205 protein-coding genes, 4 tRNA genes and 3 pseudogenes (2 of these 212 running past the window's edge) are annotated in these 230,686 nt (G+C 59.9%); 90 read left to right on the top strand and 122 right to left on the bottom strand.

Annotation, left to right across the window (positions count from 1 at the left end; translation table 11 throughout):
* Nucleotides 1-603: the 5' portion of a PHP domain-containing protein gene (locus ACXX81_RS03675; RefSeq protein WP_209984196.1), read on the bottom strand. The gene continues 261 nt to the left of window position 1, outside the view; only the first 603 of its 864 coding nucleotides appear in the window; it begins with the start codon at nucleotides 601-603; its stop codon lies off the left edge, out of view.
* 87 nt (nucleotides 604-690) lie between these two features.
* Between ACXX81_RS03675 and ACXX81_RS03670 the strand changes: the two genes are divergently transcribed.
* From ACXX81_RS03670 to ACXX81_RS03605, 14 genes are all read left to right on the top strand, one after another.
* Nucleotides 691-1,287, top strand: a complete 597-nt coding sequence (locus ACXX81_RS03670) for a septation protein A (protein ID WP_057007151.1) — start codon at nucleotides 691-693, stop codon at nucleotides 1,285-1,287.
* Nucleotide 1,288: 1 nt separating this feature from the next.
* Nucleotides 1,289-1,588 carry a YciI family protein gene (locus ACXX81_RS03665; protein WP_209984198.1) on the top strand — a complete coding sequence of 100 codons (300 nt, stop codon included), beginning with the start codon at nucleotides 1,289-1,291 and terminating at the stop codon, nucleotides 1,586-1,588.
* A 106-nt stretch (nucleotides 1,589-1,694) separates the two neighbouring features.
* Complete coding sequence (locus ACXX81_RS03660; RefSeq protein ID WP_209984201.1) at nucleotides 1,695-2,102, top strand: SH3 domain-containing protein; 408 nt, start codon at nucleotides 1,695-1,697, stop codon at nucleotides 2,100-2,102.
* A 7-nt stretch (nucleotides 2,103-2,109) separates the two neighbouring features.
* Nucleotides 2,110-2,787 (top strand): response regulator transcription factor, encoded by a 678-nt coding sequence (locus ACXX81_RS03655; RefSeq protein WP_322214369.1) that lies wholly within the window; start codon nucleotides 2,110-2,112, stop codon nucleotides 2,785-2,787.
* 280 nt (nucleotides 2,788-3,067) lie between these two features.
* The gene (locus tag ACXX81_RS03650; RefSeq protein WP_209984207.1) at nucleotides 3,068-3,544 is read left to right on the top strand and encodes a Spy/CpxP family protein refolding chaperone; all 477 of its coding nucleotides are present in this window, start codon (nucleotides 3,068-3,070) and stop codon (nucleotides 3,542-3,544) included.
* Nucleotides 3,545-3,612: 68 nt separating this feature from the next.
* Nucleotides 3,613-4,956, top strand: coding sequence for a sensor histidine kinase (locus ACXX81_RS03645; protein WP_209984209.1), 1,344 nt, complete (start codon nucleotides 3,613-3,615; stop codon nucleotides 4,954-4,956).
* A gap of 40 nt (nucleotides 4,957-4,996) precedes the next feature.
* Entirely contained in the window at nucleotides 4,997-6,346 is a 1,350-nt protein-coding gene (locus tag ACXX81_RS03640) for a CoA transferase (RefSeq protein WP_458571222.1), read from the top strand.
* A gap of 385 nt (nucleotides 6,347-6,731) precedes the next feature.
* Nucleotides 6,732-7,094, top strand: a complete 363-nt coding sequence (locus ACXX81_RS03635; protein WP_209984215.1) for a DUF5064 family protein — start codon at nucleotides 6,732-6,734, stop codon at nucleotides 7,092-7,094.
* Between the two features lie 110 nt (nucleotides 7,095-7,204).
* A complete protein-coding gene (gcsR, locus tag ACXX81_RS03630; protein WP_209984218.1) occupies nucleotides 7,205-8,713 on the top strand; it encodes a transcriptional regulator GcsR in 1,509 nt (502 codons plus the stop codon).
* A gap of 307 nt (nucleotides 8,714-9,020) precedes the next feature.
* Nucleotides 9,021-9,404, top strand: coding sequence for a glycine cleavage system protein GcvH (gene gcvH / locus ACXX81_RS03625; RefSeq protein ID WP_322214377.1), 384 nt, complete (start codon nucleotides 9,021-9,023; stop codon nucleotides 9,402-9,404).
* 10 nt (nucleotides 9,405-9,414) lie between these two features.
* Complete coding sequence (gene gcvP / locus ACXX81_RS03620; protein ID WP_458571221.1) at nucleotides 9,415-12,255, top strand: aminomethyl-transferring glycine dehydrogenase; 2,841 nt, start codon at nucleotides 9,415-9,417, stop codon at nucleotides 12,253-12,255.
* Between the two features lie 53 nt (nucleotides 12,256-12,308).
* Nucleotides 12,309-13,433 carry a glycine cleavage system aminomethyltransferase GcvT gene (gcvT, locus tag ACXX81_RS03615; protein WP_458571220.1) on the top strand — a complete coding sequence of 375 codons (1,125 nt, stop codon included), beginning with the start codon at nucleotides 12,309-12,311 and terminating at the stop codon, nucleotides 13,431-13,433.
* Between the two features lie 392 nt (nucleotides 13,434-13,825).
* Complete coding sequence (locus tag ACXX81_RS03610; protein ID WP_003237709.1) at nucleotides 13,826-14,038, top strand: cold-shock protein; 213 nt, start codon at nucleotides 13,826-13,828, stop codon at nucleotides 14,036-14,038.
* A gap of 94 nt (nucleotides 14,039-14,132) precedes the next feature.
* Nucleotides 14,133-14,621, top strand: a complete 489-nt coding sequence (locus tag ACXX81_RS03605; RefSeq protein ID WP_231423802.1) for an RDD family protein — start codon at nucleotides 14,133-14,135, stop codon at nucleotides 14,619-14,621.
* A 69-nt stretch (nucleotides 14,622-14,690) separates the two neighbouring features.
* Here ACXX81_RS03605 and nadA read toward each other — a convergent pair whose 3' ends face one another.
* The 19 genes from nadA to ACXX81_RS03510 form a co-directional block, all read right to left on the bottom strand.
* On the bottom strand, nucleotides 14,691-15,749 hold the full coding sequence (nadA, locus tag ACXX81_RS03600) for a quinolinate synthase NadA (RefSeq protein ID WP_458571219.1): 1,059 nt from the start codon (nucleotides 15,747-15,749) through the stop codon (nucleotides 14,691-14,693).
* A 221-nt stretch (nucleotides 15,750-15,970) separates the two neighbouring features.
* Nucleotides 15,971-17,533 carry a lactate dehydrogenase gene (locus tag ACXX81_RS03595; protein WP_458571218.1) on the bottom strand — a complete coding sequence of 521 codons (1,563 nt, stop codon included), beginning with the start codon at nucleotides 17,531-17,533 and terminating at the stop codon, nucleotides 15,971-15,973.
* A gap of 150 nt (nucleotides 17,534-17,683) precedes the next feature.
* Nucleotides 17,684-17,759 (bottom strand) — tRNA-Lys (locus ACXX81_RS03590).
* A 111-nt stretch (nucleotides 17,760-17,870) separates the two neighbouring features.
* Complete coding sequence (gene queE, locus ACXX81_RS03585) at nucleotides 17,871-18,518, bottom strand: 7-carboxy-7-deazaguanine synthase QueE (protein ID WP_209984235.1); 648 nt, start codon at nucleotides 18,516-18,518, stop codon at nucleotides 17,871-17,873.
* A gap of 164 nt (nucleotides 18,519-18,682) precedes the next feature.
* Nucleotides 18,683-19,516: a tol-pal system protein YbgF gene (gene ybgF, locus ACXX81_RS03580; protein ID WP_458571217.1), complete on the bottom strand. Its 834-nt coding sequence runs from the start codon at nucleotides 19,514-19,516 to the stop codon at nucleotides 18,683-18,685.
* A 6-nt stretch (nucleotides 19,517-19,522) separates the two neighbouring features.
* Nucleotides 19,523-20,023 (bottom strand): peptidoglycan-associated lipoprotein Pal, encoded by a 501-nt coding sequence (pal, locus tag ACXX81_RS03575; protein ID WP_003209827.1) that lies wholly within the window; start codon nucleotides 20,021-20,023, stop codon nucleotides 19,523-19,525.
* Between the two features lie 59 nt (nucleotides 20,024-20,082).
* Entirely contained in the window at nucleotides 20,083-21,363 is a 1,281-nt protein-coding gene (tolB, locus tag ACXX81_RS03570; protein ID WP_032871425.1) for a Tol-Pal system beta propeller repeat protein TolB, read from the bottom strand.
* 17 nt (nucleotides 21,364-21,380) lie between these two features.
* Nucleotides 21,381-22,454, bottom strand: coding sequence for a cell envelope integrity protein TolA (gene tolA, locus ACXX81_RS03565; protein WP_003237694.1), 1,074 nt, complete (start codon nucleotides 22,452-22,454; stop codon nucleotides 21,381-21,383).
* On the bottom strand, nucleotides 22,454-22,906 hold the full coding sequence (tolR, locus tag ACXX81_RS03560; RefSeq protein WP_162276088.1) for a protein TolR: 453 nt from the start codon (nucleotides 22,904-22,906) through the stop codon (nucleotides 22,454-22,456). The genes tolA and tolR overlap by 1 nt, the downstream gene beginning before the upstream one ends.
* A 23-nt stretch (nucleotides 22,907-22,929) precedes the next feature.
* Nucleotides 22,930-23,625, bottom strand: a complete 696-nt coding sequence (gene tolQ / locus ACXX81_RS03555; RefSeq protein ID WP_003237690.1) for a protein TolQ — start codon at nucleotides 23,623-23,625, stop codon at nucleotides 22,930-22,932.
* Nucleotide 23,626: 1 nt separating this feature from the next.
* Nucleotides 23,627-24,082 carry a tol-pal system-associated acyl-CoA thioesterase gene (gene ybgC, locus ACXX81_RS03550; protein WP_209984239.1) on the bottom strand — a complete coding sequence of 152 codons (456 nt, stop codon included), beginning with the start codon at nucleotides 24,080-24,082 and terminating at the stop codon, nucleotides 23,627-23,629.
* Nucleotides 24,083-24,232: 150 nt separating this feature from the next.
* Nucleotides 24,233-25,291 carry a Holliday junction branch migration DNA helicase RuvB gene (gene ruvB, locus ACXX81_RS03545; protein WP_057007167.1) on the bottom strand — a complete coding sequence of 353 codons (1,059 nt, stop codon included), beginning with the start codon at nucleotides 25,289-25,291 and terminating at the stop codon, nucleotides 24,233-24,235.
* The gene (gene ruvA / locus ACXX81_RS03540) at nucleotides 25,292-25,903 is read right to left on the bottom strand and encodes a Holliday junction branch migration protein RuvA (protein WP_046069316.1); all 612 of its coding nucleotides are present in this window, start codon (nucleotides 25,901-25,903) and stop codon (nucleotides 25,292-25,294) included. It lies immediately after the preceding gene.
* 63 nt (nucleotides 25,904-25,966) lie between these two features.
* A complete protein-coding gene (gene ruvC, locus ACXX81_RS03535) occupies nucleotides 25,967-26,491 on the bottom strand; it encodes a crossover junction endodeoxyribonuclease RuvC (protein WP_322214385.1) in 525 nt (174 codons plus the stop codon).
* A 155-nt stretch (nucleotides 26,492-26,646) separates the two neighbouring features.
* Nucleotides 26,647-27,393 (bottom strand): YebC/PmpR family DNA-binding transcriptional regulator, encoded by a 747-nt coding sequence (locus ACXX81_RS03530; RefSeq protein ID WP_231423798.1) that lies wholly within the window; start codon nucleotides 27,391-27,393, stop codon nucleotides 26,647-26,649.
* A 136-nt stretch (nucleotides 27,394-27,529) separates the two neighbouring features.
* Entirely contained in the window at nucleotides 27,530-29,305 is a 1,776-nt protein-coding gene (aspS, locus tag ACXX81_RS03525) for an aspartate--tRNA ligase (protein ID WP_209984245.1), read from the bottom strand.
* 107 nt (nucleotides 29,306-29,412) lie between these two features.
* Complete coding sequence (locus ACXX81_RS03520) at nucleotides 29,413-29,634, bottom strand: FmdB family zinc ribbon protein (RefSeq protein WP_458571216.1); 222 nt, start codon at nucleotides 29,632-29,634, stop codon at nucleotides 29,413-29,415.
* 171 nt (nucleotides 29,635-29,805) lie between these two features.
* The gene (locus tag ACXX81_RS03515) at nucleotides 29,806-30,147 is read right to left on the bottom strand and encodes a ribbon-helix-helix domain-containing protein (protein ID WP_209984248.1); all 342 of its coding nucleotides are present in this window, start codon (nucleotides 30,145-30,147) and stop codon (nucleotides 29,806-29,808) included.
* A gap of 180 nt (nucleotides 30,148-30,327) precedes the next feature.
* A complete protein-coding gene (locus ACXX81_RS03510) occupies nucleotides 30,328-30,801 on the bottom strand; it encodes a Dps family protein (protein ID WP_003193874.1) in 474 nt (157 codons plus the stop codon).
* A 326-nt stretch (nucleotides 30,802-31,127) separates the two neighbouring features.
* On the opposite strand from ACXX81_RS03510, the gene ACXX81_RS03505 reads away from it, so the two are divergent.
* Nucleotides 31,128-31,730: a cold-shock protein gene (locus ACXX81_RS03505; RefSeq protein ID WP_057007172.1), complete on the top strand. Its 603-nt coding sequence runs from the start codon at nucleotides 31,128-31,130 to the stop codon at nucleotides 31,728-31,730.
* A gap of 72 nt (nucleotides 31,731-31,802) precedes the next feature.
* Here ACXX81_RS03505 and ACXX81_RS03500 read toward each other — a convergent pair whose 3' ends face one another.
* Nucleotides 31,803-32,009 carry a SlyX family protein gene (locus ACXX81_RS03500; RefSeq protein WP_458571215.1) on the bottom strand — a complete coding sequence of 69 codons (207 nt, stop codon included), beginning with the start codon at nucleotides 32,007-32,009 and terminating at the stop codon, nucleotides 31,803-31,805.
* Between the two features lie 3 nt (nucleotides 32,010-32,012).
* Entirely contained in the window at nucleotides 32,013-32,438 is a 426-nt protein-coding gene (locus ACXX81_RS03495) for an HIT domain-containing protein (protein WP_209984253.1), read from the bottom strand.
* A gap of 745 nt (nucleotides 32,439-33,183) precedes the next feature.
* Here ACXX81_RS03495 and ACXX81_RS03490 point away from each other — a divergent pair.
* Nucleotides 33,184-34,479 carry an OprD family porin gene (locus ACXX81_RS03490; protein WP_209984255.1) on the top strand — a complete coding sequence of 432 codons (1,296 nt, stop codon included), beginning with the start codon at nucleotides 33,184-33,186 and terminating at the stop codon, nucleotides 34,477-34,479.
* 200 nt (nucleotides 34,480-34,679) lie between these two features.
* Here the strand turns inward: ACXX81_RS03490 and ACXX81_RS03485 are convergent, their stop codons facing one another.
* Entirely contained in the window at nucleotides 34,680-35,522 is an 843-nt protein-coding gene (locus ACXX81_RS03485) for a mechanosensitive ion channel family protein (protein ID WP_209984257.1), read from the bottom strand.
* Nucleotides 35,523-35,541: 19 nt separating this feature from the next.
* Nucleotides 35,542-36,027 carry a YajQ family cyclic di-GMP-binding protein gene (locus ACXX81_RS03480; RefSeq protein ID WP_076949757.1) on the bottom strand — a complete coding sequence of 162 codons (486 nt, stop codon included), beginning with the start codon at nucleotides 36,025-36,027 and terminating at the stop codon, nucleotides 35,542-35,544.
* Between the two features lie 123 nt (nucleotides 36,028-36,150).
* On the opposite strand from ACXX81_RS03480, the gene ACXX81_RS03475 reads away from it, so the two are divergent.
* Genes ACXX81_RS03475 through ACXX81_RS03465 form a run of 3 tightly spaced genes read left to right on the top strand, consistent with a single transcriptional unit; the run spans nucleotide 36,151 to nucleotide 39,732 of the window.
* Nucleotides 36,151-37,068, top strand: a complete 918-nt coding sequence (locus tag ACXX81_RS03475) for a putative 2-dehydropantoate 2-reductase (protein ID WP_458571214.1) — start codon at nucleotides 36,151-36,153, stop codon at nucleotides 37,066-37,068.
* A gap of 46 nt (nucleotides 37,069-37,114) precedes the next feature.
* Nucleotides 37,115-39,151 carry a sensor histidine kinase gene (locus ACXX81_RS03470; RefSeq protein WP_209984266.1) on the top strand — a complete coding sequence of 679 codons (2,037 nt, stop codon included), beginning with the start codon at nucleotides 37,115-37,117 and terminating at the stop codon, nucleotides 39,149-39,151.
* Between the two features lie 2 nt (nucleotides 39,152-39,153).
* Nucleotides 39,154-39,732, top strand: a complete 579-nt coding sequence (locus tag ACXX81_RS03465) for a cob(I)yrinic acid a,c-diamide adenosyltransferase (protein ID WP_209984269.1) — start codon at nucleotides 39,154-39,156, stop codon at nucleotides 39,730-39,732.
* Nucleotides 39,733-39,857: 125 nt separating this feature from the next.
* Here the strand turns inward: ACXX81_RS03465 and ACXX81_RS03460 are convergent, their stop codons facing one another.
* The 3 genes from ACXX81_RS03460 to secA all read right to left on the bottom strand — a co-directional run bounded on the left by ACXX81_RS03460 (nucleotide 39,858) and on the right by secA (nucleotide 44,941).
* On the bottom strand, nucleotides 39,858-40,802 hold the full coding sequence (locus tag ACXX81_RS03460) for a Nudix family hydrolase (protein WP_458571213.1): 945 nt from the start codon (nucleotides 40,800-40,802) through the stop codon (nucleotides 39,858-39,860).
* A gap of 62 nt (nucleotides 40,803-40,864) precedes the next feature.
* On the bottom strand, nucleotides 40,865-42,082 hold the full coding sequence (gene argJ / locus ACXX81_RS03455) for a bifunctional glutamate N-acetyltransferase/amino-acid acetyltransferase ArgJ (RefSeq protein ID WP_057007180.1): 1,218 nt from the start codon (nucleotides 42,080-42,082) through the stop codon (nucleotides 40,865-40,867).
* 123 nt (nucleotides 42,083-42,205) lie between these two features.
* Entirely contained in the window at nucleotides 42,206-44,941 is a 2,736-nt protein-coding gene (secA, locus tag ACXX81_RS03450; protein WP_209984287.1) for a preprotein translocase subunit SecA, read from the bottom strand.
* A gap of 305 nt (nucleotides 44,942-45,246) precedes the next feature.
* Between secA and ACXX81_RS03445 the strand changes: the two genes are divergently transcribed.
* Entirely contained in the window at nucleotides 45,247-45,702 is a 456-nt protein-coding gene (locus ACXX81_RS03445) for a DUF721 domain-containing protein (protein WP_209984289.1), read from the top strand.
* A gap of 4 nt (nucleotides 45,703-45,706) precedes the next feature.
* On the opposite strand, the gene ACXX81_RS03440 is transcribed toward ACXX81_RS03445, so the two are convergent.
* The 3 genes from ACXX81_RS03440 to purU all read right to left on the bottom strand — a co-directional run bounded on the left by ACXX81_RS03440 (nucleotide 45,707) and on the right by purU (nucleotide 48,409).
* Nucleotides 45,707-47,185 (bottom strand): helicase HerA-like domain-containing protein, encoded by a 1,479-nt coding sequence (locus ACXX81_RS03440; protein ID WP_322214401.1) that lies wholly within the window; start codon nucleotides 47,183-47,185, stop codon nucleotides 45,707-45,709.
* Between the two features lie 122 nt (nucleotides 47,186-47,307).
* Nucleotides 47,308-47,478 carry a hypothetical protein gene (locus ACXX81_RS03435; protein ID WP_209984293.1) on the bottom strand — a complete coding sequence of 57 codons (171 nt, stop codon included), beginning with the start codon at nucleotides 47,476-47,478 and terminating at the stop codon, nucleotides 47,308-47,310.
* An 82-nt stretch (nucleotides 47,479-47,560) separates the two neighbouring features.
* A complete protein-coding gene (gene purU, locus ACXX81_RS03430; RefSeq protein WP_003237644.1) occupies nucleotides 47,561-48,409 on the bottom strand; it encodes a formyltetrahydrofolate deformylase in 849 nt (282 codons plus the stop codon).
* Between the two features lie 348 nt (nucleotides 48,410-48,757).
* Here purU and mvaT point away from each other — a divergent pair, with 348 nt between their 5' ends.
* Nucleotides 48,758-49,132 (top strand): histone-like nucleoid-structuring protein MvaT, encoded by a 375-nt coding sequence (mvaT, locus tag ACXX81_RS03425; RefSeq protein ID WP_003175830.1) that lies wholly within the window; start codon nucleotides 48,758-48,760, stop codon nucleotides 49,130-49,132.
* Between the two features lie 90 nt (nucleotides 49,133-49,222).
* On the opposite strand, the gene sbcB is transcribed toward mvaT, so the two are convergent.
* Complete coding sequence (sbcB, locus tag ACXX81_RS03420) at nucleotides 49,223-50,650, bottom strand: exodeoxyribonuclease I (protein WP_231423789.1); 1,428 nt, start codon at nucleotides 50,648-50,650, stop codon at nucleotides 49,223-49,225.
* 167 nt (nucleotides 50,651-50,817) lie between these two features.
* Here sbcB and ACXX81_RS03415 point away from each other — a divergent pair, with 167 nt between their 5' ends.
* Genes ACXX81_RS03415 through ACXX81_RS03390 form a run of 6 tightly spaced genes read left to right on the top strand, consistent with a single transcriptional unit; the run spans nucleotide 50,818 to nucleotide 57,491 of the window.
* Nucleotides 50,818-51,510: an RDD family protein gene (locus ACXX81_RS03415; protein ID WP_458571212.1), complete on the top strand. Its 693-nt coding sequence runs from the start codon at nucleotides 50,818-50,820 to the stop codon at nucleotides 51,508-51,510.
* On the top strand, nucleotides 51,507-52,487 hold the full coding sequence (locus ACXX81_RS03410) for a stage II sporulation protein M (RefSeq protein WP_458571211.1): 981 nt from the start codon (nucleotides 51,507-51,509) through the stop codon (nucleotides 52,485-52,487). Before ACXX81_RS03415 ends, ACXX81_RS03410 begins: the two co-directional genes overlap by 4 nt.
* Nucleotides 52,474-54,006 carry a DUF4129 domain-containing protein gene (locus tag ACXX81_RS03405; protein ID WP_458571210.1) on the top strand — a complete coding sequence of 511 codons (1,533 nt, stop codon included), beginning with the start codon at nucleotides 52,474-52,476 and terminating at the stop codon, nucleotides 54,004-54,006. The genes ACXX81_RS03410 and ACXX81_RS03405 overlap by 14 nt, the downstream gene beginning before the upstream one ends.
* Nucleotides 54,003-55,160 carry a DUF4350 domain-containing protein gene (locus ACXX81_RS03400; protein ID WP_458571209.1) on the top strand — a complete coding sequence of 386 codons (1,158 nt, stop codon included), beginning with the start codon at nucleotides 54,003-54,005 and terminating at the stop codon, nucleotides 55,158-55,160. Before ACXX81_RS03405 ends, ACXX81_RS03400 begins: the two co-directional genes overlap by 4 nt.
* Nucleotides 55,157-56,152 carry an AAA family ATPase gene (locus tag ACXX81_RS03395; protein ID WP_209984308.1) on the top strand — a complete coding sequence of 332 codons (996 nt, stop codon included), beginning with the start codon at nucleotides 55,157-55,159 and terminating at the stop codon, nucleotides 56,150-56,152. Before ACXX81_RS03400 ends, ACXX81_RS03395 begins: the two co-directional genes overlap by 4 nt.
* A 7-nt stretch (nucleotides 56,153-56,159) precedes the next feature.
* A complete protein-coding gene (locus ACXX81_RS03390) occupies nucleotides 56,160-57,491 on the top strand; it encodes a DUF58 domain-containing protein (RefSeq protein ID WP_231423785.1) in 1,332 nt (443 codons plus the stop codon).
* A gap of 60 nt (nucleotides 57,492-57,551) precedes the next feature.
* Here ACXX81_RS03390 and ACXX81_RS03385 read toward each other — a convergent pair whose 3' ends face one another.
* Complete coding sequence (locus tag ACXX81_RS03385; protein ID WP_209984313.1) at nucleotides 57,552-57,911, bottom strand: PilZ domain-containing protein; 360 nt, start codon at nucleotides 57,909-57,911, stop codon at nucleotides 57,552-57,554.
* Between the two features lie 222 nt (nucleotides 57,912-58,133).
* Nucleotides 58,134-58,508, bottom strand: a complete 375-nt coding sequence (locus ACXX81_RS03380) for a tol-pal system YbgF family protein (RefSeq protein WP_209984316.1) — start codon at nucleotides 58,506-58,508, stop codon at nucleotides 58,134-58,136.
* A gap of 175 nt (nucleotides 58,509-58,683) precedes the next feature.
* Between ACXX81_RS03380 and pyk the strand changes: the two genes are divergently transcribed.
* Nucleotides 58,684-60,135: a pyruvate kinase gene (pyk, locus tag ACXX81_RS03375; protein WP_209984319.1), complete on the top strand. Its 1,452-nt coding sequence runs from the start codon at nucleotides 58,684-58,686 to the stop codon at nucleotides 60,133-60,135.
* A 78-nt stretch (nucleotides 60,136-60,213) separates the two neighbouring features.
* On the opposite strand, the gene ACXX81_RS03370 is transcribed toward pyk, so the two are convergent.
* On the bottom strand, nucleotides 60,214-61,146 hold the full coding sequence (locus tag ACXX81_RS03370; protein WP_231423193.1) for an iron-sulfur-binding ferredoxin reductase: 933 nt from the start codon (nucleotides 61,144-61,146) through the stop codon (nucleotides 60,214-60,216).
* Between the two features lie 219 nt (nucleotides 61,147-61,365).
* Between ACXX81_RS03370 and ACXX81_RS03365 the strand changes: the two genes are divergently transcribed.
* From ACXX81_RS03365 to ACXX81_RS03340, 6 genes are all read left to right on the top strand, one after another.
* The gene (locus ACXX81_RS03365) at nucleotides 61,366-62,889 is read left to right on the top strand and encodes a fumarate hydratase (RefSeq protein WP_209984327.1); all 1,524 of its coding nucleotides are present in this window, start codon (nucleotides 61,366-61,368) and stop codon (nucleotides 62,887-62,889) included.
* 197 nt (nucleotides 62,890-63,086) lie between these two features.
* Entirely contained in the window at nucleotides 63,087-64,853 is a 1,767-nt protein-coding gene (locus ACXX81_RS03360; RefSeq protein ID WP_322214409.1) for a sensor histidine kinase, read from the top strand.
* The gene (mifR, locus tag ACXX81_RS03355) at nucleotides 64,847-66,172 is read left to right on the top strand and encodes a two-component system response regulator MifR (protein WP_458571208.1); all 1,326 of its coding nucleotides are present in this window, start codon (nucleotides 64,847-64,849) and stop codon (nucleotides 66,170-66,172) included. Before ACXX81_RS03360 ends, mifR begins: the two co-directional genes overlap by 7 nt.
* 278 nt (nucleotides 66,173-66,450) lie before the next feature.
* On the top strand, nucleotides 66,451-67,764 hold the full coding sequence (locus tag ACXX81_RS03350) for an MFS transporter (RefSeq protein ID WP_458571207.1): 1,314 nt from the start codon (nucleotides 66,451-66,453) through the stop codon (nucleotides 67,762-67,764).
* A gap of 168 nt (nucleotides 67,765-67,932) precedes the next feature.
* Nucleotides 67,933-69,387 carry a PAAR domain-containing protein gene (locus ACXX81_RS03345; RefSeq protein WP_458571206.1) on the top strand — a complete coding sequence of 485 codons (1,455 nt, stop codon included), beginning with the start codon at nucleotides 67,933-67,935 and terminating at the stop codon, nucleotides 69,385-69,387.
* On the top strand, nucleotides 69,384-69,998 hold the full coding sequence (locus tag ACXX81_RS03340; RefSeq protein ID WP_458571205.1) for a hypothetical protein: 615 nt from the start codon (nucleotides 69,384-69,386) through the stop codon (nucleotides 69,996-69,998). The genes ACXX81_RS03345 and ACXX81_RS03340 overlap by 4 nt, the downstream gene beginning before the upstream one ends.
* Nucleotides 69,999-70,049: 51 nt before the next feature.
* Here the strand turns inward: ACXX81_RS03340 and ACXX81_RS03335 are convergent.
* Nucleotides 70,050-70,518, bottom strand: a pseudogene (locus ACXX81_RS03335) (COG4705 family protein).
* A 191-nt stretch (nucleotides 70,519-70,709) separates the two neighbouring features.
* Between ACXX81_RS03335 and ACXX81_RS03330 the strand changes: the two are divergent.
* A complete protein-coding gene (locus tag ACXX81_RS03330) occupies nucleotides 70,710-71,342 on the top strand; it encodes a flavin reductase family protein (RefSeq protein WP_458571204.1) in 633 nt (210 codons plus the stop codon).
* A 48-nt stretch (nucleotides 71,343-71,390) separates the two neighbouring features.
* On the opposite strand, the gene ACXX81_RS03325 is transcribed toward ACXX81_RS03330, so the two are convergent.
* Entirely contained in the window at nucleotides 71,391-71,669 is a 279-nt protein-coding gene (locus tag ACXX81_RS03325) for a hypothetical protein (RefSeq protein WP_209984343.1), read from the bottom strand.
* A gap of 8 nt (nucleotides 71,670-71,677) precedes the next feature.
* On the bottom strand, nucleotides 71,678-72,019 hold the full coding sequence (locus ACXX81_RS03320) for an antibiotic biosynthesis monooxygenase family protein (protein ID WP_458571203.1): 342 nt from the start codon (nucleotides 72,017-72,019) through the stop codon (nucleotides 71,678-71,680).
* 327 nt (nucleotides 72,020-72,346) lie between these two features.
* On the opposite strand from ACXX81_RS03320, the gene ACXX81_RS03315 reads away from it, so the two are divergent.
* Nucleotides 72,347-73,276 carry an AraC family transcriptional regulator gene (locus tag ACXX81_RS03315; protein ID WP_231423198.1) on the top strand — a complete coding sequence of 310 codons (930 nt, stop codon included), beginning with the start codon at nucleotides 72,347-72,349 and terminating at the stop codon, nucleotides 73,274-73,276.
* Nucleotides 73,277-73,396: 120 nt separating this feature from the next.
* Here ACXX81_RS03315 and ACXX81_RS03310 read toward each other — a convergent pair whose 3' ends face one another.
* The 4 genes from ACXX81_RS03310 to edd form a co-directional block, all read right to left on the bottom strand.
* On the bottom strand, nucleotides 73,397-74,866 hold the full coding sequence (locus ACXX81_RS03310) for an ATP-binding protein (RefSeq protein WP_458571202.1): 1,470 nt from the start codon (nucleotides 74,864-74,866) through the stop codon (nucleotides 73,397-73,399).
* Complete coding sequence (locus ACXX81_RS03305) at nucleotides 74,856-75,590, bottom strand: response regulator (RefSeq protein ID WP_003237599.1); 735 nt, start codon at nucleotides 75,588-75,590, stop codon at nucleotides 74,856-74,858. Before ACXX81_RS03305 ends, ACXX81_RS03310 begins: the two co-directional genes overlap by 11 nt.
* A 92-nt stretch (nucleotides 75,591-75,682) precedes the next feature.
* Nucleotides 75,683-76,639, bottom strand: a complete 957-nt coding sequence (locus tag ACXX81_RS03300; protein WP_209984354.1) for a glucokinase — start codon at nucleotides 76,637-76,639, stop codon at nucleotides 75,683-75,685.
* Nucleotides 76,636-78,462, bottom strand: coding sequence for a phosphogluconate dehydratase (edd, locus tag ACXX81_RS03295; protein ID WP_057007204.1), 1,827 nt, complete (start codon nucleotides 78,460-78,462; stop codon nucleotides 76,636-76,638). Before edd ends, ACXX81_RS03300 begins: the two co-directional genes overlap by 4 nt.
* 220 nt (nucleotides 78,463-78,682) lie before the next feature.
* Between edd and gap the strand changes: the two genes are divergently transcribed.
* The 8 genes and pseudogenes from gap to ACXX81_RS03255 all read left to right on the top strand — a co-directional run bounded on the left by gap (nucleotide 78,683) and on the right by ACXX81_RS03255 (nucleotide 87,942).
* Complete coding sequence (gene gap / locus ACXX81_RS03290) at nucleotides 78,683-79,684, top strand: type I glyceraldehyde-3-phosphate dehydrogenase (protein WP_458571201.1); 1,002 nt, start codon at nucleotides 78,683-78,685, stop codon at nucleotides 79,682-79,684.
* Nucleotides 79,685-80,106: 422 nt separating this feature from the next.
* Complete coding sequence (locus tag ACXX81_RS03285; RefSeq protein ID WP_209984357.1) at nucleotides 80,107-80,625, top strand: RNA polymerase sigma factor; 519 nt, start codon at nucleotides 80,107-80,109, stop codon at nucleotides 80,623-80,625.
* A gap of 74 nt (nucleotides 80,626-80,699) precedes the next feature.
* Nucleotides 80,700-81,668, top strand: coding sequence for a FecR family protein (locus ACXX81_RS03280; protein ID WP_231423200.1), 969 nt, complete (start codon nucleotides 80,700-80,702; stop codon nucleotides 81,666-81,668).
* A gap of 116 nt (nucleotides 81,669-81,784) precedes the next feature.
* Entirely contained in the window at nucleotides 81,785-84,349 is a 2,565-nt protein-coding gene (locus tag ACXX81_RS03275) for a TonB-dependent receptor (protein ID WP_458571200.1), read from the top strand.
* Nucleotides 84,350-84,486: 137 nt separating this feature from the next.
* Complete coding sequence (locus ACXX81_RS03270) at nucleotides 84,487-85,095, top strand: biliverdin-producing heme oxygenase (RefSeq protein WP_458571199.1); 609 nt, start codon at nucleotides 84,487-84,489, stop codon at nucleotides 85,093-85,095.
* Between the two features lie 167 nt (nucleotides 85,096-85,262).
* Nucleotides 85,263-85,676: a YbaN family protein gene (locus ACXX81_RS03265; protein WP_209984370.1), complete on the top strand. Its 414-nt coding sequence runs from the start codon at nucleotides 85,263-85,265 to the stop codon at nucleotides 85,674-85,676.
* Between the two features lie 127 nt (nucleotides 85,677-85,803).
* A pseudogene (locus ACXX81_RS03260) lies at nucleotides 85,804-87,084 on the top strand (methyl-accepting chemotaxis protein); the annotation flags it as partial.
* 102 nt (nucleotides 87,085-87,186) lie between these two features.
* Complete coding sequence (locus ACXX81_RS03255) at nucleotides 87,187-87,942, top strand: methyl-accepting chemotaxis protein (RefSeq protein ID WP_416350659.1); 756 nt, start codon at nucleotides 87,187-87,189, stop codon at nucleotides 87,940-87,942.
* A gap of 167 nt (nucleotides 87,943-88,109) precedes the next feature.
* Here the strand turns inward: ACXX81_RS03255 and ACXX81_RS03250 are convergent, their stop codons facing one another.
* Nucleotides 88,110-88,673, bottom strand: a complete 564-nt coding sequence (locus ACXX81_RS03250) for an NAD(P)H nitroreductase (RefSeq protein ID WP_209984376.1) — start codon at nucleotides 88,671-88,673, stop codon at nucleotides 88,110-88,112.
* Between the two features lie 140 nt (nucleotides 88,674-88,813).
* Between ACXX81_RS03250 and ACXX81_RS03245 the strand changes: the two genes are divergently transcribed.
* From ACXX81_RS03245 to ACXX81_RS03235, 3 genes are read left to right on the top strand one after another with little or no spacing between them, the layout of a single operon-like run.
* Complete coding sequence (locus tag ACXX81_RS03245) at nucleotides 88,814-90,241, top strand: di-heme oxidoreductase family protein (RefSeq protein ID WP_458571198.1); 1,428 nt, start codon at nucleotides 88,814-88,816, stop codon at nucleotides 90,239-90,241.
* A gap of 31 nt (nucleotides 90,242-90,272) precedes the next feature.
* Complete coding sequence (locus ACXX81_RS03240) at nucleotides 90,273-91,337, top strand: imelysin family protein (RefSeq protein ID WP_231423207.1); 1,065 nt, start codon at nucleotides 90,273-90,275, stop codon at nucleotides 91,335-91,337.
* 2 nt (nucleotides 91,338-91,339) lie between these two features.
* A complete protein-coding gene (locus ACXX81_RS03235; protein WP_458572564.1) occupies nucleotides 91,340-92,437 on the top strand; it encodes a DUF1513 domain-containing protein in 1,098 nt (365 codons plus the stop codon).
* Between the two features lie 466 nt (nucleotides 92,438-92,903).
* Here the strand turns inward: ACXX81_RS03235 and ACXX81_RS03230 are convergent, their stop codons facing one another.
* From ACXX81_RS03230 to colR, 5 genes are all read right to left on the bottom strand, one after another.
* Nucleotides 92,904-93,131 (bottom strand): hypothetical protein, encoded by a 228-nt coding sequence (locus ACXX81_RS03230; protein WP_057007215.1) that lies wholly within the window; start codon nucleotides 93,129-93,131, stop codon nucleotides 92,904-92,906.
* The gene (locus tag ACXX81_RS03225; protein WP_209984385.1) at nucleotides 93,128-93,847 is read right to left on the bottom strand and encodes a lipopolysaccharide kinase InaA family protein; all 720 of its coding nucleotides are present in this window, start codon (nucleotides 93,845-93,847) and stop codon (nucleotides 93,128-93,130) included. Before ACXX81_RS03225 ends, ACXX81_RS03230 begins: the two co-directional genes overlap by 4 nt.
* Before the next feature lie 4 nt (nucleotides 93,848-93,851).
* Nucleotides 93,852-94,532: a class I SAM-dependent methyltransferase gene (locus ACXX81_RS03220; RefSeq protein ID WP_458571197.1), complete on the bottom strand. Its 681-nt coding sequence runs from the start codon at nucleotides 94,530-94,532 to the stop codon at nucleotides 93,852-93,854.
* A gap of 155 nt (nucleotides 94,533-94,687) precedes the next feature.
* A complete protein-coding gene (locus ACXX81_RS03215) occupies nucleotides 94,688-95,974 on the bottom strand; it encodes a sensor histidine kinase (protein ID WP_209984387.1) in 1,287 nt (428 codons plus the stop codon).
* Complete coding sequence (gene colR, locus ACXX81_RS03210) at nucleotides 95,964-96,647, bottom strand: two-component system response regulator ColR (RefSeq protein ID WP_003175870.1); 684 nt, start codon at nucleotides 96,645-96,647, stop codon at nucleotides 95,964-95,966. The genes ACXX81_RS03215 and colR overlap by 11 nt, the downstream gene beginning before the upstream one ends.
* Nucleotides 96,648-96,848: 201 nt before the next feature.
* Here colR and ACXX81_RS03205 point away from each other — a divergent pair, with 201 nt between their 5' ends.
* Nucleotides 96,849-98,798 carry an LTA synthase family protein gene (locus ACXX81_RS03205; protein WP_458571196.1) on the top strand — a complete coding sequence of 650 codons (1,950 nt, stop codon included), beginning with the start codon at nucleotides 96,849-96,851 and terminating at the stop codon, nucleotides 98,796-98,798.
* A 75-nt stretch (nucleotides 98,799-98,873) separates the two neighbouring features.
* Here the strand turns inward: ACXX81_RS03205 and groL are convergent, their stop codons facing one another.
* From groL to ACXX81_RS03180, 5 genes are all read right to left on the bottom strand, one after another.
* Nucleotides 98,874-100,520: a chaperonin GroEL gene (gene groL, locus ACXX81_RS03200; RefSeq protein ID WP_057007219.1), complete on the bottom strand. Its 1,647-nt coding sequence runs from the start codon at nucleotides 100,518-100,520 to the stop codon at nucleotides 98,874-98,876.
* Between the two features lie 50 nt (nucleotides 100,521-100,570).
* Nucleotides 100,571-100,867, bottom strand: a complete 297-nt coding sequence (locus ACXX81_RS03195; RefSeq protein WP_003175874.1) for a co-chaperone GroES — start codon at nucleotides 100,865-100,867, stop codon at nucleotides 100,571-100,573.
* A gap of 242 nt (nucleotides 100,868-101,109) precedes the next feature.
* A complete protein-coding gene (locus tag ACXX81_RS03190; RefSeq protein WP_209984393.1) occupies nucleotides 101,110-101,586 on the bottom strand; it encodes an FxsA family protein in 477 nt (158 codons plus the stop codon).
* Between the two features lie 66 nt (nucleotides 101,587-101,652).
* A complete protein-coding gene (locus tag ACXX81_RS03185; RefSeq protein ID WP_322214430.1) occupies nucleotides 101,653-102,384 on the bottom strand; it encodes a HugZ family pyridoxamine 5'-phosphate oxidase in 732 nt (243 codons plus the stop codon).
* Nucleotides 102,385-102,498: 114 nt separating this feature from the next.
* Nucleotides 102,499-103,506, bottom strand: a complete 1,008-nt coding sequence (locus ACXX81_RS03180; RefSeq protein WP_231423210.1) for a DUF481 domain-containing protein — start codon at nucleotides 103,504-103,506, stop codon at nucleotides 102,499-102,501.
* Nucleotides 103,507-103,700: 194 nt separating this feature from the next.
* Here ACXX81_RS03180 and ACXX81_RS03175 point away from each other — a divergent pair, with 194 nt between their 5' ends.
* From ACXX81_RS03175 to ACXX81_RS03160, 4 genes are all read left to right on the top strand, one after another.
* Nucleotides 103,701-104,015 carry an MGMT family protein gene (locus ACXX81_RS03175; RefSeq protein WP_245229295.1) on the top strand — a complete coding sequence of 105 codons (315 nt, stop codon included), beginning with the start codon at nucleotides 103,701-103,703 and terminating at the stop codon, nucleotides 104,013-104,015.
* 44 nt (nucleotides 104,016-104,059) lie between these two features.
* Nucleotides 104,060-105,592, top strand: a complete 1,533-nt coding sequence (locus tag ACXX81_RS03170; RefSeq protein WP_322214432.1) for an AmpG family muropeptide MFS transporter — start codon at nucleotides 104,060-104,062, stop codon at nucleotides 105,590-105,592.
* A 194-nt stretch (nucleotides 105,593-105,786) separates the two neighbouring features.
* Complete coding sequence (locus ACXX81_RS03165) at nucleotides 105,787-107,502, top strand: proline--tRNA ligase (protein ID WP_209984409.1); 1,716 nt, start codon at nucleotides 105,787-105,789, stop codon at nucleotides 107,500-107,502.
* 20 nt (nucleotides 107,503-107,522) lie between these two features.
* Nucleotides 107,523-108,476: a hypothetical protein gene (locus ACXX81_RS03160; protein ID WP_458571195.1), complete on the top strand. Its 954-nt coding sequence runs from the start codon at nucleotides 107,523-107,525 to the stop codon at nucleotides 108,474-108,476.
* A 130-nt stretch (nucleotides 108,477-108,606) separates the two neighbouring features.
* Here ACXX81_RS03160 and dinB read toward each other — a convergent pair whose 3' ends face one another.
* On the bottom strand, nucleotides 108,607-109,665 hold the full coding sequence (gene dinB, locus ACXX81_RS03155; protein ID WP_209984412.1) for a DNA polymerase IV: 1,059 nt from the start codon (nucleotides 109,663-109,665) through the stop codon (nucleotides 108,607-108,609).
* Nucleotides 109,666-109,944: 279 nt separating this feature from the next.
* Between dinB and ACXX81_RS03150 the strand changes: the two genes are divergently transcribed.
* From ACXX81_RS03150 to ACXX81_RS03135, 4 genes are all read left to right on the top strand, one after another.
* Nucleotides 109,945-110,021: transfer RNA gene (locus ACXX81_RS03150), tRNA-Met, on the top strand.
* A gap of 260 nt (nucleotides 110,022-110,281) precedes the next feature.
* Nucleotides 110,282-110,358, top strand: a tRNA-Met gene (locus ACXX81_RS03145).
* Nucleotides 110,359-110,637: 279 nt separating this feature from the next.
* The gene (gene mprF / locus ACXX81_RS03140; protein ID WP_322214434.1) at nucleotides 110,638-113,280 is read left to right on the top strand and encodes a bifunctional lysylphosphatidylglycerol flippase/synthetase MprF; all 2,643 of its coding nucleotides are present in this window, start codon (nucleotides 110,638-110,640) and stop codon (nucleotides 113,278-113,280) included.
* Nucleotides 113,280-114,560, top strand: a complete 1,281-nt coding sequence (locus ACXX81_RS03135; protein WP_209984413.1) for a virulence factor family protein — start codon at nucleotides 113,280-113,282, stop codon at nucleotides 114,558-114,560. Before mprF ends, ACXX81_RS03135 begins: the two co-directional genes overlap by 1 nt.
* Before the next feature lie 82 nt (nucleotides 114,561-114,642).
* On the opposite strand, the gene recJ is transcribed toward ACXX81_RS03135, so the two are convergent.
* Both recJ and ACXX81_RS03125 read right to left on the bottom strand, forming a co-directional pair.
* Nucleotides 114,643-116,352 (bottom strand): single-stranded-DNA-specific exonuclease RecJ, encoded by a 1,710-nt coding sequence (gene recJ, locus ACXX81_RS03130; protein ID WP_458571194.1) that lies wholly within the window; start codon nucleotides 116,350-116,352, stop codon nucleotides 114,643-114,645.
* Between the two features lie 58 nt (nucleotides 116,353-116,410).
* Nucleotides 116,411-116,953, bottom strand: coding sequence for a YaeQ family protein (locus ACXX81_RS03125; protein ID WP_003238901.1), 543 nt, complete (start codon nucleotides 116,951-116,953; stop codon nucleotides 116,411-116,413).
* Nucleotides 116,954-117,105: 152 nt separating this feature from the next.
* On the opposite strand from ACXX81_RS03125, the gene ACXX81_RS03120 reads away from it, so the two are divergent.
* Nucleotides 117,106-118,305 carry a CaiB/BaiF CoA transferase family protein gene (locus tag ACXX81_RS03120; RefSeq protein WP_209984420.1) on the top strand — a complete coding sequence of 400 codons (1,200 nt, stop codon included), beginning with the start codon at nucleotides 117,106-117,108 and terminating at the stop codon, nucleotides 118,303-118,305.
* Nucleotides 118,306-118,484: 179 nt separating this feature from the next.
* On the opposite strand, the gene ACXX81_RS03115 is transcribed toward ACXX81_RS03120, so the two are convergent.
* Nucleotides 118,485-118,769, bottom strand: coding sequence for a DUF3509 domain-containing protein (locus ACXX81_RS03115; RefSeq protein WP_209984422.1), 285 nt, complete (start codon nucleotides 118,767-118,769; stop codon nucleotides 118,485-118,487).
* A gap of 299 nt (nucleotides 118,770-119,068) precedes the next feature.
* Here ACXX81_RS03115 and ACXX81_RS03110 point away from each other — a divergent pair, with 299 nt between their 5' ends.
* The gene (locus ACXX81_RS03110; RefSeq protein WP_322214435.1) at nucleotides 119,069-119,290 is read left to right on the top strand and encodes a hypothetical protein; all 222 of its coding nucleotides are present in this window, start codon (nucleotides 119,069-119,071) and stop codon (nucleotides 119,288-119,290) included.
* Nucleotides 119,291-119,354: 64 nt separating this feature from the next.
* Nucleotides 119,355-119,576 carry a hypothetical protein gene (locus ACXX81_RS03105; protein WP_015372877.1) on the top strand — a complete coding sequence of 74 codons (222 nt, stop codon included), beginning with the start codon at nucleotides 119,355-119,357 and terminating at the stop codon, nucleotides 119,574-119,576.
* Nucleotides 119,577-119,660: 84 nt separating this feature from the next.
* On the opposite strand, the gene thrC is transcribed toward ACXX81_RS03105, so the two are convergent.
* From thrC to ffh, 9 genes are all read right to left on the bottom strand, one after another.
* Nucleotides 119,661-121,070 (bottom strand): threonine synthase, encoded by a 1,410-nt coding sequence (gene thrC / locus ACXX81_RS03100; protein ID WP_458571193.1) that lies wholly within the window; start codon nucleotides 121,068-121,070, stop codon nucleotides 119,661-119,663.
* Between the two features lie 67 nt (nucleotides 121,071-121,137).
* Nucleotides 121,138-122,442: a homoserine dehydrogenase gene (locus ACXX81_RS03095; protein ID WP_458571192.1), complete on the bottom strand. Its 1,305-nt coding sequence runs from the start codon at nucleotides 122,440-122,442 to the stop codon at nucleotides 121,138-121,140.
* A 129-nt stretch (nucleotides 122,443-122,571) separates the two neighbouring features.
* The gene (locus ACXX81_RS03090) at nucleotides 122,572-123,303 is read right to left on the bottom strand and encodes a thioredoxin fold domain-containing protein (protein WP_458571191.1); all 732 of its coding nucleotides are present in this window, start codon (nucleotides 123,301-123,303) and stop codon (nucleotides 122,572-122,574) included.
* A 141-nt stretch (nucleotides 123,304-123,444) separates the two neighbouring features.
* Nucleotides 123,445-124,341 carry a site-specific tyrosine recombinase XerD gene (gene xerD, locus ACXX81_RS03085; protein ID WP_209984434.1) on the bottom strand — a complete coding sequence of 299 codons (897 nt, stop codon included), beginning with the start codon at nucleotides 124,339-124,341 and terminating at the stop codon, nucleotides 123,445-123,447.
* Between the two features lie 200 nt (nucleotides 124,342-124,541).
* Nucleotides 124,542-124,892 carry a 50S ribosomal protein L19 gene (rplS, locus tag ACXX81_RS03080; RefSeq protein ID WP_003175895.1) on the bottom strand — a complete coding sequence of 117 codons (351 nt, stop codon included), beginning with the start codon at nucleotides 124,890-124,892 and terminating at the stop codon, nucleotides 124,542-124,544.
* Nucleotides 124,893-124,935: 43 nt separating this feature from the next.
* Complete coding sequence (trmD, locus tag ACXX81_RS03075) at nucleotides 124,936-125,709, bottom strand: tRNA (guanosine(37)-N1)-methyltransferase TrmD (RefSeq protein ID WP_209984441.1); 774 nt, start codon at nucleotides 125,707-125,709, stop codon at nucleotides 124,936-124,938.
* Nucleotides 125,691-126,227 (bottom strand): ribosome maturation factor RimM, encoded by a 537-nt coding sequence (gene rimM, locus ACXX81_RS03070; protein ID WP_458571190.1) that lies wholly within the window; start codon nucleotides 126,225-126,227, stop codon nucleotides 125,691-125,693. Before rimM ends, trmD begins: the two co-directional genes overlap by 19 nt.
* 5 nt (nucleotides 126,228-126,232) lie before the next feature.
* Nucleotides 126,233-126,484: a 30S ribosomal protein S16 gene (gene rpsP, locus ACXX81_RS03065; RefSeq protein WP_003238923.1), complete on the bottom strand. Its 252-nt coding sequence runs from the start codon at nucleotides 126,482-126,484 to the stop codon at nucleotides 126,233-126,235.
* A 251-nt stretch (nucleotides 126,485-126,735) separates the two neighbouring features.
* Nucleotides 126,736-128,112, bottom strand: a complete 1,377-nt coding sequence (gene ffh / locus ACXX81_RS03060; protein WP_003193965.1) for a signal recognition particle protein — start codon at nucleotides 128,110-128,112, stop codon at nucleotides 126,736-126,738.
* Between the two features lie 234 nt (nucleotides 128,113-128,346).
* On the opposite strand from ffh, the gene ACXX81_RS03055 reads away from it, so the two are divergent.
* From ACXX81_RS03055 to ACXX81_RS03045, 3 genes are all read left to right on the top strand, one after another.
* Nucleotides 128,347-129,159 (top strand): cytochrome C assembly family protein, encoded by an 813-nt coding sequence (locus ACXX81_RS03055; protein ID WP_373460566.1) that lies wholly within the window; start codon nucleotides 128,347-128,349, stop codon nucleotides 129,157-129,159.
* 12 nt (nucleotides 129,160-129,171) lie between these two features.
* On the top strand, nucleotides 129,172-130,410 hold the full coding sequence (locus ACXX81_RS03050; RefSeq protein WP_209984447.1) for a transporter associated domain-containing protein: 1,239 nt from the start codon (nucleotides 129,172-129,174) through the stop codon (nucleotides 130,408-130,410).
* Nucleotides 130,411-130,562: 152 nt separating this feature from the next.
* Complete coding sequence (locus tag ACXX81_RS03045) at nucleotides 130,563-131,873, top strand: MFS transporter (protein WP_209984450.1); 1,311 nt, start codon at nucleotides 130,563-130,565, stop codon at nucleotides 131,871-131,873.
* 104 nt (nucleotides 131,874-131,977) lie between these two features.
* Here ACXX81_RS03045 and purT read toward each other — a convergent pair whose 3' ends face one another.
* The 5 genes from purT to ACXX81_RS03020 all read right to left on the bottom strand — a co-directional run bounded on the left by purT (nucleotide 131,978) and on the right by ACXX81_RS03020 (nucleotide 135,210).
* The gene (purT, locus tag ACXX81_RS03040) at nucleotides 131,978-133,159 is read right to left on the bottom strand and encodes a formate-dependent phosphoribosylglycinamide formyltransferase (protein ID WP_209984453.1); all 1,182 of its coding nucleotides are present in this window, start codon (nucleotides 133,157-133,159) and stop codon (nucleotides 131,978-131,980) included.
* 69 nt (nucleotides 133,160-133,228) lie between these two features.
* A complete protein-coding gene (locus ACXX81_RS03035; protein WP_209984456.1) occupies nucleotides 133,229-133,696 on the bottom strand; it encodes a preQ0 transporter in 468 nt (155 codons plus the stop codon).
* A gap of 139 nt (nucleotides 133,697-133,835) precedes the next feature.
* Nucleotides 133,836-134,051: a DUF1289 domain-containing protein gene (locus ACXX81_RS03030; RefSeq protein ID WP_209984459.1), complete on the bottom strand. Its 216-nt coding sequence runs from the start codon at nucleotides 134,049-134,051 to the stop codon at nucleotides 133,836-133,838.
* A complete protein-coding gene (locus tag ACXX81_RS03025; protein WP_231423218.1) occupies nucleotides 134,048-134,572 on the bottom strand; it encodes a gamma carbonic anhydrase family protein in 525 nt (174 codons plus the stop codon). The genes ACXX81_RS03030 and ACXX81_RS03025 overlap by 4 nt, the downstream gene beginning before the upstream one ends.
* 35 nt (nucleotides 134,573-134,607) lie before the next feature.
* Nucleotides 134,608-135,210, bottom strand: a complete 603-nt coding sequence (locus ACXX81_RS03020) for a CoA pyrophosphatase (protein ID WP_057007247.1) — start codon at nucleotides 135,208-135,210, stop codon at nucleotides 134,608-134,610.
* Nucleotides 135,211-135,357: 147 nt separating this feature from the next.
* Between ACXX81_RS03020 and ACXX81_RS03015 the strand changes: the two genes are divergently transcribed.
* The 7 genes from ACXX81_RS03015 (at nucleotide 135,358) to nagE (ending at nucleotide 143,847) form a co-directional block, all read left to right on the top strand.
* Entirely contained in the window at nucleotides 135,358-135,909 is a 552-nt protein-coding gene (locus ACXX81_RS03015; RefSeq protein ID WP_209984465.1) for an NUDIX hydrolase, read from the top strand.
* 24 nt (nucleotides 135,910-135,933) lie between these two features.
* Nucleotides 135,934-136,437 carry a L,D-transpeptidase family protein gene (locus ACXX81_RS03010; RefSeq protein ID WP_209984468.1) on the top strand — a complete coding sequence of 168 codons (504 nt, stop codon included), beginning with the start codon at nucleotides 135,934-135,936 and terminating at the stop codon, nucleotides 136,435-136,437.
* 262 nt (nucleotides 136,438-136,699) lie between these two features.
* Nucleotides 136,700-137,458, top strand: a complete 759-nt coding sequence (locus ACXX81_RS03005) for a GntR family transcriptional regulator (protein WP_209984470.1) — start codon at nucleotides 136,700-136,702, stop codon at nucleotides 137,456-137,458.
* 10 nt (nucleotides 137,459-137,468) lie between these two features.
* Nucleotides 137,469-138,575, top strand: coding sequence for an N-acetylglucosamine-6-phosphate deacetylase (gene nagA, locus ACXX81_RS03000; RefSeq protein ID WP_209984475.1), 1,107 nt, complete (start codon nucleotides 137,469-137,471; stop codon nucleotides 138,573-138,575).
* Complete coding sequence (locus tag ACXX81_RS02995; protein ID WP_458571189.1) at nucleotides 138,556-139,578, top strand: SIS domain-containing protein; 1,023 nt, start codon at nucleotides 138,556-138,558, stop codon at nucleotides 139,576-139,578. Before nagA ends, ACXX81_RS02995 begins: the two co-directional genes overlap by 20 nt.
* Before the next feature lie 29 nt (nucleotides 139,579-139,607).
* Complete coding sequence (ptsP, locus tag ACXX81_RS02990) at nucleotides 139,608-142,121, top strand: phosphoenolpyruvate--protein phosphotransferase (RefSeq protein ID WP_458572563.1); 2,514 nt, start codon at nucleotides 139,608-139,610, stop codon at nucleotides 142,119-142,121.
* 25 nt (nucleotides 142,122-142,146) lie between these two features.
* Nucleotides 142,147-143,847: an N-acetylglucosamine-specific PTS transporter subunit IIBC gene (gene nagE / locus ACXX81_RS02985; RefSeq protein WP_458571188.1), complete on the top strand. Its 1,701-nt coding sequence runs from the start codon at nucleotides 142,147-142,149 to the stop codon at nucleotides 143,845-143,847.
* Between the two features lie 139 nt (nucleotides 143,848-143,986).
* Here the strand turns inward: nagE and ACXX81_RS02980 are convergent, their stop codons facing one another.
* The 3 genes from ACXX81_RS02980 to purL form a co-directional block, all read right to left on the bottom strand.
* Nucleotides 143,987-144,925, bottom strand: coding sequence for a pectate lyase family protein (locus ACXX81_RS02980; protein WP_231423221.1), 939 nt, complete (start codon nucleotides 144,923-144,925; stop codon nucleotides 143,987-143,989).
* Between the two features lie 209 nt (nucleotides 144,926-145,134).
* On the bottom strand, nucleotides 145,135-145,446 hold the full coding sequence (locus ACXX81_RS02975) for a YqfO family protein (protein ID WP_209984485.1): 312 nt from the start codon (nucleotides 145,444-145,446) through the stop codon (nucleotides 145,135-145,137).
* 4 nt (nucleotides 145,447-145,450) lie between these two features.
* The gene (gene purL, locus ACXX81_RS02970) at nucleotides 145,451-149,347 is read right to left on the bottom strand and encodes a phosphoribosylformylglycinamidine synthase (protein ID WP_209990499.1); all 3,897 of its coding nucleotides are present in this window, start codon (nucleotides 149,345-149,347) and stop codon (nucleotides 145,451-145,453) included.
* A gap of 287 nt (nucleotides 149,348-149,634) precedes the next feature.
* Between purL and mltF the strand changes: the two genes are divergently transcribed.
* The gene (gene mltF, locus ACXX81_RS02965; protein WP_209984488.1) at nucleotides 149,635-151,095 is read left to right on the top strand and encodes a membrane-bound lytic murein transglycosylase MltF; all 1,461 of its coding nucleotides are present in this window, start codon (nucleotides 149,635-149,637) and stop codon (nucleotides 151,093-151,095) included.
* Nucleotides 151,096-151,177: 82 nt separating this feature from the next.
* On the opposite strand, the gene ACXX81_RS02960 is transcribed toward mltF, so the two are convergent.
* The 5 genes from ACXX81_RS02960 to treP all read right to left on the bottom strand — a co-directional run bounded on the left by ACXX81_RS02960 (nucleotide 151,178) and on the right by treP (nucleotide 158,523).
* Complete coding sequence (locus tag ACXX81_RS02960) at nucleotides 151,178-151,453, bottom strand: PTS sugar transporter subunit IIB (protein ID WP_458571187.1); 276 nt, start codon at nucleotides 151,451-151,453, stop codon at nucleotides 151,178-151,180.
* Between the two features lie 2 nt (nucleotides 151,454-151,455).
* A complete protein-coding gene (gene ptsP / locus ACXX81_RS02955; RefSeq protein ID WP_458571186.1) occupies nucleotides 151,456-153,987 on the bottom strand; it encodes a phosphoenolpyruvate--protein phosphotransferase in 2,532 nt (843 codons plus the stop codon).
* 34 nt (nucleotides 153,988-154,021) lie between these two features.
* Nucleotides 154,022-155,242 (bottom strand): maltoporin, encoded by a 1,221-nt coding sequence (locus tag ACXX81_RS02950; RefSeq protein WP_209984497.1) that lies wholly within the window; start codon nucleotides 155,240-155,242, stop codon nucleotides 154,022-154,024.
* Between the two features lie 60 nt (nucleotides 155,243-155,302).
* The gene (gene treC, locus ACXX81_RS02945; RefSeq protein ID WP_458571185.1) at nucleotides 155,303-156,961 is read right to left on the bottom strand and encodes an alpha,alpha-phosphotrehalase; all 1,659 of its coding nucleotides are present in this window, start codon (nucleotides 156,959-156,961) and stop codon (nucleotides 155,303-155,305) included.
* Between the two features lie 119 nt (nucleotides 156,962-157,080).
* The gene (gene treP / locus ACXX81_RS02940; protein ID WP_458571184.1) at nucleotides 157,081-158,523 is read right to left on the bottom strand and encodes a PTS system trehalose-specific EIIBC component; all 1,443 of its coding nucleotides are present in this window, start codon (nucleotides 158,521-158,523) and stop codon (nucleotides 157,081-157,083) included.
* Nucleotides 158,524-158,776: 253 nt separating this feature from the next.
* Here treP and treR point away from each other — a divergent pair, with 253 nt between their 5' ends.
* A complete protein-coding gene (gene treR / locus ACXX81_RS02935; protein ID WP_209984507.1) occupies nucleotides 158,777-159,481 on the top strand; it encodes a trehalose operon repressor in 705 nt (234 codons plus the stop codon).
* A 16-nt stretch (nucleotides 159,482-159,497) separates the two neighbouring features.
* Here treR and ACXX81_RS02930 read toward each other — a convergent pair whose 3' ends face one another.
* The 11 genes from ACXX81_RS02930 to ACXX81_RS02880 form a co-directional block, all read right to left on the bottom strand.
* The gene (locus tag ACXX81_RS02930) at nucleotides 159,498-160,733 is read right to left on the bottom strand and encodes a type II toxin-antitoxin system HipA family toxin (RefSeq protein ID WP_458571183.1); all 1,236 of its coding nucleotides are present in this window, start codon (nucleotides 160,731-160,733) and stop codon (nucleotides 159,498-159,500) included.
* Nucleotides 160,726-160,971, bottom strand: coding sequence for a helix-turn-helix domain-containing protein (locus tag ACXX81_RS02925; RefSeq protein ID WP_231423227.1), 246 nt, complete (start codon nucleotides 160,969-160,971; stop codon nucleotides 160,726-160,728). The genes ACXX81_RS02930 and ACXX81_RS02925 overlap by 8 nt, the downstream gene beginning before the upstream one ends.
* Nucleotides 160,972-162,413: 1,442 nt before the next feature.
* Complete coding sequence (locus tag ACXX81_RS02920; RefSeq protein WP_348055983.1) at nucleotides 162,414-162,602, bottom strand: hypothetical protein; 189 nt, start codon at nucleotides 162,600-162,602, stop codon at nucleotides 162,414-162,416.
* A gap of 291 nt (nucleotides 162,603-162,893) precedes the next feature.
* The gene (locus ACXX81_RS02915) at nucleotides 162,894-164,594 is read right to left on the bottom strand and encodes an ADP-ribosylglycohydrolase family protein (RefSeq protein WP_458571182.1); all 1,701 of its coding nucleotides are present in this window, start codon (nucleotides 164,592-164,594) and stop codon (nucleotides 162,894-162,896) included.
* Nucleotides 164,591-165,250 (bottom strand): DarT ssDNA thymidine ADP-ribosyltransferase family protein, encoded by a 660-nt coding sequence (locus ACXX81_RS02910; protein ID WP_205344668.1) that lies wholly within the window; start codon nucleotides 165,248-165,250, stop codon nucleotides 164,591-164,593. The genes ACXX81_RS02915 and ACXX81_RS02910 overlap by 4 nt, the downstream gene beginning before the upstream one ends.
* Nucleotides 165,250-166,653 (bottom strand): UvrD-helicase domain-containing protein, encoded by a 1,404-nt coding sequence (locus ACXX81_RS02905; RefSeq protein ID WP_458571181.1) that lies wholly within the window; start codon nucleotides 166,651-166,653, stop codon nucleotides 165,250-165,252. The genes ACXX81_RS02910 and ACXX81_RS02905 overlap by 1 nt, the downstream gene beginning before the upstream one ends.
* 627 nt (nucleotides 166,654-167,280) lie before the next feature.
* On the bottom strand, nucleotides 167,281-167,709 hold the full coding sequence (locus ACXX81_RS02900; protein ID WP_458572615.1) for a hypothetical protein: 429 nt from the start codon (nucleotides 167,707-167,709) through the stop codon (nucleotides 167,281-167,283).
* 38 nt (nucleotides 167,710-167,747) lie between these two features.
* Nucleotides 167,748-169,325, bottom strand: coding sequence for a glutamine-hydrolyzing GMP synthase (gene guaA / locus ACXX81_RS02895; protein ID WP_003238499.1), 1,578 nt, complete (start codon nucleotides 169,323-169,325; stop codon nucleotides 167,748-167,750).
* A gap of 126 nt (nucleotides 169,326-169,451) precedes the next feature.
* Complete coding sequence (gene guaB, locus ACXX81_RS02890) at nucleotides 169,452-170,921, bottom strand: IMP dehydrogenase (RefSeq protein ID WP_003238496.1); 1,470 nt, start codon at nucleotides 170,919-170,921, stop codon at nucleotides 169,452-169,454.
* A 105-nt stretch (nucleotides 170,922-171,026) separates the two neighbouring features.
* Entirely contained in the window at nucleotides 171,027-171,575 is a 549-nt protein-coding gene (locus ACXX81_RS02885; protein ID WP_209984525.1) for a sugar ABC transporter ATPase, read from the bottom strand.
* Nucleotides 171,576-171,716: 141 nt separating this feature from the next.
* Nucleotides 171,717-172,484: a sulfite exporter TauE/SafE family protein gene (locus ACXX81_RS02880; protein ID WP_458571180.1), complete on the bottom strand. Its 768-nt coding sequence runs from the start codon at nucleotides 172,482-172,484 to the stop codon at nucleotides 171,717-171,719.
* A 98-nt stretch (nucleotides 172,485-172,582) separates the two neighbouring features.
* Here ACXX81_RS02880 and xseA point away from each other — a divergent pair, with 98 nt between their 5' ends.
* The 4 genes from xseA (at nucleotide 172,583) to leuA (ending at nucleotide 181,144) form a co-directional block, all read left to right on the top strand.
* Nucleotides 172,583-173,962, top strand: coding sequence for an exodeoxyribonuclease VII large subunit (gene xseA, locus ACXX81_RS02875; RefSeq protein WP_458571179.1), 1,380 nt, complete (start codon nucleotides 172,583-172,585; stop codon nucleotides 173,960-173,962).
* 3 nt (nucleotides 173,963-173,965) lie between these two features.
* Entirely contained in the window at nucleotides 173,966-174,787 is an 822-nt protein-coding gene (locus tag ACXX81_RS02870; RefSeq protein ID WP_458571178.1) for a peptidoglycan DD-metalloendopeptidase family protein, read from the top strand.
* A 369-nt stretch (nucleotides 174,788-175,156) separates the two neighbouring features.
* Nucleotides 175,157-179,092 carry a dermonecrotic toxin domain-containing protein gene (locus tag ACXX81_RS02865; protein ID WP_458571177.1) on the top strand — a complete coding sequence of 1,312 codons (3,936 nt, stop codon included), beginning with the start codon at nucleotides 175,157-175,159 and terminating at the stop codon, nucleotides 179,090-179,092.
* 372 nt (nucleotides 179,093-179,464) lie between these two features.
* A complete protein-coding gene (leuA, locus tag ACXX81_RS02860; protein ID WP_209984536.1) occupies nucleotides 179,465-181,144 on the top strand; it encodes a 2-isopropylmalate synthase in 1,680 nt (559 codons plus the stop codon).
* A gap of 162 nt (nucleotides 181,145-181,306) precedes the next feature.
* Here leuA and ACXX81_RS02855 read toward each other — a convergent pair whose 3' ends face one another.
* The 21 genes and pseudogenes from ACXX81_RS02855 to trmJ form a co-directional block, all read right to left on the bottom strand.
* Nucleotides 181,307-182,098: an amidohydrolase gene (locus tag ACXX81_RS02855; protein ID WP_209984539.1), complete on the bottom strand. Its 792-nt coding sequence runs from the start codon at nucleotides 182,096-182,098 to the stop codon at nucleotides 181,307-181,309.
* Nucleotides 182,086-183,234, bottom strand: a complete 1,149-nt coding sequence (locus tag ACXX81_RS02850) for a pyridoxal phosphate-dependent aminotransferase (protein ID WP_209984542.1) — start codon at nucleotides 183,232-183,234, stop codon at nucleotides 182,086-182,088. Before ACXX81_RS02850 ends, ACXX81_RS02855 begins: the two co-directional genes overlap by 13 nt.
* Before the next feature lie 124 nt (nucleotides 183,235-183,358).
* Entirely contained in the window at nucleotides 183,359-184,828 is a 1,470-nt protein-coding gene (gene der / locus ACXX81_RS02845; protein ID WP_231423471.1) for a ribosome biogenesis GTPase Der, read from the bottom strand.
* Nucleotides 184,829-184,962: 134 nt separating this feature from the next.
* Nucleotides 184,963-186,114, bottom strand: coding sequence for an outer membrane protein assembly factor BamB (bamB, locus tag ACXX81_RS02840; protein ID WP_209984548.1), 1,152 nt, complete (start codon nucleotides 186,112-186,114; stop codon nucleotides 184,963-184,965).
* Nucleotides 186,107-186,724: a tetratricopeptide repeat protein gene (locus ACXX81_RS02835; protein ID WP_322214605.1), complete on the bottom strand. Its 618-nt coding sequence runs from the start codon at nucleotides 186,722-186,724 to the stop codon at nucleotides 186,107-186,109. Before ACXX81_RS02835 ends, bamB begins: the two co-directional genes overlap by 8 nt.
* Nucleotides 186,725-186,790: 66 nt before the next feature.
* Nucleotides 186,791-188,080 carry a histidine--tRNA ligase gene (hisS, locus tag ACXX81_RS02830; RefSeq protein WP_209984552.1) on the bottom strand — a complete coding sequence of 430 codons (1,290 nt, stop codon included), beginning with the start codon at nucleotides 188,078-188,080 and terminating at the stop codon, nucleotides 186,791-186,793.
* A gap of 23 nt (nucleotides 188,081-188,103) precedes the next feature.
* Nucleotides 188,104-189,213, bottom strand: coding sequence for a flavodoxin-dependent (E)-4-hydroxy-3-methylbut-2-enyl-diphosphate synthase (ispG, locus tag ACXX81_RS02825; RefSeq protein WP_209984557.1), 1,110 nt, complete (start codon nucleotides 189,211-189,213; stop codon nucleotides 188,104-188,106).
* A 2-nt stretch (nucleotides 189,214-189,215) separates the two neighbouring features.
* Nucleotides 189,216-190,202, bottom strand: a complete 987-nt coding sequence (locus ACXX81_RS02820; RefSeq protein WP_209984560.1) for a RodZ domain-containing protein — start codon at nucleotides 190,200-190,202, stop codon at nucleotides 189,216-189,218.
* Nucleotides 190,202-190,960, bottom strand: a complete 759-nt coding sequence (gene pilW / locus ACXX81_RS02815) for a type IV pilus biogenesis/stability protein PilW (RefSeq protein ID WP_209984563.1) — start codon at nucleotides 190,958-190,960, stop codon at nucleotides 190,202-190,204. The genes ACXX81_RS02820 and pilW overlap by 1 nt, the downstream gene beginning before the upstream one ends.
* Nucleotides 190,961-190,985: 25 nt before the next feature.
* Nucleotides 190,986-192,121 (bottom strand): annotated as a pseudogene (gene rlmN, locus ACXX81_RS02810) (dual-specificity RNA methyltransferase RlmN); the annotation flags it as partial.
* A gap of 29 nt (nucleotides 192,122-192,150) precedes the next feature.
* The gene (gene ndk, locus ACXX81_RS02805) at nucleotides 192,151-192,576 is read right to left on the bottom strand and encodes a nucleoside-diphosphate kinase (protein ID WP_003175956.1); all 426 of its coding nucleotides are present in this window, start codon (nucleotides 192,574-192,576) and stop codon (nucleotides 192,151-192,153) included.
* 91 nt (nucleotides 192,577-192,667) lie between these two features.
* On the bottom strand, nucleotides 192,668-192,868 hold the full coding sequence (gene iscX / locus ACXX81_RS02800) for a Fe-S cluster assembly protein IscX (RefSeq protein WP_003238461.1): 201 nt from the start codon (nucleotides 192,866-192,868) through the stop codon (nucleotides 192,668-192,670).
* Between the two features lie 14 nt (nucleotides 192,869-192,882).
* On the bottom strand, nucleotides 192,883-193,224 hold the full coding sequence (gene fdx, locus ACXX81_RS02795) for an ISC system 2Fe-2S type ferredoxin (protein WP_209984570.1): 342 nt from the start codon (nucleotides 193,222-193,224) through the stop codon (nucleotides 192,883-192,885).
* A 3-nt stretch (nucleotides 193,225-193,227) separates the two neighbouring features.
* Nucleotides 193,228-195,090 (bottom strand): Fe-S protein assembly chaperone HscA, encoded by a 1,863-nt coding sequence (gene hscA / locus ACXX81_RS02790; protein ID WP_209984574.1) that lies wholly within the window; start codon nucleotides 195,088-195,090, stop codon nucleotides 193,228-193,230.
* Between the two features lie 53 nt (nucleotides 195,091-195,143).
* Nucleotides 195,144-195,665, bottom strand: a complete 522-nt coding sequence (gene hscB / locus ACXX81_RS02785) for a co-chaperone HscB (protein ID WP_169896443.1) — start codon at nucleotides 195,663-195,665, stop codon at nucleotides 195,144-195,146.
* Nucleotides 195,666-195,673: 8 nt separating this feature from the next.
* Nucleotides 195,674-195,997: an iron-sulfur cluster assembly protein IscA gene (iscA, locus tag ACXX81_RS02780; protein ID WP_003175963.1), complete on the bottom strand. Its 324-nt coding sequence runs from the start codon at nucleotides 195,995-195,997 to the stop codon at nucleotides 195,674-195,676.
* 28 nt (nucleotides 195,998-196,025) lie between these two features.
* Nucleotides 196,026-196,412, bottom strand: coding sequence for a Fe-S cluster assembly scaffold IscU (gene iscU, locus ACXX81_RS02775; protein ID WP_003175965.1), 387 nt, complete (start codon nucleotides 196,410-196,412; stop codon nucleotides 196,026-196,028).
* Nucleotides 196,413-196,512: 100 nt separating this feature from the next.
* Nucleotides 196,513-197,727, bottom strand: coding sequence for an IscS subfamily cysteine desulfurase (locus tag ACXX81_RS02770; protein WP_209984576.1), 1,215 nt, complete (start codon nucleotides 197,725-197,727; stop codon nucleotides 196,513-196,515).
* Nucleotides 197,728-197,777: 50 nt separating this feature from the next.
* Nucleotides 197,778-198,269: a Fe-S cluster assembly transcriptional regulator IscR gene (gene iscR, locus ACXX81_RS02765; RefSeq protein WP_057007282.1), complete on the bottom strand. Its 492-nt coding sequence runs from the start codon at nucleotides 198,267-198,269 to the stop codon at nucleotides 197,778-197,780.
* A gap of 300 nt (nucleotides 198,270-198,569) precedes the next feature.
* Entirely contained in the window at nucleotides 198,570-199,355 is a 786-nt protein-coding gene (gene cysE / locus ACXX81_RS02760) for a serine O-acetyltransferase (protein ID WP_209984583.1), read from the bottom strand.
* Between the two features lie 2 nt (nucleotides 199,356-199,357).
* Nucleotides 199,358-200,128, bottom strand: coding sequence for a tRNA (cytosine(32)/uridine(32)-2'-O)-methyltransferase TrmJ (trmJ, locus tag ACXX81_RS02755; protein ID WP_209984585.1), 771 nt, complete (start codon nucleotides 200,126-200,128; stop codon nucleotides 199,358-199,360).
* Nucleotides 200,129-200,273: 145 nt separating this feature from the next.
* Between trmJ and suhB the strand changes: the two genes are divergently transcribed.
* Nucleotides 200,274-201,089 carry a type III secretion system regulator SuhB gene (suhB, locus tag ACXX81_RS02750; protein WP_003175971.1) on the top strand — a complete coding sequence of 272 codons (816 nt, stop codon included), beginning with the start codon at nucleotides 200,274-200,276 and terminating at the stop codon, nucleotides 201,087-201,089.
* A 216-nt stretch (nucleotides 201,090-201,305) separates the two neighbouring features.
* On the opposite strand, the gene ACXX81_RS02745 is transcribed toward suhB, so the two are convergent.
* From ACXX81_RS02745 to queA, 6 genes are all read right to left on the bottom strand, one after another.
* The gene (locus ACXX81_RS02745) at nucleotides 201,306-201,848 is read right to left on the bottom strand and encodes a glycine zipper 2TM domain-containing protein (RefSeq protein WP_003238445.1); all 543 of its coding nucleotides are present in this window, start codon (nucleotides 201,846-201,848) and stop codon (nucleotides 201,306-201,308) included.
* 124 nt (nucleotides 201,849-201,972) lie between these two features.
* The gene (gene secF / locus ACXX81_RS02740) at nucleotides 201,973-202,887 is read right to left on the bottom strand and encodes a protein translocase subunit SecF (RefSeq protein WP_057007285.1); all 915 of its coding nucleotides are present in this window, start codon (nucleotides 202,885-202,887) and stop codon (nucleotides 201,973-201,975) included.
* A 9-nt stretch (nucleotides 202,888-202,896) separates the two neighbouring features.
* Entirely contained in the window at nucleotides 202,897-204,768 is a 1,872-nt protein-coding gene (secD, locus tag ACXX81_RS02735; RefSeq protein ID WP_003238441.1) for a protein translocase subunit SecD, read from the bottom strand.
* A gap of 62 nt (nucleotides 204,769-204,830) precedes the next feature.
* On the bottom strand, nucleotides 204,831-205,169 hold the full coding sequence (gene yajC / locus ACXX81_RS02730) for a preprotein translocase subunit YajC (protein WP_003238439.1): 339 nt from the start codon (nucleotides 205,167-205,169) through the stop codon (nucleotides 204,831-204,833).
* Between the two features lie 44 nt (nucleotides 205,170-205,213).
* Nucleotides 205,214-206,329, bottom strand: coding sequence for a tRNA guanosine(34) transglycosylase Tgt (gene tgt, locus ACXX81_RS02725; RefSeq protein WP_209990501.1), 1,116 nt, complete (start codon nucleotides 206,327-206,329; stop codon nucleotides 205,214-205,216).
* A gap of 5 nt (nucleotides 206,330-206,334) precedes the next feature.
* Nucleotides 206,335-207,384, bottom strand: a complete 1,050-nt coding sequence (queA, locus tag ACXX81_RS02720; protein ID WP_458571176.1) for a tRNA preQ1(34) S-adenosylmethionine ribosyltransferase-isomerase QueA — start codon at nucleotides 207,382-207,384, stop codon at nucleotides 206,335-206,337.
* A 108-nt stretch (nucleotides 207,385-207,492) separates the two neighbouring features.
* Between queA and ACXX81_RS02715 the strand changes: the two genes are divergently transcribed.
* A tRNA-Leu gene (locus tag ACXX81_RS02715) sits at nucleotides 207,493-207,577 on the top strand.
* Nucleotides 207,578-207,738: 161 nt separating this feature from the next.
* Here ACXX81_RS02715 and ACXX81_RS02710 read toward each other — a convergent pair.
* Nucleotides 207,739-208,047 (bottom strand): DUF3077 domain-containing protein, encoded by a 309-nt coding sequence (locus tag ACXX81_RS02710; protein ID WP_458571175.1) that lies wholly within the window; start codon nucleotides 208,045-208,047, stop codon nucleotides 207,739-207,741.
* 722 nt (nucleotides 208,048-208,769) lie between these two features.
* Between ACXX81_RS02710 and tnpB the strand changes: the two genes are divergently transcribed.
* Both tnpB and tnpC read left to right on the top strand, forming a co-directional pair.
* The gene (gene tnpB / locus ACXX81_RS02705; protein WP_458571174.1) at nucleotides 208,770-209,129 is read left to right on the top strand and encodes an IS66 family insertion sequence element accessory protein TnpB; all 360 of its coding nucleotides are present in this window, start codon (nucleotides 208,770-208,772) and stop codon (nucleotides 209,127-209,129) included.
* A gap of 18 nt (nucleotides 209,130-209,147) precedes the next feature.
* Entirely contained in the window at nucleotides 209,148-210,680 is a 1,533-nt protein-coding gene (gene tnpC / locus ACXX81_RS02700) for an IS66 family transposase (protein ID WP_458571173.1), read from the top strand.
* A 327-nt stretch (nucleotides 210,681-211,007) separates the two neighbouring features.
* On the opposite strand, the gene ACXX81_RS02695 is transcribed toward tnpC, so the two are convergent.
* The gene (locus ACXX81_RS02695) at nucleotides 211,008-218,534 is read right to left on the bottom strand and encodes a CHC2 zinc finger domain-containing protein (RefSeq protein ID WP_458571172.1); all 7,527 of its coding nucleotides are present in this window, start codon (nucleotides 218,532-218,534) and stop codon (nucleotides 211,008-211,010) included.
* Nucleotides 218,535-219,563: 1,029 nt separating this feature from the next.
* Here ACXX81_RS02695 and ACXX81_RS02690 point away from each other — a divergent pair.
* Nucleotides 219,564-220,211 (top strand): hypothetical protein, encoded by a 648-nt coding sequence (locus ACXX81_RS02690; RefSeq protein ID WP_458571171.1) that lies wholly within the window; start codon nucleotides 219,564-219,566, stop codon nucleotides 220,209-220,211.
* Nucleotides 220,212-220,466: 255 nt separating this feature from the next.
* Here ACXX81_RS02690 and ACXX81_RS02685 read toward each other — a convergent pair whose 3' ends face one another.
* Nucleotides 220,467-220,703: a hypothetical protein gene (locus tag ACXX81_RS02685; protein ID WP_458571170.1), complete on the bottom strand. Its 237-nt coding sequence runs from the start codon at nucleotides 220,701-220,703 to the stop codon at nucleotides 220,467-220,469.
* A 159-nt stretch (nucleotides 220,704-220,862) separates the two neighbouring features.
* Nucleotides 220,863-221,759 carry a hypothetical protein gene (locus ACXX81_RS02680; RefSeq protein WP_458571169.1) on the bottom strand — a complete coding sequence of 299 codons (897 nt, stop codon included), beginning with the start codon at nucleotides 221,757-221,759 and terminating at the stop codon, nucleotides 220,863-220,865.
* 235 nt (nucleotides 221,760-221,994) lie between these two features.
* On the opposite strand from ACXX81_RS02680, the gene ACXX81_RS02675 reads away from it, so the two are divergent.
* Nucleotides 221,995-222,324, top strand: coding sequence for a hypothetical protein (locus ACXX81_RS02675; RefSeq protein ID WP_458571168.1), 330 nt, complete (start codon nucleotides 221,995-221,997; stop codon nucleotides 222,322-222,324).
* 9 nt (nucleotides 222,325-222,333) lie between these two features.
* On the opposite strand, the gene ACXX81_RS02670 is transcribed toward ACXX81_RS02675, so the two are convergent.
* Nucleotides 222,334-222,969: a LysE family translocator gene (locus tag ACXX81_RS02670; protein WP_458571167.1), complete on the bottom strand. Its 636-nt coding sequence runs from the start codon at nucleotides 222,967-222,969 to the stop codon at nucleotides 222,334-222,336.
* A 154-nt stretch (nucleotides 222,970-223,123) separates the two neighbouring features.
* On the opposite strand from ACXX81_RS02670, the gene ACXX81_RS02665 reads away from it, so the two are divergent.
* From ACXX81_RS02665 to ACXX81_RS02650, 4 genes are all read left to right on the top strand, one after another.
* On the top strand, nucleotides 223,124-223,495 hold the full coding sequence (locus ACXX81_RS02665) for a PH domain-containing protein (RefSeq protein WP_057007296.1): 372 nt from the start codon (nucleotides 223,124-223,126) through the stop codon (nucleotides 223,493-223,495).
* 326 nt (nucleotides 223,496-223,821) lie between these two features.
* Entirely contained in the window at nucleotides 223,822-224,985 is a 1,164-nt protein-coding gene (locus tag ACXX81_RS02660) for an S-type pyocin domain-containing protein (protein ID WP_458571166.1), read from the top strand.
* 14 nt (nucleotides 224,986-224,999) lie between these two features.
* Entirely contained in the window at nucleotides 225,000-225,287 is a 288-nt protein-coding gene (locus ACXX81_RS02655) for a colicin E3-like toxin immunity protein (protein WP_458571165.1), read from the top strand.
* A 4-nt stretch (nucleotides 225,288-225,291) separates the two neighbouring features.
* Nucleotides 225,292-225,774: a hypothetical protein gene (locus ACXX81_RS02650; RefSeq protein ID WP_245229022.1), complete on the top strand. Its 483-nt coding sequence runs from the start codon at nucleotides 225,292-225,294 to the stop codon at nucleotides 225,772-225,774.
* A 72-nt stretch (nucleotides 225,775-225,846) separates the two neighbouring features.
* On the opposite strand, the gene ACXX81_RS02645 is transcribed toward ACXX81_RS02650, so the two are convergent.
* On the bottom strand, nucleotides 225,847-226,221 hold the full coding sequence (locus ACXX81_RS02645; RefSeq protein WP_458571164.1) for a c-type cytochrome: 375 nt from the start codon (nucleotides 226,219-226,221) through the stop codon (nucleotides 225,847-225,849).
* Nucleotides 226,222-226,424: 203 nt separating this feature from the next.
* Here ACXX81_RS02645 and ACXX81_RS02640 point away from each other — a divergent pair, with 203 nt between their 5' ends.
* The 5 genes from ACXX81_RS02640 to ACXX81_RS02620 form a co-directional block, all read left to right on the top strand.
* Nucleotides 226,425-226,805 carry a response regulator gene (locus tag ACXX81_RS02640; protein ID WP_209984630.1) on the top strand — a complete coding sequence of 127 codons (381 nt, stop codon included), beginning with the start codon at nucleotides 226,425-226,427 and terminating at the stop codon, nucleotides 226,803-226,805.
* Nucleotides 226,806-227,000: 195 nt separating this feature from the next.
* Nucleotides 227,001-227,615 carry a biliverdin-producing heme oxygenase gene (locus ACXX81_RS02635; RefSeq protein ID WP_209984633.1) on the top strand — a complete coding sequence of 205 codons (615 nt, stop codon included), beginning with the start codon at nucleotides 227,001-227,003 and terminating at the stop codon, nucleotides 227,613-227,615.
* Entirely contained in the window at nucleotides 227,612-229,840 is a 2,229-nt protein-coding gene (locus ACXX81_RS02630; protein WP_458571163.1) for an ATP-binding protein, read from the top strand. The genes ACXX81_RS02635 and ACXX81_RS02630 overlap by 4 nt, the downstream gene beginning before the upstream one ends.
* A gap of 139 nt (nucleotides 229,841-229,979) precedes the next feature.
* Entirely contained in the window at nucleotides 229,980-230,159 is a 180-nt protein-coding gene (locus tag ACXX81_RS02625; RefSeq protein WP_458571162.1) for a hypothetical protein, read from the top strand.
* A 103-nt stretch (nucleotides 230,160-230,262) separates the two neighbouring features.
* Nucleotides 230,263-230,686, top strand: partial view of an alkaline phosphatase D family protein gene (locus ACXX81_RS02620; RefSeq protein WP_458571161.1) — the start only. Its footprint extends 1,478 nt past the window's final position; only the first 424 of its 1,902 coding nucleotides appear in the window; it begins with the start codon at nucleotides 230,263-230,265; its stop codon lies beyond the right edge, outside the window.

Below are 230,686 nucleotides of genomic sequence, written 5' to 3'. Positions count from 1 at the left end.
GGTGAAATCGTAATGCCAGGGATGCGCCAGGCTGACCCAAGCCCCGGCGGCACGCAGGGTCTGCACGGTGTCTTCCAGGGTCGGCCAATGTTGCTTCACATCGCCCAGTTTGCCGGCGCCCAGCCATTTGCGGAACGCTTCGGCGCGGTCCTTCACGAAACCCTCGCGCACCATCCAGTCGGCGAAGTGCGGCCGGGCCGGCGCATTGCCGCTGTCGCCCAGCTCCTGCTGGATGGCGCGCGCGCCATCGAGCGCACCGGGCATGCCTTTGAGGCTTAACTTGCGGCTTATTTCTTCGGACCGCAGCCAGCGACCATCGTGCAACTGGGCGATGGCGGCGACCAGCGCCGGCGCGTTCTGGTCAAAACCATAGCCCAGCACATGAATGGTGGCGCCGCCCCAGGTACACGACAACTCCACGCCATTGACCAGTTGCATGCCCAGGCTCTGGGCTGTCGCGCGGGCCTCGTCGAGGCCTTCGACGGTATCGTGGTCGGTCAACGCCAGGACTCGCACGCCTTTTTCAAACGCACGCGCAACCAGTACCGCAGGCGCCAGGGCGCCGTCGGAGGCCGTGCTGTGGCAGTGCAAATCAACATTCACGGGGGTCTGTAACCTCAAGTCAGCTGGCGCTATCGCAACCAAGGATGTTTGTTATTATGCCGCCACATCCAGCTTCTGGCTCTTACTGTGAAACAATTCATCGACTTCATCCCGCTGTTGCTGTTTTTCATCGTTTACAAACTCGACCCTCGGGTCATCGATCTGGCCGGCCACGAACTCACCTTCGGCGGCATCTACAGCGCCACCGCCGTGCTGATCATCAGCTCTGTCGTGGTCTACGGCGCCATCTTTATCTCCCAGCGCAAACTCGAAAAAAGCCAATGGCTGACCCTGATCGCCTGCCTCGTCTTCGGCAGCCTGACCCTGGCCTTCCACAGCGAAACCTTCCTTAAATGGAAAGCCCCGGTGGTGAACTGGCTGTTCGCGCTGGCGTTTATCGGCAGCCACTTCATCGGTGACCGCCTGCTGATCAAGCGGATCATGGGTCACGCGCTGACGCTGCCGGAGCCCGTGTGGACCCGCTTGAACATAGCCTGGATCGTGTTTTTCCTGTTCTGCGGCGCCGCCAACCTGTTCGTCGCCTTCACGTTCCAGGACTACTGGGTCGACTTCAAAGTCTTCGGCAGCCTGGGCATGACCGTGCTATTCCTGGTCGCCCAGGGTATCTACCTGTCGCGCCACCTGCATGACACCGACCCCACCACGCCGAAAACCGAGGACTGACATGCTCTACGCCATCATTGCCACCGACGTTGCCCACTCGCTGGAAAAACGCCTGTCCGTGCGCCCGGCCCATGTCGAGCGCCTGAAAGTGCTGCAAGCCGAAGGCCGGATCGTACTGGCCGGCCCACACCCGGCGGTGGACAGCAATGACCCGGGCGACGCCGGTTTCACCGGCAGCCTGATCGTCGCCGAATTCGCGTCCCTGGCCGATGCCAGGGCCTGGGCCGACGCCGATCCGTATGTCACGGCGGGCGTGTATGCGAACGTCACCGTCAAACCGTTCAAGCAAGTCCTGCCTTGATTCAGGCGGCGCCGAACCTTATCGGTTCGGCGCGCTCCTAATTGTTCATTATTCCCGGTAACCTGCCGACAACATTCTGAATATTCGTGTGGAATCAGGAGTTCCGATGCGCTTACCTCAGTTGTGTCTGTTGGCAGTCATCATGGCCGGGGCCACGGCCCACGCTGAAGAAACCTCGAACAACGGCAGCTCCACATCGTTGTCCCTGAGTGCGGGCAGCCAGATGAACGAGTTGCAGCAACGCTTGAAAGAAAGTGAACGGCTGCGTGAAGAACTGAGCAGGCAACTGCAAACCGCGGACACCAGCCGTGAAAGCGCTCAACTGAGCCGTTTGCGCCAGGAGAACCAACGCCTGGCCCAGCAGCTTAAAGAAACCCAGGGCAGGGCCTTGAGCCGCTGGCTGACCGAGCAGCAGCAGTGGTTTGTCACTGGCGCCGCCGTCGCCCTGATCGCCCTGCTGTGCGGGATCTTCGCCAGCGGTGGGCACCGTCGCCGTCGACAATGGCTAAATTGAGTGAGTCATGAGCGAGCTGTTACTGATAGACGATGACCAGGAGCTCTGCGAGCTGCTGACCAGTTGGTTGAGCCAGGAAGGTTTCCAGGTGCGCGCCTGCCACGATGGCTTGAGCGCCCGTAAAGCCCTGGCCGACAGCGCGCCCGCCGCCGTGGTGCTTGACGTGATGCTGCCCGACGGCAGTGGCCTGGAACTGCTCAAGCAACTGCGTAACGACCACCCGGATCTGCCGGTGCTGATGCTCTCGGCCCGCGGCGAACCGCTGGACCGCATTCTCGGCCTGGAACTGGGCGCCGACGATTACCTGGCCAAGCCCTGCGACCCCCGCGAACTTACCGCCCGCCTGCGCGCGGTGCTGCGCCGCAGTCACCCGGCCGCCGTGTCCACCCAGCTCGAACTCGGCGACCTGTGCTTCAGCCCGGTGCGTGGCGTGGTCAGCATCGACGAGCAGGAATTTGCCCTCACCGTCTCCGAAAGCCGCTTGCTCGAAGCCTTGCTGCGCCAGCCAGGCGAGCCGCTGGACAAACAGGAACTGGCGCAGATCGCCCTGGGCCGCAAGCTGACGCTGTACGATCGCAGCCTGGACATGCACGTCAGCAACCTGCGCAAAAAAATCGGCCCGCACCCGGATGGTCGGCCACGGATCGTGGCGCTGCGCAGCCGTGGCTACTACTACAGCCTCTAAATGCCGCGCCGGTCTCTGTGAGTCAGCGAATACCTCTGTGGCGAGCGAGTTTGCCTCGCGTTTTGGGGCTGCTGCGCAGCCCGACGCAGGACAAGCCTGCTCGCCACAGACAAGCCTGCTCGCCACAGAACTATCTGTAGCGCCATTCGCCGTGGCAACTTTGTCAGGCGCCCGCCAAATCGTCTTTACCGAAGCTTTACCCTGTGCTGACAGCGGTTGACCTTGATCGCCGTACTCTACTCACATCCGGACTCACCGGAATAGAGACAGGAGAATCACCATGCGCAAGACCCTTATCGCTCTGATGTTCGCCACTGCCCTGCCCGCTGTTGCCATGGCCGCCATGCCGGAAGGTCCAGGCCCAGGCGCTGGCCCGATGGGCGGCCCTGAAGGTCACATGATGGGTGGCCCAGGCCCTGGCGCTGATCATGGCCCACGTGGCCGGGGTGGTCCTTTGCGCGAGCTGGACCTGACCCCTGAACAGCATCAACAAATCGGCCGCCTGATGCGCGAACAGATGGAAGGCCGTCGCGAGCTGGTCAAAAAGTACCTCGACAAAATGCCGGCTGCCGACCAGAAAGCCATGCAGGATGAGAAGGACGCCAGCCGCAAGAAAACCCAAAGCAGCATTCGCGCTGTGCTGACGCCCGAGCAGCAGAAGCAGTTCGACGAGATCGTCAAGAAGCAGGACCAGCGTCGTGCCGAATGGCGAGAATTCAAAGCCTGGAAAGCGCAACAGCCGCAAAAAGCGCAATAATGCCCTAGTGTTACTCCCCCAGCCCAGCGGCCCTGAGTCGCTGGGCTTTTCCTGTTTGAGGGTTTCCTGTGCGTTCATTGTTCTGGCGCATCCTGGCCAGTTTCTGGCTGGCCATCGCGTTGGTTGCCGGGTTGTCGCTACTGCTTGGGCATATGCTCAATCAGGACGCCTGGATTCTCAGCCGTCATCCCGGCGTCAGCAACCTGGCCGAAGAGTGGACCCAGCTGTACGAGGCCCAGGGCGAGGATGCGGCGCAGGAACTGCTGCAACAGCGCAAGCGCCAATACCACATCGACGTGCAGGTGCTCAACGAAAGCGGCGAAGCGGTGGTGCGTGGCACCTTCCCAAAACGGGCCGCTGCGTTTGAAGCACGCCAGACCGACGGGCAGGACGGTCCTCTGCCCTGGCGGCGCCTGACTGCCGAGTACACCAGCGAAAAAACCGGCGACACCTACCTGTTCATCTACCGTATTCCGCACCCGGAACTCGACCAATGGCACCGCAGCAGCCTGGCGTGGCCATTGAGCGCCCTGGCGATTGCCCTGGTGGTGCTGACCCTGTTCAGCCTGTTCGTGACGCTGTCCATCACGCGCCCACTAAGCCGCCTGCGCGGCGCGGTGCATGACCTGGGCCAGGCCACCTATCAGCAAAACAGCCTGGCACGCCTGGCCAACCGGCGCGATGAATTCGGCGTACTCGCCACCGACTTCAACCGCATGGGCGCCCGCCTGCAAAGCCTGATCGGCAGTCAGCGCCAACTGCTGCGCGATGTGTCCCATGAACTGCGCTCGCCGCTGGCGCGCCTGCGTATCGCCCTGGCCCTGGCAGAACGCGCCGGCAGCGAAGAACGGGAAAAACTCTGGCCGCGCCTGACCCGCGAATGCGACCGCCTGGAAGCACTGATCAGCGAGATCCTGGTGCTGGCGCGGGTGGATGCCGACAACGCCAGCGTCGAGGACATCGACCTCAACCTGCTGCTCAAGACCCTGCAAAAAGACGCCCAGCTCAGCGCGCCGGAACAGACGGTGCAGCTCACCGCCGCCGCCGACCTGCACCTCAAGGGCTGGCCGACCATGATCGAGCGCGCGGTGGATAACCTGCTGCGCAACGCCCAGCGCTTCAACCCGCCCGGGCAACCCATCGAGTTGCAGGCGCAGCTTCAGGGCGAGCGCATCCTGATCAGCGTGCGCGACCACGGCCAGGGCGTCGAGGCCGCGCACCTGAGCCAGCTCGGTGAGCCGTTCTACCGCGCGCCCGGCCAGACCGCCCAGGGCCACGGCCTGGGCCTGGCGATTGCGCGCCGTGCCGCCGAGCGCCATGGCGGCAGCCTGATCCTGGCCAACCATACCGACGGCGGGTTTATAGCGAGCATCGACCTGCCGTTGGTGCCCGGGGTTGTCACAGCGGTGTGATGATCTTCTATAGTGGCCCTTCTCTTACGGAGGGCCCTAGATGACTGACCTGCTCAACACCATCCAAGCCGCACTCGCACTGCCCGCCACCGCGCCGACCTTCAACGGGGCTGGCGCCCTGCCCTCGGCCTTCGCCGTCACTGACCTCGCCAGCGCCAGCATCGCCGCCGCCGGCCAGGCCGTGGCCCGTTTGATCGAACAACAGACCGGGCGCCTGCCCGAAGTGAGTGTCGATCGACGTCTGGCGTCTTTCTGGTTCGCCTCCTCGGTCCGCCCGCAGGGCTGGCAGGTGCCACCGCTGTGGGACGCCGTCGCCGGCGACTACGCCAGCGCCGATGGCTGGATTCGCCTGCACACCAATGCGCCCCATCATCGCGCCGCGGCCGAACGGGTACTCGGCAAGGTGGCCGACCGTGCCGACATGGCCGGGAAAGTCGCCCGCTGGAATGCCGCCGAACTGGAAGAGGCGATTGTGCAGGCCAACGGTTGCGCCGCGCAGATGCGTTCCGCGCAGGACTGGCAACGTCACCCCCAGGGGCTGGCGGTGAACAGCGAACCACTGGTGCAGCGCGAGACCTTTGCCGCTGCCCGCGAAACGCCCTGGCTCGGATCCATTGCGCGGCCGCTGGCCGGTGTCAAGGTGCTGGACCTGACCCGCGTATTGGCCGGTCCCGTGGCCAGCCGCTTTCTCGCAGGATTGGGCGCGGACGTGTTGCGCATCGACTCACCGACGTGGAACGAGCCGGGAGTGGTGCCGGACATGACCCTGGGCAAACGCTGCGCCCGTCTGGACCTCAAGCGCAGCGACGATCGCCAGGTGTTCGAGGGCTTGCTCAAGGACGCCGACATGCTGATCCACGGCTACCGCGCCGATGCCCTGGAACACCTGGGCTACACGGCGGCTGAGTGGCAGGCGCTGGCCCCCGGACTGATCGACGTCGGCCTCAATGCCTACGGCTGGAGCGGCCCGTGGCGCAATCGTCGCGGGTTCGACAGCCTGGTGCAGATGAGCTGCGGAATTGCCCAGGCGGGCATGGCCTGGAAACAGGCCGACACACCGGTGCCGCTGCCGGTGCAGGCATTGGATCACGCGACCGGTTATCTGATGGCGGCCAGCGCCCTTCAGGCCTTGAGCGAGCGCCTGCGATCAGGGCGTGGCGGTTCGGCGCGCGTGTCCCTGGCGCGAACGGCGAAGTGTTTGCTGGAGGCGGGACACGTACCGGAGCAACCGGCATTGCGCGCCGAAGAGCCCGGCGATCAAGGCCTGGTGGTGGAGCAGACCGCCTGGGGCCCGGCGCATCGGCTGCTGGCACCGCTCAACATCAGCGGCACGCCGTTGCAATGGGATTTGCCGGCGCAGGCATTGGGCTCGCACCGGGCGCAGTGGTAAACCTGTATCTGCGCCTATCAAATACCGATTGCGCATGCGTTATTTCAGGCAACCCCCCTCTTTGTGGCGAACGGGCTTGCCCCGCGTTGGGCTGCGCAGCAGCCCCCAATCAAGCAAAACGCGGTGTACCTGATACGGCTCAGCGTCTGGTTTTGGGGCTGCTGCGCAGCCCAACGCAGGACAAGCCTGCTCGCCACAGGGAATCTGCGCTTAACTGAACAGCATTAGGGCAAGCCCGCTCGCCACAGAGTCTCCCGTTTGCCGCGCGACAGCGTTGAGTCCAAATTTAGCGGAGACTCCCACCGTCGGATCGCATTTCAACGGCTGTACGCGGTCAGAGCTGTGGGAGCGGTTCACCTATCTGTGACATAGAGGAGAGATGCCGATGGCCACCTTTGAACCTGGACACCTGCATGTCGAGCGCCATGCGCTCAACCAGGACGACTACAGCTACAACCTGCACATCGATTACGAAGTCAGCCAGGACCCCAAGGAAGGCGCGGGCATGCTGTTCAAGCTGCACGGCTCGGTACAGGGCAAGGACCTCAACGAGGCGTTCTTCCTGCCCAAGGACCAGGCCTTCGATTTTGCCCGGCACGCCATGCACATCGCCTACAGGTACGGCATGCCGAAAACCGCGGTCTTGAATGGCACGATGCACAAGCAATACGACCAGATGTTCGAGGATGTGCGCCATCAACTGGACGTGAAGTCCGGTGACCCGGTCAAACCCGAGCACCTGGAGTAGGAACACCGCCACTCCCCTGTGGGAGCGGGCTTGCTCGCTCCCACATTTTGATCCCCGTCATCTGCAAGGCATACTTGCCGCCTCCCGCTCCCCAGAATGACTAGCGCCCCATGCGTATCCACGTCAGCTTTATCGACCGCGTCGGCATCACCCAGGAAGTCCTGGCCCTGCTCGGTGGGCGCAATCTCAACCTGGATGCGGTGGAGATGGTGCCGCCCAACGTGTATATCGACGCGCCGACCCTCAGCGCTGCGGTGCTGGAAGAGCTGCGCGACGCGCTGTTCAGCGTGCAGGGCGTGCAGTCGGTGACGGTGGTCGACATCCTCCCCGGCCAGCGCCGGCACCTGCAACTCGATGCGCTGCTGGCCGCCATGACCGACCCGGTGCTGGCCCTGGACAGCGCGGGCAAGATCCTGCTGGCCAACCCAGCGTTGATCGCGCTGTACGGACGCGAACCTGCCGGCGAAAGCATCAGTGAGCTGTTCAGTGACCCGGCGCTGCTCGACGCCTTGCTCGAACACGGCTTTCGCCTGCCCTTGCGCGAGATCAGCGTCAACGGCCAGACCCTGTTGCTGGACGCCACGCCGATCACCGATGCCGGCGCACTGCTGACCCTTTACCAGCCCAACCGCATCGGCGAGCAATTGTCGGCGCTGCACCATGACCATGCCGAAGGGTTTGATGCGCTGCTGGGGGAATCCGCGGTGATCCGCACCTTGAAAGCGCGTGCGCAGCGGGTGGCGGCGCTGGATGCACCGCTGCTGATCCAGGGTGAAACCGGCACCGGCAAGGAGCTGGTGGCCCGTGCCTGCCATGCGATCAGCGCGCGGCACAGTGCGCCGTTCCTGGCGCTCAACTGCGCGGCGCTGCCGGAGAACCTCGCCGAAAGCGAGCTGTTCGGCTACGCCCCCGGCGCGTTCACCGGCGCCCAGCGCGGTGGCAAGCCGGGGCTTATGGAGCTGGCGAACCAGGGCACGGTGTTTCTCGATGAGATCGGCGAAATGTCGCCATACCTGCAGGCCAAGTTGCTGCGCTTTCTCAACGACGGCAGCTTTCGTCGAGTGGGCGGAGATCGCGAGGTGAAGGTCAATGTGCGCATCCTCAGCGCCACCCACCGCGATCTGGAAAAAATGGTCAGCGAGGGCACCTTTCGCGAAGACCTGTTCTACCGCCTCAATGTGCTCAATGTCGAAGTGCCGCCGCTGCGTGAGCGCGGCCAGGACATTCTGCTGCTGGCGCGCTATTTCATGCAGCAGGCCTGCGCGCAGATCCAGCGCCCGGTATGCCGCCTGGCACCCGGCACCTACCCGGCCCTGCTGGACAACCGCTGGCCGGGTAATGTGCGCCAGTTGCAGAACGTGATCTTTCGCGCCGCCGCCATTTGCGAAAGCAGCCTGGTGGACATTGGCGACCTGGATATCGCCGGCACGTCCGTGGCGCGCCAGAGCGACGGCGAGGTCGAGAGCCTGGAACAGGCAGTGGAAGACTTCGAGCGCGACCTGCTGGACAAACTCTACAGCCGCTACCCCTCGACCCGCCAACTGGCGAGCCGGTTGCAGACCTCCCACACGGCTATCGCCCATCGCCTGCGCAAGTACGGCATTCCCAACAAACCCTGAAGCTGTGCACCGATCAAAATGTGGGAGTGCACTTCGGCCTTGAGTTTTGGTCCAGGAACGACATCCAGTGTACTGAAAGCGCTACAGCGGAACGATATCGATACACCCGCTGTTTTGACGCGCCCTGCAAGGCTTTGATCCACATAGGCTTTTTTTCACAGCCCCACCCGTAACGATATCGCTACACACAACGCCTCCAACGTTATATTCATATTTATCAACTCATTGATTTATATGGAATTATTCATATTGGCCGCAATATTGCTAACCAACTCCCATCATTCCGATTCTGGCCCCAGGAGTTTCCATGAGCGAGTTGCGTTTCACTGAAGATCACGAATGGCTGCGCGCCGAAGCCGACGGCAGCGTCACCGTGGGTATCACCGCTTTCGCGCAGAACGCGCTGGGTGATGTGGTTTTCGTGCAACTGCCGGAGTTGCAGGCCTACACCAAAGGCGCTGAAGCCTCCACCGTAGAGTCGGTGAAAGCGGCCAGCGGCGTGTACATGCCGCTGGACGGCGAAGTGCTGGAAGTGAACGACAAGCTCGATGGCAGCCCGGAGCTGGTCAACGAAGACCCGATGGGCGAAGGTTGGTTCTTCCGCTTCAAACCGGTCGATGCTGAAGCGGTCGCCAAATTGCTCGATCAGGACGCGTACGATCGCCTGATCAAAGCCAACGCTGAAGCTTGAGGAGCCCACCATGACCATCACTCTCGGCACTGCCAACGAATTCATCGCCCGCCATATCGGCCCGCGCCCGCAGGACGAGCAGCACATGCTCGCCAGCCTGGGTTTTGACTCCCTCGAAGCCCTCAGCGCCAGCGTGATCCCGGAAAGCATCAAGGGCACCAGCGTGCTCGGCCTGGAAGACGGCCTGAGCGAAGCCGAGGCCCTGGCCAGGATCAAGGCCATCGCCGGCAAGAACCAACTGTTCAAGACTTACATCGGCCAGGGCTACTACAACTGCCATACGCCGTCGCCAATCCTGCGCAACCTGCTGGAAAACCCGGCCTGGTACACCGCCTACACCCCTTACCAGCCGGAAATTTCCCAAGGCCGTCTGGAAGCGCTGCTGAACTTCCAGACCCTGATCAGCGACCTCACCGGCCTGCCGATCGCCAACGCCTCCCTGCTCGACGAAGCCACCGCTGCCGCCGAGGCCATGACGTTCTGCAAACGCCTGAGCAAGAACAAGGGCAGCAATGCCTTCTTCGCGTCGATCCACAGCCACCCGCAAACCCTTGACGTACTGCGCACCCGAGCCGAGCCACTGGGCATCGACGTGGTGGTGGGCGATGAGCGCGAGCTGAACGACGTGAGTGCCTTTTTCGGCGCGCTGCTGCAATACCCGGCCAGCAACGGCGATGTGTTCGACTACCGTGAGCTGACCCAGCGCTTCCACGCCGCCAATGCGCTGGTGGCCGTAGCCGCCGATTTGCTGGCACTGACCCTGCTGACCCCGCCGGGCGAGTTCGGCGCCGACGTGGCCATCGGCAGCGCGCAACGCTTTGGCGTACCGCTGGGCTTCGGTGGCCCGCACGCGGCTTACTTCTCCACCAAGGATGCGTTCAAGCGCGACATGCCGGGCCGTCTGGTCGGCGTTTCCGTCGACCGTTTCGGCAAGCCGGCCCTGCGCCTGGCCATGCAGACCCGCGAGCAACATATTCGTCGCGAGAAAGCCACCAGCAACATCTGCACTGCCCAGGTGCTGCTGGCCAACATCGCCAGCATGTACGCCGTGTACCACGGGCCCAAGGGCCTGACCCAAATCGCCCAGCGCATTCATCACCTCACTGCGATCCTCGCCAAAGGCCTCACTGCTCTGGGCCTGAAGGTGGAGCAGCAACACTTCTTCGATACCCTCAGCCTCCACACCGGCGCCAACACCACCGCCCTGCACGACAAGGCGCGCGCCCAGCGCATCAACCTGCGCGTGGTGGATGCCGAGCGCGTGGGCCTGTCGGTCGACGAAACCACCACCCAGGCCGATATCGAAACCCTGTGGTCGATCTTCGCCGATGGCAAACCTGTGCCGGCCTTCGACAGCGAGATTACAGGCCGTCTGCCTGCCGCGCTGCTGCGCACCTCAGCGATCCTCAGCCACCCGGTGTTCAACCGTTACCATTCCGAAACCGAGCTGATGCGCTACCTGCGCAAGCTGGCCGACAAGGACCTGGCGCTGGACCGCACCATGATCCCGCTGGGCTCGTGCACCATGAAGCTCAACGCCGCCAGCGAAATGATCCCGGTGACCTGGGCCGAATTCGGTGCCCTGCACCCCTTCGCCCCGGCCGAGCAAAGCGCCGGCTATCTGGAGCTGACCGCCGACCTGGAAGCCATGCTCTGCGCGGCCACCGGCTACGATGCGATTTCGCTGCAACCGAACGCCGGTTCCCAGGGCGAATACGCAGGCCTGCTGGCCATTCGTGCCTATCACCAGAGCCGTGGCGATGAACGTCGCGACATCTGCCTGATCCCCTCGTCGGCCCACGGCACCAACCCTGCTACCGCCAACATGGCCGGCATGCGCGTGGTGGTTACCGCCTGCGACGCTCGCGGCAACGTCGATATCGAAGACCTGCGTGCCAAGGCCATCGAGCACCGCGACCACCTCGCCGCGCTGATGATCACCTACCCGTCCACCCACGGCGTGTTCGAAGAAGGTATCCGCGAAATCTGCGGGATCATTCACGACAACGGCGGCCAGGTGTACATCGACGGCGCCAACATGAACGCGATGGTCGGCCTGTGTGCACCGGGCAAGTTCGGCGGCGACGTGTCCCACCTGAACCTGCACAAGACCTTCTGCATCCCCCACGGCGGCGGCGGCCCGGGCGTTGGCCCGATTGGCGTCAAGTCGCACCTGGCGCCGTTTCTGCCGGGCCACGCGGCCATGGCACGCAAGGAAGGCGCGGTGTGCGCGGCGCCGTTCGGCAGTGCAAGCATTTTGCCGATCACCTGGATGTACATCAGCATGATGGGCGGCGCAGGCCTCAAGCGCGCTTCGCAGTTGGCGATCCTGAATGCCAACTACATTTCCCGTCGCCTCGAAGAACACTACCCGGTGCTCTATACCGGCAGCAACGGCCTGGTGGCCCACGAATGCATCCTCGACCTGCGTCCGCTCAAGGACAGCAGTGGCATCAGCGTGGATGACGTCGCCAAGCGCCTGATCGACTTCGGCTTCCATGCGCCGACCATGTCGTTCCCGGTAGCGGGCACGTTGATGATCGAGCCGACCGAAAGCGAATCACGGGAAGAACTGGACCGCTTTTGCGAGGCCATGATTGCCATCCGTGAAGAGATCCGCGCAGTGGAAAACGGCACGCTGGACAAGGATGACAACCCCCTGAAAAACGCCCCGCACACCGCGGCGGAGCTGGTTGGCGAGTGGAGCCACCCGTACAGCCGTGAACAGGCGGTATACCCGGTTGCGTCGCTGATCGACGGCAAGTACTGGCCGCCGGTTGGGCGCGTGGACAACGTGTTCGGTGATCGCAACCTCGTGTGCGCCTGCCCGTCCATCGAAAGCTACGCCTGAGCTGGGAGGGAGCTTGCTCCCTCTCACACTTCGCACTTTTCCAGGAGCTGAACATGTCCACCGACAATTTATTGAAAACGCCCTTGCACGCCCTGCACCTCGAACTCGGCGCACGCATGGTGCCCTTCGCCGGCTACGACATGCCGGTGCAATACCCGCTGGGCGTGATGAAGGAACACCTGCACACCCGTGAGCACGCCGGGTTGTTCGACGTGTCCCACATGGGCCAGATCCGCCTCAGCGGCGCCAATGCCGCCAAGGCCCTGGAAACCCTGGTGCCGGTCGACATTATCGACCTGCCGGTGGGCATGCAGCGCTACGCGATGTTCACCAACGAGCAGGGCGGCATTCTCGACGACCTCATGGTGGCCAACCTCGGTAACGACGAACTGTTCCTGGTGGTCAACGCCGCCTGCAAGGATCAGGACCTGGCGCACTTGCGCAAACACATCGGTGATCAATGCAGCATCGAACCGCTGTTCGAAGCGCGCGCGCTGCTGGCCCTGCAGGGCCCGGAGGCGGTAAAGGTACTGGCGCGCCTGGCGCCGGAAGTCACCCGCATGACGTTCATGCAGTTCGCCAGCGTTCGCCTGCTGGGGGTTGATTGCTACGTGAGCCGTTCGGGCTACACCGGTGAAGATGGATTTGAAATCTCCGTACCCGCCGCCAATGCCGAAAGCCTCGCGCGCAGCCTGCTGGCCGAAACCGAAGTGCAGCCCATCGGCCTCGGCGCCCGCGACTCCCTGCGCCTGGAAGCCGGCTTGTGCCTGTACGGCCATGACATGAACACCGACACCACGCCGATTGAAGCGAGCCTGCTGTGGGCGATCTCCAAGGCACGTCGTAGCGATGGCGCTCGCGCCGGCGGCTTCCCGGGCACCGAACACATCTTCAACCAGCAACAGGCCGGCGTAAACCGCAAGCGCGTAGGCCTGCTGCCCCAGGAACGGACACCCGTGCGTGAAGGCGCAGAGATCGTCGACGAACAGGGCACCGTTATCGGCAGCGTCTGCAGCGGCGGTTTTGGCCCGAGCCTGGGGGGTCCATTGGCAATGGGTTATCTGGACAGCGCCTTCACTGCGCTGGATACCGAGGTGTCAGCATTGGTGCGTGGGAAAAAGGTGCCATTACGTGTAAGTAAAGTGCCATTTGTGCCGCAACGTTACTACCGTGGCTGATTGACCGTTCCTATAAGTAACGCGGTTGCGTTAACGCGCACTAAACTGTCACGCAACCGCCATAAAACAGTGCATCGTCGATAGACTTTCTTATAGGCAATCCCCTATAACAAGTGAACTTCTCTATCGAATAAGGTCTCTCTGGTTTGTTGATCAAAGTGCCACGTGGCCTAGTAAATACTGGGGGTTTGGCAGGGCTTGTTTTTTCTGCGTTAGTTGGCGTAGAGTTTGTCCACTGTGTTTGCATGGGTCGCTTGGAACCTGGACCTGGGCAGTAGCTGCTGTAGTTTGCTACAACCCGTTCGACGTCTCTTACTTTCCTGCAACCCAGCCCAGTGCTCTTTCATGTGAAAGGGGCTGTCATTAATTTTTAGCGTCAAAGGAAAGAAGAAATGTCCACACGTCAGAGCGGTACCGTCAAGTGGTTCAATGACGAAAAAGGGTTTGGTTTTATCACGCCAGAAAGCGGTCCGGATCTGTTCGTGCATTTCCGCGCCATCCAGGGCAACGGCTTCAAGAGCCTGAAAGAAGGCCAGAAAGTAACTTTCGTTGCTGTGCAAGGCCAGAAAGGCATGCAGGCTGACGAAGTACAAGCAGAAGGCTGATCGCGCCTGCAACAAAAAGCCCCTGATATGACATCAGGGGCTTTTTTATGGACGCGAATCCGTAAACTGGGCGTTTTCCTGCGAGAGCCCTGCCATGCCCAAGCCCCTGCTGAGCCCCCAGGGCGCGTTCCCCGCCGCCGGCCTGGGTCGTCGCCTGGCAGCGATGCTCTATGACGCTCTGTTGTGCACTGCGCTGCTGATCGTCACCGCTTTTATCTACACGCTGGTGTGGATTGCGTTCGTGGGGGAAGCGAACATGCGCACGCTCAGCGAGTCCGGCGCGCTGGACGGTGACCCGATACTGTCGACCCTCCTGCTGTTTGTGCTGTTCGGCTTTTTTGCCAAGTTCTGGACTCACTCCGGGCAGACACTGGGCATGCAGGTCTGGGGCGTGCGCGTGCAGAACGCCGACGGCTCGCGTATCAGCCTGTGGCAGGCGCTGTTGCGCTTTATGGTATCGATTGCGTCGTGGCTGTGCGTGGGGCTTGGGTTCGTCTGGTCATTGTTCGATAAGCACAAACGCAGCTGGCATGACATCTACTCGGACACGCAACTGGTGCGAATCCCCAAGCAGAAAAAATAATCCCGAAATAATGAAAATCCAAATGTGGGAGCAAGCTTGCTCCCACATTTTAGCGATGTCCGGCTGGCGTCAGGCGTTGCCGGCCAGCTTGAGCCGCGCAGCCTGGGTGAAATCCAGCATGCGCTTGAGCGGGCGCACCGCATGGGGGATCACCGACGGCTCGACGAATATCTCGTTACTGCCCTCACGCAAGCACTGCAACGTGCGCTCCAGGGTATTCATCGCCATCCACGGGCAGTGCGCGCAACTGCGGCATGCGGCGCCGTTGCCCGCTGTGGGCGCTTCGACAAAAACCTTGTCCGGGCACAGCTGCTGCATCTTGTAGAAGATGCCGCGGTCCGTCGCCACGATGAAGGTCTTGTTCGGCAGGCGCTGCGCTGCAGCGATCAGTTGGCTGGTGGAACCCACCGCATCCGCCAGTTCGATCACGGCGGTCGGCGACTCGGGGTGCACCAGGATCGCAGCGTCCGGGTACAGCGCCTTCATGTCTTCGAGCTGCTTGGACTTGAACTCTTCGTGGACGATGCAGGCACCGTCCCACAGCAACATGTCGGCGCCGGTCTGACGCTGAATATAGGTGCCCAGGTGCTTGTCCGGCCCCCAGATGATGGTCTCGCCGTTGTCCATCAGGCTCTCGACGATTTCCAGCGCGCAGCTGGAGGTCACCACCCAGTCGGCACGGGCTTTGACCGCTGCCGAGGTGTTGGCATACACCACCACGGTGCGCTCGGGATGCTGGTCGCAAAACGCCGAAAACTCATCCACCGGGCAGCCAAGGTCCAGGGAGCAGGTGGCTTCCAGGGTCGGCATGAGGATGCGCTTTTCAGGGGTGAGGATCTTGGCGGTCTCGCCCATGAAACGCACGCCGGCCACCAGTACGGTTTTGGCCGGGTGAGCAGCGCCGAAGCGCGCCATTTCAAGGGAGTCGGAGACGCAGCCACCGGTTTCTTCGGCCAGGGCCTGAATCACCGGATCGCAGTAAAAGTGGGCAACCAGCACCGCGTCCTGAGCGTTGAGCTCGGCGGCGATAGCGACGCGCAGGGCGGCCTCTTCGTCGGCGCTGAGGGCCTTGGGCGCCTTGGCGTCGAGATGGGCTTGAACCAGTAGGCGTTCGGAAATGTACGTCATGTTCGCAAGACCTGCAGGCGCAGTTGCGCGAAAGTCGAGTGTACCACCGGCTCTGGAGCCCTTCGGGCGCCGCCGGACGAAGTGATTGTGTTCATCAAGCACGGGTGAAGCTGCGCAAGGCTACAGAATATCGAATCGATTCAAAAGCCTAATCTGGCGCTGACGTGCGCATCTGTCAGGCCTAAAAACAGGAAACCGGGTTTCCTGTTTTATGGACGTTGTCAGCGCGACAGGGCGGAGGGATCTTCCTGCAGCAGCACAGCGGCATGCATGTGCGCCAATGCCTCCTTGAGCGTGGGCTCTTCCAGCGCCTCCCTGGACTTATTGCTTTCCCGTGCCGCGTGTTCCAGCAATGTCACGTAGTCACGCCTGGCCGAAGCGTGCCGGGGCACAAACGTCTCGTCGACCTGCTTGCCCATCACGTATTTTTGCGTACGCGTATCCTGGCTTGCGGACTGCGAGACAGAGGCCCGGGTAAGCATTCCTTCCTTATACCCCAGATGGGTCGAGCTGCTGGCCGTGTCCTCGACCTGCACATAAAGGTAATTCTGCGATTCGGCCGTGGTGTCGAGCGCGGGGTTTAGGGTGCCGTTCAGATCCTTGTGGAAACTGGCGGACAGGCTCGATTGCTGATCCTGGGTCACGCTGCGGTCCAACGTGCTGCTGCCACCCACGCGGGTGTTCTGCGCCACGTCGTAGGCAAAGCTATCGACCTCGGACGGACGCATCGGGTTGGAAGCCTCGCTGGCCTGTTTGATCGATGCCTTGAAGTCAGCCAAGCCACTGAGCAAGCGCTGATCTGCCGGATTGCGGGTCAGGGCCTCGGGTGCAGCGGCACCTTGAGGATAATTGCTGTTCATGGCGCTGAACGCGTCCTTGAACATGCTCATCAATGGCGCCTTGGCATTGCCCCGCTCCTGCACTCGATCAAACTGAGCCAGGTAGCTTTTCAGCGCCTTGGCCTGTTGTTGAGCTTCGCCGAGGATCGCAGCGTTTTTCAGGTCCACCGCGAGGCTCAATTCGCCATCCGCACCGCTCATGCGGGTGGTACGGCTCTGGTTGTCGGCGTGAAACGCAAGGGTCTGCTGCTGCGTGTCCGCTATCTCCAACCTGGCGTTGAGGTCGACGGATGCCAATATTCCGGAATCGAACCGGGTCAGGCCGCCCAGATCGAGCTTCGGCGGCACGGCGGTCAGCCCGTCGACCGCTGCCTGGAACGCGCTGCTCAACTGACCGACGGCCTTGAGCTCATCGTCGCTCAAGGTGCCACCGTCCACAGTGGCCTGAACGCCCAGGCCATCGCTCTGGCTGGATAAACTGAAGGTGATGGTCTTGCCGCTGGCGGTCTTGATGTTAAGGCTGACCAGATTGTCGGCCTTACTGTGCAGCAGCGACTGACTGAGCTTGAGCTCGCCGGCACTTTCTGCGCCTTCATAGCGTACCGACTGGGAAATATCCGTACCGCCCACGGCAAACTGAGCCACCAGACTGTCGCCCAGGCCTTTGAAGCGGTTGGCAATGGATAATGCGTTGAAGTTGGTATTGATCGCCTTGCTCAGGGTGTCATGACTGTCACTCTCCCAAGCCAGCGCCGGGGCCTGGCCGGGCAGTTGCCCACGCACAGAGTAGGTGCTGGAGAGCGTGTCGGATACCACGTTGCCCAGACTGACGACGGATGAAGGTCGATCAGCAACAGGGGTATCGCGTGGCTGGGCGGCAAGTGGTTGACCCGCAAGACGCAGAATCGGGCTGAGGCTGGAGCTGATGGGTGAAAGCGTAGTCATGACGATCCCTGTCGTGAGTTGAGCAGTCTCCAATTTAACCAAGATGGGGTGCAATTGACAGCGGGTTGATTTTGACTTTTCAACCAGGCAAAAAAAAACCCGGAAATCCTCACTTTCGTGGGCCTTCCGGATTTTCTAAACCGCCAAATATGGTGGGTCGTGTGGGATTCGAACCTACGACCAATTGGTTAAAAGCCAACTGCTCTACCAACTGAGCTAACGACCCGCTGTGTGGTGGCGCGTATAATACTGATTTCTAAGGATTATTCAACACCTTATTTGAAATAAATCAGAAATACCGCGTTGCATCTGCAATTGTGGCCGTTTTCAGGCCCTCTCAGCGGCCAGGCTCGTCGTTCCACAGGTACTTGTGCAACTGCAATTGCAGACGCACCGGCAGGTTGTCCGCCACTACCCAGTCTGCCAGGTCGCGGGCGTTCAGGTCGTGATGGCTGGGAGAGAACAGCACTTCACCGGCGCGACGGTCCAGGCCATATTGGATCAGTTTGGAGTTGGCCCAGTCGTAGTCTTCACGGGAACAGATGACGAACTTGACCTGATCGTTGGCCGTCAGCAAATCCAGGTTCTCGTAGAGGTTACGGTGTGCTTCCCTGGAGCCCGGTGTTTTGAGGTCGACCACGCGGCTTACACGCGGGTCGACAGCGGAGATATCCAGCGCACCACTGGTTTCCAGAGACACCTCGTAGCCGGCGTCGCACAACTGCTTGAGCAAAGGGATGGCATTCGGTTGGGCCAGAGGCTCACCGCCCGTTACACAGACGTAGCGCGGCCGGTAGCCGGCAACCTGCTCGAGGATGTCGTCGAGGGTGCGCACGGTGCCGCCGCTGAAGGCGTAAGCGCTGTCGCAGTACTGGCAGCGCAACGGGCAACCGGTGAGGCGCACAAAAACCGTGGGCAGGCCGGCGGTTCGCGTTTCACCCTGCAACGAGTAAAAAACTTCGGTAATACGTAATGTGTCTTGCATAGTCGCCACGGGCGTAACAGCTAAACAGGCTGTCCGCCTCCGTCAGGCACTTCAAGGGGTTGCGCCAATGCGCCGACCCCAGGAAGCGGGTGTCATAAAAGGGCGTGGATTCTAACGAAAAAACCCGCGCCAGGCGCGGGTTTCTTCTGAACGGACTGCATGGCTTACAAGCGCTGCAGATCCCGCTGGGCCAACTGCGCAGCTGAGGTGCCCGGATATTGGGCCACTACCTGCTGCAGAATGCCTTTGACCTTGTCGGTATGACCCAGGCGGCGTTCTACGTCAGCGAGTTTGTACAGCGAATCCGGCACCTTGGCGTGCTTGGGGTACAGCTGGCTGACCTTGGCAAACGCCTGGCCGGCACCTTGCAGGTCACCCTTGGCCAGGTTGACCTCGCCCAACCAGTATTGGGCATTGCCCGCATACTGGCTGTTTGGGTATTTACGCAGGAAAGCGGCAAATGCCTGGCTCGCCTTGTCGAAATCCTTGGCTTTGATCAGGTCGAAGGCTGCATCGTAATACAGTTTTTCCTTCGCCGGATCGCCCGGTTCGCTGCTCGCGGCAGGGGCCTGGCTGGCAGCCGCCCCTGCTGCTGCACCACCGGCAGCGGCACTTGGCGCGCCACCGGCAGAAGAATTATCAGGAGTAACGGCAGGTGTTACGCCGGCTCCAATACGTCGATCAAGATCCTGGTAACGCTCCAGGCCTTCTTGCTTGAGCTGATTCACTTGATTCTGCAGAACTTCAATGGTGCCTTGTTGCTGCGCCAGTTGATCCTGCATGCGTTGCAGCTGATTGAACAGTTCGCCCTGTGCCGAAGGGGCGGACGTCGCCGCCCCCCCGGCATAGGCGCCGTTCGTGCCATAACCCGCTGGCGGATAGCTGCTCCCGCTATTGTTATAGCCTGAGTTGCTGTCCGTTACAGGAACCGCAGCCCACACCGCAAGCGGTGCGAGGCTGAGAGCCAATACAGTTAGAGCACGACGGCACGTTCGCATGACGAATTACTTACGCAGTTCGACGCGACGGTTTTGAGCCCAGGACTGCTCGTCGTGGCCAGTAGCAACTGGACGCTCTTTACCGTAGGAAACCAGTTCCAGTTGGCCTGGAGCAACACCTTGCAGTACCAGGTAGCGCTGAACGGCTTTCGCACGACGCTCGCCCAGTGCCATGTTGTACTCACGAGTACCACGTTCGTCGGTGTTACCTTCCAGAACAACGCGAGCGCCGTTAGCTTTCAGGTCCTTGGCGTGAACGTCCAGAGCGCGCATGGCTTCTGGTTTCAGGTCCGAACTGTCGTATTCGAAGTAGAAAGTGGTGATAGCGCGCAGAGCAGCTTCTTCGCTCAGGGAGCCGTCAACTGCACCCGTGTTAGCGCCGTAACCAGCGTTTGGATCAACAGCTGCGCCTTCACCGGCGTTGTCGCCGCCTTTGGACGAGCAACCAACGGCTACGGACAGAGCCAGAGCCAGAGCAGCAAACTTACCAAACTTCAGCATTTCCATCGTGAAACTCCTAATGAACCCCAGTGTGTTAAGCAAATCTCTTTTTTTGTAGCGCCGCGTCAGTTCAGGTAAGGGGACCAGGATGGTTCTCTGACTTCGCCTTGTGCGGTAGGAAGCGGGAGCCTTACGCGTCCATTAATGGACACGAGCATCAAGACTCCCCGGCCCTGCTGGCGGGTGGCGTAGATTACCATGGTGCCGTTGGGCGCAACAGTGGCTGACTCATCAAGGTTGGTATCTGTAAGGATTTTTACGGTTCCACGCTGCAAATCCTGGGCCGCAACCCGGAAATTAGTGAAACCATCCTGACGGTGAATCATCACCAACGTCTTTTCATCGGCCGAAAGCTTCGGATTAGCATTGTAGTTGCCAATGAAGGTTACGCGTTCTGCGCCACCACCACCCACGCTCGTTTTATAGATCTGTGGCTTGCCGCCCCGGTCCGAGGTGAAGTAGATGGTCGAACCATCCTTGCCCCAGAACGGTTCAGTGTTGATGCCAGGACCGCTGGTCACGCGGCTGATCTGGCGCGAAGCCATGTTCATCACGTAGATATCCGGGTTGCCGTCCTTGGACAGCACGAACGCCAGGCGCGAACCATCCGGCGACCAGGCCGGCGCACCGTTGAGGCCTTCGAAGTTGGTGATCTGCTCACGACGCCCTGTGTCGATGTGCTGGACGAAGATGCGCGGGCGCTTCTGCTCGAACGAGACATAGGCAATACGCTTGCCATCCGGTGCAAAACGCGGCGACAGGATCGGCTCACGCGATTGCAGCAGGGTTACGGCGCGTGCACCGTCGTAATCCGAGCGCTGCAGCGTGTAACGGGTGTTGTCCACCGAGAAACGCTCAGCCGTGACATACAGCAGGCGCGTGGAGAACGCCCCTTTGATGCCGGTGAGCTTTTCAAACGACTGGTCCGAAATGTAGTGGGCCATGTCGCGCAGTTGCTCGGCAGTGCCCGACACGCTGCCGGTCAAAACCTGCTGCTCGGTGGCCACGTTGAACAAGGTGTACTGGATCTGCAGACGACCGCCGGCCGGCGTGATGCTGCCGACCATCAGGTACTGCGCGCCCACTGCTTTCCAGTCACGGAAGCTGACTTCGCTGGCCTGGGTTGGCTGGCTGATCATGTTGCCTTTTGGAATCGGTGCGTAGTAGCCGGAGTTGCGCAGGTCGTCGCTGACGATCTGGGCCATGTCATCCGGCAGCACGCTGCCGCCCTGCCAGCCGAACGGCACCACCGCGATCGGGGTGGCCCGATCACTGCCGCTGGTTACCAGGATGTTCTTTTCATCCGCCGCCGCTATCCCTGCCATACAGCAAATAACGACAAGCATTCCTCGAAGAAGGTTTCTCACAAGGCTAGATCCTCAGGTGTGAATGTCATCTTGAATGAACGATAGGGAGCGAAGTCGCTTGGTTTCATTCCCTGCATCTCGGTCAACCGGCCAATGTTCTTGACCGCGGCAACCGCCGAACTGTCGAACGAACCGTCACCACTGGACTTGGCCACGCTGACCGAAGTCACCGTACCGTCCGGCAACATGCCGATCTGCAGCACTACTGTCATGCCTTTACGTGCCGAAGGTGGACGTGTCCAGCCTTCTGCTGCCCGTGCCCGAATCAGGTCGTCGAAACTGCCCGCTACTTCATCGCCACGCTCATCGGCCAAGGCTTGCTGACGCTGCGGCGTGTCGGAGAGCAAATCTGCCAGGGCCTGAGCCTTTTTCTCTTCGGCGGATTTACGCGCTGCTTCCTGGGCCTTCTTCTTGGTGGCGTCGGCGGCAGCTTTCTTCTTCGCGTCGTCGGCGACTTTCTTCTTCGCCTCGTCTGCTTCAGCTTTTTTCTTGGCGTCTTCGGCGGCTTTCTTCTTCGCGTCTTCGACAATCTTTTTCTTGGCTTCTTCAGCGGCCTTTTTCTTGGCCTCTTCTTCAGCAGCTTTTTTCGCTTCTTCTTCAGATTTCTTCTTGGCTATATCAGCCAATTGTTTCTCTTCAGCTTTTTTAGCTTCGGCAGCTTTGTCGGCTTTCTTGGCTTCATCAGCCTTTTTGGCCTCGTCGGCTTTCTTCGCTTCGTCAGCCTTTTTCGATTCCTCGGCCTTTTGAGCCGCCTCTTCTTTCTTTTGTTCCGCAGCCGCCTTCACCGCTTCCTGCTCGACCTTCTTCTGTTCCATCTGCTCGACTTCGGTCTGGCGCGCGGCCGACTTCTGGGCCTCACCCGCAATCTTCTGATTGGTCTGGGTGGTAGCCTGACTTTTCGATTTCAGTTGATACAGGGTCGCCTGCACGATCGGCTTGGCCGGCGGCAGGTCCGGGGTCATGGCAAAGCTGACGAACAGCATGCCGAACACCAGCACGTGCAGGGCTATCGCCCACACGCCAGGCCAGAAGAAGCTTTCCGAGGCGGACGGCTCTCGCTGTTGCTGCATCAGGGCGCCTCGGTGATCAGGCCAACGTTACCGACGCCGGCCTTCTGCAGCCCGCCCATGGCGCCCATGACGGAGCCGTAGTCAACCGATTTGTCGCCGCGGATGAAGACCTGGGTGCGCTTGCCGCCTTCGTTGCCGGAGCGAATGATCTTGGTCACCGCATCGGTCATCGCCGGCAGGGTCAGGGCCTTGTCCTGCTGTTTCTGGGTGTCGACTTCGCTGCCAAGGTTCCAGTAATAGGTCTTGTCGGACTTGATCGAAATGGTCAGCACCTGCGTGTTGTTGTCCTGCGGCAAGGCTTCACTGGAAACCTTGGGCAGATCAACCTTCACGCCCTGGTTGAGCATCGGCGCGGTCACCATGAAAATCACCAGCAGCACCAGCATCACGTCGATGTAGGGCACTACGTTCATCTCGGCGACCGGCTTGCGCTTTTTGCGCGCTCGAGCGATTAAAGCCATTGGGAATTACCTGCTTATTCTTCGCTGGTGTGCACTTTACGGTGCAGGATCGCCTGGAATTCATCGGCGAAGGTGTAGTAACGGCCGATCAGCGTTTCGCTGGTGGCAGCAAAACGGTTGTAGGCGATGACTGCCGGGATCGCCGCAAACAGGCCGATTGCGGTGGCGATCAGCGCTTCGGCGATACCCGGGGCCACGGTGGCCAGGGTCGCCTGCTGGGCCTGGGCCAGGCCGCGGAACGAGTTCATGATGCCCCACACGGTGCCGAACAGGCCGATGTACGGGCTGACGGAACCCACAGTGGCCAGGAACGGCAAGCTTTGCTCAAGCTTCTCTTCTTCACGGGAAATGGCGACGCGCATGGCACGGGCCACGCCTTCCATGACGGCTTCCGGATCGACGCCGGGCTGCTGACGCAGACGGGAAAACTCCTTGAAACCGGCACGGAAGATCTGCTCCACACCCGAATCCGGGTCCGGGTTGCTGCCAGCCTGACGGTACAGCTTGGACAGGTCGATACCCGACCAGAAGCGCTCCTCGAAGCTCTCCAGGGCACGTCGACCGGCACGCAGCATGTTGCTGCGCTGGAAAATCATGACCCAAGAGGTAACCGATGCGGCTACCAGGGTCAGCATGACCAGTTGAACCACAACACTGGCATTGCTGACCAGGCTCCACATGGAGGAATGGTCGACGACGGTAGGTTCCACGCTAAATCTCCTGCTCTGATTGTTTACCCGCGCCGCTCACGGCGGCAAAGGCCGCACGTAGAGTTTCGGGAATGGCCCGAGGTTTCAAACTATTGGTGCGCACACACGCCACCAGAAACTGCCCCTCACAGAGCAGCGTTGCATCCGTTGCCCGCCTGACCTGCTGTTTGAAACGCAGGCTGACACGGTTCAATTCGATTACTTCAGCGCTGACCAGCAACTCGTCGTCCAGGCGCGCAGGTGAGTGGTAGCGCGCCTCACTGGAATGCACGACGAATAACAGGTCCTCCCCTGCCAGCGTGGATTGGGCAAAGCCCAGCTCCCTTAGCCGCTCGGTTCGAGCCCGTTCCATGAACTTGAGGTAATTGACGTAATACACGATGCCGCCGGCATCGGTGTCCTCGTAATAAACGCGACAGCGATGTACGAACGACTGATCCACGTTTTGCGCGCGCATACTCTAGTGCTTACTCCTCAGGTTGCCAATCCGGCCCGCCACTGTTTTTTCATTCCCGTTCTTCATCCTGAAGAATATTTACAACGACTGAATGACGACGCCAGACACTGGGACAGCACAAACCTCAGATAAATCGCGCGGCGCAAGCTTTTAATCGTCCACTGCATCGAGGAATTCGTCTACCACGGGCATCTCTCCCAATCGTGACGGAATATTTAACCCGAAGTGCAAATAAGCATGACGCGTCACCACTCGCCCCCTCGGCGTGCGCATGATGTAGCCCTGCTGGATCAGGTACGGCTCCAGCACATCCTCGATGGTATGGCGCTCTTCGCTGATGGCGGCGGCAAGGCTGTCGACCCCTACCGGGCCACCGTCGAACTTCTCGATCATGGTCAGGAGCAGGCGTCGATCCTGGTGATCGAAGCCATGCTCGTCCACATCCAGCAGGTTCAGCGCCAGGTCCGCCACGGCTTTGGTGATATGCCCCTTGGCGCGCACCTCGGCAAAGTCGCGTACGCGGCGCAGCAGACGGTTGGCGATACGTGGCGTGCCGCGAGCCCGACGGGCGATTTCAAAGGCACCTTCAGGGTCCAGCGGCAGGCCGAGAATACCTGCCGACCGTATGACAATGGTCGCCAGGTCCGCCGTGCTGTAGAACTCCAGACGCTGAACGATACCGAAACGGTCGCGCAGCGGGTTGGTCAGCATGCCTGCACGGGTGGTCGCACCCACCAGGGTAAAGGGCGGCAGGTCGAGCTTGATCGAACGGGCAGCCGGCCCCTCGCCGATCATGATGTCGAGCTGGAAGTCTTCCATGGCCGGGTACAGCACTTCCTCGACAATCGGCGACAACCGATGAATCTCGTCGATAAACAGCACGTCATGCGGTTCAAGGTTGGTCAGCAGCGCCGCGAGGTCGCCGGGACGCTCAAGCACCGGGCCCGAGGTGGACTTGATCGACACGCCCATTTCATTGGCGATGATCATGGCCAGGGTGGTTTTACCCAGCCCCGGCGGACCGAAGATCAGGGTGTGGTCCAGGGACTCGCTGCGCCCGCGCGCGGCCTGGATGAACAGCTCCATCTGCTCGCGCACGGTAGGCTGGCCGATGTAGTCGGCCAGACTCAGCGGGCGGATGGCGCGGTCCTGGACTTCTTCACGGTCGCGCGGGCCGGTGGCCGCAATCAGACGATCAGCTTCAATCACTTAAATCATTCCCTTCAGGGCTCGGCGGATCATGTCTTCGCTGCTCAGGTTCTTGTCCTTGATGGCCGATACCGCCTTGCTGGCCTCCTGCGGCTTGTAGCCCAGGGAAATCAGCGCACTGACCGCATCACTTTCGGCGCTGGCGACCTGCCCCGCCGGCATGTCCGGCTGGTTCGGCACCAGCGCGAACATGTTCGGTACGACTTCCCAGGCCTTGAAGCGGTCCTTGAGTTCCACCAGCAGGCGCTCGGCGGTCTTCTTGCCCACCCCCGGCACCTTGGTCAGCGCCGAGGTGTCCTGGGCCGACACCGCCCGCACCAGCTCATCCACTTCCAGGCTCGACATCAACGCCAGCGCCAGTTTCGGCCCTACGCCATTCAAGCGAATCAGTTCGCGGAAAAAATCGCGGTCGCGCTTGCCGATGAAACCATAGAGCAATTGCGCGTCTTCGCGCACCACCAGATGAGTGTGCAGCGTAATCGGCTCACCGACCGACGGTAGGCGGTACAAGGTGGTCATGGGCACTTCAAGCTCATACCCAAGCCCGTTTACATCCAGAATCAGGTGCGGCGGCTGTTTCTCAGCCAGGGTGCCGCGCAGGCGTCCAATCACGGTTCGGATCCTTAAAAAGCATAGGGCCAGATCGACGCCTGACCGGAAATAACGCTGATGCTATCAGAGACGCAGGCGCCCGCCACGACTACGTGCCGTGCCAAGCCCGTGGGGCAGCAGACTGGATCGGGTGTGCGCATGGCAAATGGCAATGGCCAGCGCGTCGGAGGCGTCGATCTGCGGTTTGGCGGTGAGTTTGAGCATATGCATGACCATCATCTGCACCTGCTCTTTATTCGCCCCACCCGTGCCAACCACGGCCTGTTTGACCTGGGTCGCGGTGTATTCGGCGATCTCCATGCCCTCCTCGGCACCCGCCACAATGGCAGCCCCCCGGGCCTGGCCGAGCTTGAGCGCGGAGTCGGCGTTCTTGGCCATGAATACTTTTTCGATGCCCATGGTAACCGGGCCATAGGTCTGGATCACTTCACGCACGCCGCGATAGACAATGTGCAGACGCTCAGCCAGCTCGCCCGCCCCGGTGCGGATGCAGCCCGAGGCCACATAGACGCAGCCACGCGGGGTGTGTTGCACCACGCCAAAACCGGTGATGCGCGAACCGGGGTCGATACCAAGGATTAAAGTCATAGCGCCTGCGGGTTGGATAAACACATTTTTTGATACACCAGGTTCAACTGTGGGAGGGGGCTTGCTCCCGATGGCGGTGAGTCAGTTATCTATTACGCGACTGAACCACCGCTATCGGGAGCAAGCCCCCCCCACATTTGAACCTGCGTCGTCCTTCAGCCTAGTTGTTCGGCGACGGATTCAGGGATGTCAGCGTTGGAATACACGTTCTGCACATCATCCAGGTCTTCGAGCATATCCAGCATCTTCAGCACTTTTTGTGCACCGTCCAGGTCCAGCTCGGCGCTGGTGGTCGGCAGCATCACGATTTCCGCGTCGGTGCCTTTGAAGCCGGCAGCTTCCAGTGCAGTGCGCACGGCATAGAAGCTGGCGAACGAGGTGAACACGTCGATGGAACCGTCTTCGTTGGTCACCACGTCGTCGGCATCGGCCTCCATCGCCGCTTCGATCAGCGCATCTTCATCCACACCCGGCGCGAAGGATATCTGGCCCTTGCGCTCGAACAGGTAGGCCACCGAACCGTCGGTACCGAGGTTGCCCCCGCACTTGCTGAACGCATGGCGCACGGCAGCGGCGGTGCGGTTGCGGTTGTCGGTCATGCACTCGACCATCACCGCCACGCCGCCCGGGCCGTAGCCTTCGTAGGTCAGTTCGACCATGTCGTCGGTGTCGGCGGCGCCGGCACCACGGGCCACGGCGCGGTCGATGATGTCGCGGCTCATGTTGGCGCCCAGCGCCTTGTCCAGCGCCAGGCGCAGGCGCGGGTTGGAGCCCGGGTCGCCGCCACCCTGACGGGCGGCGACGGTCAGTTCACGGATCCACTTGGTGAAAATCTTGCCTTTCTTGGCATCCTGACGCTCTTTGCGGTGCTTGATGTTCGCCCACTTGGAATGGCCAGCCATAACACAACTCCAAAAATTCTCTAGAAACCTTATCAATCACGCTTGCGGCGCAATACAACCCTTGTAACGCAAAGGCGCATCCGAAGATGCGCCTTTTTTAACTGCGTAAACCTCAGTGCGCCAGCACGCAGCAGCCTTACTCAGCCTTTGGCGTCTCGCGCAGGCGAATGTGCAGTTCGCGCAGTGCCTTGGCATCCACCACACCTGGCGCCTGGGTCATGACGTCTGCAGCGCTCTGGGTTTTCGGGAAGGCGATCACTTCACGAATCGACTGAGCACCGGTCATCAGCATGACCAGACGGTCCAGACCGAAGGCCAGGCCACCGTGGGGCGGCGCGCCGTACTTGAGGGCGTCGAGCAGGAAGCCGAACTTCTCTTCCTGTTCCGCTTCGTTGATGCCCAGCAGGCGGAACACCGCTTGCTGCATCTCCTTGCGGTGGATACGGATCGAACCGCCACCCAACTCGGTGCCGTTCAATACCATGTCGTAGGCGCGGGACAAGGCGCCTGCCGGGTTGGCTTCCAGCTCGGCCGGGGAGCACTTGGGCGCGGTGAACGGGTGGTGCAAGGCGCTGAAGCTGCCGTCGTCGTTCTCTTCGAACATCGGGAAGTCAACGACCCACATCGGGGCCCATTCGCAGGTCAGCAGGTTGAGGTCGTGACCGAGCTTGATACGCAGTGCGCCCAAGGCTTCGCTGACGATCTTGGCCTTGTCGGCGCCGAAGAACACGATATCGCCGTCAACTGCACCGACGCGATCGAGGATCGCGTTCAGGTTGTCCAGCGGAATGTTCTTGACGATCGGCGATTGCAGGCCGTCAACGCCGTTGGCGCGCTCGTTGACCTTGATGTACGCCAGGCCCTTGGCACCGTAGATGCCAACGAACTTGGTGTAGTCGTCGATCTGCTTGCGCGGCATGCTCGCGCCGCCAGGCACACGCAGTGCGGCGATGCGGCATTTAGGGTCGTTGGCCGGGCCGCTGAACACCTTGAAGTCGACCTCTTTGAGCTGGTCGGCCACGTCCACCAGTTCCAGCGGGTTGCGCAGGTCCGGTTTGTCGGAACCGTAGCGGCGCATGGCTTCTTCGAAGGTCATGTGCGGGAAGTCGCCGAACTCCAGGTCCAGCACTTCCTTGAACAGGTTGCGGATCATCTGCTCGGTGAGACCCATGATCTCTTCTTCATTGAGGAAACTGGTCTCAATGTCGATCTGGGTGAATTCCGGCTGGCGGTCGGCGCGCAGGTCTTCGTCACGGAAGCACTTGGCGATCTGGTAGTAACGGTCGAAGCCGGCCACCATCAGCAATTGCTTGAACAGCTGCGGCGACTGCGGCAAGGCGAAGAACGAACCGGCGTGGGTACGGCTTGGCACCAGGTAGTCACGCGCGCCTTCCGGGGTGGCCCGGGTGAGGATCGGCGTTTCAACGTCGAGGAAGCCGTTTTCGTCGAGGAAGCGGCGGATGCTGGTGGTCATGCGCGAACGCAGACGCAGCTTCTCGGCCATCTCCGGACGACGCAGGTCGAGGAAGCGATAGCGCAGGCGGGTTTCTTCGCCCACGTCGGAGTATTCGTTCAGCGGGAACGGCGGGGTTTCCGACTCGTTCAGCACTTCGAGTTCATAGCCCAGCACTTCGATACCGCCGGACGCCATGTTCTTGTTCACGGCACCGGCCGGACGCAGGCGCACCTTGCCGGTGATCTTGACCACGTATTCGCTGCGCACGCGGTCGGCGGCAGCGAAGCTCTCGGCGCGGTCCGGGTCGAATACCACCTGGGCCAGACCATCACGATCACGGATATCGAGGAAGATCACCCCGCCGTGGTCGCGGCGACGGTGAACCCATCCGCAAAGGGTGATTTCCTGACCTTCCAGGGTCTCGTTCAGTTGGCCGCAATAGTGGCTGCGCATCATGGTCGTGGTTTCACTTCTCGTAATTCGAAATTCGGTGGAGGCCCGCCTCGTCACCGTACAGTTATGCAGGGGACGGATAATGCAGGAGCCTGCGCGTAGAGTTCAACTCAGTCTGCCTTGTCGCCGCCCGCCAGGTTCTTCTTGGCGCCGGTCTTGAAATCGGTCTCGTACCAACCATTGCCGCTGAGGCGGAAGCCTGGCATGGACATCATTTTTTTCAATTCAGGCGCCTGACAGGCTGGGCAATCGACCAACGGCGCGGCGCGGATCTTTTGAATGGCTTCCAATTGATGACCACAGGAAGCGCATTGATAGTCGTACATGGGCATTGAGATGTCTCGGCGATCAAAACCTGCTGCGCCACGCCCTGCCGTTGTGCATAAAGCCCCGGCATGCGCAGCAAAGCGCGGGATTATATCTGGTAAATCGAGGCAGCGCAGCCGGCTTTCTGCCCAGGGCCGACCAGCCTGGGTGGCAGGCCGGCCCGAAGCACCAACGAACTAACCTGGGCAGGAGGGGGTGACGCAGCCGTTCAATACATGCACTACGCACACCACCCTCACCAGCCCGCTGAAGTTCTTCACGCCGCCGTAGCGCAAATGCACTTCCCGATCGACATAGGACAACAGCGCACTGACCGAGCAGGTATTGATCCTGGCAATTTCCGTGAGGATATTCCAATAGATCTGTTCGAGCCGCAGGCAGGTGGAAAACCCATTGAGCCTGACTGACCGGGACAGTGGCTTGGCCAGCCCCATATCGAACCCTTTTGCAAACGGGTCGACCTTTATCTTATGAAAACCAGCGGTTTCCATTACTCCATTACCGACTCCACGTGACATACACCTGACACTCCATTGCCAAACAGCAGCCCATGGGACTTCCCATTGGGCAATGGCTCTATAAAACAGCAGGGCGCGGCAGGCAGCCAGAAGACGGGGAGTAGATGGACGTAGGACAACGCCAGGAAGTGCGCGGAAACACGCAGGCGGCGCCAGCACGGCGCCACCGGTGTACGACGTTTACTGATTTTCGAGCAGGGAGCGCAGCATCCACGCCGTTTTCTCGTGCACCTGCATGCGCTGGGTCAACAGGTCTGCCGTCGGCTCATCGCTGACTTTGTCGAGCAACGGGAAGATGCCACGAGCGGTACGCGTGACGGCTTCCTGGCCGGCCACCAGCTGTTTGATCATCTCTTCGGCGCTGGGCACACCCTCTTCTTCCTTGATCGAGGACAGGCGGGCATAAATCGAGTAGGCACCCGGTGCAGGGAACCCCAAGGCACGGATACGCTCGGCAATGGAGTCCACCGCCAGCGCCAGCTCGTTGTACTGCTCCTCAAACATCAAGTGCAGCGTGCGAAACATGGGGCCGGTGACGTTCCAATGGAAATTGTGGGTCTTCAGATACAGTACGTAGGTATCGGACAGCAACCGTGAAAGTCCGTCGACGATGGATTTACGATCTTCTTCACTGATACCAATATCGATTGCCATGTGTTTCCCCTTCAATTGATGAGTATTCATTGATCAAATGAACGGCCACTCTAGCAAGAAATGCCTGAACGCCGCTCGAAAAGCCTGCATCCGTCTAGGACAAGCGTTTGAAGCAGAAATGCCGCGCTCCGCACAAGTCCCCACCATGCTTGATTTGAGTAGGCACAGCCTTTGCTGTTAAATAGGTGCCGTGTGGCTGCCGTTTATCTGTGCGGCACGTCACATAGGCTGATCCCCGCGCACGTGCCCAACGCCTCCCATTGTTCAGAAGCGAACCGTGCCAGTCAGCTCTTCCTCGTGATCCGTCTTAAAGTGAGTTAATCAAAATGTTGAAAATCGTCCACCTGCTAACGGGCGTTGCGGCTTTGCTGCTGTCCTTTATCCCGAGCCTGCAGCCTGAAAGCCTGCCCTACCTGCAACAACATGATGCTCTGTACCTGGCCTTGTTCGGCCTGCTGAACCTGACGCTCGCACCGGTAATCCCTTACTGGAACAAAGGCACGCGTCATCAACTGCAAAACCTGGTCAGCGCGCTGCTGGTACTGGCCGTTGTCGTGCAAACTCTCACCCTCCTGGCACCCATGCCTGAAGTCGGCGGTCACCCGGCCATTCTGCTCAGCCTGGTTATTGCTGTGGTCGCCATCGTTCTTCACCTGGCCATCAGCTTCTACCGTTCGTCCCCAGCGGCCGCGTCGCAAAATTACGACATGACCAACCGGGATACCGGGACCGTCAAGTGGTTCAATACCTCCAAGGGCTTCGGCTTTATTTCCCGCGATTCGGGCGATGATATCTTCGTCCACTTCCGGGCCATCCGCGGCGAAGGCCATCGCGTTCTGGTCGAAGGCCAGCGTGTGGAGTTCTCGGTAATGAACCGCGACAAAGGCCTGCAAGCCGAAGATGTGATCGCCGCGCTGCCGCGTCGCTGATTCACACACCTTCGCAGCAAAAAAAACCGCGATCCGGCATTGGCCGGGTCGCGGTTTTTTATTGCACGCCCATTAATAGTGAGGCGGCGGCGCTTCTTCTTCGGATGACTCGAACTGGCCCCCCATTTCTTCCTGGCGCTTGAGCAGGGCAGCGATCTGCAGTTGCAAGCGATCGACGGCGCGCTGCTGGGTGACCAGGATATCGTTGAGGGTTTCGATGGTGTCGTCCTGGAAGGCCAGGCGGCTTTCCAGGTCGGTGACGCGGTCTTGCAGGTCCATGATTCAGTCCTGGGTGAAGATGAAGTCGGCAGGCAGCAGGCCACGCAATTGCGCACGAATGGCCGTCACTTGCTCAGGCGTGTAGGGACGGGCCGGATGTTTGCCCCAAACCGGCGCGGGCCAGGCGGCGTCATCACGCTTGCGCACGATGACGTGCACATGCAACTGGCTGACGACATTACCCAATGCGCCAATGTTCATCTTGTCGGCGCCAAGGCCCTCGTTCAGCAAGTGCGCCAGGGTTGTGGTTTCCTGCCACAGCACCTGCTGGTCCGCGACATTCAGCTGAAACACTTCACTGATACCGTCGATACGCGGTACCAGGATGAACCAGGGATAATTCGAGTCATTGGACAGCAGCAGCCGGCACAGCGGGAAATCCCCGAGGGTCAGCGTGTCTTGTTGCAGGCGTTGATCCAGTGCGAACACCGCGGGCACTCCATTGAACAGGTCAGGTTTTGCGCCCCAGCATACCTTCGATTGCGCAAGGCTTCACGGCGAATGCAGGAAGGCGGCGGCGCAGGACGATAAAAACCTGCACCCTTTCGAGGCAAGCACGTGTGGGGGCTACGCAGGAACGGGCCTGGACAGGACGCACCAAAATGATCCGCCCGTGCTTCAAAGCGATTCGCCGAGTACCCACTCGTTGGGGTGAACCGGTAACGTTTTGCCACGGCGCGGGTTTCGTGTAACGCAAGGCACGGGCAAGCGGTGTGCATTCAGCACAGGCCAAACCGCCCAGAAAGCCCGCCTTTATGCAGCATTTACAGGCTTTTCACGTTTTTCACGAAAAAATGACATTCGATTACCGGTTTGTGCACGCTTGTTGCAAGCTTCCTCCTATCGTCGGCAACGGCACCCGTGGATGCAGGTGTTTCGCGATAAGAACAGCAGCGATTCAATGCGCATCAGGGAAGCGTTCAAACTTTGAAACCGGTTTGAAGGAAGACAGTATTGGAGTTGTCAGCCCGGTTACAGTTGGGCTGTGAATTTGCGACAGGGAGCTAGCGATTTACGACAGCCTCGTAAAGAAGCTGAAAGGAAAGTTGGGTAAGTATCGTCAATAGGGTCTGCGTGATATAACTTTGCGCCGACACAAAAAAGAAAGAGCCGCCCAGATAAAAATACAGGTGGGACGGCAGTACTCTTCCTAAAACCAAAGGAGCAAATCACGATGCGCGTGATGAAGTGGAGCATGATCGCCCTCGCTGTTTCAGCAGGCACCTCGCAGTTCGCAATGGCGTCCGCCCAGGACGATTCCAAGGGCTTTATTGAAGACAGTACAGCCAGCATCCTGACTCGTACGCTGTACTTCAGCCGTGATTTCCGTAACAACGATACCGGCCAAAGCCGTCGTGAAGAAACCGGCCTGGGCTTCCACGGCCTGTTCAGCTCGGGTTACACCCAAGGCACCGTCGGTGTTGGTGTAGACGTGATTGGCTTGATGGGTCTGAAGCTCGATAGCGGCAAGGGCCGCGCCAACACCGGCATGTTCCCTAACGGCTCCGATGGCCGTGCGCAGGATGAGTTCTCCAAAGCCGGCGCTGCGGTTAAATTCCGCATTTCCAACACCGTGCTCAAAGTGGGCGATCAATACACCACCGCGCCTGTATTCGCCTCCGATGATAGTCGTCTGCTGCCGGAACTGCCGCAAGGCATCTCCATCACCAGCAACGAAATCAAGGACCTGAAGCTGGAAGCCGGTCACTTCACCTCGATCGTTGCCCAGGACCAGACCTACAAGGACAGTATCTCCAGCGCCGAGCCTGGCTCGAGCCGCGGCCTGCGCGACGCCAACTTCGTCGGCGGCGTGTACTCCTGGACGCCTGAAGTCACCACCAGCCTCTACTACTCTAAAGTGGAAGACTACTGGCGCAAGCTCTACGCCAACGTTAACTGGACCCATGCACTCAGCGATGACCAGTCCGTGGCCGTTGACTTCAACATCTACGACACCAAGAGCGAAGGCGCAGGCCTGGTACGTGCTGACAAAGACGGCACCACCAAGCTCGACAACCGCGCGTTCAGCTTGCAAGGCGCGTACACCATTGGCGCTCACACCTTCACCCTGGCAGCGCAGAAAGTCAGCGGCGACGGCCAATATGGCTACGGCGTAGACGGCGGCGGCACAATTTTCCTGGCCAACTCCATTGCCCGTTCCGACTTCAACGCTGAAGACGAACGTTCCTTCCAGGCCCGCTACGACCTCAACATGGCGACCTTTGGCATCCCAGGCCTGAGCTTCATGACACGCTACGTAACAGGTAGTGGTGCCAACACCAACCTCACCAACAACGGTAAGGAGTGGGAACGCGATATCGAAGCCAAATACGTAGTTCAGAACGGTCCAGCCAAAAACCTGAGCCTGCGTCTACGTCAAGCGACCTATCGCTCCTCTGATAACGTTTATGGTTCGCCATCGCTCGACGAACTGCGTCTGATCGCGCAATACCCGTTGAACATTCTGTAATTAGCCGCTTAATTACAGCGATGGTTTAAGGCTTGGGCCTTAAACAAAAAGCCGCTCCCCTGTTTCAGGAGAGCGGCTTTTTTATTGCAATACTATTTCAGCAAAACTAACTAGCAAGCTAAGTAACTATGTTCACGGGCTATATTCATTCTTCACATTTAACCTGACCTATCGGCCAAGTTAAACGCGACACTTCTCTGTTACTTCGTCGGTGCTTCCTGCATGACACGAATAACCCGCTGTGGAAACGGAATATCAATCCCCGCCGCTTTCAACCGGTCGCGCGCCAGTTCATTGAACATGAACACCACGTCCCAATAATCCGGCGTATTGGTCCAGCAGCGCAGTGAAACCGTGATGGAACTGTCACCCAGCGTCGAAACCACCGCCGCCGGTGCAGGGTCAGCTAAGACACGCGGATCCTTTGCCAGCTCCAACAGCACTTCACGGGCTTTCTGCAGGTCGGCCTCGTAGTCCACACCCACGTCAAACACCACCTTGCGGGTCGGCTGGCGGTTGGTGTTGGTAATGATGCCGTTGGACAGAATGCCATTGGGCACGATCACGGTCTTGTTGTCGCCGGTGCGCAGCACGGTGTGGAAGATCTGGATGCTGTCGACCGTGCCGGAGGTGCCCTGAGCTTCGATCCAGTCGCCGATGCGAAACGGACGGAACAGGAGAATCAGCACACCACCGGCAAAGTTGGCCAGGCTGCCCTGCAAGGCCAGGCCAATGGCCAGAGTTGCGGCACCGATCGCAGCGACGAACGAGGTGGTCGCGACGCCGATCATCGAAGCCACGCTAACCACCAGCATCACTTTCAATGCAATGTTCGCAAGGCTGGTGATGAAGTGCTGCAGCGCCAGGTCCGCTTTACGCAGGGCCAGCAAACGCCCGACGCGATTGGTAAAGACATTGATCAGCCACCAGCCGATGGCCAGCGTAATCACGGCCAGCAACACTCGGCTGCCGTATTCCATGATCATCGGGATCCAGGACTGCGAGGTCTTGATCAAGTGATCCATTTCAGCATTCAAATCCATCTATCTTCTCCTCTTGCAATCAGTCGCGGAAGTTATTGAACTGCAGCGGCATGTCGAACGTCTTGGCGCGCAGGGCCGCGATGGCCTCTTGCAGGTCGTCACGTTTCTTGCCGGTGATCCGCACCTGCTCACCCTGAATGGCGGCCTGCACCTTGAGCTTGGCATCCTTGATGTGGGCGACGATTTTCTTCGCCAGCTCCTTGTCGATGCCTTCCTTGAGTACGGCTTCCTGTTTCATCAGCTTGCCGGAGGCGTAGGCGTCCTTGATTTCAAGGCACTGTGCGTCGATCTTGCGTTTGACCAGCGACAGCTTGAGGATCTCGATCATCGCTTCCAGCTGGAAATCGGCTTCAGCGGTCAGGTTGACGGTCAATTCCTTTTCCTTGAACTCGAAGCTGCCCTTGCCTTTCAGGTCATAGCGGCGGTCCAGTTCCTTGACGGCGTTCTCGACGGCGTTGGTGACTTCGTGTTTGTCCAGTTCGGATACCACGTCGAACGAAGGCATGTCATTTCTCCAATATAAGGGGCAGGCTCAGTAAAGATGGAGCGCGCCCGAGCTAAAATGCCGGGGCATTATAGCGATTCTTTCGTCCTGTTCATCGCAGGCGACCCAACGGAGCACAAACCGATGTCGACCACCTGGCACATTCTCGGCGCCGGCAGCCTTGGCACGCTCTGGGCCACGCGCCTGGCGCGTGCCGGCGTACCAGTGCGGTTGATTCTGCGCAATACAGAGCGGCTGGCCAGTTATCAGGCAGGACCAGGGTTGACGCTGGTCGAGCACGGTGTTGCACAGACTTATCCGGTGAGCGCCGAAACGCCCGACAGCCCAGAGCCGATTCACCGCCTGCTGGTGGCGTGCAAAGCCTACGATGCACAAGGCGCTATCGCACAATTGCAGCAGCGCCTTGCGCCGCACGCCGAGCTGATCCTGCTGCAGAACGGTCTGGGCAGTCAGGACGCGGTCGCCGCCGAGCAGCCCCACGCGCACTGTGTATTTGCTTCCAGCACCGAGGGCGCGTTTCGCGACGGCGAGTGGCGCGTGGTGTTCGCCGGGCATGGCTACACCTGGCTGGGGGACGCGTCCCGCCCGACGGCGCCGCCATGGTTGGATGATCTGCACGCCGCTGGAATCCCCCATGAATGGAGCATCGATATGCTCACGCGCCTGTGGCGAAAGCTGGCGCTCAACTGCGCAATCAACCCACTGACCGTGCTTTATCAATGCCGCAACGGCGGACTGCAGGCGCACCCGTGTGAAGTCGCGACGCTGTGCGCCGAATTGACCGAACTGCTCCAATGCTGTGGCCAGCCAGCGGCTGCGCAGAATCTTCACGATGAAGTGCAACGGGTGATCCAGGCCACTGCCGCGAATTTTTCCTCCATGTATCAGGACGTGGCCAACCGGCGCCGTACGGAAATCAGCTACCTGCTGGGGTACGCCTGCCGGGCAGCCGCCCGACACCAGTTGCCCGTGCCCCATCTGCAGGCCGTGCAGGCACGTCTGGTCGAGCAGTTGGTTGCACGCGGATTGCCCAGCGACTGAGGCACGCGCTACCCTGCCTGCCTGTCTCTAAACAGCGAACACCCTGATGCCCCTGCGCCAGCGTCTTGAAAACCTTCCGGTCGGCCAGAAACTGCTGGCCGCGCTGCTGGTGCTGCTGACCACCGTACTGCTGGTGGCCAACCTCACCTTTATCAGCGCCGCCTACTGGATTTCCCAGGAAAGCATGGCACCGCAGGCGTTACAGGCCATTGGCCGGCTGGTGTCAAACCCGGCCCTTGCCGCCGAAGCCCTCGAATCGCCGGCCAAGGCCGATGCCCTGCTCAACGAATTGACCAGTTATTCGCCACTGCGCGCCGCTGCGCTGTACGACGGCGAAGGTAATCGCCTGGCGCAGATGCAGCACGGCGACCGCCTGCACCTGCCGGACACCTATCGGCATATCGAGGCGTGGCGCGTCACCGAGTTTCGCAGCAACCAGGTCATCACCCTGCCCCGTCCCGGCCAGGCATCCGGGCATTTGCTGCTGGTGGCCAGCAGCGAGCTGCCTGTGGCGTTTTACACCGGCACGCTCACCGCCAGCCTTGGCATCCTGATTTTCAGCGTGCTGTTGTGGTTGGTGATTGCCCGCCAGATCAAGCGGCTGATCACCCGGCCCATCTACGAATTGGAAGAGCTTTCGCGCCAGGTGACACGCGAAGAGAACTACGCCCTGCGCGCCGGGCGCGGCAACCACGACGAAATTGGCAGCCTGGCGGAAGCCTTCAACACCATGCTGTCGCGCATTGAAGCGCGCGAGCAGCAGCTCAAGCGCGCCCGGGACGACTCCCAGGCGGCCTATGACCAAGCTCAAGGCCTGGCCGAAGAAACGCGCCACACCAACCGCAAACTCGAACTGGAAGTGCAGGTTCGCAGCAAGATCGAGAAAAAACTCACCGGTTTCCAGAACTATCTCAACAGCATTATCGACTCGATGCCCTCGGCGCTGATTGCGCTGGATGAGCAGCTGTATGTCACCCAGTGGAACCAGGAGGCCAGCGCGCTTTCCGGTACACGCCTGGATGAAGCGCTGAACCAGCCGATCTTCCTCGCGTTCCAGCCGCTCAAGCCGTTTCTGCCGCAGATCAAGGCCACGATCGAGCAGCATGTGGTGGAACGCATCGAACGCGTCACCTGGATCAAGGATGACGAGCCCAGGCATTACGCCCTGACCTTCTACCCGCTGACGGGCGGCGCGGGGCGCGGCGTGGTGATCCGCATCGACGACATCACCCAGCGCCTGTCTCTGGAAGAAATGATGGTGCAGTCGGAAAAAATGCTGTCCGTCGGGGGGCTCGCGGCCGGCATGGCCCACGAGATCAACAACCCGCTGGGCGCGATCCTGCACAACGTGCAGAACATCCGCCGTCGGCTGTCGGCCGATTTGCCGAAAAACCTGGAATACGCCGAACAGGCCGGCATCGAGCTGGCAACGGTCAACCGCTACCTCGAAGGCCGCGAAGTGCCGCAACTGCTTGACGGCATCCAGCAAGCCGGGGCGCGGGCGGCGAAGATCGTTACCCATATGCTCAGCTTCAGCCGCCGCAGCAACCGGCAAATGGCACCCTGCGACTTGCCCGCGCTGATCGATCAAGCCGTGGAAATCGCCGGCAATGATTTTGACCTGACCATCGGCTTCGACTTCAAGGGGCAGGCGATCATTCGCCAATTCGACCCGCAGTTGGGCCCGGTGCCCGGCACCGCCAACGAACTGGAACAAGTGCTGCTCAACCTGTTGAAAAATGCCGCCCAGGCCATCCACCTGCGCGAGGACGACAGCGAGCCCGGACGGATCATCCTGCGCACCCGACTCAATCCGCCATGGGCCGAAATCCAGGTGGAAGATAACGGCATTGGCATGAGCGAAAGCGTGCGCAAGCGCACCTTCGAGCCGTTCTTCACCACCAAGGAAATCGGCCAGGGCACCGGGCTTGGGCTGTCGGTGTCGTATTTCATCATCACCAACAACCACAAGGGCCAGATGGAAGTGCATTCCACCCTGGGCCAGGGCACCTGCTTTACCTTGCGCCTGCCTTTGGCCGGCAGCCAATTGTCCCCCACTGCACTTACCCAACTGGAGCAATGACCATGGGCTTTCGCTTGTCGAAGATCTACACCCGTACTGGTGATCAGGGCGAAACCGGCCTCGGCGACGGCCGCCGTGTGCCCAAGGACCATCCGCGCGTGGAGGCCATTGGTGAAGTCGATACACTCAATAGCCAGTTGGGCCTGCTGCTGGCCAATCTTGAAGAGCAGAGCGGCAAGCACCCTGAACTCAGGGACGTGATTGAAGTGCTGACGCCTTGCCAGCATCGCTTGTTCGACCTCGGCGGTGAGCTGGCCATGCCGGTGTACAAAGCATTGAATGCGGCCGAGGTGGACCGGCTGGAAGCGGCGATTGATCGCTGGAACGAAGAAGTCGGGCCGCTGGAAAACTTCATCCTGCCCGGAGGCTCAGCCTTGATTGCCCAGGCACACGTATGCCGCAGCCTGGCACGCAGCGCGGAGCGTCGGTGTCAGCACCTGAACGCGGTGGAACCGCTGGAGGGGGTCGGGCTTGCGTATATCAATCGGTTGTCGGATCTGCTGTTTGTGGCGGCGCGGGTCATTGCCAGGCGCCAGGCAGTGGCGGAGGTGCTGTGGCAGGCGGCGGCCAAGCCGCACTGATTATGCAGTGCCTTGTCTGGCCTCATCGGGGACAAGCCCCCTCCCACAGGTGACCGCATTCCAGCATTGGAATCGGGTCAACTGTGGGAGGGGGCTTGCTCCCGATGAGGCCCTTCAGAGCCCCCTCAACCCTGCGGCCAGAACGCCCTGATACCCGCCACACCCTGAGCCCCTGCCTCCCAGGCCCGCTCCCGCTCGGCAGGTCCTACCCCGCCCAGCAGAAACACCGGTTTGCTGAAACCGGCAATCAACTGCGACGCCGGTTCCCAGCCCAACGGCTGCGCATCCGGATGGGTATGGGTCGGTTGCACAGGCGACAACGTGACAAAGTCCACGTCCATCAATTCGGCCAGCGCCAGTTCCTCGGCGTTATGGCAGGACGCAGCCAACCAGCGGTCCTTCGGCAACGGCCGGCCTTTGCTCGCGTATTTGCGCAGTTGCGCCGAGGTCACGTGCCAACCCGCCGCAGGAAAATCCCCCAGCCATTCGAACGGTCCCTTGAGCATCAATTGCGCTTTGCCGGCACACAATCCCACCGCGTCTACCGCCAGGTCGCGGTATTTCGGGTCGTAACCATTGGGCGCACGCAGTTGAATCAGCTTGATGCCAGCGGCGACAGCCTGTTGGATGCCACGCAACAGCGTCGGGGTTTCCAGCTCACCGGGGGTGATCAGGTAGTCGGCAGGCAGGCGCGCCGCCGCGACAATCGGCGTGTTGGCTGCGGGAAACGCATAGTTAAGCAGATCCCGAGGGGCCACCCACGCCAGAGGCTGCCCTTCGACGCCGTGAGGCTGGCCGGTAAACGACGAGACTTCCCAGACATCCAGCAACACCTGCTTGTCCGGGTAGTCGTGCTGCACCTTGATCAACGGACGCGCCGTCGTGACCTGAATGCCCAACTCTTCCTGCAGTTCGCGGGACAGCGCAGTGGAAACCGACTCGTCAGCCTCCACCTTGCCGCCGGGAAACTCCCACAAACCGCCCTGATGCTGGGTGTCGGCACGGCGCGCCAGCAGAATCCTGCCGTCGAGGCCGCGGATCACCGCCGCTGCTACATGTACTCGTTTCACGCCACTGCTTCCTCGTGTGGTAACCCCTGCAGGCGCGAACGCCTACAGGGGGAGGGTCATTGTCAGGTGCGATATTCCGCGTTGATCTTCACGTACTCGTGGGACAGATCAGTGGTCCAGATGGTTTCGCTGCAATCGCCGCGGCCCAGCTCGATGCGGATGGTGATTTCTTCCTGCTGCATCACTGCCGAACCTTGGGCTTCAGTGTAGGTTTCGGCCCGTGCGCCACGGCTGGCGATGCACACGTCACCGAGGAACACGTCGATCTTGCTCACGTCCAGCTCCGGCACGCCGGCGCGGCCGACGGCAGCGAGGATGCGTCCCCAGTTCGGGTCGGAGGCAAACAGTGCGGTCTTGATCAACGGCGAATGGGCCACGGTGTAGCCCACGTCCAGGCATTCCTGATGGTTGCCGCCGCCATTGACTTCAACGGTGACGAACTTGGTTGCGCCTTCGCCGTCACGCACGATGGCCTGGGCCACGTCCATGCACACTTCAAACACCGCCTGCTTCAACGCCGCGAACAGCGGGCCGCTGGCGTCGGTGATTTCCGGCAGGTTGGCCTGGCCGGTGGCAATCAGCATGCAGCAGTCGTTGGTCGAGGTATCGCCATCGATGGTGATGCGGTTGAACGACTTGTTGGCGCCATCCAGGATCAGGCTGTGCAGAACGTTGCGCGACACCTTGGCGTCGGTGGCAATGTAGCCGAGCATGGTGGCCATGTTCGGGCGGATCATCCCCGCGCCCTTGCTGATGCCGGTGACGGTCACCGTCACGCCGTCATGCACGAACTGACGGCTCGCGCCCTTGGGCAGGGTATCGGTGGTCATGATGCCAGTGGCCGCTGCCGCCCAGTTGTCCACAGACAAATCATCCAGCGCGGCTTGAAGAGCCCCTTCGATTTTCTCGACCGGCAGCGGCTCGCCGATCACACCGGTGGAGTACGGCAGCACCTGGCTGGCATCCACGCCGGTCAATTGCGCAAGCTTTGCACAGGTGCGCGCAGCAGCGACAAGGCCAGGCTCGCCAGTACCGGCGTTGGCATTGCCGGTGTTGGTCAGCAGGTAACGAATCGGGCCGGCCACGCGTTGCTTGGCCAAAATCACCGGCGCGGCACAAAACGCATTGAGGGTAAACACGCCAGCGACGGTCGAACCCTCGGCACAGCGCATCACTACCACATCCTTGCGACCCGGCCGCTTGATGCCGGCCGAAGCGATACCGAGCTCAAAGCCGGCAACCGGGTGCAATGTGGGCAAAGGACCAAGACCAACAGCCATGAATGCGCTCCTCAACAATAGATGATGTCTGTGCCGTCTTGATTGACGGTGAGATTAATTGCAAAACGCCGCGACGGCAGAGGCCGGTCGCGGCGCGGGGTGTTGCAGCGTCAGGCGAAAATACTAGTTGATTTCGCCGTGGCAGTGTTTGTACTTCTTGCCCGAACCGCACCAGCACAGCTCGTTGCGACCCAGCTTCTGATCGTTGCGCACCGGGGTTTGCGCCAGGGCTACATCGATCTCTTCGCCAAGCACTTCCGGCGCGTCCAGGCCCGGTGCCTCGTCATGCTGGAACTGCATGCGCGCAGCCAATGCCTCGGCTTCCTGGCGCAGACGCGCCTCTTCTTCGATCGGGTCTTCGCGACGCACCTGAACGTGGGAGAGCACGCGAATCGAATCGCGCTTGATCGAATCGAGCAATTCGGAGAACAGCGTGAACGACTCGCGCTTGTACTCCTGCTTCGGGTTCTTCTGGGCATAGCCACGCAGGTGGATGCCGTGACGCAGGTGGTCCATGGTCGACAGGTGGTCTTTCCACAGGTCGTCCAGCACGCGCAGTACGATCTGCTTCTCGAACGTGCGCAGGGCTTCGGCGCTCGCCTGCTCTTCTTTCTCGTTGTACGCGGCCAGCAGCTCGGCCATCAGCTTCTCGCGCAGCGTCTCTTCGTAGAGGTGGTCGTCTTCGTCCAGCCATTGCTGGACCGGCAGGTCGACACCAAAGTCGCTCTTGAGCGCCGCTTCCAGACCGGCAACATCCCACTGCTCAGGCAGGGACTGTGGCGGAATGTGTGCGGTGACGGTGGCGTTGAGTACGTCCTGACGGAAATCGGCAATGGTCTCGCCGATGTTGTCGGCAGCCAGCAACGTGTTGCGCATGTGATAGATCACTTTACGCTGTTCGTTGTTGACGTCATCGAACTCGAGCAGTTGCTTGCGAATGTCGAAGTTGCGCCCTTCAACCTTGCGCTGGGCCTTTTCGATGGCGTTGGTCACCATGCGGTGCTCGATCGCTTCACCGGACTGCATGCCCAGGGCCTTCATGAAGTTCTTCACGCGGTCCGAGGCGAAGATACGCATCAGGCTGTCTTCCAGGGACAGGTAGAAACGGCTGGAACCGGCGTCACCCTGGCGACCGGCACGGCCACGCAGCTGGTTATCGATACGACGTGATTCGTGACGTTCGGAAGCGATCACCTGCAGGCCACCGGATTCCAGCACGGCCTGATGACGCTTCTGCCAGTCGGCCTTGATCTGGGCGACCTGCTCGGGCGTTGGGTTATCCAGCGAGGCCACTTCCACTTCCCAGTTGCCGCCCAACAGAATGTCGGTACCACGACCGGCCATGTTGGTGGCGATGGTCAGCGCGCCTGGGCGACCGGCCTGGGCGATGATTTCGGCTTCCTTTTCGTGGAATTTGGCGTTGAGCACCTTGTGCTCGATGCCTTCCTTATTGAGCAGGTTGGACACGTGCTCGGACGTCTCGATGGTCGCGGTGCCCACCAGGATCGGGCGGCCCTGGGCCATGCCGTCCTTGATGTCGTTGATGATCGCCGCATACTTCTCTTCGGCGGTCAGGAACACCAAGTCGTTGAAGTCCTTGCGCGCCAGCGGCTTGTTCGGCGGGATAACCACGACCGACAGACCGTAGATCTGGTGAAATTCGAATGCTTCGGTGTCGGCCGTACCGGTCATGCCGGACAGCTTGTTGTACAGACGGAAGTAGTTCTGGAAGGTGGTGGACGCCAACGTCTGGCTTTCGGCCTGGATGTTGAGCACTTCCTTGGCCTCGATGGCCTGGTGCAGGCCTTCGGACAGACGACGCCCCGGCATCGTACGGCCGGTGTGTTCGTCAACCAGCACGACCTGGCCGTCCTGCACGATGTATTCGACGTTGCGATGAAACAGTTTGTGCGCGCGCAGACCGGCATACACGTGGGTCAACAGGCCCAGGTTGTGCGCCGAGTAGAGGCTTTCGCCTTCGGCCAGCAGGCCGATCTGGGTGAGCATGTCTTCGACGAACTGGTGACCGGCTTCGTTGAGTTCGACCTGGCGGGTCTTCTCATCGATGGTGAAGTGACCTTCTTTGGTCACTACGCCTTCCACTTCCTCGATGTGCTGCTCCAGACGCGGGATCAACTTGTTGATCTCGGTGTACAGGCGCGAACTGTCTTCGGCCTGGCCGGAGATGATCAGCGGGGTACGGGCTTCGTCGATCAGGATGGAGTCGACTTCGTCGATCACGGCAAAATTGAGTTCGCGCTGGAATTTTTCTTCCATGCTGAACGCCATGTTGTCGCGCAGGTAGTCGAAACCGAATTCGTTGTTGGTGCCGTAGGTGATGTCGGCGGCGTAGGCCGCGCGCTTCTCTTCCGGCGGCTGGAACGGCGTGACCACGCCGACGGTGAGGCCGAGGAATTCATACAGCGGGCGCATCCAATTGGCGTCCCGGCGGGCCAGGTAGTCGTTCACGGTGACAACGTGCACACCCTTGCCGGACAGTGCGTTGAGGTAAACGCCCAGTGTCGCCACCAGGGTCTTGCCTTCACCGGTACGCATTTCGGCAATCATGCCTTCATGCAGGGTCATGCCGCCGATCAACTGGACGTCGAAGTGGCGCATACCCATTACGCGCTTGCCGGCTTCACGGGCAACCGCGAAGGCTTCGGGCAGCAGTTTGTCGAGGGTTTCACCTTTGGCTATGCGGGCCTTGAACTCTTGGGTCTTGGCGCGCAATTGCTCGTCGGAAAGGGCAACCATCTGCTCTTCGAAAGCATTGACCAGCTGCACCGTCTTGAGCATGCGTTTGACTTCGCGCTCATTCTTGCTTCCAAAAAGTTTCTTTAACAAAGGCGCAAACATATCGGCAGGTTCTTCCACACATAGGGATGGAGGGCGCACCGTCAGTGGCCCGAGCAGCCCTCACGGCCGCATGCGAACGCGCATTCTACCCGGAAACGTGGGTGAGGAAAGTGGCGTTATTCCCAGATGCTGGCATGGGGCTGTGAGAGGGCCTGTTTAAAATAAGGGCTTTTGCGCGAACTTCAACCCATCGAATGCAGAAGTTACCTATTGATTTCGCGGGAAAAGCCGGGCATCGGCATTGCCCAGGGCCGCCTGCGCGCTTTCTGTTAAGATGGCCGCTCTGTTACTTAAGGTGTCCGCTTATGGCATTTCGCCCTCTTACAGCCCGCGCGCCCAGCGTGTTGCTTCGCGAAGCCAAGCCGTTGAAAGCCATCTTCGGCCACGCCCAACGCCTGGGACACCTGCAACGCCTACTCGAAAGCCAGCTGCAACCCGCCGCACGCGAACATTGTCACGTGGCGTCCTGGCGTGAAGGCAATTTGCTGCTGATCGTCACTGACGGCCATTGGGCGACGCGCCTGCGCTACCAGCAAAAACGCCTGCAGCGACAATTGATGGCATTTGATGAGTTCGTCAGCCTGACGCGCATCCAGTTCAAGGTACAGCCGCCCACCGTGCAGCAAGGTGCAGTGGGCCATACCATGGACCTGTCGGAAAACGCCGCCGAAACCATCCAGGCCACGGCCGACGGGATCAGCGATCCAGGTTTGCGCGCGGCACTGGAACGCCTGGCCGCCCACGCCAGGCCCAAGGCCTGAGCCGCTACTTGCGCTTGCTGCCGCCGAGCAACGAGCCCAGCAAACCGCGCACCAACTGCCGCCCCATTTGATTGGCTGCCTGCTGCATCGCGGACTTGAGCGCCTTGCCTGCCGCCGTCCCCAGAAACGCGCCGGCCCTGTCGGTGAAGCTCGGCTCCTGGGCGGCAGGCGTGGAGTCTGCGCCTGGCCCCAATTCCTTGCGCGCCATCAGCACTTCATAGGCGGATTCGCGATCGATCGGTTTGTCATAACGGCCTTGCAGGGGCGAGCTGGCGATCAGCGCCGCACGTTCGACCTCACTGAGCGGGCCGATCCGCGATTGTGGCGGTGCCACCAGCACCCGCTGGACGACCTCCGGCGTGCCCTTTTCCTGCAAGGTGCCGACCAACGCCTCACCCGTGCCCAGCTCCGTCAGCACCGTTAATGCATCGAACGCCGGATTCGCGCGGAAACCCTCGGCCACGGCGCGCAGGGATTTCTGTTCTTTAGTGGTGAAGGCGCGCAAGCCGTGCTGGATACGCAGGCCAAGTTGCGCCAGTACGGTGTCAGGCAGATCCCCCGGGGACTGCGTGACGAAATACACGCCAACGCCTTTGGAGCGAATCAACCTCACTACTTGCTCCAGGCGATCCTGCAACGCCTTGGGGGTATCGGCGAATAACAAATGGGCCTCATCGAAGAACAGCGCCAGCAGCGGCTTTTCGGCATCGCCGCGCTCCGGCAATTGCTCGAACAGCTCCGCCAGGAGCCACAACAGGAACGTGGCATACACCTTCGGCGCTTCGTGCACGAGGCGGCTGGCGTCCAGTAGATGAATACGGCCGCGGCCCTCTGCGGCGGGCTGCAAAATATCTTCAAGTTGCAACGCGGGCTCGCCAAACAAAGCGTCGGCGCCCTGCTGTTCCAGCACTGCCAGACGTCGCAGCAGCGCCTGGCTGGAGCCCGTGTTCATCAATGCCGCGTCATCGCCCAGCAGTTCTGGGTGATAGTGCAGGTGATTGAGCAGCGCCTTGAGGTCCTTGAGGTCCAACAGCAACAGGCCTTCGCGGTCGGCCACCTTGAAGGCCGCGTACAGTGCCGACTGTTGGCTGTCGGTGAGCTCCAGCAGGCTGCCGAGCAACAGCGGCCCCATTTCGCTGATGGTGGTGCGCAATGGATGACCGGACTGGCCGTGAATGTCCCACAGCGTGACGGGATACGCCCGGGCGGTGTAATTAATGAAAGGCATGCCGGCGATACGCTCGGCCACCTTGCCCTGGGGGTTGGCGGCGGCGCCGAGGCCACAGAGGTCTCCTTTGATATCGGCGGCAAATACCGCCACCCCCGCATCGCTGAAGGCTTCCGCCAGGCGCTGCAAGGTCACGGTCTTGCCCGTGCCCGTTGCCCCGGCGATCAATCCATGACGATTGGCCAGGCGCATGGGCTGGGCGATGGGCTGGCCGTCTGAGTCGGCACCGATCAGGAGTTGTGTGGAATCAGGCATTTCGTCACCCATGATTGATGTCCAGTGCCGCAGGTAGGCGCCTGGAATATTAAGACATTAGCCGCCTCTATCACGCGATGAATAAAATCTTCGCTTGAAAGATGGGTAACGTTCGAACTTGATCAGTCCTTATCAGGCTCGGACTTGCTGCGCTCGCGTTCCCATAACTGGGCGGCACCGGGAAAGTCCGTGCCGTCTTCACTGTTCAAGTCATCCGGGTCATAGCGGCTCAAACAGCCCTCACCCAGGGTCGCCGGCGCCTTTGCGGTCGCTTTGTCCAAAGGGTCATTCATGACTCAATCCTCGACATACAGGCAAAGAAAAAGGGCCTGGGACGATTTAACGCCCAGGCCCTTGATTCTTCAATCGCTGAGATCAGAACACAACTGTCTTGTTGCCATGCACCAGCACGCGATCTTCCAGGTGATAACGCAGGCCACGGGCCAGCACCATCTTCTCGACGTCACGGCCGAAACGCACCATGTCTTCGATGCTGTCGCTGTGGCTGACACGCACCACGTCCTGCTCGATGATCGGGCCGGCATCCAGCTCTTCAGTGACGTAGTGGCAGGTTGCACCAATCAACTTCACACCGCGCAGGGACGCCTGATGGTAAGGCTTGGCGCCGACAAACGAGGGCAGGAAGCTGTGGTGAATGTTGATCACCCTGCCAGCGTATTCGCGGCACAGTTCCGGCGGCAGGATCTGCATGTAGCGCGCCAGCACTACCACGTCGGCTTCATGCTGCCCGACCAGACGGGAAACCTCGGCAAACGCAGGCTCCTTGTCCTGCGGGTTGACCGGCACGTGGTAGTACGGGATGCCATGCCATTCGACCATGCTGCGCAGGTCGTCATGGTTGGAGATCACGCAGGCAATCTCGCAGTCCAGCTCATCGCTGTGCCAACGGTGCAGCAGGTCGGCCAAACAGTGGGACTCACGGCTGGCCATCAGCACCACTCGTTTTTTCTGCTCGGTGTCAGTGATGTGCCAGGTCATCGAAAACTCTTCGGCAATCGGCGCAAACGCCTCGCGGAAGGCCTGCAGACCAAAGGGAAGCGTGTCGGCACGTATTTCGTGACGCATGAAAAACCAACCGCTGAGATCGTCCGAGTGATGGCTCGCCTCGGTGATCCAACCGTTGTGGGAGGCCAGAAAGTTACTGACTTTGGCAACGATGCCAACCCGGTCCGGGCAAGCAATCACCAGCCGAAAAGTGCGCATTAGGGGGAAACTCCAGAACTTCGCAAAGGCCGCCATTCTAGCGATTGCGCAGAAAAACTGCAGTATTCCTTCGCGCTTATTCTGCCCTCCCGCTCTGCCGGTGCCCCTTAATTGTGTAAGGTTTTACCGCCCTTAGATAAATGTACAACCTTATGCGTGAGCAGTAAGCGAGAAATTAATCAGAATGTCGTTGCACATACCGCTACTTATTAAGTCGATTGCATCGCGGTGCCGCTTACATTCAACGTAATTCACCTGAATACACGCTTAAATGTTTACTTGAGCAAATTGCCTGACTATTATTAGCCCACTGTCCCTGTCATCCGCGTTCTACATAAGGTAGTCCACATGTCCCTGATCAACGAATACCGCGCCACCGAAGAAGCTATCAAAGAGCTGCAAGCCCGTTTGAAGAATCTGTCCCAAGACGACAAACTGAAAACCGAGCTGGAATTCGAAGGCAAGCTGCGCACCCTGATGGGTGAATACTCCAAGTCCCTGCGTGACATCATCGCGCTGCTGGATCCAGAGTCGAAAGTTAAAGCACCGCGTGGCGCTGTGAAAACTACCGGCACCAAACGTGCTCGCAAGGTCAAGCAATACAAAAACCCGCACAACGGCGAAGTGATTGAAACCAAAGGTGGCAACCACAAGACGCTGAAAGAGTGGAAAGCCAAGTGGGGCGGTGACGTGGTCGAAGGTTGGGCCACTCTGCTGGGCTAAGCCTTGCCAGGCCCCGCCTGATTTGCGCCCCCCCTGAAACGCCAGCTTGCTGGCGTTTTTTATTGCCGGAACACTTCTGCAGTTATCCTCCTACAGATTCATCCGCGCCGCCAAAGCATCGACATAATCCTGCCATTGATCCAGTACCTGACACTGAATCGATGTAGCACTAACCGCCAACTCCCGTCGCGCAAGATTAAATGCCTCCAGCGTATTGGGAGCCCCCCATTGTGCGTCCGACAAACGTTGCTGACAGAAAAGTTTCCAGCGTTGTTGCTCCTCACTGCTCAAGGTGTCAGCAAAGTTACGGGCGCGGTAGCGAAATAATAATTCCGGTAAACGGTGATCATCAAATGGCCACTGCTGACGGGCGAGTTGTGCGGGTTCTGCGGCTCGGACTTGTTCACATAATCGGCGGTCGCGGTCACCGATAAAACCAGCGTACAGCTGCTGCTCGGGATCTTCACTCGCGGCGAAATCTTCCTCGGCATAAATAGCCGTCAACTTGTCACGCCATACAGCCTGTGCGTCAGTTAGCCGCAGCGCACGTGCCTGATAACTGTCCATGTCCAATTGCAGCCGTTCACGGTCCTGCGCCCGCAGCACACTCAAGGGAGCAACCACCGGGCAACGGTTGATATGCACCAACTTGAGCGGCACAGGCATCTCGCCCTCGGCCAGTTCATCGCGGCGCTTATAGAGATGCTGACGTAAAGTTTCAGCGTCCAGCTCGATCAGCCCCTGCGGATCAAGCCCCAGGTCGCACACAATCAAGGCATTGCGGTTGCGCGGGTGCCAGGCCAGGGGGAGCACCACGCCCAAATAGTGACGCTCGGCGGAAAAGCGTCCGGATATATGCACCATCGGCTGCAGCAGGCGGATCTGATCCATGACGCGCTGTTTGCTGCGCAGTTGAAACAGCCAGTCGTACAGCTTGGGCTGTTTCTCGCGGACCAGGCGGGCCAGCGCAATCGTGGCGCGTACGTCGGACAACGCATCGTGCGCCTGGCCGTGATCAATCCCGTTGGCCTGGGTCAGGCGTTCAAGCTTGAGGGTGACGCGCCCGTCCTGTTCGGGCCAGGTGATCCCTTCGGGACGCAATGCGTAGGCCGTGCGCACCACATCGATCAAGTCCCAGCGACTGTTGCCGCCCTGCCATTCCCGCGCATAAGGGTCGAAGAAATTGCGGTACAGGCTGTACCGCGTCATTTCATCGTCAAACCGCAAGGTGTTGTAACCGGCGCCACAGGTGCCGGGGGCTGCCAGTTGCGCATGCACACGGGTCATGAAGTCCGCCTCGGCCAGGCCCTGTTGCGCCAGTATTGCAGGCGTGATGCCGGTAATTGCGCAAGCTGCCGGGTGCGGCAGGATATCGTCACTGGGCAGGCAATACAGATTGACCGGCGCGTCTATCTCGTTGAGGTCGTGATCGGTGCGAATACCGGCGACCTGAAGAGGACGATCGCTGCGTGGATTGATGCCGGTGGTTTCATAGTCGTACCAGAAAATCGAGGTCACGGGCCATTCCTGAGCTGAAGATTGATAAAGTCTAGGCGCTGCAAGGCGTCCAGGGCCAGCGCCAAATCAGCTGTACAAACATCCAGTAAAATCTTGGATGGTTGCTTCCGCCGTCGACACTGCTAGCATCCGTGTCTTCCAACCGCTCCGCACTGCCAGGGACCGCGATGCAATCAGCCCCATTGGACACCCGCTACCAGATCGAGACCCCGGAGGGCATCGACCTGCCCCTGCGTCCCGCCGGCCTGCTGCCACGGGCGCTGGCCTTTGCCTTCGACCTCGGCGTACGCGCGCTGGTCATGGGCATCCTGCTGGTGCCACTGGCGCTACTGGGCAATATCGGCATCGGCCTGGGTTCGCTGCTGCTGTTTCTGGTCAGTTGGTGGTACATGGTGCTGTTCGAAGTGCTCAACCAGGGCTGCTCACCCGGCAAGCAGGTCATGGGCCTGCGCGTGGTGCAGGATGACGGCACACCCGTCGGCTGGTCCGCTTCGCTTATCCGCAATCTGCTGCGCTTTGTCGACATGCTGCCCTTCGGCTACTTTTTCGGCGCCGTCAGTTGCCTGCAACATCCCCATTTCAAACGACTCGGCGATCTCGCCGCTGGCACGCTGGTGATTTATCGCGAACAGCCACTGGCCCGCCCCAAAGTGCCGCAGGCCGAACCTCTGCGCCTGCCGTTCGCCCTGCACCTCAGCGAACAACGCGCCATCCTCGGATTTGCCGAGCGCCAGAGCGAATTGTCCGCAGAGCGGGTGCACGAACTGGCTTCCATCCTCGCAACGCCCCTGCAGGTGCCGGCGGCTCATGCCGCAGAGCAACTCAATGGCGTCGCGCGTGGTTTGCTGGGGCCGACATGAAACAGAGCCTGTTCGAAAGCCGTCACCAACCGCAGTGGCAAGCCTTTGCCGCACAACTGAAACAGTTGGAGCAAGGCAAGCTCAAGACCGGCGATATGGCCGACTTTCCCCATCAGTATCGGCGTCTGTGCCAGCACCTCGCCCTGGCCCAGGAGCGCGGCTACAGCAGTTATCTGGTCGACCCGCTGCAACAACTGGCATTGCGCGGTCATCAGCAGCTGTACCGGCACCGCAGCCAATTGACCGCGAACGTATTGAGCTTCGTGCTGGCCGATTTTCCACGACTGGTGCGCGAGCAGTGGCGCTTCGTGTTGATCGCCGGGCTGCTGTTCTTCGGCAGCCTGATGGTGGTTGCGCTGCTGGTATACCTGTTTCCCGAATTGATCTACAGCATTGTCAGCCCGCAGCAGGTCGCCGAGATGCAAGGCATGTATGACCCCGATTCCAGTCGCCTGGGCCGCGTCGCCGAGCGAGCATCCAGTGAGGACTGGATGATGTTCGGCTACTACGTGATGCACAACATCGGGATTGCCTTCCAGACATTCGCCGCAGGCTTGCTGTTCGGGCTGGGCAGTGTGTTTTTCCTGATCTACAACGGCTTGATCATCGGCGCCATCTCCGGGCACCTCACTGAAATCGGCTACGGCCAGACCTTCTGGTCGTTCGTTATCGGCCATGGCGCTTTCGAACTCACTGCCATCGCCCTCGCCGGCGCGGCAGGCTTGCAGTTGGGCTGGGCATTGATCGCGCCCGGTCGCCTCACACGCGCCGAGTCACTGCGGCTGGCAGCGCGCAAAAGCATACAAATGCTCTGCGGCGTCATGATATTGCTGCTCATCGCAGCCTTTATCGAAGCCTACTGGTCGTCCTCCACCACCACTGCACCCTGGATCAAATACCTGGTGGGCGCCGTGCTATGGCTGCTGGTGATCGCTTATCTGACATTGACCGGACGCACCCGCCATGCGCCTGAGTGATTCAAGCGTAGTCATTCGGCCGCGCACGCCTTGGGAAGCCATGGACCTTGGCGTACTGATGGCCCGTAAACACCGTTGGCTGCTGATAGCCAGTTGGGCGATTGTGAGCTTGCCAGTATTTATTTTGCTCAGCGCTGCGTTTTGGAAGTATCCGTCCACCGCCATGCTTCTGTTCTGGTGGCTGAAACCGGCGTTCGACCGCTTGCCGCTGTACATCCTGTCCAGGGCCTTGTTCGGCGAGACTCCCAGCCTCAGGCAGGCTGTGCGCCAGTGGCCGCGCCTGCTTAAAGGCCAGTTGTTGAGCAGCTTGATCTGGAGACGGCTAAGCCTGAGTCGCAGCTTTGTGATGCCCGTCAGCCAGCTCGAAGGACTGGACGGTGACGCGCGTCAGAAACGCCTGGGCGTGCTGCTCCAACGTAACGGTGGAGCTTCGCGCTGGCTCACCCTACTTGGGATGTGCCTTGAAATAACGTTGTGGTTCGGCGCCATGGCATTGTTTTACCTGTTCATCCCCCAGCAGATCGAGCTGGACTGGAACTGGCAACGCCTGGCGCAGGCCACCGGTTCGCAAGCGCTGTGGCTGGAACACATGAGCAATGCGTTCTACGCATTGATTCTGGTGTTCTGGGAACCGATCTACGTCGCCTGCGGCTTTAGCCTGTACCTCAACCGCCGCACCGTACTCGAGGCCTGGGACCTGGAACTGGTATTTCGCCGCCTTCAAGAGCGCCTGGGCAGCGTCGCGCCGCTGTTGCTGTTGGTAGCAGGCCTGATGCTGATGCCCTTCTTCAGCCAGCCGTCCATGGCGGATGACGCCAGCCCGCCCAAACCGGTCAGCACCCAGGCCGCCAGCCAATCGATCAAGACCCTGCTGGACAAGCCACCCTTCAAGAACCCCGAGACCGTCACGCGCTATCGCTTCGGCGACGAAAAACCCGCCGTAAAAAACCAGCCGCGTGGTGATGGCAAACTTCCCGCATGGCTGCAGGCACTGCTGGACAACTTCAACAGCGCCAGCTTCAAACATCTGGCCCAGGTCGTCGAAGTCCTGTTGTGGGGTTTGCTGGCGAGCGGCGTGGCGTTGCTGGTCTGGCGTTATCGCGACTGGCTGCGCACCTTTGTCAGCCGACGAAGGCCACGCAAACCCGACACAGCCTTGCCTGCGCCCACCCAGTTATTCGGGCTGGCGGTGGGCATCGAGACCCTGCCCAACGATGTTGCCGGTGCGGCCGAACAACTGTGGCCCACTCAGCCACGCGAAGCCCTTGGACTGCTCTACCGTGGCCTGCTTAGCCGGTTGCTGCACGACTTCAACCTGCCACTGAAAAGCGCCGATACCGAGGGCCAGGTGCTGGAGCGCATTCAACAATTGCAACAACCACACCTGCTGGCCTTCAGCACAGACCTGACTCGCCATTGGCAAAACCTCGCCTACGGTCACCGGCCACCTCCCCCGTTGGCGCAACAACAACTGTGCAGCGATTGGCGCAGTCTGTTCAACGCAGGTACTGCCCAATGAACCGGACATTGCTGTGTGTAGGATTGCTGCTGGCAGGCCTGCTGGGGGCAGGCGGGTTGTTTCTGTGGAGCAAGGCCATTCCCTATGACGAAGTAGTGGACCGAGGCCCATCGCCGGAGGCGCTGGCCAATCCCTACCTTGCGGCAGAGCAGTTCCTGCGCGGGCAAGGCCTTGTGGTTGAGCATGCCCATGGCCTGGATCGGCTCGCCGACCTTCCCGCCAAAGGCAATAGCCTGTTGCTGCTGGGCGAGCGCGGCAACATGACCCCACGCCAGGCAGAGCAACTATTGGACTGGGCAAGGTCAGGCGGACATCTGTTGCTGGTCGCTGAAGCACTCTGGGATGAAGAGACCGATAAAAGCGGCGACTTGCTGCTTGATCGCCTGCACATCCATCAGTGGTTGAGTGACGATCCCGAGGAACCGGCTCCCGCGCGCAAAGGGAACAAGCCGGACCTGACCAAACTTTACGTCGACAATGAAACCGCCCCGGCCTATTTCAGTTTCAACACCGACTTCAACCTCACCGACCCCACGCATCTGGCCCAGTTTTCCGCCAACAGCGCCAGGGCCAGCCACCTGATGCAGCTCAACCTCGGGCAAGGCCGTGTGACAGTGGTCACCGACAGCGACCTGTGGAAAGCCCCCATCATCGGCCAGCACGATAACGCCTGGCTGCTGTGGTACCTGAACCGGGACACAGCCGTCACGTTGCTGTTCAACAGTGACGTCGACAACCTGCTCAGCCTGCTGACGCACTATTTCCCCCAGGCTCTGGTAACGCTTGCCGCGCTGATTGTCCTGGCACTCTGGCAGGCCGGCATGCGCCAGGGCCCGGTGCAGACTCCGGCCCCCAAAGCGCGTCGGCAATTGCAGGAACACTTGAAGGCCAGCGCTGACTTCCTGCTGCGCCGCAGCGGCCAGGGCACGCTGCTGCAGGCCTTGCAGCGCGATATCCTGCGCACCGCGCGGCGCCGCCACCCAGGCTTTGAACACCTCGATAACGCGGCACAGTGCCAGGTCCTTGAACACCTTACCCGCCAACCTTCTCACGTCATCAGCCAGGCCCTCGGGCCACTTGCGGCAAAACGGCTCTCCAGCGCCGATTTCAGCCATCAGGTGGCATGCCTGCAAACCCTCAGGAATGCCCTATGAGTGAATTTCCCAGCGCCACGCCCCTGACCAGCGCCACCTTGCTACAGGCCAGCGAACTGGCCAGCGCTTTGCGCGTTGAACTGCGCAAGGCGGTGATTGGCCAGGACGACGTGATTGATGACGTACTGACGGCATTGATTGCAGGCGGCCACGTATTGCTTGAGGGCGTGCCTGGGCTGGGCAAGACGTTGCTGGTACGCGCATTGGCGCGCTGCTTCGGCGGTGATTTCGCGCGTATCCAGTTCACTCCCGACCTGATGCCCAGCGATGTCACCGGCCACGCTGTCTATGACCTGCACACCGAACAGTTCAAGTTGCGCAAGGGTCCGTTGTTCACCCACCTGCTGCTGGCCGACGAAATCAACCGCGCACCCGCCAAAACCCAGGCGGCGCTGCTCGAGGCCATGCAGGAACGCCAGGTGACCCTGGAGGGCGAGGCGCTGCCCATCGGGCAGCCGTTCATGGTGCTGGCCACTCAGAACCCCATTGAGCAGGAAGGCACTTACCCACTGCCGGAGGCCGAACTGGACCGCTTCATGCTCAAAATTCGCATGGACTACCCGGATGCTCGGCAGGAACTGGACATGGTGCGCGAAGTCACGCGTTCTTCGCGTGCCGACATGCTGGATGTACAACCGCTGCGTACCGTGCTGCTCGCTGCGGATGTGCTGCACCTGCAGCGGGTCGCCACTGAGCTGCCGCTGGATGAGCAAGTGCTCGACTATGCCGTACGCCTGGCCCGGGCCACCCGCAGTTGGCCAGGACTGACCATCGGTGCCGGTCCGCGCGCCTCAATTGCCCTGGTCAGCGGCGCTCGTGCCCGCGCCCTGTTGCGCGGCGGCGAGTTTGTCACCCCGGACGACATCAAGAGCTGCGCCATGGCAGTGCTGCGCCACCGGGTACGAATTGCCCCCGAACTGGACATCGATGGCCTGGACGTGGATCAGGTGCTCAAACAACTGCTGGATCAGATTCCGGCGCCGAGGCAATGAGCCACCCATGAAGCCAACCCGTCTGCTGCTGATCTGGCTCGGTGTCCTGCTGGGTTTGAACACTCTGCTGGGTATCACCGCAGCGTTGCAGCTCAAGCTGCCCGACACCCTGCACCAGGTGGCGTGGGGCCTGTTGCTGGCGCTGTTGCTGCTGGCCCTGCTGGACGCCCTTCGCCTGCGCCGCCGCCCGGGCATCCGGGTGCAACGGCAGATGCCTGGCAGCCTGGCCCTGGGTCGCTGGGGCGACGTGCGCCTGACCCTGCACCACGATTATCCGCAGCCGCTGACCGTGCAGGTATTCGATCACGCACCCGATGGGCTGAGCGTGGAGAACATGCCCCAACTGATTGAACTGCGACCCGGCACGCGCAGCGAGTTGGGCTATCGCCTGCGCCCGTTGCGGCGCGGGCATTTCAGCTTCAGTCGGTGTGAAATTCACCTGCCCAGCCCACTGGGGCTGTGGTCGGCTCGACGCTTTGTGGAGGTATCCGACGCCACCCGCGTCTACCCGGACTTCGCGCGCCTGTATGGCGCACAACTGCTGGGCGTGGACAGCTGGCTGAGCCAATTGGGTGTTCGACAGCATCCGCGACGCGGCCCAGGGCTGGAGTTTCATCAGTTGCGCGAGTTTCGCGAGGGCGACAGCCTGCGGCAGATCGACTGGAAGGCCACCGCACGCCAACGCACACCCATCGCCCGGGAGTATCAGGACGAGCGCGACCAGCAAATCGTGTTCATGCTCGATTGCGGTCGGCGCATGCGCAGCCAGGACGCCGAGCTTTCCCACTTCGACCACGCCCTCAATGCCTGCCTGCTGCTCAGCTACGTCGCCTTGCGTCAAGGCGATGCGGTGGGGCTGTGCACCTTTGCCTGCGATCAGCCCCGTTATCTGGCGCCCGTCAAGGGCACCGGCCAGTTGAACCTGTTGCTCAACAACGTCTACGACCTGGATACCACGCAACGCACCGCCGATTACGAAGCCGCTGCCAGCCAACTGCTGGCCCGACAGAAACGCCGTGCGCTGGTCATTGTAGTGAGCAACCTGCGGGACGAGGACGATGAGGCATTACTGACTGCAGTCAAACGCATCGGCCGCCAACACCGGGTGCTGGTCGCCAGCCTGCGCGAGGAAGTGCTCGACCAACTGCGCCAGTCTTCCGTGCAAACCTTGCCCGAGGCATTGGCCTACAGCGGCGCCGTCGACTACCTCACCCGGCGCGACGAATTGCATGATCGTCTGAACGCCCACGGGTTGGCCGTACTGGATACCCTGCCCTCAGCGCTGGGACCGGCGTTGGTGACGCGTTACATGGACTGGAAAAAAGCCGGGGTGTTATAAAAAATGCGCACGACCACGGCGAAGGTAAACACACCTGCCCGGGTCGACAACGCGCGATGTCTAGGCAGAAGCCTGCAAGTGGTCAAAACTGAAGTAACGCAACAAGGCGGTGATCAGTTGTCTGTACTCCGCAGGCGCGGCGACCACACTGAAACCTGAGTCATAGTGCTGCGGATTGACGTCCTCACGACTCCACAAACATGTAGCAGTGAGGTCGATTGCCTGAACGTCCCCATTCGCCATGGGAACCTTCACGCACAGTTCAAACGTCGCGCTGATCATCATCGGTAATTGGCTGATCAACATCAGCCCGTCTTCAGACACATTGCCCAGGTAACCAATAGGCTTGTCCGTAAACCGATTGAACACTTGCAGGAAACGGGATAACTCATGCCGCTCAATACGTCGATTAGTAAACATGATGAGTGCCATCCATTGGATATTACTCTGGCCGAGCCAGTGATTCGGAACGGCGATACAGGCCCGCTCTCCCCGAGGTCGGCGCGACGACGGTGTTGTGCGTCATCGCTATGAATCTACCAACTCCAGACATTCAATCCATTTGAATATAAAAATATCGAACAGATATACAAATATTAGCCTAAGACGTGAGACGGGCCAGTTACAGCGTGACAAATTTTATCAAAGGGATGCGGGCCGGGGTTGCGCGACGCTGGCGCCTGGGTAATGACCCAGTTGCTGCAGCGTGTCCAGGCGGGCGCGGGCGCGGTACGCGTATTCGCTGGACGGGTACTGGCTGATGATGAACTGATAGGTTTGCACCGCATCCACAAACAGCTTCTGTCGCTCCAGGCATTGCCCGCGCAACATCGAAACTTCCGGCTGTACGTAGCGCCGGGTACGGCTTTCACGGTCGACCTGGGACAATTCCAGGGTCACGCGCTCACAGTCACCCACCTTGTACGCACGGTAGGCGTTGTTCAAATGATGGTCCATGGACCAGCGGGTGCAGCCGACAACACTGACGGCCAGGGCAGCAACGAGCAAAATTCGCATGGGGGTTCTCCTGTCTTGTGCAGTGTATCGACCCCTCGTCGAAAATCTTCAAGGATGTTCGTCTATTCAATTGACGCTCAAACCAGCCAATCGTCGATAAGTAGTGCAAACGAACAATGACTACAACCAAAGAGCATAGTAGCCTTCCCCAGCGCTTGAACTCAGGAGTCTGTGCATGTCCGTCCGTCGCACCAAAATCGTCGCCACCCTTGGCCCGGCCAGTAACTCGCCGGAAGTCCTCGAACAGCTGATTCTGGCTGGTTTGGACGTTGCCCGTCTGAACTTCTCCCACGGCACCCCGGACGAGCACAAGGCTCGCGCCAAGCTGGTGCGTGATCTGGCCGCCAAGCACGGCCGCTTCGTCGCGTTGCTGGGTGACCTGCAAGGCCCGAAAATTCGTATCGCCAAATTCACCAACAAGCGCATCGAGCTGAAGATTGGTGACAAGTTCACCTTCTCCACCAGCCATCCGCTGACCGACGGCAACCAGCAGGTCGTGGGTATCGATTACCCGGATCTGGTCAAGGACTGTGGCGTCGGCGACGAACTGCTGCTCGACGATGGCCGCGTGGTCATGCGCGTCGACACCGCCACCCCGACTGAACTGCACTGCACCGTGATCATCGGTGGCCCGCTGTCGGACCACAAAGGTATCAACCGTCGCGGCGGTGGCCTGACCGCCCCGGCCCTGACTGAAAAAGACAAGGCCGACATCAAGCTCGCCGCCGAGATGGAAGTGGACTACCTCGCCGTATCCTTCCCACGCGACGCTGCCGACATGGAATACGCCCGTAAACTGCGCGACGAAGCCGGCGGTACCGCCTGGCTGGTGGCGAAGATCGAACGCGCTGAAGCCGTGGCCGATGACGAAACCCTCGACGGCCTGATCAAGGCCTCCGACGCCGTGATGGTTGCCCGTGGCGACCTGGGTGTGGAAATCGGCGACGCCGAGCTGATCGGCATCCAGAAGAAAATCATCCTGCACGCACGCCGCCACAACAAAGCGGTCATCGTGGCGACCCAGATGATGGAGTCGATGATCCAGAACCCGATGCCGACCCGCGCCGAAGTGTCCGATGTGGCCAACGCCGTGCTCGACTACACCGACGCCGTGATGCTCTCGGCCGAAAGTGCCGCTGGCCCGTACCCACTGGAAGCCGTGCAGGCGATGGCGCGTATCTGCGTCGGTGCCGAAAAGCACCCGACCAGCAAGACCTCCAGCCACCGTATCGGCAAGGTCTTCGAAAGCTGCGACCAGAGCATCGCCCTGGCGGCGATGTACACCGCCAACCACTTCCCGGGCGTGAAAGCGATCATCGCCTTGACCGAAAGTGGCTACACGCCGTTGATCATGTCGCGTATCCGTTCCTCGGTGCCGATCTACGCGTTCACCCCGCACCGCGAAGCCCAGGCCCGCGCGGCGATGTTCCGTGGCGTCTACACCGTGCCGTTCGATCCTGCTTCGCTGCCGCCTCATGAAGTCAGCCAGGCCGCCATCGACGAGTTGATCAAACGCGGTGTTGTGGAGAAGGGCGACTGGGTCATCCTGACCAAGGGCGACAGCTACCACACCACCGGTGGCACCAATGGCATGAAGATTCTGCACGTAGGTGACCCGCAGTTCTGAGTGACTCGCTGAAAAACAAAAGCCCCGCCATGTGAATGGCGGGGCTTTTTGCCTTTCAAAGGGGCTGATGTGCTCCGCTTAACCGCGGGACAGGAACACATCGGCCAGCAGTTGATTGCGCGGCAGGCCCGCCAGGAACAGGCGCTTGGAAAACGCCTCGACGCTGGCGGGATGCCCGCAGAGCAACGCCAGGGTTTGCCGGGAAACCACCCGCAGTTGCGCCAATGCCTGGTCAAGCTCTGCCGCCGTCCACAGCTCCACCGTCAGGTTGGGATGGCTGGTGGCCAGGGCCGCCAAGGGGCCTGCCAGGTAATGGCCGTCGACATCATGCGCCAGGTGAATCACGCGGATCGCACCCTGGTGATCCTGACGTACCGCCTCGCGCAATACGCCCCACAGCGGGCCGAGGCCTGTGCCGGAGGCCAGCAGCCACAAGGGTCGCGCCTGCCAGTCCGAATCGTAGTGCAGCGCCCCGCCGCGCAGTTCGCCCAGGCGCAGGCGATCACCGACGGCCAACCCTCGTGCGGCATCGCTGAATTCGCCGGGCAAGCGGCAATCCAGATGAAACTCCAGAAACGGATCCTCCTGCGGCAAGCTTGCCAGCGAATACGGCCGCGCCACCTGCCCCGCCCACAACACCACATGCTGCCCCGCCCGGTAACGCAAACCACGCTCCGGCTGCACACGCAGGCGCAGTACCGAAGCGCTCAGCCAGTCGACCGCCATTACCTGTGCCGCCACACCGTCACGCAAGGGATCGAAGGCTTCGACCTGCACATCACCGATCACCTGGCACTGGCAGGCCAGGCGCCAGCCGTCCTGGCGTTGTGCCGGGCTCAGGGCATCGGGCTGTTTGTCTGCAACTTCGCCGCGACAGCGCACGAGGCAGGCATGGCAACTGCCCGCCCGGCAACTGTAAGGCACGGCCGCGCCCGCCTGATTCAAGGCATCCAGCAGGTTGCTGCCGGTGGGGACCGACCAGTGGCGTTCACCGACGTGCAGTTCAGGCATATAAAGGCTCAATCAGAAGGGACGCGCACAGGGAATCATGCCTGCGACAGTTTGACCATAGCCGGGTGTATCACCCACCGCACCGGGTTATACTGCCGCGCCTTTTTAGCGTCGCGCCTTGCACCACTGTGACGTGCCTTGGAAAGGTGGCTTCAGCCGACCGATGCACTTCACTGAAGCCACCTTTATTGAATGTTCCCTTATAGAGGAGCGCGACTCATGACCGTGATCAAGCAAGACGACCTGATTCAGAGCGTTGCCGACGCCCTGCAATTCATCTCCTATTACCACCCCGTGGATTTCATCCAGGCGATGCACGAAGCCTACCTGCGCGAAGAATCGCCAGCGGCCCGTGACTCCATGGCGCAGATCCTGATCAACTCGCGCATGTGCGCCACCGGCCATCGCCCGATCTGCCAGGACACCGGTATCGTCACCGTGTTCGTGCGCGTGGGTATGGACGTGCGTTGGGATGGCGCCACGATGGGCCTGGACGACATGATCAACGAAGGCGTGCGTCGCGCCTACAACCTGCCGGAAAACGTCCTGCGCGCCTCCATCCTTGCCGACCCGGCCGGCGCGCGTAAAAACACCAAGGACAACACCCCCGCCGTGATCCACTACTCCATCGTCCCGGGTAACACCGTGGAAGTGGACGTGGCCGCCAAAGGCGGTGGTTCCGAAAACAAGTCGAAAATGGCCATGCTCAACCCGTCCGACTCAATCGTCGACTGGGTGCTCAAGACTGTTCCGACCATGGGCGCCGGCTGGTGCCCACCGGGCATGCTCGGCATCGGCATCGGCGGCACCGCCGAGAAAGCTGCGGTAATGGCCAAGGAAGTGTTGATGGAATCCATCGACATCCACGAGCTGAAAAAGCGCGGCCCCTCCAACCGTATCGAAGAGATGCGCCTGGAGCTGTTCGAGAAGGTCAACCAACTGGGCATCGGCGCCCAGGGCCTCGGTGGCCTGACCACCGTGCTCGACGTGAAGATCATGGACTACCCGACCCACGCAGCCTCGCTGCCGGTGTGCATGATCCCCAACTGCGCCGCCACCCGTCACGCGCACTTTGTGCTGGACGGTTCCGGCCCGGCGTCGCTGGAAGCGCCACCGCTGGATGCCTACCCGGAGATCGTCTGGGAAGCCGGCCCGTCGGCCCGTCGCGTCAACCTCGACACCCTTACTGCTGAAGACGTGCAAAGCTGGAAGCCGGGCGAAACCGTGTTGCTCAACGGCAAGATGCTCACCGGCCGCGACGCCGCGCACAAGCGCATGGTCGAGATGCTCAACAAGGGCGAAAGCCTGCCGGTGGACCTCAAGGGCCGCTTCATCTACTACGTCGGCCCGGTTGATCCGGTGCGCGAAGAAGTGGTTGGCCCAGCGGGCCCGACCACCGCTACGCGGATGGACAAGTTCACCCGGCAGATCCTCGAGCAGACCGGCCTGTTGGGCATGATCGGCAAATCCGAGCGCGGTCCGACCGCCATCGAAGCGATCAAGGACCACAAGGCCGTGTACCTGATGGCCGTGGGCGGCGCCGCTTACCTGGTGGCGCAGGCCATCAAGAAGTCGCGTGTAGTGGCCTTCGCCGAACTGGGCATGGAAGCGATCTACGAGTTCGACGTCAAAGACATGCCGGTCACCGTTGCGGTGGACAGCAAGGGCGAATCCGTCCATATCACCGGTCCCGCCATCTGGCAGAAAAAGATCAGTGAAAGCCTGGCGGTGGAAGTGCAGTAAGCACAGTCCCGCAAGGAGAAAGGCGACTGCGGCCCAAAGCCCAGTCGCCTTTTTTATTGTGAAAATACAGTCAAATGTGGGAGCGGGCTCAACTGAACGACATTGGGCAAGCCCCCCTCCCACACAAGCCCATTCGCCACAGACTCAAGCAGCGCATGCTATGGTGCGCTCCCCCCACTGCGCCTGCTCATCACCGTATGATCGTGATCACCCGCCCCCTGCGCCTCACCTTCTACGCCCTGCTGATCATCGCCGGTGCGCTATTGGCCGCCGCCCTTGCCACACGTCAAGCCGAGCGCCAGGCGCTGGTGGAGGATGCCGCTCGCGCCAATCAGCAGCTCGCGTTGTACGCCAACTCGCTGCACACCCTGATCGAACGCTACCGCGCGCTGCCTGCCGTGCTGGCGCTGGACTCGGAAATGATCCGCGCCCTGAAGGGCCCGCTGGACGCCGCCACTCAGGATGTGCTCAATCGCAAGCTGCAACGCATCAACAGCGCCGCGCAGTCTTCCACCCTCGAATTGATGGACCGCACTGGCCTCGCGGTCGCAGCCAGTAACTGGAACCTGCCGAGCAGCTACGTGGGCCACAACTACGCATTTCGTCCCTATTTCAGCCAGACCCTGAGCCAGGGCACCGGGCGTTTTTATGCGGTGGGGGTAACCACCGGCATACCGGGTTACTTTCTCTCCAGCGCGGTGCTCGACGAGAACGAACAGTTCCTCGGCGCCATGGTGGTGAAACTGGAATTCCCCGAACTTGAACGCGAGTGGGCCCAGGGCAACGACCTGCTGCTGGTCAGCGATGCGCGGGGCATTGTGTTTATCGCCAATCAGCCGGGCTGGCGTTATCGCAATCTGCGGCCGTTGTCCGACAGCGACCAGGCCGAACTCAAAGCCACGCGCCAGTACGACAAGAAATACCTGCAAGCGCTGGACACCAGCACCCTGCAACGCTTCGGCGAAAACAGCCACCTGATGCGCGTCAACGGTCCTGACGGCAATGCCAATTACATCTGGGAATCCATGCCGCTCAAAGCCGAGGGCTGGACCCTGCACCTGCTGCGCAAGCCGCAGTCCGCCTTCGAAGACCAGCGCAACGCTGGCCTGGCCGCCGCCGGGTCCTGGCTGGCGCTGGTGTTCCTGGTGCTGTTCCTCAGCCAGCGCTGGCGCCTGGCCCGTCTGCGCCAGCGCAGTCGCGAAGAGCTTGAACAATTGGTCGATGAACGCACCCAGGCGCTGCGCACTGCCCAGGACGGCCTGGTGCAGTCGGCCAAGCTGGCGGCGCTGGGGCAGATGTCGGCCGCCCTTGCCCATGAAATCAATCAGCCTCTGACCGCCCAGCGCATGCAATTGGCGACGCTGCGCCTGCTGCTGGACCACGGCCGCGTGGATGACGCCTACCAGGCGCTCACCCCGCTGGACGAAATGCTCACGCGCATGGCCGCCCTCACCGGCCACCTCAAGACGTTCGCCCGCAAGAGCCCCAGTGGGCTGCGCGAACGGCTCGACCTGGCCACGGTGGTCGACCAGTCCCTGCACTTGCTCGACGCGCGCCTGCGTGATGAAGCCATCGGCGTGAGGCTGGACCTGACTCGCCCGGCCTGGGTGCGCGGCGACGCAATCCGCCTGGAACAGGTGCTGATCAACCTGCTGCGCAACGCCCTCGACGCCATGGCCGACACGCCGCGCAAACGTCTGGAAATACGCCTGCACGCCGATGAGCAATGCTGGCAACTGACTGTCAGCGACAGCGGAGGCGGGATTGCCGAAGAGCATCTGCCCTGCGTGTTCGACCCGTTCTTTACCACTAAGCCGGTGGGAGACGGACTCGGCTTGGGGCTGGCGGTATCCTACGCTATCGTGCACGAACTGGGCGGGCGCCTGAGCGCCGGTAACCGTGGCGATGGCGCGGTATTCACCCTAACCCTGCCCGTCGCGCTGGAGACGCCAGACCTATGTTGAACGCAGTAATGGTGGTCGATGACGAAGCCGGCATTCGCACGGCCGTCGAGCAATGGTTGAGCCTGTCCGGATTTGACGTGCAGTTGTTCAGCCGTGCCGACGAGTGCCTGGCGCAACTGCCCAGGGATTTCCCCGGAGTCATTCTGAGCGACGTGCGCATGCCGGGTTTGAGTGGCCTGGAGCTGCTGGCCGAAGTGCAACGCCGCGATGCCGACTTGCCAGTGATCCTGCTCACCGGCCATGGCGATGTGCCGATGGCGGTCGAAGCTATGCGCGACGGCGCCTACGACTTCCTGGAAAAACCATTCAGCCCGCAGGACCTGCTCAACAGTCTGCGCCGTGCGCTGGACAAACGCGGGCTGGTGCTGGAGAACCGTCGCCTGCATCAGCAGGCCGATCATCGCGCGCAGCTGGAAACCAGCCTGCTGGGCGTGTCCAAAGGCCTGCAAACATTGCGCCGCCAGGTGCTGGACCTGGCGAGCCTGCCGGTCAATGTGCTGATTCGCGGCGAGACCGGCAGCGGCAAGGAGTTGGTCGCGCGCTGCCTGCATGATTTCGGGCCACGGGCGAAGAAGCCGTTCGTGGCGCTCAATTGCGCGGCGATCCCCGAGCCGTTGTTTGAAGCCGAACTGTTCGGCCACGAAAGCGGCGCCTTCACGGGTGCTCAGGGCAAGCGCATCGGCAAGCTCGAGTACGCCCACGGCGGCACAGTGTTCCTGGATGAAATCGAAAGCATGCCCCTGGCCCAGCAAGTGAAATTGCTGCGGGTGCTGCAGGAGCAGACACTGGAGCGACTGGGTTCCAACCAAAGCATCCAGGTGGACCTGCGCATCATCGCCGCCACCAAGCCGGACCTGCTCGAAGAGGCCCGCGCTGGACGCTTTCGTGAAGACCTGGCGTATCGATTGAACGTCGTCCAACTGCGCCTGCCGCCGCTGCGCGAACGTCGCGAAGACATTCCACTGCTGTACGAGCACTTTGCACAAAGCGCCGCCGAACGCCTTGGCCGCAACGTCGAGCCGTTGAGCGGGCCGCAGTTGGGCCGCCTGCTCAGCCACGACTGGCCGGGCAATGTGCGGGAGCTGGCCAACGCCGCCGAGCGTCAGGTGCTGGGGCTGGGCGAGCCAGAACCGGAGGGGATTGAGGTCGGGCAATCGCTGGCGGCGCAGCAGGAGGCGTTTGAGGCCCATTGCCTGAAAGCTGCGTTGAGCCGACATAACGGCGATATCAGAGCGGTACTGGCGGAGCTGCAACTGCCGCGTCGGACCCTGAATGAAAAGATGCAGCGCCATGGGTTGGTGCGGGAGATATTTCTGTAGGTCGATATCGGCGTCGCCTGCCAAGCCGCCATCGCGGGCAAGCCCGTCTCCCACAGGGGAATGCATTGCAAAGGTGGGCGCTGGCTTGCCTGCGATGACGCCAGCAGCCATCAGCGGATTTTCGCTCATCACCGCAAAACCATCAGCGACTTTCCGCTCAAAAAAATCTTGTAGCCCTTCTATCGCGGGCCTTCATCTGTTTGGCACAGCTCCTGCTACAGCCGAACCACGCTGCGTTCGCGCCGCGCCATAAAAACAACTAGATGAAGGATCCTTAGATGGATAACTCCAACTCCCTGCCTCTGGGCTCGGCGGCTGCGCCGGCACGCACCACTTCCAGCCGTATCAAGTCGATCTTCAGCGGATCGGTCGGCAATATGGTCGAGTGGTACGACTGGTATGTCTATGCTGCTTTCTCGCTGTACTTCGCCAAGACCTTCTTCCCCAAAGGCGACACCAACGCCCAACTGCTCAACACGGCCGCGATCTTTGCCGTAGGCTTCCTGATGCGCCCGATCGGCGGTTGGCTGATGGGCCTTTATGCCGATAAGGTCGGGCGTAAAAAAGCCCTGATGGCCTCGGTCTACTTGATGTGCTTTGGCTCATTGCTGATTGCTCTCAGCCCGGGCTATGAAATCATTGGTATCGGTGCACCCATCCTGCTGGTATTTGCCCGTTTGCTGCAGGGCCTGTCAGTTGGCGGCGAATACGGCACGTCCGCCACCTACCTCAGCGAAATGGCGACCAAGGAACGTCGTGGTTTCTACTCCAGCTTCCAGTACGTGACCCTGATCTCCGGCCAGCTCATCGCGCTGGCGGTGCTGATCGTACTGCAACAACTGCTCACCACCGAGCAACTGTACGCCTGGGGCTGGCGTATCCCGTTCGCCATCGGCGCCCTGTGCGCAGTGGTCGCGCTGTACCTGCGGCGCGGCATGGAAGAAACCGAGTCGTTCATCAAGAAGGAAAAAGCCAGGGAAAGCGCCATGCGCACCTTGATGCGCCACCCCAGGGAACTGATGACCGTGGTCGGCCTGACCATGGGCGGTACACTGGCCTTCTACACCTACACCACCTACATGCAGAAATACCTGGTGAACACGGTGGGGATGAGCATTTCCGACTCCACCACCATTTCGGCGGCGACGCTGTTTCTGTTCATGTGCCTGCAACCCCTCGTCGGCGGCCTGTCGGACAAGGTCGGTCGGCGGCCGATCCTGATCGCCTTCGGCATTCTCGGCACCCTCTTCACTGTGCCAATCCTGACCACCCTGCACACCATCCAGAGCTGGTGGGGCGCGTTCTTCCTGATCATGGCGGCGCTCGTCATTGTCAGCGGCTATACCTCGATCAACGCGGTGGTCAAGGCCGAGCTGTTCCCGACCCAAATCCGCGCACTGGGCGTGGGCCTGCCCTACGCACTGACCGTGTCGATTTTCGGCGGCACCGCCGAATACATCGCGCTGTGGTTCAAGAGCATTGGCATGGAGACGGGTTACTACTGGTATGTGACCGCGTGTATTGCGGTGTCGCTGTTGGTGTATGTGACCATGAAGGACACCCGCAAGCATTCGCGGATCACCACGGACTAAGGGTTCGGGAGGTGTAAAAAAGGGGCCATGTCAGCTGATGACATGACCCCTTTTTCATTTGAACCGACTGCGGAAGCCACCTACACCAGACCAAGAAGCGTCTGACTTCTCGTACATCGCCCACTCCCCTAGAGTGCTCGTCCCTTCTAATAAAAAGACATATCCGGCATGCGGCGATATTTCATTACCCGAGGAGCCAAAACGACTGCGGGCGGTACCGTAATAGGCGGTTTGAGCGGCTTCGGCATCAAGCAGGTAGACATCGCACTTGAAGGCCACGAGGTACTTTGCCCGGCCTGCAAAACCACGGGAGTGATTGCCTGCGTCGGCCCGCGCCTGAGCCAGAACGCGCGGGGGCGAAAAGTGGCGCTCTCGGACGATCTTTGTTACTGCAAATGCGACCCGTCGCCTCGCCTGATTGCTGACCAGTTCGAGCGGTATCAGACCATTACCGCTGAAGACACCTCGGTATTCAACAGAGCCAGCCCCGCATCCACCACACCCCAAGCCCAAGCGGCCACGGTACGACTCTCCCCGCCTCCAAAGCCCTCCGCTTCAGCCTTGAGCCAGATGCTCGACTCATCCTGCGAGCGTAATTGGCGCTTCTACCAGAAGCAGGCAGAAGACATCGTTGCTCCTGGCGGCCAGTTGATTGCCGATCCCCGGTTGCGCAACCGGGTCATCAACTCGGCTTACGCACAGCTATGGCTATTGGATAACCGCTTTCAGTGGGCAGGGCTGGCGGCATTTGCGTCCAAGCAAGTGGGCTGCGGGCTGCTGCATGCGGCTGAATCCATCGAGAACATTCAGACGGAATACGAGGCGGCGGAGCTGTTGAGAAGAAGTGCCCGCAAAGGGGCTTGGGGATTGTTCAGCGCCGAGGAGCGTGAACGACGGGCGAAGCTACAGGAGTACGAGCAACGGCAGCGTGAATATGAACGTGCCAATCGCGAGAACCCGGTGCCGGGAATTGATTGGCGGCCTAACGGTGAGCCGTTATCGACCGTGCAACAGCTCTATCAGCATGTGTACGAGATGATGGCGATGGGGAATACGACGCTGTTTTTGGATGTGTTTCCGTTGCATGCTTTTTATAAAGATAAGGGATTGGATGGGCTGAGGACCTGCTTACGCTTACGCAGGAATATCTATCGGGACAGCCAATCTCCAGTGCTTTGGCCGGTTGGGCAAGAGACGCTGACGTTTGGTACGAGCCACAAGGAAATCCTGCAAGCCTTCGAGGCCATAGATGCTGGCAACATTACCGAAAGTGTTGAGTATCTCGCTGACCACGAACAACGAAATATTCTTCAACCCACAATGTACGGTGACCCAAAACTGGTAGCCCTACTCCGTAGCAACCATCTCTCCTACGTCACCGGGATACCGTCCGGTGTCGCTCAAGCCATTGAACTGACGCTGGCAAGCCAATGCCGCCACGTCGAAGACGGCCGAACCATTGAATTCAGCAATAATCCCGTCGCCAACCTGGCCGATATCGACCAACGCATGACCTTCGTGCTGAAGGCTGCTGCGCAGTTTGACGCACTTCTGCATAGCATTGAGCGGCAGCGAATCGAACAGTCCCTGGAAGATATCGCTGGAGGCCGGGGTGTCCAATGAGCAGGATCACGCAAACCGGTCGGCGACGTGTCGGATTTGGACTGGTCGCTGCCATACTTCTCGTAGGGTTAGCGATACGCCTCGGTGCCGACGAGCCGGAGATTGCGTTGACGCCTGGCGAGGCCTGGGAAGACATGCGGCAGCGCTCCAGCGCAACGATAGACCCCGCCATTACCGGACGTCACTGGTTCAGGATCCCCAAGTCGGATGCCCGATTGCGGCTTGTGGATGCGGAATATGGATTCCTGACACCTCTCGCTCGCTTCTTCACGATAGGCTTTGATAATGAGCGGATAGGCAGTATTCGAATGTCCCCTCAAATCGAGCCCATATCGCTCGACGACACACTCAAGGTCGTATTGGACTTGCAAGACCAATGGCGCAAAGGCGGCTGGATCCCGATTCATATCAAGGACAATCCACCCTTTGCCGACACGCCGCAATGGCACGCCCAGTTGCGAGATGTGAACCGTGGAGGCGTGTCGTATTGGCAAGCCGGGGACAAGTACCAAGTGATGTTGTTGGTTAATCGGTTCAAGGATTATCGTAATCCCAATGAAGAGCGCTACCTCATCACGCTAGCCCTGGCCATACCATGGATACCGCAATGATGAAATTTCCAAGCTCGCAATATGGCGGGCCTGGAAACGCACCAGCCCCCATCATGAGAACTGTACAGCCTCCTTATGCCCATACTGGCGCTGGGCATACGCCGCCCCGGCGATCATCACCACCAGCACCGCCGACGAGCCGATGGTGCCAAAGTCCAGCCCGCCCTTTTCATGGGGTTTGGTCAGGAAGTCACCCAGAGTTGCACCGAACGGCCGGGTCAGCACGCGCCGTGCCCAGGGTGTTGGAAAACAGAATCGCCATCCAGTAGAACAGCTCACCGCGAAAGGTCTGGATCTTGTTCACGTGGCATAACCCAGCCCAGCGTACGGTCCATGAAGTCGGACATGGTAGTGTCGGCAGTGCTGGTGGACAGTCTCACGATCCAGTACAGCACGGGGTTATAGATTTTCGACCGACATTCAAGGTCATAGACAACAAGTCACCGGCGGTTTCACCCAGGGTGGTTGCGCAGACTTTCATGACCCAGAACGCAAGCGTGATCTGAGGAAGTTTATTCATGGGCGAGAAGGCTCCGACGCACAGTCTTTCATTAGTCGACCGACAGGGTGTCGACCTCGGGCGCAGACTGAACGGCACGCTATGAAAAATAGGTGGGCAATGAATGAAAATTCCATGGGGTCGATGGAAATTCGCAACCATGGGCTGCACTATGACCGCCATCGAGAACCACTCAGCAGGAACCCCGGCCCATGTCTGACGCTATCCATTTCTACGAACCCGCCAACGGCCACGGCTTGCCCCATGATCCTTTCAACGCGATTGTCGGCCCGCGCCCGATTGGCTGGATCTCTTCCCACGACCACGAGGGTCGCCTGAATCTGGCGCCCTACAGCTTTTTCAACGCGTTCAACTACATTCCGCCGATCATCGGGTTTTCCAGTGTCGGACGCAAAGATAGCTTGAACAACATCGAACAGACCGGCGAGTTTGTGTGGAACCTGGCCACCCGCCCGCTGGCCGAGCAGATGAACCAGAGTTGCGCGGCCGTCGCGCCGCAAGTGGATGAATTCGAACTGTCCGGCCTGACGCCGGTGGCCTCGAAAATCGTCGGTGTGCCACGGGTGGGCGAAAGCCCGGTGTCATTCGAGTGCAAAGTGACGCAGATCATCCAGTTGCAGCGCGCTGACAAAGCGTTGGTGCCAAGCTGGCTGGTGTTGGGCGAAGTGGTGGCGGTGCACATTGCCAAGTGGCTGCTCAAGGACGGCATCTACGATACCGCCGCCGCCGAGCCGATCCTGCGTGGCGGCGGTCCGGCAGATTATTTCCAGCTGGGCCCGGAGGCGCTGTTCAAGATGTACCGCCCAGGCGCCGGCAAACCCTGATTGCAATGCAGCCACAGGTGGGAGGGGCGCAAGTCCCTTCCCACAGGTTCAGTTATTGGCGGGCTCCCAGTTCAGCACGCCCTCTTCGTCGACATCGATCAATCGCTCGAGCTGCACAGCGGCCGCGTCATCCGCGTCGGACGCCGTCTTGAACCGCTGCCCGTCAAGGATCTTGTGAAACTGCGGTGCGCCCATGCCATCCAGTGCCTTGACGGCAACGGCGGCGCTGTAGCCTCCTTCACCCGGTACTACGGCGGAAACGGCTTCGTGATGGGCAAATTGTTTGCGTGCCATGTTGCAGGTCCTGGCCAATTGAAAGTCGGCCATTCTAAACCCTAACCGGCCAGTTGCAGGTACTCGCCATAGGCGTTGATGGCAGAGGCGTCGGTGAACGTCTGGAAGTCGATGCTGCGCACCACCATGTCGTTCAACAGCTCGGTGAAGATCATCAGCGCCGGCGAATTGAAGTAGGCACTCATCGCCTGCTCGCTGCTCCAGAAGCCCGAAATCAGCCATACATCGGGATCGGTGTGGGAATGCTGCAACGAAAATTGCAGGCAACCCTGAGCCTGACGGCCCGGTTCGATCAAACTGCTCAAGCGTGCACCGAGTTCGGTGCTGCACCCGCTACGGGCACGGATAAAGGCCATATGGCTCGCGGGAATGGGGGTGGACATGTTCGACTCTCCCGTTGAGAAGTGATGCTCGGCAAGCACTGAGGGGGCGTGTTGCCACAGGATCAACGATAAGGCCACCGCTGGACGCGCGGTTAGTCGAATCCTGCAGGCTTATTGCACAATCCTGCGAAAAGCGTAGGCAGGACGTTTGCCGCCCACTGTTTATTCCAGACGCTGCTCAGTATTTGCGGACGATGACAGCCCTCGTCATTGCCTGATTCACGCCTATTCGCAGGATCAGGCAATGATTGTGCAGGATCGACGTAACACGCTTTGAAAATCCGCCGCTAAGCTCAGTCCATCAAAGCAACACGCAGAGGACGTTCCATGTCGTTGCCCGACCCCAAGCTTCTTCCCCTCGATGCCGAGATGGAAAAACAGCGCGCTGAACTCGCCGGCATCGTGCAACGCCATACCTGGGAAGAAGGTTCCTACGGCACGGCGATTACCTCGCTGTACCTGAACCGTCAAAATACGCCGCGCGACTTCATGCCGGTACTGGTGGAGCCTGCCCTGTGCATCCTCGCCAGCGGCAGCAAGGAAGTGCGCCTGGCCGACGAAATCTTCGCCTACGACCCGCTCAACTACCTGGTGTTTTCGGTAGCGATGCCGGTGGCAGGAAGGGTCATCGATGCCACGCCGCAAGATCCCAACCTGTCGGTGCGCATCAATATCGACCCGGCGCAACTGACGGCCCTGATTGCAGAAGCGGGTCCGATGGGCGTGCCTTCGCGGCCGACGTCGCGCGGGATGTACGTCGACCGCATCGACCACGCGCTGCTCGATGCGGTGCTGCGCCTGACGCGGCTGCTGGATACCCCAAAGGATATAGCGATGCTCGCACCGCTGATCAACCGCGAGATTCTCTATCGCCTGCTGCGTGGGCCGCAGGGTTATCGGCTGTATGAGATTGCCGTGGCCAACAGTCAGAGTCATCGCGTCAGCCAGGCGATCACCTGGCTGAACGGCAACTATGAGCAACCGCTGCGCATCGATGACCTGGCCAGGGAGGTGAACCTCAGCGTCTCGACCTTGCACCACCGCTTCAAGGCGATCACCGCCATGAGCCCGCTGCAATACCAGAAGCAACTGCGCCTGCAGGAAGCGCGCCGGTTGATGATTGCCGAAGGGTTGGAAGCGTCGGCGGCGGGGTATCGGGTGGGGTATGAAAGCCCGTCGCAGTTCAGCCGGGAATACAGCCGGTTGTTTGGTGCGCCGCCCCTGAGAGACCTGGCCCGCCTGCGCCAAAGCATCTGACCGAATGAAGACCAAAATGTGGGGGCTTGCTCCCGATGGCGGTGGGTCAGAAACACATAACCTGACTGACACACCGCCATCGGGAGCAAGCCCCCTCCCACAGTTGACACATGTTGCTCTTCAGTCCAGCGTTCGGGGCAGCTGTAACGTGACCCGCAACCCACCCTCGCGCAGATTCTGCAAACTCACTTCCCCGCCATGACTATGGGCAATGTTGCGCGCAATCCCCAGCCCCAGTCCATAACCCTGCTGGTGCCCGGCGAGGCGGAAGTGCGGCTCGAACACCTGTTCCAGACGCTGCTCCGGCACGCCGGGCCCTTCATCGTCCACGTGCAGAATGAACTGCGCGCCATCGTCCTCGATGTGCAAATGGGCGTTCTGCCCATACTTCAAGGCGTTGTCGATCAGGTTGCCGATGCAGCGCTTGAGCGCCAGCGGCTTGCCCGCATAGGCCGCCAGGGCATATCCGTTCAGCGTCACGCGACCATTGCCGTTGGGCGCCAGATAAGGCTCCACCAGGCATTCGAGCACGTGGTTGAGGTCTACCGGCTGGATGTTTTCGTGGATGTCGGTGTCTTTCACGCATTGCAGCGCGCCCTTCACCAGCAGTTCCAGCTCGTCCAGGTCCCGGCCGAACTTGGCTTGCAGGTTTTCGTCTTCGAGCAATTCCACGCGCAGGCGCAGGCGGGTGATCGGCGTGCGCAGGTCGTGGGAAATCGCGCTGAATAACTGGCTGCGCTCGGTCAGGTAGCGGCTGATGCGTTCGCGCATGGCATTGAAGGCGCGCCCCACTTCCACCACTTCACTGCCACCGCCCTCGGCCACCGGCTCCACATCGGCACCCAGGGACATGTCCCGCGCCGCCCGTGCCAGGCGTTTGAGCGGGCGACTCTGCCAATGCACCAGCAAGCCGATGAACAGCAGCAGCAAACCGCTGGTCAGCACGATAAACCACACCTGCTGCGATGGCAGGCTTTGTTCTTCAAGACTGGTGTACGGCTCGGGCAGCAGCGAGGCGATGTACAGCCATTCGCCGGGGGCGAGCTGAATCTGCGTGACCAGCACCGGCGGGTTAACCGGCTCCAGGGTCAGCGCGTAATGCGCCCAGGAGCGCGGCAGCTCATCGAGCTTGAGGCCGGCATTGAAGATGCGCAGGTCTTCGGCGCTGACGAACTCCACCGAGATCAGCACATCGCCGCCCAGGGTCTGGCGCAGCACCTCGTCGACCGCCTGCAGCACCGCCTGCTTGCGCGGGGTCTGTGGCAGCACCGCCATGTCCAGCGGACGATCATTGAGGGTCACGACAAACCGCGTGCCGCCCATGCTGCGCAATTGGTCCAGCACCAACGGGCGATAGGCCACCGGCAGCGAGCGGAAATAGCTCACGCTGGCGGTCATCGAGTGCGCCAGGCTGCGCGCGCTGGTGACCAGGCCTTCAAGTTGAGTAGCGCGCAGTTGCGACACCCAGATCACGCTGGACAGCGCCTGGGCAAACAGCACCACCAGCAAGGTCAGCAGGAGCATGCGCCCCAGCAGCGAGCGCGGTACCGGAATGCGGCGTCGGCGTTCGGCTACCGGCTCAATGGGCATTGCCGGCAACCACGCTGGCTGCCAGTTGGTAACCGCTGCCGCGTACGGTGCGGATCAGCCTCGGCGGTTTTTCGGTGTCGCGCAGGCGTTGGCGCAGGCGGCTGACGGCCATGTCGACGATCCGGTCCAGGGGCATCAGGTCACGGCCACGGGTGGCGTTGCCGATGGTGTCGCGGTCGAGGATCTGTTGCGGGTGATCCAGAAACAATTTGAGCAGGGCAAAATCGGCGCCGGACAGAATCACCTCTTCACCGTCCACGTGAAACAGCCGGTGGCTGATCATGTCCAGGCGCCATTCATCGAACACCAGCACATCCGCCGTGCCGCTGCGCTCCTGGCCGAACTGGCAGCGCCGCAACAGCGCCTTGATCCGGGCCTGCAACTCTCGAGGGCTGAAGGGCTTACCGATATAGTCATCGGCGCCCAGTTCCAGGCCGATCACGCGGTCGGCTTCGTCGGAGCTGGCAGTGAGCATGATGATCGGCACCTGCGCCTGACGCGGATGCTGGCGAATCCAGCGGCACAGACTGAAGCCGTCCTCGTCCGGCAGCATCACATCGAGAATGACCAGGTCGCACGGTGCCTCGTTCATCGCCTGACGGAACCCCGCGCCGTCGGGCACGCCACGCACCTGGAAGCCGGCGCGACTGAGGTAGGTTTGCAGCAATTCGCGGATTTCCTGGTCGTCGTCGACGAGGAGAATGGATTTACTGATTACGCTCACGGGGGGCCTCCTGGATGGTGGGGACAAGCTTAAAGCATCTGGCGCCCTTTAGGCCGCCATCGCAGGCAAGCCTGCGATGAGGCCATCAGCCCCTACGCAAAAGCCTGTTCAAGCGCGACGCCCGCACCGGTCAACCCGGAATACGGCGCCGTCACCAACCACACAGGAATGCCGTTGAAGTAGTCGCTCATGCAGCCCTTGTCGCTGAAACTCTTGGCAAAACCACTGTTGATGAAGAAGTCGGCAAACCTGGGGATCACGCCGCCCACGATATACACGCCGCCGCGCCCGCCAGTGGTGAGCACGTTGTTGCCGGCAACCCGGCCCAGCCAGATGCTGAACTGATCCAACACCTCCGTCGCCACCGGGTCGCCGGCCAGGCCGGCCGCCGTGATGGCTTCAGGCGTGTCCAGCACCGGCACATGCCCATCCACCGCACAGATCGCCCGGTACAGACGCGGCAGTCCGCCACCGCTCAATGCGGTTTCGGCGCTGACGTGGCCGATTTCGCCGTGAATGTGCTGCCACAGTTGGGTTTCGCGCACGCTGCTCAGGGGCAGGTCGACGTGGCCGCCCTCCCCCGGCAATGCGGCAAACCGGCCTGCACCAAGGTCCAGCAACGTACCGACGCCCAGCCCCGTGCCCGGCCCGATCACCACGGCCGGGCGCAACGGCTCCGGCGTGCCTTCGCAGACCACGCGAAATTCATCCGGCTGCAGGCGGGTCATGCCCAGGGCCATGGCCGAAAAATCATTCACCAGCAGCAGCTCATCCACCTGCAACGTCTGGCAGAACGCCGTCTTGCTCAGGCGCCAGTGGTTGTTGGTGAACCTGAATTCATCCCCGCTTACCGGCCCGGCCACCGACAGGCACACCGCGCCGATGTCCCCGATTTCCAGGCCTTCTTCTTTGAGATAAACCTTGATCGCCTCTTCCGGGCTCTGGTGATCCGCCGTGGCGTGCACCCGGATCGAATGCAGCGCCTGATCGCGCCACAACGCAAAACGGGCATTGGTGCCCCCGATATCACCGACCAGCGCTAGCTTCACTTAAGCGTCTCCAAGGCAGAGGTAAAGGCGCTGGCGCCCTGCTCTGCGGAGCTTGCGGCCAAGCGCATGAATGCAAACAGCTCGCGCCCCGCCCCCACGTTATTGCCCAACAGTCCCGTGGCAGGTGTGCGTGCTGCAAACTCTTCGGCGTCCACCTTAAGCTCCAGGGTGCCGGTAACGCCATCCACGCGAATGATATCGCCATCGCGCACGCGCGCCAGCGGCCCGCCGCTCTGGGCTTCGGGGTTCACATGGATCGCGGCAGGAATCTTACCCGACGCGCCGGACATGCGCCCATCGGTAACCAACGCCACTTTGAAACCGCGGTCCTGCAATACGCCGAGAAACGGCGTCATCTTGTGCAGTTCGGGCATGCCATTGGAGCGCGGGCCCTGGAAACGCATCACGGCGACGAAGTCTTTTTCCAGTTGGCCGGCCTTGAAGGCATCGGCCAGGTCCTGCTGGTCCTGGAACACCACAGCCGGGGCTTCGACTACCTGGTGCTCCGGCGCCACCGCGGACACTTTCATCACGCCACGACCGAGGTTGCCTTCCATCACGCGCAAGCCGCCTTCGGGCGAGAACGCACGGGCGACGGGACGCAGGATGGTTTCGTCGAGGCTTTCGATGGGGCCGTCGCGCCAGATCAGCTCGCCGTCGACCAGGAACGGCTCCTGGGTGTAACGGCTCAGCCCCTTGCCGGCCACGGTGTTGACGTCTTCGTGCAGCAGCCCGGCTTCAAGCAGTTCGCGGATCAGGAAGGACATGCCGCCCGCCGCCTGGAAATGGTTGATGTCGGCCTTGCCGTTGGGGTAGACGTGGGACAGGGTCGGCACCACTTCGGAGAGGTCGGCCATGTCCTGCCAGGTGAGGATGATGCCCGCCGACATGGCGATGGCCGGCATGTGCAGGGTGTGGTTGGTGGAACCGCCGGTGGCGTTGAGGGCAACGATGGAATTGACGATGGATTTTTCGTCGACGATCTCGCCGATAGGCGTGAAGTTGCCGTTGGCCTTGGTCAGGCGGGTGACCTGGTGCGCCGCTTCGCGGGTCAGCGCGTCACGCAGCGGCGTGTACGGATTGACGAACGAAGCGCCCGGCAGGTGCAGGCCCATCACTTCCATCAGCAGCTGATTGGTGTTGGCAGTGCCGTAGAAGGTGCAGGTGCCGGGACTGTGGTAGGACTTCATCTCCGATTCCAGCAGCTCTTCGCGGCTGGCCTTGCCTTCGGCGTAGCGCTGGCGCACATCGGCTTTCTGCTTATTGGAGATGCCCGACGGCATCGGGCCGCCCGGGACGAAAACCATCGGCAGGTGGCCGTAACGCAGCGCGCCCATCATCAGGCCCGGCACGATCTTGTCGCAGATACCCAGCATCAGCGCCGCGTCGAACATGTTGTGGGACAGCGCAACCGCCGTGGACATCGCGATCACTTCGCGGCTGAGCAGGCTCAGCTCCATGCCGGGCTCGCCCTGGGTGACGCCGTCGCACATCGCCGGGGTGCCGCCGGCGAACTGGCCGACCGAGCCGACTTCGCGCAGGGCTGTCTTGATCTGTTCCGGAAAGTGTTCGTAGGGCTGATGCGCCGAGAGCATGTCGTTATATGAAGAAACAATTGCCACGTTGGCGGCATTCATCATGCGCAGACTATTTTTATCTTCAGTGCCGCAACCGGCCACGCCGTGGGCGAAATTGGCGCATTGCAGCTTGCCGCGCATCGGACCGTCGCTGGCTGCGCCGCGAATGAGCGCAAGGTAGGCCTCACGGGTGGCGCGGCTGCGGGCGATAAGCCGTTCGGTGACCTCAAGGACGCGGGGATGCATGTGTAGAACTCCAGGCTAACGGATGTGGCGACCTGAGTGTCTATGCTGATCAAACGCCCGCGCGCATGGGATGGCAGGGTGTCGTTTGGATCATCGGACCAGTTGATTCAGGTCACTCGTTGTAGATTGAACAAAATATTGCCACTAAAAAGGCTTGTTTTCTATTTTTATGCGAATAATCTTGTAATTCTTACAACAAATCGACGACAGGCACCTTCCAATGACTCTTCGTATCGCAATCAATGGTTTTGGCCGTATCGGCCGTAATGTCCTGCGCGCACTGTATACCCAAGGCTACCGCCAGGATTTGCAGATCGTCGCCATCAACGATCTGGGCGACAGTTCGATCAACGCCCACCTGCTCAAATTCGACACCGTACACGGCACTTTCGACGCAGAGGTCGCCCACGATCAGGAAAGCCTGACCGTCAATGGTGACCGGATTGCCGTCAGCGCCATCCGCAACCCGGCCGACCTGCCATGGGCCGCGCACAAGATCGACGTGGTGTTCGAATGCACCGGTCTGTTCACCGAGCGTGACAAGGCTGCCGCCCATATTACCGCCGGCGCGCGCAAGGTGATCATCTCCGCGCCGGCCAAGGGCGCGGACGCCACCGTGGTCTACGGCGTAAACCATGACATTTTGCGTCAGTCCCACCAGATCATTTCAAACGCCTCGTGCACCACCAACTGCCTGGCGCCGGTGGCCCAGGTGCTGCACCGCGAACTGGGCATCGAAAGCGGCCTGATGACCACGATTCACGCCTACACCAACGACCAGAACCTCACCGACGTCTACCACACCGACCCTTACCGCGCGCGTTCGGCCACGCAGAACATGATCCCGAGCAAGACCGGCGCGGCCGAAGCAGTGGGCCTGGTGCTGCCGGAACTGGCGGGCAAGTTGACCGGCATGGCGGTGCGGGTCCCGGTGATCAACGTGTCGCTGGTCGACCTCACCGTGCAACTGAAGAAAGAGGCCACGGCCGACGAGGTCAACGCACTGCTCAAGGAAGCCAGCCAGCACTCGAAGATCCTCGGCTACAACACCCTGCCGCTGGTTTCCAGTGACTTCAACCATAATCCGCTGTCGTCGATCTTCGACGCCAACCACACCAAGGCCAGCGGCAAGCTGCTCAAAGTGCTGGCCTGGTACGACAACGAGTGGGGCTTCTCCAACCGCATGCTGGATAACTGCCTGGCGCTGTGCAACGCCCAGTAAGCAGGCAACAGAGGTCCCTGTGGGAGCTGGCTTGTCTGCGATAGCATCACCTCGGTCGAACTGAAATACCGAGGTGCCTGCATCGCGGGCAAGCCCTAATGCCGTTCAGTTAAGGAAAATGTGTGGGCTTATTGTGGCGAGCGGGCTTGCCCCGCGTTGGGGTGCGAAGCGCCCCCAATCAAGCAAAACGCGGTGTACCTGATACGGCTCAGCGTCTGGTTTTGGGGCTGCTGCGCAGCCCAACGCAGGACAAGCCTGCTCGCCACGGGGAATCTGCGCTTAACTGAACGGCATTAGGGCAAGCCCGGCTGTCACAAAAGCCCCCTCCCACATTTGATCGGTACCGGCTCACAGCAATAGCCACTTGCCATTTCCGTTGTTGATAAGCATTATCATTTGCTTGCAACCGGCCTGGTATCCCTGTGAGCCAATCTCGCTTCAACCATGTCTTTCTCACCCAACGGGTGATTCTGCTACGCACCTTGCAGCGGATGGTGAATAACCACAGCACCGCCGAGGACCTGTTGCAGGAAACCTACCTGCGCGTCACACGGGCCCTGAGCGAGCGGCCGATCGATCACCTCGAACCCTTCGTCTACCAGACGGCGCGCAACCTGGCGCTGGACCATCTGCGCGCGCGCCGAATTCAGGCCCGCACGTTGCAGGAAGACGTGCCACTGGATGTGCTGCAAAGCGTCGCATCCCCTGTCAGCACGCCCGAAGACGCCACCCAGGCCGAGCAACTGCTGGAGCATCTGAGCGTCAGCCTCGGTCAGTTGAGCGCACGCCAACAGCAGATCTTCATCCTCAGCCGCCTGCACGGCTGCAGTTACCAGGAGATTGCCGATCAATTGGACGTGTCCTTGAGCACCGTGCAAAAGGAACTGAAGCTGATCATGGCCATCTGTGTAGGTGTGGCCCAGAGGCTGGATCAGCCGTAAGCTACATCCGACAGAACTGTCGAACCGGCCTGCAGGAACAATGACTAGAACGTGGCGAAGACCCGAGGCACACCGTGACCGACCCGAATAACCTGCGCCCCCATGAGCTGGCTCATGAGGTGTTGCAAGACGCGGCTATGGACCAGGCGCTCGACTGGCTGATCGCGCTGCAGTGCCCGCAACCGGGGCAGCAGGCTGCGTTCGAGGCCTGGCTGGCCAGCGACCCGGCGCACGCCCTCGCCTTCGCCAACGCCCAGGCAGCCTGGGGCGGCGCGCCGGTGCACAGTGCCGCAATCGCCCTGGCAGCGCCGCGCAAACCCGGCGTCTGGCGCCGTATCAAGCCACACTGGAAACCCCTGGCCACCGCCGCTGTGCTGGTGCTGGGATTGCTGAGCTTCAGCAACCTGCCCGCGCGCTTGCAGGCTGACCACCTCACCGTGGTGGGTGAGCGCCAGCGCCTGCAACTGGACGACGGCTCCACAGTGCTGCTCAACACCAACTCGGCGTTCTCCAGCAGCATCAAGGACCACCAGCGCGTTGCCCGCCTGTATCAAGGTGAGGCTTTTTTCGAGGTCATGCCCAGTCGCGGCCTGCCCCTGGAAGTCGATGCCGGCCCGGTGCGGGCCAGCGTGCGCGACACCGCCTTCGCCGTGCGCTACCTCAACGGCGAAGCGCAGGTGCAGGTGCAGCGCGGCGATGTCGACCTGCGCAACACCTTCGACGATGCCCGCGTGCGCCTGAGCGCCGGCGAAAGCATCCGCATCGGTCCCAAGGGATTTGGCCCGCCTGCCCGACTGGATCCGGCCAAGGACCTGGCCTGGGTACAGGGCCGGCTGGTGTTCGAAAACTGCCCGATGAGCGAAGTGCTCGCCGAACTGCGCCGCTATTACCCTGGCTGGATCGTCAACACCAACGACAAACTCGCCAGCGTCGCCGTCACCGGCAATTATCGCCTCGACCAGCCGCTGGACGTGGTGCGCTCCCTGGCTCATATCACGTCGGCCAGGCTCGCGGAATTCCCGGCGCTGGTCATTCTCAACTAAATGAGAATTATTTTTACTCGATGTTAACCGGCGATACGTCTCGTTATAGCCAATGCAACTGATTCCTATTTGGAACGGTTCGCAACTATAAGATTCGTACCTCCGGAGCGTTCACGATGTCCTCTTGTTTCAACCGTCGGTCTTCCTCGCCCGTATTGTCCCTGCTGACTGCCGCTCTCCTGCTGGCCGGTGCGCCGGTGATGGACGCTGCGGCTGCCGAGCCGACCCCGCGCAGCCATGGCAATTACGCGTTCAGCATTGAACAGCAGCCACTGGTCTCGGCGCTCAATGCCTTTACCGCCGTGACCGGCTGGCAAGTAGGCCTGTCGGCCGAGCTGGGCCAGGGTGTGTCATCGCCAGGCGTGCGCGGCGCACTGCCACCCGAGAGAGCGCTGGATCGGCTGTTGGTGGGGACCAACCTGAGCTACCGCAAACTGGGCAATAACAACATCGTGCTGGAAAAACGCGCCGTCGGCGGCACCGTCAACCTGCAACAGGTGACCATCAGCGCCACCCGTACCGAGCAGGCGGTGGACAGCGTACCGAGCACCGTCACCGTGCATGAGCGCCAGGAACTGGACCGCCAGAACGTGAACACCCTTCGCGAACTGGTGCGCTACGAACCCGGCGTATCGGTGGGCGGCGCAGGTACTCGCTCCGGTAACGGGGGGTATAACATTCGCGGGATCGACGGCAACCGCATCCTCACCCAGGTCGATGGCGTCGAAGTGCCGGACAACTTCTTCAACGGCCCCTACGCCAAGACGCGCCGCAACTACGTCGATCCGGAAATCGTCAAGCGCGTGGAAATCCTCCGTGGCCCGGCCTCGGCCCTTTACGGCAGCAGCGCCATCGGCGGCACCGTGAGTTATTTCACCCTCGACCCGGACGACATCATCAAACCGGGCCAGGACGTCGGCGCCCGCCTGAAAACCGGCTATAGCTCCGCCGACGACAGCTGGCTGACCTCCGGCACCGTCGCTGGCCGCGTACAGGACGTCGACGGCCTGCTGCACCTGAGCCAACGCAGGGGTCATGAAACCCAGTCCTACGACGGCAACAACGCCACCGGCCTGGCCCGCACCGGCGCCAACCCGGAGGATGCGCGCACCACCAACGTGCTGGCCAAACTGGGCTGGAACTACGGGGACGACAACCGCCTGGGCCTGACCTACGAAAAGTACAAGGATGATCGCGACGTCAACCTGAAAAACGCGGTGGGCGGCCCGTTCATTGGCGGCCGCGGCTTCAACCTCTACCGCGACCGGCGCGGCAACGACACCATCACCCGGGAACGTTTCGGCCTGGAAAACACCTTCTCCCTCGAGTCGCCGATAGCCGACCGCATCAAGACCAGCCTCAATTACCAGATCGCCAAGACCGACCAGACCACCGCCGAGATCTATCAGTCGGGCCGCCGCGTTCTGCGCACCCGCGACACGCTGTACGAAGAAAAACAATGGGTATTCGATGCACAACTGGACAAGGCCTTCAGCCTCGGCGATACCGATCACCAGGTGACTTACGGCACCACGCTCAAACAGCAGAAAGTCACCGGTTCGCGCGAAGGCGCCGCCACGTGCCTGGCGGTTGGCAGTGGCTGCACCGCCATCGGTGCACCGAGCCCGCAAGCCGGCGACAGCGTGAAGAAATCCAGCGACTTCCCGGACCCGACCATCAACACCTATTCGCTGTTCGCCCAGGACCAGATCACCTGGGACAAATGGACCTTCCTGCCCGCCGTGCGCTACGACTACACCCAGCTCAAGCCGAAACTGACCCAGGCGTTTCTCAACACCGTAAACCCCACGGGTGCGGCTTCGGTCAGCGACAAGGACAAGACCTGGCACCGCGTGACGCCCAAGTTTGGTCTGACCTACGCCCTTACCGATCAATACACCTGGTTCGGCCAATACGCCGAAGGTTTCCGCACGCCCTCCGCCAAGTCGCTGTACGGCCGCTTCGAAAACCTCAACCTGGGTTACACCGTCGAACCCAACCCCGACCTCAAGCCGGAAACCAGCAAAGGGATCGAGACCGGGATTCGCGGCGCATTCGACGCAGGCTCCTTCGAGATCGCGGTGTTCTATAACAAGTACCGCAACTTCATCGACGAAGACAACGCCGTGGTCGGCGGCACCGTGGAGCAGTTCCAGGCCATCAACATCAAGCGCGCCACCGTCAGGGGCGCCGAAGCCAAGGGCCGCCTCAACCTGGATACCTTCGGCGCGCCGCAGGGTCTCTACACCCAGGGCGCGGTGTCCTATGCCTACGGTCGTAACGATGAAAACGGCGAACCGCTCAACAGCGTCAACCCGCTCAAGGGCGTGTTCGGCCTGGGCTACGACCAGGACAACTACGGTGGCCTGCTGAGCTGGACACTGGTGAAAAAGCAGCATCGCGTCGACAGCAGCACCTTCCACGCACCGGACGGCGACACCAGCGGCCCGTTCAAGACACCGGGCTTTGGCATCCTCGACCTGAGCGCGTACTACAAAGTCAGCCAGGACGTGACCATCAACGGTGGCCTCTACAACCTCACCGACAAAAAATACTGGAACTGGGATGACGTGCGCAGCTACGACAGCGTCGGCGAAGCGGCAGTGACCGGCCCGGCCAACCTCGACCGCCTGACCCAGCCCGGCCGCAACGTTGCGATCAACCTGATCTGGGACATCTGACGACATCAGCCTCACCTCGCCGCGATTGTTCAGCGCCGGGGTGAGGATTTTTTACTGTGCCGCGTCTTCTTGTTCGTCTAGTTGATAACCGCTCTCTTCAGGGCAACCAGGCGCTACCCTTCTCAAGGACTTTTTCGATGACCGCTTCCCCTACTGCAGAACGCCCGAGCCTGCGCTCCCAGCGCCTGAACCAGATCACCCACGCGCCACACACCCGGCTCGACGCCCTGGTCAAGGCCCACGCGCCGTTCGACACGCGGGCCAACTTCGCCCGTTTCGTGGTGGCGCAGTACCTGTTTCAGTCGGAACTGGTGGCGCTGTACAACGATGCCGAGCTGATCGACATCATCCCCGACCTCGCCGAACGCTGCCGCGCCGACGCCGCCCGGCTCGACCTGGGCGACCTCGACACCGAAGTGCCGGCACCGGTCGCCGGCGCCGTGCAGAACCCGAGCAGGGCCGAAGCCCTGGGCTGGCTGTTTGTGTCCGAGGGTTCCAAGCTCGGCGCCGCGTTCCTGATCAAGCGCGCCGTGGGCCTTGGCCTGAGCGAAACCTTCGGTGCCCGCCACCTGGGCGAGCCGGCCGGTGGTCGCGCCGAAGGCTGGAAGCGCTTCACCCGCACCCTCGACGCCCTCGAGTTCAGCGCCGAAGAAGAAGCCGCCGTGGAAAAAGGCGCGATTGACGCGTTTGTACGCTTCACCGTGCTGCTCGAACAGGCGTACGCTAGCGCCCCCGAACTGGCCTGATACCTGAATTGGAATGCGATCAAATGTGGGAGCTGACTTGCCCGCGAAGACGTCGGCCCAGCAAGCATTGATGTTGACTGACCCACGGTTTTCGCGGGCAAGCCCGCTCCCACAGGGGGTTCGCATTTCAAACTGATTTTTTGCTTTATTTTATATTGCGCACAGACATGACCGGCAAACCCCACTCCACCTCAAAAATCGCACAGCTCCTGTTCGGGCTGCTGGCCTACGTCAGCCTGGGCATCGGCCTGGTGGCGATTGTAATCCCGGGGTTGCCCACCACCGAATTCATCCTGCTGGCCGCCTGGGCCGCCACCAAAAGCTCGCCGCGCCTCAGCGCCTGGCTGGAAAACCACCGCCTGTTCGGGCCCATCCTGTTCAACTGGCGCAACGGCAAAATCATCGCGCGCCGGGCCAAGGTCAGCGCCACCGTCAGCATGCTGGTGTGCGCCCTGCTGATGCTGGTGATGCTTGATCACGGCTGGCCGATCTACCTGGCAATTGCCGGCATGGGCCTGGGCAACCTGTGGATCTGGTCGCGCCCGGAACGGCTCGCAGCCCGCACCCAACGTGGTATGTAGTCTTTTTCCTACCGCTCATCGCCTTGCTCTCACGAATTGATTCATGACGCCGATGTTTCAGGCATAGCGCCGAATGGACTTGGCTCGTCCTGTTTGCACTCAACTTTGTCCTTTCGCGAGTTAACCCATGCTCAACACTCTTTCAATTCGCCTGAAAATTGTGCTGCTGTCCGGCCTCTGCCTGTTGGGGGTGATTGCGCTGATCGTCAGCATCAACCTGCGCGAGACCGACAAGAACGATCAACTGACCAGCGACTCAAGCTCGCGCATGCTCACCAGCAACGTGCAGAAACTGCTGCAGGCCAACGCTGCTGAACAAGCTCTGCAGTTGCAGAAAACCTTCGGCGACAACCTCACCGCCGCGACCGCCCTCGTCGACCAGGTCAAGGACCTGCGCAACCTCGCCGCCAAACGCGGGCTGGAACCTGCTGCGCTGCGCGAGGAGCTCAACCAGAGCCTGAAAACTGCCTTCGAGCGCAACAGCAAAGTGCTGGGCATGTGGCTATCGTTCGAGCCCAATGGGCTGGACGGCAAAGACAGCGAATTCGTCGGCGACAAGGCCCGCGTGTCCAATGAGTCAGGACGCTTCGCCAGCTACTGGAGCCGCGCCGGCGGCACAGACGTGAACACCATCATGATCGAGGAGGATCTGAACAAGACCGCCCTCAACCTCAGCGGCACGCCCTACAACATTTGGTACACCTGCTCACGCGATACCCGCAACACCTGCCTGCTGGACCCTTACGAAGACACCGTCGCCGGCAAGACGGTGCTGATGACCACCCTGTCGCAGCCATTGATCGTGGACGGCAAGGTGATCGGCGTGGTCGGTGTCGACATCGCCCTCGGAGCCCTGCAAGTGGCCACCGAGGAGGCGCAGAAAAACCTCTTCGACGGTGCCGCGCACCTTGAGGTGATCTCCAGCACCGGCCTGATTGCGGCCTACAGCGGCGAACCGGGCAAAGTCGGCAAGAACCTGGCGCAAATCATGGGCGCCGAAGGCAAGGAAGTCGTGCAACTGCTGGCCACTGACAGCCACGTCAACCGCGAACAGGGCGACACGATCCGTGCGGTCTACCCGTTCAAGCCGATTGCCGATGCCAAGGCCTGGGGCGTGGTGGTCAAGCTGCCCAAGCACGTGATGCTGGCTGATTCGACCAAGCTGCAAGGGGTCATCGATGAGGCCCAGGCCGCCAGTGCGCTGTTGTCCATCGGCGTGGGTGTCGGCGCGGGGCTGCTCGGATTGCTGCTGATCTGGCTGACCGCCACCGGCGTCACCCGGCCGATCAACAGCGTGGCCGCCATGCTCAAGGACATCGCCAGCGGCGACGGCGACCTCACCCAGCGCCTGACGTACACCCGCAAAGACGAATTGGGCGAACTGGTGAACTGGTTCAACCGCTTCCTCGACAAGCTGCAACCGACCATCGCGCAGATCAAGCAAAGCATCACCGAAGCGCGAGGCACGGCCGATCAGTCATCGGCCATCGCACGCCAGACCAGCGAAGGCATGCAGGTGCAGTTCCGCGAAATCGACCAGGTGGCCACCGCGTCCAATGAAATGAGCGCCACCGCCCACGACGTGGCCAACAGCGCGTCCAGTGCCGCCAGCGCGGCGCGCGGCGCGGACCAGTCGGCGCGTGAAGGCATGTCGATCATCGAGCAAAGCACCCGTGACATCACCACCCTGGCCGACGAAGTGAGCAAGGCCGTGAGCGAAGTCGAGGCTCTGGCGGTCAACAGCGAGCAGATCGGTTCGGTACTGGAAGTGATCCGCAGCATCGCCGAGCAAACCAACCTGCTGGCCCTGAACGCGGCCATCGAAGCGGCTCGCGCCGGCGAAAGCGGTCGTGGTTTTGCGGTGGTGGCCGACGAAGTGCGCAACCTGGCCAAGCGCACCCAGGACTCGGTGGAAGAAATTCGCCTGGTGATCGAACGCATCCAGAGCGGCACCCGCGGGGTGGTGGCGACCATGCACTCCAGCCAGCAACAGGCCCAGAGCAATGCCGGGCAAATCCATCAGGCGGTCGCGGCGCTGGGCAAGATCAGCGAAGCGGTGACGGTGATCAGCGACATGAACCTGCAAATCGCCAGCGCCGCCGAAGAACAGAGCGCAGTGGCCGAAGAGGTCAACCGCAACGTATCGGCGATTCGCACCGTGACCGAGACCCTGACCGGCCAGGCCACCGAGTCGGCGGCCATCAGCAGCCAACTGAATGCCCTGGCCAGCCAGCAGATGAAGTTGATGGATCAGTTCAAGGTGTAGAGCTGGCCCCTTCCCACATTTGGATCTCCATTTGCCTGATGGAGATCACACTGTTTTTGATCTCCGGCGCCCCGTCAACCTTGCTGGCCGGCGTGCGCGCACACCGAGCATTAGCGAGGCGCCGGAACCACTCTCAGCCTTCACCGCAGCAACCGATGTGCCCCCTGTCAAACGCCGGACCACCCCTGCACAAACGCCGCCACATCTTCCTTGGGCGCACTACGCGGCGGATTCTGCGGCGTCCCCAAATACAGAAAACCAATCACCTCTTCCCCCTCCACCAGCCCCAACCCCTTGGCCACATGCGGCGAATACGACAATTCCCCGGTACGCCACACCGCACCAATCCCCTGCGCATAAGCCGCCAGCAAAATGCTATGGGCCGCACAGGCTGCTGCCAGCAGCTGTTCGGATTTGGGCACCTTGAAATGCGCCTGCAGGCGAGCAATCACCACCACCACCAACGGCGCACGCAGGGGGCCGTTCCGAGCCTTGTCGATGGCCGCTTGCGGCGTCTCGGCATCATTGAGCAGCGCCGCTTCGGCCAGCAAGGTGCCCATCTGCTCACGGGCAGCGCCTTCCACCGTGAGGAAGCGCCACGGCCGCAATTGGCCGTGGTCAGGCGCGCGCATGGCGGCGGCGAACAGCACATCGCGCTGCTCCTGGGTCGGTGCCGGCTCCAGCAGACGCGGCACGGAAACACGATTGAGCAAAGCGTCGAGAGCCTGCATGGGCCACCTCCAGAAAAAAATGTGGGGTCATTCTAGCGGGAATGAAACGCGATGCCAGCAAACGATAATTGCTCTTATTCATTGCCCCCGGCCCTGTTAGACTTTGCGACCCCTTTTTCGCCATCGCCTCAGGAAACTCGATGTTCCGTTCGCTTTTTCGCCTGTGCGCAGCATTGATGGCCTTGAGCCTGACCGCCTGCGACGACGCCCCCAGGTTCACCAAGGCAGAGCCTGGCGAAGCGCGGGCCGGTGGCGCAGCGACGGTGAACAAGCGGGACCAGAACGCGTTTTCCCTGCCCTCGGCCAACTTGTCGCCCACGCGCCGCGTGGACTTCAGCGTCGGCAACAGTTTCTTTCGCAGCCCCTGGGTAATCGCCCCCTCCACCACCACCGCCCGCGATGGCCTGGGGCCGCTGTTCAACACCAATGCCTGCCAGAACTGCCATATCAAGGACGGACGCGGCCACCCGCCGCTACCCGATGCGCCCAACGCCGTGTCGATGCTGGTGCGCCTGTCCCTGCCGGATACGCCGGACTACGCCAGGCTGATCGAACAGGCCGGCGTGGTGCCCGAGCCGGTGTACGGCGGCCAGTTGCAGGACATGGCCGTGCCGGGCGTGGTGCCGGAAGGCAAGGTGCGGGTCGACTACACGCCCGTCAACGTCACCTTCAAGGACGGCACGGTGGTCGAGCTGCGCAAGCCTGCGCTGCAGATCACCCAGCTCGGCTATGGGCCAATGCACCCGGACACGCGCTTTTCCGCACGCATCGCCCCGCCGATGATCGGCCTGGGCCTGCTCGAAGCCATCAGCGAAGCCGATATCCTGCGCAACACCGACCCGAAGACCGCCGGCAGGGACGCACTCATCGGCCGCGCCAATCAGGTGTGGGATGACGCACGGCAAACCACCGTGCTCGGCCGTTTTGGCTGGAAAGCCGGGCAACCGAACCTCAATCAACAGAATATTCACGCGTTTTCCGGTGATATGGGCCTCACCACTTCCCTGCGACCGTTCGATGACTGCACCGACGCTCAGGTCGCCTGCAAACAGGCGCCCAACGGCAATGGCCCCGAGGGTGAGCCGGAAGTCAGCGACAATATTCTGCGCCTGGTGCTGTTCTACACCCGTAACCTTGCGGTGCCGGCGCGTCGCGGCGTCGACACGCCGCAGGTGCTGGCTGGCAAAAACCTGTTCTACCAGGCCGGCTGCCAGGGCTGCCACACGCCGTCGTTCACGACGGCTGCCAATGCCGCCGAGCCCGAGCTGGCCAATCAGTTGATTCGCCCCTACAGCGACCTGCTGCTGCACGACATGGGCGAAGGCCTGGCCGACCACCGCAGCGAATTCAAGGCCGGTGGCCGCGACTGGCGCACGCCGCCGTTGTGGGGCATCGGCTTGACGCAGACCGTGAGTGGCCACACCCAGTTTCTGCATGACGGCCGCGCCCGCAACCTGCTTGAGGCCGTGCTGTGGCACGGCGGCCAGGCACAGCCGGCGCAGCAGCATGTGCTGTCCTTTGATGCCGAGCAGCGTGCCGCGTTGCTGGCGTTCCTGAATTCTCTATAAGCTTTGCCCCAATCCGATAAGGGAGCTCGACATGTTCCGTCCCAAGTTGTTGTTCACCAGCCTTGCCGCCCTCGCCCTCGGCGCCTGCTCACCGCAAGACCCGCAGGCCGTGACCTCGGCAGCCATCGCCAAGCAGGTGATCCTGCCGACCTACAGCCGCTGGGTCGACGCCGACCGTCAACTGGCCGTCAGCGCTCTGGCCTATTGCCAGGGTAAAGAGAGCCTGGACACCGCCCGCGCCGACTTCCTCCACGCACAAAAAGCCTGGGCCGAGCTGCAACCGCTGCTGATCGGCCCGCTGGCCGAAGGCAATCGCGCGTGGCAGGTACAGTTCTGGCCGGACAAGAAAAACCTGGTAGGCCGCCAGGTCGAACAACTGGTGACCGCGCAGCCGCAGATTGACGGCGCAGCCCTGGCCAAGTCCAGCGTGGTGGTGCAAGGCCTGTCGGCCTACGAATACATCCTGTACGACGCCAGGACCGACATCGCCGACGCCGCGCAAAAAGCCCGTTACTGCCCACTGCTGATGGCCATCGGCGAGCGTCAGAAAGCCCTGGCCGAAGAGATCCTGGCGAGCTGGAACAGTACCGACGGCATGCTCGCGCAAATGAGCAAGTTTCCCAACCAGCGCTATGCCGATTCCCACGAGGCCATCGCCGACCTGCTGCGCGTGCAGGTGACCGCGCTGGACACCCTGAAGAAAAAACTCGGCACGCCGATGGGCCGCCAGACCAAGGGCATCCCGCAGCCGTTCCAGGCTGATGCCTGGCGCAGCCAGTCGTCCCTGCAAAGCCTGGAGGCCAGCCTCGCTGCCGCGCGCACTGTGTGGGTGGGTGTCGACAACAAGGGCCTGCGTGGTCTGTTGCCGGCCGAGCAAAAGCCGTTGGCCGACAAGATCGACGCCGCCTACGCCGCCTCGCTCAAACTGTTCGCCAGCAACCAGCGCCCCCTCAATGAACTGCTGGCCGATGACGCCGGGCGCCAGCAGCTCAATGACCTCTACGACAGCCTCAACGTCGTCCACCGCCTGCACGAAGGCGAGCTGGCCAAGGCGTTGGGCATTCAGCTTGGCTTCAACGCCAATGACGGTGACTGATGATGCTCAGGCGACAGGCTTTGGCGGTGGGCAGCGTATTGCTCAGCGCCCTCACCCTTGGTGGCTGGACATTGTTCAAGCAGAAGGACAAGGGCCCGCTGCTGCTGTCGGCGCGCGATGATGCCGATGGCAACCACTACGCCGTGGGCTACCGCCTGGACGGCAAGCCGGTGTTTGCCACCCAGGTCGGCCAGCGCTGCCACGACATCATCAACCACCCGACGCGGCCGATTGCGCTGTTTGTCGCCCGTCGTCCGGGCACCGAGAGCTACCTGATCGACCTGCGCGATGGCGCATTGCTGCAGACCCTCACCGCCAACGCCAACCGTCATTTCTACGGCCATGCGGTGATTCACAAAGGCGGCGATTGGCTGTACGCCACCGAGAACGACACCTGCGACCCCGGTCGTGGTCTGCTCGGCGTGTACCGCTTCGAAGGCGAGCGACTGGTGCACAGTGGCGAGCTGTCCACCCACGGCATCGGCCCGCATCAGGTGTCATGGATGCCCGATGGCGAGACCCTGGTGGTGGCCAACGGCGGTATTCGCACCGAGGCCGAAAGCCGTGTGGAGATGAACCTCAACGCCATGGAGCCGAGCCTGGTGCTGATGCAGCGCGACGGTACGCTGATCAGCAAGGAGACCCTCGCCCAGCCGATGAACAGCGTGCGCCATATGGGCATCGCCAGCGATGGCACCATCCTCACCGGGCAGCAATTCATGGGGCCGTCCCAGGAGCGTTCCGAGCTGCTGGCGATCAAACGTCCCGGTCAGCCCTTCGTCGCGTTCCCGGTGGCCGATGAGCAGTTGCAGGCGATGGGGCATTACACCGCCAGCGTCGCCGTGCACAGTGAGCTGCGCCTGGTGGCGTTGACCGCGCCGCGGGGCAATCGCTTCTTTATCTGGGACATGGACAGCGGTGAGCTGCGCCTGGATGGACCGTTGCCTGACTGCGCGGGTGTGGGAGCGGTGGCGGATGGGTTTGTAGTGACGTCAGGTCAGGGGCGCTGCCGGTTCTACGATTGCCGACAGAAACAGCTGGTCGCCCAACCGCTGGAGTTGCCGGCGGGGCTTTGGGATAACCACCTGCACCTGGTCTGATCTGCGCCATGACGACGCCTCTGTGGCGAGCGGGCTTGCCCCGCGTTGGGGTGCGAAGCGCCCCCAATCAGGAAACCCTCGGTATACCTGATACTACGCGGAGGCTGGTTTTGGGGCCGCTGCGCAGCCCAACGCGCGGCAAGCCCTAATGCCGTTCAGTTAAGCGCAGATTCCCTGTGGCGAGCAGGCTTGTCCTGCGTTGGGCTGCGCAGCAGCCCCAAAGCCAGGCGCTGAGCCGTATCAGGTACACCGCGTTTTGCTCGATGGGGGGGCGCTTCGCACCCCAACGCGGGGCAAGCCCGCTCGCCACAATAAGCCCACAAATTTTCCTTAACTGAACGGCATTAGGGCAAGCCCGCTCGCCACACCAAGCCCGTTCCCCTAGGTGATGGGCGTTGATTTCAGATCCGTTGCCCACAAAAAAAGGGCCTCACGGAGTAAGGCCCTTTCGGGGGTTTCAATCGCTTCAACTTTGCGGCCTCATCCCTTGGGACATCCCGAACATGAACAACAGCAAATCATGATCGGGCCTGGCCGCCACATTCGCCTTGGCAACCCGCGGCAGCAGGCATTGCCCGCTGCCTTGAGTTGCACTGAGCACCTGTGTCCGAGGCTGCTCCCATGCAGCCAGGGCAAGGGCTGACACGCCCAACGCCCCGACCAGAAACAAACCTCGTGCTATTTCTAGCTTCATTTGGTTAAACCCTTGATAGCGCTGCCAAACGCCGTCTCGTAAAAATAGCTCAGTTTCTTCCAGTCGCTATCGCTGAACGACGAATGGCGCCGCAGTTGCAGCATGTCGTGGGAGGCGGCGCGATAAGCGGTCAGCCGCTGGCGGCATTTTTCGAAGTCCAGCAGTGCCACTTCCACCTTGGCCGAGTCGACGTCGCCTGTCACTTTTACGAACACATGCTTGATGTACAGGCAACCATGCTGCCAGCGCCCTTTATGCATGCGGGCCAGGGTTTCGGCCAATTCCTTGAGCAGGCGCTCATGCACCGCTTCGCCATACTGTTCACGGCCGCCGGCGGCGTACCAGTTTTCGATCTCGTCGAAACCATCCAGCGATGCCGTCACCAATAAGGCTTTCCATTGGTGTTCGGGGTCGCGACGCGCCTCACAGAACACCATCTCGGGCACTCGCACGTCCAATAGCCGCAAGCCCTTGAGCGCATCGCGCTCGCGCAACACGGTCGGGCGCCCGAACGGGTGCAGCCAGCTACGGTAGATATGCCCGGTCTGGCGCTTGCTGTAGAGCAAGCGACCGTTGGCGCTGACGACACGTTGCACACCGCTCTCACCGCCACGTCGACGGTTGGGTTCCTCGACCCACTCGCCCTGCTGGCGCCAGAAATAATCAAATCGCTCCTCGGGAGCTACATGACTGCCTGCTACGCACTCAACTGCCATCCTGTTACCTCTTGCGCAATACATAAACTCGCCACATGGCGTAGAGCGGGATGAAATTCAGGGATTCCTGAACACGGAAACCGGCCTGCTCGAATTCTGCCTCAACAGTAGCAGCCGGTAACACAAATCTGTTTTGGTAACCGTCCTGCTCACCTTTCCTGCGACGTTTGACCTCGGCGCGCTTGCGTTTCCAGGCCTTGAAATTGCCATCCACCCACAGCGAAATGATCACGCTGTCACGGGTAACCCGTTGGAACTCCCGCAGAATCGCCAGCCTGTGCGCCGGATCACCGATATGGTGGAGCAGGCGCATGCAGAAAATGCTGTCGACCGAACTGTCTGGCAAATCAATATCAAAGGCTGAAGTCTGCAAAGGCCGTACCCGTTTCACCACATCCGCCGGTTGGGCCAGCGTTGCGACCTTCAACATGGATGCGGAATTGTCCGCACCGATGATCACACGGTTGGGCTTTTCGGCCAGCAGCGGCCAGAAACGTCCGGCACCACACGGCAGGTCCAGCACCAGGCCTGGCTCACCGGCCATGGCCAGTGCACCGCGTGCCAATTGTTCGTCGCGTTTGTGGGACAGTCGACGCGCCAGATTGTCCTGATGCTTGAGCAAATAATTCTGCGCATGCTGATCATCGTACTTTTCGGAAAACTCAAGCTTGATTGGGGAAGGCATCTTACGTCTCCAGTAACTGATGCCTGCAACCTTAAGCAGCGAACTGTGATCAACAGGTCAATCAAGTGTGAAAAACTTGTCCTGTCTATTCCGATACATTTCAAGACGTTACTGAAAACTGCAGGAGCGAATGTATTCGCCCCTGCATGCCGCGCTTACAGCTTGGGCGGGTTCAGCTCGACACGAAAGCAGCAACCGCTGGGCTCCATGGTGCTCAAGCTGACGCTCCAGCCCTGGTTCTCGCAGATGCGTTGTACCAGCGACAACCCGAGCCCCAGGCCTTCGCCGCGCTTCTCGCTGCCAGTGCCGCGTACGAAGGGCTCGAACATCGCTTCGCGTTTTTCCTCGGGAATGCCGACGCCGGAGTCCTCCACCACGAACCCGCTGGGTTCAAGGGTGAGGCGAATAAAGCCGTGTTCGGTGTAGTGCAAAGCGTTGCGCAACAGATTGCCCATCACCGCGTGCAAAAAGGTGGTGTTGTAACGTGTGTCCAGCGGGCTGCCCGGGTGGTAGATGAGTTCCAGGCCCTTGCGCTCGATGGGCTCGCGCCAGATCCCGAGCAGGTCTTCAGCCACCTGCGGCAAGGTCACCTGGGGCGACATGGTTTCCTCGCTGTGTTCGGCGCGGGCGAGCATCAGGAAGGTCTGCACCAGTTCGCGCATCTCTTCACAGGCCCGGGCAATGCGCTGCACCTGGTTGCGTCCGCGCTGATCGATCGCCGGGTTCTCCAGCAGCAGTTCGCAGGAGCTGGCCAGCACCATCAGCGGGGTGCGCAATTCGTGGCTCACGTCGCTGGTAAACAGCTGCTCGCGCGACAGCGCCTGGCGCAGGCGGCCCAGGGTAGCGTCGAACGCTACGGCCAGTTCACCCACTTCGTCAGCCGCATAATCCGGCGCCAGGGGCGGTGCCAGGCCGAGCAACTGGTCGCGGTGGCGTACCTGACGCGCCAGACGTACCACCGGCGCCATCACTTTTCGCGCCAGCACCCAGCCGAGGAATACCGCCAGCGCCAGGCTGAGCACAAAGCCCACCAGCACCACGGCAAACAGCACACGCTCGCGCTCCTCGAAATCGCTCTGGTCCTGCAGCAACACATAGCGCCGGCCATCCACCACTTCGACCATGGCGTGATACGACAGCGACTCGCGAAACACCTCATGGAAACCCGGCTCCAGGTGCCGCAGGTCCTTGGGCAGTTCGAAGTCGCCCGGCCCGCCGCTGAAATAAAACAGCTGGTCCGGCTCGGGACGGTGGCGCCAGTCTTCGACGCTGTCCATCATCAGCAGGCGCTGCAGGTCGCCGCCCAGGCCGGCCGAGATGAGTTTCTCTTCCACCAGGTGCACCGTGGCAACGATGCCCATGGCGAAGGCCCCCGCCACCAGCGCGCTCATCAGGGCAAACGCGATGATGATCCGCTGGGCAAGGCTTTGCTTAAACTCCATCTCGACCCTCGGCCAGGCGGTAACCCACGCCGTGCACGGTTTGCAGCAGCGGCTTGGCAAACGGCTTGTCGATCACCTGGCGCAATTGGTGGACGTGGCTGCGCAGGCTGTCGCTGTCCGGGCAGTCGTCGCCCCACAGCGCTTCTTCGAGGATCTCGCGACGCAACACGTGGGGGCTCTTCTGCATCAAGACCGCCAGCAGCTTGAGGCCGACCGGGTTGAGTTTGAGCAGGCGGCCCTCGCGGGTTACCTCGAGGGTGTCGAGGTCGTAGCTCAGGTCGCCCACTTGCAGCGCACGGCGTCCGCCACCCTGGGCACGGCGCAGCACCGCTTCGATACGTGCGGCCAGCTCCGACAGCGCGAACGGCTTGAGCAGGTAGTCATCGGCGCCGGACTTGAAGCCTTGCAGGCGGTCATCCAACTGGTCGCGGGCGGTGAGCATGATGACGGGCGTGTCACGCCGCGCATCTTCGCGCAGGCGTTTGCACAGGGTGTAGCCGTCGATGCCCGGCAGCATGATGTCGAGCACGATCAGGTCGTAATGCTCGGTCGCGGCCAGGTGCAGGCCTGACAAACCGTCCTGCGCACAGTCGACGGTATAGCCCTTGAGCCCCAGATAATCCGCCAGGTTGGCGAGGATATCGCGGTTGTCTTCAACCAATAAAATTCGCATGGGCAATGTCTCCGTACGCGGTAACGGCCATGTTGGCTCGCGCAGCTTAAGGGCAAGTGTGGCTGAGGGATAGAGCCGAAACGGCGCTCGATAACAGTTTTCAACTGATCGCATGGACAAACGAGATTTTCACTATAGCTTCACAAGTTGACCACAGCCTCAGGCTGAAGATCGCCGCCCATCGATATAAGGAATATAGACATGGCATTTTTCAAAACCGCTCCTATGCGGTACTTGCTGTTGATAACAGGTGCCTGGTTACTGGTTTTCCTGCTTACCCGCAGCGTGCTGCTCATCACTCACATGCATGAGGTCGGCGGCAATCTGCTGCCGGTGTTCGGCGTGGGACTGCTTTACGATCTTGGGTTCCTGGCCTATGCGGCCCTGCCGCTGGGACTGTATGTGTTGCTATGCCCGCCTGCGATGTGGCGCCTTCGTGGCCATCGCTGGTTCCTGCAAGCGGTGCTCACGGTGAGTCTGTTTGCGATGCTGTTCACTGCGGTGGCCGAGTGGCTGTTCTGGGACGAGTTCGGCGTGCGCTTCAACTTTATCGCCGTCGACTACCTGGTGTACTCCGATGAGGTGCTGAACAACCTGTTGGAGTCGTACCCGATCGGCAAGCTACTGAGCCTGCTGGCGATGCTGGCCCTTGTCTTCAGCGTCGCATTGCGCAAACCGTTCAATGCTGCAATGCACGCACCGCTGCCCGCCGCGCGTGACCGTCTGCTGAATGCCCTTGCCCTGATGATGGTGGCCGGCGCGAGTCTGCAATTGATAAGCCAGGACAGCCCGCGCGCCCAGGGCGGCAACGCCTACAACAACGAACTGGCAAGCAATGGACCGTATCAGTTCTTTGCCGCCTTTCGTAACAACGAACTGGATTATCCAAAGTTCTACACGACTTTGCCTACTGAGGTGGTCGCCAAACAATTGCGTGTCGAACTCAGCGAACCTAATGCACGCTTCATCAGCCAAGACCCACTCGATATCCGTCGCGCCATCACCAACCCGGGCACCCTGCGTAAACCCAATATCGTGCTGGTGACCATAGAAAGTTTCAGCGCCAAGTACATGGGCAGCAACGGCGACGGTCGCAATCTGACGCCAAACCTGGACGCGTTACGCTCGCAAAGCCTGTACTTCAATAACTTCTATGCCACCGGCACCCGCACCGACCGCGGACTGGAGGCCATCACGCTAGCCATCCCGCCTACCCCGGGACGCTCTATCGTCAAGCGCATTGGCCGCGAAAGCGGTTTCGCCAGCCTTGGCCAACAACTCTCGGCCATCGGTTACGACAGCGTGTTCGTCTACGGCGGGCGCGGTTACTTCGACAATATGAATGCATTTTTCAGCGGCAACGGTTATCGGGTCGTGGACCAGAGCAGCGTGCCCGAGGCAGAAATCTCGTTTAAAAATGCCTGGGGCATGGCCGACGAGGATCTCTATAAACAAACCCTGAAACTGGCCGATGCCGATTACGCCAGGCAGCAACCGTTCCTGTTGCAATTGATGACCACCTCCAATCACCGCCCCTATACCTACCCGGACGGGCGCATCGATATCAAATCCGGTAATGGCCGCGACGGTGCGGTGAAATACACCGACCACGCTATCGGCCAATTTCTTGAAGCAGCACGTCAGAAGCCGTGGTTCGACAACACGATCTTTGTGTTCGTCGCCGACCACACCGCTGGCAGCGCAGGCAAGGAAGACCTGCCTATCACCAACTACCAGATTCCACTGTTTATTTATGCGCCAAAGCTGATCGATGCGCGCGAAACTGCGCAACTGGCCAGCCAGATCGACCTGGCGCCCACGTTGTTGGGGTTGATCAACCTGAGCTATGAGTCGACATTCTTTGGCCGCAACCTGCTGCAGGACAATCCGCTTCCTGCACGCGTTGTAGTGGGTAACTATCAGCATCTGGGTCTGTTTGACGGCAAGGACCTGGCGATCCTCAGCCCGCGACTGGGACTGCGCCGCCACAACCTGGCTTTGGACGAGAGCCTGGAGTTACGCGTGGGCAGCGATGACCCGTTGATCCAGCGGGCGATCACCTACTATCAGGCAGCCAGCTATGGGTTCAAGCAGCGACTGTTGGGCTGGAAAGCGCCAACGGAGGTGGTACCCACCATTGGTGCACGCTGACAGCAGACTTTGAATATAAAAAAGCCCCGCCTGCATCACTGCAGGCGGGGCTTTCGGTACAGGGGTAAGGCTGGCTTACATCATGCCGCCCATGCCACCCATGCCGCCCATGTCTGGCATACCGCCGCCAGCCGAGCCTTCAGCCTTCGGCTTGTCAGCAATGGCGGCTTCGGTGGTCAGGATCAGACCACCGATGGAGGCTGCTGCCTGCAATGCCGAACGGGTCACCTTGGTAGGATCCAGGATGCCCATTTCGATCATGTCGCCGTAGACGCCAGTTGCAGCGTTGTAACCGTAGTTACCTTTGCCGTTCTTGACTTCGTTGACCACAACGCTTGGCTCGTCGCCGGAGTTGGCAGCGATCTGGCGCAGCGGTGCTTCAACAGCGCGACGCAGTACCGCAATACCGACGTTCTGGTCAGCGTTGTCGCCGGTCAGGTTGGTCAGCGCTTCCAGAGCACGGATCAGCGCAACGCCACCGCCAGGTACCACGCCTTCTTCGACGGCTGCGCGGGTTGCGTGCAGGGCGTCTTCAACGCGGGCTTTCTTCTCTTTCATTTCAACTTCGGAGCCAGCGCCAACCTTGATCACTGCAACGCCGCCGGACAGCTTGGCCAGACGTTCCTGCAGTTTTTCACGGTCGTAGTCCGAGGAAGTTTCGGCAACCTGGGCACGGATCTGGTTGATACGCGACTGGATGTCGCCTTCAACGCCAGCACCATCAACGATGATGGTGTTTTCCTTGGAGATGGTCACGCGCTTGGCGCTGCCCAGGTTTTCCAGGGTGGCGCTTTCCAGGCTCAGGCCGATCTCTTCGGAGATAACGGTACCGCCGGTCAATACGGCGATGTCCTGCAGCATGGCCTTGCGACGGTCACCGAAGCCCGGCGCCTTGACGGCGGCAACTTTAACGATACCGCGCATGTTGTTCACGACCAGCGTCGCCAGGGCTTCGCCTTCAACGTCTTCGGAAACGATCAGCAGCGGACGGCCGGCTTTGGCAACGGCTTCCAGCACCGGCAGCATTTCGCGGATGTTGGAGATTTTTTTGTCGACCAGCAGGATCAGCGGGCTGTCCAGCTCGGCAACCATGGTCTCAGGCTTGTTGACGAAGTACGGGGACAGGTAGCCACGGTCGAACTGCATGCCTTCTACAACCGACAGTTCGTTTTCCAGGCCGCTGCCTTCTTCAACGGTGATCACGCCTTCTTTACCGACTTTTTCCATGGCTTCGGCAATGATGTCGCCGATGGAGCTGTCGGAGTTGGCGGAAATGGTACCGACCTGAGCGATAGCCTTGGTGTCAGCGCATGGCTTGGACAGGTTTTTCAGCTCGGCAACAACGGCGATGGTCGCCTTGTCGATGCCGCGCTTGAGGTCCATCGGGTTCATGCCGGCAGCGACGGCCTTGTAGCCTTCGTTGACGATTGCCTGAGCCAGCACGGTAGCGGTGGTGGTGCCGTCGCCTGCGTCATCGTTGGCACGGGAGGCAACGTCTTTGACCAGCTGCGCGCCCATGTTTTCGAAACGGTCTTCGAGCTCGATTTCCTTGGCGACGGAAACGCCGTCCTTGGTGATGGTCGGAGCGCCGAAGCTCTTCTCGATGATCACGTTACGGCCTTTAGGGCCCAGGGTCGCTTTTACTGCGTCAGCCAGGACGTTGACACCGGTGAGCATTTTTTTGCGGGCGGAATCGCCGAATTTAACTTCTTTAGCAGCCATGATCGATATTCCTTAAATACTTTGTAGTAACGGGAAAATGAGCGGGGAAATCAGTCTTCCAGAACAGCGAGAATCTCGTTCTCAGCCATAACCAGCAGGTCTTCGCCGTCGACTTTCACAGTGTTGCTGCCCGAGTAAGGGCCAAATACAACCTTGTCACCGACTTTAACGGCCAGCGCACGGACGTCACCGTTTTCCAGAGTCTTGCCTGGGCCTGCAGCGACGATCACACCGTGGTTGGCTTTTTCAGCAGCCGAACCTGGCAGAACGATACCGCCAGCGGTTTTCTTTTCTTCTTCGCTGCGACGGATTACGACGCGGTCGTGCAGAGGACGAAGCTTGCTCATTGTCGATCTCTCCTAATTGTGTTTTTCATCGGCCGGTATCAGTACCGGCGGGTTGTAATCCGGCTATGCCGGTCGCGTCTCGCCAGGCAAGACGCGGAAGTCTGTCTGGCGTTGCCACCAGAAAACCTTTCGGTGACCGATACATAAGGGCGCATAAGCTTATTACAAGGGGCCGAGACGGTTTTTTTTGCATCTGCGGCCCAAAGCAACACGGCACCCGAGGGTGCCGTGTCAGTGAAGCGTTATTTGTTGTCGCGGTGTTCGAACTCGCCTTCGATCACGTCGCCTTCACGCCCAAGAGGCTGGCGCGGTGCCGGGCCACCTCGGGGTTGCAGGTCGTCGGCGAACGCGCGTTGGCGCATCGCAGCCTCTTCGGCACGCTGGCGCATCTTGCCGGCCAGACGTTTGCGAGTGAACGGCAGCAGCATCACCAGGCCGACTGCATCACTGATGAAGCCGGGAAGGATCAACAGGCCGCCCGCCAGGGCCATCATCAGGCCTTCCAGCATGGTCTGGGCCGGCAGTTCGCCGCGGTTCAGGCTTTCACGGGCACGCAACGCCGTGGCCAGGCCGGCGACGCGCAGCACCAGTACGCCGAGCATCGAGCCGAGAATGATCAGCAACAGGGCCGGGAAAAACCCGATTGCGCTGCTGACTTGAACGAAGACGAACAGCTCCAACACCGGAAACAGCAGAAAGAGCAATAAAAAAGGGCGCATCAAATGGTTCCTCAACGCAAGAATGCCTTGCCAGTCCACCCTAGATGACGTCGCAATTGTGTGAATTCAAGCGCTGGCAGGCTCTTTTTTCGGCCAGGCCTGGGCATGGGCCAGTGAAACCAGGGCCTCGCGCACTTGTGTCGGCGTGTTGCAAGGCGTTGCAAACGGCAACCAGTGCAGCGATTGGCCGATACGCAGGTGCAGGCCTTCGCTGTCGATGCCGGCCAATTGCGCAGGCTCGCGGGTCGGCAAGTCGCCCAGTTGCACGTAGTGGGCAATGGCCTTGGCGTGATCGCTGTTCATGTGCTCGATCATGCTGCGTTCGGTCTTGCCGGCGAACGGATTGGCCAGGGTCAGTTGGTCGACCCAGTGAATCGCGCCGAACCCGCCGATATAACGGTGGCGCACCGGCTTGAGTACCCAGAAGTCGAAATCGTGGGCCTTGTGATAGTTGGCCGAATCGGGGAAGTAGCGGTAATAGCGCTCGGCGGCGGCCTCGATGGCAGCGGCGTCTTCGAGCTTTTCGGCTTCGCCGAGGTAAGTCAGACGCCCCACGGCCTGCACATCATCCGCCTCGCGCTCACCCACCAGCAGCGAGCACTTGGGGTCTTTTTGCAGGTTATGGGTGTGTTGGGCAATCCGGCTGATGAGGATCAACGGCCGGCCCTGCTCGTCCAGGCAATACGGCACGACCGAGCCGAACGGAAAGCCGGGCATGGCTTTGGACAGAGTGGAGAGAGCCCCACGGTATTCCTTGAGCAACAGCTCTCGGGCATTTTTGGCAACCTGCGCGCTCAACGTATGACTCCTCATGTATTCCGCTGCCCATGGTTTATGGGAATGGATCTCAACACAAGGTAATCAATCTACGCGCCGGTTGCCAGCAACGATCCCGCAGTGTGCTCGACTTTATTACCAGGCCACGCCAAAGCCTGCGGTGTAGCGGGTTTTGCTCAAGTCGCTTTGCTCTTCACCGCTGACCACATCGCGTTCGGCCTTGAGGTTGAGCGACGCCCATTCGGTGACCTTGTAGCGCAGACCGACTTCCGCATCCAGCGAGTAGTCGGCCGGTGCGTCGATTGGCTTGCCCAATTCGCCGTTGGTGAAGAACTCCACGGTCTTGCCAATCAGGTAGCGGTTGTAGTTCCACTTCATGGCCAGGGAGTAGAAGTTGTCCTTTCCGCCGTTGGCATATTCGTAATCGGTGCGGTTGACCAGCGAGCCGAGAGAGAACGCGCCCAGTTCGTCATCCCAGAACTGATAGCCCGGGCCGGTGCCGACGGTGCGTTGGCGCGCCAGCTCTTCAACCTTGTCGCGCTTGTAGGTCAGGCGACCCTGCCAGAACCAGTGTTCGGTGATGAAGCGGTCCAGGTCGTATTCCAGGGCCCAGTTGTCGGTGGTGGTGACATCGTCCTGAAACTCGCGGTTGTATTCGCCCTGCCCGGTATGACGCCATTGGCCATGGCGCGCAGTGGTCTTGAAGTCGATGTCGTAGTCGTTGGTGTCCCGTTCGGCGCGCTTGTAGTCCAGGGCCATGTCGACGTTGCCTTTCCACACCAGGTCCTGGATCACAGGCTTGGGCTTGAGGATCTGCTGGATGCTTGCCAGCTCGACGGTCTTGGGCGCTTCGCCATTGGCCAGTACCACTTTGCCGTCATCCGCAGGCTTCAGGGACTTGGCCTTCTCACCGCTGTAGGCGTCCTGTTTGACCAGCAGTTCCTGGTCGCTTTCCAGGGTTTTCACCTGTTTCCAGTCCACCGGAATGGCGCCGCCATAGCTGGTCTGGATCAGCAGTTTGCCGCCATCGAAGACCTTGATCTTGCCCGTCAGGCGGTCACCGTTCTTCAACCAGACGGTATCGGCGAGCACGGGGGTTGAGGCGCTGAAAATAGCGAGGCACAGCAGGGTTCTGGACAACATAAGCGGATTCGGGGCTCAGGGTTGGCGAAAAAAGGACGGTTATCGTGTTAGATAGCTAGCACTGACTCAAGTATGAATGTTCAGTTCAACCAATGCCCTTATTTTTACAGACGTTTCTTACAAACAGACAGACGATCTCAACGGATAGGCCCACAGTGAATCAAGCTGCCGACACCCCGCAAAGCCCCGCCGACATGCGTCGCACGGCGTTATACCTGACTCTGGCGCAAGTCCCCGAAGGCTGCGTGGTGAGTTATGGCGAACTGGCGCACCTGGCAGGGCTGGGCCGCGCTGCACGCTGGGTGGGGCGCACCCTCAGCCAGTTGCCGGGCGACACGCGCCTGCCCTGGCACCGGGTGCTGGGTGCCGGTGGTCGGATAAGCCTGCCGGCGGGCAGCGCCTCGGGCGACGAGCAACGCGCGCGATTACGCGCTGAGGGCGTCACAGTGCGCAACAATCGTGTGGATATTCAGCGCCATGGCTGGCGCCCGGTAGAGCACAGCGGTTAGAGTGCGCGCTTTGTTTCCCGTGAATCTGAGGCAGACTCCAGCCCATGCCCCGTAAAACCTGGCGCGCCGCGCTCGCCGCCTATGCCAGCCCTTCGACGCTTGTCCTGTTGTTGCTTGGCTTTGCCGCCGGCCTGCCTTACATGTTGGTGTTTTCAACGCTGTCGGTGTGGCTGCGCGAGGCCGGAGTGGCCCGTGAGACCATCGGCTATGCGAGCCTGATCGGCCTGGCGTATGCCTTTAAATGGGTCTGGTCGCCGCTGCTCGACCAATGGCGCCTGCCACTGCTCGGCAAACTCGGACGTCGTCGCTCCTGGCTGGTCCTGGCCCAATCGCTGGTGATCCTCGGATTGATCGGCATGGGCTTTTGCGACCCGCAAAAACATTTGTCGTGGCTGATCGCGATTGCGGTGGTGGTGGCGTTTGCATCGGCCACCCAGGATATCGCGGTGGATGCCTATCGCCTGGAAATCGCCGACGACAGCCGCCAGGCCGCCCTGGCCGCCAGCTATATGTCCGGTTATCGCATTGCTGCCCTGCTCGCCACCGCAGGTGCGCTGTTCTTTGCCGAGGGTTTCGGCTCAACGGGCTTCAACTATAAGCATTCGGCGTGGACCGGCACCTATGTGCTGTTCGGCGCGCTGATGGTGCCGGCGCTGCTGACCACCCTGTTCATGCGTGAACCCAACGTACCGCTGCGCACGCAGTTGCAGGCGGGGCGCTACAGTTTTGCGCATCAACTGGTCTCGGTCTTTGTGTTGATCGTGCTGCTGGTGTCGGTGCCGGCGATGTTCACCCAGTTGTACAACACCGATTTCGCCAGCGTGCTGTTCCAGGGCGTAAGCCTGTGGCAATTGCTGATGGAAGACCGCGCCTTCCTGCGCGCCATTCTCTACATCACCCTGACTGCACTGTGCCTGTCGGCCATGGGCCGCCGAGGCCTGGCGCCGGTGCTCACGCCGGTCAACGACTTTATCCTGCGCTACCGCTGGCAGGCATTACTGCTGCTCGGGCTGATCGCCACCTATCGCATGTCGGATACCGTGATGGGCGTAATGGCCAACGTGTTCTACATCGACCAGGGCTTCACCAAGGACCAGATTGCTGGCGTCAGCAAGATCTTCGGCCTGATCATGACGCTGCTCGGCGCCGGCATGGGCGGGCTGCTGATTGTGCGGTTCGGCATCCTGCCGATCCTGTTCATCGGCGGCGTGGCCTCGGCAGCTACCAACCTGCTGTTCGTAATGCTCGCCGACATGGGCCCCGACCTGCAGATGCTGATCTTCACCATCTCGCTGGATAACTTCAGTTCGGGCCTGGCGACCTCGGCGTTCGTGGCCTACCTGTCGAGCCTGACCAACCTCAAGTTCTCCGCCACCCAATACGCCCTGCTCAGCTCGATCATGCTGCTGCTGCCACGCCTGATCGGCGGGTACTCGGGCGTGATGGTGGAGAAGTTCGGCTATCACAGTTTCTTCCTGATCACCTGCATGCTGGGGGTGCCGACGCTGCTGCTGATTGCGCTGCACTGGTATCAGGAGAATCAGCGGGCGCGGTTGAATCCTCCCGCCGAAGAGTGACACGCCTCAATCAATGTGGGAGCGGGCTTGCCTGCGATGCAGACACCTCGGTACATCAGGCACGCCGCGTTGACGCCATCGCAGGCACGCCAGCGCCCACCTGAATCCCTTCAGTTCTGATGCCTGTACTCCGGCAGCAAGCGCCCGTACAATCCCAAGTCATTTCAAGTCCAAGCAACCGACAACGGCCTACCATGCGTACCAGTCAATATTTGCTCGCCACACAGAAAGAAACGCCTTCCGACGCGGTTGTGATCAGCCATCAGCTGATGCTGCGCGCCGGCATGATCCGCAAACTGGCCTCGGGCCTGTACACCTGGCTGCCCATGGGCTTGAAGGTGATGCGCAAGGTCGAGGCCATCGTTCGCGAAGAGATGAACGCCGCCGGCTCTCTGGAAGTGTTGATGCCGAGCACCCAACCGGCTGAGCTGTGGCAGGAATCCGGGCGCTGGGAAGAGTACGGCCCTGAGCTGCTGCGCTTCAAGGACCGTCACGGCCGCGATTTCTGCGCCGGCCCGACCCACGAAGAAGTGATCACCGACCTGATGCGCAACGAGCTGAGCAGCTACAAGCAGCTGCCGCTGAACCTGTATCAGATCCAGACCAAATTCCGTGACGAAATCCGCCCGCGCTTCGGCTTGATGCGCGGCCGTGAATTCATCATGAAGGACTCGTATTCGTTCCACGCCGACCAGGCCTCGCTGCAGGTCACCTATGACCGCATGCACCAGGCCTATTGCAACGTGTTCACGCGCCTGGGCCTGAAATTCCGCCCGGTTGAAGCGGACAACGGCTCCATCGGCGGCGCCGGCTCCCACGAGTTCCACGTACTGGCTGAATCCGGTGAAGACGATATCGCCTTCAGCAACGGTTCCGATTACGCGGCGAACATCGAGAAAGCCGAAGCCGTGCCACGGGAAACCTCGCGCCCGGCGGCGGAGCAAGAGCTGCGCCTGGTGGATACGCCCGAGACCAAGACCATCGCGGCCCTGGTGGACAAATTCAATCTGCCGATTGAAAAGACCATCAAGACCCTGATCGTGCGTGCCGAGGAAGAAGGCAAGCTGATCGCCCTGGTGATCCGTGGCGACCACGAGCTCAACGAAATCAAGGCTGCCCAGCAACCTGGCGTGGCCAGCCCGCTGGTGATGGCCACCGATGCCGAACTGCGCGACGCCATTGGTGCCGGCGCCGGTTCCCTCGGCCCGCTGAACCTGCCGCTGCCAATCATCATCGATCGTTCCGTTGCACTGATGAGCGACTTCGCCATCGGCGCCAACATCGACGACAAGCACTACTTCGGCGTGAACTGGGAACGTGACCTGCCGGTTCCGACCGTGGCCGATCTGCGCAACGTGGTGGCCGGCGACCCGAGCCCGGATGGCAAGGGCACCCTGGAAATCAAGCGCGGCATCGAAGTCGGGCACATCTTCCAGCTGGGCAACAAGTACAGCAAGGCGATGAAGTGCGAAGTGCTGGGCGAGAACGGCAAGCCGATCACCCTGGAAATGGGCTGCTACGGCATCGGGATTTCCCGCGTGGTGGCGGCTGCCATCGAGCAGAACAACGACGACAAGGGCATCATCTGGAGTGACGCCCTGGCGCCGTTCCAGGTTGCCCTGGTGCCGCTGCGCTATGAAACCGAGCAAGTACGCGAAGCCACCGACAAACTGTATGCCGAACTCACGGCCGCCGGTTTCGAAGTGCTGCTGGATGATCGGGACAAGAAGACCAGCCCGGGCATCAAGTTCGCCGACATGGAACTGATTGGCATCCCGCACCGGATCGTGGTCAGTGACCGCGGCCTGGCCGATGGCAATCTGGAATACAAGAGCCGGACCGAAGCCGAAGCCCAACCGTTGCCGGTGGCTGACGTGCTGTCTTTCCTTCAGGCGCGTATTCGTCGCTGAAAACCAGATCAAGAGAAGTCATGTTCAAGCGAAACACCAGAGCCCTGGGGGGCGCCGCCTTGTGCGGCGTCCTGCTGGTCAGCGGCTGCGCCAACCAGATGTCACAACGCAGTGAGCACGAGGAGCGGGTCGAGCGCAAATTGCTCGATCACAGCCTGCAGATCGATGTAGGCGAGCCCAAAGTGCTGGAGCTGCCGCAGCGCCGGGTTCGCATTCACGAACAGAAGACCTTCGAAGTCACCGAGTTCGAAGTCACCCGCCGTTACGACCGCTACACGCCCTACCAGCCCTGGCGCAAACTCTATGAGATGCCCCTGGGCGCGATCGCCCTGGTGGCGGGCGCGGGCGCCAACGTGGCGAACATCTTCGCCCTCGGCAACCTGCCTGACAGTATGACCCACGACTGGCTGATCTACGGCGTGGACGGGCTCAACCCGTTCATGAACGTGCAATCCCATGGCCGTGCGCAGCAAAACCTCGCCGGCATCGATGAAGTCCAGCGCGACAAGCGCCTGGAGTATTCGAGCCTGCCGTGGAGCGAGCGCCCGGTGCAGGTCACCGCCGGCAGACAAACCCACGAGCTGACCACCGACCGCAATGGCGTGCTGCGCCTGAACCTGTTGGACAGCCCGTTCGCCGAGCAGGACCTGAACCACATCACCACCCTGCTGATCAGCGTGCAGGATGGCCAGGACGATGTGCATTCGGATGCTTCCCTGGCGGTCAGCAGCGGCCTGCGCGGCAAGTTGCTGGAAGCCCACGGGCTGATTTTCGACGACCTGGAAGATGACGAAGTGAGCCAGTGGGTGCACCGGGTCAAGCGCCTGTCGGAACTGGGCCTGGAAGAAGAGGCCAGTGAGCTGGAACAGAGCCTGATCGAACTGACCCGCAATGATCCGGAGTTGCAGCAGGAGTTTCTGCAGGCGCTGACCAAGGAGGCGGGGCGGCTGGTGGCGGATCCTGGTGCTCGCTGAGCTTTCGCAAACGCTGTAAATCTAAATGTGGGAGGGGGCTTGCTCCCGATAGCGGTGGATCAGTCAGCTTATATATAGCTGACCCACCGTAATCGGGAGCAAGCCCCCTCCTACAGTTTGCTCCGGGTTTCTACCAGGAGAACTCGAGTTGTTCATTGCCATTGCTGAGGTCGAGCAACCGCACCCCAATCCCCAACAACCGCACTGGCTTGCCCCCACGATTGAACGCCTGCGTCATCAGCTGTTGATAACTCTCCAGGTCGCGTCCTGCCCCGGCCTGCTCCAGGGTTGTCTGGGTAAAGTCATGAAACTTCACCTTCACGAACGGCTTGCCCGCGCGGTAGCTGCTGTCGATGCGCGCCATGCGCCCGGCCAGGGTTTCCATCAGTTCGGGCAGTTTGGCCAGGCAACTGGCAAGATCGGGAAGGTCCGTATCAAAGGTATTTTCCACGCTGATGGACTGCCGCCGACTGTCATTGTGCACCGCACGGTCATCGATCCCACGGGCAAGGCTCCACAAGCGCTCACCGAAGCTGCCGAATTCGCGCACCAGCGCCAGCTTGTTCCACTCCCGCAGTTGCAGGCAGTCCTCGATTCCCAGGCGCGCAAGCTTGTCGGCAGTGACCTTGCCCACACCGTGCAGTTTGCTCACGCGTAACTGGGAGACGAAGTCTTCGATCTGGTCCGGGGTGATCACAAACAGGCCGTTGGGTTTTTTCCAGTCACTGGCGATTTTGGCCAGAAACTTGTTCGGCGCCACCCCGGCGGACACGGTGATATGCAGTTGATTGGAGACGCGGCGGCGGATGTCCTGGGCGATTCGGGTGGCGCTGCCGCCAAAGTGCGGGCTGTCGGACACGTCCAGGTAGGCTTCGTCCAGCGATAACGGTTCGATCAGATCGGTGTAGTCGCGAAAGATCGTCTGGATTTCCTTCGAGGCTTCTTTATAGGCGTCCATGCGCGGCTTGACGATGGTCAGGTCCGGGCACAGTTTCAGGGCGTGGCGTGACGACATCGCCGAGCGCACCCCGTAGGCCCGCGCTTCATAGTTGCAGGTGGCGATCACCCCGCGTCGATCCGCCGAGCCACCCACCGCCAACGGTTTTTGCGCCAGGCTCGGGTCATCGCGCATCTCGATGGCGGCGTAGAAGCAATCACAGTCGACGTGGATGATTTTGCGCTGCGTCATATAAACAGGGGTGTATTTCAACGGGTGGCCAGTATCGCACTCACCCCTGTATATAGCACCAGTAGTTTGATTCTTCCGCCTGAGCGGTAGGAAATTTACCCGATGAATGTGTTTTCTCAATCGAATCATGGCCAGCGATAGAGCTGAGAGCCCCGGCCACGCTGGGCCAGTGCGGCCCACAGCGCCCCAATGGAGAGCTAACCAATTGAACCACAAGCGCTTTTCTTCAATTTACGGGTTGACACACTCGCGTTCCTCTGTAGAATGCCGACACACAGACGCGGGATGGAGCAGTCTGGTAGCTCGTCGGGCTCATAACCCGAAGGTCGTCGGTTCAAATCCGGCTCCCGCAACCAAACATCAAAAAAGGCTACTCGAAAGAGTGGCCTTTTTTGTGCGTGTCTGTTTTATCAACAACTGGACCGCGCGTTATTCGAAACGGACGGCCTGGCAGTCCGGCGCGAGGCAAGCCCGCTCGCCACACACCCCCGCTTTCCATAAAAGTGTTTTCAATCGAGCACTTAGGCGATATGAGTGGATTAATCACACTTATTTTCCGCATCCGCCCATTAACGGTTGACACCTCGTCGCTGGGCTGTAGAATGCCGCCCACAGACGCGGGATGGAGCAGTCTGGTAGCTCGTCGGGCTCATAACCCGAAGGTCGTCGGTTCAAATCCGGCTCCCGCAACCAAACATCAGAAAAGGCTGCTCGAAAGAGTGGCCTTTTTTGTATGCGGTGAAAAAGCTCTTCTTAAACAATGACCTGGCATCTTTCATGAAACCCTCCACGGTTTGTTGAGTCCATCTCATTGCACGCTATGCTCAATGTTCAAGCATTACCCTCTACGACCAATGGCCGCTGTCGCCGCCCCCGGTGTTCCGCGTTAATATTCGTACTTATTTTGTCCATAGGGATTGGTAACTTGGCTGGATACCTCCATCCTGTCGCGCACAATCCACGAGGTGATTGATGCGCGCCAACTCGTCTGAACCACAAGAGACCGTCACAGCAGAACAACCGATCGCTCCCGGCCGTTTGCGCTGGCTGGACCTGTTGAGCAAATACCGTCAGCCCATCGGGCTGGCCGTGACCTTGCTGCTGTTCGCTATCGCTCTGATCGCCTGTCGGCATCTGCTGCTGGAGCTGGACCTTTACGCACTTCATGATTCGATTCTGGAAGTGCCCAGGCCCGCCCTGCTCGGTGCGTTCGGCGCGGCCGTCGCCGGCTTTATCATTCTGCTGGGCTATGAGTTTTCCGGCGCACGCTACGCCGGGGTGAAGCTGCCTGCCAAGACCCTGGCCCTCGGCGGCTTCACCGCCTTTGCCATCGGCAACGCGATTGGCCTGTCGATGCTCTCCGGCGGATCGGTGCGTTACCGTTTATATGCACGCCACGGCGTCGGCGCCTCGGAAGTCGCGCACATGACCGTGTTCGCCAGCCTTGCCCTGGGCTGCGCACTGCCACCGCTGGCCGCCCTGGCCACCTTGAGCAACCTGCCGGCGGCTTCGACCTACCTGCATTTGCCGCAAAGCCTGCTCGGCGGTGTGGCCGGCGCCGTGCTGCTGTTGTCGGCCGCGCTGTGCATCGGCATCTACCGCCGTCGCCTGCCGGAACAGCCTTACCCGGACAACCTGCTGGTCAGGGCCGGACGCCGCACCCTGCGCCTGCCGGGTCGTCGCCTGACGTTCCTGCAGTTGATCATCACCGCACTGGATGTGGCCGCAGCCGCCACCGTCCTTTACCTGTTGCTGCCGGAAGCGCCGCCCTTCGGCCCGTTCCTGCTGGTGTACCTGCTGGCCCTGGCCGCTGGCGTACTCAGCCATGTACCGGGCGGGGTCGGGGTGTTCGAGGCGATCCTGCTGGCGGCGTTTGCCGACAAGCTCGGCGCTGCCCCCCTGGCTGCCGCGTTGCTGCTGTATCGCATGATCTACGTGGTGCTGCCGCTGCTGATCGCCTGTGTGTTCCTGCTGGTCAATGAAGCCCAGCGCCTGTTCCAGACCCAGCAGAGTCTGCGGGTTGCTTCAGGGCTGGCGGCGCCAGTGTTGGCCGTACTGGTTTTTTTGTCCGGCGTGGTCCTGCTGTTCTCCGGCGCCACGCCCGAAATCGACTCACGCCTGGAAAACATCGGCTTCCTGATTCCCCACCGCCTGATTGACGCCTCGCACTTCGGCGCCAGCCTGATCGGCGTGCTCTGCCTGTTGCTGGCCCAGGGCCTGCGTCGGCGCTTGTCGGCCGCCTGGATGCTGACCATGGTGCTGTTGCTGACGGGCGCTCTGCTCTCGCTGCTCAAGGGTTTCGACTGGGAAGAAGCCAGCCTGATGACCATGACAGCAGTGCTGCTGGCGATCTTCCGCCGCTCGTTCTACCGTGCCAGCCGCCTGACCGAGCTGCCGTTCTCGCCGCTTTACCTGGTGGCCAGCGTGTGCGTACTGGGCGCGTCGATCTGGCTGCTGCTGTTTGCCTATCAGGATGTGCCTTACAGCCATCAGCTATGGTGGCAGTTCACCCTCGATGCCAACGCGCCGCGCGGCCTGCGCTCGCTGCTGGGCGCCGCGGTGCTGCTGGTGATCGTTTCGCTGACCTGGCTGCTGCGCACCGCCCGCCCGATCATTCACCTGCCGACTCCGGACGAACTGGAGCGCGCCACTCAAATCCTGATGGCCTCATCGCAACCCGACGGCGGCCTGGCACTGACCGGCGACAAAGCCCTGCTGTTCCACCCCAACGACGAAGCCTTCCTCATGTATGCCCGTCGTGGGCGCAGCCTGGTGGCCTTGTACGACCCCATCGGCCCGACCCAGCCGCGCGCCGAAATGATCTGGCAGTTCCGCGACCTGTGCGATATCCACCACGCACGGCCGGTGTTCTATCAGGTGCGCGCTGAAAACCTGCCGTACTACATGGACATCGGCCTCACCGCGATCAAGCTGGGCGAAGAAGCCCGGGTCGACCTCAAACGCTTTGACCTGGAAGCCAAGGGCAAGGAGATGAAGGACCTGCGCTACACCTGGAACCGCGGCACTCGCGATGGCTTGTCCCTGGAGATCTTCGAACCGGGCCAGGCGCCGATGGACGAGCTCAAGGTCATCTCCGATGCCTGGCTGACCGGCAAGAATGTGCGCGAAAAAGGGTTTTCCCTGGGACGCTTCAGCGACGACTACCTCAAGCACTTTCGCATCGCGATCATTCGCTTCGAAGGGCGCCCGGTGGCCTTCGCCAATTTGCTCGAGACCTACAACCACGACCTGGCCAGCCTCGACCTGATGCGCGCGCACCCCGACGCGCCGAAACTGACCATGGAATTCATGATGGTCGGCCTGATCCAGCATTATAAGAACCACGGCTACGCCCGCTTCAGCCTCGGCATGGTGCCGTTGTCGGGCCTGCAACCCCGCCGTGGCGCGCCGCTGACCCAGCGCCTGGGTTCGATGGTGTTCCGCCGTGGCGAGCAGCTGTATAACTTCCAAGGCTTGCGCCGTTTCAAAGACAAATTCCAGCCTGACTGGGAACCTCGTTATATGGCCGTGCCCGCCGGACTTGATCCGCTGGTGGCACTGGCCGATACCGCCGCCCTGATCGCGGGCGGCTTGACTGGATTGGTGAAACGCTGATGATTCGACGTTCCTGGCGGTATGTATTGGCCATCGTGGTGCTGCTCGCTCTGATCGCAGGTGGCGGCTTCTGGTACTGGACCCGCCCTGCACCGCAGCCGGTGCTGGAGCAGATGCCCCAGGCCGATGGCACGGTGATGACCCTTGTGACCCCCGCCACCGCTGCCAAAGCCCGTGTGGCCGTGGCCGTGCCGGCGGACGACACCCTCACCGACAGCCAGTTGATCGCCCTGAGCCAGGGCGGCAAGGCGCAGATCGTTCAGGTGATCCTGCCCAAGGACGATTGCAAGCTGCAGGAACAGGCGCTGCAAAACGCCCTGGGCCAGCTCAAGGGCCCCGCGACCCTGGTCAGCGGCATTGGCCCTGGCGCCGCCCTCGCCTGGCGCTGGCTGGCCACTCAGAACGACGACAAGGCCAACGCCATCTCCGTCGGCTTCGCCCTGGTGCAGGAAGGCTGCAAGGACCCGCTGCCGAAAACCGCCGCCCATGGCAACTGGCTGGTGGCGTGGAACGATAACCCTGACGATGAAAGCGCCAGCTTCGTACGCGATACACCGCGCGCCACCACCAGCATCAGCGACTACGACATCCATTACCCGCAAGTGCTGAACAACGAACTGCGCAAGCAACTGGTGGGTTCGGACAACGGCGGTCTGGCCATCCCGGTGGTCGAAGTGCCCGCCGGTCAAGCCAAGGATACCGTCACGCTGTTCCTCTCCGGTGACGGCGGCTGGCGCGACCTGGACCGCGACGTGGCCGGTGAAATGGCCAAGATCGGCTACCCGGTCGTGGGCATCGACACCCTGCGCTACTACTGGCAGCACAAGAGCCCGGAACAGAGCGCCAAGGACCTCACCGAGCTGATGCAGCACTACCGGCAGAAATGGGGCACCAAGCGCTTCGTGCTGACGGGGTATTCGTTCGGCGCCGACGTACTGCCGGCGATCTACAACCGCCTGCCGGAAAACGAACAGCAACGGGTCGATGCAATCATCCTGCTGGCATTCGCCCGCACCGGCAGCTTTGAAATCGAAGTGGAAGGCTGGCTGGGCAACGCCGGCAAAGAGGCCGCCACCGGTCCGGAAATGGCCAAGCTGCCACCGGAGAAAGTGGTGTGCATCTATGGCGCCGAAGAAGTCGACGAGAGCGGCTGCACCGACAAGACGGCGGTGGGTGAAGCGTTGAAATTGCCGGGCGGGCATCACTTTGATGAAAACTACCCGGCACTGGCCAAACGCCTGGTGGAGATCATCGTCAAGCACCAGGCCAAAGCCGAGTAATGACGCAAAACCCAATGTAGAAGAGGGTTTATGTGGGAGGGGGCTTACTCCCTCCCACATGTGTTTATGGTGAGGCTGAAATTTATCGCGGTTCGATGTGGGCAATCATCAACTGCACGGTTTCATTGCCACGAAACTCGTTCACATCCAGCTTGTAGGCCAACTCCACCCAACGCACCGTCGGGTTCGGCCAGACCTCACGGTCCACCCCAAATGCAATGCCGTCGAGCTTCACCGAGCCGCATTCGCTCTTGAGCACCACCTTCAGGTGCCGCTCGCCCACCACGCGCTGTTCCACCAACTGGAACACACCATGGAACACCGGCTCGGGAAAGTGCTGCCCCCATGGCCCGGCATGACGCAGCGCGCGGGCCAGTTCCAGGTGAAATTCTTCCACGGCCAGGGTGCCGTCGGTCAGCAGGCGACCGGTGAGGTCTTCTTCGCGCAGTTGCCGACGCACTTCGGCATCGAACGCCTGGGCAAACAACGGGAAGTTCGCCTCGGGCAATGTCAGCCCCGCCGCCATGGCGTGGCCGCCGTATTTGGCGATCAGGTTGGGATGCTGGCTGGCAACCACGGCCAACGCGTCACGGATATGAAAGCCCTGCACCGAACGGCCCGAGCCCTTGAGCAAGCCATCGCCCGCATCGGCGAACGCGATGGTCGGGCGAAAATAGCGCTCCTTCATGCGCGAGGCCAGGATGCCGATCACGCCCTGGTGCCACTCCGGGTCGAACAGGCACAAACCGTAGGGCATCGACTCCACCGGCAGGTCCTTGAGCTGGGCCAGGGCCTCGCGCTGCATGCCTTGCTCGATGGACTTGCGGTCCTGGTTCATGCCGTCCAGTTGCGCGGCCATTTCCCGGGCGGCGGCAATGTCGGTGGTGAGCAGGCATTCAATGCCCAGGCTCATGTCGTCCAGGCGACCGGCAGCGTTGAGCCGTGGGCCGAGGATAAACCCCAGGTCGGTGGAGGTGATGCGCGCCGCGTCGCGCTTGGCCACTTCCAGGATCGCCTTGATCCCCGGCCGGGCGCGACCGGCGCGAATGCGTTCCAGGCCCTGATGCACCAGGATGCGGTTGTTGGCATCCAGCGGCACCACGTCGGCGACGCTGCCCAGGGCCACCAGGTCGAGCAGATCACCGATGTTCGGCTGCGGCTTGTCCGTGTACCAACCCAGGTCGCGCAAGCGCGCACGCAGGGCCATGAGCACATAGAAGATCACGCCGACGCCCGCCAGGGCCTTGCTGGGAAATTCACAGCCCGGCTGGTTCGGGTTGACGATCGCGTCGGCCGCCGGCAGTTCGTCACCCGGCAAGTGGTGGTCGGTGACCAGCACCTTGAGCCCGGCCGCCTTTGCCGCCGCCACGCCTTCGACGCTGGAAATGCCGTTGTCCACGGTGATCAGCAACTGCGGCTCACGCTGCAGCGCCACGGCGACGATTTCCGGGGTCAGGCCGTAGCCATACTCGAAACGGTTGGGCACCAGGTAATCCACATGGGCCGCGCCGAGCAAGCGCAGGCCCAGGGTGCCTACGGTGCTGGCAGTGGCGCCATCGGCATCGAAGTCACCGACGATCAGGATGCGCTGGCGCTGCTCCAGGGCGACCACCAGCAAGTCCACCGCCGCGTCGATGCCCTTGAGCCGCTGATAGGGAATCAACTGCTTGAGGCTTTTATCCAGCTCGACCTCGGAGCGTACCCCGCGCGCAGCGTAAAGGCGGGTCAACAGCGGTGGCAGATCACCGAGAAACGGCAAGACAGCGGGCAACGGACGGGGATCGATACGCATGGGACGGGATGGGATCTCTATGGGGGGATTTTAGCTTCAAGCTTGCGGCTGCAACTCTTCAACCGCGCTCGCCAACCAGCCACTGCAATTGCACTTCATGCTGACCACGGTCGTCGGTGACAAAAATGGTGCCTTCACTGATCATCACGTCCCATTTGATCACCCGTGGCATGTCCTTGGCCAACACCTCCAGGATTTCCTGGGGCACGGCGGCGATGTGCACGTTCTTCAGGTTATTGGCCACCGGGACCACCTTGCCTTCCCACACACGCAGGCTGCCGTAGGCCAGCAGGCTGGTGCGTTCGGTTCGGCGCGAGCACCAGGTCAGACGGTCGGCATCCGGCTGGCCGACTTCGATCCAGTGCAACACACGGTCATCCAGGCTTTTTTCCCACAGGGCGGGCTCGTCCACATCCGACAGGCCGCGCCCGAACGCCAGTTGCTCGTTGTACCAGAGGGCGTAGGCCAGCAGGCGTACGGTCATGCGCTCTTCGGTTTCCGAAGGGTGGCGGGCGATGGTCTGTTTGACGCTCTCGTACACCGAACGATCAAGGTCGGTGAGGTTGAGTTCGAATTTGTAGGTCGTGGACGGCTGGGCCATGAACGGGCTTCTAGAGACAGGGAAAGGCGGCCAGTCTAACCGATGGAGCGCTCATTCAACGAATCCTGCGCTGCATCATCCTTATCCCTGAGCGGCGCGCCTATGTTAAAAGCATCACATCCCCTCCCCGCCCAGCGCAGACAAGGATCATTATGTCGTTTAATGCCAAGCCGCTTGCCGGCCTCAAAGTCATCGAACTCGGCACCCTCATCGCCGGCCCGTTTGCTTCGCGCATCTGCGCCGAGTTCGGTGCCGAAGTGATCAAGGTCGAGTCACCGGACGGCGGCGACCCGCTGCGCAAATGGCGCAAGCTGTATGAAGGCACTTCGCTGTGGTGGTTCGTGCAGGCGCGCAACAAGAAGTCGCTGACGCTGAACCTCAAGCATCCCGATGGCCTGGCGATTCTCAAGCAGTTGCTGGCAGACGCCGACATCCTGATCGAAAACTTCCGCCCCGGCGTGCTGGAAAAGCTCGGCCTGGGCTGGGAAACCCTGCATGCGTTGAACCCGAAACTGGTGATGGTGCGCCTGTCGGGCTTTGGCCAGACCGGCCCGATGAAAGACCAGCCAGGGTTCGGCGCGGTGGGCGAGTCGATGGGCGGGCTGCGCTATATCACCGGCTTCGAGGACCGCCCGCCGGTGCGCACGGGCATCTCCATCGGCGATTCGATTGCCGCACTGTGGGCGGTGATCGGCGCATTGATGGCGCTGCGTCATCGTGAGGTCAATGGCGGGCTGGGCCAGGTGGTGGATGTGGCGCTGTATGAAGCCATCTTCGCCATGATGGAAAGCATGATCCCGGAATTCGACGTATTCGGGTTTATCCGCGAGCGCACCGGCAACATCATGCCCGGTATAACACCGTCCTCGATCCACACCAGCGCCGACGGCAAGCACGTGCAGATCGGCGCCAACGGCGACGCGATTTTCAAGCGTTTCATGTCGGCCATCGGCCGTGAAGACCTGGCGAACGATCCGCAACTGGCCAGCAATGACGGGCGTGACAGCCGTCGCGATGAGCTGTACGGCGTGATTGATCGTTGGGTCAATTCCCTGCCGCTGGAGCAGGTGGTGGAGCAGTTGAACAAGGCCGACGTACCCGCCAGCCGAATCTACAGTGCCGAAGACATGCTCGGCGATCCGCAGTTTCTCGCGCGGGAGATGTTCCTCAAGGCCCAATTGCCGGGCGGCAAGGACTTCAAGATGCCGGGCATCGTGCCCAAGCTTTCGGACACGCCGGGCAGCTGCGAATGGGTCGGGCCGCAATTGGGCGAGCACAATGGCGTGTTGCTGACCGAGTTGGGCTATGACGCGGCGGCGATTGTTCGCCTGCGCGAACAAGGCGCGATCTGACGCCGTGACAAATCGCGGGCAAAAAGAAACCCCGAAGCGTGGGGAGACACTTCAGGGTTAAACGTGGCCTTACAATGACCAGTACAACAAGCCACAAACACCGGAGCACAATGTTTGCTCTTGCTGTTACAAAATCTGACCGAGCATGCTGTGGGAAGTTTCCATCAATAAACAATTCTTCATGCCAGCACGGCGCCACGTGTCTGGGCCGCGCTGCGCAGGGCTGCGATGACCGAGGGCTCCAGGCGCCCTTCGGCAATCTTGATGTCGCGCAGCAGGCAATCCACCACATCCACCAGCAAACGTTTATCCATCAATTGCACCTGGTCGACTTCACGCTCGACCACGATGGCGCCGGCAGGATTCTTCACGGTCACCAGGCTCTCGCCCTGCACACCAGAGGTGGTCAGCGTAACCTGATAAGGGCTCAGTGCTTCGTCGAGCAATAGGCTGATACTTTCCATCTCGATCACCACTCAATAGTTCGGGAACAATCGTCTTAACGGGTGCTGCATCTATCCTAAGTGACTGGTTCTGACGTAGGAAAGTTCGCTTTTTCGTCTTTCAACGGTTGCAGGGGGATGACGAGACCAGCATGCGCTCGCAACATGACAAGTAAAAAACGGCGGCATATACCTGCTTACGCAATGGGCTGCTGTTTTGGGGTTTGCCGGGCGTTGAGGCTGCAGGTGAATCCTATACTCGGTGAGCGCTGCACGACTGAGCGCATGTCAAAAGGCCCTGATTGCGAAGGATGATTACGATGGTGGAACCCAATGAACAGCAGAACTCAACAGACAGAATGCATGCGGAGGTGTCACGCATTTTTGCCGAGATTGCCCGGATGAACGCGGAGCAGAACAAACTCAACAAGGAATCCTTGAAGATAACCTGTGAGACGTTCTGGTACCCAGTGGCTATCGCGACGGGCTTTTACGCCGCTGTTGGCACGGTAATAGTGGTGGCACAGAAACTATTCTCGTGACGCTGATGTTTTTGCCGGGCAAAAGAGCGCATGTCAAAGGCCCCTGTTGCGAAGGATGATTACGATGGTTGAAAACAAAGAGGAGCAGGCAACAATGGAGAGGATGCATGCCGATGTAAGGCGTATCTACGCCGAGATATCACGCATGCAGGCAGAGCGAGACAAGCTCAAGTCCGAGTCACTGAAGATTACCTGTGAAACGTTCTGGTACCCCATGGGGGTGGCGATGGCCGTAGTGGCAACCATCGCTTCAATCACCGGAGTGGCAATCAAACTGCTTATGTAATCAGGACGCTGCCGGGCCTGCCACATACAAAAACGCCGCTGCCCCAGGGATGGGAAAGCGGCGTTTCGATTCTCGCGGGATGCCTTACAAAGGCGTGCCTCGATTGCCATGCTGGCTGACAAACGCCTGCACTGCCTTCAGGTCATTGGCGAGCACTGTGCAGCGCTCTTCACGCTCAAACAGGTCGGCCATGTGCTTGGGCAACTCCAGCGCCTTGCCAACGCCGGCCTTCTCCACCGCTTCCGGGAATTTGACCGGGTGCGCGGTGCCGAGGATCACCATCGGAATATCCAGGCTGCGACGGCATTCGCGCGCTGCCTTTACGCCGATGGCAGTGTGCGGGTCGAGCAGTTCACCGGTCCGGGCATAGACTTCAGCGATGGTTTCGCAGGTTTGCGCGTCGTCCACGGCCAGGGAATCGAACAGCTTGCGGGTTTCGGTCCAGCGCTCCTGCTCGACGCTGAAACCGCCACCGCTCTTGAAGTTGCTCATCAGGTCGGCAATAGCAGCTCCGTTGCGACCGTGCATATCGAACAGCAGGCGCTCGAAGTTCGACGAGACCATGATGTCCATCGACGGTGACAGCGTGGCGTGCAGGGTTTCCTTCACATACCCGTTGCCGCTCATGAAGCGGTGCAGGATGTCGTTGCGGTTGGTGGCGACGATCAACTGGTTGATCGGCAGGCCCATGTTGCGCGCCAGATAGCCGGCGAAGATGTCGCCGAAATTGCCGGTCGGCACCGAGAACGACACCGAACGCGCCGGCCCGCCCAGCTGCAGCGAGGCATGGAAGTAGTAGACGATCTGGGCCATGATCCGCGCCCAGTTGATCGAGTTCACCGCCACCAGACGCGTACCCTTGAGGAAACTCTGGTCAGCAAAGCTGTTCTTGACCATTTCCTGGCAGTCATCGAAGTTGCCTTCGATGGCGATGTTGTGGATGTTCTCGCCAAAAATCGTGGTCATCTGCCGACGCTGCACTTCCGATACACGCTGATGCGGGTGCAGGATGAAAATGTCGACGTTCTCGCAGTGCTTGCAGCCTTCGATGGCCGCCGAACCGGTGTCACCGGAGGTGGCGCCCATGATCACCACGCGCTCGCCGCGCTTTGCCAGCACGTAATCAAGCAGACGACCCAACAGTTGCAGGGCAAAGTCCTTGAACGCCAGGGTCGGACCGTGGAACAGCTCAAGCACCCACTCGTTGCCGTCCAATTGGCGCAACGGTGCGATGGCACTGTGGGAAAACACGCCGTAGGTTTCTTCCAGGATCTTCTTGAAGTCCGCATCCGGGATGCTACCGGTGACGAACGGGCGCATCACCCGGAACGCCAGCTCGTGGTATGGCAAGCCCACCCACGAAGCGATTTCTTCCTGGGTGAAACGTGGCAGGTTTTCCGGCACGTACAGGCCGCCGTCGGTGGCGAGGCCTGTCAGTAAAACGTCTTCGAAGTTCAGGGCCGGTGCCTGGCCGCGGGTGCTGATATAACGCATGACTGGCTCCTCTACAACATTCTCGAACAGAGGCCGCCGTGCTCACGGGGCCCCTGGAACAGATCGGTTAATTCAAGTGTTCGACACGAATCCGTACCACCGGCCCCACCACGCCTTGCAGGGCTTCCATGGCGGTGATGGCTTCGTTGATATGCCGTTCGAGCACACGGTGGGTCAGCAGGATCATCGGTACCTGGCCGTTCTGCTCCTCGACTTCCTTCTGCATGATCGACTCGATGTTGATCCCGCGCTCCGACAGGATGCTGGCGACCTGGGCCAACACGCCCGGATGATCCTGGGCCTGGATACGCAGATAGTAGGCACTTTCGCACGCCTCGATCGGCAGGATCGGATGGGCCGACAGCGAGTCCGGCTGGAAGGCCAGGTGCGGCACGCGGTTTTCCGGGTCGCTGGTCATGGCGCGAACCACATCCACCAGGTCGGCGATCACCGACGAAGCGGTCGGCTCCATGCCAGCACCGGCGCCGTAGAACAGGGTGGAGCCAGCAGCGTCGCCGTTGACCATCACGGCGTTCATCACGCCGTTGACGTTGGCGATCAGGCGATCAGCCGGGATCAGCGTCGGGTGTACACGCAACTCGATACCTGCCGGGGTGCTGCGCGCCACGCCAAGGTGCTTGATGCGGTAGCCCAGGGCCTCGGCGTAATTCACGTCGGCGGTGGTCAATTGGGTGATGCCTTCGGTGTAGGCCTTGTCGAACTGCAGCGGGATACCAAAGGCGATGGAGGCCAGGATGGTCAGCTTGTGGGCAGCGTCGATGCCTTCCACGTCGAAGGTAGGGTCGGCTTCGGCGTAACCCAGGGCCTGGGCTTCGGCGAGCACGTCTTCAAAGGTACGGCCCTTCTCGCGCATCTCGGTAAGGATGAAGTTACCGGTGCCATTGATGATGCCCGCCACCCAGTTGATGCGGTTGGCGGACAGGCCCTCACGGATCGCCTTGATCACCGGAATGCCACCGGCCACGGCGGCTTCGAACGCTACGATCACGCCCTTCTCCCGCGCCCTGGCGAAGATTTCGTTGCCGTGCACGGCAATCAGCGCCTTGTTGGCGGTGACCACGTGCTTGCCGTTTTCGATGGCTTTGAGCACCAGCTCGCGGGCCACGGTGTAGCCGCCCACCAGCTCGATGACGATATCGATTTCAGGGTTGCTGGCCACGGCGAAGACATCGTTGGTCATCGCAATACCGGTCGTTTGGAACTGAGGCTTTGGCGAACGCGTGGCAATCTGCGCCACTTCAATCCCGCGACCTGCACGGCGGGAAATTTCCTCAGCATTGCGCTGAAGTACGTTGAAGGTACCGCCACCGACGGTCCCTAACCCACAGATGCCTACTTTGACCGGTTTCACTGAAGAACTCCCCATGAAACGGCCGACGCTAGGTCGGCCGTGGAAAACAGCCGCACAACTGCGGCTTTCAATTAGTGGCCCGCAGGTTTGGCGGCGAGCCCTGATCGTCGAAGCATCGACGATGCTGGTTTATTTGGCATTCAAAGCCAGTTTGGCAACTTGTGGTGCCGGCTGGTAGCCAGGAATCACCTGACCGTCAGCCAAAACGATGGCCGGTGTACCGTTCACGCCGATGGACTGACCGAGGGCAAACTGCCTGGAAACCGGGTTGGCGCATTTGGCGGCCTTGATTTCCTTGCCATCGACCATATTGTCCATGGCAGCTTTCTTGTCGGCCGAGCACCATACCGCCTGCAACTGCTCGTCACCCGGCGAACCCAGGCCCTGACGCGGGAAGGCGACGTAACGCACTTCCACACCCAGCTTGTTCAGCGCCGGCACTTCGGCGTGCAGCTTGTGGCAGTAAGGGCAGGTGGTATCGGTGAACACGGTGATGTGGGTCTTGGTCTCGCCGATCGCCGGGTACACGACGGTCTCAGCCACCGGAATGCCGTTGATCAACCTGGACACGCCCAGGCGTTCGGCTTTCTCGGTCAGGTTGACCGGTTTGCCGTCCTTGAGCTGGAACAGGTAGCCCTGGACGACGTACTGGCCGTCGGCACTGGCGTACAGCACGCGACTGCCCTTGAGCTTGACTTCATACAGGCCGGCCATGGGGCTGGCGCCGATGCTTTCGATGGGTGTGTCGAGCTGCAGGTTGGCCAGGCTCTTGCGAATGGCCTGCTCGGCGGCGTCATCGGCGAAGGCAACGCTGGAAACCAACGCAATGGCTGCGGCGGCAATAATCTGGATCAAGCGCATGGAAACTCCTGAGGGGCAGATGCAGGGACGGTACAGTTATGCCGATTGGAAACTCGGGGGTGGACCGTCGCCTTTGCTAACCGGCAAAGCCTACCACAGTTGGGCCGCAGGGCAGCCCGTGGCGGCATAAATTGGGCGTTTTCAGCCCCTCGGGTGGTGCCTGGCATGCATATCCTGCAGGCGTGCCCGCGCAACGTGGGTGTAGATCTGGGTGGTGGACAAGTCGCTGTGGCCGAGCAGCATTTGCACCACCCTTAAATCGGCGCCGTGATTGAGCAAGTGGGTAGCAAAAGCATGGCGCAAGGTGTGCGGCGACAGGGCCTTGCCGATCCCGGCGACTTTGGCCTGGTGCTTGATCCGATGCCAGAAGGTCTGTCGCGTCATCTGCTCACCGCGCTGGCTGGGGAACAGCACATCGCTGGGACGCCCGCCGAGCAGTTCATGGCGCGCATCGCGCATGTAGCGCTCCACCCACACAATCGCCTCCTCGCCCATGGGCACCAGCCGCTCCTTGCTGCCCTTGCCCATTACCCGCAACACGCCCTGGCGCAGGTTGACCTGCTCCAGGGTCAGGCTGATCAACTCGGTCACCCGCAGGCCGCACGCGTAGAGCACCTCCAGCATGGCCCGGTCACGCTGGCCGATGGCTTCGCTCAGGTCGGGGGCGGCGAGCAAAGCGTCGACGTCGGCCTCCGACAGCGATTTGGGCAATGGCCTGCCCAGTTGCGGCATGTCGATCTGCAGGGTCGGGTCGAGGGCGATGAGCTTTTCCCGCAGCAAATAACGGTAAAAGCCACGCACGCCCGAGAGAAATCGTGCGGTGGAACGCGGCTTGTAATGCTGCTCCAGGCGCCAGGCGAGGTGATCGAGAATCAGCTCGCGACCAGCGTTGATCAGTTCGAGTTGCTTTTCCTGCAGCCAGCCGTTGAACAAGGCCAGGTCGCTGCGGTAGGCCTGGCGAGTGTTGTCCGACAGGCCTTTTTCCAGCCAGAGGGCGTCGAGGAAGCGGTCGATCAGAGGGTGGTCGATGGCGGGCATGGGGGCTCAGGCTGGTGGCGGTGGTGTCGGGTAGATCCTATCGCAGGCAAGCCAGCTCCCACACTTGAATATGTTTACACATCAACATGTGGGCGCTGGCTTGCCCGCGATAGCTGCAACTCGGCTTTGGGCCAGTCAACAAATCCCGCGCACAAAAAAGCAGCCCGAAGGCTGCTTTTTTCTGCATCGGAACGCTGGACTTAAGCCAGTTTTTCCTTGATGCGAGCTGCTTTACCGGACAGGTCACGCAGGTAGTACAGCTTGGCTTTACGTACGTCACCGCGACGCTTGACGGCCATGCTGTCGATCTGCGGGCTGTAGGTCTGGAAAGTACGCTCTACGCCAACACCGTTGGAGATTTTACGAACAGTGAAAGCACTGTTCACACCACGGTTACGCTTGGCGATTACCACGCCTTCGAACGCTTGCAGACGCGAACGGTCGCCTTCCTTCACTTTCACCTGAACGACAATGGTGTCGCCCGGGGCAAAGGTAGGGATCTCTTTGGTCATCTGCTCTGCTTCGAGTGCAAGGATGATTTTGTTAGTCATGCTGTGCTCCTAAGGTAAGTCAATGGACCTACCATCGATACGTTTAACTATCGTCCCGCGCGAGGATGTATTCCTCGAGCAGCTTCTTCTCTTCTCCAGAAAGCGAGCGGCTATCCAGAAGATCGGCGCGTCGTTCATAGGTCCTACCAAGGGACTGCTGTAAACGCCAACGCCGGATGTGTGCGTGATTGCCACTTAGCAACACGTCGGGAACACGCTGATCCGCATACACCTCCGGGCGGGTGTAGTGCGGGCAATCCAGCAAACCATCCGTGAAGGAATCTTCCTCCGCGGAGTCCGCATGCCCTAAAGCTCCAGGCAGCAGCCGTGTAACCGCATCTATCAGGACCATCGCCGGCAGCTCACCGCCAGACAGGACATAGTCCCCAATCGACCACTCTTCATCGACATGAGCGTCAATAAAACGCTCGTCAATGCCTTCATAGCGACCGGCAATCAGGATCAATGCTTCCTCATTCGCCAGTTCGCGGACCCCAGCCTGTTTCAGCTGACGGCCTTGAGGGGACAGGTAAATTACCTTCGCCTTCTCCCCTGCAGCTGCCTTGGCCTGAACCAGTGCGTCTTCCAGGGGCTTGATCTTCATCACCATGCCCGGGCCACCGCCAAATGGGCGGTCGTCCACAGTGTGATGCCGATCCGTCGTGTAGTCTCGCGGGTTCCAACAGGTGAGCTGCAACAGCCCCTGTTTCACCGCCCGACTGGTGATGCCGTACTCGCTGATGGCGGAAAACATCTCGGGAAACAAACTGATCACTTCAATGCGCAAATTAGCCACGCCTAGAAGTCCGCATCCCATTCCACCTTCATCTCGTCTGCGGCAAGGTCGACGGCCAACACGCAGTGCCCGGTATAGGGCAACAGCCGTTCGCGATCATCCAGGCTGCCAGCGCAAGGCTTGACCACCATTACATCATTGGCGCCGGTTTCCAGAAGATGATCGATTTTCCCGAGCAATTGCCCCAGTTGATCAATAACCTTCAGACCTTCCAGCTGGTACCAGTAGTACTCGCCGTCGGTCAATTCAGGGAACAGGTTGCGCGGCACGCAGATCTCATAACCGGCCAGAAGACGAGCTTCTTCACGATCATCAAGACCCTTGAGCTTTGCGACCAGGAACTTGTCGCTCCCGCGTCCACTGACCAGCTCGACCTGTTTCACACTACCTTCGCGCTTGAGCGTCCAGGTCTTGTACTGCAACAGGTTTTCAGTCGGATCAGTAAAGGAATACACCTTCACTTCGCCGCGAACGCCATGAACAGAGTAAATCTTGCCGATAACGATCAAATCATCAGCAACAGTTGGCGTCGCGTTCATATTGCTCAGGCTGCGGCCTTGGCCGAGTCCTTCAACAACTTTGCAACGCGCTCGGATGGCTGTGCACCCACGCTCAGCCAGTAGGCTACGCGCTCTTGGTTCACGGACAGACGAACTTCTTGACCACGAGCGATCGGGTTGAAGAAACCAACCTGTTCCTTGTGCGAACCGTCGCGCGGGTTGCGGCTGTCGGTTACGGTCAAGTGGTAAAACGGGCGCTTTTTGGAGCCGCCAAGGGCAAGACGGATTGTTAGCATGTGAACATCGTTCCTGTAGTCGGTGCTGCAAATCTAAATGCACAGCGGGCATAGGTGCCCGAAAGGCCGCATATTCTAAGGAATATCCGGACTTTTGCAAATGTCTTTTTCCGGCGCCTGCCCGCGTGCCATTCAGATCTGCTATAGAGCCGTCGTTAAAAACGGCGAGTCAGCCCCCGCCAACGGCGGGTTTGCTGGAGATCCCACATCCCTGTGGGTCGGAGCGCACGCTGTGCCTGCGCTCGAATACTTTACATTTTCGGCATGCCGCCGCCGGGCAACATACCGCCCATGCCGCGCATCATCTTGGCCATTCCGCCCTTGGCGGAGAATTTCTTCATCATCTTCTGCATCTGCTTGTGCTGCTTGATCAAGCGACCGATGTCCTGCACCTGAGTGCCGGAGCCCATGGCGATCCGACGCTTGCGCGAACCGCTGATCAGCTCAGGGTCGCGGCGCTCGGCCGGGGTCATGGAATTGATGATGGCTTCCATCTGCTTGAACTGCTTCTCTGCCGCGCCCTGGGCATTGCCCATCTGCGCCAGGTTCACACCGCCGATGTTCGGCAGCTTGTCCATCAGGCCACCGAGGCCGCCCATGTTCTTCATCTGCTGCAGCTGGTCGCGGAAGTCTTCGAGGTCGAAGCCCTTGCCCTTCTTCAGCTTTTTGGCCAGCTTGTCGGCCTTGTCCTTGTCGAGGGTGGCTTCGGCCTGCTCGATCAGGCTGAGCACGTCGCCCATGCCGAGGATGCGCGAAGCGATACGCTCAGGGTGGAACGGCTCGAGCGCTTCGCTCTTCTCGCCCATACCGATGAACTTGATCGGCTTGCCGGTGATGGCACGCACCGACAGCGCGGCACCGCCACGGGCATCGCCGTCGACCTTGGTCAGGATCACGCCGGTCAGCGGCAGCGCGTCGCCGAAGGCCTTGGCGGTGTTGGCCGCATCCTGGCCGGTCATGGCGTCGACCACGAACAGCGTCTCGACCGGATTGATCGCGGCATGCAGCGCCTTGATCTCGCCCATCATCTCTTCGTCGATGTGCAGGCGACCGGCGGTGTCGACGATGACCACGTCGATGAACTTCAGTTTGGCTTCTTTAATAGCTGCGTTGGCAATGTCGACCGGCTTCTGGCTCAGGTCCGACGGGAAGAAGGTCACGCCCACTTCGCCCGCGAGCATTTCCAGCTGCTTGATGGCGGCCGGACGGTAAACGTCAGCCGACACCACCATTACCGACTTCTTCTTGCGCTCTTTAAGAAAGCGCGCCAGTTTGCCGGCCGTGGTGGTTTTACCCGCGCCCTGCAGACCGGCCATCAGCACGACGGCCGGCGGCACGGCGCTGAGGTTCAGGTCTTCGTTGGCGGCGCCCATCAGGCTTTCGAGTTCGGCCTGGACGATCTTCACGAACGCCTGGCCCGGGGTCAGGCTGCGCGACACCTCAGTGCCGACCGCACGCTCCTTGACCGAGTTGACGAAGTCCTTGACCACCGGCAGGGCGACGTCGGCTTCCAGCAACGCCATGCGCACTTCGCGCAGGGTGTCTTTAATATTGTCCTCGGTCAGCTTGGCCTTGCCGGTAACGTGGCGCAGCGTCTGCGAGAGACGGTCAGTCAGGTTTTCAAACATGCGCGATCCTTTCAGGCCCCATTCATCGAAATGCTTTGGTAGACCGAGGTAATGACGGCCCAGGCTGTGGTAAATCGCTATTAAAAACAGCGCTCGGCGAGCCTGCGGCGTGGGCAGGTCGCGGATTATAGCGAAGACTGCGCCCATGCACACCCGCTGTCTGGCCCGGGAGTCTTTCGTGCAACGTCTGTGTATGCCAAACTCAGCGCCTTTCGGGCTTTCCTTTCAGGATTTATGCTTCCCTTGTCACCCAGTTTGCTACCCAGCCTCGCCGCCGCCATCCTGTATGCCGCTGCGACCCTCTACCAGGGCACCCGCCTGGCCAAATGCGTCAAGGCCGACAAACGCCTGCTCGCAGGCCTTGGCGGCCTCGCCCTGGTGGCGCACGTCGCCAGCCTGTTTACCCACCTGATGACGCCGATCGGCCTGGGCCTGGATTTTTTCAGCGCCGCCAGCCTGATCGCGGCGGCCGTGATCGGCCTGACGCTGATCGCCTGCACGCGCATCCCGGTGGAAAACCTGCTGGTGCTGCTCTTCCCGCTGGGCGTGCTCACGGTGCTACTGGCGCAGTTCGCCCCCACCGGCACGGTGCAGGTGATCGATGAAGAGCCGGGCATCCTGTCGCATATCCTGCTGTCGATCCTCGCCTACGGCATGTTCACCATCGCGGTGTTCCAGGCCCTGCTCCTGCTGCTGCAGGACCACCAGCTCAAACATAAACACCCTTCTGGCCTGATCAAGAACTTCCCGCCGCTGCAAACCATGGAAAGCTTGCTGTTCGGGTTTCTGTGGGCCGGCTGGACGCTCCTGTCGCTGTCGCTGATTTCCGGCTGGCTGTTCGTCGAGAACCTGTTTGCCCAGCACCTGGTGCACAAAACCCTGCTGGCGTGCCTGGCCTGGGTGGTGTTCAGCGTGCTGCTGTGGGGCCGCAACCGCCTCGGCTGGCGCGGGCACAAGGCAATCCGCTGGACCCTGGCCGGTTTCTGCCTGCTGATGCTGGCCTATTTCGGCAGCAAGCTGGTTCGCGAATACATCCTGCATATCTGACGGGCAGCACACATGGACAACTTGCCCCTGGGGCCGATGCTCGCGGTAATCGCCCTGCTGGTGTTATGGGCGGCGCTGTTTACCGCCATCGAAGCCGCCCAGCAGCACCTGCTGGCCCTGCGTCCCGGCACGCGCCAGGGTGACAAGGCGGCCGCACGCCTGAACTTCCCGCGCAACAGCCTGATCCTGTGCAACACCCTGTGCCGGGGCGTGGTGGTGATTCTCTGCACCCTGCTGGCGATTTATGCGTGGGCGCAAAACGGCCCCTGGCTGGGCTGGGCGATCTCCAGCGCCCTGCTGCTGGTGCTGGCCGACTACCTGCCCCGCGCCCTGGCCACCCGCCACCCTCAGGCGGTGCTGGGGTTTGGCAATGTGCTGCTGGGCCTGCCGTTGAAACTCCTCTACCCCCTGGCCTGGCTGCTCAATGCCTTGAGCTTGCTGCTATTGCGCCCGTTTGCGCGCAAACCCGGCGTGGTGAAACACAGCGATGACCCACTGCCCGATCATGACGACGAGCCGCAAGCCGACACCGATGAAGACCGCACGCCTGGCATGCCCGGTATCCATGCGCTGGACAACATCACGGTGAATGACATCCTGGTGCCGCGCAGTGAAGTGGACGGCATCAACCTGGATGATTCGATCGACGAGATCATCGAGCAACTGCGCAATACCCTGCGCACCCGACTGCCGGTGTTTCACAGCGACATCAACCAGGTCGAAGCCGTGCTCAATACCCGGCAGATCCAGCACCTGCTGCCCGATGCCCGCCTCACCAAAGACGGCTTGCTGAGCGCCTGCCACGAACCCTACTTCGTCCCGGAAAGCACGCCACTGCAACTCCAGTTGCTGAACTTCCACAAACAACAGCGGCGTCTGGGCATGGTGGTGGATGAGTACGGCGAAGTGATGGGCATCGTCACCCTGGAAGATATCCTCGAAGAAATTGTCGGCGAGTTCGAGAACGAGCAAAGCTCGGACAACCCGCATATCGAGGCCCAGACCGATGGCCGCTACATCATCGACGGCGCCGCCTCGATCCGCGACCTGAACAAGAGCCTGACCTGGCACCTGCCCAGCGACGGCCCCAAGACCCTCAACGGCCTGGTGACCGAAGCACTGGAGACCATTCCGGATTGCGCGGTGTGCCTGAAGATCGGCCGGTACCGCCTGGAGATCCTCGAGACCGAGGACAACCGGGTCAGCAAGGTGCTGATCTGGCACACCAGCCGCGTGCCTGTCGCGATCTGACAAAACACAGCTCACCCTGTGGGAGGCCTGCCCCCTCCCGCACTGGATTTGCGGTAGCTGATGCCACGCTGTTGTTCCTATAATCCCCGCGAGCCCCGCCCACCCAGTCCTATGGGTGTTCGACCAATAACAACGACCGCCAGGGATACCTCATGACCACCACGTATAGCGAGGCAGCGCCTGCCGCCCCGAGCAATTCGACCGCACGGGTTGCCACCGCAAGCATCGTCGGCACCGCCATCGAGTTCTACGACTTCTACATCTACGCCACCGCAGCTGCACTGGTGATCGGTCCGGTGTTCTTCCCGCAGACCTCCGGCACCGCACAGATGCTCGCGTCGTTCCTGACCTTCGGCATCGCCTTTATCGCCCGCCCATTGGGCTCGGCGCTGTTCGGCCACTTCGGTGACCGCATTGGCCGCAAGTCCACGCTGGTCGCGTCGCTGCTGCTGATGGGCGTATGCACCACGCTGATCGGCTTGCTGCCCGGTTACGACAGCATCGGTGCCTGGGCGCCGATTCTGCTGTGCGTGCTGCGCTTCGGCCAGGGCCTGGGCCTTGGCGGGGAATGGGGCGGCGCGGCGTTGCTGGCCACCGAGAACGCTCCCAAGGGCAAGCGCGCCTGGTTTGGCATGTTCCCGCAACTGGGTCCGTCCATCGGCTTCCTGGCGGCCAACGGTCTGTTCCTGATTCTGGCGATGAGCCTGAACGACGAGCAGTTCCGCAGCTGGGGCTGGCGCATTCCATTCATCCTCAGCGCGGTGCTGGTGATGGTCGGCCTGTACGCCCGCCTGAAGCTGCATGAAACCCCGGTGTTCGCCAATGCCGTCGCCAAACAGGCGCCGGTGAAAGTGCCCCTGGTGGAACTGTTCAGCCAACATTGGCTGCCGGTGCTGCTGGGCGCTGCGTCGATGGTGGTGTGCTATGCGCTGTTCTATATCACCACGGCGTTTTCCCTGAGCTACGGGGTGTCGACACTGGGCTACAGCCGCGAAACCTTCCTCGGCCTGCTGTGCTTTGCGGTGCTGTTCATGGGGCTGGCGACACCGCTGGCGGCGCTGGCCAGTGATCGCTACGGGCGCAAGCCGGTGCTGATCGTCGGCGCGATCCTGACGATGCTGTCGGGCTTCACCATGGAACCGCTGCTGACCCAGGGTTCGACCTGGGGGGTCGCCTTGTTTCTGGCCCTGGAGCTGTTCCTGATGGGGGTGACGTTCGCCCCGATGGGCGCGCTGCTGCCGGAGCTGTTCCCGACCCGCGTGCGTTATACCGGCGCTTCGGCTGCGTATAACCTGGGTGGCATCGTGGGGGCTTCAGCGGCGCCGTTCTTCGCGACCAAGCTGGTGGCGATGGGCGGGCTGAGTTATGTGGGCGGGTATGTGTCGGCGGCGGCGCTGATCAGCTTGATTGCGGTGCTGTGCCTGAAAGAGACGCGGGATAACGACTTGAACAAGGTGGCCTGATAGAGCGCTATCGGGAGCAAGCCCCCTCCCACATTTGATCGTGGTTCACAGGGTTGGATGTGTGAATACATTCAAATGTGGGAGGGGGCTTGCTCCCGATGCTTTTAGAGCTCTACAACAACAGCCTTCGAAGCACGGGTCGCCTTGGCTCGGGCCGCTTCAATCGACTCATCCCGCGCCAACGCCACACCCATGCGGCGCTGGCCATTCACCTCCGGCTTGCCAAACAACCGCAATGCCGTGTCCGGCTCGCTCAACGCGGCACCGAGGTTGGCAAATGCGGTCTGCGTCGATTGCCCTTCCACCAGAATCACCGCCGACGCCGACGGGCCGAACTGACGAATCAACGGAATCGGCAGGCCAAGAATGGCGCGCGCGTGCAGGGCAAACTGCGACAGGTCCTGGGAAATCAGGGTCACCAGGCCAGTGTCATGGGGGCGCGGCGACACTTCGCTGAACCACACCTGATCGCCCTTGATGAACAACTCCACACCAAACAGACCGCGACCGCCCAGGGCCTCGGTCACCGCTTTGGCAACGCGCTCGGATTCGGCCAGGGCCACCGGGCTCATGGCCTGGGGCTGCCAGGATTCCTGATAGTCGCCCTTCTCCTGACGATGACCGACCGGCGCGCAGAACGTGGTACCGCCGATGTGGCGCACGGTCAGCAGGGTGATTTCGTAGTCGAAGTCGATAAAGCCCTCGATGATCACGCGGCCCTTGCCGGCACGCCCGCCTTCCTGCGCGTAATCCCACGCCTGGCGCACATCCTCGGCGCTGCGCAACAGGCTCTGGCCCTTGCCCGACGAACTCATCACCGGCTTGACCACACACGGGAAGCCCAGGTCCTGCACGGCCTTGCTGTAGTCTTCGAAGGTATCGGCAAAGTGATACGGCGAGGTCGGCAGGTCCAGTTCTTCGGCAGCCAGGCGACGGATGCCTTCACGGTTCATGGTCAGCGAGGTGGCACGCGCGGTCGGGATCACGGTGAAGCCTTCGGCTTCCAGCTCGACCAGGGTGGCGGTGGCGATGGCTTCGATTTCCGGCACGATGAAGTGCGGTTTTTCCGCCTCGATCACCGCGCGCAGGGCGGCGCCGTCGAGCATGTTGATCACGTGACTGCGATGCGCCACCTGCATGGCCGGCGCGTTGGCGTAGCGATCCACGGCAATCACTTCAACGCCCAGGCGTTGCAGCTCGATCACCACTTCCTTGCCCAGCTCACCGCAGCCACACAGCATTACGCGGGTCGCGGTCGGCGACAATGGAGTTCCGATTCGGGTCATCTCAGGTCCTCAGGGGAGCGGATCATGGGGAGAAAGGCCGGCATTTTACATGAACTGTAAAAATTGGCCTCAGTTGGCGACAGCCCGTTTACGCAGACGCCAGGCCATGATCAACCACACCACCGTGACGCCGGCGAATTTCGACACCAGCGCCGTACCTGCAACGGCCGGGGTCAGCGCGCCGATCAGACCGAAGAAGATAAAGGTATCCAGAGGAATGCTCAGCGCCGAACTGATCCACAGGCGGTCATGCAACGGCCGCTGGGTGATGCTGAACACCAGCCAGTCGATGCATTCGGACACTGCGAACGCCGTGGCGCTGGCCAGCGCGATGGACGGGTCGGAGGTGATGTAGGACAGCACCAGCGCGGCCAGCATGGCAATGATCGCACCGTGGCCGAAGCGGGTTTGCACCATGTCGCGCAGGATGAACACCAGTCCGCCCCAGGCGGACCAGATGACGTCCAGGTGCGGGGCGGTGGAGAAGGCGAAGTTGATCAGCACGACGCTGCCGATGTAGGCGATCAGGAAGAGCATGGGGTAGAGCCTGTGGGTAATTAGGTTGTCAGAGAAGGCCTCATCGGGAGCAAGCCCCCTCCCACATTTGATCGGGTTCACCCAGTTGGATGTGTGAATACATTCAAATTGGGAGGGGCTTGCTCCCGATGGCGGTGGTTCAGGCGCCGGACTTGCCCGGCATCATAAACACCAACCCACCGGCCACCGCCCGCTCATGACACAACCCCAACACCACCCGGCGCTCGGCATTGTCCATGCGACTCCAGCGCGTAATCTCGGCCACCGTGCGCTGGCAGCCGGTACAGATATCGTCATCATCCAATGCACAGATGCTCACACACGGCGAGGCGACAGGACGTTCAGCCGGGTTCATGCCTGCTGCTCGGCCAGGTCGCGCGCATACCGCTGGGCGTTATGCACATAGTGCGCGGCGCTGGCTTCGAGCATGCGCTTCTGCGCCTCGGTCAGCTCACGCACCACCTTGCCCGGCGAGCCCATTACCAGCGAGCCGTCGGGAATTTCCTTGCCCTCACCGATCAGCGAATTGGCGCCGATGATGCAGTGCTTGCCAATTCTGGCACCATTGAGAACCACCGCGTTAATGCCGATCAGGCTGTAATCGTCGACGCTGCAGCCGTGCAGCATGGCGTTATGGCCGATGGTCACGCCGGTGCCCAGGGTCAGCGGGTAGCCCATGTCGGTGTGCATCACGCTGCCATCCTGCACATTGCTGTTCCTGCCGATCAGGATCAGTTCATTGTCGCCCCGCAACACCGCGTTGAACCAGACGTTGGCGCCCTCCTCCAGCTTGACCTTGCCCACGAGTGTGGCATTGGGTGCCACCCAGCTGTCAGGGTGGGTCTCGACGCGGGCGTCGCCCAGGCGGTATTTCATGGTGTGTCCTCGCGGCTTGCCATTCAGGTGATGGCTTAAATATTGATGAAGCTCTTGGGCGGCTGGTGCAGGCTGATCCTGGCGTCGTCATACAGCAGGTTGATCAGCTCGACGATCATGATGGCGGTCAGTCCCCAGATCTTGTACTCGCCAAAGCGGTAGCTAGGCACGTACCAACTGCGGCCCTGATAATCGATGCGATGGGTGTGCTCGCGCGGGTCCTGACGGAAAAAATCCAGCGGCACGCTGAAAACAGCGGCAATTTCGGCGTCGTTGGCCAGGTACTCGACGTAATCGGGAACCACCCCCACGTAAGGCGTAACGCGAATGCCATGCAGGGAAATCAGCGGGCTCAAGGGGCCGATCACTTCCACCAGGCCCGGCGGCAGGCCGATTTCCTCTTCGGCTTCGCGCAGCGCGGTGAAGATCAGGTCCGGGTCTTCGGGGTCACGGCGCCCGCCGGGAAACGCGACTTCGCCGCCATGGGTCGACAGCCCGCTGGCGCGCAGGGTCAGGATCAGCTCGGGTTCGTCGCTGCGGGTAATGGGCACCAGCACCGCGGCCTCGGGGAACCGCCCGTCGGTCTCCAGCGTGTGCGGCGTGTGATTGCTTACCCGGCGAAGTAGCTCGTCCAGCATGAGTCATCTCGGTCTGTTGGCTACCTTGCATCATGCACCAAAGCGTGCGGGCGCCCAACCCCAAAACCGCAGGCGTGTCGTTAAACGACAACTTGCAGGAACGCCCGGCACCAAGCCAAGATGCACGCAATCTCCAGGAACCCGAGCATGAACTTCTGCAGCCAGTGCGGTAAACCGGTCACCCAACGCATCCCCGATGGCGACGCGCACCTGCGTTATGTGTGCGATCACTGCCACACCATCCACTATCAGAACCCCAATATCGTGGCCGGCACCCTGCCGGTCTGGGGCGACAAAGTGCTGCTGTGCCGCCGCGCCATCGAGCCGCGCCTGGGTTACTGGACCCTGCCCGCAGGCTTCATGGAAAACGGCGAGACGGTGGAACAGGCCGCCGTGCGCGAAACCTTCGAGGAAGCCTGCGCGCGCATCCGCAACCTGCAGATCTATACCCTGATCGACGTGCCGCATATCAGCCAGGTGCATATTTTCTACCGCGCAGAACTCGTCGACCTGGACTTTGCCGCCGGTATCGAAAGCCTTGAGGTGAAGCTGTTCGACGAGGCCGATATCCCTTGGTCCGAACTGGCTTTCCGCACGGTGGGGCGTACCCTGGAATGCTTTTTTGCCGACCGTCGGCAACAGGCTTTCCCCGTGCGCAGCGAAGCGGTACCGCCCATGTCCAACACCGCCCGGTCCTGATCCGGCCCCCAGGAAATCGTGTCAATGCGTTGGTTGCTCGCTCTGCTCTGCCTGTCGTTCGCCTCGCTGTCATCGGCGTCCACCCTGGAAACCCTGGGCGGCAAACCGGTGGAGAAGGTCCTGGTGCTCAAGTCTGCCCACCAATTGCAGTTGATCAACGACGGCAAGCCCCTCAAGACCTACCGCATCTCCCTGGGCAAGAACCCCAAGGGCCACAAGCTGATCGAGGGCGACCGCCGTACACCGGAAGGTTTTTACTGGCTCGACTGGCGCAAGGTCAGCGACCGCTACAACCTGGCCATGCACATTTCCTACCCCAATATCAGCGACGCCGCCCGCGCCCGCCGCGAAGGCGTGAAGCCCGGCAGCATGATCATGATCCACGGCACGCCTGACACCGCAGACTACCCGGAGCAGTGGTTCCACACCCTGGACTGGACCGATGGCTGCATCGGCATGCGCAACGTCGACATGCGCGAGGTCTGGAACCTGGTCAAGGACGGCACCCTGATCGAGATCCGGCCCTGATCTTCAATCGCTCGTAAAATAATTCGAAATATTTTCCCGCCCCTGACAGCGCCTGCCGGTGAATACCAGTTCACCGCGCGGGCTTGCGTCGTTCTGCGCGCCATCAAGACCTCTCTAATACCACTTGATGCCAGGCCCCAATACAGGGCTCTGAAACCGGTGCCTGCACGGTTTTGGGTGCATTGACATGGTATCTAAGTGGTATTAGTTTCCGGCCAATACCGGGCGACAACATTCCAAATAACGCATCGGACACTCACCCATGAATCCCATCCTGGCCCTGCGCCCTGACGACACGCAATCCACGCCGCTGTACCTGCAACTGGCCCGTAACCTGGAAGCGGCCATCCATGCCGGCGAGTGGAAATCCGAACAGGCCTTGCCCTCCGAACGCGTACTCAGTGAGCAGTTGAGTATCTCGCGGGTCACTGCACGCAAAGCCCTGCAAGTGCTGTTTGCCCAGGGCCTGATCCGCCGCAGTCAGGGTTCCGGCACCTTTATCACGCCGCGCCTGGAACAACCGCTGTCGCGCCTCTCGGGCTTCAGCGAAATGCTGCGCCTCAAGGGCTTTGTGCCCAGCTCGCACTGGCTGGAGCGCGAGGTCACCCCGCCAACGCACGAAGAGCTGATCCGCCTCGCCCTGTCACCCACCGACAAGGTCGCGCGCCTCAAGCGTTTGCGCAAAGCCGATGACACGGTCATGGCCATCGAGATGACTACCCTCCCCGCCTCGGTGCTGCCACAGCCACACACCTTGGGCAACTCGCTCTACGAATACCTGGAAGGCATCGGCAAGCCCATCGTGCGCGCCCTGCAGCATGTGCAGGCAATCAATGCGTCGGACGAGTTCGCCGCCCTCGTGGGCATCGCCCCCGGCACCGCCATGCTGCTGATGTCGCGGGTTGGCTACACCGCCGACAACACGCCGATTGAGATCACCGACACCTACTGCCGCAACGACTACTACGACTTTGTCGCAGAGCTGCGCCGTCATGACTACTCCGCTGAACTGCGACTCTAGAGAACTGCCCATGTCCGAAGACAACATCCTCACACCCCAGGGCTGGATTCGCGGCCGCCTGGTGCACGAAAACGGCCGGGTGAGCGCCATCGAAGGCACGCCCTGTGACCCCGCCGACAATGACCTGCCTTACCTGCTGCCGGGCTTTATCGACCTGCATGTGCACGGCGGCGGCGGGGCCGACATCATGGAAGGTGCAAGCGCCTTCGAGACCATCACCCGCACCCACGTGCGCTTTGGCACCACCTCACTGCTGGCCACCACCATGACCGCGCCGGTGGAGGAGATTTCCCGCGTACTCGGCCAGCTCGGCACCTTCTGCGAGCAACGCCCCACCGGCAGCGCGCGGGTGCTCGGTGTACACCTGGAAGGGCCCTACATCAACCCGGGCAAACTCGGCGCCCAGCCCAACTTCGCCCACACCGCCTTGATCGCCGAAGTGGAGGCCTACCTCGCCCTGGCGCCGATCCGCGTGATCACCATCGCGCCGGAAATCGCCGGCCACGCAGCGTTGATCCGCGCGCTCAGCGAACGCGGCGTGCGCATGCAGATCGGCCACACCCTGGGCAGCTATGAAGAAGGCGTGGCCGCCCTCGAAGCCGGCGCCACCAGCTTCACCCATTTGTACAACGCCATGAGCCCGTTGCATCACCGTGAACCCGGCATCGTCGGCGCCGCTCTGGCCCACGCCCAATACGCCGAGCTGATCCCCGACCTGCTGCACGTGCACCCCGGCGCCATGCGCGTGGCCCTGCGTTCGATCCCGTGCCTGTACTGCGTGACCGACTCCACCGCCGCCGCCGGCATGCCCGACGGCGAATACAAGCTGGGCAGCCACACCGTGACCAAATGCCTGGGCGGCGTGCGCCTGGCCGACGGCACCCTGGCCGGCAGCACGCTGACCATGGATCAGGCGCTGCGCAACCTGGTGAAAATCGGCCTGCCCATCAGCGAAGCCTCACAACGCCTGTCGCAATTTCCGGCGGACTACCTGGGCCTGCAGGCGCGCGGCCGCCTGCAACCCGGCAGCTTTGCCGACTGCGTGCGCCTGGACCGCGCCCTGACCCTCACCGACGTAATGGTCGAAGGAGAAACCATTGACTTCAAAAATGCTTGAAGAGGCCCTGGCCTCCGCTGATGCCGTCGCCGCGCAACTGCAACGCCTCGGCGTGCCACTGGAGAACATCGCCGAGCGCCTGCGCCGCCAGCCGCCGCAGGTGGCGCTGACCATCGCCCGCGGCAGTTCCGACCATGCCGCCAGCTACTTCGCCTACCTCGCCATGCAGCATGTGGGCATCCCGGTGGCGTCGCTGCCAATGTCGGTGGTGACCCTGTTGCAGGCGCCGTTGCAGGTCAGCGGCCAGGTGGCGTTCGGTTTCTCGCAGTCGGGGCAGAGCCCGGACCTGGTCGACAGCCTGCGCCTGCTGCGCAAGCGCGCGGCCTTGAGTATCTCGCTGGTCAACGCCGAGGACTCGCCGCTGGAAGCCGCCTGCGAATTCCACGTGCCACTGTGCGCCGGGCCGGAACTCAGCGTGGCGGCGACCAAAAGCTTTATCGCCACCCTCAGCGCCAGCGCGCAGTTGGTCGGGCACTGGAGCCAGGAAGCCGATTTGCTGCGATCCTGCCGCGCCCTGCCCGACGAGCTGCGTGCCGCCGCGAAGCAGGATTGGACACTCGCCATCGACGCCCTCAAAGGCAGCCAGCGCCTGATGGTGATTGGCCGTGGCGCCGGTTTTGCCATCGCCCAGGAAGCTGCGCTCAAGCTCAAGGAAACCTCGGCGATCCAGGCCGAAGCCTTCAGCAGCGCCGAAGTGCGCCACGGCCCGATGGCCCTGATCGACGAAAACTACCCGCTGCTGGTATTCGCCCCGCGCGGTGCCGAGCAGGCCGGCCTGTTGAGCCTGGCCGCCGATATGCGCCAGCGCGGCGCCCGCGTGTTGCTGGCCGCGCCGGACGATATCGCCGAACGCGACCTGACCCTGAGCCGCGCCGAGCACCCGAGCCTCGATCCGATCCTGGCCATCCAGAGTTTCTACGTGATGGCCGCAGGTCTCGCTGAAGCCCGGGGCATGGACCCGGACCAGCCGCGCCACCTGAGCAAAGTCACCCGCACTCACTGAGTGGTGTTTTCCTGATGAGTACCGTGCCCATGTCCAACAACAATAATGTATTGACCCTCAGCGCTCCCCTCAGCGGGCCGCTGCTGGCCCTGGGCGACGTCCCCGACGACGTGTTCGCCAGCGGCGCCATGGGCGACGGTATTGCCATCGACCCGTTGAATGACTGCCTGCATGCGCCGTGCGACGGTGTGATCATCCATGTCGCCCGCACCGGGCATGCATTGACGATTCGCGCTGCAAACGGCGCCGAACTGCTGATGCACCTGGGCATCGACACCGTGGAGCTGGGTGGCGAAGGCTTTGAGCTGCTGGTCGAGCACGGTGCGCAGGTGAGCAACGGGCAGGCACTGGTGCGCTTTGACCTGGACCGCATCGCGCGGCGGTGCAAGAGCCTGGTGAGCCCGATCATTCTGACCAACAGCGAACGCTTTGAACTGACGCCTCGGTCATTGAAAACCGTGAAAGTCGGCGAGCCGTTGATGCAGGTCACCGTGCGTTCAGCCGCCTGCGTTCAAACCGCTGTGGATAACTCAACGGTCGAGGCCAGCGCCCGTGTGCGCGTTACTCACCGTGGTGGTTTGCACGCACGTCCGGCTGCGCTGATCCGCAAAACCGCCCAGGGCTTCAGCAGCCAGGCACAGTTGCACTTCGCGGGTAAATCGGCGGCATGCGACAGCCTGATTGGCCTGATGGGCTTGGGCATTGGCGAGGGCGATGAAGTACGCGTCAGCTGTCGCGGCAACGACGCCGACGCGGCGTTGCAGGCATTGGTGGCCGCCCTGTCCGTGACAATCAGCGAAGCCCATCAGCCCCCGGCCGTTACCGCTGCGCCACCTCGAGTCCGCGTCGAAGCCGACGTGCTGCAAGGCGTGTGCGCTGCGCCCGGCCTGGTGTGCGGACCGTTGATCCGTCTCAGCGGCGTTGAGCTGCCAGCCGATACCGGCGGCCATCGCGTCGATGAACAACTCGAACGCCTGGACGCGGCGCTGGAACAGGTGCGCGGCGAAATCCGCGACACGCTGGCGCACGCTCGGCAGCGCAAAAACGCCGAGGAAGAAGACATCTTCGCCGCCCACCAGGCCCTGCTGGAAGACCCGGCGCTGCTTGACGCGGCCACCGCGTCCATCGAACACGGCAGCGCCGCCACCCACGCCTGGCGCGATGCGATCCAGGCCCAATGCGCGGTGTTGCTGGCGCTGGGCAAGCCGCTGTTCGCCGAACGCGCCAACGACCTGCGTGACCTGCAACAACGCGTGTTGCGCGCCTTGCTCGGTGACGCCTGGCATGTCGAATTGCCGGCGGGTGCGATTGTCAGCGCCCATGAGCTGACACCGTCCGACCTGCTGCAACTGAGCGCGCAAAACGCCGTCGGCATCTGCATGGCCGAAGGTGGCGCGACGTCCCACGTGGCGATCCTGGCCCGGGGTCAGGGCTTGCCCTGCGTGGTGGCGTTGGGCACCGAACTCCTGGATGTGCCGCAGGGCCAGCGTGTGGTCCTGGACGCGGCCAATGGTCGCCTGGAACTGGCGCCCAGCGACGCCCGGCACGCCCAAGTGCACCAGATTCTCGACGCGCAGAAGCTGCGCCGCCAGCAGCAACAGACCCAGGCCCAATTACCCGCACACACCACCGACGGCGTGAGCGTTGAAGTCGCTGCCAATGTCGCCTCCAGCGCCGAAGCCGAGGTGGCCTTTGAAAACGGCGCCGACGGCGTCGGCCTGTTGCGTACCGAATTCCTCTTCGTCGACCGTCGCACCGCGCCCGATGAACAGGAGCAACGTCAGGCCTATCAAGCCGTACTGGATGCCATGGGCGATAAGTCGGTGATCATCCGCACTATCGATGTGGGCGGCGACAAGCAACTGGACTACCTGCCGTTGCCCGCCGAGGCCAACCCGGTGTTGGGCCTGCGCGGTATTCGCCTGGCCCAGGTGCGCCCCGATGTGCTCGACCAGCAACTGCGCGCGCTGCTGCAAGTAGCGCCGCTCGAACGCTGCCGCATCCTGCTGCCGATGGTCAGCGAGGTGGATGAACTGCTGCAGATCCGCCAGCGCCTGGATCAACTATGCGCCGAGCTGGAACTGACCCGGCGTCCGGAACTGGGCGTGATGATCGAAGTGCCCGCCGCTGCACTGATGGCCGAGCAGCTCGCGCTGTATGCAGACTTTTTGTCCATCGGCACCAATGACCTGTCCCAGTACACCCTGGCCATGGACCGCGATCACGCCGGTCTGGCGGCGCGGGTCGATGCGTTGCACCCGGCGCTGCTGCGGCTGATTGCCCAGACCTGCGCGGGGGCGGCGAAACATGGGCGTTGGGTTGGCGTATGTGGCGCCCTGGCCTGCGACCCAATGGCCACGCCGGTGCTGATCGGCCTGGGCGTCAGCGAGCTGTCGGTGAGCCCGCTGCAGATCGGCGAAATCAAGGACCGCGTCCGCCACCTGGATGCGGCGCACTGCCGGCAACTGAGCCAGGGCCTGCTCGACCTGAGCAGCGCCCGAGCCGTTCGCCAGGCCTGTCAACACCACTGGCCGCTGAGCTGATAACAACAACAAAAGGAGACACGCCATGTATCAACATTTCATCGAAGGCCTGCAACGCCTGGGCCGCGCCTTGATGCTGCCGATCGCGATTCTGCCGATTGCCGGCCTGCTGCTGCGCCTGGGCGATACCGACCTTTTGAACATCGCGGTGATGCACGACGCCGGGCAAGCGATCTTCGCCAACCTGGCATTGATCTTCGCCATCGGCATTGCCGTGGGTTTTGCCCGCGACAACAACGGCACGGCAGGTCTGGCCGGTGCGATTGGTTACCTGGTGATGATCTCCACTCTCAAGGTGATGGACACCACCATCAACATGGGCATGCTCGCCGGTATCGCCAGTGGCTTGATGGCAGGCGGACTGTATAACCGCTTCAAGGACATCAAGTTGCCGGAGTACCTCGCCTTTTTTGGCGGGCGACGGTTTGTGCCGATTGTCACCGGGTTCAGCGCGGTTGGCCTTGGCGTGATTTTTGGGCTGATCTGGCCGCCGATCCAACAGGGCATCAACAGCTTCGGCGCGTTGCTGATGGACAGCGGCAGCCTCGGCGCCTTCGTGTTTGGTGTGTTCAACCGGCTGCTGATCGTCACCGGCCTGCACCATATCCTCAACAACATGGCCTGGTTTGTGTTTGGCACCTTTACCGACCCGGTCACCGGCGCGGTCGTCACCGGTGACCTGACCCGTTACTTCGCCGGCGACCCCAAAGGCGGCCAGTTCATGACCGGCATGTTCCCGGTGATGCTGTTCGGCCTGCCTGCCGCGTGTCTGGCGATGTACCGCAACGCGCTGCCGGAACGGCGCAAAGTGATGGGCGGGATTTTCCTGTCGATGGCGCTGACCTCGTTCCTGACCGGCGTGACGGAGCCGATCGAGTTCGCATTCATGTTTCTGGCGCCGTTCCTGTACCTGATCCACGCGGTGCTGACCGGCCTGTCGATGGCCGTGACCAACCTGCTGAATATCCACCTCGGGTTTACCTTCTCCGGAGGGTTTATCGACATGGTGCTGGGTTGGGGCAAGTCCACCAATGGCTGGCTGATATTCCCGGTTGGCCTGGCCTACGCGTTGATTTACTACAGCGTGTTCAGCTACTGCATTCGCCGTTTCAACCTGAAGACACCGGGCCGGGAAGATATCCAGGTGGCGCAGGCTGAGGTGATGAACGACAACCAGCGTGCCACGGCTTATATCCGCGCGCTGGGCGGTGCGGACAATCTGCTGAGTGTGGGCGCCTGCACCACGCGGTTGCGCCTGGACATGGTCGATCGCAACAAGGCAGTGGATGCGGAGTTGAAAGCGCTGGGCGCCATGGCGGTGGTGCGGCCGGGTAATGGCGGGAGTTTGCAGGTGGTGGTCGGGCCGCTGGCCGACAGCATTGCTGATGAAATTCGCCTGGCGATGCCGTCGTTTGTTGCCAGTGCGCCGGTTGCGCCTGTGGATAAACCAGCGGCGGTGAATGTGCAGGAGGCCGAGAAATGGCTGAGTGCACTGGGCGGACGAGCCAATGTGCAGCAGTTGGAGGCTGTGGCAATGACGCGGTTACGGGTGGAATTGGGAGATGACTCGGGGTTGTCCGAAACGGCCCTGACCGCGCTGGGTTGTCAGGGTGTTAGCCGGCTGGAAAGCGGTGTCTGGCACTTGTTGATTGGCGACAAGGCCCTGGGCCTGGGTGAAGCGCTGGAGCGGTTGGTCGGTGACCGTGAGGTCGGCGCCAGGGTTTAGAAGCACAGTGGTTCCATTGGCCCCAATCGGGAGCAAGCCCCCTCCCACATTTGAACGTATTCACATAGTCAAAATGTGGGGGCTTGCTCCCGATTGGGCCTGACAGGCGCCCGAGAATCAGACACCTGTCACCCGGGCCTTAGCCACCAAAGACCAGATTGGCCGACTGAGCCCCCGCGTTTTTCACCGTAAAGTCCTTGGCTTGCACGGCGGTCTTCAATGCGTAGTCATAGTTGGAATTGGCCGTCCACTGCGCCTTCGGCGACTTCTGGTTAGTGATCGCAGGCACGCTGCCGATATCGGTGAAGGTGCCGTTGCCTTTGTCGTCCAACATGCCGTTGCTGGCGCTGCCCTCACCAAAGTGGTTGTACTCGGAAAGAATGTTGGCGTTTTGCGCCAGGGTAAAGCCCAGGTGGAACTTGTTGATGTAGTTGTTATAGACATGGAAGTAGCCATAGCGCATCAGCCCCGGTGCGCGCACTTCCAGATTGTCGAAGCGGTTATGGCAGATCGTCAGCCGTGGAAAACCGTTGAACGCCGTGTTGTTGTCATCGCTCGGGTGGCCGAGGATCAAGCCGTACTTGTGGTTACCAAAGAAGCAGTTGCTGATGGTCGCGTAGTCGGCCTTGTCACCCATGTAGAGCAACTTGTCGAGGCTGCCGTCGTTGACGGACCAGGTGTGACCGACGAAAGAGCAATGGTCGATCCAGTACTTGCTGCCGTGGTTGAGGTACAGCTGGATGTCGTCGTTGTCTTTGATGCCAGCCGAGTGCTGGAAAACGATGTTCTGGAAAATGATGTTTTGCGACGCTGAGGTTGCCCGCAGGTGGATGTTGGTGAGGGTGCGGTTCTGGAACGAGCCCACCAGGGTCTTGTTGGAGCCCAGGTTCACTTTGGTCAGGCTGGAAGCCGAAAGGTTGCTGTTGATCACCAGCACGCGAGGGGTCGCGTCGCCGATATTGGCCTTGAGTTGATCCAGGTTGGTAATGCTGACCACGGGACCTGCCCAGCCGCCGGTAACCTTGGCAGCCTTGGCAAAGCCTGTGATGCCGTTGAGTTTGCTTTCTGGATAAGACATGTGAGTTCCCTCTCTAAAGAAACATGACCGTCCTGGTCATGGGTACAAATACTGTACATGCAAACAGTGCTTTATAAATTTATTATCGTCAACCCCTATTCAAATCCAGGGTGTCCGGGACACCGCCTTCGCGAGCAAGTTTCAACCGACGATAAAAAACCCGCTGACCAAACCGGCCCAGCGGGTTTCCTGTTTTTACAGCCGTCGAATCAAAAATCCGCCAACTGCCACACCTCATAAGCCGGTGTTTCATACGGGTGGCTCAGCTTCAAAGCAGCCACAACAGCCATAATCAACGCATCCGCCACCACCAGCTCAACCTTCCATTCTTCAACCACTTCAACCTGACCCACCTGCCCAAGATACGGCTGGCTGCCGTCCAATGCGCGAAACTGGCCCTGGCCCGGCACTTGCCAGGCGCAGCTGTCGTAGTTGCCGATGCGCCCGCCGCCGGCGGCGAAGACGGCGGTTTTCACCGTCTCCACATGGCTTGCGGGTACAAAGAAGGCGAGCTTGTACACCGCCTCAGTTCACCCACACGCGGGCGTTGCGGAACATGCGCATCCAGCCGCCGTCTTCGTCCCACTCTTCCGGGCGCCACGAGTTCTGCACGGCGCGGAACACGCGCTCCGGGTGCGGCATCATGATGGTCACGCGGCCGTCGCGGCTGGTGAGGCCGGTGATCCCGCGCGGCGAGCCGTTTGGGTTGGCCGGGTAGCCTTCGGTGACCTTGCCGTGGTTGTCGACGAAACGCAGGGCCACGGTGCCGGACAGGTCGGCTTCGAGCAGCGCTTCTTCGCTGGCGAACTCCGCGTGGCCTTCACCGTGGGCGATGGCGATCGGCATGCGCGAACCGGCCATGCCCTGCAGGAAGATCGAGTTGGACTCCTGCACCTGCACCATGGCAACGCGCGCTTCGAACTGCTCGGAGCGGTTGCGCACAAAGTGTGGCCAGAACTCGCTGCCGGGGATCAGTTCGCTGAGGTTGGACATCATCTGGCAACCGTTGCATACGCCCAGCGTGAAGCTGTCGTTGCGCTCGAAGAAGCCCTGGAACGCATCGCGGGCGCGGCTGTTGAACAGCGCCGACTTGGCCCAGCCTTCGCCGGCCCCCAGCACGTCGCCGTAGGAGAAACCGCCACAGGCGACCAGGCCTTTGAACTCATTGAGGTCAACGCGACCGGCGAGGATGTCGCTCATGTGCACGTCAATCGCATTGAAGCCGGCACGGTCGAACGCGGCCGCCATTTCCACCTGGCCGTTGACACCCTGCTCACGCAGCACGGCAACCTGTGGCCGGATGCCTTTCTTGATGTAGGGCGCGGCCACGTCCTGGTTGACGTCGAAGCTGAGCATGGTGCTCAGGCCCGGGTTGTCTTCTTCCAGGATCGCGTCGAATTCCTGCTCGGCGCAATCGGCGTTATCACGCAGGCGCTGGATCTGGTAGCTGGTCTCGGACCATTGGCGTTGCAGCAGGCGGCGCTGGCCGGAGAACACGGTGTCGCCGTTGAACGAGATGTTGATCTCACCGTTGTTGATTGGCTGGCCGATGACGGCCACGCAGTCATCCAGGCCGGCGGCGCTGAATTGGGCGAGTACGTCCGGGGTCGCGTCCTGGCGTACCTGGATCACGGCGCCCAGCTCTTCGTTGAACAGGATGCCGTTGATTTCAGAGGCATCCTCGGCAACGCTGTCGAGCACGATGTTCAGACCGCAGTGACCGGCAAAGGCCATTTCCACAACGCTGGTGAGCAGGCCACCATCGGAACGGTCGTGATAAGCCAGCAGGTGGCCGTCGGCGTTGAGGCCCTGGATCACGGCGAAGAAGGCCTTGAGGTCCTCTGCGTCGTCGACGTCCGGCGCCTGCTTGCCGAGCTTGCCGTGGGTCTGCGCAAGGATTGAGGCGCCCATGCGGTTCTGCCCACGGCCGAGGTCGATCAGGATCAGGTCGGTGGTGCCCTTGTCCATGCGCAGTTGCGGGGTAAGGGTCTGGCGGATATCGGTGACCGGGGCAAAACCGGTGACGATCAGCGACAGCGGCGAGGTGACGCTCTTGTCGGTGCCGTCCTCGTTCCAGCGGGTGGCCATGGACATGGAGTCCTTGCCCACCGGAATGGTGATGCCCAGCTCCGGGCACAGCTCCATGCCCACGGCCTTGACGGTGTCGTAGAGGCGCGCGTCTTCACCGGGATGGCCGGCGGCCGACATCCAGTTGGCCGACAGTTTGATATCGGACAATTTACCGATGCGCGAAGCTGCGATGTTGGTGAGGGTTTCACCAATCGCCATGCGGCCCGACGCCGGAGCGTCCAGCAGGGCCAGCGGCGTGCGCTCGCCCATGGCCATGGCTTCACCGGTATAGACGTCGAAGCTGGTGGCGGTGACGGCAACGTCGGCCACCGGCACCTGCCACGGGCCGACCATCTGGTCACGGGCCACGAGGCCGGTGATGGTACGGTCGCCAATGGTGATCAGAAAGCTTTTGCTGGCCACGGCCGGGTGGTGCAGCACGCGCTCGATGCTGTCGGCCAGCTCCAGCGCGCGCGGGTCGAAATCATCGCCCAGCTCGGCTTCACGAACCGCCGAACGGTGCATGCGCGGGGCCTTGCCCAGCAGCACTTCGAGCGGCATGTCCACCGGGCTGTTGCCGAAGTGGCTGTCGGTCACGGTCAGTTGCGGCTCGGCCGTGGCCTCGCCGACCACGGCAAACGGGCAACGCTCGCGTTCGCAGATAGCCTGGAAGCGCGCGAAATCTTCAGGGCCGACGGCGAGTACGTAGCGCTCCTGGGATTCGTTGCTCCAGATTTCGTGCGGGGCCATGCCCGGCTCGTCATTTGGAATGTTGCGCAGTTCGAAACGGCCGCCCCGCTCGCCATCGTTGACCAGTTCCGGGAAGGCGTTGGACAAGCCACCGGCGCCCACGTCGTGGATAAAGCTGATCGGGTTCTTGTCGCCCAACTGCCAGCAACGGTCGATGACTTCCTGGCAGCGACGTTCCATCTCCGGGTTTTCGCGCTGTACGGAAGCGAAGTCCAGGTCCGCCGAGCTGGTGCCGGTGGCCATGGAGGAAGCTGCACCGCCGCCCAGGCCGATCAGCATCGCCGGGCCGCCGAGCACGATCAGCTTGGAGCCGACCAGAATCTCGCCTTTCTTGACGTGTTCTTCACGGATGTTGCCCATGCCGCCGGCCAGCATGATCGGCTTGTGGTAGCCGCGCACTTCATCGCCACGCGGGGTGGTGATGGACTGTTCGAAGGTGCGGAAATAACCGGTGAGCGCCGGGCGCCCGAATTCGTTGTTGAACGCGGCGCCGCCCAGCGGGCCTTCGATCATGATGTCCAGCGCGGTGACGATGCGCTCAGGCTTGCCGTAGGGCACTTCCCAGGGCTGTTCGAAGCCCGGGATCTGCAGGTTGGACACGGTAAAACCGGTGAGGCCCGCCTTGGGCTTGGCGCCACGGCCGGTGGCGCCTTCGTCGCGGATTTCGCCGCCCGAACCGGTGGCGGCGCCCGGGAACGGGGCAATCGCGGTCGGGTGGTTGTGGGTCTCGACCTTCATCAGGATGTGCACCGGTTCCTGCACCGCGCCGTACTGGCGGGTCTCAGGGTCCGGGAAGAAGCGACCGGCGACCGAGCCGACGATCACCGAGGCGTTGTCCTTGTACGCCGACAGCACACCTTCGCTGTGCATCACGTAGGTGTTCTTGATCATGCCGAACAGGCTTTTTTCCTGGCTCTGGCCGTCAATGTCCCAACTGGCGTTGAAGATCTTGTGACGGCAATGCTCGGAGTTGGCCTGGGCGAACATCATCAGTTCGATGTCGTGGGGGTTGCGCTGCAGGCCGTTGAAGGCGTCGACCAGGTAGTCGATCTCATCTTCGGCGAGCGCCAGGCCCAGTTCGGTGTTGGCTTTCTCGAGGGCGGCGCGGCCACCGCCGAGCACGTCAATCGCGGTGAGCGGCTTGGGCTCGGCGTGGCTGAACAGGCCGGCGGCCTGTTCCAGCTGGCTGACGATGATCTGGGTCATGCGGTCGTGCAGGCTGCTGGCAATCAGCTCGGCTTCGGCGTCGCTGAACTGCCCGGCGACGTAGAAGGCGATGCCGCGTTCCAGGCGCTGGATCTTGTCCAGGCCACAGTTGCGGGCGATGTCGCTGGCCTTGCTCGACCAGGGCGAGATGGTGCCGAACCGTGGCAGAACCAGGAACAAGCGCCCGGCGGGCTCTTGAACGGGAACGCTGGGACCGTACTTCAGAAGGCGTGCCAGCACTTGCTGTTCGTCGGCGGTCAAGACGCCGTTAACGTCGGCGAAATGAGCAAATTCAGCATACAGGCCTGTAACCGCTGGAACCTTCTGGCTCAGTTGCTCAAGGAGTTTGCTGTGGCGAAAGGCAGAAAGGGCAGGAGCGCCGCGCAGGATCAACATCTTCGGGACAGCCTCGGGAAGGGGGTGTGCTTTGAGGCCGTGCATTCTAGCGTAAACCTTCGCCAACGGCACCCGAAACGGCACCGCTGGCCGCCGCCGAACGTCAGTTGGCCGTGATTGCACCCTATCGGGGCAAAATCCCTGGCGTTGGGCGCAGTTATTTTAACCGTCACAATCGTGCGCCAACCCGCGTTTCTGCGGGCTGCAGCACAGTTTTTGCGGCGCTAGCAGACAAGTGCGCCGCTGTCGAGATATGGCGCCACGGGCCGTTTGCGTATACTGCGCAGATGTTCTCCCCAACTGCTTTGCGCCCGCGATGCGCCAAATGGCTGCTCGCAACCGGACTCTTCCTGATGCTCAGCGCCTGTGTTGACAAACCCAGCACGCTCGAACGAATCAAGGAGGATGGCGTATTGCGGGTGATCACCCGGAACAGCCCCGCTACTTATTTCCAGGACCGCAACGGTGAAACCGGTTTCGAGTACGAACTGGTCAAGCGCTTTGCCGATGACCTGGGCGTGAAGCTCGAGATCGAGACCGCCGACAACCTCGATGACCTGTTCGGCCAACTGGGCAAGCCCAACGGCCCGGTGCTCGCCGCCGCAGGCCTGGTGCGCAGCGAGCCGCGCCAGCAGCAGGTGCGCTTCTCCCATCCGTACCTGGAAGTGACCCCGCAGGTCATCTATCGCAATGGTCAGTCACGCCCGACCAACGCGGCGGACCTGGTGGGCAAGAAGATCATGGTGCTCAAGGGCAGCACCCACGCCGAACAACTGGCGGCGCTGAAAAAACAGAACCCTGCCATCGAATATGAAGAATCCGACGCCGTCGAGGTGGTCGACCTGTTGCGCATGGTGGACGAGGGGCAAATCGACCTGACCCTGGTGGACTCCAACGAAGTGGCGATGAACCAGGTGTACTTCCCCAATGTGCGCGTGGCCTTCGACCTTGGCGATGCCAGCAACCAGAGCTGGGCCGTGGCCGCAGGCACCGACAACAGCCTGCTTAACGAGATCAACAGCTACCTCGACAAGGTGGAAAAGAACGGCACCCTGCAGCGTCTCAAAGACCGTTATTACGGGCATGTGGATGTACTCGGCTATGTCGGCGCCTACACCTTCGCCCAGCACTTGCAGCAACGCCTGCCCAAATACGAGAAACACTTCCGGGCCTATGCCAAGGAAGAAAAGGTCGACTGGCGGCTATTGGCAGCCATCGGTTATCAGGAATCACTGTGGCAGCCGGCCGTCACCTCCAAGACCGGCGTGCGCGGCCTGATGATGCTGACGCAGAACACGGCCCAGGCGATGGGCGTGTCCAACCGCCTGGATGCCAAACAGAGCATCATGGGCGGCGCCAAGTACCTGGCCCGGATCAAGGATGAGCTGGACGACAAGATCGCCGAGCCGGACCGTACCTGGTTCGCCCTCGCCGCCTACAACGTGGGCACCGGCCACCTGGATGACGCGCGGATCCTGGCGAAGAAGGAAGGCCTGAACCCGAACAAGTGGCTGGACGTGAAAAAAATGCTGCCGCGCCTGGCGCAAAAGCAGTGGTACAGCAAGACCCGCTACGGTTATGCACGCGGCGGTGAGCCGGTGCACTTCGTGGCGAACATCCGGCGTTACTACGACATCCTCACCTGGGTGACCCAGCCGCAGCTTGAGGGCAACCAGGTGGTGGAAGGCGACCTGCATGTGCCGGGCGTGGACAAGAGCAAGCCGCCGGAAGACAACCCCAAACTCTGAGCACAGTACAAAACCAATGTGGGAGGGGGCTTGCTCCCTCCCACACTTGGATCTCCATTGCTGGCTGGATCTGCATTCGGGCTTAAAGGCCGGTGATCAGGTGTACGACACCGTCTGACAACACCACCGCTGGCACCCCTGCCGCCTTTAACGCCGCCTCATCCAACCGCCCCGCCTCCCGCAGTTGCACCCTCACCCGCGTCAGCGCCACCCGTTGCTGCGACTTGAGGTTATCGGCCCCGCCCAATGCACTCAGCACCTCGGCCGACAACAGCCCCGGTACCGGCGCGGCGTCCGTCTCGGCGATCAGGTCCGGGGTCAGCGCCTTCCAGAACGCCTGCTTCAGTTTATCCAACATGCTCAGTTCTCCCGCACAGGTGAGGTGTCGACGCTGGCCGCGTGAAATTGGCGCAGGGCCTCGCGCACATGGGCGGCCTCTTCCAGGCCCAGCACTTGGCGGGCGATAAGCTGGCAGTCGGTCAGCGCCCGCTCACGCACTGTGGCCTTGATGGTGGGAATAAGCGGCACGCTGACCGACAGCTCGTCCACCCCCAGGCCGATCAACAGCGGTACCGCCAACACTTCGGACGCCAATGCGCCGCACACGCCTACCCACTTGCCGTGGGCATGGGCGGCCTTGACGGTGCTGGCGATCAGGCGCAGCACTGCCGGGTGAAAGCTGTCGGCCTGGCGGGCCAGCCGGGGGTGGTCGCGGTCCATGGCCAGGGTGTACTGGGTCAGGTCGTTGGTGCCGATGGAGAAAAAATCCACATGGGGCGCAAACACATCCGCCATCAACGCGGCGGACGGCACTTCGATCATGATGCCCAGCTTGGGCAACTCACTCAGGCCCAGCGCCTGCGCCTCCTCCTCCAGCATCTTGCGCGCCAGGTGCAGCTCCGACAGCAGGCTGACCATCGGCAACATGATATGCAGCCGCGCCAGCCCGGCACTGGCGAGGATCGCTCGGAACTGTTCGCGCAACAGCTCGGGACGCTCCAGGCACAGGCGAATGCCGCGTAAACCCAGAAACGGATTGGCCTCCGCTTCCATTGGCACATAGGCCAGCGGTTTGTCGCCGCCAACGTCAAGGGTGCGCACCACCAGGCTGCGCTCGGAACCCAGGGCACGGGCGATGGCGCTGTAGGTGTCCGCCTGTTCCTCGGGGCCGGGCGCGCGGTTGCGGTCCAGGTAGAGAAACTCCGAGCGCAGCAGGCCGACGCCCTCGCCGCCCAGCGTCAGGGACTGCTGTACCTCCTGCAACGAGGCGACGTTGGCGGTGATGTCGATGCGGTGCCCATCACGTGTTGTGGCAGGCGCTGACGCCTGCGCCATGTCCCGCTCACGCCGCTGCAGTTGCTGTTCGCGCTCGGTTTGCAGTGCTTCGATTTCGGCCAGGTCAGGCGCCAGGTGCAACTCGCCCTTGTCGGCGTCGAGCAACACCTGCATGCCGTTGGCCAGGGCCAGCACCTGCATCGGCACGCCACACAGTGACGGCAGGCCAAGGGCGCGGGCCAGGATCGCGACATGGCTGGTGGCACCGCCGCCGACGGTGACAAACCCCAGCACTTTGCCGGTATCCAGGCTGGCGGTTTGCGACGGGGTGAGCTGCTCGGCGATCAGGATGGCGCGCTCGGGCAATTCCCAGGCGCTGTCCTGAACGCCCAGAATCAGCTTCAGCACACGCCGGCCGACATCGGCCAGGTCCGTCGCCCGCTCGGCGAGCAGCGCATTGCCCATGCCGAGGAACAGTCTGGCGGTTGAGGTGGTGGCGTAGTTCCAGGCGTACCCGGCGCTTTTGCCCTTGCTGAGCAGACCATGGGCCTGCTCCAGCAGGGTGGGGTCGTCGAGCAGTTCCTGATGGGCGCGGAAAATCTGCGCCTGGGCACTGCCGGCCGCCTTGTCCTGGAGCGCCTGCAAGGCTTCGGCGGCGGCCAGCAGCGCACGGGTGAGCGTTGCGTGTTCGGCCGAGGTGCCGGCGCCGTTTTCGGTGATGTGCAGCGCCGGTTCAGCCACTTGAAACACTTGGCCGAACGCCGAACCCGGTGACGCGCACACGCCGCGCAGCAAGGTCGCCGACGCATCGGGCGTGGCCGCTTGCGCTGGCTGCGGCGCAGTCTCGACGGTCTCGCCGCAACCCTGCGCCAACAAGGTGACCAACGCCTTGATCGCCGCGTCGGCATCCTCCCCTGTCGCGCTGACCTGCAAGGTATCGCCCTGCACGGTTTGCAGCGCCATGATCGCGACCAGGGACTTGGCGTTGGCGCTTTGGGTTTGCTTGTGCAAGTGAACGGTGGCCTTGAAGCCTTTGGCCGTCTGCGCCAGCACCGCCGCCGGGCGCGCGTGCAGACCGTTGGCATTGGGCAGGGCCAGCGGCTCGGAGAACACGGCATTGCCCTCGTCCCTGCCGATTACCTCGTCTGCGTCGGCGGGCGACACCTGCATCAGTGGCTGTCCCACCGCGACCGTGTCGGCGTCCGGCGCCAGCAGCACAAACGGCTCGCCGCTCGCCACCAGCACCAGCGTGAGCAAACTGCGGGCATTGAGCGCCACGTAATCGGCATCGAACTCGATCAGTGCTTGCCCGGCCTCCACCCGCTGGCCCTCCACGACCAACCGGGTGAAACCCTTCCCGGCCAGGTGCACCGTGTCCAGGCCAATATGCATCAGTACCTGCACACCGTTGTCGTCGGTGACGCTGACGGCGTGCCCGGTGTCCTGGATATTGCTGATGACCCCGGCGAACGGCGCGCAGAGGGTTTGCGAAGTAGGGTCGATGCACAGCCCATCGCCAATCATGCGGCTGGAAAATACCGGGTCGGGTACCTGCTCCAGCGCCAGCAGCACCCCGGACAGGGGCGCCAGCAGTTCCAGGGGTTTGGATAGGGTCATGCCTTCACCTGTTGTTTTTTGAGTGGGTCCGCGTTCATTTCCACCAGTATTCAACCTGCACCCCCACGTTCGAACCATGCTGCGCGCTGCCGTAGGCACCGGTGTCGGACAACGCCGAACCGGCCGCCAGTTCATTCGCCGCACGCTTGGCCGCCGCGTTCCAGGTCGCATACGTGTAGTACAAACGCACCTCCGGCCGCGCCCAGAATTCCGGGCCCTTGGGCGACCAGGTCGGGGCGAAGGTGAATTTGCTCAGCTTGCGCGTCCCGCCGGCGGCGTCGACCTGATCATGGCCGAGTTCGGTGACCAGTTTGAATTGTTCAGTGAGCGCATACGCGGGGCGCACGCCGATGGACATCCAGGTCTGGTCCTGGCTGCCGGGGCGAATGTCCTTCTGGTACACCGCCTCGACCTGCCCACCGAAACGCGGAGTCACCTGCCAGTCGAAGAACTCGACGGCGCGGTAACTTTTGCTGCTCTTGTCGAGAAAGGTGTTGCCGGTGTAGCCCAGGCCCGTGCCGGGGCCTTCGCCGTATTGCAGGGCTAATTTGTTCTTGCCGCCCAGAAAGCCCGTTTGCACATGCTGCGCCGTCAAGGCCCAGCCGCTGTTGGTGTCGCGCCCACCGGCCCTGGCGATGTAACTCAAGCCCAACTCCAGCTCGCCGCCGGGATTGGTGTTGAAGCCGGCGACGTTGAAGTCGTGGCGGGTGGCGTATTCCTTCTGGTACAGGTTGTCCTTGCGCGACAGCGCGTAGCTGTACTTGAGGCCGCCGATCAGCACGTCCTCGATACCGCCGCCGGTGGCGCTCTGGTTCCAGTAGTAGAAGTCGGAAATATGGATGTCGTTACGTTTGTAGTAACGCCGCCCGGCCCACAGTGATCCGCCGTTAAGGGCGGGCAGGTTGGACCACTGCGCATACAACTGCGGCATGCGCGCCGAGCCGTTGTCTTCGCCCTGAAACGTGAGGGCGCGGTCATATTTGTTGTACAGCGACGCCATCGCATCGACGCTGAGCACCGAGCCATCGTCGAAGGTCAGCAGGTCCTGGCGCAGTTCCAGTTCGCCGTATTGCTCGCATTCGTTGCCCAAGCGGTATTTGGTCTGCGCACCCGGCAGTTGGAAGCATTGCTGCTTGCCACTGCCCGTAGACGTCCCCACGCCACTGCGCAAATAACCGGAAAACTCCAGCGCCTCGGCGCCGAACGGCAGGCCCAGACAGGAAGCAACGAGGCCCAGCTTTATGGTTGTTTTCATGACGCACTCCACTCATTTTTTATTATGGTTTTGAAGCGCCCCCGCATGCCCATGCAGGGGTTACAACGAGGCTGATTCCTTGAGGTGCAGCACAAAGGATTCATAAGGACGCAACGCCACAGAGCCCGTAAGCGCCGGGCAATCGGGGTAGTTGCTGATCAGCAGGCGTTGCTCGCTCGCCGCATTGATCACGTACTCAGGCAACTGGATGTCGCAGGGCTGGCCGTAAAAATTGTTGACCACCAGCAGGCGTTCGCCGTGGCCTTCACGCAGGTAGGCCCAGACTTGCCGATGGCCTTGCAGCAACTCGCAGTAAACGCCTTCCTGGATCAGCGGTTCGCGGCGGCGCAAGGCGATGAGTGCGCGGTAGTGATGCAGCACCGAGTGCGGGTCATCCCGCTGGCAGTCGACGTTGATCTGCGCCGCATTGGCCGGGATGCCGATCCACGGTTCGCCGCTGCTGAAGCCGGCGTTCGCCGCGCTGCTCCATTGCATTGGCGTGCGCCCGTTATCGCGGGACTTTTGCATGATCGCCGCCATGCTCGACGCCTCGGACTCACCGGCGTCACGCTTGAGGCGGAAGATATTCAGGGTCTCCACATCGCGATACTGCTCGATCCGGTCGAACCCCGGATTGGTCATGCCCAGCTCTTCGCCCTGGTACACAAACGGCGTGCCCTGCAAAAAGTGCAGCGCGGTGGCGAGCATCCTCGCCGAGACCACGCGATGTTCGCCGTCGTCACCAAAGCGCGAGACCACCCGCGGCTGATCATGGTTACACCAGAACAGCGCGTTCCAGCCGCCGCCGGCCTGCATGCCCAGTTGCCAGTCGGAGAAAATGCGCTTGAGCTGCAGAAAATCGAAGTCGGCCTGCACCCACTTCTGCAGGTTGGGGTAGTCGACTTTCAGGTGATGAAAATTGAAGGTCATCGACAGTTCTTTCGACTCCGGCCGCGAGTAGCGGATGCAGTGCTCGAGGCTGGTGGATGACATCTCGCCGACGTTGATCAGGTGGTGGCCTTCGAAGACTTCGCGGTGCATTTCCTGCAGGTACTGGTGCACGTTCGGGCCGTCGGTGTAGAAGCGCCGGCCGTCGCTGCTGTCTTCGGGGAAGTCGGCGGGCTTGGAGATCAGGTTGATCACGTCCAGGCGGAAACCGCCCACGCCCTTGTCGCGCCAGAAGCGCATCAGCTTGAACACCTCGGCGCGCACTTTGGGGTTGTCCCAATTGAGGTCGGCCTGGGTGTGGTCGAACAGGTGCAGGTAGTACTGCCCGGTCTGCGCCTCGTACTCCCAGGCCGAGCCGCCGAACTTGGATTCCCAATTGTTCGGCTGGTCGCGCCAGATGTAGAAGTCGCGGTACGGATTGTCGAGGCTGCTGCGCGCCTGCTGGAACCATTCGTGCTCGATGGAGGTGTGGTTGACCACGATATCGAGCATCAACTTGATGCCGCGTTTGGCCGCTTCGCCAATCAGCAGCTCGCAGTCGGCCATGGTTCCGTAGCTGGGGTCGATGGCGTAGTAATCGCTGATGTCGTAGCCATTGTCGCGTTGCGGCGAGCGCAGGAATGGGGTGATCCACAGGCAGTCGACGCCCAGCCACTGGAGGTAATCGAGCTTGTCCACGATGCCGAGCAGGTCCCCGGTGGCGTTACCCGCGTGGCTGTGGAAGCTTTTGGGGTAGATCTGATAGATCACCGAGTGTTGCCAGTTTTGCATGGTGGGTTCCTTCAGTAGAATTTTGTGCCGTAGATGAGGGACTCATTGGGAGCAAGCCCCCTCCCACACTTGAACTGCATTCCAACTGTGGGAGGGGGCTTGCTCCCGATAGCGGCAGGTCAGGCAACCCTGTACCCGGGCCGAACGATCTTCATGCTCAACACGCAGGTCAAAACAAACGGCACGACCATCGCGATCACCATGCCCACCACAAACACCGGGATGGCACTCGGCACGATCGAGATAAACCCGGGCAACCCGCCCACGCCGATGGCCGACGCATGGACCTTGTTCAGCGCGAGGAAAATGCTGCCCAGGGCCGAGCCCAGCAGCGCTGCATAGAACGGAAACTTGAAGCGCAGGTTCACACCGAACATCGCCGGCTCCGTGATGCCGAAGTAGGCGGAAATCGCCGAGGTCGAGGCCATGCTTTTGTCCCGCGCGTTGCGGGTCATGTAGAACACCGCCAGCGCGGCGCTGCCCTGGGCCAGGTTGGACATGACGATCATCGGCCAGATAAAGGTGCCGCCCTGGGTGGAGATAAGCTGCAGGTCGACGGCGAGAAACATGTGGTGCATGCCGGTGATCACCAGCGGCGCATAGAGCAGGCCGAAAATCGCGCCGCCGAGCATGGGCGCGATCTCGAACAGGGTGACCAGGCCTTCGGTGATCAGGATGCCGAGGTGACGCGTCACCGGGCCGATGATCGCCAGGGCCAGCACGCCGGTCACCACGATGGTGGTGATCGGCACCACCAGCAGTTGAATGGCATTCGGCACCCGCGCGCGCAGCCATTTTTCGATCACGCTCATCACAAAGGCCGCCATCAGGATCGGCAGAATCTGCCCCTGGTAACCGACCTTTTCGATCCGGAACCAGCCGAAAATATCGAAGTACGGCAGGCTCTGGCCGTCGAGCCCGGCGACGGCCTTGCCGTAGTTCCAGGCGTTGAGCAGATCGGGATGCACCAGCATCAGGCCGAGCACGATGCCGAGAATTTCACTGCCGCCGAACCGCTTGGCCGCCGACCAGCCGACCAGCGCCGGCAAGAACACGAACGAGGTGTTGGCCATCAGGTTGATCAGGCTCCACAGCCCGTCCAGGTTCGGGTAGGCCTCGAGCAGGGTCTGGCCCTCGATGAACATGCCCTTGGCGCCCATCAGGTTGTTAATGCCCATCAGCAGACCGGCGATGATCAGCGCAGGCAGGATCGGCATGAACACATCGGAGAACACCCGCACCAGACGCTGCATGGGGTTGGTCTTGTCGCCGCCGGCCTTCTTCACGTCGGCGATGGTCGACGCCGCCAGGCCGGTCAGTTCGCGCAGGGCGGCGTAGACCTTTTCCACTTCGCCGGGGCCGATCACCACCTGGAACAGGCCACCGGTGAAGAACGACCCCTTGACCAGATCGACCTGGTTTAAGGCGCTGACCTTGACCAGGCCGGGGTCCTTGAGCGCCAGGCGCAGGCGCGTCACACAGTGGGCGGCTTGCTCAAGATTGTCGCGCCCGCCGAGGTTGTCGAGGATCTCGCGGGCGATGCTGGAATAGTCGTGGCTCATGCTTGTGGTATCCACTTTGATTTTTTTATTGGGGGGCAGCCATTGGCAGCACGCCGAGAACAAACCTACTCGTACAGACGAGTTATAGCAATAACTCGTCTGTACGAGTTACATAATGTTTGATTTTCCGAATTTGTAGTCAGGCATTTCTGATCATCCGCCCGCGTCCAATGGACAAACCCCACCTCTGCCACTAAGGTTCCTGCCTTGAACGCGCCGTTCACCTTCATAAAGCCGGCACAGAGCCATCCCCATGAGCAAATACAACCAGATCTATACGGATCTGCTTGCCAGCATCACCACCGAACGCCTGCAGCGCGGCACGCGCCTTCCCTCCGAAACCGAATTGATGGACAGCTACCAGGCCAGCCGAGGTACCGTGCGCCGCGCCATCGAGCAATTGCAGGAGCGCGGATTCGCGCAAAAAATCCACGGCAAGGGCACGTTCGTGCTCTCGCCCAACCCCATCGAGTTTCAACTGGGCGGCATCGTCAGCTTCCATGAAACCCACGCCGATCTTGGCGATGACGTGCACACCGACGTCGTCGAGTTCACCCAGTTGCCGCTTGAAGGCTCACTGCTGCAACACTTCGAAGCCGAACCCGGCACGTTGATCACCCGCATCAAACGGGTACGGCGCATCGGCGGCAAACGGGTGATCCTCGATATCAACCACTTCATCGCCGACCTGATCCCGGGGCTGGATCGCTCGATTGCCGAACAGTCGATCTATGCGTTTATCGAAGAAAAGTTACAGCTGCAGATCAGCTACGCGCAGCGCACCATCGAAGCCCTGCCCCGCAGCAAGGACGACCAGGCGCACCTGGACCTTGATGGGCAGAGTCATGTGATTGTGGTGAGTAACCAGACGTTTTTGCAGGATGGACGGCAGTTTGAGTACACCGAGTCGCGGCATACGTTGGATAAGTTTTATTTTTCGGATGTGGCGCGGCGGTGAGCGTAACCCGGGAGGATCACTGCACTGCGATACTCTTCGCCAGTCCTGCTGCCCAGGCAGCGCTCATCCTCTCCCCTACCACCTCGAACTCTGGGTGAGTGCGTCGGTATTCGGAAAGCTCCGACATCGCGCGGGTCATGCCGTCATGCACCCTGGCCAACAGTTGGTTGCACCGAGACTCTGTCAGCCCGCACGAACTTCGCCCGAACTGGACCAGCATCTTGCGCTTTGGCCAGGCCTTGGAACCGCCGAGCAGCAACCCCATGATGTCGTTGTTGCTGTACACCGTGGTGGTCACCAGATCGTAAGCAGGGGCGAGCCAAACGTCCGCGTCCTCGGCGCAATTCTCATACAACAGACCGAAGTTTTTCAGGTGCGCATCGCCGTTCTGGATCCCGGCAGAAAGCGCCACCATCAGAAAGAAATCTTCCAGTGCCCTGGTGACACGATTGGGCGTGACAAATGACCTGATCAGCTTCGCACACCCCTGATAGCTGCCGTCGTATTTCCTGGCGGTTCCCCATCCCGATAGAACGCACATGTCCTCAAATCCGAGGTAGGCGCTTGCACCAATGTCGAACCGTTTCACCACCAGGAACTTCCCCTGCTGGCTGAGCTGAAACTCAGGCACCTCCAGGCCGCAATGAAACGCGGCCCGCATGCAGAAAAACTCATTGGCAGCCAATTGTGAAAAGTCAGATTCATTGAACGCCTTCACCAGATGCGTGGCGCCCTTGTGCGTGAGACGCTCAATGCCAGGGGTTGTATCGTCAAAATCACGTACCAGCACCTTGGGTTGAACACCCGACACCCCGGAATAGGCCGCATAGGTTTTCAGAAGATCATCAAACAGGTCTTTCGCCCCGTCATAGACCAGCAACTCTGAGAGCTTGACCCCAGGCAGGGACTCGTCACCCGCACCGTGGGCAACGCTGACACGACCAAGCTGGTGCGGACCCACGATACCCAGCAGGGTAAAGTCGTCAAAGCCGCGTACCGACTTGTTGAAACGTCGCACAAGTTCGTTCTTGAGATGCCCTTCGGGGATATGCATCTCGAACAACGGGTGGACTCCATACTTCCAGTTGTAGCTCTCCAAGCGCACGGGCATGGTCAAGGAAACAGCATTCTCTTGAGCAACCTCTTCGTTATACGAGAACACTGAATCACGCCGGTCTTCTTCACCGCGCCCGAGCGTTCCAGCAGACATGCCACCAGCGCCGATATACAACCGGTCACGTTGACTAGTCATGGATGCCCCCTGATTTCAGTTCATCGAGAGTCTTGCGATGATGCCTTGGTACGGCAGTCAACTGATAGCCCAATCCCTCCAGGATCGCCGCGACCTTACGAATCCCGACTTCCGGGATGGTGTCGTTCTCGATTCCCGAGATAGTGGCGCGACTCATGCCGTGCCGCTGCGCGAGTTGGGCCTGTGAAAGACCGGCGGCCTTGCGCAGACTTTTGATCAGCGTACCTAAATCGGCCATATCAAAATGCATCCCATACAATGCAAAAATAAAAAATAGCGAGCTAATGCACTATATACGATGCAAAAAACTTCGAATAGCGCTTTATGTTGATACTCTTCTCGATTGAAGGCTGACATCCCGAAAATACAAAACCCCGGTACCAGGCCGCAATGCTGTTCACTTAAGAAAAAACGGCGCTTACCCCGAAATGGGAAAGCGCCGTTTTCTTGAGTTTCACCTCAGTACCAAAGATCAAAAACCTTCGGTCTGTGGCTTAAGTGAACAGCATTGCGGCACCAGACCGGGGTTTTGTCATCAACACTCACCTGCTAGCGCAGGATCATTTCCACTCAATCATCAACAGATCGCAGATCCGAATGGTTATAGGGATCAGCGGTGATCAACACCGGTCTTTACCGTCGTTTTTACCGTCGCACACACGCAGCTTTATTTACTGCGGGAGCTGGATCGATTTACCAGATAGTGACATCTCGACCTAATGGCCAATCACTTCCATGATACCCCTCATGCCCTTCTGCGTGACATCGTCGACACGAAATGGCTCACTCCATCGATGACAATGGGATTATTTCCCTCTGGTTCCTGGTACGTTCAGGGCTTCGTGAGATGACCGCGACATAACCAAAGAGACTGTACTTCTCCTTGATCCTACCAAGAAGACCGATCCAAAGCTGATGACGTTCGATGAGGAAGGGCTTCCGATGCCTTCAGATCCGAACAACGCTATCATTCGGAAGCGCGTTGAGACAACGATTCACTACTTGTATCTAGATAGCCCCCGTTTGGTAGCAGCGAGAAAAAGGAGGTGGCGCGAGATAAATGATTGGATCGAGACCTATAGAGAGGTTTGCCCGGCTACGATTGAAGAATGCACCCCAGCGGACTATATCCGTTTCCAGAACTTGATCGATCGACTTCAATCGCTTTCTGGGCCTGATGCAGCCTTTGCAGCAACCGCTCGAGCGTGCTTAAAAGCGAACGCATTGGAGCAATTTCTACAGCTCGTGGAAGAGTCACCGACGTAGAGTTTCCTGTCGGAAGCCAGCGGTGACGCCACCACAGTCTCAACATGGATTGGCTAGAACAGAGGATCTTTCAAGGAACCCAGTGCTGAGTTTCTCTACGGGACCTGAACGTGAATATCAATGCCATTATCAGGAGAATTGATCGAGCCAGACCAATCTACCCAATCAGCCAATGTTGGAAAGAGCACCCGTTGGTGCGCTTGCTATGAAGCTATCAGAAAGTCTCAGCCCTAGAATGCCAAAAGCCCGCAATTACGCGGGCTCCAGGGCATTTCTTGCTAGATCATGCCGGACAATGCCGGACGTCCAATCATTCCCACTCTATTATCAATAGAGGGCCGAAGCCCTTGGATCTAGGGCGCACAAAGGCGACAATAATTTTAAAACCATGGAAAATACCATACTAGTTAAAAATCAATCTTTATGGCCTGTGTCGTTATGAACCATCTTCAGCAAGGCGACGCCAGTGGAGAGTTGCCGCGTCAGCACGGCCAGTTCGCCAGCGCAGCCCTCACGACAGACCTCTGCATGCAATTCAATAGCGTACGTGGGATCAGCCCGGAAAACCTCGGCCATTGCTTCATCGTGACTACGATCTTTCATATCACCCCCAACAAGCAATGGTTTCGAGCTTCTAGTGCATTTTTTGATCAAGCAAGACTTTTCGTCAGTAGAGCCTGAGGTGGCTGTGAGTGTGGCTAAAAGCCTGATCATGATTCAAAAAGCCCGGAAAAGATAAAAACTACTTTACTCACCACTGAACCCACCTTGCCCAACTCTACTTCGTACTCAGATCCTTCACCACTATTTAACGCAGTGAGCCACGATGCAGCTGCATTTCAATGCAATGCATCGCGAGGCATTAAATATGAGTCTCAGATCATTAGCATTCTCTCATTTTCGGCGTTTATTTCTGGCGATTCTAGCCTTAGCTACAATTGCCAAAAGGGTCATGGCCGACTCGATCGAGGAAGTCGCATCGATCCGAATTTTAAAAATCTTACCTATTGTGTGGCTATCAAAATTTGATGAGATTATGATGTCCGATTCGGCATCAAGATCATTTAAAAATACATCTTCGCACGGTTTTTCTTGTGCTGGCTGAGTATTTCCAAGTTCGAAATTTAATTCAGGTTGCTGAACATTAAATTGAGAGTCAGGCGCACTTCGGCTTGGTGGCATATTGGAAGGCGCGTTTGGCTTCGGAAGTTGATCTATGCCGACAACATCATTTATGAAAGCTTTTCTCTTAGCAAGAATTGTCTGGCCAAATGGCAGTGTGGACCATTGCCACACGTGATCCCCGAAACTGTATTCGTCACCATAAGTTTCCAGCGCACCAAGTCCGGCAATTGCGAGCCTATCTTCATATACGCGAATGGATGCACCTTGATTGACAGGAGGATTCCATCGCCCAATGTCAGGGTAAGAAAAGCTTGACTGAGGATTTCCAATGGCGATGTTAGCAAGACGTGTCGCGTCAGAGATAATGTAATCCGAATCTTGAATATTCCATATTGGGGAGCGACCTGCTATAGCCCCCAAAAGCGCTCCGGCCATAGTTGCAATAGTATCCGTGTCGCTCTCAAGCACATTGGCAGACAACACAAGCGCTTCCTCTATGGGTTCAGAGCGATACAGATAACTCAGCACCGAAGCGGCTAGTGCTGTTTTAAACCCAGATCCACGGAACCGATCTGTCAAACACCCAATAGATGAAATTGCTGATTTATATGCAGAAACTGGATTATCGTTTATCGCCTCAGAGACTCGGCTAATATCATGCAGCGCCTCGCCACAAAACCTGGACATGGCTTCTTCTAGGGTATTTTTTGTTTCACGCTCCCAAGAAGCGAGCCAAAAATCTACTAGCTGGCTGTCCTCGCGGATTATCTTCGGCAACTCTAGAAATTGTTGAGCAATTTCTTTCCAACTAGAAGGGCCAGGAATAGAACCTTCTTGCAGCGTTTCCTTTAGGACAAGAGCATGAAATACAGCGCCGCAAAAACCATGAGGATGACCATGGGTTGTGATGGCATCTCTAAATACGTTCAAGAGCATCTCTTGATCATCACCTTTCGATGACCATACGTGCGGCTGAATTCTCATCGCTGCTCCGTTACCACCACTTTGTATATAACTCTGTGCGCCTTTCACATAGAAATTTGAAAACCAATTAACGCCTCTACGTGAAAGATTGAGAGCTGCTGCTTTTGTGCCTAAACCTGCACCCAATGCGTAAGTAGGCCAAACAGGTAGTTCAATTTTTGCAAATGTCTCAACATCAAACACTCCATTTCCTCGAATGGAGCGTGATACTGCAAGGCGCAGCTGAGTGTCGTCAGAGTAGGTTCCCGCAGGCAGAGCGACTTTGGGACCATTACGACCAGCGATCAATCGCTGCCAGGCGACTGGTTGCTTCACCTCAGTTGACCCAGTCCGGTTCTTAACACCAGCAGGCCCATGCGAAAGCTCTGTAATCCAACCTAGCGCGTCGCCAGCAGCAGCCCACAAGGCTGACTCAACAACGGTCTGTGTGAAGGCGTGAGACTGTCTGAGATCAGAAGCTTTGCTTGCGGATAGTGGATTGCTCAATTTTTCACTCCTTGGAACTTTTGGGGATTTATTTGGACATCGACATCAGTGTGCCCAAACTCCCCTAGCCAACCTATGACTGTATCATGGCAGGTTTCGTCTAATACGTATATACAGCGTAAATATCGAATTGGAAGTGCACGTGGATAGAGTACTTCCGCCTGCTCACATGTAGGAAGATGCTCAGCTCGTCTTAGGCGACACGCACTCCAACTTGGTGGTTTTCGCCTTATCACAGGTGCAAACAAACCATTAAACCCTTCCAGTCCTTTTTTTCTTATACAGTAATCGTAAGAATTATTAGTTGTAGCAAAATACACGCCATCGTCAGCCATTGCAGCGACATCAAAGGAAAGAATACCCCACCAAACATCCGCATTGAGATGCCAACCCTGAGAAACCTCAAAATATCTTCTATTAATCTCTGAAATTGATAGATTTACAAAATCAATCCAATGCTCGCTCTTATCAAAAAAATCGCTTTCTTCTGGGCGATTTGTTGAATTGCAATGCAGGATGTATTTGAGATTATCTTCTTGTCTTACACGATAACGAGAAAGCAGATAGCCAGAATCAAGCGTACCTACAATTCCTCGATTGGTTGTAAAATGAAGAAGCTCAACAATACCACGCCTCTTAATTTCTTCAATAAGCATTACACATCAACCTCAGCATAGGTGCCTACTTCAAAGAACTGGATCAGTCTCGACTCTTCTCCAGGCTTGTAACCAACGAAGACCGCTTTTCTCGCTCGGGCTACCGCAATAGCGAGCAAGCGACGCAGAACAAGAAGCTGGTCGCCTTTATCTTCCTCAGAAAACTCCGTATTTCTTTGATTGAAACCCAGGATAAAAACGTAGTCGAACTCTAGGCCTTTTGCTGAATGAAAAGAGCATGTGGCCACGTTTTCTTGACCTCGAGGCCATTCTCGCTCTCTGGTAATATTGGCATAAGGAATACGTGCACTATCTAAAGAAGCACGAATGGTATCAAACCATCCGCCACCTAGTGGTTTGAGAAATGCGACCGACTCCTCTTTGAGATTAATTTTACGGCACATATAATCTATAGCCCAGTCTATTTGGCGCTGATATTTCCCTTTTAGTATGAGAGGTAGAGGCCCGGTCTCTGTTGCTGCATGCAGATTAGGCATGGCACCTTCCCCATCTACAGTTACTCCCGCAAGAATTCCAGCCGCGAAAGCAGCGATTTGTTGAGTATTACGATGATTATTGCGAAGGTTGGTAATTCTCTCAGAGCGAACTTCATACCCTGCCTCTGCCCATGCCCAGCCCCTAGCATAAACACGCTGAACCGTATCAATCACAAATGTCACGGTGTGATCATCAGCCAAATGATGCTTTATTGCTCTAAGCTGAGTAGCTGAGAAATCCTGGGTCTCGTCGACAATTACAATGTCGTAGCCGATCGGGCTTATATTTCTTGCCATGAAGACTGCAAGTTGATTCCAGTCTATTATATTATTCTCCCGAAGCCATGCATGATAAGGCTCAATAACTTCATCAAGAATTTGTTGCCGCGTAGCTTTGGGGACTCGCGGCATCTGGCCTCGCCCAGTTCGGTCTGCATCTAGATAACTATTAAGCCGCTCCGGCTCAAAGCGACCTAGAATGTAATTGCATTCGTTAACGACATATTGAGGCGAAAGATTCTTAATCTGAGTTGCGAATGCATATAGAACCCCCTCAGCTTTTTTTTGGTCGCCTAGTTGATAGCCGAGTCTATTTAGAGCCCAGCGACTAAAAGTTTCTATTTCTAAGTCGATTTTGAATTTGGGGTCAGGCTGTTGGCGTGCTAGCTCTGAAACATATCCAGCAAGCGTCCGGTTGAACGTGAGAATCAAAATCTTTATAGGTCGATCCTCCTCCTGACGCACAAGTCGACCGTTGAACATGTGAGATAGCGATTTCAGTCTAAGGAGGGCGGTTGTAGTTTTTCCGCTTCCGGCTGCGCCGCAAATAACTTCTACGCCAAGCCTGTTCTGACTCACAAGAGCTCGTTGCTCCGGAGAGGGTCCGACCGGTGGGAGTGTTTTCATAGATGACATCCATTTCGTTAGAGCTAGGCATTCTGCCTGAACAATATCATTATGACATCAACCCTCCGTCGAACCGGTCCTCGCTACGGAACTCACTCCCGTTGCCTCTCTCATACCGCCACACCGCTGTGACACGGGATCTGTGAAGCGCCTCTCGTTGCTTGGTGCAATGCGGTATTTCCTCCCGAAAAATGATGGGGCTCGTTTTGTCGCGCATAGTCGTACGTCGCGCGCATGACTCACACGACCGCGATAAAACCTTTTCGATCGTTCGAAGAACCTGTATCCCCCGCGAACCAGTAGTATGTCAGGTCATTTGCCACCGTGGCAGGCGGCTCTTTATTCTCAACAATTATGACCTAGACACCGGGATCAATTGCCGTAAGCGAACGCCAGAAAGCGGACTACATACCTGCATCGATTGGCCCATCTTTGGCGCCTCCGGGTTTTCCTTTTTTATAGCTCGTCAGAGGTAAGTCAATAACGACGACACCCGGATGAGGCAAATCGTTGATCTTGCAGAAGCGGAGCAGTCCGATGGTGAACGCGGTATGCAGAACCGCTCGTACACCTTTACCGTGGGATTGCCGAGACTGGCCGTCTACGATGATATCGAACTCCTTCTGATCAAACTCGACGCGTCCCTCTCCCCTCCATTCCCATTCTGAGAGCACTGCTTCGATTTCTTTGCACAGGCCTCGTAAAGCTGTACAGCCCGTCGCGGTCGTTCACTTTGTAGAGTTTTTCTGTCGGTTTGAGGTTGCGCAGCTTGGTATCGGTCAACATGGCAGTTATGGATTCCATGGAAAAAATACCATGCTCAGAAAAGCACTCATGCACCACGTTAAAACCCAATGAAACCGGGCTAATGATGAAATTTGATACCATGCCCTTCCCTACTAAGGCGACATGGTATCGAGCACTAAGCATGGCATTTGGCTCAGTCAATGCCCCGTACCATGCCACATAAACACGGTGCTTGGCGATGCACAAAGCTGCCAGAATTTGCCAGACCCAAAAAGCCAAAAGCCCGCAATTACGCGGGCTCCAGGGCATTTCTTGCTAGATCATGCCGGACAATGCCGGACGTCCCATCATTCCCACTCAATCGTCGCCGGCGGCTTGCTCGACACGTCATACGTCACGCGCGAGATACCCTCAATCTCATTGATGATCCGCCCACTGACCGTCTCCAGCAGCTCATACGGCAGGTGTGCCCAGCGCGCGGTCATGAAGTCGATCGTCTCCACGGCACGCAGTGCCACAACCCACGCATAACGACGGCCATCGCCTACCACGCCCACCGATTTCACCGGTTGGAACACCACGAACGCCTGGCTCACCTTGTGATACCAGTCAGCCTTGCGCAGTTCTTCGATGAAGATGTGGTCGGCGCGACGCAGCAGGTCGGCGTATTCCTTTTTCACTTCACCCAGGATACGCACGCCCAGGCCCGGGCCCGGGAATGGGTGGCGGTAGACCATGTCGTACGGCAGGCCGAGTTCCAGGCCGAGGCGGCGGACTTCGTCCTTGAACAGTTCCCGCAGCGGCTCGACCAGCTTGAGGTTCATTTCCTCGGGCAGGCCACCCACGTTGTGGTGGGACTTGATCACGTGGGCCTTGCCGCTCTTGGCGCCAGCCGACTCGATCACGTCAGGATAGATGGTGCCCTGGGCGAGGTATTTGATGTTGTCCAGGTGTTTGGCCTGGGCATCGAAGACGTCGATGAAGGTGCGGCCGATGATCTTGCGCTTCTTCTCCGGGTCGGACTCGCCGGCCAGGTTGTCGAGGAACTGGTCCTCGGCGTTGGCGCGAATCACTTTGACGCCCATGTTCTCGGCGAACATGGCCATCACTTGCTCGCCTTCGTGCAGGCGCAGCAGGCCGTTGTCGACGAACACGCAGGTCAGCTGGTCACCGATGGCTTTGTGCAGCAAGGCTGCTACCACGGAGGAGTCGACGCCGCCGGACAGGCCGAGCAGCACGTTGTCGGTGCCGACCTGGGCGCGCACGCTGGCGATGGCGTCTTCAGCGATCTTGGAAGGGGTCCACAGGGCTTCGCACTGGCAGATGTCGAGGATGAAGCGCGACAGGATGCGCCCACCCTGCTTGGTGTGGGTTACTTCCGGGTGGAACTGCACGCCGTAGTAGCCGCGCTCGTCGTTGAACATGCCGGCAATCGGGCAGCTCGGGGTGCTGGCCAGGATATGGAAGTCTTCCGGCAGTTTGGTGACCTTGTCACCGTGGCTCATCCATACATCGAGGCCGAACAGGCCGTCGGCGTCGATGTGGTCTTCGATGCCGTCCAGCAGGCGGCTCTTGCCGACCACGTCGACGCGGGCATAACCGAATTCACGCAGCTCGGACCCTGCCACCTTGCCGCCCAACTGCTCGGCCATGGTCTGCATGCCGTAGCAGATCCCGAAAACCGGCACGCCCAGGTCGAATACCGCTTGCGGGCAGCGCGGGCTGTCGGCTTCGTGCACGGACTCGGGGCCACCGGCGAGGATGACGCCTTTGGGCGCGAAGGCGCGGATCGCGTCGTCATCCATGTCGAACGGGTGCAATTCGCAGTACACGCCGATTTCACGCACGCGGCGGGCGATCAGTTGGGTGTACTGGGAACCGAAGTCGAGGATCAGGATGCGGTGGGCGTGAATGTCGAGGGCCATAGGAGAAACTCTGAAGAGCAGTTGCAAGCTTCAAGCTGCAAGCTGCAAGTAATCGGGGGCTGCGCGGAAGCTGCATCAACACAGCCCCGCTTGCAGCTTATAACTTGTGGCTTTTAGCTGTCGGCATCAGCCGACCCGATAGTTCGGCGCTTCCTTGGTGATCTGCACGTCGTGGACATGGGACTCAGCCATGCCGGCGCCGGTGATCCGTACGAACTCTGGCTTGGTGCGCATTTCTTCGATGTCGGCGCTGCCGGTGTAGCCCATCGAGGAACGCAGGCCGCCCATCAGTTGATGGATGATCGCACTCAGGCTGCCCTTGTACGGCACACGGCCTTCGATGCCTTCCGGGACGAGTTTCTCGGCGCCTGCCGAGGAGTCCTGGAAGTAACGGTCGGACGAGCCCTGCGCCTGGGACATGGCGCCCAGCGAGCCCATGCCGCGGTAAGCCTTGTAGGAACGGCCCTGGAACAGCTCAACCTCGCCCGGGGCCTCTTCGGTACCGGCGAACATCGAGCCCATCATCACACAGGACGCACCGGCCACGATGGCCTTGGACAGGTCACCGGAGAAGCGGATGCCGCCGTCGGCGATCAACGGCACACCGGTGCCTTCGAGGGCTGCGGCGACGTTGGCGATGGCGCTGATCTGCGGCACGCCCACACCGGCGACGATCCGCGTGGTGCAGATCGAACCAGGGCCGATACCGACCTTGACCGCGTCGGCGCCGGCTTCGGCCAGGGCCTTGGCCGCAGCGCCGGTGGCGATGTTGCCGCCGATCACCTGCACGTCAGGGAAGTTCTGCTTGACCCAGCGCACGCGGTCGATCACGCCTTTGGAGTGACCGTGGGCGGTGTCGACCACCACCACGTCAACGCCGGCAGCCACGAGGGCCGAGACGCGGTCGCCGGTGTCTTTACCGGTACCGACCGCCGCGCCGACGCGCAGACGACCCTGGTCATCCTTGCTGGCCAGCGGGTAAGCCTTGGCTTTTTCGATGTCGTTGACGGTCATCATGCCCTTGAGAGCGAACTTGTCGTCGACGATCAGCACGCGCTCGATGCGGTGCTTGTGCAGCAGCTCGCGCACATCGTTCTTGTCGGCGCCTTCCTTGACGGTGACGAGGCGCTCTTTAGGCGTCATCACTTCACGGACGGTGACTTCAAGACGGTTCTCGAAACGCACGTCACGGGAGGTGACGATGCCGACCAGGTCGCCATCGTGCAGCACCGGAACGCCGGAGATGTTGTGCATGCGGGTGAGGTCGAACAGGTCACGCACGGTGGCGTCAGCTTCGATGGTGATCGGATCTTTCACCACGCCGGCTTCGTAACGCTTGACCTTGCGCACTTCGGCAGCCTGCTGCTCGATGGTCATGTTCTTGTGGATGATGCCGATGCCGCCTTCCTGGGCCATGGCAATGGCCAGACGGGCTTCGGTGACGGTGTCCATGGCAGCGGAAACCAGGGGAATATTCAGCTCGATGCCACGGGTTAGGCGGGTCTTGAGACTGACTTCGTTAGGAAGCACCTCGGAATAACCGGGCACTAGGAGAATGTCGTCGAATGTCAGAGCTTCTTGGCTGATACGCAGCATCGCGGGGGCTCCCGAGCGGGAAAATGGAAGCGCGCCATTATACTCAGACACCCCTCAGGTCTCAATGTAAAACTCTGACATATTTGGGAATACGGATAGGAGGGGTTACAGCTCGACCCTGACCCAGGCGATCTTCTGGTCCAGCCAATCGGCGAACTCATCGATAAAGCTCTGTTTGAACCCCGCCTCCGCCCAGTTGTTGAAGATGAAACCCAGGTTGGAAAACCCGCATTCCTGCAGGAACAGAAAGCCGTTGATGTCATCTTCATGCCCACACAGCGGGCAGGTGAAGTTGTCGGTGTGGCCGGGCATCCAGTCTTCCAGGCTCTCGAACAGCGCCTCGCCGATCTCCTTGAGGCATTGCGGGCAACCGGCTTCTTCGAGAAAGCCCTTGGCCGGGGTATAGATACAGCGTTTGTAGATGATCTCCAGCCCGTTGATCGGCTCGTTGAACGGCAGCGCTTCGGGGTGCAGCACCACGGCGCGGGCGCCGTCGGCCAGGCCGTAAGCCATGCGGTTGCCGGTGCGGCCACAGGTGGTGAGTTCTTCCTTGATGATGTTCTTGCGCACCAGCCAGCGCACGATCGCCCGTGCGCGGGGTTCGTGGACGGGCAAGGTGGAAATTTTCGGGACAAGGATGCTTTGGGAGTTCATTGGAGTCCTGCGGTGTGGCGGCTGGCGCCATCGGGAGCAAGCCCCCTCCACCTGTTGATCGGTAAATGCATTCAAATGCGGGAGGGGCTTGCTCCCGATGAGGCCCTGAAGGCAGGCAGCTTAATCCCTGCCCCGCACAGGTCAAGTGCTCAAATACCGCCCGATCAACGCAAGGCCGCTCGCCAGCACCAGCCACGTCACCCCCCTCACAAACGCCTCGCGGGACAGGCGCATGGTCAACCGGCGCCCGAACCACAGCCCCAATCCCATCGCGGGCAACAGACACAGCGCCAGCAGCAACAGCGGCCAATCCGCATAGACCCCGGCCAGCAGAAACAGACTCAAGCGCACCAGCGTACTCGCGCTGATCAGCGCACTTTGAGTGGCCCGCGCCTGTTCCTTGGGCAGCCGGCTGTTCAGGTAGATGGCATATAAAAAGCCGCCACTGCCGAACAACGCGCCGAACAGCCCACCGACAGTGCCCATAGGCACCGACCAGCCCGCCGCCAGTTGGGTCGGACGCGCCTTTATCAGGAGGCTGTAAATCGCGTACGCGCTGATGAACAGCCCCATCAACAGCAGCAATAAATCCGAATGCAGGTTGAGCAAAAACACCACACCCAGTGTGCAACCAATGGCCATGCACGGCAGCAGCCGCAACAGCTCCGCCGTGTTCACCTCGCGCCGGGTGTGCAGCAGGCCGCCGAACGCGGCGACAAAATCCAGCAGCACCAGCAGCGGGATGATCTTCGACAACGGCATGAACAGCAGCAGAATCGGCCCCGCGATCAGCGCCGTGCCGAACCCGGCGATGCCGAACACGACGTAGGCCAGCACCACACCCAGGCCAATGACCAGCCAGTCCATCCCGTTAAAAGACCAGTGGTTCAACAGTTCGATTGCAGTCATGCAGGCTCCTTGCTCATTGCCGCCCCTCAGCATAGTGCAGCCGCTCATGTGCACAAGGCCGTGGTGATTGCCCCGGGAATACCTATAAACTGCCGCCCATGATTAAAGACCCGTTTGCCCGCCTGGGCCTGGACCGCGAAGTCCTGACTGTCAGCCAGCTCAACGGCCGCGCACGCGTGTTGCTGGAAGACGTGTTCACCAACATCTGGGTTGAGGGCGAGATCTCCAACCTCGCCCGCCCGGCCTCCGGCCATGTGTACTTCACCCTCAAGGACAGCGGCGCGCAGGTGCGTTGCGCGCTGTTTCGCAACAATGCCGCGCGGGTGCGCCAGGCATTGAAGGATGGCCTGGCGGTGAAGGTGCGCGGCAAGGTCTCGCTGTTCGAGGGCCGTGGCGACTACCAGTTGATTCTCGACACGGTGGAGCCGGCCGGCGACGGCGCGTTGCGCCTGGCGTTCGATGCGCTGAAGGAAAAGCTCAGCGCCGAAGGCCTGTTCAGTACCGAGCGCAAAGTGCCGCTGCCGATGCATCCACGGCGCATCGGCATTATCAGTTCACCCACCGGCGCGGTGATTCGCGACATTATCAGCGTGTTCCGCCGCCGGGCGCCGAACATAGAGCTGACCCTGATTCCCACCGCCGTGCAAGGTCGCGAAGCCATCCCGCAGATTGTGCGTGCACTCAAGCGCGCGGACGCGCGCGGGTTTGACGCGCTGATCCTGGCCCGGGGCGGCGGTTCGCTGGAGGACCTGTGGTGCTTCAACGAAGAAGCCGTGGCACGCGCGGTGGACGCATGCGTCACACCTATCGTCAGCGCGGTCGGCCATGAAACCGACGTGTCGATCTGTGACTTCGTCGCGGACGTGCGCGCCCCTACCCCCTCCGCCGCAGCCGAATTGCTTGCCCCCGACGCCAGCCACCTGGTGCGTCAGGTGGAAAACCTGCATCGCCGCCTGGTGATGCTGATGCGCAACCGCCTGCGCCATGACCGCCTGCGCCTGGAGGGCATGGCCCGACGCCTGCGCCATCCCGGCGAACGCCTGCGTCAGCAGGCTCAGCGTCTGGATGACCTCGATATGCGCCTGCGGCGCGCCTTCGAGCGCAGCCTCAATACCCGCCGCGAGCGCCTGATTCGCCTGGAGACGCGCCTGGCCGGCCAGCACCCGGGCCGCCAACTGGCCCTGCTGCGCCAACGCCTGGACAGCCTGGCCGAACGCCTGCCCCGCGCCATGCGCGAAGGCCTCAAGGCACGCCGTCTGCAGTTGCAAAGCCAGGTGCAGACGCTGCAGGTGGTCAGCCCGTTGGCGACGCTGGGCCGCGGCTACAGCATTCTTCTGGACGAGCGCGGCCAAGCCATTCGCAATGCCGCGCAAACCCACACCGGCCAGCGCCTGACCGCACGCCTCGGTGAAGGCCAATTGCAAGTGCGGGTGGAAGACAACCACCTCACCCCTGTCACCCTTTCGCTACTGGATTGATCGATGCCACGTCTTCTGAGCCTGCTGATGCTGTTGTGCCTCGCGTGCAACGCCCACGCCGACAGCTACATCACCCGAACCCTGAACAAACCGGTGCCCGGCGGCGTTGCGGTGGTCGACCTCGGCCCTGCGACCGCCGCGCCGAAAGCCAGCTACCAGGGCAAGCCGGTGCTGGTGGTGAAGGAGCAGGACAACTGGCTGGCGATTGTCGGCATCCCGCTGACGGTCAAGCCGGGCAACGAGCGCATCAGTAGCGGTGGGCGCAGCCTGCCGTTCATCGTGGGTTACAAGAAGTACCCGGAACAGCGCATCACCCTGAAAAACAAAAGCCAGGTCAACCCCGAACCCGCGCAGCTCAAGCGCATCGAGGGTGAACTGGCGGTGCAGCTCAAGGCCTATCGCAGCTTCAGCCCCACGGTGCCGAGCAATCTGGTGCTGGACAAACCGGTCAACGGGCCGCTGTCCAGCCGGTTCGGCGTGCGCCGTTTCTTCAATGGAGAAGAACGCAACCCCCATTCGGGCCTGGACTTCGCCGTACCGGCCGGCACGCCGATCAAGACGCCCGCCAATGGCAGGGTGATTCTGGTGGGCAACTATTTCTTCAACGGCAACACCGTGTTCGTCGACCATGGCCAGGGCTTTATCAGCATGTTCTGCCACATGTCGAAGATCGATGTGAAAATCGGCCAGCAACTGGTGCGCGGGGCGGTGGTGGGCAAGGTCGGGGCGACGGGCCGGGCGACCGGGCCGCATATGCACTGGAATGTCAGCCTCAACGATGCGCGGGTGGACCCGGCGATCTTTATCGGTGCCTTTGAGCCGTAGTCAGCCTGCGAGACATTTTTTTAGCCCTTGAAGCAGCAGGGCTCTCCAGACTACGGAGTGCTTCAGCATGCTCTTACATTTACTGCGGAACCCCGACACGCCGAAAGCTCACTTATCCAGCAAGTTACAGGGAACGTGACCCACATCCTTTCAGGCTAGTTGGAGACATGTTCCGTGCTTACGTCCCTCAGTTCACAACCTATCCAGTTACTTCCCCCTGCGCCAGCACCGGCTCTGACGCTTGCTGATACACGTCCTGCAACCGAAAGAGAGACAGATCAACCGCCCTCGGAACCTGATTCGCGGCACTCGGGAAACGGTCTTAATGCGCTGATAAAACCTACGGTAATATCCGTAGAGCCAGCGAGCTTGTCCAACGAGTTCTCAAGACACTTCAAAGTCGGACCCGTCGAGTTTCTCACCTCTGAATACGACAATCTCAGCCTCAAGATGGCCCGACTGCAAGAAAAACAGCCTGCATTCAGAGACTTCGTAAACGCTCAGATTAAACAGGCATTTCCCCAGCTCACATCCTTTGATCCCTCCACGATGTCGTTCGAGCGATCCAGACTGGCCGATGACGGCAGCATATCCGTTGCAGTGTCCAAAGAACCGCTTCTGGATGCACTGACACGGGCGATTCAGGAAATCTACGCCTACCCGGATAAAAACTTTATCGACGAGCCAGGCGTCACATCGCGATTCATGCTCAAGACGGCGTCGACCGAAGCCGCCCGGTCCGTCACCGCCGCTGATTCACTGCACACAATAGCCAGGCGTATTGCGACCCAGTTCCCAGAAACCGTGAAAAACTTCTGGACCCAACCGAATCCAACAGAAATCCTCAAAGACGCACCCCAGGATCAGTTGCTGTCATTACACAAGAAACAGCTGTCAACCCTGGCGGCACTGGGCGAACAGGATGGCTATCTGAGTTCGCAAGCCAAACGCCTGGTGGATACCGTACTCCAGTACCCCACGCGTGAAGAACGCAGCCAGGCGTTCGCGCCAGAATCAAGGCCAGGCGTCTACCCGCTCTTGATCAATGACAACAGCGCCAGCGGTGCACGCTTGGCGGGGGCATGGCTAGTCACCAGCAAGGAAGGTTCTGCACCTGGGAACGACGATGGGCCTGTGGTGCTGTGCACGCCAAGTGAGGGCCTCGAACCCTTCGAGAACAGCGCTCAAGCGTTCCAGGCGCTGGCTCAACGGTTGAATGCACGGGGCACAGCCGCAACCCTGCTCGTAGAGGGTCTGCCTCTGTCGGCACAAAAGACTCACAGCCCTTTAAAGGGCCAGGACCTGATTGCAAGCCTTGTCCCCATTGAGGGCGACGTGATTGCCGATGCGTTTACCCAATTGCTGAAGCGCCAGGCCGATGAGGTTCAAGCGACCCTCATGCAGACCCTCTACCCGGAAAACCAGATCCTGCACCCGACGCCTCTGCAAGACGCCGATATAGGCGCGGCTATCGATGAAGCGGCAGACTGGTCAGCGCATTTTGATGGCAACAACGCAATGCTCGCCCGTTACGAACGACTGGCCGACAAAAAACAGCCGCAGTGGCTAAAAAGTCTCACGCCGGTTCAGATCCGGGGTTATCAGTATCTTGAACGTGTAGAGCAAAAGAGCATTGGGAGGCTGGCGCCGATGCTCGAAAAAATCCCCGCGCTGCATCAGTTCGCCAACCAGCAATTAAACCTGGCCCTGCAAAAAAAACACCCTGGGGCGACCGTCGACGCCCAGAAGACAAAAGTTGTGACTACGACGAAGTCGCGCATTCATACACGCTTCAGACACGGAGCGTACACCCCGGCCGACTACAAAACCAAGGAGGTATCGTTAACCGACCTGTCACTGAAAAACCCGACGGCATTTCCCGCAGGCGACAGCAACCAGCACGTCCAGGACACTCTGCAAGCCAAGCTTCTTGATGCCCAAGGCAAGCCGGTGCAGGACCGTGACGGCAACCCCATCGTGCTGAAAACCGCAGAACTCCTGGCATTGGTGGAAGACGCGGATGTAGGGGGCAAATACCTCGACATGCTCCACGCGCAATTGGCACCGGATGCCAGCAACGGTGAGCCGCATAAATTGCGCTCAGCATGGAAACACGCCCTGCGCAGCACCATGAACAAGCATGCCTATCTGGCAAAATTGAGCCCAACGGCCTATTCGGCTTCAGAAACAGACAGCGCGGGCAAACCACTGGCGCCCCAGTGGGTCAGGGCAGTGATTGATCATCCCGACCCGGCCACACGCCCGAAGGTCGATGGGAAAACCATCATCGCCAACACGATGTCGTTCTACGGCGCTCCAGTTCAGGGCGTCACCGTGATCAGCGACCACAGCCACTTATCTCGAGTCTTGTACAGTCCCGATGCGCCTGACGGCATAGCATGGCGCGCGCTGGCCAGCCAGCAGGAGCTGGAGACATTGATGAGTAAACCAGAGTGGCAAGCCTACTCGCGCGCGCGCGTCAACTCGACACCGCTGGAGTCGCTACAAAAAACGATTGAAGACTATCGCAACAAAAAAATCATCGCCACCCTGGAAAACGCCCAGAAAGCGCTTGAGCCGAAAATCGCCTATCTAAGACCCGTTGAGGGGGATCTTCGAGATGCAATGTACCAGCAAGTGTCGGATATCCTGATCAAGAACGCCGATTTGAGCTCGGTCAGCAATGCCGAGGTGGCCAAGGAATCGCGTTATAACAAAGTGATGTTTGGCATCGAACTGGCGGGGGTCTTTCTGGACCTGGTGCCGGTCATTGGCAAAGGGGTCTCGACAGCTTCCAGGCTGACGAAAGCAGCGATTAAGATAATGCGGATGCCGGGAAACTCTCTTAGAAAAACCCTCAGCAAACCCGGCCATCTGTCCAGAGCATTCTCCGACTTCACCGTCGCTGCCACCGGCCACCGCATTCCCACCAGTCCGATTTCACGTCCCGTGTTCAAGCCATCCGCACAGGCGCAAACCCTGACGCCAGGCACAGGCGCCCCGGCAGTGCCGTCCGGCCGGGCTACGCGGGTAATTCCTGCGCCGTCAAACAGCGCCGTTGCAAATCAAGTTCAGTTGAACGTGCCCTCAACGTCTGCCGGCGCGGGCAAACTAACGGTGGCCATCAGCGGCAACCAGACACGGCCGCCGCGCCTGCCGGACTTCAGTCAGCACGCCGCCCCGCAAAGCGTACTTGATGGAACAAAACGAGCGGATGGCACGTTTCAAGTCGGCGACGACTTCTATATTCCTTTCACTGACGGTACTGGCGTGGAGCGCCCTTATAAAATCAGCCCGATCTATAAGCTTGAAGGCGGCTCAGTCAGAGCTATCGATGCAATTTCCGGAAAACAATTCGCGTCTCTGGTATCCACCGGCACAGGAGAATGGAGGCTCAATAAACTGAAAGGTGGAGAAACCGATCTGCCCCTGGACGATTATATGGACAGGATATTGAAGGGCGAAGCAGCAAATGACTTCGACGATCCGGCCGACATCAACAGGCTGACGGAATGGTTCAGGCGTGACATGGATGAATTTTATGACTCTTTTTTCGCCAGGCAACCGGCACCACGCCCGGCAATAGAGCCCGTCAGTGTCGACATAGCCGCAAGTGAACTGATTAAAAACACGCTTTCCCGTCCTGATGTCAACGGCTGGGTGATAGGGGAATCCCATGATCAAGTCGCGAGCCTGGATTTTTTGGTCACCAATATGGAGCACTTCAAAAACGCTGGGGTTACCACGCTTTATCTGGAGAACGCTTATTTCCTGGAACGTTCGCCTACACTTGCCGGCACAGCTTACACAGCAGACGACGCGCACTACCTGTTCCCGCGCCATCTCACTGATAAATACCGCAACAATGCGCTGAGCATGACCGATGTACTGGCAGCGGCGGATAAACATGGCCTCAAGGTGATCGGGCTTGAACACGCCGAGTTGACCGTGCACAGACGCGATTTTGAGGCCAACCTCCAAAGAGAAAACTCTTCTATTGATCGTCTGGAAGAACTCAACTACTTCGCTACTAAATTGATCGAAAAAACGCCCAAAGGAGAGAAGTGGGTAGCGCTGGTCGGCAACAATCATATGAACACTTACGTTGACGACTATACCGGAGGCGCCGTCCCTGGTATCGCGGAGCTTACAGGCGGGTTGGGCGTTTCAGTACGTGACGCGGCCAAAGGAGCCGGCAGCACTACCAGGGTGCCTGCGCATACCCACGACTTTACTGAGGAGATGGAGTTATGGGGAGGGGACGTGCAGATTGAACACACTGTGGATAAGTACCTGAAGGCATAACGTATGGAGGGTTTGGGAAGGTGCGCCATGGCGCCCTTCCCTTTCGCTTGCAGTTAAAATTGCGACCGCAGAATACTTGCCGCAAAAAAAGATCAATAAAATACAAAAAACAGCTTTAAAGCATCACAAAAAAGCAAATAAAGAGTAATTCCATCAATTTTTTTCACCGACTTGCCATCTTTCACCCCCGCGGTTAGGGTTGAGTACATGAAAACCGCTCACACCCTCATTCAGCTCCGCCAGCACCGCAGCCTGTGCCTTGTCAGCGCACGACTGCCAGGCTGAATCGATCTGCCTCGTCCAAAGCTTTATTCCCAATAACAGTTTCACGGCAGGCCGCCTTTTTTCGGCCCCTCAACCAAGGATTTCCCGATGAGCATGCTCAAAGACCCGTCTTCGAAATACCGCGCGTTCCCGACCATCGATATTCCGGATCGTACCTGGCCGTCGAAAACCATCACCAGCGCGCCGATCTGGTGCAGTTCCGACCTGCGTGATGGCAACCAGTCGCTGATCGAGCCGATGGACGCCGCCAAGAAACTGCGCTTCTGGAAGACCCTGGTGGCCGTCGGCGTGAAGGAAATCGAAGCCTCGTTCCCGGCCGCTTCGCAAACCGACTTCGACTTCGTGCGCACCCTGATCGAGGACAACCACATCCCCGAGGACACCACCATCCAGGTGCTGACCCAGGGCCGTGAAGACTTGATCGCACGCACCTTCGAATCCCTGCGCGGCGCAAAAAAGGCCATCGTGCACTTGTATAACGCCACGTCGCCGTCGTTTCGCCGCATCGTGTTCAACCAGGACAAGGACGGCATCAAGGCCATCGCGGTCAACGCGGCCAAGCTGTTCGTCAAATACGCCGCGCAGCAGCCGGAAACCCAGTGGACCTTCGAATATTCCCCGGAAACCTTCAGCGCCACCGAGCTGGAGTTCGCCAAGGAAGTCTGTGACGCCGTGATCGAGGTGTGGAACCCGACGCCCGCGCACAAGATGATTCTCAACCTGCCGGCCACCGTCGAGTGCGCCACGCCGAACATCTATGCCGACCAGATCGAGTGGTTCGGTCGCCATATCAATCGCCGTGACAGCGTGATCATCAGCCTGCACACCCACAACGACCGTGGCACCGGCGTGGCCGCCACCGAGCTGGGCCTGATGGCCGGCGCCGACCGTGTCGAAGGCTGCCTGTTCGGCAACGGTGAGCGCACCGGCAACGTCGACCTGGTCACCGTGGCCCTGAACATGTACACACAGGGCCTCGACCCGCAGTTGGACTTCTCCGACATCGACGGCGTGCGCAAGGTCGTCGAGGAGTGCAACCAGATCCAGGTGCACCCACGTCATCCGTATGTAGGCGACCTGGTGCACACCGCGTTCTCCGGCTCGCACCAGGACGCGATCCGCAAGGGGTTTACCCAGCAGAAAGACGATGCCTTGTGGGAGGTGCCGTACCTGCCGATCGACCCGGCCGATATCGGCCGCAGCTACGAGGCGGTGATCCGCGTGAACAGCCAGTCGGGCAAGGGCGGTATCGCCTACCTGCTGGAGCAGGAATACGACATCAGCCTGCCGCGCCGCATGCAGATCGAGTTCAGCCAGGTGGTACAGGCCGAAACCGACCGCGTGGGCCTGGAGATGACCGCGCCGCAGATCTACGCGTTGCTGCAACGGGAATACCTGCAGGCCAACACCCCCTACGCGCTGGTCAGCCATCGCCTGCAGGAAGAAAACGGCAATAGCTATGTCGAGGTGGAAGTCTCGGGCAAGGGCCAGGGCGAAACCAACCTGCACTGGAAAGGCAAAGGCAATGGCGCACTGGAAGCCCTGGTGGCCGGCCTGCCGATTGGCGTGGAGATCATGGATTACAACGAACACGCGATTGGCGCGGGCACCCATGCCAAGGCGGCGGCTTACATTGAACTGCGGGTGAACGGGGAGCGTCCGGTGCATGGGGTGGGGATTGATGAAAACATCACCACCGCCAGCTTCAAGGCGTTGTTCAGTGCGTTGAACCGTTCGCTGAGCCAACAGGCAGCGAAAGCGGCGTAACGCCTATCGCTGAAATGCAAAAGGCCCCTGGGTGAGAACTCAGGGGCTTTTTGTTGGGCTTTATATTTGTGGTGTCGGTGAGGGCCTCATCGGGGGCAAGCCCCCTCCCACATTTGGAATGCATTTCCCTGTGGGAGGGGGCTTGCTCCCGATAGCGGTGTATCAGACAAACTGAAAGCGATCGGCATCCAGGTTCGCCGGGAATTTGGTGCGATACGCCGCCAATTCCGCCGCATCCAGGCACACCTGAAACACCCCGTCCGCCTCCCCCGCACTCAGCAGGGTCTCACCCTGGAAGTCCAGCACCTGGCTGTCACCGGTGTAGCCAAAACCTTTGCCATCCGTACCCACCCGATTCACCGCCGCCACGTAGCACAGGTTCTCGATGGCCCGCGCCGGTAGCAGACGGTTCCAGTGCTGACGCCGCGCGCCCGGCCAGTTGGCGGTGTACAGCAGCAGGTCGGTGTCCTGGGCATCACGGCTCCACACCGGAAAGCGCAGGTCGTAACAAATCAACGGACGAATGCGCCAGCCCTTGCAGTCGAACTGCACCTGGCGCTCTCCCGGGGTGTAGTGGTCGTGTTCGCCGGCCATGCGGAACAGATGGCGCTTGTCGTAGTGCAGCACCTCACCATCGGGCCGCGCCCACAGCAGGCGGTTGCGATGGCTGCCGTCGGCCGCCCGGATGATCACGCTGCCGGTGATGACCGCAGCGTACTTTCTGGCCTGGGCCTGGAGCCAGCGGTGGGTGGGGCCGCTTTCCGGCTCGGCAAGGGTGTGCGATTCCATCGAGAAACCGGTGGTGAACATTTCCGGCAACACAATCAGGTCGGCACCCTTGGCCTGCTCCAGCAACAGCTCGAAATGGTCAAGGTTGGCCTGGCGGTCGTGCCAGGCCAGGCTGGTCTGGACCAGAGCGATGTTCAGGTCCGGCAATGCAGTCAGATCACGCATAGTTTTTCGGCTGCTTGTTGCAGCGTTTCCTCGCGTTTGGCAAAGCACAGGCGCACCAGGCGCTGGCCTTGAGGTGGGTGCTGGTAGAACACCGAGATGGGAATGCTCGCCACGCCGTGTTCGCGGGTCATCCACAGCGACATGGCGACGTCATCCAGGTCCGGACGAATCTGTGAGTAATCCACCAGTTGAAAGTAGGTGCCGGCCACCCGAGTGAAACTCAAGCGCGACGGCGCCAGCAAGTCACAGAACAGATCGCGCTTGGCCTGGTAGAACGCCGGCAGTTCGTCAACGTGCTCCGGGTGGGCGGCCATGAAGTCAGCCAGCGCGAACTGCAACGGGGTGACGCAGCAGAAATTGACGTACTGGTGCACCTTGCGCAATTCGGCCGTCAGCGCGGGTGGCGCGACGACGTAGCCGGTTTTCCAGCCGGTGACGTGGTAGGTCTTGCCGAAGGAACTGACGACAAAGGCGCGCGAGTACAGCTCTGCATGGGCCAGCACGCTGACATGGGGCACGCCATCGAACACCAGGTGCTCGTAGACCTCGTCGCTGAGCAGGTAGATATCGCGATCACGGATCAGGTCGGCCAATTGGTCCAGCTCGGCGCGGCTGATCAGTGCGCCAGTAGGGTTGTGCGGCGTGTTGAGGACGATCATGCGCGTGCGCGGTGACAGTGCCGCCTTGATCTTCTCGAAGTCCAGCGCGAAGCCTTGCAGGCTCAGTTGCACATGCACGCAACGGCCACCGGCCAGTTCCACCGAAGGTGCGTAGCTGTCGTAGCAGGGATCGAAGATGATCACTTCATCGCCCCGACGAACCACCGCCTGGATCGCGCAGAAAATCGCCGCGGTGGCCCCCGGAGTAATGGTCACTTCATTGTCGGGATCGACCGAAACGCCATAGCTGCGGGCGATCTTCGCTGCCACTTGCTGGCGCAGGGCCGGCAAGCCGGTCATCGGTGAATACTGGTTATGCCCGTTGGCAACGTGTTGGCCCACCGCATCGAGCAACGCTTGCGGGCCGTTGAAGTCGGGGAAACCCTGGGACAGGTTGAGCGCGCCGGTTTCGGCAGCCAGTTGCGACATCGTGGTGAAAATGGTGGTGCCGACGTTCGGCAACTTGCTGGTGATCATGGAAGCCCCCTTCGGGTGAGCTGCCAGTTTTAAGCTGCAAGCTGCAAGCAGGTCAAGCAAGCAAACCGTCAGGCACAAAAAAGGGCTCCAAAGGAGCCCTCTCTCGCCACCACTCAACGCTGCGTTATTTCTTGTCGCGGCGCTTTTTGTCGGCTTTTTTGTGATGAGTCATCAAACGACGCTTCTTGTTCACCTGACGGTCCGTCAGCGTGTTCTTGTTGCCTTCGTATGGGTTCTCGCCGCCCTTGAACTCGATACGAATCGGCGTACCGACCAGCTTCAAGACACGACGGTAGGTGTTTTCCAGGTAACGCACGTAAGACTTGGGCACCTTCTCGATCTGGTTACCGTGGATCACGATAATCGGCGGGTTGGCACCACCCAAGTGGGCGTAACGCAGTTTGATCCGGCGGTTGTTGACCATCGGCGGCGCGTGCTCGCCCACCGCATCTTCCAGGATCTGGGTGAGGCGGTTGGTGGGCCAGCGGGTGACGGCGGACTTGAACGAGTTCTGCACGGACGCGTACAGGTTGCCCACGCCAGTGCCGTGCAGGGCCGAGATAAAGTGGATATCGGCGAACTCGACGAAGAACAGCCGACGCTGCAGCTCGATCTTGACGAAGTCGCGCTCGCTGGGCGTCATACCGTCCCACTTGTTGATCGCGATCACCAATGCCCGACCGGCCTCCAGGGCAAAGCCCAGCAGGTTGAGGTCGTGGTCCACCACGCCTTCGCGGGCGTCCATCACGAAGATCACCACGTTGGCGTCCTTGATGGCTTGCAGGGTTTTCACCACGGAGAACTTTTCAACTTCCTCGTGGATCTTGCCGCGCTTGCGCACACCGGCGGTGTCGATCAGCGTGTACTTTTCGTCATTACGCTCGAACGGGATGTAGATGCTGTCGCGGGTGGTGCCGGGTTGGTCGTAGACGATGACCCGGTCTTCACCGAGCATGCGGTTGACCAGGGTCGACTTGCCCACGTTAGGGCGGCCGATGATGGCAATCTTGATACCGTCTTTTTCACTCGGGCCCGGAATGCGCTTGGCTTCCTCACCTTCGGCGACGATCTCTTCTTCGCCCTCTTCTTCCCCGTCGTCATCCTTCGGGAAGTCGCGCAGAGCGATTTCCAGCATCTGGGTGATGCCACGACCGTGGGCACCGGCGACCGGGATCGCGTCGCCCAGGCCCATCGGGCTGAATTCAGCGCGGGCGGCCTCAGGATCGATGTTGTCGATCTTGTTGGCGATCAGATAGGAACGCTTGTTGCGCTTGCGCAAGTGCTCGCCAATCATCTGGTCGGCAGCGGTGTATCCCGCGCGGGCGTCCACCAGGAACAACACGACATCGGCTTCTTCAATGGCCAGCAGCGACTGCTCGGCCATCTTTTCGTCCATGCCATGCTCGTCACCGGAGATACCACCGGTGTCGACAATAATGTAGGAGCGCCCCTGCCACTTTGCCTCACCGTATTGGCGATCACGGGTCAGACCGGACAAGTCGCCGACGATGGCGTCGCGAGTCCTGGTCAGGCGGTTGAACAAGGTGGACTTGCCGACGTTAGGTCGGCCCACCAGGGCGATTACGGGAACCATGCGGCTCTCCACTTCGTTATTTCAGAAAATACAAAAGCCGCTGCAAGGCAGCGGCTGGTGCTCGGGGCAGCATCGTCAGATGCCGCATGCCCCGCCGAAGCGGGGCCGCCTGGGTGTTACCCCAAGCATGATTCTTACTTGATGGTCAGGGCTTCCAGCTTGCCGCTGTTGCCAAACACATAAAGCATGTTACCCACGACCAGCGGACGTGCACGCAGGCCGTCGCTGTCAATACGCTCACGACCTACGAAACGACCATCCACCTGGCTCAACAGATGCAGGTAGCCTTCAAAGTCGCCCACCGCCACGTAGCTGGAGAACACTTCCGGTGCCGACAGTTGACGGCGAGCCAGCGAATCGTTGCTCCACAGCGCGGTGGTGGAACGCTCGTCGACACTTTCAACGGTGCCGGACGCCAGGCTTACGTAGACGCTGCCAAACCCTTGGGCGACACCGGCGTAGCTGGAAGCATCACGCTGCCAGTTGACGCGACCGCTCTGCAGGTCCAGTGCGGCCACACGGCCCTGGTAAGTGGCGACGTAGAGGGTTTCACCCGACAGCAGCAAGCCGCCGTCGATGTCCACTACGCGATCCAGCTCGGAACGACCTTGCGGGATGGCCACTCGGGTTTCCCAGGCCGGCACGCCGTTCTGGGTGTTCAGGGCGACCACTTTACCGGTCGACAGGCCTGCAACGGCCAGATTGTTAGTGACAATCGGACCACTGGTGCCGCGCAGGGTCAGTACCGCCGGCGTGCTGTCATACAACCAGCGCTGCTCGCCGGTGCTGGCGTCCAGGCCGATCACCCGATCATCCTGGGTCTGCACCACGACGATATCGCCGTTGGTGGCAGGCGGTGCGAGCACTTCGCTGGTCACGCGAGCGCGCCATTTCTCTTCACCGGTGCTGGAATCCAGCGCCACGACTTCGCCTTTGAGCGTGCCGAGCATGACCATGCCATAACCCACACCGACGGCGCCGGACACAGGCAACTCAAGGTCTTTTTTCCACTTCACGTCGCCGGTCATGCGATCCATGGACACGACCACGCCGGTCACGTCAGCGGCCACAATGTTTTCGCCGTCAATTGCCGGCACCAACATGTTGTAGGTGTCGCCCTGGCCGTCACCGATGGAGCGGCTCCACTGCTTCTGCAAAACCACTTCCTCCTTGAAGGTGGTCAGCTCGGCCGGAGGCAGTTCTTTTTTACTGTTGCTGCTGCAACCCGCGGCCAGAATGGCCAGAGCCAGCAATGCTGCATGTTTCCAACGGATCACGTCACGCATCCCCTTTGGCCAAGTCGTCGAGCTTGATTTGTAAGCCACCGACCGCCGCTTCATCAGACAGCGCAGCCTTGGCCTTCTTGTACGCAGCATTGGCTTCGTCGGTACGACCCAATTGGACCAGGAGGTCGCCCTTGAGCTCTTCGCGAGTGGCTACAAATGCCTTGTCCGCATCGCCGTCGAGCAGTTTGAGTGCTTCGTCGGCCTTGTTCTGTGCCGCCAGTACCTGAGCCAGGCGCTGACGGGCGATTTCACCCAGGGTCGGGTTGGTCGGTTTGTCGGCGATGGCCTTCAGTTCAACCGCAGCATCGTCCAGCTTGCCGGTATCGACCGCCACCTTGGCGACGAACAGGCTACCGTATTGAGCGTAGGTGGTGCCGCCAAATTCGCTTTTCAGCTTGCCGGCCAGGTCTGCAACCTGAGCCGGGTCAGGCTTGCCGTCCGGCGTCAGCGTAGTTTCCAGCAACTGCTGATACAGAACCGAGGCGCCCTGGGACTGGTTGGCCTGATATTTGTGCCAGGCCTGCCAGCCGAACACCACCACCAAAGCGAGCAGACCGCCAGTAACCAGAGGCTTGCCGTTACGCTGCCACCAGTCCTTGAACTCGGTCATTTGATCATCATCAATACTCGACACCCCAATACTCCTTAAATCGCTAAATTCGGCTGTTCGACAGCTTCAACCCTGCACAACGCAGGTGGCCAGGTGCGCGGCGAGCGCATCAAAGGCAATGTTCTGTTGCTCGCCCTGGCCACGCAGGGGTTTGAAACCTATCACTTGCTGGGCCAGCTCGTCATCGCCGAGGATCAGCGCATACAGCGCACCGCTCTTGTCGGCCTTCTTGAATTGGCTCTTGAAGCTGCCAGCGCCGGCATTGATCTGCAGGCGCAGGTTTGGCAGTTGGTCACGCACCTGTTCGCTCAAGGCCAGGGCTGCCAGTTCGGCGGCCTCGCCAAAGGCGCACAGGTACACGTCGACTTGCCGGGCGATTTCTTCCGGGACCTGCTCCAGGGTTTCCAGCAGCAGGATCAGGCGCTCGATGCCCATGGCGAAGCCTACGCCGGTGGTGGGCTTGCCGCCCATTTGCTCGACCAGCCCGTCGTAACGGCCGCCCGCGCACACGGTGCCCTGGGCGCCAAGCTTGTCGGTGACCCACTCGAACACCGTCTTGCTGTAGTAATCGAGGCCGCGCACCAGTTTAGGATTGATGACGTAGGGAATCCCGGCGGCATCCAGACGCGCCCTGAGGCCGTCGAAATGCACGCGGGATTCGTCGTCCAGGTAGTCGGCCATCTTCGGCGCGTCTACCAGCACGGCCTGGGTGTCGGCGTTCTTGGTATCAAGCACGCGCAACGGGTTGGTTTTCAGACGGCGCTGGCTGTCTTCGTCCAGTTTATCCAGATGGGCGGACAGGTATTCGACCAGGGCTTCGCGGTAGCGGCCCCGGGACTCACTGGTGCCCAGGCTGTTGAGTTCGAGCTTGACCGCGTCACGGATGCCCAACTGGCCCCACAGGCGCCAGGTCATCACGATCAGCTCGGCGTCGATGTCCGGGCCGTCAAGGTTGAACACCTCAAGACCAATCTGGTGGAACTGGCGATAACGGCCCTTCTGTGGACGCTCGTGACGGAACATCGGGCCGATGTACCACAACTTCTGCGGCTGACCGCCACCGGTGAGGCCGTGCTCGAGCACCGCACGCACGCAGGCGGCAGTGCCTTCCGGACGCAGGGTCAGGGAGTCGCCGTTACGGTCTGCGAAGGTGTACATCTCTTTTTCGACGATGTCGGTCACTTCACCGATGGAGCGCTTGAACAGCTCGGTGAACTCGACGATCGGCATGCGGATCTGTTTGTAGCCGTAGTTATCCAACAGGCGCGCGACCGTGCTTTCGAAGTAACGCCACAATGGCGTCTGCTCCGGCAGGATGTCGTTCATGCCACGAATGGCTTGCAGAGACTTGCTCACATCAAATCCTTAAATTCGTTCAATCAGCCGCGAGCGATCAGCGCTGCGTCAGCGGCGACCTTTTCGGCCGCTCTCTCGCGGATCAGCTTCTCCAACTGGTCCACCAGATTGTCATTCGTCAATTTCTGCGACGGCTTGCCGTCGATGTAAATCAGGTTCGGCGTACCACCGGTAAGGCCGACATGCGCCTCCTTGGCCTCGCCCGGCCCGTTGACCACGCAGCCGATCACCGCAACATCCAGCGGCACCAGCAGGTCTTCGAGGCGCAACTCCAGGTCGTTCATGGTTTTCACCACGTCGAAGTTCTGCCGCGAGCAGCTCGGGCAGGCAATGAAGTTGATGCCACGGGAACGCAAACGCAGGGATTTGAGAATGTCGTAACCGACCTTCACCTCCTCTACGGGGTCTGCCGCCAGGGAGATGCGGATAGTGTCGCCGATCCCTTCGGCGAGCAGCATACCGAGACCCACCGCAGATTTCACTGTGCCTGAGCGCAGACCGCCCGCTTCCGTGATACCCAGGTGCAGCGGTTGTACGATTTCCTTGGCCAGCAGGCGGTAGGCTTCTACCGCCATGAACACGTCGGAAGCCTTTACGCTGACCTTGAAGTCCTGGAAATTCAGGCGTTCGAGGTGTTCAACGTGGCGCAGCGCCGACTCGACCAGCGCCGCCGGGGTGGGCTCGCCGTATTTCTTTTGCAGGTCTTTTTCCAGGGAGCCGGCGTTGACGCCGATGCGGATCGGAATGCCGCGATCACGGGCAGCATCCACCACGGCGCGCACGCGGTCTTCGCGACCGATGTTGCCCGGGTTGATGCGCAGGCAGTCCACACCGAGTTCGGCCACGCGCAGCGCGATTTTGTAGTCGAAGTGAATGTCGGCAACCAGCGGCACCTTGACCAGTTGCTTGATGCGGCCGAAGGCTTCGGCGGCGTCCATGTCCGGCACGGAAACGCGCACGATGTCGACGCCGGCTGCTTCCAGACGGTTGATCTGGGCCACGGTGGCGGCCACATCATTGGTGTCGCTGTTGGTCATGCTCTGTACGGCAATGGGGGCATCGCCGCCCACGGGTACGGAGCCGACCCAGATCTTGCGCGATACGCGACGTTTGATTGGAGATTCGCCGTGCATGACTATTGTCCCAACTTGAGGCGAGCGGTCTCGCCACTGGTGAACGGCGCCACGTCCACAGGCTGGCCGTTGTAGACCACTTGCGCGCCACGGGCATAGCCCAGACGCAGCGTCAGAGGAGGCTTGCCGCCCTGGTCAAGCGTGTCGCCCTTGCGCTTGAGGCCGCTGAACAGCACTTTGCCGTTGCCATCGGTGACTTGCGTCCAGCAGTCGGCGATGAAGGTAACCTGTACGTGCCCGTCACCGGCGATCAAAGCGGGGGTCGTAGGGGCCGAAATAGCGGGAGTTGCTGGCGTAACCGGAGCCGTGGTCGCCGGTGCCTGGGCAGGAGCGGCCGGCGTGTGGGCCTGGGCGGCGGGCGCAGCCGGAGTGGTAGGCGCAGGCACAGCAGCGGTTGCAGCCGGGGAGGTTTGCGCCGCCGGCTGCTCGTTGGCTGGCGGCGTTTCAGGCGCGGTCTGGCTTTGCACGACGGCCTGGTCTTCGGGCTCATCCAGCGGATGAATCTGGGTGGTACCGTCGGCGCTTTCGACTTCGACGTGCTCCATGGCGTTGCTGGTCATGTCCTTGGTGCGCTGGGCCGCCTGGTCCTGCCACCAGACAAAACCACCGCCGATCACCGCGATCAGCAGCAGCAGGCTGACAATCCGCAAAATCGTGTGGGAGACTCGCGTCGGCTCTTCGATACGCCCCAGACCATGGACGTTGCTGCCCTGGGAGTCGGTGCCGGTGAACTGATCGAACTGTTGGACCAGCACGGTTTGATCGATGCCGAGCAACTTGGCATAAGCACGGATATAACCCCGGGCAAAGGTGTGCCCCGGCAGCTTGTCAAACGCGCCGGCCTCGAGGTTGCCCAGGGACGTGGCCGTCAAATTGAGCTTGAGGGCCACTTCCGCCAGCGACCAACCATTGCTTTCGCGGGCCTGACGCAAGGTGTCGCCTGGGTTTACGCGATTAGCTGCTACAACTTCCGGGTGCGCCGCTTTCATCATTGCTCCGACAGGTATTGCTGATATTCCGGCGTACCGGGATAGAGTCGTTCGAGTTGCTGGCCAAAACGTGCGGCCGTGTCGCGTTCTTCATGAACCGTCGCCAGGCGCGCACCGAGCAATAGACTACGTGCATTTTGCCCGCTGAGCAGGCTAAAACGCTCGTAATAGTCACGTGCCGGCACATAATGCCTGTCTTCGTAGGACAACTCAGCCATTTCGAGCAATGCGCGAGGCTGGTGACCGTTCAGGTGCAGGGCTTTTGCCAATTGCTGGCGCGCCAAATCGCGCTGCCCGAGGTGCATCGAGGTGACCCCAAGGTTCTCGAATACCCGCGAACGTTCCGGATACAGGGTATCGGTGCTGGCTTGCTGGAAATAACGGGCGGCCTGGGCATAACGTTTCTGCTCGAACAGGAAGCTGCCGTAGTTGTTCAAAAGCCGGGGATCAGCAGGCCGCGCGGACAGCGCCTTGGTAAAATACCGGTCGGCCAGTTCAGGCTCGGCCTGAGCCTTGAACACCAATGCCAACGCTGCATTGGCGTCGGCGTCATCGCTATCCAGCTCAAGGGCCTTTTTCAACGGCACCTTGGCCTGCTCGCTCATGCCTTGCTGCAGGTAACCCAGGCCCAACTGCACATACGCCACTCGCGCCTCGTCACGGCCTTTGTCTGTTTGCAAGGGGCTGTCATGGCCCGATGAAACACAACCGGCCGCAAGACCGGTAAACAGTAACAGCAGCGCAAGGCGCAAGGGCATAGAGATCCTCTCTCAGATTCGATTCACAGCGATTTGCGGCAGATCGTCGGCGGCATTCAATTCACGCACGGCGATGTAACGTTCGCTGCGGCGGGTGCGGTCCATCACCTGCCCTACCAATTGGCCACAGGCGGCGTCGATGTCTTCACCACGGGTGGTGCGCACGGTGACGTTGTAGCCGGCCTGGTGCAGTTGATCCTGAAAACGGCGGATGGCGTTGTTGCTCGGCCGCTCGTAGCCGGAATGTGGAAACGGGTTAAACGGAATCAGGTTGATCTTGCACGGGGTGTTCTTGAGCAACTCGATCATCTCGACGGCGTGTTCGACCTTGTCGTTGATGTCCTTGAGCATGGTGTACTCAATGGTCAGCACGCGTTTCTCGCCCAGGGTCGCCATGTAACGCTGGCAGGATTCGAGCAGCATCTTAAGCGGATACTTCTTGTTGATTGGCACCAATTGGTTACGCAATGCGTCATTGGGCGCGTGCAGCGACAACGCCAGAGAGACGTCGATGTGCTTGGCCAGCTCATCGATCATCGGTACCACGCCGGAGGTCGACAGGGTTACACGGCGCTTGGAGATGCCGTAGCCCAGGTCGTCCATCATCAGGTGCATGGCCGCAATCACGTTATCGAAGTTCAGCAGCGGCTCACCCATGCCCATCATCACCACGTTGGTGATGGCACGGTCGACAGTTGCCGGGACGCTGCCAAAGGATTTGTTGGCAATCCATACCTGGCCGATAACTTCGGCGGCGGTGAGGTTGCTGTTGAAGCCTTGCTTGCCGGTGGAGCAGAAACTGCAGTCCAGGGCACAGCCTGCCTGGGACGAAACGCACAAGGTGCCGCGCTTGCCCTGGGGGATGTAAACGGTCTCGACGCAGCTGCCGGACGCCACGCGCACCACCCATTTACGGGTGCCGTCGCTGGAGATGTCCTCGCTGACCACTTCCGGACCACGAACCTCGGCAATGGCCTTGAGCTTGTCGCGCAGGGCCTTGCTGACGTTCGTCATGGCGTCGAAATCATCGACGCCAAAGTGGTGAATCCATTTCATTACCTGACCGGCACGGAAACGCTTCTCCCCGATTGAGTCGAAGAATTTCTCCATTTCCGGCTGAGTCAGACCCAGCAGGTTGGTTTTAACAGTCGATGTCGTCATGGATTCACCCTCACTCTTTAAGCCGATGCTTAGCGAGCGGTTACTTCAGTAGCTGCGAAAAAGTACGAAATTTCGCGAGCAGCAGCGGCTTCGGAGTCCGAACCGTGTACGGCGTTGGCGTCGATGGACTCAGCGAAATCAGCACGGATGGTGCCGGCAGCCGCTTCTTTAGGGTTAGTGGCGCCCATCAGCTCACGGTTCAGAGCGATGGCGTTTTCGCCTTCCAGAACCTGAACAACAACAGGACCGGAGATCATGAAAGCAACCAGGTCGCCGAAGAAACCACGGGCGCTGTGCTCAGCGTAGAAGCCTTCAGCTTCGGCTTTGGACAGTTGCTTGAGTTTCGAAGCTACAACCTTCAGGCCGGCTTTTTCGAAACGAGTGGTGATCTCGCCGATGACGTTTTTTGCAACAGCGTCAGGCTTGATGATGGAGAAAGTACGTTGAACAGCCATGGTGTAACTCCAGAAACGGTAATTTACGAAAAATTAAACCCGCGAATTATACGCGGGTTATCAGGTATTGCCTAACTGCGTAAAAGGCGACTCAGTCTGCTTCTTCGATCCACAGGCCTTGAATCGCCTCTAAGACCTTTTCGCCACCCCGGTCCGGGATGTCGTCAAAATCCGGCAGCTCCATTACGAGATTGCGCAGCTTGACGAAGTTCACCGTGAGAGGATTGACCTCAGGATGGGCTTCGGCAAGTTGTATAGCGATTTCTTGTACATCAACCCATTTCAGGCTCATGACATTTCCTTGAATCAATGCGGCGCTTCGGCTGCATGGTTGAGGGAATATTTCGGAATTTCGACAGTGATGTCTTCAGTCCCGACCTTGGCCTGGCAGCTCAGGCGCGAATGCGCTTCCAGGCCCCAGGCACGGTCAAGAAAATCCTCTTCCAGCTCGTCCGCTTCTTCCAGGGAGTTGAACCCTTCGCGGATGATGCAGTGACAGGTGGTGCAGGCGCAGACACCGCCGCAGGCGCTTTCGATCTCGATGTGGTTGTCATGGGCAACGTCGAGGATGGACTTGCCGGTCTCAGCCTCAACAACCATACCGTCCGGGCAATGCTCGGCGTGTGGCAGAAAAATGACCTGCGGCATTAATTATTCCTCGATTTCATTCAGGTTGCGGCCCGCCAGGGCGGCTTTTACCGACTGGTCCATGCGGCGGGCGGCGAAGGCGTCGGTCACTTGCGACAGACGCTTGGTCTGCTGCTCGATGGCATAGCCATCGGTGCCTTTCATCAGTTCGGCCAGTTCCTGCATCTGCAGGTCGATGACCATGCGCTCCTCGGCGTCCAGCAGGCGCTCGCCGTCAGCCTCAAGGGCGCCCTGCACTGCTTCGAGCAGGCGCTGAGCGTCGACTTGCTGCTCACGCAACACGCGGGCGACCTTGTCGTCACCGGCGTATTGGAACGAGTCCTTGAGCATTTTGGCAATTTCGCCGTCGGTGAGGCCGTAGGATGGCTTGACCTGGATGCTGGCTTCAACGCCCGAGCCGAGTTCACGCGCAGCCACACTGAGCAAACCATCGGCGTCGACCTGGAAGGTCACGCGGATTTTCGCTGCGCCGGCGACCATCGCTGGAATGCCGCGCAACTCGAAGCGTGCCAGGGAGCGGCAGTCGCTGATCAGTTCACGCTCGCCTTGCAGCACATGAATCATCATGGCCGTCTGGCCGTCTTTGTACGTGGTGAAGTCCTGGGCGCGGGCGACGGGGATAGTGGTGTTGCGCGGAATCACCTTCTCCATCAGACCGCCCATGGTTTCCAGCCCAAGGGACAACGGAATCACGTCGAGCAGCAGCAGTTCGCCACCCTCGCGTTTGTTGCCGGCCAGAGTGTCGGCCTGAATCGCCGCGCCAATGGCGACCACCTGATCCGGATCGATTTCGGTAAGGGGCTGACGGCCAAATGCTTCGGCCACCGCATCACGCACACGCGGTACGCGAGTCGAACCGCCAACCATGACCACCGCCACCACCTCTTCCAGCTCGATGCCGGAATCGCGCACCGCGCGACGGCAGGCCTTGAGGCTACGCGCAACCATCGGCTCGATCAGCGCATCGAAGGCTTCGCGGGTCAGTTGGGCCGACCAGTTGCCGTAGGACACTTCAACAGAGGCAGCATCCGTCAGCGCTTCCTTGGCTGCACAGGCGGTTTGCAGCAGGTTACGCTGCGCGCCCGGATCCAGGTCGGCGGACAAGCCGGCGCTGGTGATAATCCAGCCCGCGATGGCGTGGTCGAAGTCATCGCCGCCCAGGGCGCTGTCGCCACCGGTGGCGAGCACTTCAAACACACCGCCGGTAAGGCGCAGAATGGAGATATCGAAGGTGCCGCCGCCCAGGTCGTAGATCGCGACCAGGCCTTCGGCGTGCTGATCGAGGCCATACGCCACGGCGGCTGCGGTCGGCTCGTTGAGCAGGCGCAGCACGTTGAGGCCGGCAAGTTTCGCCGCGTCCTTGGTGGCCTGCCGCTGAGCGTCGTCGAAATACGCCGGAACGGTAATCACCGCGCCGACCAGCTCGCCGCCCAAGGTGGTTTCCGCGCGCTGGCGCAGCACCTTGAGAATATCGGCGGACACTTCCACCGGGCTTTTAGGGCCCTGCACGGTGTCGATGAACGGCATATGGGATTCGCCGCCAACAAAACGGTACGGCAGTTGCTCACCCAGTTGCTTGACGTCGGACAGGCCACGCCCCATCAGGCGCTTGACCGACAGCACGGTATTCAACGGATCGGTGGAGGCCGCCAGCTTGGCCGACTCGCCCACTTCGGTACGGTCTGCGTGATAACGCACAGCGGACGGCAGGATCACCTTGCCATCAGCGTCGGGCAGCGGCTCGGACAGGCCGCTGCGCAGGGCGGCGACCAGGGAATTGGTGGTGCCCAGGTCAATCCCCACCGCCAGGCGACGCTGGTGCGGTTGAGGGCTTTGGCCGGGTTCGGCGATTTGCAGTAGAGCCATGGTAATCAGGTCTTATCTGTCTATCAGGCGTGCATCACGGGCAGCACACTGGGTTAATCGTCGAGGCGCTCTTCAAGCTGGCGCACTTCGTAGGTGAGCTTGTCGAGGAACTGCATGCGCCGCATCAGGCGTTCGGCCTGTTCACGTTGCGCTGCATCATCCCAACAGGCTGCGAAGCTTTCGTTGAGCTCTTCCTGGGCCGCCTTCAGCCGACGCTTGAAGACCGCGACACCCGCCACATCGGCTTCGTCCTGCAGATCTTCGAGTTCTTCGCGCCACTGCATCTGCTGCATCAGGAAGTCCGGGTCGTGCACCGTGACTTCAAGGGGCAGCTCGCCACCGTTCATCGCGAGCAGGTAGCGCGCGCGTTTCGCAGGGCTCTTGAGCGTCTGATAGGCCTCGTTGAGGCTGGCCGATTGCTCCAGCGCCTGGCGTTGCTCGCGCTCGGAAGCGTCAGCAAAGCGGTCCGGATGCACCCCACGCGCCAATTCTCGGTAGCGCGTGGCAAGCTGCTCGAGGTTCAGTCGAAAGCTCGGCTGCAGCTCGAATAAAGCGAAATGACAAGGAGTGCCCACAAGTAGCCTCAGATGTTGAAGCTTTCGCCGCAGCCACACTCACCGCGTACGTTGGGGTTGTTGAACTTGAAGCCTTCGTTCAACCCTTCCTTGACGAAATCGAGTTCGGTGCCGTCCAGGTAAGTCAGGCTCTTGGGGTCGATGATCACTTTCTCGCCGTGACTTTCGAACACCTGGTCTTCCGCAACCACCTCGTCGACAAACTCCAGCACGTAGGCAAGGCCGGAACAGCCCGTGGTGCGAACACCCAGACGAATCCCCTCACCTTTACCGCGCCCATTCAGGGAGCGGCGAATGTGCTGCGCTGCCGCTTCTGTCATGCTGATAGCCATCGTTGACTCCTTACTCGTCGCCAAATGCTTAGATCAAGCCTTTCTTCTGCTTGTAGTCGCGAACGGCCGCCTTGATGGCGTCTTCAGCGAGTACGGAGCAGTGGATTTTCACCGGCGGCAGCGCCAGCTCTTCGGCCAGCTGGGTGTTGCTGATGGTGACAGCCTCATCCAGGGTCTTGCCTTTCATCCATTCGGTCGCCAGGGAGCTGGAGGCGATGGCCGAACCGCAGCCGTAGGTCTTGAACTTGGCGTCTTCGATGACGCCAGCGTCGTTGACCTTGATCTGCAGGCGCATCACATCGCCGCACGCCGGAGCGCCGACCATGCCGGTGCCCACATCAGGGTCTTCCGCGTTCATCTTGCCGACATTGCGCGGGTTTTCGTAGTGGTCGATGACCTTTTCGCTGTAAGCCATGGTACTCAATCCTCACTCATCAGGGCCGCTCTGGAACCCTGTAGAAACGCCTGCGTTTTCCGCCACGTTCCTACAGAGTATGGGTGGCGGCTTCTATAATTTAGTGTGCCGCCCACTCGATTTTGGAGATGTCGACACCGTCTTTGAACATGTCCCACAGCGGCGACAGAACGCGCAGCTTGTTGACCGCCTCACACACTTTCTGCGCTGCGTAGTCGACCTGCTCTTCGGTGGTGAAGCGGCCGAAGGTGAAGCGAATCGAGCTGTGTGCCAGTTCGTCATTGCGGCCCAGGGCGCGCAGTACGTACGAAGGCTCAAGGGAGGCCGAGGTGCAGGCCGAACCGGACGACACCGCCAGGTCCTTGAGCGCCATGATCAGCGACTCGCCTTCGACGTAGTTGAAGCTCAGGTTCAGGTTGTGCGGTACGCGGGCGGTCATGCTGCCGTTGACGTACAGCTCTTCAAGGTTCTCGACCTGCTTGTAGAAGCGATCGCTGAGGGCCTTGATACGAATGTTTTCGGCAGCCATGTCTTCCTTGGCTACGCGGAAGGCCTCGCCCATGCCAACGATCTGGTGGGTAGCCAGGGTGCCCGAACGCATGCCGCGCTCATGACCGCCGCCATGCATGGCCGCTTCGATGCGCACGCGAGGCTTGCGGCTCACGTAGAGAGCACCGATGCCTTTAGGGCCGTAGGTTTTGTGGGCCGAGAACGACATCAGGTCGACTTTCAGCTTGGACAGGTCGATGTCGACTTTGCCGGTGGACTGGGCAGCATCGACGTGCAGCAGGATACCCCGGGAGCGGGTCAGCTCGCCGATGGCCTCGATGTCGTTGATGGTGCCGATTTCGTTGTTCACGTGAATCACGGAAACCAGAATGGTGTCTTCACGCAGTGCAGCTTCGATCATGGCCGGGGTGACGATACCGTCGGTGGTCGGCTCGAGGTAGGTGACCTCGAAACCTTCACGCTCCAGTTGGCGCATGGTGTCGAGGACAGCCTTGTGCTCAATCTTGGTGGTGATCAGGTGTTTGCCCTTGGTCGCGTAGAAATGCGCCGCGCCCTTGATCGCCAGGTTGTCGGACTCGGTGGCACCGGAGGTCCAGACGATCTCACGCGGGTCTGCGCCCACCAGGTCGGCGACCTGGCGACGAGCGTTCTCGACCGCTTCCTCGGCTTTCCAGCCGAATACGTGGGAGCGGGAGGCCGGGTTACCGAAGTTTCCGTCAACCAGCAGGCATTCACTCATCTTTTGCGCAACACGCGGATCAACCGGGGTGGTCGCTGAGTAATCAAGGTAAATTGGCAATTTCATGGACTTTCTCCTAAATCAGGCTGGCTGGCGTGCCGTTAGCTCTTCGGCTGTCACTCGACGGCGGACGCTTCAATCTTGTCCAGACGCGGCGCCCTGGTGTTGCAACGGCGCTGGTCCTGACGCTGGGCTACTTCTTGCACCTCACGGCGAGTCACAAGATCAGCCAAGCTGATACCACTCAAAAACTCATGGATCTGCAGGCTCAAGTCACACCACAGGTGGTGCGTCAGGCAGGTGTCACCGGCGTGGCAATCACCCAGGCCCTGGCATTTGGTGGCATCGACGGATTCGTTGACCGCATCGATCACCTGAGCGACCTGAATGCCCTGCATCTCGCGGGACAACTGATAGCCACCACCTGGACCGCGAACGCTGGAGACCAGATTGCTGCGGCGCAATTTGGCGAACAGCTGCTCGAGGTAAGACAGTGAAATGCCTTGGCGCTCGGAGATATCGGCCAGGGACACCGGCCCGGTCTGCGCGTGCAAGGCCAGGTCAAGCATGGCGGTTACCGCGTATCGGCCTTTTGTAGTCAGTCTCATGGACAAGTACCAGGGTGTTTCAGAATGGGAGCAAGTATGCGATTCCCGAGTATTTAAGTCAACTATAAGACCTAGTAATTTAGTCAGGATTGCCCGAAAAAAGGGCGCGCGAATCATAGCAGGATGGGGTGGGGGCGAACAGCGGGAACGGACAACCAGCACTCTCAGCCACAATGAGGATCAAATGTGGGAGCGGGCTTGCTCGCGAAAGCGGCGTATCAGTCGCCGAAAATGCTGACTGATGGACCGCTTTCGCGAGCAAGCCCGCTCCCACAGGGGATTTGCAGTGACCGGGAATCTTCAGCCAGCCTTGGTGGTGGCGGTTTCGCTCTTGATTTCGGCGAAGTCTTCTTCGCGCAACTCGGGCAGGTCCTTGGCGCAATAGCTGCTGCCCAACTCCTTGAGCGCGCCGCACATGCCCTCCAGCTTGCCGTCTACCGCTTGCAGGTGATCGAGCAACTGGCCGATGGCGCGTGCCACGGGGTCGGGCATGTCTTCGCTGACGCCGTAGGCATCGAAGCCGATTTTCTCGGCCATGGCTTTGCGCTTGGCTTCCTGCTCGTCGCCGGCTTCCGGCTTGACGATGATGCGACCGGGGATACCCACCACCGTGGCGCCAGCCGGCACCGCCTTGGTCACCACGGCGTTGGAGCCCACTTTGGCGCCGGCACCCACCGTGAACGGACCGAGCACCTTGGCGCCCGCCCCCACCACCACGCCATTTTCCAGGGTCGGGTGGCGCTTGCCTTTGTTCCAACTGGTGCCGCCCAGGGTCACGCCCTGGTAAAGAGTCACATCGTCGCCGATTTCAGCGGTCTCGCCGATCACAATGCCCATGCCGTGATCGATGAAAAAGCGGCGCCCGACCTTGGCGCCCGGATGAATCTCGATCCCGGTCAGCCAGCGACCGAAGTTCGACACCAGCCGTGCCAGCCACTTCCAGCCCATGCCCCAAAAGAAGCCGGACAGGCGGTGGATCCAGATCGCGTGCATGCCCGGGTAGCAGGTCAGCACTTCAAAGGCATTGCGCGCCGCCGGGTCACGGTGGAAAACGCTTTGGATGTCTTCTCGCAAACGCTCGAACATTGTTAATCCTTCCGCTTAAGAAGCTCGCCACGGGCCGCTTTCTGGGTTTCCGTGAGGATGCCACGCAATATGTTCATTTCCGCTCGGCTCACCGAACTGCGCCCATACAGGCGACGCAGGCGCGCCATCAAGTGCCGTGGTTTTTCCGGGTCGAGAAACTCGATGGCCACCAGGGTGTGCTCCAGGTGCTCATAGAAACGCTCCAGCTCGTCCATGGTGGCCAGCTCACCACTCTTGGTCGACGCCACTTCATCCTTCTCGACCTTGCTCGGCTGGCCTGCCGCCGCCAGCCAGGCCATGCGCACCTCGTAGCTCAGTACCTGCACCGCGGCCCCGAGGTTCAGCGAGCTGAACTCGGGGTCGGATGGAATGTGCACATGGTAATGACATCGCTGCAGCTCTTCATTGGTGAGGCCGGAGTCTTCACGGCCGAACACCAGGGCGATTTCAGCGCCGCCGGCAGCCTCTTCGATCACTTTGGTGCCGCACTCACGCGGGTCCAGCAGCGGCCAGGGGATGCGCCGGTCACGGGCACTGGTGCCGAGCACAAGGTTGCAGCCCACCAAGGCGTCTTCCAGGGTGGCGACCACCTGGGCGCTCGCGAGCAGGTCATTGGCGCCGGACGCACGGGCATCGGCCTCGTGGTGCGGAAACACCCGTGGCTCGACCAGCACCAGGCGCGTCAGCCCCATGTTTTTCATGGCTCGCGCCACCCCGCCGATGTTGCCGGGATGACTGGTATTGACGAGGACGACACGAATGTTTTGCAGCAAGGGAGGCGCTCTCGGACACGGGAAAGGGGAGCAAATCTTACAGAACAGCCTAAGGTTATGCCACGAAAGCTAACGTCGTCCTTCACCTGAAGAAAGTTTCTGCTAAACTGCCCGGCTTTCTTTAACAACCTTAGGTGACCTATCCATGCAGCCCATGCTGAATATCGCGCTGCGCGCCGCCCGCAGCGCCAGTGAATTGATCTTCCGCTCCATCGAGCGCCTGGATACCATCAAGGTCGACGAAAAAGACGCCAAGGATTACGTATCCGAGGTGGATCGCGCCGCCGAACAGAAAATCATCGACGCTCTGCGCAAGGCCTACCCTACCCACGGCATCCTCGGTGAAGAAACCGGCCTGCACAAAGGCAGCGGCGAAGGCGAAGACTACCTGTGGATCATTGACCCACTGGATGGCACCACCAATTTCCTGCGCGGCATTCCGCACTTTGCCGTGAGCATCGCCTGCAAATACCGTGGCCGCCTGGAACACGCCGTCGTACTCGACCCGGTTCGCCAGGAAGAATTCACCGCCAGCCGTGGCCGTGGCGCGCAACTCAATGGTCGTCGCCTGCGTGTCAGCGGCCGCACCAGCCTGGACGGCGCCCTGCTAGGCACCGGCTTCCCGTTCCGTGACGACCAGATGGATAACCTGGAAAACTACCTGGGCATGTTCCGCGCCCTGGTCGGCCAGACCGCCGGCATCCGCCGCGCCGGCGCAGCGAGCCTGGACCTGGCTTACGTGGCTGCCGGTCGTTTTGATGCGTTCTGGGAGTCGGGCCTTTCCGAGTGGGACATGGCTGCAGGCGCACTGCTGATTCAAGAGGCCGGCGGCCTGGTGAGCGACTTCACCGGCGGTCACGACTTCCTTGAGAAAGGCCATGTGGTTGCGGGCAACACCAAATGCTTCAAGGCCGTGCTGACAGCAATCCAGCCGCACCTGCCGGCTTCGCTGAAGCGCTAAGCGAGCAGGCAAAAAAAAGCACCCCGCGGGGTGCTTTTTTCATGCCTTGAATTTGGCATGAACACACATGCCAGTCACACAGAAATCAACTGTGGGAGGGGGCTTGCTCCCGATAGCGGCTTGTCAGTCGCCAGATGTATTGACTGACCTACCACCATCGGGCGCAAGCCCCCTCCCACATTTTTTACTGCATGGGGCTTTGAATCTGCCCCTGAATTACTGCTGGTTCTGACCCAGGATCAGACGCCCCTCTTTATCCACTGGAATCTGGCCGCCTGGATCACGATCCATGCGCACGGTGCCTTCCTTGCCATCCAGGGTGTAACGCACGTCATAGCCGACAACCTTGTCGCTGATGTCGTTGACGGTGTTACAGCGTGTCTGAGTGGTGGTGTAAGTATCGCGGTTCTGCATGCCTTCCTGAACCTTGTTACCGGCGTAACCGCCACCGACCGCACCGGCTACAGTGGCCAGCTTTTTGCCGTTACCGCCACCGACCTGGTTACCCAACAGGCCACCGGCCAGCGCACCGACCACGGTGCCGACGATCTGATGCTGATCCTGCACCGGCTTCTGCCGAGTCACCGCGACGTCCTTGCAGACCTCACGCGGCGTTTTAATCTGGGTTTTTACCGGCTGTGCAGCCAGCACTTGCGCATACTCAGGGCCGCTTTTTACCAGGCTGTAGGTGGCAACAGCGCCCCCGGCAGTCACACCGACAGCACCCAATACCGCACCAACCAGCAACGACTTGTTCACGTTGAACCTCCTGACCATCACAAGCGGACCGAAAGATCCGCGCTATACCCAGCCTTGGAGCAAAAAAAAAGGCACGAGTTCAATTCTCGTGCCTCTTTTGTAACAGCGTGTCAACAAACGCCCATCAAGGACGGTCGTCGACCTCCTTGCCAGTGCTGGCCGGAGGAATCAGGTCTTCGCTGTTGAGGTTCAGCCAGATCAGCACCACGTTGGCGATGTAGATCGACGAGTAGGTGCCCGCCAGAACGCCAATGAACAGCGCCAGGGAGAAGCCCCACAGGTTGTCGCCACCGAAGATCATCAGCGCGGCAATCGCCAGCAAGGTGGAGATCGACGTCGCCATGGTGCGCAGCAGCGTCTGGGTGGTGGAGATGTTGATGTTTTCGATCAACGACGCCTTGCGCAGTACGCGGAAGTTCTCACGAACCCGGTCGAACACCACGATGGTGTCGTTGAGCGAGTAACCAATGATCGCCAGCACGGCCGCCAGCACGGTCAGGTCGAAGGTAATCTGGAAATACGCCAGGATACCCACGGTCACGATCACGTCGTGGATCAGCGACACAATGGCGCCGACACCGAACTTCCACTGAAAGCGGAAAGCCAGGTAGATCATGATGCCGACCAGCGCCATCAGCATGCCGAGGCCGCCCTGGTCGCGCAGCTCTTCACCTACTTGCGGGCCCACGAACTCGACGCGCTTGACCGACGCCGGGTTGTCACCGCCGACCTTCTGCAAGGCCTCGGCCACCTGGTGGCCCAGTTGCGGGTCTTCGCCCGGCATGCGCACCAACAGGTCGGTGGTAGCACCAAAGCTCTGCACCACGGCTTCGTGATAGCCGGCCTTGACCAGCTCGTTGCGCACCAGGGTAACGTCGGCCGGCTTCTCGTAGGTCAGCTCGATGAGCGTACCGCCGGTGAAGTCCAGGCCGTAGTTCAGGCCCTTATGGAACCAGCTGAACAACGCCAGAACGGTAAGGAGCACGGTGACGCCGAACGCAACGTTGCGAACGCCCATGAAGTTGATTGTACGTAACATGGCAGCCCCTTAAATCCACAACTTCTTGAAGTCACGTCCGCCAAAGATCAGGTTGACCATTGCGCGGGTCACCATGATGGCCGTGAACATCGAGGTAAAGATACCCAGGGACATGGTCACCGCAAAACCTTTGACCGGGCCGGTGCCCATGGCAAAGAGAATCCCGCCGACCAGCAGAGTGGTCAGGTTGGAGTCGAGAATCGCGGTGAATGCCCGGCCGAAGCCTTCGTTGATTGCGCGCTGCACAGTCATGCCGGCGGCGATCTCTTCACGAATCCGCGAGAAGATCAGCACGTTGGCATCCACCGCCATACCCATGGTGAGCACGATACCGGCGATACCCGGCAGGGTCAGCGTTGCGCCCAGCAGCGACATCAGGGCCAGCAGCATCACCATGTTGCCCGCGAGGGCCACGGTGGCGATCACGCCGAAGAAGCGGTAGATGGCGATGATGAACAGCGACACGAACAGCATGCCCCACAAGGCTGCATCGACCCCCTTGGTGATGTTGTCGGCACCCAGGCTCGGGCCAATGGTGCGTTCTTCAGCGAAGTACATCGGCGCCGCCAGACCACCGGCACGCAGCAACAGCGCCAGTTCGGAGGATTCGCCCTGGCCGTTCAGGCCGGTGATGCGAAATTGAGCACCCAGCGGCGACTGGATGGTCGCCAGGCTGATGATCTTCTTCTCTTCCTTGAAGGTCTGCACCGGCACGTCTTTCTCGACACCGTTGACCATCTGCTTGGTGTAGGTGGTCACCGGGCGTTGCTCGATGAAGATCACCGCCATGCTGCGACCGACGTTGCTGCGCGTGGCGCGGTTCATCAGGTCGCCGCCGTGGCCATCCAGGCGGATGTTCACTTCAGGAGTGCCGTGCTGCGAGTCGAAACCGGCCTTGGCATCGGTGACCTGGTCACCGGTGATAATCAGGCCGCGCTCGATCAGCGCAGGTGGGCGGTTGCCTTCGCGGAACTCGAACTCTTCGGAGGTGGCGCGGGTAGCACCCGGCTCGGCCGCAAGACGGAACTCCAGGTTGGCGGTTTTACCCAGGATACGCTTGGCTTCAGCGGTGTCCTGCACGCCCGGCAATTCAACCACGATACGGTTGGCGCCCTGACGCTGCACGATCGGCTCGGCCACACCCAGCTCGTTGACACGGTTACGCACCGTGGTCAGGTTCTGCTTGATGGAGTATTCGCGGATTTCCGCGATCTTCGCCGGGCTCATCGCCAGACGCAGTACCGCCTGACCATTGAGGTCGGCCGGTACGATATCGAAGTCATTGAAGTTCTTGCGGATCAGCGCACGGGCCTGTTCGCGGGACGCTTCATCAGAGAAGCCCAGCTGGATGGCACCGTTGAGCTGCGGCAGGCTGCGATAACGCAACTTCTCTTTGCGCAGCAGGCTCTTCACATCGCCTTCATAGACTTTCAGGCGCGCGTCGAGGGCCTTGTCCATGTCGACTTCCAGCAGGAAGTGCACACCACCGGACAAGTCCAGACCCAGCTTCATCGGGTGCGCGCCAATGCTGCGCAGCCATTGTGGCGTGGTCTGTGCCAGGTTCAGCGCGACAACGTAGTCGTCACCCATGGCCTTGCGCACGACGTCCTTGGCCGGCAATTGGTCTTCGGATTTGGTCAGGCGCAGCAAGCCGCCCTTGGCACCCGCGGCCAATGTTGCCGCTTTAACCTGGATACCCGCGTCATTGAGCGCTTTGCTCGCGCGTTCCAGATCGGCCTGATTGACCTGCAGCGAAGTGCTGGCGCCCGTGATCTGGATCGCCGGGTCATCAGGATAGAGATTGGGAGCGGAATAAATAAAACCGATCGCCAGCACCGCCAGGATCAGTACGTATTTCCACAGAGGGTATTTGTTCAGCATCACGCCGCCCGCTTATAACGCGGGGCGCCTTGCGCGCCCCGTCGATTGGTAAAGGTTGTTGCTTAGATCGCTTTGAGCGTGCCTTTAGGCAGCGTGGCAGCGATGGCGCCCTTCTGGAACTTCATTTCCACGGTGTCGGAGACTTCCAGTACAACGAAAGCATCGGCAACCTTGGTGATCTTGCCGGCGATGCCGCCAGTGGTCACCACTTCGTCGCCCTTTTGCAGGCTGCCCAGCAGGTTCTTCTGCTCTTTGGCGCGCTTGGCCTGTGGACGCCAGATCATCAGGTAGAAGATGACCAGGAAGCCGACCAGGAAAATCCACTCGAAACCACCGCCCATAGGGCCGGCAGCGGCAGGCGCAGCGGCGTCAGCCATGGCGTTAGAGATAAAAAAGCTCATTTAGCACTCCAGTTGCAAATAGTGAATCTTAGGGTCGGGAAAACTCAGTCCAAGGGCGGCACAGGGAGCCCGCGCTTGGCATAGAAGGCATCGACGAAGGCGGCCAATGTACCCTGTTGAATAGCCTCGCGCAAACCAGCCATCAGGACTTGGTAGTGACGCAAATTGTGGATGGTATTCAACATGCTACCCAGCATTTCCCCGCACTTGTCCAGATGATGCAGATAAGCACGCGAGAAGTTCTGGCAGGTGTAGCAGTCACAGGTGGGATCGAGCGGCGATTCATCATGGCGATGGAACGCGTTACGGATCTTCAGCACGCCTGTATCGATGAACAGATGCCCATTGCGGGCATTACGGGTTGGCATCACGCAATCGAACATGTCCACACCGCGGCGCACACCCTCTACGAGATCTTCCGGTTTGCCAACGCCCATAAGGTAACGAGGTTTTTCAGCGGGCATCAGGCCCGGCAGATAATCCAGCACCTTGATCATCTCGTGCTTGGGCTCGCCCACCGACAAGCCGCCAATGGCCAGGCCGTCGAAGCCAATGGTGTCGAGGCCTTCGAGCGAGCGCTTGCGCAGGCTTTCGTGCATGCCGCCCTGGACGATGCCGAACAGCGCGGCGGTGTTGTCGCCATGGGCGTTTTTCGAACGCTGGGCCCAACGCAGCGACAGCTCCATGGAAATCCGCGCCACGTCCTCATCGGCCGGGTACGGCGTGCACTCGTCGAAAATCATCACAATGTCCGAGCCCAGGTCGCGTTGCACCTGCATCGACTCTTCCGGCCCCATGAACACCTTGGCGCCGTCGACCGGCGAGGCGAAGGTCACGCCCTCCTCCTTGATCTTGCGCATGGCGCCCAGGCTGAACACCTGGAAACCACCGGAATCGGTGAGGATCGGGCCCTGCCACTTCATGAAATCATGCAGGTCGCCATGCTTCTTGATCACTTCGGTGCCCGGGCGCAGCCACAGGTGGAAGGTATTGCCGAGGATGATCTCGGCGCCGGTGGCGACGATGTCGCGCGGCAGCATGCCCTTGACGGTGCCGTAGGTGCCGACCGGCATGAACGCCGGGGTCTCGACAGTGCCGCGCGGGAAGGTCAGGCGACCACGACGGGCCTTGCCGTCGGTGGCCAGCAGTTCAAACGACATACGACTCATAGTTGTTCCTCTGGGCCGCTTGGCGCCGGATTGCGGGTGATAAACATCGCATCACCGTAACTGAAAAAACGGTACTCGTTGGCGATGGCGGCCTGGTAGGCGGCCATGGTTTCGCGGTAACCGGCAAAGGCCGACACCAGCATCAACAGCGTGGATTCGGGCAAATGGAAGTTGGTGACCAAGCAATCGACCACATGGAACGGGCGGCCCGGGTAGATGAAGATATCGGTGTCACCGCTGAACGGCTTGAGCACGCCTTCACGCGCGGCACTTTCCAGGGAGCGCACGCTGGTGGTGCCCACGGCAACCACCCGCCCGCCGCGCGCCTTGCACGCCGTCACGGCATCCACCACGTCCTGGCTGACTTCCAGCCATTCGCTGTGCATATGATGATCTTCAATATTATCCACACGCACCGGCTGAAACGTGCCGGCCCCCACGTGCAGGGTCACATAGGCGCTGTCGACGCCCTTGGCGGCAATCGCATCCAGCAGCGGCTGATCGAAATGCAGCCCGGCGGTAGGTGCGGCCACGGCGCCCAGGCGCTGCGAGTAAACCGTCTGATAGCGCTCGCGGTCGGCGTCTTCGTCGGGACGGTCTATATAAGGAGGCAACGGCATATGGCCGACGCGCTCCAGCAGCGGCAACACCTCTTCGGCAAACTTGAGCTCGAACAACGCGTCATGGCGCGCCACCATCTCGGCTTCGCCACCGCCGTCGATCAGGATGCTCGAGCCCGGTTTCGGCGACTTGCTGGAACGCACATGGGCCAGCACGCGATGGCTGTCCAGCACCCGTTCCACCAGAATTTCCAGCTTGCCGCCGGACGCTTTCTGGCCAAAAAGCCGCGCCGGAATCACCCGGGTATTGTTGAACACCATCAAATCGCCCGGGCGCAAATGCTCAAGCAAATCAGTGAATTGACGGTGTGCGAGGGCACCGCTCACCCCGTCCAGGGTCAGCAGTCGACTGGCGCGACGCTCGGCCAATGGGTGGCGAGCGATCAGCGAATCAGGGAGCTCAAAAGTAAAGTCAGCAACGCGCATGATGGGGTTCGTCTAGCAGGGCCGGGAAGTCTAGCGGAATTAGTCAAAATTGACCATGAAACGTGATTGACCAACGGTAATCTCGTCTCTATACTTCGCCGCCATTGAGCCCTGATGGCGGAATTGGTAGACGCGGCGGATTCAAAATCCGTTTTCGAAAGGAGTGGGAGTTCGAGTCTCCCTCGGGGCACCATCTTAAAAAAAGACCTTGAAATTCAAGGTCTTTTTTTTCGTCTGCAGGAAAGTGAATGATCAACGGAGTGCTCGCTCACCGCCATCAACCTGAAACGCGGCCCAATGTGGGAGCTGGCTTGCCTGCGAAAACGCCAGCCCAAACACCCTCAAACCACCTGTCTACACAACGCCCGCATTACCCTCCTCTACCACCCCATTCGGCAACATCCCATTCGCCAAATCATCCACCACCGCCTTCGCCATCTCCGCCAAATAATGCGCCGCCCAGGCATAGCGATCTGCGCTCGCGTCCATGGCAGCATCGAGCGCCAGCATTTTAGAACAGTGGAGAAGTTCGGAGGCGTGTTCCAGAGCATCGCGGATGGGTACGCCGGAATTGACGCGGAATAAGCGGTGAGAGTTGGGGTGTTTGCCGCAGGCGGAGAAGGTGATGACGCCGAGGGTTTTGTTGAGGGGTGGGTTGATCATTGGGCACCTCCCAGGTAGATGGAGAGGGTGCGAGGATACGACCGTTCAAAAACGCTCATGGATTCAGCTCCTAATGTCGAGAAGCTGCCACATTCGTTATCAGGCGAAAGGGTGGCAACTGTGCGCAGGCTGATAAACCGGGACAATAGGAACCCGGCAGGCCCGAAGGCCTCCCGCGCACAGCCGCCATAACACGGATGTGCGGACGCAAAAAAAGCGTCGGCATGGTGCTGGAGACGCTTGAGCGCCTATTGTTCCACGGGTTATCAGGCCCGGTCACTGAATTTGCAGCGACGAGAAGAAAGTTAGCGCAGAAGGCAGCGAGGCTGAAGATGTTATCCATGACAGGAAGTTTCAGGTTGGTAGGCAAGATCAAACTTAAGCGATTCGTTACCACTTTATGATCGCTCCCCTTATAGCGAAGGTTCAGACCCTTTCGGTTTCCCGTCTATGGCGGCCTAGACCTCTGGCCACGTGGCCGATCTGGTGCGCAACGATGAGTTTTTAGGCAGTGCTGCTGAGGCGACTGAACCTTAAGAACAGAAGGCCAAGGCGCCCGTCAAACGCACTACGGATGGTGAGGCGCGCCCCGTGTGTTCGCTTCTCGAAACCATCGCCCGCACTCGCGACGATAAGGGCAAGCGCTCCATGAACCCCATATTCAAAGCCGCCGCATGATCCCGGATGCTGTGCTCCCGATTTCTTTCTGGAGCCCATTCGCCATGATGCGTCCCGACGCAAAAGTCGAAAAAGTGTATCTGTCCCCCAAGCCCGTCGACTTCCGAAAGTCCATCGACGGTTTAGCGGCCTTGGTCGAACTGGACATCAAGGTCGCGGTGTTCGCCCCCGTGCTTTTCGTCTTCCTCAACAAGCCACGCAACCGGGTGAAGATTTTGTACTGGGAGCGTAACGGCTTTTGCCTTTGGCTTAAGCGCCTGGAGTCCGAGCGTTTCAAAACATCGCCCGATGTGACGGACGAAGCGATTGTCCTGACCGTTCAGGAGCTAAACTGGCTGCTCGACGGTTTTGACCTCTGGCGTAACCGTCCCCATCAGGTTTTGACGCCGCGATTCGTGGCCTGATTCGGTATAATCCAGGGCATGATTCCGCTGCCCAAAGATCTTCCTGACGACCCTGCGCTGCTCAAACAATTGCTTGAGCAGATGTTGCTTGAGCGCGAAACGAGCAATGGCCGCATTGTTCATCTGGAAGAAGAAAATGCGCTGCTACGCCAGCGCTTGTTCGGACGTAAGTCCGAGCAAACAGCCGATCCAGCGACGCCACAGTTGGCCCTGTTCAACGAAGCCGAAAGCGTCGTCGAAGCTATCGATGAGAACGCTGAGGAAGAGGTTGTCGCCCCCGCCAAGCGCCGTGGCAAGCGTAAGCCACTGCCTGCCGATCTGCCGCGCATCGAAGTCATCCACGAACTGCCGGAACACGAACTGACCTGCGCCTGCGGTTGCCGCAAACACGCCATTGGCGAGGAAGTCAGCGAGCAGCTTGAAATCGTGCCGATGCAGATTCGCGTCATCAAACATGTCCGCAAAATCTACGGTTGCCGCGACTGCGAGAGCGCACCGGTCACTGCAGACAAGCCAGCGCAATTGATTGAAAAGAGCATGGCCAGCCCCAGTGTTCTGGCGATGCTGCTGACGACCAAATATGTAGACGGTTTGCCGCTTCATCGTTTTGAAAATGTGTTGGGGCGTCACGGTATTGATATCCCGCGCCAGACCTTGGCTCGCTGGGTCATCCAGTGCGGCGATCACTTCCAGCCGCTGCTGAATTTAATGCGCGACAACCTGCTGGCCAGTCGCGTGATCCACTGCGATGAAACACGGGTGCAGGTGTTGAAAGAGCCTGACCGCGAGGCGAGCAGCCAGTCCTGGATGTGGGTGCAAACCGGCGGCCCACCCGATAGGCCGGTAATCCTTTTTGACTACTCCACCAGCCGCGCGCAGGAGGTACCGACGCGCCTGCTCGAAGGCTATCGCGGTTATGTCATGACCGATGATTACGCCGGTTACAACGCACTGGGCGCCCAAGCCGGAGTTGAGCGTTTAGGCTGTTGGGCTCATGCGCGTCGCAAGTTTGTTGAAGCACAGAAAGTGCAACCCAAAGGTAAGACGGGACGCGCGGATATCGCGCTGAATCTGATCAACAAGCTTTACGGCATCGAGCGCGACTTGAAGGCCAGTAGCGATGCTGACCGTAAAAACGGCCGTCACGCACATAGCCTGCCGATACTGGCTCAGTTGAAAAGCTGGATCGAAAAGACGCAGCCACAGGTCACCGCTCAGAATGCGTTGGGCAAAGCCATCAGTTACCTCGCAAGTAACTGGAGCAAGTTAGAACGATACGTTGAGGAAGGGTATTTACCGATGGACAACAACGCGGCAGAACGCGCGATCCGCCCCTTCGTGATCGGAAGAAAGAACTGGCTGTTTAGCGACACGCCCAGGGGCGCAATGGCCAGTGCTCAACTGTACAGCCTGGTTGAGACTGCCAAAGCCAACGGCCAAGAGCCCTATGCGTGGCTGCGCCACGCACCGGAACGCCTGCCAACGGCGTCATCGGTTGAAGATTACGAAGCCTTGCTGCCGTGGAACTGCGAACCTCGACTTCACAGCTAAACGCTCTGCCCATCTTTAGCCAGGTGGGGTTTATGGAGCGCTTACATAAGTCTTGCATTAGATGAGGAATGGAATACAGCTACAGAGCAGTTGGTTGCTGTGGGAGCGCTTATACTTGCCGTCAGTTATCAGAAAGGTGGGATGGGGGATGCCCTATCCAGACTCGATGTACCACGGTTCGGTCCGTTTCATTCAAGCCTCGCTCATTCCGATCTGGCATCTGCCGCACGTGAAATTTCTTTAGAGGATCTACTCGCAGCCTAACCCAAAACAGCCCGCGCTCGCGGGCTGTTTATATATTCGATTGTAAGGTCGCGCTACAGGCACTTAATCTTCGGGAGCCTTCCATGGGTGGACAGCGATTGATGGAAGCTCCTGATGCTCCGTCAACGTTAAACTCACATCAATCCAGTCATAGAAAGCAGGCGCGGCGAATAGCCCAAGAGAGCCCTTTGGTGCGTTCGGTTGCATATCACCATTATTATGATGGGCCTTTGCGCGAGACAAAAGAGGACTAGCATCGGGAAACTTCCGCCACAGGTCACTAAGATTTGTCTCATCAAGCGTGTCTTTGGATCGCCCAACCGTCTTCCAGAATTCAGCCTCGTCTTGCGGACGTTTTTTGCTTTTTTCTTTTGATGCAAGAATGTTTTCGGGAAGAGAGATGGAAAGTGTTTTAAGTAAATTTGATTGCGTACGTTCCCAGTCAATAGACTCGACCAAAGGCAAATAAGCTACAAGCTGAAGTGGAGACGGCATCGTCTGAGCACGAGGTTTACCTTCGAGCATATTATGCGGATCCACGTCTGCAATCACCAATGCTTGATCATTTTTACTTAAAGCATCATCTCTATTGTTGTAATAAATTCCCTTAGACCATCCGTGATAAGGAGTTATCTTGGCAAGATAGCCCATTGTAGTTTCTTCAGACTTCCAACTTCCCTGCCCGATAAAACAGCTCCCCCCTACAAGCGTTTTACCATCTATACTATTGCAAAATACCGTTGTCGTACCCGCAGCCAAAAATCCGGACTGTCCAGCGAACCAATAGTCGGCAGAACGCGATGTGGCTGCAGGTACCGCGAGAATTGATCTTCGTGCCTCAGCCCCATTACCAGTGATAGAGAGCTTCTCGGACAATGCCTTAAGATCGCTAAAAACCTCATCAATTTCCGCTGGCCGGCCAAATCTACGCCACATTGCCTTAAGATCCTCCCCCATTTGAATGTAATTAGCCGGACTAGAGACCAAGAAAGCCTCAGAGCATATTAATTCCAAAAGATATTTTAGAGGGAGCTTTGCCTCTGTGAAAAGATGAGTAATAACATCGGCCGATGGTTCGAATCCGATAACACTTTCTAGTTTACTTGCGAGTTCCCCAGGATTGAACAAGGGCTTCAAAGGTAATGCAGAGGGTCGAAAAAACTCCTCTAATGCGATAGACCGATATTTTTTATTTCTCGAAAACTCCAGAACATGCCCACGCTGTAACGCATCATAATCTTTATCAGAACCCAGTTTTTTCTTCTGCAGGGAAGCAAGAAATACTTTCGACGCTGACTTAGGCAAGGGCCAGAGCAAAGTCAGTGGAGCAGACAAGTGATTTTCATCAGCCTTATCACATATATTCATGTACGTCCCGGCCAAAACCGAAACACCTTTATTTATGATATACGTTTTCAACCACTCAACTGTTTCACGCCTTACGGAGTATTCAGGAAGAACAAGCAAGTCCACCCCGAAATTTTGACATGTATCCACGACACGCTTCAGGATCGAGCGACGGCGGTGTTCTGACCAACTAGGCAGAAATTCCAATTTTGTCCACATATGTGCGGTATCGTGCCTTTCTGCCGCATTCAGCAATCGCCCATATTTCGAGTCAGCACTAACCTTTAGATTCAAGGAAATACCCTCATTGACCTTTGAACCAAAAGGCCAATGTGTCGGGCAAGCCTCGACGAAAGGGTGCTGATACGTCAAATCAAAGTCAGCCTGAAGCAATGCAATACGAACCAGCCCTCTGGGTTTGCAAGCTTCACCGCGCCGAGTCCACTGCTCTGCCTGCTGTTTTCTGAATGCATTAGCGTCTCGGCCCAAATCGTGCTCAACCACGGTTCCCGCTGGAATATCAGCATTGCTGGAAGGTGAATGTTGAAACTCTGATAAAGCATCTTCAACCAAACCACCGACTGCACCATCCTCATCACCATGAACACTACTAGTTGACATGGAAGCTCGTGGCAAGGAAAAAGCAGACGGCGAATTTATCTCGACAGACCCAATTATCGAATTTGCATGAAACTCATGACTCTCCTCACTTATCGCTGGTACCGAGCCACTTCCATTTTCTTCCTCTACCACTTCAACCTGGAGGGAAGTATCAAGACCTGGCTTAATAATAGCGATCGAAGCAAATGGTTCACCAAGCGCGGAGACAGATAAAAGCTTGCCACTCTCGCGATCAAAAATTTCTGACCAAACTCGCAAAAATCGCCCATCTTGAGTTATTTCTTCAATATGCTTAGAGGATCGAGGAAACTGGGAGATCATCCACGGAGTGACATCCCTGACTCCGTTTCTTGAGTCGGTGAAGCGCTTTACCTGAGGGTTATAACCATAAGACTTCTCAATTACTGTTATTGACTCAAAACCAAGCTCTTCATCTATCCTTCTAACCAACAACACAACAGACTCTAACAGCTCCAGACTGAGCAACTCCAAACAATGATCACTCAACATTTCAAATGGCCACTCGAGAAAGGAGTCGGTCTCATTATCATGATAATCAATTGAAGCTAGTGCCTTAGCAATTACCCCTAATTGCTCATATAGGGCGTCAGATAGCCGTTCTAAATTATCTTGAACCAATCGATGCCCTAGGTGTTGTACTAGCCTACGACATTGTTCAATCAATAAGACCCTGCTGTTTGATTGGATAGCATTGTCAGAGGCTGATTTTTCCTCCAAGGGATGAGGCGGAGCTGAAGGAATACCCCAAGCTTCTGGAAAATCAAAATTCTCATATCGTTCAAATGCCCCATGGCTTCGTAGAGAAGCGATCAGCCCTTCAAAAGCTACGTTAATACCTGTGCTGATAACACCTGCACGCAGTGCCTTCCATGATGGAATTTCAGAGACCGAGGATTCGGTTGAAACAGAAAACAGCCGTTTAGAAAAACACAGTAAACCAAAGAGATCACGCCTTACACCGGTACTCCCTTCATCACTTATTGCAAGCACCTGACTAACTGATAGAGGTAAGCGTCCTAAAACCTTATTTGTTAACAACACCAAAAATGACGCTGCATCACTGCATTTCCAACTCTCGCGGAATGCCAGGTACATGCCGGCCGACTCAGCTTCCGAGGCGAGGACATAAAGAATGGGGTCTAGCGAATCTTCTACTTGCTCTGGAAATGTTTCTAATAAGCGAAGAGAGCGATTGACAGTGGCAGGCAATAAACCATCATCACTTCTTCTTTTGCTTATTTGGGAGTCAGCATACGCCCCTCGAAGTTTACGAAGTTGCGCCCGGAGAACGTATCGAGCAGGGTTTGTTAGTGCTACAGCGTCGAGTGTAACATCCGATTCAGCATCGCCAAATTTGGAGACATCGTCATAAAGGCCCAAATAATCTGAAATCGCAACGCCGACCCTCCAAAGACTTGCTTCATAGATAGGCACTTCAGCCGTCCGCAAAGCTCTTCCACCATCACGTACGAAAGCTCTGTTACCGAGCTCATCTCGTGATACTCCCTCTGCGATTAGGTAATACAACTGCTTATTTAGATCAGTTGCAATGTAGGGCCACGCGGAAACCAGTTCTTTGCCCTCATTATTCTCAGAATAGGAAACGACCACTTGTGCAACTGATCTGAACAATTTCGCCGCAAGCTTCAAAGTCTCGGTGGACACGTTGATGTTTACTGGTAGGACCCGCTCACGCAGACTAATATAATCTTCCGCTGGCAAATCGCTTCGAAGCCGAATCAAAGAGCCTGCTAGCGGTACAGACATCCACTCTGTATTCAGTAACCGGACAACGCTACCATTATCTGCACCGATAAAGGCCGGAGTGGCATCCACAGCAGAAAAATCGAGAGCTTCGATTGCATTTACTAATAACGTTCCATCTTCGTTTGCAATATTTCCTAGACATGACAAAAGACGGTACGTTTTAATACCTGGGAGCGGTGGAAGTATTAGCCGATTCACGACATTAGTTAATGTGGTGTTCCATATGAGGTGATTACGTCGACTTAAGCACACTGGCAGCTGCTCTTTCGGAACAATGCTAACAATGGTTTGCAAGGCAATATTTATCGCCGCCGATTGACTTCCATCATTTAAAAACGTTGAGCGAATATCGTCTCCCGGTAGTAATGCAATAAACACATCGGCGGCGAAACCTGAAATTGTACCCTTCCGCACATGATCTTCAGTTGGGGCGACAAAAGGAGTTAGTGGATCTTCTGCGGACTGGTCTGCATCTGAAAGCAATGCTACTGCTTCATGCATCCACTCAAATGGTTGCCAGACTTGTACCAGCTTAGAACGTTCTACGTGTAGATGTGCTTCTGAGCTTTTATGCACTCCCAGAAGCCGCGCTGCTTTCCAGCGTACAAGATCCAAACGCACATCCAGTTGATGTTGAGGACCTGGTGTTGAATTAAACACATAAGCTTCGAATGCTGCGCTTAAAACTAGATCAGCAAGCCATGCAATACGACGTCGTCTTAGCGCGTTCTCTTCAGCGGAAAGCTCCGCAATATCGCGAGTCTGCTTGTCAATTAAATGCTCGAGGCCTTCGAGCGCAAACAACACGGGTGATTCCCACTCATTTTCCTCTGGTCGAAGGCTCCAAGCTGCGTCGTGCACGCAGTTATCCCAAGTTTCTAGATATTGTGACAAAACCTCAGCAGCCTCAATACTCCCGAGATGTTCTACAGCAATTGAGTACCAAATTAATCTCGCAGCCTTGGGAAGCTCTGATGCACGAAGGTCTGGTGCCTGAAACGCAGTTTTAACAGTTTGCAAGAGTGTTGTTTTAGATGCCTTGTATAGTTCTACGTTATGCAGTAACTGCAAAGCTGACTGACGATCAGTTGCTGGTGCCGCAGACCAAAAATCCCAACCTGACTCACCATCACCGACTAATGGCGGTTCCCATGCTGGCCCATAGGCAGCTAGAGCTCTTCCTTGATTAATATAAGAAGCAAAGTCCTCGGCGCTCATCGCCGGAATTTCGTCAGCCTTCGCAAGTAGCGTCAGCTCAAGCTTACGGGCACATCGATCAACAGCCTCCCTCAAGTTAGCCAAAGTCTCCGGATCATCTGCGAGTAGCACGATATCATCCACATATCGAGCATAACCAACACGCTTGGTATCAACATTCAGCGCGGACATGAAACGATAAGCTTCTTCATCGATTGGAAACAAAGCTACTGAACCAATCCAGGCAGATAATACGGGCCCCTGTGGAATCCCCATTAAAGGATTGGTCTCTTCACTCATTCCCGTATCAGGCCTTGCGTAATTTACACCAAATAGATGTTCGTCAAGCCGATCAAGAACAAAAGCTGCTTTGGCAGCAGCATTTGGGTTTTGCGCATCAAATTGGAGTAGCTCGGCGAACTGTGGAGTATTATCAGAGACCGATGATATTGCAGATTGAAGCGGTGCTAGCAATCGATCGCGAACGACATATCGCCGAAGACGATCATAATACCGTTTTACATCTAACCTTATTGAGTAAACATATCCAATATCTGTGGCCTGCTTGGTTAAGGAGGCCATAAAATCACGCCAGCACTCAGCGTACGGCCGATACATCCCTTGATCTGTTGCAGGCTGACGCCCTTCAAGTACATCCATGTCGATCTGATAGGCGAAACTGAGCGTCTGCGAAGTTATTGCCTCGCCATTTCCGTCACCTTTGATATCGAAGCCCGTAGTAACTGTTCTGCGACTCTCTCGATAGTAGCGTACCGCAGGTATTCTCCTGCTAAACGGGAAATCAGTAAAACCTTCATGATCCCAACGCTCAGTAAGAATCTCATTCAATAGATATTGTTGAACAATCAAGTCCTCAGGGAGAGGCATAATCTTCAACCTGAACTCTGAACCACCAAAAGAGCGAGGCACCCATACCGCGTTGTAGGGACCGATCGGCCCACTGGCTCGTATGCTTTTCAAGCGATCCGTCAACAATGTATTGAACGCTGTTGCGGCAATATCTAAGCGTTCCCACCGCGGTTCGTCACACGGAAGTTCACCTCGTCTCGACCCCATGTATGCAAGTATACGAGAGTGGTTAAGACGTGCGCCTGCATTGTTCAGAAAATCTTCAGAATACGACTTATGAATTTCTGAGGCGGACTCACTAATGAAGCTCAGCCACTCCGCGAAGGCAGGGATGTTGTTTGATGAGCCAGTCTCTGAAAGCGACCGCTGAAGATACTCTTTGGAATCAGACCCTATCGATTTTTCGATCTGACTAAACGCTTGAATGAAGGCCCTAAACCTACGAGTTCGCGGCGCCGCAACCCATACATTTTCATCTAAAATATCCTCAGCAGTAGCGCTAAAGGAATATGCAAGAATGGAAAGCTGGGGCGGATATGTTGCGCTTTGTAATAAATTTTTCGCCGACTCAACGGAGCAAAGTTCAAGATAGTCGTTTGGATCTTTTCTGCATTCACTACTTACGCCAATATCTTTAAGCTGGAGATCCGTCGGCCATAGGAAGGCACACTCAACTGGAGCATTCATGAGCTTCAAGCACGCATCTGCTGCGCCCCGCAAGCCGGCCTCATCCCTATCGAAACCAACAACAACTGTTAAACTCGTAGTCTTTGGCAGGGACTCACTTAAAGATTGAAGAAGCCTGACTTGAGGCTCGCTAATTGAGCTTCCCATGATTGCGACAGCAGGAAACCCGAGACTTTCAAACCGAAGCGCATCAAGAAATCCCTCACACAAATAAACGACTATGTTCTTATTACCTTTCTTCGCCTCACTTCTCACAAGCTTGAATGCGAAATCCGCTCGATATAGCACGGTTGACTTAGGAAACTCACGCGTGAATTGGTACTTCGGCACTGTTGATCCAGCAGCAACTCTCGAAGCCCGGCCCGCCAATCCTAGCAACTGACCTTTCTCATCATGAATTGGAAATATTACTCGGTCTGCTATGAAAAAGTCACTATACCTGTTTATTGACTCACTACCGGAATTCAACGGCAAGTGCATCTCTGCAGTTACTCCCGGAATCAACTTCCGGATGAGAAACGCATCTTCCAAGTCGCCAGTGTATTCGCGCCTGAGAGATCGGTTGGTTTCTGCCTCAAGCGCTCGGGATAGAAAATTGCGTGGTGCGTATACAAAACCGGCGCGTTTTATAACAGTAGCATCAAGTCGACGCTCATTGATCCAAGCATCTAGCGCAGCCTGATCTGTTCCCTTTTTGTATAAATTGTATCCAAACTGAAGCGCTGAAAGATCAACAGTAGGGGTAGTGCTACTTTTTTCAATTAATTTATTTCGCCCCCCACTACGGACAATAGACGTACTAGGGGAAAGCCATTCGACTGCATCTTTGAAACCAAGATTCAGCTTTTCCTTAACTAGATCAATAGCATCCCCATGCGCTCCGCAAGAAAAGCAATAGAAGTGCTGCCTACCGCTATCTCGTCTAGCGTCTATTAACAAAGAGGGGGTTTTATCATCATGAAAAGGGCATAGAGCTTTGAATTGATTCACAGCCGTTTTCTTAAGCGTCATGCCTAGACGATTGGCTATATCTTCAATAGAGACATTCTGAAGCAGTTTTTCGTAGTCAATCCTAGGCAATTTTTCTTCCCTTCTTAAAATTATCCGCAGCAAAGTATGTAATGAAGCTATCGAACTTTGACATACCTACACAGGAGAATCCTCCTGCTTCCAGCCTAGTGTTCTTTACGTCTTATCTCATCGTTCTTCACCGCATCGTTTTCGGCGTGTGTAGGAATAAATCGGAAGAAGATACCGCCTGCTCTCGGCGCCTCACCACAACGTAGCTTCCGAGCTTCTCATTTGCAATCAAACACACATTAGCAGCATGGCTCATCTTGAAATAACCTGAATCATCTCCCCGGTCGCTTCCACACTCGAAAAAAAGGGTATGAAGTCAAAGCCTGTGGTTCATCTAACCCTCAATCGACTCTAACGAGAATCAGCCTGGGCTTTGCTTGAGGTAATTCAGTGTTACACAGTTGAGCTTTGTTACACGGGTAGTGAGCACACTCACAAAGTCGTGTTACGCATATTTTTCTTAATAAATTCAAGCAGTTAATAAAATACGTTACACCAATTACACCTGTTACACCGTTTTCCTAGAGAACGCAGAACACCCCACTCCCCTTTCTATAGAGCACCTTCAGCGAACGACGCGTCTCCGTCGGCTCTAAAACGACATGGTATGTTCGAGCCCTAAAAAATAAGCTGGGGCCCCTGACTCGTGCATACGGACACGGGGTCGGAAACCCGCGCCTTCGTGTTAGTGGGAGGTTTTTTCACATTGGTTGACAGGTTGACGTGGTTGACACCGATCCTCGTGGTTGACGGTGCTCTGGTGTTCACAATCATCAACACGAAGGGACACCTTTACACATGCGGTAAAGGTGCCCCTTTTTCTTCAATACCCTTTCAATTTCAACATTGAAATTTCAGTAAGCTGGGTAAGGTGCCGCTACCACGATCCCGCGGGTTTCCGACCCCGTGCTGAAGGAAAAGCGCCAGGGTCCCCAGCGCGATTTGAGGGTATCGTTCGCAACGTGAGATTCGCCTAAAAGGGTCGCATCCTCGCGTTCAATAAACGTTCACCTCTTATTCGGACATGAAATGGACTGGGTAGCTGTCGTACAGCAGTTGAATCGAGACCTTTTCGCTATCGAGATGGCGAAAAGTGGCCTTGCGCATCAACAATATGCAATCAACTCTATTCCGCTGCTTGATCCGACCACCGGGGTCCCGGTGTCAAAAGACGAATTTAAGGATCTGGCGTCCGCACAATTCATCATTGAGCAGGTCGGACTAGAAGCCCTAATCGGCCTGGTCTCTAATGCCATCGAAACTTTTTCAATACGCCTTGCTCGCCACCTCAATGAAAAGTGGGAACCGTTTACGAAGCCACGTGAAGACATTCGGTTCGCAGATAGAGCTCGTCAATTTCGGGCGCTCAACAATGTGTTCAAGCACCAAGAAGGCTATGTGGAGAGCGCCAATTCTCGGTCAGCTCGTTTTCTCGTTGAAAATGGTTATTTCGAAGATGAGACGTACCTTAAGCATCTGCCCGCCGATACGCTAGTTCCATGCTTCGAGCATGCTTTATTCGAGACATTCGCGCATTTGTATGCGCTCTCTTTCAGGATTGCTGGTTGGCCAGACCCCTTTGGGGGCCTACAGGGTGAGGACCTGATACGAAAGATGAAGGAAATGGCTATCTACCAAATCGTTGAACCGACTTTGTTCGGAAGACGTCTAGGCTAAGTTCTACGTTTCTGGCACGATAGCTCCTGTCAAAATCAGTACCCAAAGCCAAGGGATTCATTCCTGTTGGACACAGCAAAGATCAATGTGTATCCCTGCTTGTATCCCCAACTGTATAATTTGCTTGCAAGCCACGTAATATATGGAACGCACGAGTCTCCCTCGGGCACCATCTTAAAAAAAGACCTTGAAATTCAAGGTCTTTTTTTTCGTCTGCAGGAAAGTGAATAGTGAGGCCTTAATCCCTTCCAGCTATCACTTTTTCTTCTTGGCAGGCTTTTCCGCCTTCTCTGCCTTCTTGGCTTTTTCCGGCTTGCTGTCAGCCTTCTTCGGTTCAGCATCCTTTTTCTTGTCTTTCTTTTCAGAAGACTTCGAAAGGGTCGACGCCGCTGCTGATTTTTTTGCCGGTGATGACGTCTTGTCTTTCAATTCCTTACTGGCTTTTGAAGACTCGCCTTTGCTTTTCTTCTCGTCTTTAGCCACGTTGACCACCTCTCGAAGGATGCCGGTATTGGCACGCTGCCTGGGGAATTATCCACAGGCTAATCATTAGGCGAACGCCGCCAAGAGCCGTTCCATTTTTTTGCTGCAACGAGGGGCGGAGCCCGACCGTCCCCTGCCGAGCGGTCGGTAAGTTTGTTTCAACACGGCTCAGACCAACTCGCGCGCTGGCTCTTGTGAGGCAAACAACGCATTGAGCGTGTTTAGAAACACATCATGACTCAAGATCCCCGTGGCAACAGTCGACAACACCACTTTGCCGCTCTCGTCCTTGATCACCACATTTTCAGTCCAGGCATTCAGGTCAACGCTGCGCAAGGACGCCATCGACACGTTCTCGCCCTTGTATTGCAAAAACGTACGGCTGACGACAATCGGCGAGGTGGTGATTTTCAGGAAGTTGCCGCTCACACGTTTGCCCCAGACCTGCCCTGAGTTGATGCAGTTGAAACTCACCGACCCGCCCGCCTCCAGCGTCGCGACCACCGCCGGCCTGCGCGCGAGTACGTGACGCTCACGCACCAGTTGCTGGAATTCGTAAAAGCCCTTGAGGCTTTCGATCACGCGGTGAAACGGCTCGGACGCGTTGCGGCGATAGGCCAGGTTGGTGATCAGGCCGGTCATCGCGGTTTGCCCGGAGCCGAACAGGTACAGGTCTTCGATGTCGGCGAACGCGGTGTAGTGGCGCTGACCGTTGACGATGCGCTCGATGCCCAGCTCGTACACGTTGTACACCGGCGCGCGCAGTTTTTTGTGCCAGGCGTAGACCGCAAACATGCCCAACGCGATAACCGCGAGCAAGGCGCTGGTGGCGTAGATCAGCGTCTGCGGGCTGCTGAAGCTGAATGACAGGCCACGGGAGGTCTCGCCAGCTATGGGTCCTTCGCTGCCTGCGGGCAGGAGGGTGCCCAGGTACAGCACAAACACGGCGAGGCCCAACAGCACGACGCCAACTATCAAACTGAAAATCAGAAAGCCCTTGCCGTGGCGGAAGCTGGCGATCAGTTCGCCGGTAGCCGAAGGTACCTGGGTGGGAGATGGCTGCATGGTCGTTGCGTCCTTGTCTGCAGGAGAACGCGCCGCTGTTCAGACAGCGCGAGTTAGCCCTGCACGCCAGCCCTTTGAGAACCGGATGCATGGCGAATTGGAGCATGGCTAATTAATATCGTTCCTTGGACTGCCCTTTGCGCGCGCGAGCCCCGCTGTACGGCGCCGGGGTCTTTTTTTTCAGGCACAGAACAGTGATCATCGCCCTCCTCCACATAACCCAGGACCCAAAACCATGGAATTGACGCTGGAAGTGGTCGCGCTCTTTGCACTTAAGCTTGCGCACGAGACGGACGGCGGTAGCCCGATTTTGCGGGATGATCTGGTGATGGATGGGTATGAGCGGGAGGTGTTTGGGCTGCTCGTACGCAAGGGCGATCTCGCTACGACTCAGCAAAAAATCAGCGAGTGCATCGCTTTGGCCCTTTCGGCGCTGGGCGGCGCCAACACGGTAATGGGCCGTGAACTGCAACGGCTGGCGACGGACGTGCGCCATGCGCCTACGTTTGAAGCACTCACGGCCCCGCTCGACGCACTCAAGCAGTACCTGAAAGCAATCCTGTGAGGTGGTCGCCTACCGCCGCCCCTCCACCACCATCCGCACGGCCAACCCCATCAATACCGACCCCATCACCCAGCGTTGCACCACCTGCCACCCGGGCCGGGTGACGAAGAACATCGCAATCGAACCGGCCATGCAGGCAATCAACGCGTTGACGCTCACGCTGATAAAAATCTGTGTGAAGCCCAGCACCAGGGACTGCGCAAGCACGCTGCCATGGCCGTTCGGGTCGATGAACTGGGGCAGCAGCGACACATACATCACCGCTACCTTGGGATTGAGCAGGTTGGTGACCAGGCCCATGCTGAACAACTTTCGCGGGCTGTCCTTGGGCAAGTCGCGCACTTGGAAAGGTGAACGCCCGCCCGGCCTGACCGCCTGCCACGCGAGGTAGGCCAGATAAAGCGCGCCGCCAAGGCGCAACGCGTCGTAGGCAAAGGGAACGGCCATCAGCAACGCCGTGATCCCCAACGCCGCGCACAGCATGTACACGACAAAACCCAACGCAACGCCGCCCAGGGAAATCAGCCCGGCCATGCGCCCCTGGCAGATCGAGCGGGAAATGAGGTAAATCATGTTCGGCCCGGGCGTCAGCACCATGCCGAGTGAGATCAGGCCGTAGGCAAGCAAGCTGGACATATCGGGCATTGTTTGGCTCCTGGATTTTTGTTCTGCCGGCGTGGAATCCTTCGCCAGGGTCGCCATGGTAGAGCGTACAAATCCCGCGCGTCAGATACAGATCCACAAGCAAAACGCCATACACCGGCACCCGTTTGAAACACCACCCACCCAGGACAGGCAGATGATCGACTTCAACAACAAAGGCTTCTTCAAGCTCAAGCAAAACAACGAATACGCCGAACGCGTATCAGCCCTGCTGCTGGACGGCGAAGAAGTGGTCGACGCCTACAAGGCCATGCGCGACGGCGTGGTCTTCACCACCCAGCGCATCATTGCGGTGAACGTGCAGGGGATCACCGGCAGCAAGAAGGACTTCACCTCGCTGCCGTACAAAAACATTGTGGCGTACTCCGTGGAAACCTCCGGCACCTTCGATCTGGACTCGGAGCTGGAAATCTACTTTTCGTCGCTGGGCAAAGTGAAATTCGAATTCACCGGCAAGACCTCCATCGTGGAAATCTCCCGGCTGATTTCCAGGCACTTGCTCGGCTGATCAGCAGGCAGTATCTGCACAGCGCTGATCGAACGCTTGAGCGCCGGCGGTTTCGTGGCGAGCGGGCTTGCCCTGCGTTGGTTTGCGCAGCAGCTCCAGTAAAGACGAATGCGGTGTATCAGATACTCCGTGGGGTCGGGTTTTGGGGCTGCTTCGCAACCCAACGCGGGGCAAGCCCGCTCGCCACAGAGGCATTCGGCGGTGATAGAAAAGGCACCGACGGGGCATCAGTCCACTTTTCCCACGCTCAGCAGCGAACAAAGACGACATTCGCCTCTTTGCCTACCTCGTAGGCTCACTCCCTCGCACAAGGAAGTGAGCCCTTCATGTCAGAACGCTTTTACCCGCCCACCGAAGAAGATTTACGCAAGCGACGGATCCTGACCCCGCAGCCATCGCGTGTGCCGTATTCGCCGTCTGTTGATTTTTTAGAGCCATCGCCTGCTCCAATACCCGAGCCAGCCAAACCTCCAGGCTGCGTTTTCATCAAGCCTTGCCAACTGCCTGACGGCGTCACTCATTACTTCAACCCGGCCGGGTATGTCCCGTTGGAGTTGATCAAGGAGTACGGCCATTTAAGCCTGCTGGGTGGACGTGAGGTGGACAGCCGGGGCGCAGTCGTCTTGCGCAAGATCAGCGGCAGCCCATTGCCCGCGGGCTTGGGGCAGTTGGCATTGCGTTCGGCGGTTTGGGAGTCGGCGGCCACAGCCGTTGGGTCCGTCGCCGCAGGCCTGCTGACGGGTTTGGTGGCGCTGGCTTGGCCTTCGGCGCTGGGCGATAGCGCGCTGTACAGCGAGGATCAGTTGCGTTCGATGCAACGGGCGCGTTCGCAGATGCGGTTGCATATCGAGCAACGTGAGGACGGCACGCTCAAAGGGTATGGGTTTTACACGGGCAATCATGCCGCGTGGCAGATGATTGATGTGGTGCAGTTTCAAAGTCGTGGCGATCAGTTTGTGGCGGATTTGGGCGAGGGCGTGGAGCTGATCTGGACGCCTGCGGTTGATCCCAGTGACATGTTAGGTATTCCGGCATTGGAAGCTGCGCCGCAGGCGCCGGTGATCTGGATTTATCCGCCAACGGAGAAGGCGGCACAGATTCTGGTGAACCCGATTTATCCACCTCAGTATCGGGATTTTATTCTGGTGTTCCCGGTGGAGTCGGGGGTTCGGCCGCTGTATGTGGTGGTAAATGAGCCTCGGAAGGGATTGAAAAATCCAGACTTTGGCTACTACCCGGCGCCAAAAACCGAGGACATTACTGGTTTCCCTAGTTTGATAGAACAGAAGAGAAAGACGCGAAAACGTAATGGAGGTGGCCTTCGGGAGCGTTGGAAGGACGCGAAAGGCAAGAAACTTTTCGAGTGGGATTCAGAACAAGGAGAGCTGGAAGTCTACCGATACAGTGATGTGAAACACCTAGGTTCATTTGACCCTTATACCGGTAAGCGGCGGGGTCCGGCTAAAGATGAAAGACGTATAGAAAAATAAGCGGAGCGTTCGCTATGGCAATGAAAATACGGCTGCAATGGTTCAACAAACAAACAGAAACCCTGGAGGCATCTGAATACTCGGCAGACTTTGAGGACAGCGACAGTATTCTGACCGAACTTGACTTACACGAGGAACCACAAATCTATGCTGGAGGATTTGATGTTCTCCCAAGTTGGCTAGTGATTCTTCAGCCACACTTTCGGCGGGTGATAGATCCAAATCTGTTCGATTTTCAGATTTCTTTTCACTACCAAGGCTCCTGGCCACCGCCCCCAAAGCAATCCAACAAGGCGTCTTGACGCAATGAAGCCCACACTGCAAAAGCCCCTGCTCTACCGCTCAGTCAACACCCGAACCCATGGCGTGCGCCACGGCAGTTGTCTCGCCTACCGGTATGAGCGGCATACCAAGAGCGAAAAAGACAAACCATCAAACCGCGGCTCAATGCACAGCCACCATCGACACGGTTTTGATTACACCCCGCTATTCCGTTTTCTCCTTTCCAAAGTCGGTCAGCCGTGGGATCAGGTTTTCAGCGAAGCCAACGCCCGTCTGGATCGTCCGGAGCCCATATTCTGGGTGGTTGCTTTACATGAAAGCGACAAGCAGGAGTACGTGAGAACAGATGAAAATAGCTACTACAGCGGCTTGTGGGTCGACGAAGCGGGCCTACTGCAAAAGGTTAATCCACTGCTGACGCCTGAGCACATGGAATCCTTCTCCGACTACTACACCCACTCCTTCAACGGTGTGGTATTTGCACAGCCGTTATCGAGAAAACGGTGAGCAATGCCCACCGTTCAATTGCCTCCCTGGACCTGGCTTTACGCAAAATGCTCGCAACGTTTATGGAAGTAATCATTTAGGTTGGAAGGTTTCCAGATAGGCCAGAATATTCTCAATCTTCTCCCTATCACTGATGCCCCAGAAAATCATCCGCGTCTCGCTCACCACCGCTTTCGGGTCTTCGATATAGGCCGCAAGTTTGTCCCGCGTCCAAACCACACCCGAATTCTTCATCGCGTCGGAATACTGGTAATCCGTGGTAGTACCGGCAGGCCTGCCGATGATGCCGTTCAGCTCCGGCCCAAACCCACCCCGCGCGCCTTCCCCGACGCTGTGGCAACCGCCGCAGGTCTTGGCGAAGAGCTTGCCGCCTGCTTCGGCATCGCCGGCGGCAAAGGCTGAAGGAGCATTCAGGAAAAGGGCTAGAGCGATCAACGCGTATTTCATGGCGACTCCACATCGGCGGTTACCGGCGATTATGCCCCATGCCGGTTCACACCGCCTGTGGGTCGATGCGGATGCCGCCTCTGCCCGCAAGCACGCAACCTAGACCCTTCAACCGACCACCCATCGTTTAAAAAACATCCAATCGAACCTAATCGGCCCCTGCCCACTCCACCTTACTGAACCCTGATGGTGGAGTAAGGATCATGGCTCAGCCATCGATTTTGGTATTGGAAGACGACGAAATCATTCGGGCGTTGATGGTGGATGTGCTGGAAGATTTCGGCGCGGTGGTGACATCGTTTCCTTCGGCGGATGAAGGCATGATTTACCTTGAGCGGGGCGATGAGCCGGTCGACCTGATTGTCAGTGACGTGCAGATGCCCGGTTTGCTCAACGGCTACGACTTGAGCCGCGTGGTCGCGCACCGCTGGCCCGAAGTGCAGGTGCTGTTGACCTCCGGCAATACCAGGATCGCCGAGGAACTGGGCGGTTCGGTACGCTTCCTGCCCAAACCCTGGAGCACCAGTCACCTGATTGAATGCGTGCAAACGGCATTGACTCAGCAAGGTGCTTCGATGCATTGATAGCGTCGCGATATCACCTAGACCGAACTTCGAGCCCGTTATTGCGGTCACCTAGTCAGCAAGGAGCGACTTTTCTGATCCGCCTGTCAGGCTTTTCGCCTTGTGCGCACGGCTAACGGCAATGAGTTGTGTAGAATCGTCGCCCATTTTCACGCGTCATTCATGGCCGACAGGCCCACAGTTCGAGCTTACTGAATGCAATCACAGGCCCCTGACGTTGGTGCGCCACCTCTGCTGGAAGCGCTGCGCACGGGGACTGGCCTGCTGCACGTCGCACTGGAAAAGCGTATGCCGTTTTTTTCCGAGCGCCTGGATGCCCAGTGGTATCGACGTCTGCTGCAGGCGTACTTCGGCTTTTATGCGCCGATTGAAGCAGCGCTGTACGACAGCGGCTTGATCCCCGAAGGTTTTGACACATCGTTGCGTGAGAAAACGTCGACATTGGTCAGTGACCTTCACGCCCTCGGCCTTAACGACGCCGCCATCAGCGCCCTGCCCCGCTGGACCGACCTCCCGACTTTCGACACCCCCGAAGCCTGCCTCGGTGCCCTGTATGTGCTGGAAGGCGCGACCCTCGGCGGCCAGGTATTACGTCGGGAGATGGCTCAACGCCTGGGCGTGGATGCCGACAACGGTGGCGCATTTCTTGATGTCTATGGCGCCGAGACCGGACGGCGCTGGAAAGCATTTCTTGATTACCTGGACCGGCAGACACTGGACGCGGCTGACAAACAACGCGCCGTGATCGCTGCCCGTTCAACATTCAGCGGCTTTGAGCAATGGCTCGACCGCCAGGAGGTACTGCTATGAAAACCGAAGATTTCGAAGAGCTGCTTGCCAACTGTGCCGACGAGCCCATTCGCTTTCCCGGGGCGATTCAGCCCCACGGCGTGCTGCTGACGCTGTCGGAGCCCGACCTGAACATCATCCAGGTCAGTGCCAACGTGGACACCCTGTTCGGCCATACGCCCGAGTCACTGCTCGGTCAGCCGCTGCACACGCTGATCGGCGCCGAGCATGCCGAGGCGGTGCACAGCATGGCCGCGCATAATACTTTTTTCGACGCGCCGCCCCTGCATGTCTGCCTCAATGGTGCGCAGTTCGAAGGCTTGCTGCATCGCCATCAGCGCGTGCTGGTGCTGGAATTCGAACCGCTGCTCGAGGATTTCAAACCACGGGCGCTCAATGGTCGCACCAGTAACCTGGGCAAGATGCTGCAACGCCTGCAATCGGCGAAAACCCTGCAGGCGCTGTACGAAATCAGCGTGACCGAAATCCAGGCCATGACCGGTTACGACCGCGTGCTGATCTACCGTTTTGAAGAGGAAGGCCACGGCCAGGTAATCGCCGAAGCGTCCGCGCTGTCCATGGAGCTGTTCAACGGGCTGTTCTTCCCCGCGTCCGACATCCCCGAGCAAGCCCGCGAGCTGTACCGCACCAACTGGCTGCGAATCATCCCCAATGCAGCCTACGAACCGGTGCCACTGCTGCCCAGACTGCGCCCGGACATCGACCAGCCGCTGGACCTGAGCTTCGCCACCCTGCGCAGCGTGTCGCCGATTCACTGCCAGTACATGCAGAACATGGGCGTGCTGTCGTCCATGAGCATTTCGCTGATGAAGGGCGACACGCTCTGGGGCCTGATCAGTTGCGGCAACCGTGAGCCGCTGTTGGTGCCGCACGCGTTGCGTAGCGCCTGCCAGACCATCGGTCAGGTGCTGTCGTTGCAGATCAGCGCCATGGAAGCCCTGGACCTGAGCCGCCAACGCGAAGAAAAAGTCGACGCCCTGGCCTTGCTGGATCAGGCGATGAAATCTTCGGAAAATAATGTGTTCGATGGCCTCGCCCAACGCGGCCAGTTGCTGATGGACCTGACCTTGTCCGGCGGCGTGGCGATCATCGAAGACAAGCAACTGCACCGTTACGGCAACTGCCCGGAGCCGGCGCAGATCCGTGCGCTGCACCGCTGGTTGCAACAGAACGGCGAGCCGGTGTTCGCCAGCCACAACCTGGCGGCGCTGTACCCGCCGGCGGCCGACTTCCAGCAAGTGGCCAGCGGCGTGCTCGCCATGAGCCTGCCCAAGCCTGTGGACAACGGCGTGCTGTGGTTCCGCCCGGAGGTGAAGGAAAACATCAGTTGGAGCGGCGACCCGAGCAAACCACTCAACCTGGAAAGCTCCGATGCCGGCATGCGCCTTCGCCCACGCACCTCGTTTGAAATCTGGAAAGTGGAGATGGCCGGCATCTCTACCAAATGGAGCCACGGCGACCTGTTCGCCGCCAACGACCTGCGCCGCTCCGCGCTGGAAAACGACCTGGCCCGCCAGGTACTGCGCGAGCAACAGGCCGTGCGTGCGCGTGACGAGCTGGTGGCGGTGGTGTCCCACGACCTGCGCAACCCGATGACCGTCATCTCGATGCTCTGCGGCATGATGCAAAAGGCCTTCAGCTCCGAGGGCCCGCACACTTCGCGGCGGATTTCTTCGGCTATCGACACCATGCAACAGGCGGCCGCGCGCATGAATGTGTTGCTGGAAGACTTGCTCGACACCTCAAAAATCGAGGCCGGGCGTTACGTGGTCAAACCGGTTGCACTGGACGTCAGCCAGATGTTCGAAGAGGCCTATTCCCTGCTCGCACCGTTAGCGATGGAGAAAGGCATCGACTTGTCGTTCAATGCCGAGCCCGGCCTGCAGATCAACGGCGACCCGGAGCGCCTGTTCCAGGTGCTGTCGAACCTGATCGGCAACGCCATCAAGTTCACCCCGCGCCAGGGCAATATCGGCATCAGCGCCATGAGCAATGGCGAGGAGATCGTGTTTTCAGTGCGCGACTCCGGTGAAGGTATTGCGCCTGAACAGTTGCCGCATGTGTTTGATCGCTACTGGACCCAGACCGAAAACAACCCCAGCGGCAGCGGGCTTGGGCTGTACATCACCCAAGGTATTGTCCAGGCCCACGGCGGGCGGATAGAGGCGCAAAGCGAAGTGGGCCGCGGCAGTGAGTTCAGGTTTACGGTACCAAAACCGAACTGAAACGCCCTCAGGCACAGGCCTGCAAAACATTCGGACACCCATGGCCGGGAACGCTCAACCCGGCCACTGCCACTGACTCAGTGCGCACCCAAAAGCAGGGATGCGAGAAGCAATCGTCCATTTGAGCAAGGGGTCTTCCATGATTATCGGTAACAGCTTTCACACCTATAACCTCAACAACGCCCTACAAACGATTCAGAACGCCACCAAGCCTGTAGAAAAAACCGCCCCTATCAACGGCGACGCACCGAGGCAAAACACGCAGCAGCAGGACAACGACTCGTCCCTGGATTCTCTTGGGCAAGGCCGGCTGATCTGATCTTGGCCAGGGGCGCGGCGCCCCGCGTTGCGCTCCGTTAACAAAACACTGACATCCTCTGCGCTACGCTTTCCAGTTCTATCTTGTGTGAGCTGCCCTCTTCATGCCTCAACCCGACACACTGCCCGCCGTGCTTGCCGGCCCGCTGCTGCGGCGCCTGGAACCGCAGCGCCTGAACATCTGGTTGGTGACAAGTCGTGCCGTGCAATTGACCCTCAGGTTGCAATTACCTCAGGACGAAACACTGGACATCCCGCTCGACGCGACGCATTGCCAAGTCATCCCGGTGGGGCGCCACGCCTTTATTCACCTGGTTGACGTAGCGCTCAGCAACCCTCTGCCCCAGGACGTCGCGATTGGCTATGACCTGTTGACCGACGGCACCGGTATTGCCGAGTGGGCCACGCATTTGCTGTATGCCGATGCCCATTTGCCGACCTTCGTATTACACAGCCGCATCCATCAGTTGGTGCATGGCTCCTGCCGCAAACCGCACCACAGTGCCGACGAAGGCTTGCTGTGCATCG

The organism is Pseudomonas sp. GNP013, assembly GCF_054343995.1.
Note: the sequence above shows the minus strand (reverse complement) of the source record. Positions and strands in the feature narration are given on the sequence as shown.

Coding starts and splice junctions, on each gene's coding strand:
- ACXX81_RS03665 (WP_209984198.1), top strand. CDS start 1,289: ATGCTCTACGCCATCATTGCCACCGACGTTGCCCACTCGCTGGAAAAA.
- ACXX81_RS03660 (WP_209984201.1), top strand. CDS start 1,695: ATGCGCTTACCTCAGTTGTGTCTGTTGGCAGTCATCATGGCCGGGGCC.
- ACXX81_RS03655 (WP_322214369.1), top strand. CDS start 2,110: ATGAGCGAGCTGTTACTGATAGACGATGACCAGGAGCTCTGCGAGCTG.
- ACXX81_RS03650 (WP_209984207.1), top strand. CDS start 3,068: ATGCGCAAGACCCTTATCGCTCTGATGTTCGCCACTGCCCTGCCCGCT.
- ACXX81_RS03640 (WP_458571222.1), top strand. CDS start 4,997: ATGACTGACCTGCTCAACACCATCCAAGCCGCACTCGCACTGCCCGCC.
- ACXX81_RS03635 (WP_209984215.1), top strand. CDS start 6,732: ATGGCCACCTTTGAACCTGGACACCTGCATGTCGAGCGCCATGCGCTC.
- gcsR (WP_209984218.1), top strand. CDS start 7,205: ATGCGTATCCACGTCAGCTTTATCGACCGCGTCGGCATCACCCAGGAA.
- gcvH (WP_322214377.1), top strand. CDS start 9,021: ATGAGCGAGTTGCGTTTCACTGAAGATCACGAATGGCTGCGCGCCGAA.
- gcvP (WP_458571221.1), top strand. CDS start 9,415: ATGACCATCACTCTCGGCACTGCCAACGAATTCATCGCCCGCCATATC.
- gcvT (WP_458571220.1), top strand. CDS start 12,309: ATGTCCACCGACAATTTATTGAAAACGCCCTTGCACGCCCTGCACCTC.
- ACXX81_RS03610 (WP_003237709.1), top strand. CDS start 13,826: ATGTCCACACGTCAGAGCGGTACCGTCAAGTGGTTCAATGACGAAAAA.
- ACXX81_RS03605 (WP_231423802.1), top strand. CDS start 14,133: ATGCCCAAGCCCCTGCTGAGCCCCCAGGGCGCGTTCCCCGCCGCCGGC.
- nadA (WP_458571219.1), bottom strand. CDS start 15,749: ATGACGTACATTTCCGAACGCCTACTGGTTCAAGCCCATCTCGACGCC.
- ACXX81_RS03595 (WP_458571218.1), bottom strand. CDS start 17,533: ATGACTACGCTTTCACCCATCAGCTCCAGCCTCAGCCCGATTCTGCGT.
- queE (WP_209984235.1), bottom strand. CDS start 18,518: ATGCAAGACACATTACGTATTACCGAAGTTTTTTACTCGTTGCAGGGT.
- ybgF (WP_458571217.1), bottom strand. CDS start 19,516: ATGCGAACGTGCCGTCGTGCTCTAACTGTATTGGCTCTCAGCCTCGCA.
- pal (WP_003209827.1), bottom strand. CDS start 20,023: ATGGAAATGCTGAAGTTTGGTAAGTTTGCTGCTCTGGCTCTGGCTCTG.
- tolB (WP_032871425.1), bottom strand. CDS start 21,363: ATGCTTGTCGTTATTTGCTGTATGGCAGGGATAGCGGCGGCGGATGAA.
- tolA (WP_003237694.1), bottom strand. CDS start 22,454: ATGCAGCAACAGCGAGAGCCGTCCGCCTCGGAAAGCTTCTTCTGGCCT.
- ybgC (WP_209984239.1), bottom strand. CDS start 24,082: ATGCGCGCGCAAAACGTGGATCAGTCGTTCGTACATCGCTGTCGCGTT.
- ruvC (WP_322214385.1), bottom strand. CDS start 26,491: ATGACTTTAATCCTTGGTATCGACCCCGGTTCGCGCATCACCGGTTTT.
- ACXX81_RS03530 (WP_231423798.1), bottom strand. CDS start 27,393: ATGGCTGGCCATTCCAAGTGGGCGAACATCAAGCACCGCAAAGAGCGT.
- aspS (WP_209984245.1), bottom strand. CDS start 29,305: ATGATGCGCAGCCACTATTGCGGCCAACTGAACGAGACCCTGGAAGGT.
- ACXX81_RS03520 (WP_458571216.1), bottom strand. CDS start 29,634: ATGCCCATGTACGACTATCAATGCGCTTCCTGTGGTCATCAATTGGAA.
- ACXX81_RS03515 (WP_209984248.1), bottom strand. CDS start 30,147: ATGTCACGTGGAGTCGGTAATGGAGTAATGGAAACCGCTGGTTTTCAT.
- ACXX81_RS03510 (WP_003193874.1), bottom strand. CDS start 30,801: ATGGCAATCGATATTGGTATCAGTGAAGAAGATCGTAAATCCATCGTC.
- ACXX81_RS03505 (WP_057007172.1), top strand. CDS start 31,128: ATGTTGAAAATCGTCCACCTGCTAACGGGCGTTGCGGCTTTGCTGCTG.
- ACXX81_RS03500 (WP_458571215.1), bottom strand. CDS start 32,009: ATGGACCTGCAAGACCGCGTCACCGACCTGGAAAGCCGCCTGGCCTTC.
- ACXX81_RS03490 (WP_209984255.1), top strand. CDS start 33,184: ATGCGCGTGATGAAGTGGAGCATGATCGCCCTCGCTGTTTCAGCAGGC.
- ACXX81_RS03485 (WP_209984257.1), bottom strand. CDS start 35,522: ATGGATTTGAATGCTGAAATGGATCACTTGATCAAGACCTCGCAGTCC.
- ACXX81_RS03480 (WP_076949757.1), bottom strand. CDS start 36,027: ATGCCTTCGTTCGACGTGGTATCCGAACTGGACAAACACGAAGTCACC.
- ACXX81_RS03475 (WP_458571214.1), top strand. CDS start 36,151: ATGTCGACCACCTGGCACATTCTCGGCGCCGGCAGCCTTGGCACGCTC.
- ACXX81_RS03470 (WP_209984266.1), top strand. CDS start 37,115: ATGCCCCTGCGCCAGCGTCTTGAAAACCTTCCGGTCGGCCAGAAACTG.
- ACXX81_RS03465 (WP_209984269.1), top strand. CDS start 39,154: ATGGGCTTTCGCTTGTCGAAGATCTACACCCGTACTGGTGATCAGGGC.
- argJ (WP_057007180.1), bottom strand. CDS start 42,082: ATGGCTGTTGGTCTTGGTCCTTTGCCCACATTGCACCCGGTTGCCGGC.
- secA (WP_209984287.1), bottom strand. CDS start 44,941: ATGTTTGCGCCTTTGTTAAAGAAACTTTTTGGAAGCAAGAATGAGCGC.
- ACXX81_RS03445 (WP_209984289.1), top strand. CDS start 45,247: ATGGCATTTCGCCCTCTTACAGCCCGCGCGCCCAGCGTGTTGCTTCGC.
- ACXX81_RS03440 (WP_322214401.1), bottom strand. CDS start 47,185: ATGCCTGATTCCACACAACTCCTGATCGGTGCCGACTCAGACGGCCAG.
- ACXX81_RS03435 (WP_209984293.1), bottom strand. CDS start 47,478: ATGAATGACCCTTTGGACAAAGCGACCGCAAAGGCGCCGGCGACCCTG.
- purU (WP_003237644.1), bottom strand. CDS start 48,409: ATGCGCACTTTTCGGCTGGTGATTGCTTGCCCGGACCGGGTTGGCATC.
- mvaT (WP_003175830.1), top strand. CDS start 48,758: ATGTCCCTGATCAACGAATACCGCGCCACCGAAGAAGCTATCAAAGAG.
- ACXX81_RS03415 (WP_458571212.1), top strand. CDS start 50,818: ATGCAATCAGCCCCATTGGACACCCGCTACCAGATCGAGACCCCGGAG.
- ACXX81_RS03410 (WP_458571211.1), top strand. CDS start 51,507: ATGAAACAGAGCCTGTTCGAAAGCCGTCACCAACCGCAGTGGCAAGCC.
- ACXX81_RS03405 (WP_458571210.1), top strand. CDS start 52,474: ATGCGCCTGAGTGATTCAAGCGTAGTCATTCGGCCGCGCACGCCTTGG.
- ACXX81_RS03400 (WP_458571209.1), top strand. CDS start 54,003: ATGAACCGGACATTGCTGTGTGTAGGATTGCTGCTGGCAGGCCTGCTG.
- ACXX81_RS03395 (WP_209984308.1), top strand. CDS start 55,157: ATGAGTGAATTTCCCAGCGCCACGCCCCTGACCAGCGCCACCTTGCTA.
- ACXX81_RS03390 (WP_231423785.1), top strand. CDS start 56,160: ATGAAGCCAACCCGTCTGCTGCTGATCTGGCTCGGTGTCCTGCTGGGT.
- ACXX81_RS03385 (WP_209984313.1), bottom strand. CDS start 57,911: ATGTTTACTAATCGACGTATTGAGCGGCATGAGTTATCCCGTTTCCTG.
- ACXX81_RS03380 (WP_209984316.1), bottom strand. CDS start 58,508: ATGCGAATTTTGCTCGTTGCTGCCCTGGCCGTCAGTGTTGTCGGCTGC.
- pyk (WP_209984319.1), top strand. CDS start 58,684: ATGTCCGTCCGTCGCACCAAAATCGTCGCCACCCTTGGCCCGGCCAGT.
- ACXX81_RS03370 (WP_231423193.1), bottom strand. CDS start 61,146: ATGCCTGAACTGCACGTCGGTGAACGCCACTGGTCGGTCCCCACCGGC.
- ACXX81_RS03365 (WP_209984327.1), top strand. CDS start 61,366: ATGACCGTGATCAAGCAAGACGACCTGATTCAGAGCGTTGCCGACGCC.
- ACXX81_RS03360 (WP_322214409.1), top strand. CDS start 63,087: ATGATCGTGATCACCCGCCCCCTGCGCCTCACCTTCTACGCCCTGCTG.
- mifR (WP_458571208.1), top strand. CDS start 64,847: ATGTTGAACGCAGTAATGGTGGTCGATGACGAAGCCGGCATTCGCACG.
- ACXX81_RS03350 (WP_458571207.1), top strand. CDS start 66,451: ATGGATAACTCCAACTCCCTGCCTCTGGGCTCGGCGGCTGCGCCGGCA.
- ACXX81_RS03345 (WP_458571206.1), top strand. CDS start 67,933: ATGCGGCGATATTTCATTACCCGAGGAGCCAAAACGACTGCGGGCGGT.
- ACXX81_RS03340 (WP_458571205.1), top strand. CDS start 69,384: ATGAGCAGGATCACGCAAACCGGTCGGCGACGTGTCGGATTTGGACTG.
- ACXX81_RS03330 (WP_458571204.1), top strand. CDS start 70,710: ATGTCTGACGCTATCCATTTCTACGAACCCGCCAACGGCCACGGCTTG.
- ACXX81_RS03325 (WP_209984343.1), bottom strand. CDS start 71,669: ATGGCCGACTTTCAATTGGCCAGGACCTGCAACATGGCACGCAAACAA.
- ACXX81_RS03320 (WP_458571203.1), bottom strand. CDS start 72,019: ATGTCCACCCCCATTCCCGCGAGCCATATGGCCTTTATCCGTGCCCGT.
- ACXX81_RS03315 (WP_231423198.1), top strand. CDS start 72,347: ATGTCGTTGCCCGACCCCAAGCTTCTTCCCCTCGATGCCGAGATGGAA.
- ACXX81_RS03310 (WP_458571202.1), bottom strand. CDS start 74,866: ATGCCCATTGAGCCGGTAGCCGAACGCCGACGCCGCATTCCGGTACCG.
- edd (WP_057007204.1), bottom strand. CDS start 78,462: ATGCATCCCCGCGTCCTTGAGGTCACCGAACGGCTTATCGCCCGCAGC.
- gap (WP_458571201.1), top strand. CDS start 78,683: ATGACTCTTCGTATCGCAATCAATGGTTTTGGCCGTATCGGCCGTAAT.
- ACXX81_RS03275 (WP_458571200.1), top strand. CDS start 81,785: ATGTCCTCTTGTTTCAACCGTCGGTCTTCCTCGCCCGTATTGTCCCTG.
- ACXX81_RS03270 (WP_458571199.1), top strand. CDS start 84,487: ATGACCGCTTCCCCTACTGCAGAACGCCCGAGCCTGCGCTCCCAGCGC.
- ACXX81_RS03265 (WP_209984370.1), top strand. CDS start 85,263: ATGACCGGCAAACCCCACTCCACCTCAAAAATCGCACAGCTCCTGTTC.
- ACXX81_RS03255 (WP_416350659.1), top strand. CDS start 87,187: ATGCAGGTGCAGTTCCGCGAAATCGACCAGGTGGCCACCGCGTCCAAT.
- ACXX81_RS03250 (WP_209984376.1), bottom strand. CDS start 88,673: ATGCAGGCTCTCGACGCTTTGCTCAATCGTGTTTCCGTGCCGCGTCTG.
- ACXX81_RS03245 (WP_458571198.1), top strand. CDS start 88,814: ATGTTCCGTTCGCTTTTTCGCCTGTGCGCAGCATTGATGGCCTTGAGC.
- ACXX81_RS03240 (WP_231423207.1), top strand. CDS start 90,273: ATGTTCCGTCCCAAGTTGTTGTTCACCAGCCTTGCCGCCCTCGCCCTC.
- ACXX81_RS03235 (WP_458572564.1), top strand. CDS start 91,340: ATGCTCAGGCGACAGGCTTTGGCGGTGGGCAGCGTATTGCTCAGCGCC.
- ACXX81_RS03230 (WP_057007215.1), bottom strand. CDS start 93,131: ATGAAGCTAGAAATAGCACGAGGTTTGTTTCTGGTCGGGGCGTTGGGC.
- ACXX81_RS03225 (WP_209984385.1), bottom strand. CDS start 93,847: ATGGCAGTTGAGTGCGTAGCAGGCAGTCATGTAGCTCCCGAGGAGCGA.
- ACXX81_RS03220 (WP_458571197.1), bottom strand. CDS start 94,532: ATGCCTTCCCCAATCAAGCTTGAGTTTTCCGAAAAGTACGATGATCAG.
- ACXX81_RS03215 (WP_209984387.1), bottom strand. CDS start 95,974: ATGGAGTTTAAGCAAAGCCTTGCCCAGCGGATCATCATCGCGTTTGCC.
- colR (WP_003175870.1), bottom strand. CDS start 96,647: ATGCGAATTTTATTGGTTGAAGACAACCGCGATATCCTCGCCAACCTG.
- ACXX81_RS03205 (WP_458571196.1), top strand. CDS start 96,849: ATGGCATTTTTCAAAACCGCTCCTATGCGGTACTTGCTGTTGATAACA.
- groL (WP_057007219.1), bottom strand. CDS start 100,520: ATGGCTGCTAAAGAAGTTAAATTCGGCGATTCCGCCCGCAAAAAAATG.
- ACXX81_RS03195 (WP_003175874.1), bottom strand. CDS start 100,867: ATGAGCAAGCTTCGTCCTCTGCACGACCGCGTCGTAATCCGTCGCAGC.
- ACXX81_RS03190 (WP_209984393.1), bottom strand. CDS start 101,586: ATGCGCCCTTTTTTATTGCTCTTTCTGCTGTTTCCGGTGTTGGAGCTG.
- ACXX81_RS03180 (WP_231423210.1), bottom strand. CDS start 103,506: ATGTTGTCCAGAACCCTGCTGTGCCTCGCTATTTTCAGCGCCTCAACC.
- ACXX81_RS03175 (WP_245229295.1), top strand. CDS start 103,701: ATGCGTCGCACGGCGTTATACCTGACTCTGGCGCAAGTCCCCGAAGGC.
- ACXX81_RS03170 (WP_322214432.1), top strand. CDS start 104,060: ATGCCCCGTAAAACCTGGCGCGCCGCGCTCGCCGCCTATGCCAGCCCT.
- ACXX81_RS03165 (WP_209984409.1), top strand. CDS start 105,787: ATGCGTACCAGTCAATATTTGCTCGCCACACAGAAAGAAACGCCTTCC.
- ACXX81_RS03160 (WP_458571195.1), top strand. CDS start 107,523: ATGTTCAAGCGAAACACCAGAGCCCTGGGGGGCGCCGCCTTGTGCGGC.
- dinB (WP_209984412.1), bottom strand. CDS start 109,665: ATGACGCAGCGCAAAATCATCCACGTCGACTGTGATTGCTTCTACGCC.
- mprF (WP_322214434.1), top strand. CDS start 110,638: ATGCGCGCCAACTCGTCTGAACCACAAGAGACCGTCACAGCAGAACAA.
- ACXX81_RS03135 (WP_209984413.1), top strand. CDS start 113,280: ATGATTCGACGTTCCTGGCGGTATGTATTGGCCATCGTGGTGCTGCTC.
- recJ (WP_458571194.1), bottom strand. CDS start 116,352: ATGCGTATCGATCCCCGTCCGTTGCCCGCTGTCTTGCCGTTTCTCGGT.
- ACXX81_RS03125 (WP_003238901.1), bottom strand. CDS start 116,953: ATGGCCCAGCCGTCCACGACCTACAAATTCGAACTCAACCTCACCGAC.
- ACXX81_RS03120 (WP_209984420.1), top strand. CDS start 117,106: ATGTCGTTTAATGCCAAGCCGCTTGCCGGCCTCAAAGTCATCGAACTC.
- ACXX81_RS03115 (WP_209984422.1), bottom strand. CDS start 118,769: ATGGAAAGTATCAGCCTATTGCTCGACGAAGCACTGAGCCCTTATCAG.
- ACXX81_RS03110 (WP_322214435.1), top strand. CDS start 119,069: ATGGTGGAACCCAATGAACAGCAGAACTCAACAGACAGAATGCATGCG.
- ACXX81_RS03105 (WP_015372877.1), top strand. CDS start 119,355: ATGGTTGAAAACAAAGAGGAGCAGGCAACAATGGAGAGGATGCATGCC.
- thrC (WP_458571193.1), bottom strand. CDS start 121,070: ATGCGTTATATCAGCACCCGCGGCCAGGCACCGGCCCTGAACTTCGAA.
- ACXX81_RS03090 (WP_458571191.1), bottom strand. CDS start 123,303: ATGCGCTTGATCCAGATTATTGCCGCCGCAGCCATTGCGTTGGTTTCC.
- xerD (WP_209984434.1), bottom strand. CDS start 124,341: ATGCCCGCCATCGACCACCCTCTGATCGACCGCTTCCTCGACGCCCTC.
- rplS (WP_003175895.1), bottom strand. CDS start 124,892: ATGACTAACAAAATCATCCTTGCACTCGAAGCAGAGCAGATGACCAAA.
- trmD (WP_209984441.1), bottom strand. CDS start 125,709: ATGGGATGCGGACTTCTAGGCGTGGCTAATTTGCGCATTGAAGTGATC.
- rimM (WP_458571190.1), bottom strand. CDS start 126,227: ATGAACGCGACGCCAACTGTTGCTGATGATTTGATCGTTATCGGCAAG.
- rpsP (WP_003238923.1), bottom strand. CDS start 126,484: ATGCTAACAATCCGTCTTGCCCTTGGCGGCTCCAAAAAGCGCCCGTTT.
- ffh (WP_003193965.1), bottom strand. CDS start 128,112: ATGTTTGAAAACCTGACTGACCGTCTCTCGCAGACGCTGCGCCACGTT.
- ACXX81_RS03055 (WP_373460566.1), top strand. CDS start 128,347: ATGCTTCCCTTGTCACCCAGTTTGCTACCCAGCCTCGCCGCCGCCATC.
- ACXX81_RS03050 (WP_209984447.1), top strand. CDS start 129,172: ATGGACAACTTGCCCCTGGGGCCGATGCTCGCGGTAATCGCCCTGCTG.
- ACXX81_RS03045 (WP_209984450.1), top strand. CDS start 130,563: ATGACCACCACGTATAGCGAGGCAGCGCCTGCCGCCCCGAGCAATTCG.
- purT (WP_209984453.1), bottom strand. CDS start 133,159: ATGACCCGAATCGGAACTCCATTGTCGCCGACCGCGACCCGCGTAATG.
- ACXX81_RS03035 (WP_209984456.1), bottom strand. CDS start 133,696: ATGCTCTTCCTGATCGCCTACATCGGCAGCGTCGTGCTGATCAACTTC.
- ACXX81_RS03030 (WP_209984459.1), bottom strand. CDS start 134,051: ATGAACCCGGCTGAACGTCCTGTCGCCTCGCCGTGTGTGAGCATCTGT.
- ACXX81_RS03025 (WP_231423218.1), bottom strand. CDS start 134,572: ATGAAATACCGCCTGGGCGACGCCCGCGTCGAGACCCACCCTGACAGC.
- ACXX81_RS03020 (WP_057007247.1), bottom strand. CDS start 135,210: ATGCTGGACGAGCTACTTCGCCGGGTAAGCAATCACACGCCGCACACG.
- ACXX81_RS03015 (WP_209984465.1), top strand. CDS start 135,358: ATGAACTTCTGCAGCCAGTGCGGTAAACCGGTCACCCAACGCATCCCC.
- ACXX81_RS03010 (WP_209984468.1), top strand. CDS start 135,934: ATGCGTTGGTTGCTCGCTCTGCTCTGCCTGTCGTTCGCCTCGCTGTCA.
- ACXX81_RS03005 (WP_209984470.1), top strand. CDS start 136,700: ATGAATCCCATCCTGGCCCTGCGCCCTGACGACACGCAATCCACGCCG.
- nagA (WP_209984475.1), top strand. CDS start 137,469: ATGTCCGAAGACAACATCCTCACACCCCAGGGCTGGATTCGCGGCCGC.
- ptsP (WP_458572563.1), top strand. CDS start 139,608: ATGTCCAACAACAATAATGTATTGACCCTCAGCGCTCCCCTCAGCGGG.
- nagE (WP_458571188.1), top strand. CDS start 142,147: ATGTATCAACATTTCATCGAAGGCCTGCAACGCCTGGGCCGCGCCTTG.
- ACXX81_RS02980 (WP_231423221.1), bottom strand. CDS start 144,925: ATGTCTTATCCAGAAAGCAAACTCAACGGCATCACAGGCTTTGCCAAG.
- purL (WP_209990499.1), bottom strand. CDS start 149,347: ATGTTGATCCTGCGCGGCGCTCCTGCCCTTTCTGCCTTTCGCCACAGC.
- mltF (WP_209984488.1), top strand. CDS start 149,635: ATGTTCTCCCCAACTGCTTTGCGCCCGCGATGCGCCAAATGGCTGCTC.
- ACXX81_RS02960 (WP_458571187.1), bottom strand. CDS start 151,453: ATGTTGGATAAACTGAAGCAGGCGTTCTGGAAGGCGCTGACCCCGGAC.
- ptsP (WP_458571186.1), bottom strand. CDS start 153,987: ATGACCCTATCCAAACCCCTGGAACTGCTGGCGCCCCTGTCCGGGGTG.
- ACXX81_RS02950 (WP_209984497.1), bottom strand. CDS start 155,242: ATGAAAACAACCATAAAGCTGGGCCTCGTTGCTTCCTGTCTGGGCCTG.
- treC (WP_458571185.1), bottom strand. CDS start 156,961: ATGCAAAACTGGCAACACTCGGTGATCTATCAGATCTACCCCAAAAGC.
- treP (WP_458571184.1), bottom strand. CDS start 158,523: ATGAGCCACGACTATTCCAGCATCGCCCGCGAGATCCTCGACAACCTC.
- treR (WP_209984507.1), top strand. CDS start 158,777: ATGAGCAAATACAACCAGATCTATACGGATCTGCTTGCCAGCATCACC.
- ACXX81_RS02930 (WP_458571183.1), bottom strand. CDS start 160,733: ATGACTAGTCAACGTGACCGGTTGTATATCGGCGCTGGTGGCATGTCT.
- ACXX81_RS02925 (WP_231423227.1), bottom strand. CDS start 160,971: ATGGCCGATTTAGGTACGCTGATCAAAAGTCTGCGCAAGGCCGCCGGT.
- ACXX81_RS02920 (WP_348055983.1), bottom strand. CDS start 162,602: ATGAAAGATCGTAGTCACGATGAAGCAATGGCCGAGGTTTTCCGGGCT.
- ACXX81_RS02910 (WP_205344668.1), bottom strand. CDS start 165,250: ATGCTTATTGAAGAAATTAAGAGGCGTGGTATTGTTGAGCTTCTTCAT.
- ACXX81_RS02905 (WP_458571181.1), bottom strand. CDS start 166,653: ATGAAAACACTCCCACCGGTCGGACCCTCTCCGGAGCAACGAGCTCTT.
- ACXX81_RS02900 (WP_458572615.1), bottom strand. CDS start 167,709: ATGCCCTGGAGCCCGCGTAATTGCGGGCTTTTGGCTTTTTGGGTCTGG.
- guaA (WP_003238499.1), bottom strand. CDS start 169,325: ATGGCCCTCGACATTCACGCCCACCGCATCCTGATCCTCGACTTCGGT.
- guaB (WP_003238496.1), bottom strand. CDS start 170,921: ATGCTGCGTATCAGCCAAGAAGCTCTGACATTCGACGACATTCTCCTA.
- ACXX81_RS02885 (WP_209984525.1), bottom strand. CDS start 171,575: ATGAACTCCCAAAGCATCCTTGTCCCGAAAATTTCCACCTTGCCCGTC.
- ACXX81_RS02880 (WP_458571180.1), bottom strand. CDS start 172,484: ATGACTGCAATCGAACTGTTGAACCACTGGTCTTTTAACGGGATGGAC.
- xseA (WP_458571179.1), top strand. CDS start 172,583: ATGATTAAAGACCCGTTTGCCCGCCTGGGCCTGGACCGCGAAGTCCTG.
- ACXX81_RS02870 (WP_458571178.1), top strand. CDS start 173,966: ATGCCACGTCTTCTGAGCCTGCTGATGCTGTTGTGCCTCGCGTGCAAC.
- leuA (WP_209984536.1), top strand. CDS start 179,465: ATGAGCATGCTCAAAGACCCGTCTTCGAAATACCGCGCGTTCCCGACC.
- ACXX81_RS02855 (WP_209984539.1), bottom strand. CDS start 182,098: ATGCGTGATCTGACTGCATTGCCGGACCTGAACATCGCTCTGGTCCAG.
- ACXX81_RS02850 (WP_209984542.1), bottom strand. CDS start 183,234: ATGATCACCAGCAAGTTGCCGAACGTCGGCACCACCATTTTCACCACG.
- der (WP_231423471.1), bottom strand. CDS start 184,828: ATGGTTCCCGTAATCGCCCTGGTGGGCCGACCTAACGTCGGCAAGTCC.
- bamB (WP_209984548.1), bottom strand. CDS start 186,114: ATGCGTGACGTGATCCGTTGGAAACATGCAGCATTGCTGGCTCTGGCC.
- ACXX81_RS02835 (WP_322214605.1), bottom strand. CDS start 186,724: ATGACCGAGTTCAAGGACTGGTGGCAGCGTAACGGCAAGCCTCTGGTT.
- ispG (WP_209984557.1), bottom strand. CDS start 189,213: ATGCACGGCGAATCTCCAATCAAACGTCGCGTATCGCGCAAGATCTGG.
- ACXX81_RS02820 (WP_209984560.1), bottom strand. CDS start 190,202: ATGAAAGCGGCGCACCCGGAAGTTGTAGCAGCTAATCGCGTAAACCCA.
- pilW (WP_209984563.1), bottom strand. CDS start 190,960: ATGCCCTTGCGCCTTGCGCTGCTGTTACTGTTTACCGGTCTTGCGGCC.
- ndk (WP_003175956.1), bottom strand. CDS start 192,576: ATGGCTGTTCAACGTACTTTCTCCATCATCAAGCCTGACGCTGTTGCA.
- iscX (WP_003238461.1), bottom strand. CDS start 192,868: ATGAGCCTGAAATGGGTTGATGTACAAGAAATCGCTATACAACTTGCC.
- fdx (WP_209984570.1), bottom strand. CDS start 193,224: ATGCCGCAGGTCATTTTTCTGCCACACGCCGAGCATTGCCCGGACGGT.
- hscA (WP_209984574.1), bottom strand. CDS start 195,090: ATGGCTCTACTGCAAATCGCCGAACCCGGCCAAAGCCCTCAACCGCAC.
- iscA (WP_003175963.1), bottom strand. CDS start 195,997: ATGGCTATCAGCATGACAGAAGCGGCAGCGCAGCACATTCGCCGCTCC.
- iscU (WP_003175965.1), bottom strand. CDS start 196,412: ATGGCTTACAGCGAAAAGGTCATCGACCACTACGAAAACCCGCGCAAT.
- ACXX81_RS02770 (WP_209984576.1), bottom strand. CDS start 197,727: ATGAAATTGCCAATTTACCTTGATTACTCAGCGACCACCCCGGTTGAT.
- iscR (WP_057007282.1), bottom strand. CDS start 198,269: ATGAGACTGACTACAAAAGGCCGATACGCGGTAACCGCCATGCTTGAC.
- cysE (WP_209984583.1), bottom strand. CDS start 199,355: ATGTTCGAGCGTTTGCGAGAAGACATCCAAAGCGTTTTCCACCGTGAC.
- suhB (WP_003175971.1), top strand. CDS start 200,274: ATGCAGCCCATGCTGAATATCGCGCTGCGCGCCGCCCGCAGCGCCAGT.
- secF (WP_057007285.1), bottom strand. CDS start 202,887: ATGTTACGTACAATCAACTTCATGGGCGTTCGCAACGTTGCGTTCGGC.
- secD (WP_003238441.1), bottom strand. CDS start 204,768: ATGCTGAACAAATACCCTCTGTGGAAATACGTACTGATCCTGGCGGTG.
- yajC (WP_003238439.1), bottom strand. CDS start 205,169: ATGAGCTTTTTTATCTCTAACGCCATGGCTGACGCCGCTGCGCCTGCC.
- tgt (WP_209990501.1), bottom strand. CDS start 206,329: ATGTCGTTTGAACTGCTGGCCACCGACGGCAAGGCCCGTCGTGGTCGC.
- queA (WP_458571176.1), bottom strand. CDS start 207,384: ATGCGCGTTGCTGACTTTACTTTTGAGCTCCCTGATTCGCTGATCGCT.
- ACXX81_RS02710 (WP_458571175.1), bottom strand. CDS start 208,047: ATGATCAACCCACCCCTCAACAAAACCCTCGGCGTCATCACCTTCTCC.
- tnpB (WP_458571174.1), top strand. CDS start 208,770: ATGATGCGTCCCGACGCAAAAGTCGAAAAAGTGTATCTGTCCCCCAAG.
- tnpC (WP_458571173.1), top strand. CDS start 209,148: ATGATTCCGCTGCCCAAAGATCTTCCTGACGACCCTGCGCTGCTCAAA.
- ACXX81_RS02690 (WP_458571171.1), top strand. CDS start 219,564: ATGGACTGGGTAGCTGTCGTACAGCAGTTGAATCGAGACCTTTTCGCT.
- ACXX81_RS02680 (WP_458571169.1), bottom strand. CDS start 221,759: ATGCAGCCATCTCCCACCCAGGTACCTTCGGCTACCGGCGAACTGATC.
- ACXX81_RS02675 (WP_458571168.1), top strand. CDS start 221,995: ATGGAATTGACGCTGGAAGTGGTCGCGCTCTTTGCACTTAAGCTTGCG.
- ACXX81_RS02670 (WP_458571167.1), bottom strand. CDS start 222,969: ATGCCCGATATGTCCAGCTTGCTTGCCTACGGCCTGATCTCACTCGGC.
- ACXX81_RS02665 (WP_057007296.1), top strand. CDS start 223,124: ATGATCGACTTCAACAACAAAGGCTTCTTCAAGCTCAAGCAAAACAAC.
- ACXX81_RS02660 (WP_458571166.1), top strand. CDS start 223,822: ATGTCAGAACGCTTTTACCCGCCCACCGAAGAAGATTTACGCAAGCGA.
- ACXX81_RS02655 (WP_458571165.1), top strand. CDS start 225,000: ATGGCAATGAAAATACGGCTGCAATGGTTCAACAAACAAACAGAAACC.
- ACXX81_RS02650 (WP_245229022.1), top strand. CDS start 225,292: ATGAAGCCCACACTGCAAAAGCCCCTGCTCTACCGCTCAGTCAACACC.
- ACXX81_RS02645 (WP_458571164.1), bottom strand. CDS start 226,221: ATGAAATACGCGTTGATCGCTCTAGCCCTTTTCCTGAATGCTCCTTCA.
- ACXX81_RS02640 (WP_209984630.1), top strand. CDS start 226,425: ATGGCTCAGCCATCGATTTTGGTATTGGAAGACGACGAAATCATTCGG.
- ACXX81_RS02635 (WP_209984633.1), top strand. CDS start 227,001: ATGCAATCACAGGCCCCTGACGTTGGTGCGCCACCTCTGCTGGAAGCG.
- ACXX81_RS02630 (WP_458571163.1), top strand. CDS start 227,612: ATGAAAACCGAAGATTTCGAAGAGCTGCTTGCCAACTGTGCCGACGAG.
- ACXX81_RS02625 (WP_458571162.1), top strand. CDS start 229,980: ATGATTATCGGTAACAGCTTTCACACCTATAACCTCAACAACGCCCTA.